The 230,686-nt window shown below is 60.7% G+C and carries 181 protein-coding genes, 2 tRNA genes and 1 pseudogene (2 of these 184 cut by a window edge); 90 read left to right on the forward strand and 94 right to left on the reverse strand.

All coding sequences use genetic code 11. The features are described 5' to 3' along the window. Positions 1 to 2,107: the 3' portion of a type II and III secretion system protein gene (locus tag HZ994_01030; protein QTN30967.1), read on the forward strand. Its footprint begins 347 nt before the window's first position; the window shows 2,107 of its 2,454 coding nt (coding positions 348–2,454); its start codon lies off the left edge, out of view; its stop codon occupies positions 2,105 to 2,107. Positions 2,108 to 2,132: 25 nt separating this feature from the next. Beyond that, positions 2,133 to 3,686 (forward strand): hypothetical protein, encoded by a 1,554-nt coding sequence (locus tag HZ994_01035; GenBank protein QTN30968.1) that lies wholly within the window; start codon positions 2,133 to 2,135, stop codon positions 3,684 to 3,686. A gap of 5 nt (positions 3,687 to 3,691) precedes the next feature. Here the strand turns inward: HZ994_01035 and HZ994_01040 are convergent, their stop codons facing one another. The 5 genes from HZ994_01040 to HZ994_01060 form a co-directional block, all read right to left on the reverse strand. Continuing rightward, on the reverse strand, positions 3,692 to 5,296 hold the full coding sequence (locus HZ994_01040) for a SpoIIE family protein phosphatase (protein QTN30969.1): 1,605 nt from the start codon (positions 5,294 to 5,296) through the stop codon (positions 3,692 to 3,694). Between the two features lie 158 nt (positions 5,297 to 5,454). After that, positions 5,455 to 9,204, reverse strand: coding sequence for a phosphoribosylformylglycinamidine synthase (locus HZ994_01045; protein QTN30970.1), 3,750 nt, complete (start codon positions 9,202 to 9,204; stop codon positions 5,455 to 5,457). Between the two features lie 98 nt (positions 9,205 to 9,302). After that, positions 9,303 to 10,988 (reverse strand): transcription termination factor Rho, encoded by a 1,686-nt coding sequence (gene rho, locus HZ994_01050; protein ID QTN30971.1) that lies wholly within the window; start codon positions 10,986 to 10,988, stop codon positions 9,303 to 9,305. 288 nt (positions 10,989 to 11,276) lie between these two features. Next, positions 11,277 to 11,891 (reverse strand): carbonate dehydratase, encoded by a 615-nt coding sequence (gene can / locus HZ994_01055; GenBank protein ID QTN30972.1) that lies wholly within the window; start codon positions 11,889 to 11,891, stop codon positions 11,277 to 11,279. Between the two features lie 47 nt (positions 11,892 to 11,938). Continuing rightward, positions 11,939 to 13,444 carry a hypothetical protein gene (locus HZ994_01060; protein ID QTN30973.1) on the reverse strand — a complete coding sequence of 502 codons (1,506 nt, stop codon included), beginning with the start codon at positions 13,442 to 13,444 and terminating at the stop codon, positions 11,939 to 11,941. 50 nt (positions 13,445 to 13,494) lie between these two features. Between HZ994_01060 and HZ994_01065 the strand changes: the two genes are divergently transcribed. The 6 genes from HZ994_01065 to HZ994_01090 all read left to right on the forward strand — a co-directional run bounded on the left by HZ994_01065 (position 13,495) and on the right by HZ994_01090 (position 19,112). Continuing rightward, positions 13,495 to 14,481 (forward strand): SMP-30/gluconolactonase/LRE family protein, encoded by a 987-nt coding sequence (locus HZ994_01065; GenBank protein QTN30974.1) that lies wholly within the window; start codon positions 13,495 to 13,497, stop codon positions 14,479 to 14,481. Between the two features lie 54 nt (positions 14,482 to 14,535). Then, a complete protein-coding gene (locus tag HZ994_01070; protein QTN30975.1) occupies positions 14,536 to 14,802 on the forward strand; it encodes a hypothetical protein in 267 nt (88 codons plus the stop codon). 195 nt (positions 14,803 to 14,997) lie between these two features. Further along, the gene (locus HZ994_01075) at positions 14,998 to 16,707 is read left to right on the forward strand and encodes a 30S ribosomal protein S1 (protein ID QTN30976.1); all 1,710 of its coding nucleotides are present in this window, start codon (positions 14,998 to 15,000) and stop codon (positions 16,705 to 16,707) included. Positions 16,708 to 16,849: 142 nt separating this feature from the next. Further along, a complete protein-coding gene (locus HZ994_01080) occupies positions 16,850 to 17,554 on the forward strand; it encodes a hypothetical protein (GenBank protein QTN30977.1) in 705 nt (234 codons plus the stop codon). 65 nt (positions 17,555 to 17,619) lie between these two features. Continuing rightward, a complete protein-coding gene (locus tag HZ994_01085) occupies positions 17,620 to 18,336 on the forward strand; it encodes an ankyrin repeat domain-containing protein (GenBank protein QTN30978.1) in 717 nt (238 codons plus the stop codon). A gap of 197 nt (positions 18,337 to 18,533) precedes the next feature. Beyond that, positions 18,534 to 19,112, forward strand: coding sequence for a hypothetical protein (locus HZ994_01090; protein ID QTN30979.1), 579 nt, complete (start codon positions 18,534 to 18,536; stop codon positions 19,110 to 19,112). 14 nt (positions 19,113 to 19,126) lie between these two features. On the opposite strand, the gene HZ994_01095 is transcribed toward HZ994_01090, so the two are convergent. Continuing rightward, complete coding sequence (locus tag HZ994_01095) at positions 19,127 to 19,531, reverse strand: peptide chain release factor-like protein (protein QTN30980.1); 405 nt, start codon at positions 19,529 to 19,531, stop codon at positions 19,127 to 19,129. A gap of 69 nt (positions 19,532 to 19,600) precedes the next feature. On the opposite strand from HZ994_01095, the gene HZ994_01100 reads away from it, so the two are divergent. Beyond that, positions 19,601 to 22,111, forward strand: coding sequence for a c-type cytochrome (locus tag HZ994_01100; protein ID QTN30981.1), 2,511 nt, complete (start codon positions 19,601 to 19,603; stop codon positions 22,109 to 22,111). Between the two features lie 49 nt (positions 22,112 to 22,160). Beyond that, positions 22,161 to 22,742, forward strand: a complete 582-nt coding sequence (locus HZ994_01105) for a Uma2 family endonuclease (protein ID QTN30982.1) — start codon at positions 22,161 to 22,163, stop codon at positions 22,740 to 22,742. A gap of 79 nt (positions 22,743 to 22,821) precedes the next feature. On the opposite strand, the gene HZ994_01110 is transcribed toward HZ994_01105, so the two are convergent. The 5 genes from HZ994_01110 to HZ994_01130 all read right to left on the reverse strand — a co-directional run bounded on the left by HZ994_01110 (position 22,822) and on the right by HZ994_01130 (position 30,268). Then, a complete protein-coding gene (locus tag HZ994_01110; GenBank protein QTN30983.1) occupies positions 22,822 to 25,536 on the reverse strand; it encodes a family 78 glycoside hydrolase catalytic domain in 2,715 nt (904 codons plus the stop codon). A gap of 6 nt (positions 25,537 to 25,542) precedes the next feature. After that, positions 25,543 to 27,297, reverse strand: a complete 1,755-nt coding sequence (locus HZ994_01115; protein ID QTN30984.1) for an alpha-L-rhamnosidase — start codon at positions 27,295 to 27,297, stop codon at positions 25,543 to 25,545. Positions 27,298 to 27,363: 66 nt separating this feature from the next. After that, positions 27,364 to 27,540 (reverse strand): hypothetical protein, encoded by a 177-nt coding sequence (locus HZ994_01120; protein QTN30985.1) that lies wholly within the window; start codon positions 27,538 to 27,540, stop codon positions 27,364 to 27,366. 7 nt (positions 27,541 to 27,547) lie between these two features. Continuing rightward, entirely contained in the window at positions 27,548 to 28,978 is a 1,431-nt protein-coding gene (locus HZ994_01125) for a hypothetical protein (protein QTN30986.1), read from the reverse strand. Between the two features lie 24 nt (positions 28,979 to 29,002). After that, positions 29,003 to 30,268 carry an L-rhamnose isomerase gene (locus tag HZ994_01130; protein ID QTN30987.1) on the reverse strand — a complete coding sequence of 422 codons (1,266 nt, stop codon included), beginning with the start codon at positions 30,266 to 30,268 and terminating at the stop codon, positions 29,003 to 29,005. Positions 30,269 to 30,365: 97 nt separating this feature from the next. Here HZ994_01130 and HZ994_01135 point away from each other — a divergent pair, with 97 nt between their 5' ends. Then, positions 30,366 to 31,223 (forward strand): helix-turn-helix domain-containing protein, encoded by an 858-nt coding sequence (locus HZ994_01135; GenBank protein ID QTN30988.1) that lies wholly within the window; start codon positions 30,366 to 30,368, stop codon positions 31,221 to 31,223. 3 nt (positions 31,224 to 31,226) lie between these two features. On the opposite strand, the gene HZ994_01140 is transcribed toward HZ994_01135, so the two are convergent. Next, positions 31,227 to 33,011: a heparinase II/III family protein gene (locus tag HZ994_01140; GenBank protein QTN30989.1), complete on the reverse strand. Its 1,785-nt coding sequence runs from the start codon at positions 33,009 to 33,011 to the stop codon at positions 31,227 to 31,229. Between the two features lie 24 nt (positions 33,012 to 33,035). Between HZ994_01140 and HZ994_01145 the strand changes: the two genes are divergently transcribed. From HZ994_01145 to HZ994_01165, 5 genes are all read left to right on the forward strand, one after another. Next, a complete protein-coding gene (locus HZ994_01145; GenBank protein QTN30990.1) occupies positions 33,036 to 34,367 on the forward strand; it encodes a tetratricopeptide repeat protein in 1,332 nt (443 codons plus the stop codon). A gap of 61 nt (positions 34,368 to 34,428) precedes the next feature. Further along, a complete protein-coding gene (locus HZ994_01150) occupies positions 34,429 to 35,169 on the forward strand; it encodes a pyridoxine 5'-phosphate synthase (protein ID QTN30991.1) in 741 nt (246 codons plus the stop codon). Next, complete coding sequence (gene acpS, locus HZ994_01155) at positions 35,166 to 35,555, forward strand: holo-ACP synthase (protein QTN30992.1); 390 nt, start codon at positions 35,166 to 35,168, stop codon at positions 35,553 to 35,555. The genes HZ994_01150 and acpS overlap by 4 nt, the downstream gene beginning before the upstream one ends. 43 nt (positions 35,556 to 35,598) lie before the next feature. Further along, entirely contained in the window at positions 35,599 to 36,594 is a 996-nt protein-coding gene (hemB, locus tag HZ994_01160) for a porphobilinogen synthase (protein ID QTN30993.1), read from the forward strand. Positions 36,595 to 36,674: 80 nt separating this feature from the next. After that, positions 36,675 to 37,706: a beta-lactamase family protein gene (locus HZ994_01165; protein ID QTN30994.1), complete on the forward strand. Its 1,032-nt coding sequence runs from the start codon at positions 36,675 to 36,677 to the stop codon at positions 37,704 to 37,706. 53 nt (positions 37,707 to 37,759) lie between these two features. Here HZ994_01165 and HZ994_01170 read toward each other — a convergent pair whose 3' ends face one another. The 3 genes from HZ994_01170 to HZ994_01180 form a co-directional block, all read right to left on the reverse strand. Beyond that, positions 37,760 to 39,115, reverse strand: coding sequence for an alkaline phosphatase family protein (locus HZ994_01170; GenBank protein QTN30995.1), 1,356 nt, complete (start codon positions 39,113 to 39,115; stop codon positions 37,760 to 37,762). Between the two features lie 196 nt (positions 39,116 to 39,311). Next, a tRNA-Ser gene (locus tag HZ994_01175) sits at positions 39,312 to 39,401 on the reverse strand. Between the two features lie 74 nt (positions 39,402 to 39,475). Next, the gene (locus HZ994_01180) at positions 39,476 to 40,519 is read right to left on the reverse strand and encodes an N-acetyl-gamma-glutamyl-phosphate reductase (GenBank protein QTN30996.1); all 1,044 of its coding nucleotides are present in this window, start codon (positions 40,517 to 40,519) and stop codon (positions 39,476 to 39,478) included. 76 nt (positions 40,520 to 40,595) lie between these two features. On the opposite strand from HZ994_01180, the gene HZ994_01185 reads away from it, so the two are divergent. Then, positions 40,596 to 40,672, forward strand: a tRNA-Pro gene (locus HZ994_01185). A gap of 258 nt (positions 40,673 to 40,930) precedes the next feature. Here HZ994_01185 and HZ994_01190 read toward each other — a convergent pair. Beyond that, positions 40,931 to 42,513: pseudogene (locus HZ994_01190) on the reverse strand (MFS transporter). Positions 42,514 to 42,706: 193 nt separating this feature from the next. Here HZ994_01190 and HZ994_01195 point away from each other — a divergent pair. Beyond that, positions 42,707 to 44,107 (forward strand): efflux transporter outer membrane subunit, encoded by a 1,401-nt coding sequence (locus HZ994_01195; GenBank protein ID QTN30997.1) that lies wholly within the window; start codon positions 42,707 to 42,709, stop codon positions 44,105 to 44,107. A gap of 6 nt (positions 44,108 to 44,113) precedes the next feature. Beyond that, entirely contained in the window at positions 44,114 to 45,244 is a 1,131-nt protein-coding gene (locus HZ994_01200) for an efflux RND transporter periplasmic adaptor subunit (GenBank protein QTN30998.1), read from the forward strand. Positions 45,245 to 45,262: 18 nt separating this feature from the next. On the opposite strand, the gene mtnP is transcribed toward HZ994_01200, so the two are convergent. Then, positions 45,263 to 46,153 carry an S-methyl-5'-thioadenosine phosphorylase gene (gene mtnP, locus HZ994_01205; protein QTN30999.1) on the reverse strand — a complete coding sequence of 297 codons (891 nt, stop codon included), beginning with the start codon at positions 46,151 to 46,153 and terminating at the stop codon, positions 45,263 to 45,265. Between the two features lie 20 nt (positions 46,154 to 46,173). Here mtnP and HZ994_01210 point away from each other — a divergent pair, with 20 nt between their 5' ends. Further along, positions 46,174 to 46,560: a DUF2293 domain-containing protein gene (locus tag HZ994_01210; GenBank protein QTN31000.1), complete on the forward strand. Its 387-nt coding sequence runs from the start codon at positions 46,174 to 46,176 to the stop codon at positions 46,558 to 46,560. On the opposite strand, the gene HZ994_01215 is transcribed toward HZ994_01210, so the two are convergent. Genes HZ994_01215 through HZ994_01225 form a run of 3 tightly spaced genes read right to left on the reverse strand, consistent with a single transcriptional unit; the run spans position 46,561 to position 48,480 of the window. Further along, the gene (locus HZ994_01215; protein ID QTN31001.1) at positions 46,561 to 46,794 is read right to left on the reverse strand and encodes a DUF2132 domain-containing protein; all 234 of its coding nucleotides are present in this window, start codon (positions 46,792 to 46,794) and stop codon (positions 46,561 to 46,563) included. Then, positions 46,791 to 47,882 (reverse strand): arsenosugar biosynthesis radical SAM protein ArsS, encoded by a 1,092-nt coding sequence (gene arsS / locus HZ994_01220; GenBank protein QTN31002.1) that lies wholly within the window; start codon positions 47,880 to 47,882, stop codon positions 46,791 to 46,793. The genes HZ994_01215 and arsS overlap by 4 nt, the downstream gene beginning before the upstream one ends. Further along, complete coding sequence (locus HZ994_01225; protein QTN31003.1) at positions 47,767 to 48,480, reverse strand: DUF1080 domain-containing protein; 714 nt, start codon at positions 48,478 to 48,480, stop codon at positions 47,767 to 47,769. The genes arsS and HZ994_01225 overlap by 116 nt, the downstream gene beginning before the upstream one ends. 151 nt (positions 48,481 to 48,631) lie before the next feature. Between HZ994_01225 and HZ994_01230 the strand changes: the two genes are divergently transcribed. The 9 genes from HZ994_01230 to HZ994_01270 all read left to right on the forward strand — a co-directional run bounded on the left by HZ994_01230 (position 48,632) and on the right by HZ994_01270 (position 55,985). Then, a complete protein-coding gene (locus HZ994_01230) occupies positions 48,632 to 49,039 on the forward strand; it encodes a SufE family protein (GenBank protein QTN34287.1) in 408 nt (135 codons plus the stop codon). A 46-nt stretch (positions 49,040 to 49,085) separates the two neighbouring features. Beyond that, entirely contained in the window at positions 49,086 to 50,138 is a 1,053-nt protein-coding gene (gene obgE / locus HZ994_01235; protein QTN31004.1) for a GTPase ObgE, read from the forward strand. After that, the gene (locus HZ994_01240) at positions 50,135 to 50,527 is read left to right on the forward strand and encodes a gamma-glutamylcyclotransferase (protein QTN31005.1); all 393 of its coding nucleotides are present in this window, start codon (positions 50,135 to 50,137) and stop codon (positions 50,525 to 50,527) included. The genes obgE and HZ994_01240 overlap by 4 nt, the downstream gene beginning before the upstream one ends. Before the next feature lie 19 nt (positions 50,528 to 50,546). Continuing rightward, complete coding sequence (locus HZ994_01245; GenBank protein ID QTN34288.1) at positions 50,547 to 51,095, forward strand: leucyl/phenylalanyl-tRNA--protein transferase; 549 nt, start codon at positions 50,547 to 50,549, stop codon at positions 51,093 to 51,095. Positions 51,096 to 51,268: 173 nt separating this feature from the next. After that, entirely contained in the window at positions 51,269 to 51,973 is a 705-nt protein-coding gene (locus HZ994_01250) for a PEP-CTERM sorting domain-containing protein (GenBank protein QTN31006.1), read from the forward strand. 129 nt (positions 51,974 to 52,102) lie between these two features. Then, complete coding sequence (locus HZ994_01255; protein QTN31007.1) at positions 52,103 to 53,026, forward strand: hypothetical protein; 924 nt, start codon at positions 52,103 to 52,105, stop codon at positions 53,024 to 53,026. Between the two features lie 51 nt (positions 53,027 to 53,077). After that, positions 53,078 to 54,238, forward strand: a complete 1,161-nt coding sequence (locus tag HZ994_01260) for an aminotransferase class V-fold PLP-dependent enzyme (GenBank protein QTN31008.1) — start codon at positions 53,078 to 53,080, stop codon at positions 54,236 to 54,238. A gap of 140 nt (positions 54,239 to 54,378) precedes the next feature. Next, positions 54,379 to 54,993: a hypothetical protein gene (locus HZ994_01265; GenBank protein ID QTN31009.1), complete on the forward strand. Its 615-nt coding sequence runs from the start codon at positions 54,379 to 54,381 to the stop codon at positions 54,991 to 54,993. Then, complete coding sequence (locus tag HZ994_01270; GenBank protein ID QTN31010.1) at positions 54,990 to 55,985, forward strand: hypothetical protein; 996 nt, start codon at positions 54,990 to 54,992, stop codon at positions 55,983 to 55,985. Before HZ994_01265 ends, HZ994_01270 begins: the two co-directional genes overlap by 4 nt. 248 nt (positions 55,986 to 56,233) lie before the next feature. Here the strand turns inward: HZ994_01270 and HZ994_01275 are convergent, their stop codons facing one another. Next, positions 56,234 to 56,695: a RidA family protein gene (locus HZ994_01275; protein QTN31011.1), complete on the reverse strand. Its 462-nt coding sequence runs from the start codon at positions 56,693 to 56,695 to the stop codon at positions 56,234 to 56,236. 104 nt (positions 56,696 to 56,799) lie between these two features. On the opposite strand from HZ994_01275, the gene HZ994_01280 reads away from it, so the two are divergent. After that, complete coding sequence (locus tag HZ994_01280; GenBank protein QTN31012.1) at positions 56,800 to 57,960, forward strand: PQQ-dependent sugar dehydrogenase; 1,161 nt, start codon at positions 56,800 to 56,802, stop codon at positions 57,958 to 57,960. A gap of 7 nt (positions 57,961 to 57,967) precedes the next feature. On the opposite strand, the gene HZ994_01285 is transcribed toward HZ994_01280, so the two are convergent. The 6 genes from HZ994_01285 to HZ994_01310 are packed head-to-tail and all read right to left on the reverse strand — an operon-like array spanning position 57,968 to position 65,742. Further along, entirely contained in the window at positions 57,968 to 59,236 is a 1,269-nt protein-coding gene (locus HZ994_01285) for a tetratricopeptide repeat protein (protein ID QTN31013.1), read from the reverse strand. Beyond that, entirely contained in the window at positions 59,233 to 60,624 is a 1,392-nt protein-coding gene (locus HZ994_01290; GenBank protein ID QTN31014.1) for an AAA family ATPase, read from the reverse strand. Before HZ994_01290 ends, HZ994_01285 begins: the two co-directional genes overlap by 4 nt. Positions 60,625 to 60,666: 42 nt before the next feature. Further along, positions 60,667 to 61,974 carry a bifunctional UDP-3-O-[3-hydroxymyristoyl] N-acetylglucosamine deacetylase/3-hydroxyacyl-ACP dehydratase gene (locus HZ994_01295; protein QTN31015.1) on the reverse strand — a complete coding sequence of 436 codons (1,308 nt, stop codon included), beginning with the start codon at positions 61,972 to 61,974 and terminating at the stop codon, positions 60,667 to 60,669. Positions 61,975 to 62,001: 27 nt separating this feature from the next. After that, the gene (locus tag HZ994_01300) at positions 62,002 to 63,840 is read right to left on the reverse strand and encodes a hypothetical protein (GenBank protein QTN31016.1); all 1,839 of its coding nucleotides are present in this window, start codon (positions 63,838 to 63,840) and stop codon (positions 62,002 to 62,004) included. A gap of 55 nt (positions 63,841 to 63,895) precedes the next feature. After that, entirely contained in the window at positions 63,896 to 65,191 is a 1,296-nt protein-coding gene (locus HZ994_01305) for a hypothetical protein (GenBank protein QTN31017.1), read from the reverse strand. Next, entirely contained in the window at positions 65,188 to 65,742 is a 555-nt protein-coding gene (locus HZ994_01310; GenBank protein QTN31018.1) for an RsmD family RNA methyltransferase, read from the reverse strand. Before HZ994_01310 ends, HZ994_01305 begins: the two co-directional genes overlap by 4 nt. A gap of 86 nt (positions 65,743 to 65,828) precedes the next feature. Here HZ994_01310 and HZ994_01315 point away from each other — a divergent pair, with 86 nt between their 5' ends. From HZ994_01315 to ptsP, 4 genes are all read left to right on the forward strand, one after another. Continuing rightward, a complete protein-coding gene (locus tag HZ994_01315; GenBank protein ID QTN31019.1) occupies positions 65,829 to 66,239 on the forward strand; it encodes a serine/threonine protein phosphatase in 411 nt (136 codons plus the stop codon). A 3-nt stretch (positions 66,240 to 66,242) separates the two neighbouring features. Beyond that, positions 66,243 to 67,052, forward strand: coding sequence for a serine/threonine-protein phosphatase (locus tag HZ994_01320; GenBank protein QTN31020.1), 810 nt, complete (start codon positions 66,243 to 66,245; stop codon positions 67,050 to 67,052). Between the two features lie 139 nt (positions 67,053 to 67,191). Continuing rightward, on the forward strand, positions 67,192 to 68,217 hold the full coding sequence (locus HZ994_01325; protein ID QTN31021.1) for a glutamine synthetase beta-grasp domain-containing protein: 1,026 nt from the start codon (positions 67,192 to 67,194) through the stop codon (positions 68,215 to 68,217). 137 nt (positions 68,218 to 68,354) lie between these two features. Further along, a complete protein-coding gene (ptsP, locus tag HZ994_01330) occupies positions 68,355 to 70,115 on the forward strand; it encodes a phosphoenolpyruvate--protein phosphotransferase (GenBank protein ID QTN31022.1) in 1,761 nt (586 codons plus the stop codon). On the opposite strand, the gene HZ994_01335 is transcribed toward ptsP, so the two are convergent. Further along, a complete protein-coding gene (locus tag HZ994_01335) occupies positions 70,116 to 70,289 on the reverse strand; it encodes a CPXCG motif-containing cysteine-rich protein (protein QTN31023.1) in 174 nt (57 codons plus the stop codon). A 12-nt stretch (positions 70,290 to 70,301) separates the two neighbouring features. After that, positions 70,302 to 70,661, reverse strand: a complete 360-nt coding sequence (locus tag HZ994_01340; GenBank protein QTN31024.1) for a hypothetical protein — start codon at positions 70,659 to 70,661, stop codon at positions 70,302 to 70,304. A 105-nt stretch (positions 70,662 to 70,766) separates the two neighbouring features. On the opposite strand from HZ994_01340, the gene HZ994_01345 reads away from it, so the two are divergent. The 4 genes from HZ994_01345 (at position 70,767) to HZ994_01360 (ending at position 77,361) form a co-directional block, all read left to right on the forward strand. Next, positions 70,767 to 72,338: a hypothetical protein gene (locus tag HZ994_01345; GenBank protein QTN31025.1), complete on the forward strand. Its 1,572-nt coding sequence runs from the start codon at positions 70,767 to 70,769 to the stop codon at positions 72,336 to 72,338. Positions 72,339 to 72,469: 131 nt separating this feature from the next. Further along, on the forward strand, positions 72,470 to 75,523 hold the full coding sequence (locus HZ994_01350) for a c-type cytochrome (GenBank protein QTN31026.1): 3,054 nt from the start codon (positions 72,470 to 72,472) through the stop codon (positions 75,521 to 75,523). 86 nt (positions 75,524 to 75,609) lie between these two features. Beyond that, positions 75,610 to 76,410 carry a ThuA domain-containing protein gene (locus HZ994_01355; GenBank protein QTN31027.1) on the forward strand — a complete coding sequence of 267 codons (801 nt, stop codon included), beginning with the start codon at positions 75,610 to 75,612 and terminating at the stop codon, positions 76,408 to 76,410. Positions 76,411 to 76,518: 108 nt separating this feature from the next. Continuing rightward, entirely contained in the window at positions 76,519 to 77,361 is an 843-nt protein-coding gene (locus HZ994_01360) for a hypothetical protein (GenBank protein ID QTN31028.1), read from the forward strand. 195 nt (positions 77,362 to 77,556) lie between these two features. On the opposite strand, the gene HZ994_01365 is transcribed toward HZ994_01360, so the two are convergent. After that, positions 77,557 to 78,921, reverse strand: coding sequence for a C39 family peptidase (locus tag HZ994_01365; protein ID QTN31029.1), 1,365 nt, complete (start codon positions 78,919 to 78,921; stop codon positions 77,557 to 77,559). Between the two features lie 126 nt (positions 78,922 to 79,047). On the opposite strand from HZ994_01365, the gene HZ994_01370 reads away from it, so the two are divergent. The 4 genes from HZ994_01370 to HZ994_01385 all read left to right on the forward strand — a co-directional run bounded on the left by HZ994_01370 (position 79,048) and on the right by HZ994_01385 (position 81,136). Then, the gene (locus HZ994_01370) at positions 79,048 to 79,497 is read left to right on the forward strand and encodes a transposase (GenBank protein QTN31030.1); all 450 of its coding nucleotides are present in this window, start codon (positions 79,048 to 79,050) and stop codon (positions 79,495 to 79,497) included. A gap of 42 nt (positions 79,498 to 79,539) precedes the next feature. Then, positions 79,540 to 79,794: a L,D-transpeptidase gene (locus HZ994_01375; GenBank protein ID QTN31031.1), complete on the forward strand. Its 255-nt coding sequence runs from the start codon at positions 79,540 to 79,542 to the stop codon at positions 79,792 to 79,794. Between the two features lie 173 nt (positions 79,795 to 79,967). Next, positions 79,968 to 80,651: a PEP-CTERM sorting domain-containing protein gene (locus HZ994_01380; protein ID QTN31032.1), complete on the forward strand. Its 684-nt coding sequence runs from the start codon at positions 79,968 to 79,970 to the stop codon at positions 80,649 to 80,651. Between the two features lie 251 nt (positions 80,652 to 80,902). Then, the gene (locus HZ994_01385) at positions 80,903 to 81,136 is read left to right on the forward strand and encodes a L,D-transpeptidase (GenBank protein ID QTN31033.1); all 234 of its coding nucleotides are present in this window, start codon (positions 80,903 to 80,905) and stop codon (positions 81,134 to 81,136) included. A 53-nt stretch (positions 81,137 to 81,189) separates the two neighbouring features. Here the strand turns inward: HZ994_01385 and HZ994_01390 are convergent, their stop codons facing one another. Both HZ994_01390 and HZ994_01395 read right to left on the reverse strand, forming a co-directional pair. Next, the gene (locus HZ994_01390; GenBank protein QTN31034.1) at positions 81,190 to 81,795 is read right to left on the reverse strand and encodes a nucleotidyl transferase AbiEii/AbiGii toxin family protein; all 606 of its coding nucleotides are present in this window, start codon (positions 81,793 to 81,795) and stop codon (positions 81,190 to 81,192) included. Beyond that, on the reverse strand, positions 81,762 to 82,037 hold the full coding sequence (locus HZ994_01395; GenBank protein QTN31035.1) for a hypothetical protein: 276 nt from the start codon (positions 82,035 to 82,037) through the stop codon (positions 81,762 to 81,764). Before HZ994_01395 ends, HZ994_01390 begins: the two co-directional genes overlap by 34 nt. Before the next feature lie 223 nt (positions 82,038 to 82,260). On the opposite strand from HZ994_01395, the gene HZ994_01400 reads away from it, so the two are divergent. After that, positions 82,261 to 82,425 (forward strand): L,D-transpeptidase, encoded by a 165-nt coding sequence (locus HZ994_01400; GenBank protein ID QTN34289.1) that lies wholly within the window; start codon positions 82,261 to 82,263, stop codon positions 82,423 to 82,425. Between the two features lie 88 nt (positions 82,426 to 82,513). Here the strand turns inward: HZ994_01400 and HZ994_01405 are convergent, their stop codons facing one another. After that, entirely contained in the window at positions 82,514 to 82,936 is a 423-nt protein-coding gene (locus HZ994_01405) for a PIN domain-containing protein (GenBank protein ID QTN31036.1), read from the reverse strand. Next, positions 82,933 to 83,214, reverse strand: coding sequence for a type II toxin-antitoxin system Phd/YefM family antitoxin (locus tag HZ994_01410; GenBank protein ID QTN31037.1), 282 nt, complete (start codon positions 83,212 to 83,214; stop codon positions 82,933 to 82,935). Before HZ994_01410 ends, HZ994_01405 begins: the two co-directional genes overlap by 4 nt. A 181-nt stretch (positions 83,215 to 83,395) precedes the next feature. Between HZ994_01410 and HZ994_01415 the strand changes: the two genes are divergently transcribed. The 3 genes from HZ994_01415 (at position 83,396) to HZ994_01425 (ending at position 86,596) form a co-directional block, all read left to right on the forward strand. Then, complete coding sequence (locus HZ994_01415; GenBank protein QTN34290.1) at positions 83,396 to 83,560, forward strand: L,D-transpeptidase; 165 nt, start codon at positions 83,396 to 83,398, stop codon at positions 83,558 to 83,560. A gap of 493 nt (positions 83,561 to 84,053) precedes the next feature. Beyond that, entirely contained in the window at positions 84,054 to 86,105 is a 2,052-nt protein-coding gene (locus HZ994_01420) for a GAF domain-containing protein (GenBank protein QTN31038.1), read from the forward strand. After that, complete coding sequence (locus tag HZ994_01425; GenBank protein ID QTN31039.1) at positions 86,102 to 86,596, forward strand: hypothetical protein; 495 nt, start codon at positions 86,102 to 86,104, stop codon at positions 86,594 to 86,596. Before HZ994_01420 ends, HZ994_01425 begins: the two co-directional genes overlap by 4 nt. Here the strand turns inward: HZ994_01425 and HZ994_01430 are convergent. The 4 genes from HZ994_01430 to HZ994_01445 all read right to left on the reverse strand — a co-directional run bounded on the left by HZ994_01430 (position 86,557) and on the right by HZ994_01445 (position 93,165). Beyond that, positions 86,557 to 87,735, reverse strand: a complete 1,179-nt coding sequence (locus tag HZ994_01430) for a hypothetical protein (protein ID QTN31040.1) — start codon at positions 87,733 to 87,735, stop codon at positions 86,557 to 86,559. The two genes, HZ994_01425 and HZ994_01430, sit on opposite strands and share 40 nt — an antisense overlap. A 25-nt stretch (positions 87,736 to 87,760) precedes the next feature. Continuing rightward, a complete protein-coding gene (locus tag HZ994_01435) occupies positions 87,761 to 88,846 on the reverse strand; it encodes a hypothetical protein (protein QTN31041.1) in 1,086 nt (361 codons plus the stop codon). A gap of 275 nt (positions 88,847 to 89,121) precedes the next feature. Next, positions 89,122 to 92,454, reverse strand: coding sequence for a transcription-repair coupling factor (mfd, locus tag HZ994_01440; protein QTN31042.1), 3,333 nt, complete (start codon positions 92,452 to 92,454; stop codon positions 89,122 to 89,124). A gap of 36 nt (positions 92,455 to 92,490) precedes the next feature. Beyond that, a complete protein-coding gene (locus tag HZ994_01445) occupies positions 92,491 to 93,165 on the reverse strand; it encodes a hypothetical protein (GenBank protein ID QTN31043.1) in 675 nt (224 codons plus the stop codon). Positions 93,166 to 93,275: 110 nt separating this feature from the next. On the opposite strand from HZ994_01445, the gene HZ994_01450 reads away from it, so the two are divergent. Together HZ994_01450 and HZ994_01455 are read left to right on the forward strand one after the other, a co-directional pair. Then, positions 93,276 to 94,349 carry an alkene reductase gene (locus HZ994_01450; protein QTN31044.1) on the forward strand — a complete coding sequence of 358 codons (1,074 nt, stop codon included), beginning with the start codon at positions 93,276 to 93,278 and terminating at the stop codon, positions 94,347 to 94,349. 9 nt (positions 94,350 to 94,358) lie between these two features. Beyond that, on the forward strand, positions 94,359 to 94,916 hold the full coding sequence (locus tag HZ994_01455; GenBank protein QTN31045.1) for an NAD(P)H-dependent oxidoreductase: 558 nt from the start codon (positions 94,359 to 94,361) through the stop codon (positions 94,914 to 94,916). 2 nt (positions 94,917 to 94,918) lie between these two features. Here the strand turns inward: HZ994_01455 and HZ994_01460 are convergent, their stop codons facing one another. Then, positions 94,919 to 96,448, reverse strand: a complete 1,530-nt coding sequence (locus HZ994_01460) for an arylsulfatase (GenBank protein ID QTN31046.1) — start codon at positions 96,446 to 96,448, stop codon at positions 94,919 to 94,921. 130 nt (positions 96,449 to 96,578) lie between these two features. On the opposite strand from HZ994_01460, the gene HZ994_01465 reads away from it, so the two are divergent. Then, positions 96,579 to 97,691, forward strand: a complete 1,113-nt coding sequence (locus tag HZ994_01465) for a DEAD/DEAH box helicase (GenBank protein QTN31047.1) — start codon at positions 96,579 to 96,581, stop codon at positions 97,689 to 97,691. A 77-nt stretch (positions 97,692 to 97,768) separates the two neighbouring features. Here HZ994_01465 and HZ994_01470 read toward each other — a convergent pair whose 3' ends face one another. The 4 genes from HZ994_01470 to HZ994_01485 form a co-directional block, all read right to left on the reverse strand. Further along, positions 97,769 to 99,283 carry an arylsulfatase gene (locus HZ994_01470; GenBank protein ID QTN31048.1) on the reverse strand — a complete coding sequence of 505 codons (1,515 nt, stop codon included), beginning with the start codon at positions 99,281 to 99,283 and terminating at the stop codon, positions 97,769 to 97,771. Between the two features lie 75 nt (positions 99,284 to 99,358). Next, positions 99,359 to 100,165, reverse strand: coding sequence for an anti-sigma factor (locus HZ994_01475; GenBank protein ID QTN31049.1), 807 nt, complete (start codon positions 100,163 to 100,165; stop codon positions 99,359 to 99,361). After that, positions 100,162 to 100,752, reverse strand: coding sequence for a sigma-70 family RNA polymerase sigma factor (locus HZ994_01480; protein ID QTN31050.1), 591 nt, complete (start codon positions 100,750 to 100,752; stop codon positions 100,162 to 100,164). Before HZ994_01480 ends, HZ994_01475 begins: the two co-directional genes overlap by 4 nt. Before the next feature lie 101 nt (positions 100,753 to 100,853). Beyond that, on the reverse strand, positions 100,854 to 101,351 hold the full coding sequence (locus HZ994_01485; GenBank protein QTN31051.1) for a fasciclin domain-containing protein: 498 nt from the start codon (positions 101,349 to 101,351) through the stop codon (positions 100,854 to 100,856). Positions 101,352 to 101,607: 256 nt separating this feature from the next. On the opposite strand from HZ994_01485, the gene HZ994_01490 reads away from it, so the two are divergent. From HZ994_01490 to HZ994_01510, 5 genes are all read left to right on the forward strand, one after another. Next, the gene (locus HZ994_01490; protein QTN31052.1) at positions 101,608 to 104,496 is read left to right on the forward strand and encodes a hypothetical protein; all 2,889 of its coding nucleotides are present in this window, start codon (positions 101,608 to 101,610) and stop codon (positions 104,494 to 104,496) included. Continuing rightward, positions 104,493 to 105,212 carry an SGNH/GDSL hydrolase family protein gene (locus HZ994_01495; GenBank protein ID QTN31053.1) on the forward strand — a complete coding sequence of 240 codons (720 nt, stop codon included), beginning with the start codon at positions 104,493 to 104,495 and terminating at the stop codon, positions 105,210 to 105,212. Before HZ994_01490 ends, HZ994_01495 begins: the two co-directional genes overlap by 4 nt. 4 nt (positions 105,213 to 105,216) lie before the next feature. Further along, positions 105,217 to 106,206: a sialate O-acetylesterase gene (locus tag HZ994_01500; GenBank protein ID QTN31054.1), complete on the forward strand. Its 990-nt coding sequence runs from the start codon at positions 105,217 to 105,219 to the stop codon at positions 106,204 to 106,206. Between the two features lie 132 nt (positions 106,207 to 106,338). Next, on the forward strand, positions 106,339 to 107,040 hold the full coding sequence (locus HZ994_01505) for a DUF1080 domain-containing protein (protein QTN31055.1): 702 nt from the start codon (positions 106,339 to 106,341) through the stop codon (positions 107,038 to 107,040). 12 nt (positions 107,041 to 107,052) lie between these two features. After that, on the forward strand, positions 107,053 to 109,314 hold the full coding sequence (locus tag HZ994_01510) for a c-type cytochrome (GenBank protein QTN31056.1): 2,262 nt from the start codon (positions 107,053 to 107,055) through the stop codon (positions 109,312 to 109,314). A 15-nt stretch (positions 109,315 to 109,329) separates the two neighbouring features. Here HZ994_01510 and HZ994_01515 read toward each other — a convergent pair whose 3' ends face one another. Continuing rightward, positions 109,330 to 110,517: a substrate-binding domain-containing protein gene (locus tag HZ994_01515; GenBank protein QTN31057.1), complete on the reverse strand. Its 1,188-nt coding sequence runs from the start codon at positions 110,515 to 110,517 to the stop codon at positions 109,330 to 109,332. A 213-nt stretch (positions 110,518 to 110,730) separates the two neighbouring features. Between HZ994_01515 and HZ994_01520 the strand changes: the two genes are divergently transcribed. The 5 genes from HZ994_01520 to trxB all read left to right on the forward strand — a co-directional run bounded on the left by HZ994_01520 (position 110,731) and on the right by trxB (position 118,822). Beyond that, complete coding sequence (locus tag HZ994_01520; GenBank protein ID QTN31058.1) at positions 110,731 to 112,146, forward strand: hypothetical protein; 1,416 nt, start codon at positions 110,731 to 110,733, stop codon at positions 112,144 to 112,146. Between the two features lie 125 nt (positions 112,147 to 112,271). After that, the gene (locus HZ994_01525; protein ID QTN31059.1) at positions 112,272 to 113,453 is read left to right on the forward strand and encodes an aminopeptidase P family protein; all 1,182 of its coding nucleotides are present in this window, start codon (positions 112,272 to 112,274) and stop codon (positions 113,451 to 113,453) included. Between the two features lie 149 nt (positions 113,454 to 113,602). Continuing rightward, positions 113,603 to 117,157 (forward strand): hypothetical protein, encoded by a 3,555-nt coding sequence (locus HZ994_01530; protein QTN31060.1) that lies wholly within the window; start codon positions 113,603 to 113,605, stop codon positions 117,155 to 117,157. An 11-nt stretch (positions 117,158 to 117,168) separates the two neighbouring features. Beyond that, a complete protein-coding gene (locus HZ994_01535) occupies positions 117,169 to 117,840 on the forward strand; it encodes a hypothetical protein (GenBank protein ID QTN31061.1) in 672 nt (223 codons plus the stop codon). Between the two features lie 55 nt (positions 117,841 to 117,895). Next, on the forward strand, positions 117,896 to 118,822 hold the full coding sequence (gene trxB / locus HZ994_01540) for a thioredoxin-disulfide reductase (protein ID QTN31062.1): 927 nt from the start codon (positions 117,896 to 117,898) through the stop codon (positions 118,820 to 118,822). Here the strand turns inward: trxB and HZ994_01545 are convergent. Beyond that, positions 118,755 to 119,213, reverse strand: coding sequence for a hypothetical protein (locus HZ994_01545; GenBank protein ID QTN31063.1), 459 nt, complete (start codon positions 119,211 to 119,213; stop codon positions 118,755 to 118,757). The genes trxB and HZ994_01545 overlap by 68 nt on opposite strands. Beyond that, positions 119,210 to 119,848 (reverse strand): pyridoxamine 5'-phosphate oxidase, encoded by a 639-nt coding sequence (gene pdxH, locus HZ994_01550; GenBank protein ID QTN31064.1) that lies wholly within the window; start codon positions 119,846 to 119,848, stop codon positions 119,210 to 119,212. Before pdxH ends, HZ994_01545 begins: the two co-directional genes overlap by 4 nt. A 129-nt stretch (positions 119,849 to 119,977) precedes the next feature. Here pdxH and HZ994_01555 point away from each other — a divergent pair, with 129 nt between their 5' ends. From HZ994_01555 to purH, 3 genes are all read left to right on the forward strand, one after another. Continuing rightward, entirely contained in the window at positions 119,978 to 122,284 is a 2,307-nt protein-coding gene (locus HZ994_01555; protein ID QTN31065.1) for a hypothetical protein, read from the forward strand. A gap of 67 nt (positions 122,285 to 122,351) precedes the next feature. Then, a complete protein-coding gene (gene tsaA, locus HZ994_01560; GenBank protein QTN31066.1) occupies positions 122,352 to 123,050 on the forward strand; it encodes a tRNA (N6-threonylcarbamoyladenosine(37)-N6)-methyltransferase TrmO in 699 nt (232 codons plus the stop codon). Positions 123,051 to 123,154: 104 nt separating this feature from the next. Further along, on the forward strand, positions 123,155 to 124,696 hold the full coding sequence (gene purH, locus HZ994_01565) for a bifunctional phosphoribosylaminoimidazolecarboxamide formyltransferase/IMP cyclohydrolase (protein ID QTN31067.1): 1,542 nt from the start codon (positions 123,155 to 123,157) through the stop codon (positions 124,694 to 124,696). A 29-nt stretch (positions 124,697 to 124,725) separates the two neighbouring features. Here purH and vanZ read toward each other — a convergent pair whose 3' ends face one another. From vanZ to HZ994_01605, 8 genes are all read right to left on the reverse strand, one after another. Beyond that, positions 124,726 to 125,157 carry a VanZ family protein gene (vanZ, locus tag HZ994_01570; protein QTN31068.1) on the reverse strand — a complete coding sequence of 144 codons (432 nt, stop codon included), beginning with the start codon at positions 125,155 to 125,157 and terminating at the stop codon, positions 124,726 to 124,728. 87 nt (positions 125,158 to 125,244) lie between these two features. Beyond that, positions 125,245 to 125,517, reverse strand: coding sequence for a hypothetical protein (locus tag HZ994_01575; GenBank protein QTN31069.1), 273 nt, complete (start codon positions 125,515 to 125,517; stop codon positions 125,245 to 125,247). A 5-nt stretch (positions 125,518 to 125,522) separates the two neighbouring features. After that, the gene (locus HZ994_01580; protein ID QTN31070.1) at positions 125,523 to 125,801 is read right to left on the reverse strand and encodes a BrnT family toxin; all 279 of its coding nucleotides are present in this window, start codon (positions 125,799 to 125,801) and stop codon (positions 125,523 to 125,525) included. A gap of 44 nt (positions 125,802 to 125,845) precedes the next feature. Then, entirely contained in the window at positions 125,846 to 127,744 is a 1,899-nt protein-coding gene (locus HZ994_01585) for a 1-deoxy-D-xylulose-5-phosphate synthase (GenBank protein ID QTN31071.1), read from the reverse strand. Beyond that, positions 127,725 to 128,054, reverse strand: a complete 330-nt coding sequence (gene xseB, locus HZ994_01590; GenBank protein ID QTN31072.1) for an exodeoxyribonuclease VII small subunit — start codon at positions 128,052 to 128,054, stop codon at positions 127,725 to 127,727. The genes HZ994_01585 and xseB overlap by 20 nt, the downstream gene beginning before the upstream one ends. Before the next feature lie 26 nt (positions 128,055 to 128,080). Further along, positions 128,081 to 129,901, reverse strand: coding sequence for a glycosyltransferase family 39 protein (locus tag HZ994_01595; GenBank protein ID QTN31073.1), 1,821 nt, complete (start codon positions 129,899 to 129,901; stop codon positions 128,081 to 128,083). Positions 129,902 to 129,935: 34 nt separating this feature from the next. Continuing rightward, a complete protein-coding gene (locus HZ994_01600) occupies positions 129,936 to 131,303 on the reverse strand; it encodes a sigma-54-dependent Fis family transcriptional regulator (protein ID QTN31074.1) in 1,368 nt (455 codons plus the stop codon). Positions 131,304 to 131,351: 48 nt separating this feature from the next. After that, positions 131,352 to 132,518, reverse strand: coding sequence for a PAS domain-containing protein (locus HZ994_01605; GenBank protein ID QTN31075.1), 1,167 nt, complete (start codon positions 132,516 to 132,518; stop codon positions 131,352 to 131,354). A 423-nt stretch (positions 132,519 to 132,941) separates the two neighbouring features. On the opposite strand from HZ994_01605, the gene HZ994_01610 reads away from it, so the two are divergent. The 4 genes from HZ994_01610 to HZ994_01625 all read left to right on the forward strand — a co-directional run bounded on the left by HZ994_01610 (position 132,942) and on the right by HZ994_01625 (position 143,644). Continuing rightward, positions 132,942 to 140,948 carry a S8 family serine peptidase gene (locus tag HZ994_01610; protein ID QTN31076.1) on the forward strand — a complete coding sequence of 2,669 codons (8,007 nt, stop codon included), beginning with the start codon at positions 132,942 to 132,944 and terminating at the stop codon, positions 140,946 to 140,948. 170 nt (positions 140,949 to 141,118) lie between these two features. Then, positions 141,119 to 142,969 carry a carbamoyltransferase gene (locus tag HZ994_01615; protein ID QTN34291.1) on the forward strand — a complete coding sequence of 617 codons (1,851 nt, stop codon included), beginning with the start codon at positions 141,119 to 141,121 and terminating at the stop codon, positions 142,967 to 142,969. A gap of 36 nt (positions 142,970 to 143,005) precedes the next feature. Beyond that, complete coding sequence (locus HZ994_01620; protein ID QTN31077.1) at positions 143,006 to 143,431, forward strand: hypothetical protein; 426 nt, start codon at positions 143,006 to 143,008, stop codon at positions 143,429 to 143,431. A 12-nt stretch (positions 143,432 to 143,443) separates the two neighbouring features. Beyond that, positions 143,444 to 143,644, forward strand: a complete 201-nt coding sequence (locus HZ994_01625) for a hypothetical protein (protein QTN30769.1) — start codon at positions 143,444 to 143,446, stop codon at positions 143,642 to 143,644. 45 nt (positions 143,645 to 143,689) lie between these two features. Here HZ994_01625 and HZ994_01630 read toward each other — a convergent pair whose 3' ends face one another. Together HZ994_01630 and HZ994_01635 are read right to left on the reverse strand one after the other, a co-directional pair. After that, positions 143,690 to 143,917 carry a hypothetical protein gene (locus HZ994_01630; GenBank protein QTN31078.1) on the reverse strand — a complete coding sequence of 76 codons (228 nt, stop codon included), beginning with the start codon at positions 143,915 to 143,917 and terminating at the stop codon, positions 143,690 to 143,692. Positions 143,918 to 144,192: 275 nt separating this feature from the next. Then, positions 144,193 to 148,344 (reverse strand): c-type cytochrome, encoded by a 4,152-nt coding sequence (locus HZ994_01635; GenBank protein ID QTN31079.1) that lies wholly within the window; start codon positions 148,342 to 148,344, stop codon positions 144,193 to 144,195. Positions 148,345 to 148,470: 126 nt separating this feature from the next. On the opposite strand from HZ994_01635, the gene HZ994_01640 reads away from it, so the two are divergent. From HZ994_01640 to hrpA, 3 genes are read left to right on the forward strand one after another with little or no spacing between them, the layout of a single operon-like run. Next, the gene (locus tag HZ994_01640; protein ID QTN31080.1) at positions 148,471 to 148,950 is read left to right on the forward strand and encodes a cyclic nucleotide-binding domain-containing protein; all 480 of its coding nucleotides are present in this window, start codon (positions 148,471 to 148,473) and stop codon (positions 148,948 to 148,950) included. Positions 148,951 to 148,974: 24 nt separating this feature from the next. Next, a complete protein-coding gene (locus tag HZ994_01645; GenBank protein QTN31081.1) occupies positions 148,975 to 149,388 on the forward strand; it encodes a DUF3307 domain-containing protein in 414 nt (137 codons plus the stop codon). An 11-nt stretch (positions 149,389 to 149,399) separates the two neighbouring features. After that, positions 149,400 to 153,149, forward strand: a complete 3,750-nt coding sequence (gene hrpA / locus HZ994_01650) for an ATP-dependent RNA helicase HrpA (GenBank protein ID QTN31082.1) — start codon at positions 149,400 to 149,402, stop codon at positions 153,147 to 153,149. A 25-nt stretch (positions 153,150 to 153,174) separates the two neighbouring features. On the opposite strand, the gene HZ994_01655 is transcribed toward hrpA, so the two are convergent. Beyond that, a complete protein-coding gene (locus tag HZ994_01655; protein ID QTN34292.1) occupies positions 153,175 to 153,918 on the reverse strand; it encodes a DUF1559 domain-containing protein in 744 nt (247 codons plus the stop codon). 70 nt (positions 153,919 to 153,988) lie between these two features. Further along, positions 153,989 to 155,341, reverse strand: coding sequence for a sulfatase-like hydrolase/transferase (locus HZ994_01660; protein QTN31083.1), 1,353 nt, complete (start codon positions 155,339 to 155,341; stop codon positions 153,989 to 153,991). A 134-nt stretch (positions 155,342 to 155,475) separates the two neighbouring features. Between HZ994_01660 and HZ994_01665 the strand changes: the two genes are divergently transcribed. Further along, the gene (locus HZ994_01665; GenBank protein QTN31084.1) at positions 155,476 to 155,961 is read left to right on the forward strand and encodes a helix-turn-helix transcriptional regulator; all 486 of its coding nucleotides are present in this window, start codon (positions 155,476 to 155,478) and stop codon (positions 155,959 to 155,961) included. Between the two features lie 220 nt (positions 155,962 to 156,181). Here HZ994_01665 and HZ994_01670 read toward each other — a convergent pair whose 3' ends face one another. Then, on the reverse strand, positions 156,182 to 158,374 hold the full coding sequence (locus HZ994_01670; GenBank protein ID QTN31085.1) for a bifunctional rhamnulose-1-phosphate aldolase/short-chain dehydrogenase: 2,193 nt from the start codon (positions 158,372 to 158,374) through the stop codon (positions 156,182 to 156,184). An 82-nt stretch (positions 158,375 to 158,456) separates the two neighbouring features. Between HZ994_01670 and HZ994_01675 the strand changes: the two genes are divergently transcribed. Next, the gene (locus HZ994_01675; protein ID QTN31086.1) at positions 158,457 to 159,215 is read left to right on the forward strand and encodes a DeoR/GlpR transcriptional regulator; all 759 of its coding nucleotides are present in this window, start codon (positions 158,457 to 158,459) and stop codon (positions 159,213 to 159,215) included. 55 nt (positions 159,216 to 159,270) lie between these two features. Next, positions 159,271 to 159,861 (forward strand): GNAT family N-acetyltransferase, encoded by a 591-nt coding sequence (locus tag HZ994_01680; GenBank protein ID QTN31087.1) that lies wholly within the window; start codon positions 159,271 to 159,273, stop codon positions 159,859 to 159,861. A 113-nt stretch (positions 159,862 to 159,974) separates the two neighbouring features. Here HZ994_01680 and HZ994_01685 read toward each other — a convergent pair whose 3' ends face one another. Beyond that, positions 159,975 to 161,240, reverse strand: coding sequence for a DNA polymerase (locus tag HZ994_01685; protein ID QTN31088.1), 1,266 nt, complete (start codon positions 161,238 to 161,240; stop codon positions 159,975 to 159,977). A 128-nt stretch (positions 161,241 to 161,368) separates the two neighbouring features. Here HZ994_01685 and HZ994_01690 point away from each other — a divergent pair, with 128 nt between their 5' ends. Beyond that, positions 161,369 to 162,757, forward strand: a complete 1,389-nt coding sequence (locus HZ994_01690; GenBank protein ID QTN31089.1) for a hypothetical protein — start codon at positions 161,369 to 161,371, stop codon at positions 162,755 to 162,757. Between the two features lie 96 nt (positions 162,758 to 162,853). Here HZ994_01690 and HZ994_01695 read toward each other — a convergent pair whose 3' ends face one another. Continuing rightward, positions 162,854 to 163,507 carry an ABC transporter ATP-binding protein gene (locus HZ994_01695; protein ID QTN34293.1) on the reverse strand — a complete coding sequence of 218 codons (654 nt, stop codon included), beginning with the start codon at positions 163,505 to 163,507 and terminating at the stop codon, positions 162,854 to 162,856. Between the two features lie 110 nt (positions 163,508 to 163,617). On the opposite strand from HZ994_01695, the gene fabD reads away from it, so the two are divergent. The 4 genes from fabD to HZ994_01715 are packed head-to-tail and all read left to right on the forward strand — an operon-like array spanning position 163,618 to position 166,904. Beyond that, on the forward strand, positions 163,618 to 164,544 hold the full coding sequence (gene fabD, locus HZ994_01700) for an ACP S-malonyltransferase (protein QTN31090.1): 927 nt from the start codon (positions 163,618 to 163,620) through the stop codon (positions 164,542 to 164,544). 32 nt (positions 164,545 to 164,576) lie between these two features. Further along, a complete protein-coding gene (locus HZ994_01705; protein ID QTN31091.1) occupies positions 164,577 to 165,116 on the forward strand; it encodes a hypothetical protein in 540 nt (179 codons plus the stop codon). Between the two features lie 34 nt (positions 165,117 to 165,150). After that, positions 165,151 to 166,353 (forward strand): cysteine desulfurase, encoded by a 1,203-nt coding sequence (locus HZ994_01710; protein ID QTN31092.1) that lies wholly within the window; start codon positions 165,151 to 165,153, stop codon positions 166,351 to 166,353. A 23-nt stretch (positions 166,354 to 166,376) separates the two neighbouring features. Next, positions 166,377 to 166,904 (forward strand): phosphopantothenoylcysteine decarboxylase, encoded by a 528-nt coding sequence (locus HZ994_01715; protein QTN31093.1) that lies wholly within the window; start codon positions 166,377 to 166,379, stop codon positions 166,902 to 166,904. Between the two features lie 42 nt (positions 166,905 to 166,946). Here HZ994_01715 and HZ994_01720 read toward each other — a convergent pair whose 3' ends face one another. The 19 genes from HZ994_01720 to rseP form a co-directional block, all read right to left on the reverse strand. Then, positions 166,947 to 168,164 carry a hypothetical protein gene (locus HZ994_01720; protein QTN31094.1) on the reverse strand — a complete coding sequence of 406 codons (1,218 nt, stop codon included), beginning with the start codon at positions 168,162 to 168,164 and terminating at the stop codon, positions 166,947 to 166,949. Next, positions 168,161 to 170,572 (reverse strand): PDZ domain-containing protein, encoded by a 2,412-nt coding sequence (locus HZ994_01725; protein ID QTN31095.1) that lies wholly within the window; start codon positions 170,570 to 170,572, stop codon positions 168,161 to 168,163. The genes HZ994_01720 and HZ994_01725 overlap by 4 nt, the downstream gene beginning before the upstream one ends. Before the next feature lie 9 nt (positions 170,573 to 170,581). After that, positions 170,582 to 171,997, reverse strand: a complete 1,416-nt coding sequence (locus HZ994_01730; GenBank protein ID QTN31096.1) for a DUF1552 domain-containing protein — start codon at positions 171,995 to 171,997, stop codon at positions 170,582 to 170,584. Positions 171,998 to 172,030: 33 nt separating this feature from the next. Continuing rightward, positions 172,031 to 174,772, reverse strand: a complete 2,742-nt coding sequence (locus HZ994_01735) for a DUF1588 domain-containing protein (GenBank protein QTN31097.1) — start codon at positions 174,770 to 174,772, stop codon at positions 172,031 to 172,033. A 132-nt stretch (positions 174,773 to 174,904) separates the two neighbouring features. Next, positions 174,905 to 176,260 carry a sulfatase-like hydrolase/transferase gene (locus tag HZ994_01740; protein QTN31098.1) on the reverse strand — a complete coding sequence of 452 codons (1,356 nt, stop codon included), beginning with the start codon at positions 176,258 to 176,260 and terminating at the stop codon, positions 174,905 to 174,907. 1 nt (position 176,261) lies between these two features. Next, positions 176,262 to 176,999 (reverse strand): metallopeptidase, encoded by a 738-nt coding sequence (locus HZ994_01745; protein ID QTN31099.1) that lies wholly within the window; start codon positions 176,997 to 176,999, stop codon positions 176,262 to 176,264. 30 nt (positions 177,000 to 177,029) lie between these two features. Further along, on the reverse strand, positions 177,030 to 180,476 hold the full coding sequence (locus HZ994_01750; protein ID QTN31100.1) for a cytochrome C oxidase Cbb3: 3,447 nt from the start codon (positions 180,474 to 180,476) through the stop codon (positions 177,030 to 177,032). 83 nt (positions 180,477 to 180,559) lie between these two features. Next, positions 180,560 to 180,706, reverse strand: coding sequence for a hypothetical protein (locus tag HZ994_01755; protein QTN31101.1), 147 nt, complete (start codon positions 180,704 to 180,706; stop codon positions 180,560 to 180,562). Between the two features lie 64 nt (positions 180,707 to 180,770). After that, positions 180,771 to 181,274 carry a hypothetical protein gene (locus HZ994_01760; GenBank protein ID QTN31102.1) on the reverse strand — a complete coding sequence of 168 codons (504 nt, stop codon included), beginning with the start codon at positions 181,272 to 181,274 and terminating at the stop codon, positions 180,771 to 180,773. 272 nt (positions 181,275 to 181,546) lie between these two features. Then, positions 181,547 to 182,260, reverse strand: a complete 714-nt coding sequence (locus HZ994_01765; GenBank protein QTN31103.1) for a hypothetical protein — start codon at positions 182,258 to 182,260, stop codon at positions 181,547 to 181,549. Between the two features lie 17 nt (positions 182,261 to 182,277). Further along, positions 182,278 to 186,033 carry a hypothetical protein gene (locus tag HZ994_01770; protein QTN31104.1) on the reverse strand — a complete coding sequence of 1,252 codons (3,756 nt, stop codon included), beginning with the start codon at positions 186,031 to 186,033 and terminating at the stop codon, positions 182,278 to 182,280. Positions 186,034 to 186,227: 194 nt separating this feature from the next. Next, positions 186,228 to 188,918 carry a c-type cytochrome gene (locus HZ994_01775; protein QTN31105.1) on the reverse strand — a complete coding sequence of 897 codons (2,691 nt, stop codon included), beginning with the start codon at positions 188,916 to 188,918 and terminating at the stop codon, positions 186,228 to 186,230. Beyond that, positions 188,915 to 189,727: a hypothetical protein gene (locus HZ994_01780; GenBank protein QTN31106.1), complete on the reverse strand. Its 813-nt coding sequence runs from the start codon at positions 189,725 to 189,727 to the stop codon at positions 188,915 to 188,917. The genes HZ994_01775 and HZ994_01780 overlap by 4 nt, the downstream gene beginning before the upstream one ends. A gap of 119 nt (positions 189,728 to 189,846) precedes the next feature. Further along, the gene (locus HZ994_01785; GenBank protein QTN31107.1) at positions 189,847 to 191,007 is read right to left on the reverse strand and encodes a DUF1080 domain-containing protein; all 1,161 of its coding nucleotides are present in this window, start codon (positions 191,005 to 191,007) and stop codon (positions 189,847 to 189,849) included. A 249-nt stretch (positions 191,008 to 191,256) separates the two neighbouring features. Next, entirely contained in the window at positions 191,257 to 191,484 is a 228-nt protein-coding gene (locus tag HZ994_01790) for a hypothetical protein (protein ID QTN31108.1), read from the reverse strand. A 75-nt stretch (positions 191,485 to 191,559) separates the two neighbouring features. Further along, entirely contained in the window at positions 191,560 to 191,823 is a 264-nt protein-coding gene (gene rpsT / locus HZ994_01795; GenBank protein ID QTN31109.1) for a 30S ribosomal protein S20, read from the reverse strand. Positions 191,824 to 191,932: 109 nt separating this feature from the next. Then, complete coding sequence (locus tag HZ994_01800; protein QTN34294.1) at positions 191,933 to 192,427, reverse strand: L,D-transpeptidase; 495 nt, start codon at positions 192,425 to 192,427, stop codon at positions 191,933 to 191,935. 101 nt (positions 192,428 to 192,528) lie between these two features. Then, on the reverse strand, positions 192,529 to 194,043 hold the full coding sequence (locus HZ994_01805) for a glycosyltransferase (protein ID QTN31110.1): 1,515 nt from the start codon (positions 194,041 to 194,043) through the stop codon (positions 192,529 to 192,531). A gap of 1,265 nt (positions 194,044 to 195,308) precedes the next feature. Further along, positions 195,309 to 196,727 (reverse strand): RIP metalloprotease RseP, encoded by a 1,419-nt coding sequence (rseP, locus tag HZ994_01810; protein QTN31111.1) that lies wholly within the window; start codon positions 196,725 to 196,727, stop codon positions 195,309 to 195,311. A gap of 130 nt (positions 196,728 to 196,857) precedes the next feature. Between rseP and recG the strand changes: the two genes are divergently transcribed. From recG to HZ994_01825, 3 genes are all read left to right on the forward strand, one after another. After that, a complete protein-coding gene (gene recG, locus HZ994_01815; GenBank protein QTN31112.1) occupies positions 196,858 to 198,891 on the forward strand; it encodes an ATP-dependent DNA helicase RecG in 2,034 nt (677 codons plus the stop codon). A gap of 118 nt (positions 198,892 to 199,009) precedes the next feature. After that, the gene (locus HZ994_01820) at positions 199,010 to 199,273 is read left to right on the forward strand and encodes a hypothetical protein (GenBank protein ID QTN31113.1); all 264 of its coding nucleotides are present in this window, start codon (positions 199,010 to 199,012) and stop codon (positions 199,271 to 199,273) included. Between the two features lie 101 nt (positions 199,274 to 199,374). Next, complete coding sequence (locus HZ994_01825; GenBank protein QTN31114.1) at positions 199,375 to 201,408, forward strand: thioredoxin family protein; 2,034 nt, start codon at positions 199,375 to 199,377, stop codon at positions 201,406 to 201,408. Here HZ994_01825 and HZ994_01830 read toward each other — a convergent pair. From HZ994_01830 to HZ994_01855, 6 genes are all read right to left on the reverse strand, one after another. Continuing rightward, the gene (locus tag HZ994_01830; protein QTN31115.1) at positions 201,405 to 201,851 is read right to left on the reverse strand and encodes a DUF5069 domain-containing protein; all 447 of its coding nucleotides are present in this window, start codon (positions 201,849 to 201,851) and stop codon (positions 201,405 to 201,407) included. The genes HZ994_01825 and HZ994_01830 overlap by 4 nt on opposite strands. 65 nt (positions 201,852 to 201,916) lie before the next feature. Beyond that, the gene (locus HZ994_01835) at positions 201,917 to 203,386 is read right to left on the reverse strand and encodes a DUF2867 domain-containing protein (protein ID QTN31116.1); all 1,470 of its coding nucleotides are present in this window, start codon (positions 203,384 to 203,386) and stop codon (positions 201,917 to 201,919) included. Positions 203,387 to 203,474: 88 nt separating this feature from the next. After that, positions 203,475 to 204,062, reverse strand: a complete 588-nt coding sequence (gene raiA, locus HZ994_01840; protein ID QTN31117.1) for a ribosome-associated translation inhibitor RaiA — start codon at positions 204,060 to 204,062, stop codon at positions 203,475 to 203,477. 172 nt (positions 204,063 to 204,234) lie between these two features. Further along, a complete protein-coding gene (gene mntR / locus HZ994_01845) occupies positions 204,235 to 204,642 on the reverse strand; it encodes a transcriptional regulator MntR (protein QTN34295.1) in 408 nt (135 codons plus the stop codon). A gap of 34 nt (positions 204,643 to 204,676) precedes the next feature. Further along, on the reverse strand, positions 204,677 to 205,501 hold the full coding sequence (locus HZ994_01850) for a hypothetical protein (protein QTN31118.1): 825 nt from the start codon (positions 205,499 to 205,501) through the stop codon (positions 204,677 to 204,679). 20 nt (positions 205,502 to 205,521) lie between these two features. Further along, complete coding sequence (locus tag HZ994_01855) at positions 205,522 to 206,145, reverse strand: 3'-5' exonuclease (protein QTN31119.1); 624 nt, start codon at positions 206,143 to 206,145, stop codon at positions 205,522 to 205,524. Positions 206,146 to 206,263: 118 nt separating this feature from the next. On the opposite strand from HZ994_01855, the gene HZ994_01860 reads away from it, so the two are divergent. From HZ994_01860 to HZ994_01875, 4 genes are all read left to right on the forward strand, one after another. Further along, on the forward strand, positions 206,264 to 206,809 hold the full coding sequence (locus tag HZ994_01860) for a nucleotide exchange factor GrpE (GenBank protein ID QTN31120.1): 546 nt from the start codon (positions 206,264 to 206,266) through the stop codon (positions 206,807 to 206,809). Between the two features lie 42 nt (positions 206,810 to 206,851). After that, positions 206,852 to 207,982 (forward strand): molecular chaperone DnaJ, encoded by a 1,131-nt coding sequence (gene dnaJ / locus HZ994_01865; GenBank protein ID QTN31121.1) that lies wholly within the window; start codon positions 206,852 to 206,854, stop codon positions 207,980 to 207,982. Between the two features lie 83 nt (positions 207,983 to 208,065). Continuing rightward, positions 208,066 to 210,954: an insulinase family protein gene (locus HZ994_01870; GenBank protein ID QTN31122.1), complete on the forward strand. Its 2,889-nt coding sequence runs from the start codon at positions 208,066 to 208,068 to the stop codon at positions 210,952 to 210,954. A gap of 38 nt (positions 210,955 to 210,992) precedes the next feature. Continuing rightward, positions 210,993 to 211,820, forward strand: coding sequence for a DUF58 domain-containing protein (locus HZ994_01875; GenBank protein QTN31123.1), 828 nt, complete (start codon positions 210,993 to 210,995; stop codon positions 211,818 to 211,820). Between the two features lie 62 nt (positions 211,821 to 211,882). Here the strand turns inward: HZ994_01875 and HZ994_01880 are convergent, their stop codons facing one another. Next, a complete protein-coding gene (locus HZ994_01880; protein QTN31124.1) occupies positions 211,883 to 212,731 on the reverse strand; it encodes a hypothetical protein in 849 nt (282 codons plus the stop codon). 161 nt (positions 212,732 to 212,892) lie between these two features. On the opposite strand from HZ994_01880, the gene HZ994_01885 reads away from it, so the two are divergent. Genes HZ994_01885 through HZ994_01895 form a run of 3 tightly spaced genes read left to right on the forward strand, consistent with a single transcriptional unit; the run spans position 212,893 to position 215,763 of the window. Continuing rightward, positions 212,893 to 214,248, forward strand: coding sequence for an LptF/LptG family permease (locus HZ994_01885; protein ID QTN31125.1), 1,356 nt, complete (start codon positions 212,893 to 212,895; stop codon positions 214,246 to 214,248). Positions 214,249 to 214,264: 16 nt separating this feature from the next. Further along, positions 214,265 to 214,843: a hypothetical protein gene (locus HZ994_01890; protein ID QTN31126.1), complete on the forward strand. Its 579-nt coding sequence runs from the start codon at positions 214,265 to 214,267 to the stop codon at positions 214,841 to 214,843. A 53-nt stretch (positions 214,844 to 214,896) separates the two neighbouring features. After that, the gene (locus HZ994_01895; GenBank protein ID QTN31127.1) at positions 214,897 to 215,763 is read left to right on the forward strand and encodes an aldehyde dehydrogenase family protein; all 867 of its coding nucleotides are present in this window, start codon (positions 214,897 to 214,899) and stop codon (positions 215,761 to 215,763) included. Between the two features lie 9 nt (positions 215,764 to 215,772). Here HZ994_01895 and HZ994_01900 read toward each other — a convergent pair whose 3' ends face one another. Together HZ994_01900 and HZ994_01905 are read right to left on the reverse strand one after the other, a co-directional pair. Continuing rightward, positions 215,773 to 216,387 carry an HAD family phosphatase gene (locus HZ994_01900; GenBank protein QTN34296.1) on the reverse strand — a complete coding sequence of 205 codons (615 nt, stop codon included), beginning with the start codon at positions 216,385 to 216,387 and terminating at the stop codon, positions 215,773 to 215,775. Between the two features lie 72 nt (positions 216,388 to 216,459). Continuing rightward, the gene (locus tag HZ994_01905; protein ID QTN31128.1) at positions 216,460 to 219,153 is read right to left on the reverse strand and encodes an ATP-dependent DNA ligase; all 2,694 of its coding nucleotides are present in this window, start codon (positions 219,151 to 219,153) and stop codon (positions 216,460 to 216,462) included. A gap of 202 nt (positions 219,154 to 219,355) precedes the next feature. Here HZ994_01905 and HZ994_01910 point away from each other — a divergent pair, with 202 nt between their 5' ends. Next, positions 219,356 to 219,886, forward strand: coding sequence for a hypothetical protein (locus HZ994_01910; GenBank protein ID QTN31129.1), 531 nt, complete (start codon positions 219,356 to 219,358; stop codon positions 219,884 to 219,886). Here the strand turns inward: HZ994_01910 and HZ994_01915 are convergent, their stop codons facing one another. The 3 genes from HZ994_01915 to HZ994_01925 all read right to left on the reverse strand — a co-directional run bounded on the left by HZ994_01915 (position 219,887) and on the right by HZ994_01925 (position 225,451). Beyond that, the gene (locus HZ994_01915; protein ID QTN31130.1) at positions 219,887 to 222,568 is read right to left on the reverse strand and encodes a VWA domain-containing protein; all 2,682 of its coding nucleotides are present in this window, start codon (positions 222,566 to 222,568) and stop codon (positions 219,887 to 219,889) included. Positions 222,569 to 222,619: 51 nt separating this feature from the next. Beyond that, the gene (gene murJ, locus HZ994_01920; protein ID QTN31131.1) at positions 222,620 to 224,215 is read right to left on the reverse strand and encodes a murein biosynthesis integral membrane protein MurJ; all 1,596 of its coding nucleotides are present in this window, start codon (positions 224,213 to 224,215) and stop codon (positions 222,620 to 222,622) included. A gap of 114 nt (positions 224,216 to 224,329) precedes the next feature. Further along, complete coding sequence (locus HZ994_01925; GenBank protein QTN31132.1) at positions 224,330 to 225,451, reverse strand: hypothetical protein; 1,122 nt, start codon at positions 225,449 to 225,451, stop codon at positions 224,330 to 224,332. Positions 225,452 to 225,623: 172 nt separating this feature from the next. Here HZ994_01925 and HZ994_01930 point away from each other — a divergent pair, with 172 nt between their 5' ends. Further along, complete coding sequence (locus HZ994_01930) at positions 225,624 to 227,183, forward strand: aldehyde dehydrogenase (NADP(+)) (protein ID QTN31133.1); 1,560 nt, start codon at positions 225,624 to 225,626, stop codon at positions 227,181 to 227,183. Between the two features lie 78 nt (positions 227,184 to 227,261). On the opposite strand, the gene HZ994_01935 is transcribed toward HZ994_01930, so the two are convergent. Continuing rightward, positions 227,262 to 228,437, reverse strand: a complete 1,176-nt coding sequence (locus tag HZ994_01935) for an aminopeptidase (protein QTN31134.1) — start codon at positions 228,435 to 228,437, stop codon at positions 227,262 to 227,264. Positions 228,438 to 228,488: 51 nt separating this feature from the next. Then, the gene (locus HZ994_01940; protein QTN31135.1) at positions 228,489 to 229,487 is read right to left on the reverse strand and encodes an aspartate-semialdehyde dehydrogenase; all 999 of its coding nucleotides are present in this window, start codon (positions 229,485 to 229,487) and stop codon (positions 228,489 to 228,491) included. 159 nt (positions 229,488 to 229,646) lie between these two features. Between HZ994_01940 and HZ994_01945 the strand changes: the two genes are divergently transcribed. Beyond that, positions 229,647 to 230,686, forward strand: the 5' portion of a protein-coding gene (locus HZ994_01945; protein QTN31136.1) for a rhamnulokinase. Its footprint extends 451 nt past the window's final position; only the first 1,040 of its 1,491 coding nucleotides appear in the window; its start codon is at positions 229,647 to 229,649; the stop codon falls past the right edge of the window.

A 230,686-nucleotide genomic window follows, 5' to 3' on the forward strand; every position in this document is an offset into this window, starting at 1 on the left:
AAAAGCCGTGGTGGAAAAGGTTCTCGATAAGTCCGTCGCGCCCGACGATTCCTACGCCCTGGCCTTCCGCTCGCAGCTCGACGATCCGATCAGGACAAACCCCGCCCTGACCAAGGAGCACGCTGAGGATGTGGACGAGGTGCGCAGGTTGCTCTACACCGCCCAAGGGGCTTATGACTTGGGCAAGCATGACGAGGCCGGGAAGCACTACCAGTCCGTGCTGCGCATCGATCCTTACAACAAGGCCGCACGCCGTGGAATGGAGCTCGTCGCATCCGCGAAATCCGATTACATGGATTCTGCCAGGGATCATGCGCGCGCTGAGACGCTGGGCGAAGTGGACGCAGCCTGGGAGCTTGGCCTTGCTCCGGATCTCGTAGTGCCCGCTCTGCCAGACCTTGTCTCCGGCGGGGGCGGCCAGGCGGGATTCGTCCCCGTGTCGAACAAGCTCAGCCGCATCATCGTCCCCGAGTTCCGCATCGTGCAGGGCACGCTGATGGAGGCGGTCGAACTGCTGCGGCTGCGTGCCACGGAGAATGACAAGCTCTCATCGGATCCGGCGCAGAAGGGCATCAACATCACTGTCAATCTCGGCGATCCAACAGTTTCCCCTGCGAAGGAAATCCTTGCCAAAAACTTCGATCTCCAGGTGGCGAACGTCCCGGTTGACGCGATCCTGAAATACCTCACGGAAATCAGCGGAACGACATACCGGACAGACGATTTCGCGGTCACGATCATCCCCGCCGGATTCCAGTCCGACGAATTGATGTCCAGGGTATTCAGGGTTCCCCCCGATTTCCTGAGCAACCTCTCGGCGGGCTCGAATGCGGAAAAGCAGGAGAATGACATTTTCAACACGGAGGTCGGCAATGGCGGGCTCTTGGCGGCACGTATGGGCGCGCAGGAAGCCCTCGCTCAACAGGGGGTCACTTTTCCCGATGGTGCTTCCGCCATGTTCAACGCCGCGTCCAACACCCTCCGGGTGATCAACACCGCAGGGAACCTCGACATCATCGCACAGATCATCGACTCGATCACACAGACGGAGCCGGTTTCCGTAGCGGTGCGCGTCACCATGCTGAAAGTGCAGCAGGATCGCCTCGAGGAACTTGGCTTTGACTGGATGCTGGACAACTTCGGATTCGGAGGCAACAGCTGGATACCCGGAGCCGACAAGCTGAACCTGACCGGCGGCACCACCAGCAACGGCACTGCGATCACCGACATAGCCCCTTTGCCCGGCGCGACCTTCCCGACAAACCCGATCACGGCAGGGAACCGCAGCGGCAACGGAGCCTTTGCCGAGCAATCGATCGACGCCCTGATCGCCGCAGGCAGCACTGGCGGCAGGCAGTCCACCAACCGCGCTCCGGGTGTCCTCGGCCTCAACGGCATCCTAGGCAACGCGACCGTCCAGGTGCTCATGAGGGGACTCAACCAACAGAAAGGCGTTGACCTGATGTCCCAGCCATCCGTCACGACGCGCAGCGGGCAGGCGGCATCGATACAGCTCATCCGCGAATTCATCTACCCGACGGAGTACGAACCCCCGGAGCTGCCCAATTCCGGAGGCGGAACCATCGCGATCGATCCTGCCGGTAACATAACCGCCGTCGCCAACACCGCTCCGAACATCGTCATTCCGGCCACCCCCACCGCTTTCGAGAAGCGGGATGTGGGTGTGAGCCTTGAGGTGCTGCCTGTCGCCGATGCGAACAGGCGCTATGTGGATGTCACGCTCAACCCCGTCATCACGGATTTCGACGGCTTCGTGAACTACGGCAGCCCGATCAACTCTACCTCGCAGGGCTTGGCCGGCCCAGTGACTGTCACGCTGACGGAGAACCAGATACTGATGCCTGTCTTCAGCGTCCAAAGGGCAAACACCAATGTGGTCGTGGCGGACGGCTCAACCATTGTCATTGGCGGGCTTCTGAAAGACGAGATCGCAAACCTTGATGACAAGACGCCGATCCTGGGCGACATCCCTGTCGTAGGGCGGCTTTTCAAGTCAGAGGGGAAGAGCCAACGATCCATTGCCATCGTGTTCCTGGTGAATGTGGAACTGCTCGATCCTACCGGACGCCCCTACAGGGATCGCTGATCCCGCCACTTCTTCCACACCCACCATGCCAGAGCCGAGCAGCGAGCAAGAGAAATACACGATCGACGAAATGATGGATCGCCTCAAGGGGCGCGATACATCCGGCAAAAGCCCCGAGCTGGTGACCCGCCCGGATGGCAGCCAGGCCATGAAGGTCAAGAAGCGCAGGAGGCGCACCAACCAGGCCGTCAACAGCGAGACGAAGCGCAACCATCGCGTCCAGATCATCCAGATCGCCGGATTCGTCGTTGTCGTGGTGCTGCTTTCCCTCGCTGTGGGCATCGGTGTCCTGTATGCCAACAGCGCATCTTTCCGCGAGTCCCTGCTGGGGAAAATGGAGGATGCCAGCGGAGCCGAGATGAGCCTGACCCAGTTCCGCATGAATCCGGCCAATGCGAACGCGAACGCTGCCAAGCTTCTCTGGCCGGGCGGCAACGCCCTCTCGGAGATCACCCTTGGCAACATCACAGCGAAGATCTCCCCCTCGAGTTTCCTCGGAAACGAATTCGGCGGTGAGGAAGTCGTGGCCGCCAAGGGGACTCTCGTGCTGGCGGCACCCACGCAGGGAGAACCCGCGCGCCACAAGCCGGGTAGCGGCGAGATGCCTGTGAAGTTCCGGAGATATTCGGTACCGTCGCTGGAAGTGTTTTTCGGAAATGCTCCCGGAAACCGCCGTTACCTGAAGGGTACGGAAGCATCCTTTTTCCCAAGCACCGCGGCAGGCCAGGCGGAGATCAGGTTGCTCGGCGGCTTGCTTGAGTTCGATGGCTGGCCGCTTGCCGCGCTGGACCGGTCCTACATCAAGGTCAAGGGAGGGTCGTTCCAGATCCAGAGCATGAGGTTCACCGTGCCGAAGGCCGCCAACGAACGAAAGCCGGAAAAGGGCTTTATCGATTTCTCCGGTAATCTCAGGCCTCTGGAAATTGGAGCGACACACACGATCGAGGCGAATGTCCGCGAGATGCCCCTCCCATATCTTGCGGGTGCCGACCTGGGTCGCTTTTTCCTCGGTACCGTTGACAGCAAGGAGATCCCGGACTCGAATTTCCTAACCATTCCCCCTGACGAGGTGGAGCAAGCGCTGCTTGACCTGACGCTTACAAATTCGCTCGACTCGCGCATCGACCTCGGAGGCTTCCGGTTCCTTTCCCAACTCGCCAAAGCCCTTGACGACCGTTGGTATGAGTTCCCCAACTTCACGGACAATGTGGGCATCGTTTTAAAAAGGCGCGGCGGCGAGGTGAACCTCTCCGAAATCAACATGGTCAGCCGCGGGCGAATGGCCGTGCGCGGCAACGTCTCCAACGGGAACGCCGGTGCCATCACGGGCACGCTCCGGGTAGGGATTCCCGAAACCACGGTCGCGGCTTCCAAGAACAAGAGGCTCGATCTGCTTTTCGGATCCCTGCGCGAAGGATACCGATGGGTCGATATCGAGGTCGGCGGAACATCCGCGGTACCTGCGGACAATTTCCTGGAACTCTACAACAAGGCAGCCGAATCGCCCCGGGAGGAAGAATCCCCAGCCCCGAAACCGGGGCCTGACAGCTTCGAGGATCTCATCGATGGCGGGGAATAGGCTTCTCAGCCGTCTCCGCGCAGGATCTCTATGCCGAGCAGGCAGACATCATCGTCGAAATGGTGGCCCTCGGAAAAATCCAGGACGGTGTTGAGGATTTCATCCAGCCAACCTTCGAGCGGTTTCCCGGCATTCCCCGCAGCGATTCCGAGCAGGCGCTTGTCGAGGAACTGCTCGCCTACCTCGTTCTCGGCCTCAAGGACGCCGTCGGTGAAAAGCAGGAGCCGCCGTATCCCATCCAGGGACATGGCGCTGCTGGGGTAGCTTACCTTGGAAATCAGGCCGAGTGCGGGCCCCCGTTCCTTTTTTCCGGAACATAGCTGGAGGCTTTTCCCATCGCCGGCGGGCCACGGGCCGGGGTGGCCGGCGCATGAGTATTCGAGGGTCAAGGCCCCAAGGTCTATGATGCCGTAGAACGCGGTTGCGAACATCGTCACGTTCGCCCGCTGGAGTATGGAGGTCAGCCCCAGGTTCATGGCAGTGAGGAATTCCCCTGAGCTGCGCCCCTTGACATTCTGGGTGACGATCAGCCCGCGCAGCATGGAGACGATGAGCGCGGCGCGGATGCCGTGGCCCATCACATCGCAGATGAACACGCCGAAGCGGTTGGCACCGAGAGGGAGCACCTCGAAGAAATCGCCGGCAAGGCCGGAGATGGGTATGTAGCGGGAGCCGAAGGTGAGGTGGTTGCCTTCCGGCGAGGTGGCCTTGGGGAAGCCGGTTGTGGTGAGCGCCTGCTGGATCTCGCGGGCCAGCTTGAGCTCCTCCTCGTAGGAAGCGTTCTTCTGCTGGAGTTCGTTGGCGAGCTCGGTGGCCTGGTTCTGCGCCAGGACGAGTGATGTCACGTCGCTGGATACCCCGAAGGTGCCCTTGATCATGCCCGCCTTGTCGCGCCATGGGAACTTGGAGGTGACTACATAGGTCTCGCCGCCCTCGCGCCAGGTCTCGCATTCCAGTTGCCCTGTCATCGGCACGCCGGTTTCCATGATGCGTTTCTCATCCGCCGCCGCCTTCTCCCAGTGGGCGTTTGAAAAAAGATCCCTATCGTGTTTGCCGGCCATTTCCGCGCTGGAGGCGAAGCCATGGTATTCCACCATGCCCCTGTTCACCATCACCATCCTGGAATCCTTGTCCTTGAAATAGATCTGCAGCGGAACGTGGTCGATGAGCGTCCTTAGGAGATGGCGCTCTTCCTCGATCTGGGCTTCCGCCGCCTTGCGCAGGCTGATATCGATCATCGACCCGGCGATACGCAGCGCATTGCCTTCGCGGTCCCTTACGACCGTACCGCGGATGCGCAGCCACCTCCAGCCGTTGCCGCCGGTCTGCACCCTCGCATCCACTGCCAGCGTTTCGGGTCCGCCCGGATCAAGTGCACCGGCAAGAGCACGGACGAAGGCCGGGCGGTCCAAGTGATGGACGGGAAGGTGGGGTGGCAGGAAAATGTTCGGCGCGGCGGACGCTGTGCATTCCAGGAATTCCAGGATGCGGCGTGAGTAGAAAATGGACTTCTCGCCTGTCATCCAGTCCCAGATGCCCTCGTTGGAAGCCCGGAGGGCGAGTTCGAGTCGGTCGGATTCCAGGTCTGGTTTGGCGGGTTTTTCTGACATAGCATGTAGTGCCGGATCTCCGGATGACGCCGACTATGGAGTGCAAGCGGCCGCTCCGCATCAAGGAATTTCCGTCAGAGCGTGCGCCGCAAGCCGGATTGTCGCCCGATCCGATGCAAAGCAGCCAATAGGGGAATGCAGATGGCTCCCGATTCGGATCACCCAAAGTAGCGAACTCCCGCATCAAAAATCGGCTGGCGCTTGTTTCCGGGGATGTTTTTCGCAACGCCTTCGGAGAAACGCTCGGAGTGGGCCATTTTCCCGAAAACCTTGCCGCAGGGTGAGGTGATGCCTTCGATGGCGGCGAGGGATCCGTTGGGGTTGAAGGGGTGCTCCATGGTCGGGTTCCCGTCAGGGTCGCAGTATTGGCTGGCGATCTGGCCCTTTGCGGCGAGTTGGGCGAGGGTTTCCGCGGATGCGAAGAACTTGCCCTCGCCGTGGGAGACGGGGACGGTGTGGATTTCGCCGACGTTCATGTTGGCGAGCCATGGGGAGGAGTTGTTGGCGACGCAGGTTTGGACGTATTGTGAAATGTGGCGGGATATGTCGTTGTGGACCAGTGTGGGCGAGGAGGCGTCGGTTTCCATGACCTTGCCGTGCGTTGCGAGGCCGGTCTTGATGAGTGCCTGGAAGCCGTTGCAGATGCCGAGGATGAGGCCGTCGCGGTTTTCGAGGAGGTCGGAAATTGCATCGGAAATCCGCGGGTTGCGGAGGATGGTGGCGATGAATTTCGCGGAGCCGTCGGGTTCATCGCCTGCGGAGAAGCCGCCGGGGATGAAGAGGATCTGGGACTTCTTGATTCCTTCGGCGAGGGCGGCAATGGACTCGGCGATGTGGGCGGGGGAGAGGTTGCGGAAGACCTCGATGTCGGTTTCGGCGCCGGCGCGTTGGAAGGCGCGGGCGGAGTCGTATTCTGAATTTGTTCCCGGGAAGGTGGGGATCAACACCTTCGGTTTCGGGTGCCGGGTGCCGGGTGAATGTTGGGCCGTCGAAGAGATTTGAACCGCCAAGACGCCAAGTTCGCCAAGGGAAGATTCCGGTTTGGTGGGATAGACGGGTTCGAGGGTTGCCGTGAATGCGGATTCGAGTTCTGTCAGGGAGTGGGTTTCGTCGTTGATTGCGAGCGTTGGCGAGGAGCTTGTCGTGCCGATGTTCCTGGAATGGGGAAGGGAAAGGTCGGTTCCGTGCTCGATGAGGAATGCGAAGAAGCGCGGCGCGAGCGGAGCTTCGATGTTGGAGCCTACGAAGCCGATCCGGTTGCCGAGGCACATTTTCGTGAGCGCGGCGGCGATGCCGGGTTTGCCGATGTGGTGGAGCGACAGGATCTTTCCGCCCTTATTGAGGGAGTGAAGGGATTCCGCGATTTCCCTGATCACTTTGAAATCGGGAAGTCCGTTTTCGAGGAACGGCGTTTCCACGATGGAGACCGTGGATCCCGGTTTCTTGAACTCCGGGGAGATGGCGAGCGATGCGAGGCCGGGAGCGAGGGCGAAGGAAACGAGGGTTGGAGGCACATCGAGCTCGTTGAAGGATCCGGACATCGAGTCTTTCCCACCGATGGCTGCGAGGCGCAGCTCGTGCTGGGCGCGGAAGGCTCCGAGGAGCGCGGCGAAGGGCAGTCCCCAGCGGGCGGGATCGTTGCCGAGGCGCGGGAAATATTCCTGCAGGGTCAGGCGGATGTCGGAGAGGCGAGCGCCAGCGGCGACGGCCTTGCAGACGGATTCCGTGACAGCGAATGCAGCGCCGTGGAAGGGGGATTGCTCGGAAAGATACGGATCGAAGCCCCAAGACATGTAGGTCGCGGAGTCGGTTTCGCCTTCCATGAGGGGGAGTTTGGCGACCATGGCATCCGGGGGGGTGATCTGGTGCTTGCCGCCGAATGGCCAGAGGACGGTGTTGGCGCCGACGGAACCGTCGAACATTTCGCCGAGGCCTTTCTGGGAGGAGATGTTCAGGGACTTTAAGTGATCGGTGATCGGTGAAAAGGGAGCGGTGGAAGTGATGCTGGCTGGGGTAGACACGTGGATCTTAGCGGTCTGCTGGACACCGTTGGTGTCGAGGAAGGAGCGCGAGAGATCGACGATGGTCTTGCCGCGCCAGGTCATGACGAGGCGGCCGGAGTCGGTGACGTCGGCGACGTGGACGCATTCGAGGTTCTCTTTGTCGGCCTCGGCGATGAAGTAGCTGATCTCCGATGGATCAACGCAGACGGCCATGCGTTCCTGGGACTCGGAAATGGCGAGTTCGGTGCCGTCGAGGCCGTCGTATTTTTTCGGGACGGCATCGAGGTTGATGACGAGGGAAGGGGCGATCTCGCCGATGGCGACGGAGACCCCGCCCGCTCCGAAATCGTTGCAGATCTTGATCTTGCGGGTGAGTTCCGGGTTGCGGAAAAGACGCTGGATTTTCCGCTCTGTGGGGGCGTCGCCCTTCTGGACTTCGGCGGAGTTCTCGAGCGCGGTGTCGGTGTGTTCCTTGGAGGATCCGGTGGCTCCGCCGACTCCGTCACGGCCGGTGCGGCCGCCGATGAGCAGGATGACATCGCCCGGCGAGGGGCTGCCGCGGAAGACGTTGGAGCGCGGGGCTGCAGCGACAACCGCACCGATCTCCAGGCGTTTTGCGACATAGCCCGGATGGTAGACCTCCGCGACCTGGCCGGTGGCGAGGCCGATCTGGTTCCCGTAGGACGAGTAGCCGTGCGCGGCGACCTGGCAGATCTTTTTCTGAGGGAGCTTACCCGGGAGGGTTTCGGAAAACGGTGTGAGCGGATCGCCCGCGCCGGTGACACGCATCGCCTGATAGACGTAAGAGCGGCCGGAAAGGGGATCGCGAATGCAACCGCCGAGGCAGGTTGCGGCACCGCCGAATGGCTCGATCTCGGTGGGGTGGTTGTGGGTCTCGTTCTTGAACTGGATCAGCCATTCCTCTTCCGAAGGATTTTGAACCGTCAAGTCGCCAAGGGAAGACCCTGCCACTGAATCTTTTTGAGAGTTGGATTTTGAGATTTGGACTTTGACGACGATGGAGGCGGCGTTGATTTCCTCGGAGATCTCGAGGTTGTCGAGTTCGCCGGAGGCTTTGAGTTCGCGCATGCCGATGAGGGCGATGTCCATGAGGGTGACGGGTTTGTGGTCACGGCCCAGCTTTTTGCGGACGTTGCGGTAGATCCCGTAGGTTTCCTCGACGACATCGGAGCCAGGGGCGAAAGTGATGTCGTCGATGGCGGTGAGGAAGGTGGTGTGGCGGCAGTGATCGGACCAATAGGTGTCCAACATGCGGATCTCGGTGAGCGAGGGCGCGCGGCCTTCCTCGTCGCGGAAATATTTTTGGGTGAAGGCGATGTCGGCCTCGGACATGGCGAGGGACATCCTGCTGCGGATGGATTCGGGGTTTTCTGTTAGAAACGCGTCAAGGGTGGAGACATCCTTTGGCTGTTCGAGAGGGGGGCGACCGAAGATCGCCCCCACTTCGACCTCGTGGGAATCTACCGGGTTGATGACATAGGATTTGATGGCGGTGAGATCGCTATCCGAGAGATCGCCTGTGAGAATGACGATCTTTGAGGAAAAGACGGTGGGCTTTTCCTTGCCGGTGAGGATCTGGATGCACTGGGCGGCGGAGTCCGCGCGCTGGTCGAATTGGCCAGGGAGGTATGAGTAGGCGAAGGAGCGCTCGTTTGCCGCAAGGCTCAGGGAGGTGGAGGTGGTGTCCACCTGCGGCTCGGAAAGGATTTGCCCCGAGGCCTGTTCGAACTCCACATCGGTGACGCCCTCGATATCGTAGCGGTTGAGGAGTCGCAGTGAGGCGATTCGGGGGAGTGCCAGGGATTCGCGGAGATCGTGCAGAAGGTGGCGCGATTCGGAGGCGAAGGGTGGGAGTTTCTCGACGAAGAGGGTGTATGGTTTCAAGATCTCAAACTTTAAATTCCAAACTTTAATGAAGAAGAAATGCGCTGCGCGGATGGGTAGAAGCCGGCAGGGGGCACGGCTCTCCAGAAGGGCTCGCCCTAGCCTTTGATTTCCAGTAGCATCTGTGGGTTGTTGGGGAACTTCTTGATGAAGTAGAGCAGGCGCTCCATGGCCTCAAAGGGGCGGTGGCCGGAGAGGCCGCGACGGATGAGGTGGATCTTGTGGAGTGTGTGCTCGGCAAGCAGGAGTTCCTCGCGGCGGGTGCCGGATTTGAAAATGTCCACGGCGGGGTAGATATAGCTTTCGGCGATCTTGCGGTCGAGAACGAGCTCCATGTTGCCGGTGCCCTTGAACTCCATGAAGATCGCTTCGTCGGCGCGGGAGTTTGTCTGGATGAGGGCGGTGGCCAGGATGGTGAGTGAGCCTGCCTCGCGGGTGTTTCGCGCGGCGGCGAAGAGGCGGCGCGGAACCTCAAGGGCGCCGATGGTGATGCCGCCGGAGCCGGTTGCGCGACCACGCCCGCCTTTTCCGCTGCTCATGCTGCCGTTGTAGGCGCGGGCGAGGCGGGTGATGGAGTCCATGAGGAGGAAGACGTGCTGACCCGCCTCGACGAGGCGCTTGGCTCTCTCGATGGCGAGCTCGGCGATGCGGCAGTGGTTGCGGGTGGCCTCATCGTTGGAGGAGGCGTAGATCTCCGCGCCGGGGAGGGCGCGGCGGAACTCGGTGACTTCCTCCGGGCGCTCATCGACGAGGAGGATCATGAGGTGGATCTGCTCGTCGTATTTTTCCCGGATGGCCTCGGCCATGTGGAGGAGGAGGGTGGTCTTGCCGGAGCGGGGCGGGGAAACAATGAGTCCGCGCTGGCCGCGGCCGACGGGCGATACGATGTCGATGACGCGGGTGGTGTAGCGGTCGGGTGTGGTTTCGAAGGCGATGCGCTTGTTCGGGTTGATTGCGGTGAGTTCGTCGAAATGGGGGAGCAATGCCGCCTCTTCGGTTGGGAGCCCGTTGACTTGGTCGATCTCCACAAGCTGCGGGCCGCGGTTGCTGGCCTGGTATTTGCCGTGGAGCCATTGCCCGTGGCGGAGGGCGTGGCTGCGGATCATCTCCGGTGAGATGAAAATGTCTTCCTTGGCCTGCTCGTAATTCGTCCCAGGCATGCGCAGGAAACCGAAGCCCTTGGGGGTCATCTCAAGGATGCCGTTCGCCTCGACAAGCGGGCCGTCGAGGATGGTGGCGGAGCGGTCTTCCTGCTGGCGGTCGTTGTTGCGTTCGGTTCGGTTATCGTTGCGTTCGTTGCGGCGGTCGTTGCGCTGGTTGTGGTTGGCTCCCCGGTTCTGGTCTCCTCCGGATTGGTCGCGGCGGCGCTTGCGCTTTTCGCGGCGTTTCTTGGAGCGGGACATGGGCTGGCCGTCGTTGCCGGGGTTCTGATGTACGGGGCCGCCGCCTGGGACACGGCCGATTCGTGGATTGTCCTGTGGCGGGTTGTTTTGGGGGGTGGGTTCCGGCCTATCGCCGGCTTCGGCTTTCGGCTGCGGTGTCGGGAGAGGGATTGGGGCTGGAACTTCGGCTGCTGCAGGCGCCGGCGACTCGGCGGCAGGCAGGGCGGCTTGCTTGGAAGCTATTTTTGTGGCGACAACCTTCTTGGCCGCTTTTTTTGCCACGGCCTTTTTCGCAGCGGATTTCTTGGCGGCGGTTTTCTTGGCAGCGGTCTTGCGGGCGGGTTTTGCAGCCTGTTCCGCAGGGGGGCTATCGAAAAGGTCGTCGGTGGTGTTTTTGCTCATTCGTGTGAGTGTATGGGGAAATGGTTCGGTGTGTTCCGAGGGTGGTTTGGCAAAAGGAACCGCTGGTGATGTGAAAATACACCGTAGGCCTTGGGAAAGGGGACGGGGTGGGCATCGGTTTCCTTGTCGGTGGATCCGGCTGCGTCAGCGGGATGGGGACGTGGGAGACGACTGCCAGTGTGGTGACCGCGGAGGAAATCCGAAAGCCGCCTACCGTCGTGACAACACCTGATGAATGATATGCGGACAGCCTTTTGGCAATCCTAAAAAACAGGAGGATTCCGGCGCTCACTCACCGCCGATGTCCGATGGCGATGAGATCGGCTTGCGCAGTGGGGTTAGGATTCCCTGATCCAGGCGGTAGATCCATGAGTGGATGGCGAGTTGCTGGCCGCGCTCCCAGGCGTCCTCCACGATGGTGGTGCGGGCTACGTGACGGGCTTGCGAAAGGACGTTGAGCTCGCAGAGGCGGTCCAGTTTGGCTCCGTCTTCCAGGCCCGAGAGTTCATCCTTGTGGCCGCGCGTCAGAGCACGGATGGGGGCAAGCCAGTTGTCGATGATGCCGTGGCGGAAGTTTTCCAGCGCTGCCTGGACTCCTCCACAACCGTAGTGGCCGCAGACGATCACGTTGCTGACTTTCAGGACATCGACGGCATACTGCAGGACGGCGAGCACGTTGAAATCCGTTTCCTGGACGACGTTTGCAACGTTGCGATGGACGAAGACCTCGCCGGGGGGCAGGCCGGTGATCTGGTTTGCCGGGACGCGTGAGTCCGAGCAGCCGATCCAGAAATACCGAGGGTTCTGCTGCTGAGCCAGGCGGGTGAAAAACTCCGGATCGCCTTTGCGCATTCGCTCCGCCCATAGGATATTGTTTTCGATGAGTTGGTCGATGCTTTCCATGGGCTGCGCCCACTGTTCCGAAAACCCGGCGATGTATCCAGAAAAAATCAGGTGGCCTTGGCATCGAACTCCGCCTTGGCCGCCTTTCGGCACTCCGCAACGAAGTGGTTGCAGGCCTCGCGGCAGAGGAGGGGGATGGCATTGGTTTCTTCCGTCCCGCCGGGGATCCCGTTGAAACGGGAGGCTTCGCTGTCATCGAGCGGCGTATCCTGATCGAGCTGCCAGAGAATCTTCTTTGCGCAATTATGGGCGGGCCCGCAGACTTTTTGGATGAGTTTCTGGGCGCCCGCATCGCTGATCGTCCCTGCGTAGCGGTACATCCCGGTCTGGCGTGCCAGCTTATCGCGGAGATTCTCGATGGGTAGCGCGCCATCCCTGTGCTTAATGAAAAGTGCGGTGCAGCCGGGATAGAATTGGTCAAGTGCGCGGAGAAGGTCTTGCTCGCCATCCAGCGTCATGATCCAGCCGCGTTTCAGGTTGGTCTTGCCTTTCGTGAATCGGTATTCGCCGTCCTCCGCATAGGTTGAGATGTCACGCGCCGCATCCGGGCCGCGATGGTGGTCGAGCCCGCCGAACGCCGGTTGGGTGGCCAGTTCCCCATCATCGATGTGATGGAGGGCATAGGGGAATTCGCAGAGATCCCGTTGTATCCAAATCTGGCCGATCTGGTGAACCCCTCCACGGACAAGCTGTTTCAGGTGCGTGGGGAGGGTCATCGCGCCGCTAGCTTGGGATGGGGAGGGTTTGTGTTTCTCATCGAAATCGGAGACCTGGTCGAGGATCACATCCGCCATGAGCGGCTCGGTGCCAATGGCCGAGGAGTAGTAAAGGTTCTTGCCCCGCAGTTTGTTCGGGTTGTTGCGGAAAACATCCGTCTGGCTCGCCGCCGGGCCGGACCTCCTTTCAAGCCCAAGCAAAACCGGGATGTCCTGGAAGGAATGCAGCCCGTCGGAGATGAAGAAGGGAACGACAACCACATTGTTCGTATCCGCCATCTTGTCCCATTCCGCGATGAACGGCTGCTCCTCCATGTAGGCGTCCGTCACCAGCGCATATCCCGCACCGGAGGCGGCGATGAGATCCGCCTGATCCTTGATCGCCTTCGTCGAGTTCTGGTTCAGTCCCGTGCCGTGCCCGGTGATGATGAGAGTGGTGTCGGCGGGGTCGGCGTCCGGCGCGACTTCCTTGGCGCGGCGCAAAATGAGCCCCGTCATCGATGGATGGACGCCCACCGGCAGGGTGTAATGAAGCGTTTTCCCGTCACGCACCGTGGTCGGGCCGTCGAGCTGCAGCTCCCTGGGGATCACGTCCTGGGTGAAGTAGCCCTCGCTGATGAAATCCGGGACAATGTAGACTTCCGGCGCATCAATCATGAACAGCGCCTCGCGCATGGATGGTTCCTCTTTCCAGAAACAGACATGAACCTCCGCGAAGAGCCCGCGCTTCCTGATCTCGTCCGCATGATCGAAGTAGGGTGTCGATGAATCGGGGTTCTCGGTGGAGCCGTGGCCGACGATGAGCAGGGCGGAATTCGGTTTCTGTGCAAAAGGCATGTCGGAAAATGGCGGGCCGCAGCAGGATTGCAAGCGATGGAATGCCCTTGATGCCGGTTGGCAACGCCGCTTTCCTGTTGATCGTGAAATCCGCCACCTTGCTGTTCCTCTTCGCCATCGCATCGGTACATGCGGAAATGTCCTTCGAGCGGCTCGATCCTGCCTTTGACATGCTGATCCCCGCCGATGCCGAAATCAAGGTGCTTGCCACCGGTTTCAAATGGGCTGAGGGGCCGGTCTGGGATGTGGAAAACGGCGAACTGCTTTTTTCGGATGTGCCGAACAACGTGATCCACGCATGGGACGGTTCAAAGATCCGCGAGTTCATGCGCCCGTCCGGCTACACCGGGCTGAAGGGTTATGGCCGCGAGTCCGGGTCGAATGGCCTCACCTTCGACGCCCAGGGGCGCCTTATCCTTGCGGAGCACGGCGACCGCCGCGTTTCCATCCTCACCAAGGGCGGCGGGAAAATGACGCTCGCAGACCGTTTCGAGGGGAAGCGTTTCAATAGCCCGAACGATGTCGTCGTTCATTCTTCCGGAGCCATCTACTTCACCGACCCCATTTACGGCCTGCCGAAAGGAGAGGACGATCCCCTGCGGGAAATCGGTTTCTGCGGTGTTTATCGGATCGGCACGGACGGGGGCGTTTCCCTGGTCACAAAGGAATTGGAGCGCCCCAACGGTCTCGCTTTTTCCCCGGACGAGAAAACCCTCTACGTCGCAAATTCGCACGGACCGCGCAAGATCATCCTCGCGGTTTCGATCAACGCCGACGGCGGTGCGGCGGGGCAAGGGGTGTTCTTCGATGCGAAGGAGCTTGAAGGCAAGGGCTCCATGGACGGCCTCAAGGTCGATCCCTCTGGCAATCTTTGGGCCACCGGGCCAGGCGGGCTGCTGGTAATTTCACCGCAAGGGAAGCTCCTCGGCAGGGTGCTGACAGGAAAGGCAACCGCGAACGTCTCCTTCGGCGGGAAAAACAGCAAAACTGTGTTTTTGACAGCACACGACACTCTGCTTAGCGTTCCCCGTAACTAGGGAAAATTCGCCATACATTGAATATCCCCGCACCAACACCGTCCCAAGAAAACCATGAAAAAGACAGTCACCATGCTTCTTGCAGCTGCCATCGCTTTCGCCGGCACCAGCTGCACCACCACCTATGATGCCTACGGGAATCCGCGCCAAAGCGTCGATCCCGGCACTGCCGTTGCCGGCGCCGCAGCCGTCGGCGTGCTCGGATATGCCCTCGCCAAAGACAGGGACAAGGACAAGAGGAACGACGCCTACCGCAGCGGCTACTACGACGGTCGCTCCCGCGGCTACTACGACCGCCGCGGCCACTACCACCGCTATTGATGGCCCCGAGCCGAATCATGCAGCGTTTCACACTGCATCTTTGGGCTTGCAAACGGGGGGCTGACCACTAGGTTCGCCCTCCGTTTTTCTTTTGTCTGGCGAGCGGTTGGAGCCCCGGTGCCCGTCAGACGCCATCTTTTCCGGGGCAATTGTCGGAAGGAAAACGCAACCAACTAACCAAACAACTAACCAAATATGAGTACTGCAATCGCAGAACCAACCAACCAGGAGCTCAGCGACCTGATCGATTCCAAATTCACCGAATTCCGCGAGGGATCCATCGTGAAGGGAACCATCCTGGAAATCCGCCCACAGATCGTTCTTGTGGACATCGGCTACAAATCCGAGGGAGCCATCCCGTCCAACGAGTTCGAGGACGATGATATCGAAGTGGGCGACGAAATCGAGGTTCTCCTCGAGCGCCTCGAAAACGACGAGGGCATGGTCGTTCTCTCCAAGGAAAAGGCCGCCTACAAGCAGAACTGGGACAAGATCGTCAAGGTCTTCCAGGACGGCGGCCTCGTGCGCGGGAAAGTCAAATCCGTCGTCAAGGGTGGCCTCACCGTCAACGTCGGTGTCGAGGCATTCCTTCCCGGCTCGCAGGTGGACATCATCCCGCCGAAGGATCTCTCCGAATACGTCGGAAACGTTTACGAGTTCAAGATCGTCAAGGTCAACGACGAGCGCAAGAACATCGTCCTCTCCCGCCGCGAAGTCATCGAAGCCGAGCGCTCCGAGCAACGCCAGGCGTTCCTCCAGACGGTCAAGATCGGCGACAAGGTCGTCGGCGCGATCAAGAACCTCACCGACTTCGGCGCATTCGTCGATCTCGAGGGCATGGACGGACTCCTCCACATCACCGACATGTCGTGGGGCCGCATCAACCATCCGTCCGAGCTGCTCCACATCGGGCAGTCCGTGGATGTAGTCATCCTCGACGTGGACAAGGACAAGGAGCGCGTTTCCCTCGGCCTCAAGCAGATGTCCGACAACCCGTGGGAAGACATCGAGCGCAAATACCCGATCGGCCAGCAGGTCAAGGGTCAGGTCACCAAGCTCCTGCCGTACGGCGCGTTCATCGAGATCGAGCGCGGCGTCGAAGGCCTCGTGCACGTTTCCGAGCTCAGCTGGGTCAAACGCATCACCCGTCCGTCCGATGTTCTTGAACTCGGCCAGGAAATCGTTGCGGTCGTTCTCGGCATCAGCATCGAGGAGCAGAAGATCTCCCTCGGTGTCCGCCAGCTCGAAGGCAACCCATGGGACGAGATCGAGCTCCGCTACCCTGTCGGCGCGACCATCACCGGCCCTGTCCGCAACCTCACCGCCTATGGCGCATTCGTAGAGCTTGAGGAGGGAATCGACGGAATGATCCACGTATCCGACATGTCCTGGACCCGCAAGATCAACCACCCGTCCGAAGTCCTCAAGAAGAACGACGAGATCGAGGCCATCGTCCTTGCCATCGACAAGGCGAACCAGCGTGTCTCGCTCGGCATCAAGCAGACCGAGAACGACCCATGGTCCGCCATCGACGACCGCTTCAAGGTCGGCGATCTCGTCAAGGGCAAAGTCGCGAAGATCGCTTCCTTCGGTGCCTTCGTTTCCCTTGAGGGCGACATCGACGGCCTCATCCACATCTCTCAGCTCAGCGAGGATCACGTGGAAAAGGTCAAGGACGTGATCAAGGTCGGAGACGACATCGAAGCCCGTGTCATCAAGGTGGACAAGGTGGAGCGCCGCATCGGCCTCTCCATCAAGGCCGTCGGCTACTCCGAGGAGCAGCTCAAGAAGGAAAGCGCCAGCTTCGAGTCCCTCAAGCCATCCTCCGAGATGGTCGGCCTCGAGCAAGCGTTCAACCTCGCCGCCGCCGCCTCCGAAGAGTGGAGCCCGGGCGACGAAGACTGATTCAAATCCGCACCGGAGAGATCCGGTGTGTGACTTTCAAAAAGCCGGGCAGGTTCTCCTGTCCGGCTTTTTCTTTGACCATCCGCAGGTTTTGCGTGAATTCCATGTATCCTCCCGGGCAAATCGTGCGATTGTGCTCTTCATGAAGGCAATCCTGATGCTTCTCGTGCTATCCGCCGTTGCCCATGCCGCCCCGAAGCAGATCCGGGTTTTCGTGGCGCTCTGCGACAACAAGACCCAGGGGATCGTCCCGGTCGGGGAGAAGATCGGGAACGGCGATGATCCCGATGCGAACCTTTACTGGGGATGTACGGATGGACTGGCCGTTCATTTCAGGAAATCGGAAAACTGGAAACAGGTGAAATCCGAGAAGGACGTATCGAAGGCGATACTACGCCGCCTGACCTTCAAGCACACGGCGGCTGACATCGAATTGGTCGCGGATGCCTACCGGGGATCCGAAATGGGTGCCTGCATTGTCGATTTCGAGAAGGCTGCGGCTGGCGGGAAATACGACCCCGTCGCCTTCATCGGACACAACGGGCTCATGGATTTTCCAATTGATCCGCCCGCCAAGGTCGAAGGCAACGATACGGATGTGGCCGTGTTATGCTGCCTGAGCGAATCCTATTTCAAGAAGCGCCTCGAAGCTCTCGGTTGCAGGCCTGTGCTGATGACCAGGCAGCTCATGTATCCGGGTTCGTTCATCCTCTCGTCCTCCATCGAAAGCTGGCGCAAAGGCGAGGGTAGGGCGGAAATTCGATCTGCGGCAGGCCGGGCGTATGCAAAGAATCAGAAGATATCGGCCAAAGCCGCGACCGGGGTCTTTGCGGATCTCGGAGAATGACTAAGACTAACATAACAATTATGAGAGTTTCCGGGAAACGGATATGGATCGTCCTCGCTTGGCTATTGCTGGGATTTCTTGTCGCAGTTGCCGCAGCCGCGATCATGGTTTGGTGGCCTGATGCGAATCGACTCACCGGCTACTCGGCCAAAGGCGACATCAAGGGGGTTCGGCTATGCATGAGGCTTGGCGTGGATTTGAATGAGCCAAGCCGGTGGGGTTGGACCCTCGGCAATACCGGCGAAACCCCTCTCACCGCCGCTGCGAAACACGGTCGTGTGGATGTGGTTAGATACCTGTTGGCACATGGCGCTAGGATCAATCAGCCGGATGGGTTTGGGGACACGGCGATCATCAAAGCATGCTTCAGCGGGGATTTGTCATTGGTCGCGTTGCTGGTCAAGGAGGGTGGCGACCCTGCGTTCAAAGGGGAAAGCCACACGGCCATGCACCTGGCGGCGGCACTGGGGCATGTCGATATCGTGGAATTTCTTTTGAAAGCGGGATTGCCCGTCGATATCCCGGATAAGAACGGAAGACCGCCGCTGTATGCTGCATCGAGGAGCGGGAATCTCGAAGGTGCGCGCTTTCTCGTGGCGCACGGTGCGATCGAAAAGCTGGATGCGGTTTCCAAAAGGGAACTGATCTACGATCTTCGTTCGATCATTGGCCAGAGCAAGAGAGACCACGATGAGTATGCGGAAAAGAACGGGTGGCCTGCGGGAAGCGACGGGAAGTCAGAGGCCCGGCAACAGATACTTAGTTGGCTCGAGGAAAAGTGAATCCGCCCTGATCAAATCCGCCACGTGGCGATGCGGTGCGCGACTTTCACAAACGCCGGGCCGGGGAACCTGCCCTTTGTTGTCCGTCCATATCGGGGATGGTTCCGCCGGTTGGCCGCACAAGTGGATCGACAGTATCGGCCATTTGTTTTTTTCTCCGGAGAGTGATCAGGAAGTTGCTGAGTTTCATCCGTCATATGCGCGAACCGGTCTATGAGGATCCGAAGGCTTCGCGTTGGGCCGATCTATACCAGAGGCGAGCCAGGCTGACAGGGGAATTACCGGAGCCGGAAATACTGGCCCGGTTTGGGATTCCGGCCGATGATCCCTTTTGGAAGGAAGACAATGCCAATCCCTGGAAAGGATTTGCTGTAAACCTCAGCGTTCCCATGGCTTCCGCCCTGCAGGCCGCCGGTCCCGGAGATATGGGCATCGTTGGGCGCGATGATTTCGGGCGTTCCGTCACCAATCTCCCTCTCGCAGAGACCTCGCCCAGGTTCTATTTCGGGTTCGAGAAGAACATGTACCGGCTTGAAGGGACTGGCCGCAGCATCGCGATCAGCGAATTCATCTGGAAGGTGTCCCGGGTATTCCGCGAATTGCTTTTGAAGGCCGAGAACGAGCCAGAAGAGATTCCGGAAGAGGATGATGACGAGGAGGAAGAAGAAATCGATGAACCGATGAGCTACAGTCCTGCCGACTATACTATCCATCGCATATCATGGAATCCAAGGCAGCAAACTTGGTATGTTATGACGGAACGGACTGCAGAGTGAGTCGCTGGACGGACTCACTCAGCCGGCGGCCTGCGCAGCGCTTTCTTATCCGAGAGCTTCCGCTTGTCCGCGACGGAGCGCTGCTTGGAGCGCCGCGATCTCTGCCGTTTCTGGCGGCGTAGCTTCTCGATGGCCTGGGATTTCGCGGAGGCTTTCCCGTTGGCGATGGCATCGATCTGATCGCACAGCTCGCGGCGGGCGAGGAAACGGTTCATTTCCCGCGAGCGCTCCATCTGGCACTTGATCGCGATGCCGGTGGGCAGGTGTTTCAGGAAAACGCAGTTCGAGGTCTTATTGATTTTCTGGCCGCCCGCGCCGGAGCCGCGCACGAATTTCTCAAGCAGATCTGCGGGGTCAATTCCGAGCGAAGCCATCCTCTGTTCGAGGGCGTTGGATTTTTCCGGCGAAGGTAGGTTCATTGGGCTTTTTTTCTGGAAATGTGTTTTTCTGTTGAGAGATCGTAGGTGTCCGGGGAGTATCTTCCCACAATGAAAAACACAGTTCTTGGAGTGTTTGCAGCCGGATTCGCATTCAGTGTCCTCGCTCAAGCGGAAGTTACGGACATGACGGCGGATTTCAAGGTTGCCGCTGGTTTCAAGCTGGAAAAAATCCATGATGTTACCAAAGACGAGGGAAGCTGGGTGGGCCTGACGGAAGACGACAAGGGTCGGCTCATTGCAACGGATCAATACGGTGGGCTTTTCCGTATTACCGTTCCGCCGCTGTCCGGCGGGCAGACGAAGGTGGAGGCGCTTGATATCGCGGTCTCGGGCGGACACGGGGTTCTCTGGTTCAAAGGCAAGCTTTACATCGTGGTCAACGAGAACGTGAAGAAGAACCCGTCCCAGACAGGCGTGTGGGTTGTCGAGGATAAGGGCGATGGCTGGGGCACGCCGGAGCTTTTGAAGGGCATCAAGGCGGGCGGTGAGCACGGCATTCACTCGCTGGTCGTATCGCCTGACAAGGAGTGGCTCTATCTGGTATCCGGAAACTACGGCCAGCTCCCTGATCTTTCCGACTCCTTCCCCGCAAAGGTCTGGGAGGAAGACCAGCTGCTACCAAAAAACAAGGATGGCCGAGGACACGCGGCAAACGTGAACGCGCCCGCCGGCTGGATCACAAGGTTCAGGCCGGACGGCTCCGACTGGCAGCTCGTCTCCATGGGCCAGCGCAATACCTATGACGCCGCCTTCCACGACAACGGCGAGCTTTTCTCCTACGATGCGGACATGGAATGGGACTTCGGGATGCCATGGTACCGTCCGACGCGCATCATTCACGCTGTCCCCGGCACGGAGCAGGGCTGGCGCAATGGCAGCGGAAAATGGCCGGAGTATTACGAGGACAGCGTCAAGCCTGTGCTCAACATCGGGCCGGGATCGCCGACGGGTGTGGTGGCCGGCCGCGGCTTCAAGGCACCTGCGAAATACCAGCAGGCCATCTATGCGCTGGACTGGACTTTTGCGACAATTTACGCGCTGCACATGACGCCGGATGGTGCCTCGTACTCCGTGGAGAAAGAGGAATTCGTGGCCGGTGCCGGGCTGCCCGTGACGGATGCCGTGATCGGCAGGGACGGTGCCATGTATTTCGCCACCGGCGGGCGCAAGGGGGTGTCGCATCTGTGGAGGGTGATCTACACCGGCAGCGAGCCGACCGCTCCGCAGCCTGCGGCAAAGGCGGTGCATGAGGTGCGTGACAAGCTTTCCGAATATGTCCGGAATCCGAAAAGCGCGGATGGTGCGCTGGTATTGGAAAACCTCGGCTCCGACGACAGGACACTGCGCTTTCTCGCCAAGGCCGCGCTTGAGCGTTTCCCCAACACCGATTGGGCACCGCGCATTGCGGAGCAGGAGAATCCATGGACACGCATCATGGGCACCATGGCCATGGCCAGGATGGATGGGAAGAAGCACCGCGACCTCGCCCTGAAAATTCTCATGGATACCGGTTGGGAGAGCCTTTCCCTCCAACAAAAGCTCAACTGGCTGCGTTCCGCCGGGCTTGTGTTTATCCGTGGCGGTGAGCCGTCGGATGCAGAGCGCAAAGCGGTGATCGCGAAGATCGACAAGTCGTACCCCTCCGATGAGCGGACGCTCAATTTCGAACTGGCGCGTATGCTCTGCTACCTCCAAGCACCCGGAGTGGTGGCGCGGACACTGAAACTGATGGACGAAGCTCCCGCGGAGCAACCAGAGCCGTGGCAGGATCTTGTGGAAAGGAACTCCCGGTATGGCAAGGACATCAACGAGGTGATGAAGAACCAGCCGCCACGCACGCAGATCCATTATCTCTACTGCCTGCGTGCCGTGAAGGGGCCGTGGGGTCCCGGAGAGCGGAGACGCGCATTCAACTGGTTCCGCGAAATCGAGAGCCGCAGAGGAGGCAACAGCTATGCACCGGCTATCGCGATGATACGCCAGCAGATTTATGATAACGGCACGGAGGATGAGAAAAAACTCTTCGCCGCCGATGCCAAGGCTCCCGCCAAGGCTCCCAAGGCGCTTCCACCCGTCCAAGGGCCAGGCCGTGCCTGGACTATTGAGGAGGTGGTGAAAGTTACCAGCGAAGGGCTGGAAGGCCGCGATAAGGCCAAGGGGCAGGCGATGTTCGAGGCTTCCCTCTGCTCTGCCTGCCACAAATTCGGAACGGAAGGTGGCGCCCAGGGCCCGGATCTGACGAATCTTGCGGGTCGTTTCTCCGCCGAGGATCTTGCCCATTCGATTATCGAGCCGAGCGAGGTGATTTCCGACCAGTATGAGTTCACGGAAATCATCACCCACGACGGCAAGACAACCGTCGGGCGCGTGCTCAACGAGCAGGATGAGATCCTTGTGATCGGCATCAACCCCTTCGATTTCGCACAGCAGATCGAGATCAGCCGCGCCGATATCAAATCCATCGCACCCTCCAAGGTATCCCCGATGCCACCCGCGATGATCAATCGTCTCAATCCGGACGAGCTGAAGGATCTCTTCGCCTACCTGTTGGGCAAGTGAGGAATTGCTGGGGACTTGCAAATGCGGGTGATCCCGCCATGCTACTACCATGACAGCGTTGGTAAAACATGCGAACATCTCCGTGGAGGAGTATCTGGAGGGAGAAATCCTTGCGGATGTTCGCCATGAATACATTGGCGGGACGGTTCATGCGATGGCTGGCGGGACTAACAATCATGCGGAAATATCAGCCAATACGATAGGAACCCTTTTCGGATACCTGAAGGGAAAGCCATGCAAGGCTTTTACCAGTGACACGAAAGTCCGCCTCGAGCTCTCAGACCACACTCGTTTCTACTACCCTGACGTGCAGGTCGTTTGCGATTCCAAATCAGGTACCTCCCATTATCAGGACAGACCGGTGGTGATCATTGAGGTGCTCAGTAAATCCACCCGCCGCACCGATCTCGGTGAAAAGCGCGATGCGTATCTCGCCATCCCGACTCTCAAGGTCTTGCTCTTTATCGAATCCGAGGCGGAGACGGCATTGGTCTTGCGGCGCAAACCGAGCGGGGGATTTGCCGAGGAGTTTTACACCGGCAGGGAGGCGGTCATCGCGCTAGCGGAAATCGAGGCGGCACTGCCGCTGGCGGATGTCTTCGATGGGATCGTTTTCCCTGAAAACGCCTGAACCTGAGACCGGTTTCGCAGGCACCCCGATGATGCCGGAAACTTCGGCAGTCAGGGAGTGGAGCCTGGGAATCTTTTGCTCAGCGGGCTGTGTATTTCCCGCTGAAGCTATAGGTGCCTGAGCCGATGGATTTCGGGATGTCAGCCGAGTCGATGGGTAGCGCCACTGAGGCGGAGGCATTCGGTGGGATGGTGATTTCCACGGAGAAATTGTCGCCCTTGATCTTCCATGAGCATGAGACCTTGCCGTGGCGTGTGCCGGTGGAGACGGAGCACTGTTTGATGGTGCCGGTGGGGCGGGGGGCGATGCGGATCTCATCGTAGCCGGGTGTGAGGAGGTCGATGCCGCCCAGCTCGGAGAACATCCATTCGGAGACTGCGCCGAAGGCGTAGTGGGAGAAGGAGTTCATGCCGGGATCGTGGACGCCTTTGCCGGCGACATAGCTGTTCCAGCGTTCCCAGATTGTCGTGGCTCCGTTCTCCACCTCGTAGCCCCAGCTTGGGTATTCTTTCTGCTGCATCAGGATGCCGGATAGGTCGTGGTGGCCGGTGGAGGAAAGGGCTGGCAGTAGGGGGCGGGTGCCGAGGAATCCGGTGGACATCTTGTTGCCGTTGTCGCGGATCAGCTTTGCGAGGTGTGCTCCGGTTTTGACGCGCATATCATCTGGGATGAGGCCGAGTTTGAGACTCATCGCGTAGGTGCTCTGGTTTGCGACATCCAGCGATCCGTCTTCCTTGAGATGGATTTTCTGGAAACTGGCGAGTAGTTCCGTATGGCGTTTTTTCCAGAATTCCTGCCTGTCCGTTTTTCCGATGACCGCCGCCATTTCCGCCATCAATCCGGCATCGTGGGCATGGTATGCGAGGTCGATGAACTCGATGGGGGTCTTTGGTTCGTAAAGGGATAGCCAGTCACCGTAATTGGAATCGCCCTTGGCGGTTCCCTTCATCTGCGGATCGCGGTCGGCACGGAATTTCATGAATTTCTCCATGTTGTCCCAGTGCTCGGAGATCACCTGTGTATCGCCATAGACGCGCCAGATCGTCCATGGGCAGATGATGCCCGCATCGCCCCATGCAGATGCGAACTTATCGTTCGGGCGGACAAAAGGGCGGGGGGCGAAGTTAGGGTATGCGCCCCATTCCCATTGGTCGTCGTTGAGATCGCGGAGCCACTTCGTGTAGAAGGAGGCGATATCCGCGTTGTAGGTTGCGGCGCGGACATAGATCTGTGCGTCGCCGGTCCAGCCCATGCGTTCGTCGCGCTGTGGGCAGTCGGTGGGAACATCGAAGAAGTTTCCGCGCTGGGTCCAGGTGATGTTCGAGTGGAGTTTGTTGAGCATCTCGTCGTCGCACACGAACTCGCCGTGGAAGGGGGTGTCTGAATGGATGACGACGCCGGTGACCGCATCCTTGTCAGGTTTCCCGGGGAAGCCGGTGAGCTCCACATACTGGAAACCGTGGTAGGTGAATTCGGGAGTCCAAGTTTCCCCGGCAGGATCGCCCTTCAGGATGTAGGTGTCCACGGTGCGGGCGCAGCGCAGGTTCTCGGTGGAGAGGCGGCCGTCGTTGTGCAACACCTCGGCGAAGCGCAGTGTGACCTTATCGCCGGCTTTGCCCTTGACCTTGAGCCGCACGACTCCGGAAATGTTTTGGCCTAGGTCGAAGATGAATGTTCCCGGTTTGTGCTCGGTGACAGATACCGGCGTGATCTCGCGGATTGCACGGACGGGGACGCCAGGATGCGGATCGATGGCTCCCTTGCTGCCCTTGTGGATTGCGACTGGTTTCCATGAGGAATCGTCGAAGCCGGGTATTGACCAGCCGGGTATTTCCTCGCGAGCGTCATAGGTTTCCCCCATGAGGATGTCGGCTTCCTTGTAGGGGCCGAGGGCGGATTTCCATGATTGGTCGGTTACCACGGAGGCTTTGCTGCCATCCGAATACTCGATGTCGAGGCGTGCCTTGAGGGCGGGATTGATCCCGTAGTAGTAGCGACCCATGGCATTCGGGTCTGGCTCGGGAAATTTCACGAAGAGGCCGAAGGCGAAATAGCCGGAATACCAGCCGTCCGCGAGGGTGGCGCCGATCACGTTCTTGCCGGAGCGGATGTCTTGTGTGACGTCATAAGTCAGGGAATTGATGCGGTGATCGTAACTCGTCGAGCCGGGAGCCAGGAACCAATCGCCGATGCGTTTGCCGTTGATCTCAACGGTGTGGACGCCCAGCGAGGTGATGTGGAGCCTGGCCTTGGCCACTTCCTTGGGCGACTCGAATTCCTTGCGGAGATGTTTCGCGGGGGTGAGAACAAGCGTTCCCCTATCCTTGTCGTTGGCGAAATTCTGGACGTTTTCCTTGGTCTTGTGTGAGGGATTTTCCGCGGCTTCGATCCATTCCGCCTGCCAGTCTTCTGCTGCCAGCAGGCCTACCTCAAAGGTCGCCATCTCTGACCATGGGCCAGGTTCGGTTTCGCCCGCGATCCATGAGCGGACGCGCCATGTTGTGGAGCTGCGGGATGTCAGCGGCTTGCCTGCGTAGGGGATAAGGGATGTGTTGGAGGATTCCACTTTTCCCGTGGTCCAGAGGTCGGCGGCACCGGGCTTGGTGGAAACCTCGATCTCGTAGGCGGTCTGGCGGATGTCCTTGGCATCGCCTGCGGCAAGCTGCCAGGAAAGGCGCGGGGTGACGGTGCCGAGCGCGAGCGGATTCTCGAGATGCTCGGCGCGCAGCTTTTCCGGAGTGACGGCGGCGGCGGAGAGGCACGAGAGTGCGACGAGGAGGAAAAGGGATTTCATTTTCTGTTAGGGTTTCACTTGTTCGATGCCGGCGGGAAGTTCCACCGTGGATTTGATGCTGCCGTCTGCCTGTTTATCATGGCGGACTTTGATTGGTCCCCTCGGCGTGGGGTAGGTGCCTTCCGCCCATTCGAGGTTTCCGAGATTGGGTGCGATCACGACCTGCGCGCAGCCTGGGGCGACGGGTCTGACACCAAGCACGTTTGCGCTCAGCCATGCTGTCGGGCCACCCGCCCAGCCGTGGGCGAAGCTGTGGCGGAAGCCGATGTAGCAGTGTGCTCCGAAATCGCCGTGGAGATCCTTTTTCCCGGGCGGGACGATCTCGTCGATGCGGCCTGCGTTTTCCGTCCATGCGAGATCGAAGTCTTCCCAGAAGGTGGTTGCGCCGAAATCTAACATCCCGCCCCAGTATTGGCTGATGAAATCGAGGCCGGTCTGGATGTCGCCGGATTTGGCGAGGGCGTTGAGGACATAGAAACCGTAGAACGTGCTGAGATCCTTCGGGCCGTCCTTTTTGAGTGTGCCTTCGGAAACCTGTTTTGCATCGCGCAAGCCAGCGAGGGATAGGAGGGCGGCGGGGGATTTGCGGCCGCTGGATGCGGGGCTGTGTTTGCGGAGCTTCGCGGCGGTGGCATCACAGAGCGCGGCGGTTTCCTTGTCTCCGAGGATGGTGGAAAGGCGGGAGCCGCTTTCCATTGTCATTGTCATCATCGCCTGCAAGCCCTCGTGGACGGCGACCTTGTCATCAGCAGTTGGCCAATCGAGGAAGCGGTGTCCGTCGAGGGTTTCTTTCCCATCCGCATCGACGAAGGTGGATAGGCGTTTCAGCAGATCTGTTAGGTAAGGTTTCTGCGCGGTGAGATAAGGCAGGTTCCCGTGGTGGAGATACCAGTCCTCATGAATGATGACCCACCACATCGAGTAGGAGCTGATCCCGTTCATCCAGTCCGTGACGGGGGTGACATCGCGTATCATGTCGAGGCTCTTTGGGACGACCTCGTTGTATCCGAACACGGAATTGATGATGCTCACCTCCGGATGCATGTCGCCGAGCCAGACAAGGCGGTCGCGCTTGATGCCGTCCCAGAGGTATTCCTGCATGTTGAGGTGGACTGTGTAAGCCCCGGTTTCCCAGATTTTGTTGAGCCTCTCATCGGAGCATTTGAAAGAGCCGATGTATGGCACATCGCGGAGCGTCAGGATGGCCTGGATGTGGCTGAGCTCTGCGGGGATCTTCGCATCGGCGTTGTCGATGCGGACAAAACGGAATCCGCTGGGGCCGAGGGTGGTTTTTCCAAGCCACGGGATCTTCACGGTCATGTCGCGCAGCGCGTGGTCGTTCTGTGCGCCGCGCTCGCCGATCTCTGCCATGGTTTCCGCCACGGATTCCCCGAAGCGTATGCGGAGCGAAGGCATGTCCTTGCTTTTGGTGAGGGTCGTGAAAAGCTCGATGGAGCCGGTGATCTCAACGCCGAAGTCGATCACCACCGCGCCGCCGGGCTGGAGCATAAGCGGCGGGGAGGGTTCCTTGAGGACAGCCTGGCCGGAGTGTGGTTTGAGCAGGTTTTGCTCGTTGGAGACACCTTTCTCCGATTTCCAGACAATACGGGTCGGCTGGATGACGAAAGAGGTGAGGGGCGATTTTTCGGCTTTTTCTTTGAGGGCGGGCGGCAGGGCGTTGGCTAGGCCTTGGACGAGGAAAAAGAGGAAGAGGAACCGCGGATTTACGCGGATGCACGCGGATGAAAGACGGGTGTTCATGGATACGGGGAAGGGTTTCTGAAAACCCTTTGCAGAGAAAGGGGGAAACAAACCCCCTTCTCCATGTTACTCGGATTTCATCCAGAGGGATGCGCTGACGAACCAGATGAAAGTCCCTGCGAGAAGGAGCTGTGTCATCAGGTCGGCCTTGATCGTACCGCTGAAGTGGAGCAGGGGCGGGGCGACGATGAGCAGTAGGGAAACCCAGCTGACGGGTTTTGCGATGGTGAGTATGGTTTTCATAAAAGGATCAGGCATGGGATTTGTTGGAGAACATGATTTTTCCGAGGATCACATAAAGGATGGCCGAGGCGATCCATGCGGGGATGACGAGATAGGCTGCGAAGACACCTTTTGACAGGATCAGCCACAATCCGGGAATGGCCGGAATCAGCCATGCGAGCAGCACAGCGATGTTGAATCCCGATCTCGTGGCATCCGCCGCATCCTCCAGGAAGCCGAGGCGTTTCGCGAGGTAGTGGTTCACGAAAATGATCGCACCCATGGGGCCGAGGATCATTCCGTAGGTTCCGACGAAGCCGAGGAGCTGGGCGGAGAGGTTGGGGAAGGCTCCGGCGACGGTTGCGACGATGCCTGCGAGGATCACGCCTGTTACTTTCGGTGCGCCTTTGAAAAGGCTCTGGAAGGCGAGGCCGGCGCGGTAGATGGTCGGGTTCGCGGTGGTCCAGCCTGCGATGACGACGACGATGATGCCGGTCCAACCGAGGGCGTTCCATGCGAGGAAGCCGGGATCCGCCTGGACCTTTCCGTTCGCATCGAGCGAGGCGGCGGGATTCGTGGCGATGAGGGCGGCAAGCAGGAGCGCGGCGCAGATCCATGCCATGTAGTGGCCGAGGAACATCCCGACGGCCGGTGCCCAGCCTGCGGATTTGTTTTTCGAGAAACGGAAGATGGAGAGATCCGCCATCCCGAAGTGCATTGCGGCATTGCAGAGCCAGGAGAAGATGATGATTTTGCCGAGCCCGAATTCCTGCGGGCCGTTCTTGGTTTGGACGAAGGAGACGCCGTCGTTCCAGATTGTATTGAGGGCGCTGAACGAATGGGCATCCATCTGGGCGAGCGAAACGATGCCGCAGGCGGCGAACACAAGGATCATCCACGGTGCCGCGATGTTCGCGAAACGGGCAACGGTATTGTATCCCGCCGCCGCGACCACTGTGATGACAACCCCGACCACCGCGACGATGGCCGTGAAACCGAAACCGCTCAGCCCGAAGGTGGCTTCCGGCACGACAAAGCGTGTGTTGAAAGGGATCCCCACTGCTGAGGCGGAGACGGTGATCATGGCACCTGCGAGGAAACAGAAGAGTATGCCGTTGGTGATGTTGTAGATCTTGACCATGTTTCCGCCCGCGATTTTCTCAAGCTGGTAGTAGAGCGTGAGGCGGCGGTTCATCGCGATGGGCACCACCAGGAAACGCCATGTCAGGACTGCGAGGATGTTCCCGATCAGCAGGCCTACGGTCAGATCCATGAGGCTGGCACCTGCGGCCAGGAATAGCGGCCCGATCATGAATTCGGTTCCGGCGGCGTGCTCGCCGGCATACATGCCCCAGAAAGCCTTTGGCCCTTTCTGGGCCTTTGCAGGCACGGGTTCGCGTTCGTATTCACCTCCGACGATTTCTTCGACGGCTTCCGGATCGATGTGGACGTTTGACATATGGGTTTTTGTTAGATTCTGAAATTATCGCTTCGAGAGGACTTCGGATTCGTATTGTTTGGTTTCCTTCATCCAATCCATGCCTACAGGGACTCCCTGGGTTTCGCAATAACGATCCCACACCGCGCCCCAGGGCATGGTTTTGAGTTCCTCCATAAGCGCGAGGCGGGTGGTGAGGTCTCCGGCTTTTTCCGCGTCCCTGAGGGCGGCGGGTTCGAGCAAGGCCATTAGCAGGGACTTGAGGGTATTGCGGGTGCCTATCGTCCAGGCGGCTATGCGGTTGATGCTGGCGTCGAAGAAATCGAGGCCGATGTGGGTGCGGGGGAGGAGGTTGTTGCGGACAAGCTCGGCGGAGATGGATTGGAGCGCATCGTCGAGGGTGACGACGTGGTCGCTGTCCCAACGGACGCCGCGGCTGACGTGGAGGAGGATTTCCGGCACATACATGAGCATCGTGCCGAGCTTGTCGGCGATGCCCTCGGTGGGGTGGAAATGCCCGGCATCGAGGCAGAGCAGCTTCTGGTTTTTCACGGCATAGCCCATATAGAATTCGTGCGAGCCTACGACGTAGCTCTCGCTGCCGATTCCGAAGAGCTTGCACTCCACGGCGTCTAACATGTGCTTCGGGTTCTGTTTTTTGGAGAACACTGCATCGAGGGATTTCTCTAGGCGCTGGCGGGGCGAGACCCGGTCAACCGGGGTGTCCTTGTAGCCGTCCGGGATCCAGACATTCATCACGCTGGGGGAGCCGAGAGCCTTGCCCATCGCGGCGGAAATCTCGCGGGAGCGCTGGCAGTGCTCGATCCAGAAATCGCGGATGCCTTTTTTCGCATGGGAGAGGGTGAAGCCATCCGCGGCCTTGGGGTGGGCGAAGCAGGTCGGGTTGAAATCCATGCCCATGCTTTTCGCCTTCGCCCAGTCGATCCAGTTTTGGAAATGCTTGGCCTCGATCTGATCGCGATCCACTTTCTTGCCGCCGAACTCGCCGTAGAAGGCGTGGAGGTTGAGGCGGTGCGTGCCGGGGATGAGGGAGAGGGCTTTGTCGAGATCGGCGCGGAGTTCTTCCGGGGTGTTGGCTTTTCCTGGATAATTTCCTGTCACCGCGATTCCGCCGCTGAGTCCTTGCCCGGTGTTTTCAAATCCGCCGACGTCATCGCCCTGCCAGCAGTGGAGAGAGATCGGGATCCCAGAAAGGCGTTTCATTGCAGCCTCGGTATCGACGCCCATTTCTGCGTAACGTTCTTGGGCTTGGGAGTAGGACTGGGCGATGCTTTTGGGTTTTCTGGACATGGGAAGTTGGGTTTTTAGTTGCGAGTGATTGCGATGCTAGGGCAGAAATCCGAGAAAAACCTCCACACTTCCGCCAAAAAGAAGCACGATCCCGCCAATGAAGCGGGTGCTCAAGATCGAGGAATGGTTCCATCCCGATGGCTTTCCCATCAGCGTCGAACGCAGGGAGCCGCAGGGGGAGTTCGGCCCGCACGGGCATGAGTTTGCGGAGCTGGTGCTGGTGATCGGCGGGAAATGCCTGCATGTGAGCGGCAGCGAATCGTGGGAACTGACGGCGGGGGACGTGTTCGTCATCAATGCCGACCGCGAGCACGAATATCGGGACTTGGACGACCTCAAGCTCGTGAATATCCTGTTCCAGCCGGATCAGCTCAAGATGCGCTTGCTGGATCTGGCTTCCGTGGCGGGTTACCATGCGCTTTTCACCTTGGAGCCATCACGGAAGTCCCGTGCGCCCGCCCGCAGCCGGATGCATCTGGGTAGCCGTGAGCTGGCGCAGGTTTTGGAGCTCGCGGACAGGTTGGAGGCAGAGCTGGATGCCCGTGAGCCGGGCTTCGGATTCATGGCCACGGCGACCTTCATGCAGCTCATCGGGATGCTATCGAGGCTTTATGGAAGCAATCCATCGCCGGACGGGAAAGCGCTCCTCCGCATCGGCGAGGCACTGTCCCACCTTGAGCGGAACATCAACAACGAGGTGAATCTGGATGAACTGGCCAGCATCGCGCACATGTCCTCGCGGAGTTTCCTGCGGATTTTCCGCTCCGCCACCGGCACTTCGCCGCTGGCGTGGATGCTTGGCCAGCGCATCAACCGCGCCTGCATGTTGCTGCGCAACACCGACAAGCCGGTCACCGAGATCGCCTTGGATGTGGGCTTCAACGACAGCAACTATTTCAGCCGCCAGTTCCGCAAGGCCACCGGCTTCTCTCCGAGGGATTACCGCAGACGGTGAGGTTCACTCAGCACCGCGAAACACCGCCTTGATCGTCATCTTGCCGTCATCCCCGGCAATCGCATTGAGGAAGATCCTTGTCATGCCGGGGTTCGGCTCGTCGTGGTCGGTGGTCGGGGGATCGGCGGGGGAGATCTCGATGGATTTCGATTGGGGTGAGGAAAGGTCGAGTGCCATTCTCTTGCCGCCGAGCCGGAGTTCGATTCCGTCTTTCCCGGAATCCACCTTTGCGCGGGTGATCATGTGCCAGGTGATCTTGTCGCCGGGCTTCAGGCTTTCGAGGGTGTCCGTCACGGTCACGGTTCCATCCTCCATCGTGAAGCGGCGCTGCGCGGTTGCTTCCTTCGGAAGGCCGAGCGGTGCGGACATGTCCAGGAGTGTCTCGTTCTCCGGTGCGCCTCTTGAGGAAAGGATTTTCGCCTTTCCATCAATACGGTGGAGCCCGCCGTTGTAAGTGAGCGTGTTGTGGGTGTGGTTGTTGAGCCGGAACACCTCCCAGCGCCTGCTTTCCTGCTCCATTTGGAAAAGGACGAAGCCCTTCTGCTCCAGCGAGTGGTAATCCTGTTTCCCGAGATCCGCCGCCCACCGTTGTCCCGCCCAATCGAGCACGAAGGATCCCGCATCCATGTGGCCGTGGGGGACATCGGCCTTTCCCGCCTTGATTCCGAGGAAAAGCCCATCCTCCTTGTATCCGGTGCGGTGGAAGGCCACCGGGCTGTGGCCGCTTCCTAGGAAGTGCAATGGCAGGCTGTCCTCCTTCACATCTCCCGCTGCCGGAATCCAGAAGGCTGCGAGTGCGAGGAAACGGCTGGATCTGGCGAGTTTGGGGGCGAGGATGGGTTGGATGGCAAAATGGCGCAAAGACCCGCTGCGGTTCTCCCGTGCCATCCACGCAAGCGCCGGGCTAATCCCCGGTTGGCTCTCATTCGTATCGCCATAGTTGTAGAGCAAGCCACTGGTTCCATGAGCTTGCACGAGGTAGCGGCCGCTTTCGAGAAATCCCGGGTGGGAAACAATGCCCGCTTCCGGCAAGCCCGCCGTCCTGAGTGCTTCGACGATGAGGATCGCGAAATCCGTACCATACTGCCAGTAACCGCCGCCCTCCGCGTAGGCGCCGTCCGGCGCATAGCTGCCCTTCATCCCGACCTTGATCGCCGCACGCGCCTCGGCCATCGCCTGTTTGCAAAGATCCGGCTCAATGTCCATGAGCGCGATGGACGAAAAAACCATCCCGGCCATGCATACCTGGTTCCAGTTGTTAGGGCGTTCCTGGAGCGATTTGTAACCGAAGGTCTCCCGCAGCCCTTTCTCCAACAGCGCAGTCCCGATGGCCTTGCGCTGCTCCGCGCTGAGTTCGGCGTGGAGCCAGTCGTATCCGATCGCCACCGCTGTCTGCATCTCCGCCGTGTCGAGGTGGTGTGCGGGGTGCCAGTCCTTGAAGGCACAGACCGCCAGTAATTCCTCCCGGCAGCGTTCGAGGTATTTCCGGTCGCCGGAAACCTTCCATGTCGTCGCCAGGTCGAGCACCCGCTGGAGAGCCTCGCGGGAAACGGAAAGCATGCGCCGCCCAGTCAGCACGTAGGTGACTGGAGGGGCATCGAGCACCGAGTCGGCGCGCGCAACCGTGGCTTGTATGATATTGCGGACAGCCGGCTCCGCCTCCATCCGTGCGGGCAGTTTTTCCCAATCAGCCGCCGTGACCAGAAGCCGGGGATGGGCGGGGAGTCCTGCATCGCAGACGGCCAGCGAAACGGCAAGGGAGAGGGGAACAAGCAGGCTTTTCAACATGGGATCGCGGGTGTAGGAAGCGTTATGCACATCGCACACTGCATCGGCATGGCAACTGTCTCGGCTTTAAACGCGGGCAGCCTGCTGGATTTTTCATACGGGGTGTTGGAGGAGCTGCGCGGCAAGGAGGATCTAGCAGGTGAGTATTACGAAAAAGCTTACGCCGCCGATCCCACCGCCATGCACCTCGTCCGCATGATCGCGGAAAAACGCCTAGCAGAGGGCGATCGTGCAGCCGCCTTCGGGATCTTCCAGGATGCCGTCGGTGCACGTCCCGACGAGCCGATGATACGCATCGAGTTCGGGGATTTTCTCGGGCGCATCGGGAAAGGTGATTCCATCGCGGAGGGAAAACGTCGCGAAGCCTACCAGCAAGCGCTTGCCGCCATGCCCGGCGATCACTTGCCAATCGAGCGCCTCATCCGACAGGAGCGCGAGCTCAGCAACGACAACAGCGCCCGCGAATATCTTGAGAGGCTGAGGCTCGATACGCCGGAGGCCGTCCGCTATTACGTCGCTACAACGAAGAGCCTCTACGACAGCAAGGACAAGGGCGCTCGGGCCCGCATCGAGAAATGCTTTGCCGATGCTGCGGAAAATCACCCCGAGTGGTCATCCATTTCCCGCGCCGCCAGCGACCATTTCCGCGAGGCCGGGGACATGGGGAAAGCCATCTCCATCCTTCGGAAGCACGTGGCGGCCGTCCCTTCCTCGCTCGATCTGAAAATCCGCCTCGGGATCCTGCTTCTCTCCGAAAAGGAGATCGGGGAAGGCATCGCCATACTCAAGGAGGTTCTGGAGGCGCATCCCGGGAAATCCCTCGCCCACGAATCCCTCGCCAAGCAATACCGCCTCCAGGGAAAGCATGAGGAGGCGAGAAGCCATGCCGCCGAGCTCCTCAAGATCCGCGGCGGCACCCCCGATGAATTCCTGGAACTCGCCGACGAGCTCATCGCCGACGGCGAGTTCCGCGCCGCCCGCCTGCTCTTGGAAAAAGCCGTCTTCGATCGACCCGAGGACGCCGCTCTCATGATGAAACTCGCCATGGCCAGCTCCCGGGATCCGGAGACCAAAGACAAGTCCGCCCGCCTTTTCCGCGAGGCCGAGGCGATGTTGGCCAACCCCGCCGACATGTCGCCCGCCTTCCTGCTGGAGTCCGCCCGCGAGCTCGTTGCCCAAGGCCAGGCCAAAGCCGCCGAGGAACGCCTCCGCAATGCCATCCGCAATTTCCCCAAGGAGGCAAAAAACGAAACCGCCGCAGCCATGCGTGCCCTCGCGGATCTCTGGATCTCGGAAGGCCGCAATACCGACGCGGCCAAGGCCCTGATCTCACGCGCCGAGGCACTGGAAAAGTAATCCTCACACTCCTCGCCAGTCTTGCATTGCGGGTGGGGGGAACGCGGGCTAGCTTACGCACATGGGACTTTTGCTCGGGGTGAACATCGATCACGTGGCCACGCTGCGGCAGGCGCGCTACGCCCTTTTGCCGGATTCCCCGAATGCGGAGCCTTCCGTCGTGGACGCTGCGCTGGAGGCGAAGGCCGGCGGGGCGGACTCGATCACCGTGCACGTGCGCGGCGACCGCAGGCACATGCAGGATGCCGATGTGTTCCGGATCAAGGATGCCTGCGACCTGCCGCTCAACCTGGAGCTTGGCATCACCGAGGAGATGATGGATCTCGCGTTCCGGCTCAAACCGCAATTCGCGTGCCTCGTCCCGGAAACGCGTGAGGAAGTCACCACCGAGGGCGGGCTGGATGTTGTCGCGCTTTCCGGGACGGTGAGGGAAGCGGTGAAACGTCTCAAAGACCGCGGCATCAAGGTCAGCCTGTTCATCGATCCGGTGCCGCAGCATGTTGAGGAGGCATCCCGCTCCGGGGCGGACATGATCGAGCTTCACACCGGGGCTTTCGCCAACGCGGAGGATCCTGCGGAGGAACTTTCCCGTCTCATCGCTGCGGCGGAGCTGGGTCATTCGCTCGGCCTCCAGGTGAACGCGGGCCACGGACTCAACTACCGGAATCTCCCGCTGCTCTTCAAGGTGCCCCATCTGACGGAGCTGAACATCGGCCACAGCATTGTCTCCCGTGCGGTTAGCGTGGGCATCAGGCAGGCGGTCGCGGAGATGGTGTCGGGGATGAAGGGATACGGCGCATGATCATCTACGGGATCGGGATCGATGTGGTGGAGGTGGATCGCATCGAGGCGGCCATGGAAAAGCTGGGGGATGTGTTCGTTGGGAGATTGTTCACGATCCGGGAGCAGGAGTATTGCTCGAAACAAAAACGACCCGCCCTCCATTACGCGGCGCGCTTCGCAGCGAAGGAAGCGGTCTCGAAAGCCCTCGGGACAGGGATAGGCGGGCAGGCGGGTTGGTTGGATATGGAAGTGGAGCGGGCGGAAACCGGCGCACCGAAAATGGTTTTCAGCGGCAATGCGGCGGAATTCCTTGCCCGGGAGGGGATCGCGGAGGTGCAGGTGAGCCTCAGCCATGCCAAGGAATACGCGGCGGCGAATGCCGTGGCGGTGCGCATCCCCCGCTAAATTTCGGTTTCCAGCCAGGCGGGATGGGATGTAGCCTCCCGTCATGGAAATGATGATGCGCGGCAGGAGGAACAGGCGGACGGCCGCGATACGCGGCTTGGTGCGGGAAACCCGGTTGCATGTGGAAGACCTGATCCTACCGCTGTTTTTCCATGCGGATGCCGAGGATGTGGCGATCGCCTCCATGCCCGGATGCACCCGATGGTCGCTGCAAGGACTCGTCGCCGAGGTGCAGTCCGCCCGCGCGCTCGGCATCCGCGCGGTGGTGCTTTTCCCGAAAATCGAGGAACGCCTGAAATCCCCGGACGCGGCGGAATGCGCGAACGATGACGGCCACGTCCCCCAGGCCATCCGCGCCATCAAATCCGCCTGCCCGGATGTCTGCGTGATCACCGATGTCGCCCTGGACCCCTACAACTCCGACGGCCACGACGGCATCGTGGTGAGGGAGGGGGACTCCCTCAAAATCCTCAACGACGAGACCGTTGAGGTACTCTGCAGGCAAGCGCTCTGCCATGCCCGCGCCGGGGCGGACATTGTCGCCCCCTCCGACATGATGGACGGGCGGATCGGCGCGATCCGCGTGGCCCTGGACGAGTCCGGTTTCGAGGAAGTCGGGATCATGGCCTACACGGCGAAATACGCCTCCGCCTTCTACGGCCCATTTCGGGGGGCTTTGGATTCGGCTCCCAAGGAGGGCGACAAGAAGACCTACCAGATGGATCCCGGCAACGTCCGCGAGGCGGTCCGCGAGCTGCTCATGGACGAGGAGGAGGGCGCGGACATCGTCATGGTCAAGCCCGCCGGACCCTACCTCGATGTGATCGCCCGGCTCCGGGATGAGACGACCTTACCCATCGCCGCCTACCAGGTGAGCGGCGAATACCTCATGATCAAGAGCGCCTGTGCGGGCGGCTGGCTCGACGAAAACGCGGTGGTCATGGAAAGCCTGCTCGGGATTCGGCGCGCCGGTGCCGACATGATACTCACCTACTTCGCAAAACATGTCGCTGGCTATCTGAATAAATACGCTGAGTAATGGAATTCAGTGAGTTGGAGATATATTTCCGGGAAAACTTTTCTCTGCGCGGAGAGCTTGGAGCCGGGCTCAGCGTGTGGATGAATGGCGAGGAAATCTCAGAAATCGAAGGTGGCTGGCTCAATAGGGAGCGATCCAGCAAATGGTTAAAGCGAACGTTGGCTCCGGTGTATTCGGCGACCAAGGCTCCGGCGGCGGCAACCCTGCTGCATGTGCTCGATGGGCGCGGACTAACGATTGAAACGAATGTTGGTGAGGTTTGGCCGGGATTTCCTCTGCCGGATGCGAGCTTCGCGGAGATGCTTTCCCATCAGTGCGGTCTGGCGGCCTTGGATGAGGTGGTGGACGTGTTCGACCATACGGCGGTGGTTGCGGCGATGCAGCGGCAGAAGCCAGGGTGGCAGCCGGGAGAGGGGCACGGGTATCATCCGCGTACGTATGGTTTCCTGCTGGACGAATGCGTGCGCAGGCTTGATGGGCGGTGCCTGGGGCGGGTCTGGAACGAGGACATCGCCGCCCCGGCGGGGATCGACTTCTGGATCGGCCTGCCCGAAAGCGAGTGGGGTCGGGTGGCGTCCTTGGTTCCGGGAAGGGCTACGGTCTCGCCGTCCGAGCAGGAATTTTACGAAGCGTTCGGGACTCCAGGAAGCCTGACCCGGCGCGCATTTTCCTCGCCGAAAGGGCTCCATGCGATCGCGGAAATGAACAGCCCGAAGGCGTGGTCGGCCGCCCTGCCGGCGATGGGTGGCGTAGGCTCGGCAAGCGGATTGGCGAAATTCTACCAGCTCGCCATCGGTGCGATGCCTGGGCCTTTTTCCGATGCGGTGCGGAAATCCCTGGCCGGGCTCCAGTCCAGCGGGGATGACAGGGTGCTGCTGCGTCAGACCGCCTTCACCTGCGGTTGCCAAAAAGACCCGGTGGATGCGGATGGCAACAAGAAGCGCTTTCTTTACGGGAAATCCACCGCCGCCTTCGGCCATCCGGGCGCAGGAGGCAGCCACGGCTTCGGTGATCCCGCAAGCGGGCTGTCCTTCGGCTACGTGATGAACCAGATGGAACTCAGCGTCATGCCAGGTGAGCGTTGCCTGGGGCTGGTGCAGCGGCTCGGTTGAGTTCGCAGCCCGATCCCGTGTGAGGCGTTTGCTTGGTGGGAGGACCCTTGCTTTTAGGAAGACCTCTCCGGCAACGACTTCTGCCCGAACTCAGCGAGGATCGCGGCATGGACATCTTCAGCGCACCGCACCCCGTAACGGGAACCGATCAGCAGGGGTTTTTCCGCATCCGCAACCTTTTCCCTGCCATGTGAGCCTTTGACGAGGCTGGCATCCAACGGGATGACATCGAGCAGGCCGCGTATCCCCAGTTTTTTCTTGAGCAGGAATTTTGCGATCCTGAGCTTGGGGAAACCGATCTGGGGATCGATGAAAAGCTCGCAGGGATCGTAGCCGGGCTTGCGGTGAATATCGATGGTGCGGGCGAAGTCGGGGGCTTTCGCGTCATCGGTCCAGTAGTAGTAGGTGAACCATGCGTCGGGATCGGCGATGGCGATGAGGTCGCCGGAACGGGGATGGTTCTGCGGGCGGATCTCGGCGATGCCGGGGGTGCTTTCCAGGAGGGCGCGGACTTCCGGGAGGGTGCCTGGATCGTTCACATAGACGTGTGCGATCTGGTGGTCGGCGACGGCGAACGCCTTGCAGCCGCCGCAATCGAGGGTTTCGCGCCCAAGCTCGTTCTTGATCGAGAGCCAGCCCTTTTCGCGGAAAAGGCGGTTGAGATGGATGGGCTTGTCCACGGGCGAGATCCCGTATTCGGAAAGAAGCATTACCTTCACGCCGCGCGATTCGTAGAAGCGGATCAGATCCGTGACCACCCGGTCGATGGCCTGCACCTCATGGGCAATGCTTGGCGCGCCCGGCCCGTCTTTCTGGAGGCAGTAGTCGAGGTGAGGGAGATAGACCAGGGAGAGGGTGGGGGAGTTGATTTCCTCAACGTGTTTGGCCGATGCGGCGATCCATTCCGAGGAGGCGATCCCCGCCGCAGGGCCCCAGAACGCCGGGAAGGGGAAGGGGCCGAGCGCGGCCTTTAGCTCATCGCGCAGACCCATGGGCTGGGTGTGGATATCGAAGTGTTTTGATCCGTCCGCCGGATAAAGCGGGCGGGGGGTGACGGTGAAGTCCGCCGAGGAGTGCATGTTGTACCACCAGAACAGCTTCGCGCAGGTGAAGCCGGGGACGGTCTTGCGCAGGGTGTCCCAGATCTTTTCGCCGTGGACGATATGGTTCGACTGCTTCCAGAATCGCACCTCCGCCGTCTCGCGGTCATACCAGCCGTTGGCGACGATCCCGTGTCTTTCCGGCGGCGTGCCGGTGAGGATGGAGGACTGGGCGGTGGTCGTGAGTGCGGGGAAGGCCGGGGCATAGTTCTGGAGACCGTTCTTTTCCGCAAAGGCCGTGATGCCCGGGGCATTTCCCCCAAGCAGGGATTCCGAGAGGCCGACAACATTGAGGACTGCGAGGCGCATGGGCGTAGCATGAGACATCAAGGATGAAACTCCAAGGGAAACGAGGCGAAGCCAAGCCCGGGGGGATGATTTTGCCCGCTAGCCTCGCGCCTGCGTTCGAACCCTTTGCTTCGCAGGGGATCTCATCCCTCCCTTGGCTGGTTGGCGATTCGGTGCCGAAAGACGAAAAAAGCCCGCTGAAGCTGCGGGCTTTGAATGGCGGACAGGGAGGGATTCGAACCCTCGGTGACGTTGCCGCCACACACGCTTTCCAAGCGTGCTCATTCGACCACTCTGACACCTGCCCTTGGAGAGCGGGAAACTAGGTAGGCTTGCGATGGCGGGCAAGCTCATTTTTATGGGAAAATGCGGGAGGCGCTGTCACCATGTGCCAAGGCCGGTTCGCTCGTCGATGCCGGCCATGAGGTTGAAGCTCTGGACGGCCTGTCCTCCGGCGCCTTTTCCGAGGTTGTCCTCCGCGCTCATGAGGATGACGCGACCCGTGCGCGGGTCGGTTTCCCAGCCGATGTCGATGAAATTGGTGCGGGTCACCATTTTCGTGTCGGCGGGCTTGCCACGTCCTAACAGTCGGACGAAGGCGGCATCGGAATACGCGGCATCGAGAGCTGCGCCGATCTGATCGGGCGAGACGCCTTGGCGGAGAATTGCGGTGCTTGTGGTGCAGATGCCGGCATTGACCGGGATGAGGTGGGGTATGAAGGAAATGGTCACGATCTCGCCCGCTGCGATGGAGAGTTCCTGTTCGATCTCGGAAAGGTGCCTGTGCTTCGGCACGCCGTAAGCGCGGGCGCTTTCATTGCACTCGCAGAAGAGCAGGGAGAGATCCGCCTTGCGGCCTGCGCCGCTGACGCCGCTCATGGAGTTTGCGACGATGGTTGCTGGGTCGATGAGGTTTTCACGCAGCAAGGGAAGCAAGGGCAGGATGATGCTGGTTGGATAACATCCGGGGGAGGCGATGAGGCTGGCGGCGGCGATTTCCGCAGAACGGATTTCCGGAAGGCCATAGACCGCCTTTTCCAAAAGATCCGGGGCGGGGTGCGGGTGGCCGTAGAATTCCTCATAGATTGCTGCCGAGCGGAGACGGAAATCCGCGCTGAGGTCGATGACTTTCAGCCCACGCTCCAAGAGGGCGCGCGCGATCTCCGCCGCAATGCCGTGGGGCAGGGCGAGGAATGCGACCTCCGCGCCGGTGGCGGCGATGAGATCGGGATCCGGCTCGGAAAATGTCAGCGCGGCGGAACCGGCCTTTGCGAAGCGAGGGAACACCTGGTCGAGGCGCCTGCCCGCTTCAGCGCGGGAGGTCACGGCGGCAAGTTCCACGTTAGGATGCGTGAGGAGGATGCGCAGGAGTTCCATGCCGGTGTATCCGCTGGCTCCGACGATGGCTGTCTTGGTTCGTTTCACGGTCTTTACATCCCATGATTTTCCGTGCTTGCCAATGAGCGAATCGGCTGCTTTGTTGTGCGTCCGTTCGCGGAAACGGGCTATAGCGCAGTCTGGTAGCGCGCTACACTGGGGGTGTAGAGGCCGTGGGTTCGAATCCCGCTAGCCCGACCACGGAGGTCGTTTTTCCGGAAATGCGCGGAACCATCTTTCGCGCGGCTCCCTTTCATGGGTCTGGCGGGATGAGAAGCCCTGCGGAGGACCGGGTTCGAACGCAGGGGCGAGCATCGCGAGCGAATCATTCCTTGCGTGCAGCGCAAACCGGCATGGCCGCAGGGGATTCCGCTATCCCGACTTACCGATATCCTGGCCGGGGGCAAAGAAAAGCGGCGCACCTTTGTGGGGTGCGCCGCTGGGGAAGTTGCCAAGGTCTTATGCCTGATCGTCCACTTTCAGCGGACGGTATCCGCCGATGGATTTGAAATAGAGGATAAGGAACAGGAAGATGCCTGCCATGGTAAGGGGTATGATGGAGTCAACCCGCAGGGTCTTGCGGTTGCCAACTATGTCAGCCGCTACGACGGTTTGTTCGGCAGCGGTTCTTTCCGTGGATTTCTTAGCTGCTTCAAGCTTGACCGGATCTATGCTGGCAACTTCCTCGAATGCGAGGAACTTGCTGGTGTTATCGCCGGCAGTCCACTCTGCGTGGATGGCGGAGTCTTGTTTGGCGAGTTCTTCCGCAGCGAAGCGATCCTGAAATATCCGAGCCCTGGGCCACCGATGAGTCCGGCAGACATCATGCCGACACCGCCCATGAGCGAGATCGCGATACCGCCCGTGCGCGGGAACCTGTCGGATACGACAGCGAGCATGGTGGGCCAGAAGAAGGTTTTACCGAATGCATACACGAGGAGTGCGCCGAGCGCAGGGCCGAAGGCGGAGACTGCGCTGACGAGATTCAGGCCGAGCACCGCGAGCAGCGAGCAGACAAAGAGCAGGCCGACGGGTTTCAGGCCGCACTTGGTCTCGATGAAGTGGGCGCAGAAGCGGAGTCCGAACATCATCAGCGATGTGAAGACGAAGAGGATCTTGCCCTGTGTTGGGTTGAGGATGGCTCCGGTGATGTTCTGGATCCAGCCGTCGGTGCCGAGTTCGACGGCGCCGACAAGTGCGTGGGCGATGAAGAGGAGTGCGAGCATCCAGTGACCGATGGCAAAGCCCGTGAGTTTCGCAATGGAAGCGAGGACGAGAACCGCGATCACCGATGCGAGAATGGTGCCGGCAACGGGTGTTTCAAAGAACGGGGTGAGCAGGCCCTTGAAGAAGAGGTAGAGCATGAAGCTCACCACTGCGCCGCCGAGGAGACCGACGTCCTTGAGCATTTCGCCGAATTTGAGGCCTTTCTGGGTGGCTTCGGATTTGGGGTATTTCTGTCCGAAGAACATTGCGCCGTAAATGACGGTGGGGATGAGGTAGAGGGAGAGCTGAGCTTTCCAGCCCCAGCCTAATTTGTCACCGAGCACCCATCCGATCACGCCGCCGAACACCATTCCAAGCGGCCATGAGGCATGAAGGATGTTGAGGTAGTGGTTGCGGTTGTTCGGGAAGAGGGTGGCGACCAATGGGTTGGAGACGGCTTCGAGGACGCCGTTGGCAGCACCGAAGGCGAACATGCCCCAGAAAAGGAACTGGTAGGCCACGCCCTGGGCTTGTCCTGCGGATGCTCCGAAAGTGACGAAAGCGGAAATGACGTGGAGGGCGAAGGCGGCGAAGACGAGTTTGCCGTAACCGAATTTATCCACCAGCACACCGCCGATCATGATGCCGAAGCAGAAGCTGGTGAAGCCTGCCCCTCCGATCGCACCGAGCTGCGCGCCGGTGAAGCCGAAGTCGGCGGCCCATGTTCCGAAGATACCTCCCCGGACACCGAAGCCAACACCGGCTGCTAGGATGGCTGTGAATCCGGCCCATAGGAGCCGGCGTGCGTTTGGTGCGATTGCGTCTGTGTTACTCATAGGTTTTACAAATGTGTTTGTTGGAACTATCGGCTCCGTGCGGGCTTGGCAAGCATTCGGGCCGGGAAATACAGGATTTTTCCGTGGATGATTCCCTGAACCTGCCGCTGCGTTGCGCTCGGAGGGAAAAAATCGTTTGAAAAACGGCGTTGCGGGTTAGGGTGCGCTGCCGGGGAATCGGGCTGTGGACTGCATGGGATACGAGAATCTTTTACCGACGAGCATCACGGCGGGGGCGGCGTGCCTGCTTCTGGTTTCCTGCCCATCGCTGCCTGATCCGAAGGCGGGGGCGATGGATGCGGGGCTGGGCATACCCGCCGGTTACAATGGCGGCAGGGCGCCGGTGCCGGAGCTGGTGGAAAGCATGGGCAGCCTTTTCGGGGATGCGAACCTGCGTCGGCAGATCGCACGGGCGGAAAAGCACAATCCCGACCTGGATGCGGCGGCGGCGAGGCTTGAGGAAGCCGGCTTCCATACCCGGAGCGCTCGCTCCGGCCTTTTTCCATCCCTTGCCGGAAACGCGGGATCGAGCCGCTCGCAGACGAATGCAGCGGGCGCGGGCTTCAACTTCGGATCGGTGATCACCGAGCGCAACAGCGCCTCGCTCGACGCGCAGTGGGAGGTGGATGTCTGGGGGCGGATCCGGGCGGGGGTGGCTGCGGCGGATGCGAGCCGCGATGCGGTGGCGGCGGATTACGAGGCGGCGCGGCAATCCATCGCGGCGCAAACCGCTCAGGCGTGGTTCGAGCTGGTGGCGGCGACCAAGCTCCGCGATCTGGCGGGGGAGCGGATGGATTCCTTCCAAAGCACCTACGACCTTGTGGACAGGAGGTTCGCGCTTGGCACGGCGGGACTGGGCGAGCTGAGCCTTGCGAAAACGGACATAGAGAACGCGAGGGCTGAGATCAACGGGCGGCAGGACAGCCGCGACCGTGCGGCACGCAGGCTTGCCACGCTCAGCGGCAGCTACCCGGATGCGGGCGGTCGTGCGGCGGACTGGCCTTCGATGAAGCGGGCGGTTGCTGCGGGGATCCCTTCCACCTTGCTGGAGTCGCGGCCTGATATTTTTTCCGCCTACATGCGCATCCTTGCGGCGGACGCGAGCGTGAAGGTGGCGCACAGGGATCTTTTCCCGCGCTTCAGCCTCACCTCCGGCGGCGGCCAGCAATCCTCCGCGCTGCGCGATCTTGCGGACACCGATTTCACCGTCTGGGGGATAGCCGCGAACCTGAGTGCGCCTATCGTCGATGGCGGGAGCAGGCGGGCGGAACTGGGTGCCGCCAATGCGAGGGCGAAGCAGGCGCTCGCCGCCTACCGCTCGACCGTGCTCAATGCCTTCCGCGAGGTGGAGGACGCGCTGGGCTCCGAGCTTTATCTTGCAAAACAGGAGGAGGCGACCGCCGCCGCGCTCAAGGCGGCATCCACCGCGGAGGAACAAGCCCTGCGCAACTACGAATCCGGCCTGGTGGAAATCCTCACGGTTCTGGATGCGAAGCGCCGCCGTTTTTCTGCGGAGGAAAGCCTGATCCAGCTCCGCAACCTGCGTTTCCAGAACCGCGTCGCCCTCGCCCTCGCCCTTGGAAAGGCATACTGAAACGCCATGAAGACCGCCCTCAAGATCATCATCCCCATCGCCATCCTCGTGCTTGCGGTGGGCGGTTACAAATTCCTCGGCAGCCTCAAGCCGAAGCCGCAGAACCGACAGCCTCCGCCGGTCGTTCCGGTGGTGGATCTCGCCTCGGTCTCGCCGCAAGACCACGCGCCGCCGGTGCTCAGCTATGGAACGGTGACGAGCCATTTCGAGACCGCACTCACGCCGCAGGTCAGTGGGAAAATCACGGAGGTCTCGCGGCAATTCCGGGTTGGCGAGAAGGTCGCTGCAGGGGAAGTGCTGGTGAGGATCGATCCCACCGATTACGACGCGGCCTTGGCGCAACGCGAGTCGGAGCTGACGCTTGCCGAGAGGGCGCTCGCGGAGGAGGAGATCCGCGCGGAGCAGGCGGCGGGTGATTGGGAGGCATCCGGGCGGGATCTTTCCAAGGCTTCGGATTTTGTTTTGAGGAAACCGCAGCTGGCGGCGGCGAGGGCGAGCATCGCATCGGCGGAGGCGGCGATCAAGAAGGCGCGCGCGGATCGGTCAAGGACGGAAGTTCGTTCTCCGTTCGCTGCGGTGGTGACGGCACGTGAGGCATCGCCGGGGAATCAGGCATCGCCGCAGGTCTCGCTAGGGACATTGGTTGCGACGGAAAAAGTGGAGATCCGCCTGCCTTTGACAGCGAGCCAGATGGCGCGGGTGAGCTTGCCGACGGAGGTGGAGCTGAGCAGCCCGCTGCAGCCCGGGGTGGTATGGCAGGCCAAGTTGGTGAGGATGGAGCCGACCGTTGATGCCCGCAATCAGGTGATGTATGCGGTGGCGGAGGTTGCGGATCCGTATGGTGATGGGAAGACGGCGCTGCCGGTGGGGATTTTTGCGAACGCCTCGGTCAAGGCCGCGGCGATCCCGGAGTCCTACCGCATCCCGGAGGCGGCGTTCGTGGAGGACAGGTATTTTTGGGCGATGGACGGGGAGGGGGAGTTGATGCGTGTGGAGGCGGAGCGGGTGCATTCGCATGGCGGCGAGACCTATGTCAGACCCCTGGAGGGCGGACGCGGCGGGCTGAAGGTGGTCATCCGGCCCCTGAGCAATTTCCGCAAGGGCATGAAGGTGAAAGCGGGCGACCTTTCCGAATGAGCGAGCCTTTCCAAGGACTCAGAGGAACCTGCCGATGATGGGCTTGAGCTTCTGGGTGGTCTTTGACGGCCAGTTTGCGACCGGCGTCAGGATGGCGTTGTCCAGCGAGCGGTGCTCCGGCCAAGCGGTTTCGTGCGGCAGGCTGGGGATGAGGGCTTTGATGATGTCCTTGGCCAGCGTGGAGTTCGCATGCAGGTTCGCGATGACCGAGGCGACATCGACCGCCGCCTCGTCCTCCTTCCAGCAATCGTAGTCGGTGACCATGCAGAGCGTGGCGAGGGCGATCTCCGCCTCGCGGCAAAGCCGGGCTTCCGGGGCGTTGGTCATGCCGATGAGATCGAAGCCCATGGCCCGGTGCATGTTGGATTCCGCGCGGGTGGAGAAGGCCGGGCCGTTCATGGATACGTAAGTGCCGCCGTCGTGATGGCGGGTTGTGTGCTGCGCCGCGGCATCTAACAGGATCCTCCGCATTTCCGAGCTGTAGGGATCTGCGAAGCCGACATGGGCGGCGATGCCGTTTCCGAAAAAGGTGTGCTCGTGGCCGCGCCCCGTCCTGTCAACGAGCTGATCCGGGACGACGACATCGCGGGGCGCGAGCTCCTGCCGCAGCGAGCCGACGGCGGTGACGGAAACGGCCCAGCGGGCGCCGAGCGAGCGCAGTGCCCAGATGTTTGCGCGGTGGTTGATTTCGTGAGCCAGCAGGCGGTGCCCCCTGCCGTGGCGAGGGAGGAAGAGGACGCTGCGTCCGGCCAGGTTACCCTCGATGATGTCGTCGGAAACCTCGCCGAAGGGGGTGATGGGGTTGTGGCGTTGGATGACTTCGAGCGTGTCGATCTCGTAGAGGCCGGAGCCGCCGATGATGGCTAGGGATGGGTTCACGTGAGTTGGGGGCTTGAGTTTCAAAGGCATCCTGTTTCTTAATTCCCAATATGGCAAACGTGGAGACGATGGATGTGAAACGGGCCGAGGATTTCGCCGGGGCGGTGTGGGATTTCCTTTCCTTCCATGCCGACTGCGCGGATCTGGAGGCGAAAATGGCTGGGCTGATCGCGTCGCACGCGGTTCCGGTTGGAAGCGGGACGGTGGCGCGGACCAAGCGCATCCCGATCGAGAAACGGGCGGAGGCGGCGACGATCGCCTGGCTGCGCCATCAGACGACGGCCTACGATTTCATGAATATCCGGGGAGACAGGCGCGAGGTGAGGCAGATGCTCGCAAAGGAATCGAGGAGGCGGCTGGAAGGGTATCGGAGCGGTGTGAAGCTGGGGAGGGGCTGCCCGATTTGGCAGGCGGTGACACACGGCGGGACGCAGTAGCTACATTTCGCGCTGCTGGCGTTCCAGGGTTTCGATGAAAAGCGCCTCCACCTTGCCGCGCGCCCATGGGGTTTTACGGAGGAATTTCAGGGTTGATTTCACCGAGGGGTCATTGGCGAAGCAGCGGATGCGGATGCGGTCAGCGAGATCGTCCCAGCCGTATTCCTCGGCGAGGCGGGTGACGATGATCTCCAGGGTGTAGCCGTGGAGCGGGTCGTTGGGATGGGGATTCATGCGCTTGCGGTTTCGAGCGCCCCGCCGCAGGAGCTTCCCGCCCCGGCAGTGCAGCCGAAGCAGTGGTTGGCGGTGAGGATGGGGAGATCCTGCATGGAGTCCGGGGTCACATCCCAGAGGAAAAGTCTTTTGCCGCCGGATTGCTGCTGCATGAACAGCATCTGGTTGAAATCGCAGTCAAAGACCTCGCCCTTCCAGCCGATGTTGATGGTGCTGCGGCACATCAGCCCGCCGACGGTGGCGGGGTTGAAGGAGTCTGTCAGGAGTGCCATGTATTCATCCCATTTCCCCTGTTTGCGCAGATCCGCGGCGAAGCGTGCGATGGGCAGGTTGGTGATGGTGAAAAGTCGGGTGAAGACGATGCCGAAGTGTTTCTCAAGCTCCTCCCTGTAGTCCGCCTCAAGCTCCGCCTGATCGGGTGGCAGCTTGGCGCCGATGGGATTGTAAACAAGGGTCAGCGGGAGGGTGGTTCCGTAGCCGACGGCATTGAGTTTTCTCAGGGCGGAAATGCTTTTGCCGAACACCCCGTCGCCGCGCTGGGCGTTGACGTTTTCCGCCGAGTAGCAGGGCAGGGAGGCGACGACCTCGACGCGATGCCGTGCGAGGAACTCCGGCAGGTAGGCATAGCGCTTCGTCTCGATGATGGTCAGGTTGTTGCGATCGATCACATGCGCCCCGACCGAGCGTGCGGTCTCCACGAAATGGTCGAAGTGTTCCGAGATCTCCGGAGCACCGCCGGTGATGTCCACGGTGGCGGGCTTGTGCTCGATGATCCACTCGACGACCTTCCGCGCCGTCTCGGCATCCATCATTTCCGTGCGATCCGGCCCGGCATCGACGTGGCAGTGGGCGCAGGCTTGGTTGCACTTGCGGCCGACGTTGATCTGGAGGGTCTCGAAACGGCCGCGGCCGAGGGGTGTGCCGTACCTTTGGAGCTGCGCTTGGAAGTCGTTCACGGAGGTGGCGCTCAGCTTAGGGCAATTCCCGGATGCGGAGATTGCGGAACTTGATGGGCGAGCCTTCGGACTCGAGGCAGAGGTAGCCGCTGTTGGGCTGGCAGTCCTTGCCTCCGGAAAGCTCCACGCCATTCACCCAGAGACGGATCTCACCGTTGATGGCGCGGATGTAGTAGTGATTCCACTCGCCGTGCGGCTTGGTGTTTTCCGCGGAGGGGAAGCTGCGGACCCCATCGGGCGAGAGCGGGGGGAAAGGGGTCATCCTGGCTTTCCTGACCGGAAAAACATCGCCATGGCAGGTGAACCAATTCCCGGGCTTGCCGGAGGACTTTTCGTAGGAAGCCTTGAAACCGGGATCGAGCACCTGCACCTCTATGCCCTCGTCGGGCAGGCCTGGCTTGATGAGGGCCTCAAGCGATGACTTGCTGGTCCACACGAAGACCCCGGAATTGCCGGATTCCTTTTCGTGCATCCACTCGAGGACGAGCTCGAAGTTTTTGTATTCCTTCACGGAGCGCATCACGCCGATGGGTTGGCCGGTGCAGGAGATGAGCCTTGCGGCATCGTCGAAGCTCCATGTTTCCGGGCTGCAGTTCACGTTTTCGAAATCCGCCTCCAGCATGGGCTTCCAGCCGTCCTCGAGGCCGGTGATGGAGGCTGCGGGGACGGCCTCCGCTGCGGCGATGCATGCGGTTAGGAAAAGGGCGAAGGCACTTCGTTTTGCGGTCATGGCATGGAGCATAGGAGCGAAAGGAAATGGGGCAATTCCATTTATCCCGCCGCCAACCAGGGTTTTACCTCAGGCACCCTGGCACCAGGCCGCATCCTGATCCGTGCTTGATGTTTCCGTGCTCCCGCGCTCCATTCCGTGTGTGAGCGGAATCAGGGAGAAACAGGAACAATTGCTGGAGGATCTGGGTATCTTCCAGGACTGGACGGAGCGCTATGAATACGTGATCGGCCTCGGGAAAAAGCTGGAGCCGCTGCCGGAGGGTGCCCGCAATGCGGATCATCTCATCAAGGGCTGCCAATCGCAGGTCTGGCTGGATGCTGAGGAAAAGGACGGCCTCATGAATTTCCGCGCCGACTCGGATTCCCTCATCACCAAGGGCATGATCGCGCTGTTCATCCATGTCCTCAACGGCGAGACCCCGGATGCCATCCTCACCGCTGACATGGATTTCATCGAGAAAACCGGGCTCAAGGAGCATCTTGCGCCCACCCGCGCGAACGCCCTCAACCTGATGGCCACCCAGATGAAACAGCGGGCGCTCGCTTTTGCGAAATGACGCATTGCCGTTGACGAGCGGGGCCGGGGAGAAGAACACTGCGGGAATGTTCATCGATCACATCAGGATTCTTGCGAAAGCGGGCGACGGCGGCGACGGAGCCGTCTCATGGCGCCGTGAAAAATTCGTCCCCCGCGGCGGGCCGGATGGCGGGGATGGCGGGAATGGCGGCAAGGTCATCCTCGTGGTTGACAACTCCACCGACACCCTGCGGCAATACCATTACGACCCGAAGCTGATCGCCGAGGACGGCAAGCCCGGCGGAAAGCACAAGAAGACCGGCAAGAGCGGCAGGGACAAGATCGGCAAGGTGCCGCCGGGGACCGTCGTCTATCGCACCGATGCGGCAACGGTGAACGAGGCGGTCGAGTTCGAGCGCAGCGAGGACGGCATCGATCTCGATCCCATCGCGGATCTCGTGGAGGAGGGGCAGCGCATCGTTCTTTGTGAGAATGGCGTGGGAGGCGAAGGCAATTTCAAGTTCCGCACCGCCACGAACCAGACCCCCACCGAGCACACCCTCGGCACGCCGGGGCAGCAGGGGGTCTATTACCTGGAGCTGCGCCGCATCGCCGATGCCGGTCTTGTCGGATTTCCCAATGCCGGCAAATCCACCCTGCTCGGAGCCATCTCCCACGCCAAGCCGAAGGTCGGCTCCTATCCGTTCACGACCCTCCAGCCTATGATCGGCGTTGTGGAGTTCGGCGGCTTCCGCCGCTGCACCGTCGCGGATATCCCGGGGCTCATCGAGGGTGCGCATGAGAACCGCGGCCTAGGCCATGAGTTCCTGCGCCACATCACCCGCTGCCGGGTTTTGCTCTTCGTGCTCGATATGGCCGGCAGCGAGGGGCGCGATCCCATCGGCGATCTGGAAATCCTGCGCAAGGAAATCAAGGAATACGACGAGGATCTTGCGAAATTCCCTTGGAAGGTGATCGCCAACAAAATGGATCTTGAGGGTGCGGGGGAAAACCTCGCCGCGTTCAAGCAGCGTTTTCCGAAGGTGGATGTAATCGCGATTTCCGCCGAGAAGGGCGAGGGGCTGGACAATTTGAAAATGATGTTGGATTCCGAAGTCTCGCACCGCGCCAAGAAATGAATGTGAATCCGGTCTTCGTCTATGGCACCCTGAAAAAGGGCGGTTCCAACCACTTCCGGATGGGGCGCACCAGCTTCGTGGGTGCGGGCAGAATTTTTGGGAAAATGTATCGCATCGATTGGTATCCGGCGCTGGTTTGCGGTGGGGACTCATTGGTGAGGGGGGAGCTCTATCTCGTCAGCGATGCGGATCTTGCGGCGCTGGATCGCTTTGAGGGCATCACCCCGGAGACCGATGAACCGCGCGAATACCGCCGTGTGAAAACCATGGTGACCCTTGACTCCGGGGAGACAGGCGAGGCATGGGTCTGGGAGTGGGCAGGCGGGATCGGTGCCGCCATACCCTTGGACGGCGAGGATTGGCTGGCCTACGAGCCGAACCCCAGCTGAGATCCACGTGGAGCCGGAAATCATCCCACCGGAGATCCTGCTCGATGCCTACGCACAGGGCGTTTTTCCCATGGCGGAGGGGGGCGAGATCGTATGGTTCTCGCCCATGCTGCGCGGGATCATCCCGCTCGACGAGAGGTTCCACATTCCCCACGGATTGCGGAAAAAGCTCAGGAAGTCGCCGTTTGAGATCCGATACGACACCGCGTTCCGGGAAGTCATGCTCGGCTGCGCGGCGCGCGACAGCACCTGGATCGACAACGTGATCCTAGAAAGCTACTGCCGCCTGCACGAACTCGGTCACGCGCATTCCGTGGAGTGCTGGGATGCGGATGGCCTGCAGGGTGGGCTCTACGGTGTCGCAATGGGCAAGGCTTTCTTTGGCGAGAGCATGTTCACAAGGAAGACGGATGCTTCGAAAATCGCCCTTGTGGCCTTGGTCGGAAGGCTGCGGGAGCTGGGCTTCGGGCTGCTGGATACCCAGTGGATGACGGATCACCTGCGTGCCTTCGGGGGCTGTGAGATAAGTCGCCATGAATATTTAAGCTTACTTGATGAGCTGACTTGATTGATATTACTATAGTTGAAATCATATTGTTTAGTTGGTTTAATTTTAATTAAACTTAACTTAAAAAGTATATTTTTTGCTTGTTGTGTATCTAGGTGTCTGGTCATTTAGGTGCGTCTGGCCGTAACTCGGTTAAGACACCCCCCACCCCCCACCCCCCACCCCCCCACAACATGAAAGCATTGATCGCACTAGCGGCCGCTCTGGTCGTTGCCTCCGCAATGTCCTCACAAGGACAAACACTCACTTGGAACCTGGGCGGCTCTGCCGGATATGGTTCCTCCAATGGAAACTCCCTCTCTTTCACCCAGAGCGGCGTCAAGGTTACAGCCTCGGCATGGAGTTACACCAAGGGTTCCTCAAACAACGCGCTCGAAAGCGCCAAGCTCGGCCAATGGAGTCCGGGTCTTGGGGTTGTAAACCGTGAGGAGAATAACTCCAGCCCATGGCACCAGGTTGATAACTACCTTCAGAACGACTATATCCTTTTCGTCTTCGATCATCTTGTAACCGTGCAATCGGTCAAAATCACACCTTCCCCCGGGCCATACGACCAGGATGTTTCCTACTGGGTGGGTAACATTGCCAACAGCAATCTCGATGGCGTGAGTTACTCCGGCCTTGCCGCTCTCGGTTTCCTCCCTGAGAAGGTAGTGTCAGGAAATTCCTCCAGCTCATCCAAGATCGTTGGAATCGATTCTCCTTCCAGCGGAATCAACGCAATCCTCTTCGGCCCGGAGCGGGGCCTTGAAACGGACAGTACATTCATCGACGCCTTCAAGGTCGGAAATATCACGGCGAAAGTCGTCCCTGAGCCTTCCGCAGCCCTTCTTTTTGTCATCAGCTCACTGGGTTTCTGCCTCCGCCGCCGCCGCTAGGCACATCGGTCTTTTTCGTGGAATTGTTTTCCCGCGCCCCCTTGGGGCGCGGGTTTTTTTGTGCCGGAATCCGGAAGCCGGGGCTTGATTCGTTAAGTTTTCCGAAATACCTTCCATGTGAGTTTGTCCATGAGCCGCACGAAGATAAAGGCCAGCACGAGGAATCAGCAGAACAGGAAGAGGGTGCGTCCGCAGGGCGTGCCCGCATTCCTTTCGTCAGTGAAGAAGCGCAGCCACGAGGAGAACAAGCGCCGCCTGCGTCGGCGCAGCGGCAAGGATTTCCTCGCCTCCGTCGGCATCGATGAAATCCACTGCGAGGAATCCCAACCGGGGCTCCGCACCCATTTCCTGCGCTTCCTTCTCGCCTGCATCCTGCTGCCGGTCTGCTGGGTGACGACCTGGACTTTCCTCATCCGCTTCTCCCACACAACCGTGGAGCAGGGATTCTGGCAGGCCTCGCAGTTCTGGTATTTCGCGGTGGGCGCGCTGGTGATGCTAGGTTGGTTCTGGTCACGGATCTGGCAGCCGGCCTTCCTGTATTGCTACGTCTTCGGCCACGAGGTCACCCACGCCGCATTCGTGAAATGCTTCGGCGGCAGGGTGCTCGACATGGACTGGGGCACGCAGGGTGGTTATGTGACCACCGACAAGACCAACTGGGTTATCGCCCTCTCCCCGTATTTCGTTCCGTTCTGGAGCGTGATCGCGGTGATCGCCTATGTGACGGCGAGCCTCCTCTACGAGATCACGCCGCTGGGCAACATGGTTTTCTACGGAGTGATCGGAGCCACGTGGTCATTTCACCTGACTTGGACGCTCTGGATGATCCCGAGGGATCAGCCGGACCTCAAGGACAACGGCACCTTCCTTTCGCTTGTCCTCATCTACTTCGGGAATCTCATCGTCCTCATCGGGCTGCTCTGCCTTGCCGCGCCTTCGCCCGTGGAAAGTTTGCGGGATTTCGCATACTCATGGCTCAGCACAGCCGCGACATGGGCTGATGCCGCGCTGCGCTGGATCCAGGATCTCGCGGAAAACGCCGCCCGCAGCTGAGAGGCGGGATTCGCAATTGTCTTCGGGCCGGAACGGTAGAAGTATCAGGCCGTGATCGATCTCGATGCAAACGCGACCACGGCCATGCTTCCCGAAGTTCTGGACGCGATGCTGCCTTGGCTTTCCGGGAACCATGCAAATCCATCCGGAAGCTACCGTGCCGCGAAGCTTGCCCGGGCCGCCATCGACACGGCGCGCGGGCACGTCGCAGCTCTCATCGGGGCGGATGCCGGGGAAATCGCATTCACCGGCTCAGGCACCGAGAGTGTCAACACCGCCCTGCATTCCCTCGACAATCTGGCGGGCCATGGCAAGGCCGCCGTGTCAGCCATCGAGCACAGCGCGGTGCTGCGCCATGTGGAAAAGCAGGGCAGGGGAGTCCACCTGCTTCCTGTCGGTGTTGGCGGGAGGGTCGATCCGGATTCGCTGCGCACGGCGTGCGCCGGGCTGGCCTATCTCTCCATCATGTCCGCAAACAACGAGACCGGAGTCATCCAGCCGCTCGGAGAGTTGTCGTCCATCGCGCGCGGACTAGGCCTTCCGATCCATACGGATGCGATCCAGGCGATCGGCAAAATCCCTTTCGATGTCCGCACCACAGCCGTTGACATGCTCTCCCTCTCCGCACACAAGTTCCACGGGCCGAAGGGGATCGGTGCCCTTTACATCCGGAATGGCCTGGATTTTTCACCCCTGCTCCTCGGTGGGGGGCAGGAAAACGGACGCCGCAGCGGCACCGAGAATGTGGCGGCCATCGTTGCCATGGGCGAGGCGGCGCGCCTGGCGACCCTGGGTCTGGGAGATGGCATCTCTGAACGGATCCGCGGCATGAGGGATTCCTTTGAAAATGAAATCCTTGCAGCCGTCACCGGAGTGACTCTGAACGGCGATCCGCAAAACCGCCTTCCCAACACCTCTCACATTTCCTTCGAAGGCTGCGACGCGGCGGGTCTGCTCATCCTACTTGATGAGGCCGGGGTGGCCTGCTCAGCCGGCTCCGCCTGCATGACAGGAAAACAGAAACCATCCCACGTCCAGCTAGCCATGGGCATCCCGGAGCAGCGGGCGAAAACCAGCCTGCGTTTTTCGTTTTCCCGCCTGAACACCGCGGAAGAGTCCGCCGCCGCCGCCGCGAAAGTCATAGCTGCAGTCGGAAAGCTCCGCCGCGTCCAGGGAAACGGGATCGGACCGGTGGCGGTGTATTCCGGGTGATAAGGATTTTCGTAATATCACCGGAAACGAAGTGACTAGGAATCTGTTTACAAGATTCCCCCCTTTTGGGTACACACAGGGCGCTACCTCAGCCGAGTTCCGGACACCCTCTTGGAATCACCCCCCACGCAGAGCTTGCCATGTCACCCACACCACCCACCCTTAATCCGTCCCAGACGGTGGAGCGCATCCGCGAGATCATCGTCGGCCGCCATTTGGAGCGTCTCGAAGGCCGCATATCCCGCCTCGAGTCCGCCCCTTCCGTCATGCCACGCTCGGTGAATCCCGAGCAGTTCGAAGACAGGCTGCTTGTGACCGAAGCCCGTGTCGAAGCCCTGCAGGATCATGTCCATCGCATTGAGAACAGCCGCGGCGACCTTGAGGCGACCGCCGCCATGCAGCGCCAGGAAGCGCAGCGGCTTGCATTCCAGATTCAGGAAATCGCCCGTGAAAAGTCCGCCGCCACCACCCTTCCGGCGGTGGAGAACCTTGAGCGGAAGCTCGGAGCTTGGCTCGTTGAGTGGCAGAAATCCATCAACGCCCGCCTCGAAAGCCACGACCGCCAGCTTGCCGAGGGCCTGCGTGCGGAACTCGCCGCGATCAAGGACGGCTTCGAAAGGCGTTTTTCCGAGCTTGAGGCCAAGTCTGGGTGCCTGGGCTCTGTCGAGGAAAGATTCGCAAGGATCGCCGCCGCCGCCCGCGCGCTAGCCGAAAGCGCAGCTTCCTTTTCAAATCCCATCCCGCCCAAGGCATGAGCGGCAGGCATTTCAGCCCCATACCAAGTGCCGCCGCTCCCGGTGGCGACGGCGGATTCCAGAACATGCCGCAGTTCCGCTCCGCCCTGCCGGTTTCCTCGGACGAAGTGCCCAAAAGCTGGTTCCGCCCGCTCATGGTGCTTCCAGCCGTCCCCGCCGCCCGCGCCTACGCGGATCCATCATACACGCCGCCACTGGCGAAATCCATCGGGCATCTACCGGTCCAGCACTCCGCAGCCACTCCGCCCAAGCCGGTTCTCCTGCCGGAAATCGTCCTGCCCCCGGAAGCCCCGTCCGCCGACGATTACCCGTTCAAGGCCGCCCCGGACTACAGCGACGAGGATCTGACGGAAGCCTTCGCACCCATCGTGCAGGCCGCCGTCCGCCATGCCATCTATCAGAGCGAAGGCAGCAGGATGGATGCCTTCCTTGAGCCAATGCTCCGCGCCACCGTCCGCCGCGCCCTTGCGGAATACAGCCCCGCCTCGCGCCCCTTCCAGGCTCCGGGCTTCATGGATCGAACCGTCTGGAGGCTCCAGGCGCTTTTCTCCAGCCGCTCCTTCGAGGATGTGCTTTTCGAAAAAACCAACCGCTTCCAGGTCGAGGAGGTCTTCCTTTTCGATTCGGAGACCCTCGCCTTGATCTCCTTCGCAAGCTGCGACCCCGCCCGACATTCCTCCGCCAAGCGCGTCGAGGGCGCGGCCCACAGGATCGCCATCCAGGTCCGCGATGACGCGGGCGCCATCCGCCGCTCCTTCGAGCAGGCGGACGGGCGCAACGTCATCGCCGAAGTCGGCAAGCACGTGCTGCTTGTCGCAATAGTCCGCGGCAAGCCCAACGAACTCATGCTCGCCGACCTAGGTTTTTCCCTGCACCGCATCGAGGATCATTTCCGAGAGCGCTTCGAGCAGGCCGGTTCCGCCCTCATGCACGCCCTCCAGCCCTTCCTTGAGGATTGTCTCCTCATACAGGCTCCGGCCAGCGCGGCCTGATCTTTTTGCCTGCATGTTCCGCAATCATTCGGATGAAAGGGCAGTTGAGCGCTGCGCTGCGCAAGGATCCAGGGCTTTCTCAGAGACTTTCTGAAAAACGGTTCACACGCGGCTAACCTCCTAAGCTTCCGCTTTGCCATTGGGACACGGATCAAGCTCCGGGACTGGATCAACCAGCCGAACGTGCTTTCCACGACCCATCGTTTCTGAAAGAGCCGCACTCGTTGCGGGATATTTCCTGAAACGAATCAGGCAACTTCGACGACGAGGTTGATCTCCACGGAAACATCCAGCGGCAATGCCGCGACGCCAAGCGCGGTGCGGGAGTGCTTGCCGCGCTCGCCGAAGATTTCCACCAAAAGTTCGGACGCCCCGTTGATCACGGTGGGATGTCCCGTGAAGTCGGGTTCCGAGTTCACGAAGCCATTGAGGGTGACGATCTGCTTCACGTTGTCCAGCGAGCCGATCGCCTCCTTGATCACCGCCAGCCGGTTGAGGATGGCGATGCGGGATCCCTCGACCGCCTTCTCCACCGGGCAGGCGGAGGGGACTTTCCCGAGGATCTTGGCATCACCGTCGATGGGGAGACCGCCTGAGAGGAACAGGAGGTTTCCGGTGCGCACCCAGTTCACGTAGGCGGCGATGGGCTGGGGCACTTCCGGCAGTTTCAGTCCGAGCGATTCGATCTTGGCGAGGGTCTTGTCTTGCATGTGCGGGAAAGGTGCGGAGCGAGGCGGAACGGGTCACGAAAAATCCGCCCTGCATTGAAATCCGTATCTTGCCTATGGGAAAAACGGGGATAGAATGCGAATGCATGTATTCAGCAACAGCATTTTCCATCCTGCCCATCGCCCTTGCATCAAGCCTCCACGCGGGGATAGGAACCGAAGTGGTTTACAAAGGCCTCGAACGCCCGGTCTGGGCCGGTGCCCCCGCCTCCGTGAAAGGTAAGCTCTGGGTCATGGAGCAGGCCGGCACCGTCTGGATCATCGACCTGGCGACGGGGGAAAAATCCAAGGAGCCTTTCCTGGATATCAGGGACAAGGTCACGCGCAAGAGCAACGAACAGGGATTGCTTGGCCTGGCTTTCGCCCCGGATTTCGGGAAATCCGGCAGATACTACATCAACTACAACGAGCTGGGCGGCGACTCGCGCATCGTGCGCTATGTCACCAAGGACGGTGCCACGACCGATCCGGAATCCGGCGAAATCATCCTCGAATACAAGCAGCCTTTCGGAAACCACAACGGCGGCTGGCTCGATTTCGGCCACGACGGATTCCTCTACATCGCTACCGGGGACGGCGGTGCGGCGAATGATCCGAAGAACCTCGCCCAGGATCTAACCAGCCACCTGGGCAAGCTCCTGCGCCTCGATGTCTCCGGCGAGAAAGGCTACAAAGTGCCGAAGGACAATGCCTTCGCGGGGAAAAGAGGTGCCCTTCCAGAGATCCATGCCATCGGCCTGCGCAACCCATGGCGCTGCTCCTTTGATCGCCAGACCGGTGATTTCTGGATCGGCGATGTCGGCCAGAACCATTGGGAGGAAATCAACTTCGTGGAGAACGGCAAAGCGGGTGGCATGAACTTCGGATGGAGGCTCCGCGAGGGCGAGATCGAGACGCCCAAGAAGGAGGTGGGTGGGAAGAAACCCAATGCCAATGTCGAGCCGGTATATGTCTACAAGCACGGCAGCGGCCCGAGCGAAGGCCTCTCGGTGACGGGCGGCTACGTGTATCGCGGCTCCAAGGTTCCTGATCTGATAGGCCGCTACGTGTTCGCGGATTACCAGAATCCCCGGATTTGGTCGCTTGTCGAAAAGGATGGGAGCGTTTCCGGTTTCACCGATCACACCAGCGAACTTCAGCCTGAGGGCGGCCGCATCAACCTCATCTCCTCCTTCGGCGAGGACGCCGAGGGCGAGCTTTACATCACCGATCTGAGCGGTCCGGTGTATCGGGTGGTGGAGAAGTGATTCAGCCCTATCCGCGTGTGCGGAGCGAGCGGGCCATGCCGAGCCATGATGCGCCTGCGCATAGCACGATCATGGTGGTGAAAAGATTCCCGGCACGGTGCTTCATCAGGCCGTTTTCCGGGTGAGCAATCACTTCCGCAGTGAGTCCTGCCCCGGCGATGAATATGGCGGCGGTGATCAGCGCAAAGACGGCGGTGCCTTTGCGGGATGGGTTGGTGAAAACCATGGATGCCGGGATCGCGGCGGCCAGCAGGGCGCAGCCGGCTGCGGCGAGCGGCATCATGGGCATGGTGAAGCCCACAAGGACGGAGCTTGTCCCACCGAAAAAAAGCGCGGCGATGGCCATCCCTTCGATCTTTTCCATGCGATCCAGCGACATCCTCGCGACAGGATCCCGGAGCAGGAAAAAATTTGCGAGCCCGCTGCTCAGCCAGCTGCCGAAGACGAAAAGATAGTAGGCGAAGACCACAAGGACCACGAGCAGCGGATGGATGCCTGCGGCCAGGGTGCGCAGCACGCGGAAGCCGATGATGAGGGAAATGATGATCAGGGTGCGGTTGCTCTCGCTGAATTTCTGAAGGAAAAACGACCATTTCAGGAACAGCCGGAAAAAGGCGGAGCGTGCGCGGAACGATTCCTTGAGGCCTTCGCGGGCGTATCCCATCTCCGGATCGATGCGGAGCGACTCGCGGAATTTTTCCTCGGCTCCCTTGATGTCGCCGCGTTGGAGGGCCGCCCAGCCGGCGGTGGCGAAGGAGAAGGCGTTCTCCGGATCGCGGGCGAGGCGGCGGGAGGATTCCTCCTCGGATTCGTCGAGGCGGTTCTGCATGCGCAGGACGTGGGCGAGGAGGTTTGACCCCATCTCATCGTCCGGGTCGATCTCAAGCGCCTTGCGCGCGGCTTCCTCGGCATCCTTCCAGCGGGTGAGGTCGATGAGGGCGACGCATTTGGAATTCCACGCGTAATCGGAATCCGGTTCCAGGGCGATGGCGGACTCGGCGAGAGCAAGGGCTTCCTTGGCCTTGTTCAGGTGGGTGAGGATGCGGGACTGGAGGGCGAGGGGAAAGGCGAGTCCTGGCAGCAGGCCGGTGGCGGAACGGGCATCGCCGAGGGCGAGCTTCATCTGGCCGGGGATCTCCATGCGGTTGAGCGCAAGCTCGATGAAGGCGGCGGGATCCTCCGGGTGGTGCGCGAGGTGGGACAAGAGGATGGCGACGGCTTCCTCATGGCGGCCGCGCTCACGCAGGAGCTGTGCGCGGGTGAATGCGGCGCTCATTTCTTCAGGCCGAGGTAGGTGAGGATGTCATCGTAGAATCCGCTCTGGTTTGCATAGAGCGCGTGGTTCTTGGCGCTCTCGAACCATTTTTTCGTGGAAGGCTTCACATCCTTCGCCGCCTTGGCGAGCATCTTGCCGGTCACGGGGACGATGCCGCCTTTCCTCATGGCCTCCGCGATGGCGGCTTCCGTGGCCTGATCGAAGACCGCCTTCATGTCTGCGCCGGAAAATCCCTCGGTGCGCTTGGCGATGTCCGCCGGATCGAAGTCCGCCAGCGGCCTGTTGCGGGCATGGATTTTCGCAATCTCCTCGCGTGCCTTGAGATCCGGCGGTGGGACGAAAATGATGCGGTCGAAGCGGCCGGGGCGGAGGAAGGCGCCATCGAGTTGCCACGGGGCGTTGGTCGCACCGAGGATGAGCAGATCGTCGTTCTGCGCCTGTGCGCCATCCAGCTCGGAGAGGAACTGGTTGATGAGGGTGCGGCCTGCGGATTGGCGCATGTCGCGGCGGTCTGCGGCGAGGGCGTCCGTCTCATCGAAGAAAAGCACGGCTGGCGTGGACTTGCGGGCCAGCTCGAAGATCTTGTGGAGCTTCTGCTCGGACTCGCCGATGTACATGTCTAGGATCTGGTGGAGGCCGACGGAGAGGAAGGTGGATTCGATCTCACCGGCGGTGGCCTGCGCCATCATCGTCTTCCCGCAGCCGGGTGGGCCGTAGAGCAAAACCCCGCCCCCGGCTTTCTTTCCGTATGCGGCAAAGAGCTCCGGGTTTTTCAAGGGGTGGATGATCTTCATCCGGATATCATCCTTCACTTTTTCCATGCCTCCGACGTCCGCGAACCTGGTGTCCGTCCTCACCCGGAACTCGACCCCGAGATCCAGCGCGGCGGCGGCGTCCAGACCCTCGAAGGGGAAATCGTCATCGTCATCGAAATCATCGTTGTCCTCGAAATCGTGGATATCTCCGTTGGAGGCCATCACGCCGCGCTTCTGGCCGGGGCTGGAGAGGATTTTTTCCAGCAGTTCGTCGTCCGCCACGGAGCGATCCAGCCCGACGGCCTTGTCGTAGAATTTGCGGGCGGCGGCGGCATCCTTCTCGCCGAGCGACATGCTCGCGCGGAGCATCCAGGCCGGTGCGAAATGCGGCTTGCGGGAGCAGAGATCCTCCAGCCTTACGATGGCCTCGGAGCTTTTTCCCGTCATCTCGAGGACGCGTGCGATGCCTAGCAGCGCCTCGCTGTTGTCGGGATCGAGGACGAGCACGCGATCATACAGATCCCGTGCGCGGAAAAAACCGAAGTGGTACTCCTCCGCCTTCGCGACCATGAGGATGAGCGGGACGTTGTCCGGCGAAGCGGCGAGCGCCGCGTGAAGTCCTTCAAGATCCATGCGAGGTATGACAAATGAATTTCCGGGCTCGGGCAAGCCCGGCTAGCGGTCGAAGAGGGCGAACTTGAGATCCGCTTCGGAGACGACCTCGCCGTTGACGAGGCAGCGGCAGGAGGTTTGGCCGATGTTTCCGCGCACCTTGGTCGTTTTCGCCTCGGTGATGAGGGTGTCCCCGGGCATGACCGGCTTGCGCCACTTGACGTTGTCGGCGGACAGGAAGTAACCGATTTTCCCGAGATTCTCGGGCTTGCGGAGCATGAGGATGGAGGAAACCTGGGCCATGCCCTCAAGCTGGAGCACGCCCGGCATGATGGGATGGCCGGGGAAGTGGCCTTGGAAAAACGGCTCGTTGATCGAGACGTTCTTGAGCGCGGTGCAGGAGCTTTCGCCGAAGTCGATCACCCGATCCACCATCAGGAAAGGGTAGCGGTGGGGGAGGATGCGCATGACCTCGTTGACATCGAGGACGCTCTCCCCATCCGGGATGGTGATGGGGGATGGCACCATCGCCTTCATCCGCTCGTATTCCTTCTTGAGCGTGGAGGCCATCTTCGTGTTCGGGCCGTGGCCGGGCTTGACGGCGATGACGTGGCCGAGGATACGCTTGCCGGAGAGCATGAGATCGCCGATCAGGTCGAGCGCCTTGTGGCGGGCGAACTCGTTGGGGTAGCGGACGGGTTCCTTGGACATCACCTCGTTTCCGCGGATGACGACGGCGCTTTCGAGCGAGCCGCCCTTGATCAGGCCTTTCTCTAACAAGGGTTTCACATCCTCGTAGTAGACGAAGGTGCGGGCGGGTGCGATTTCCGTCTCGTAGGTCTCCGGCGATATCTCGGAGGAAAAGTATTGGGTGAATCGGCCTTCGGGGCCGACGTTGGTGACGGAGACGCGGAAGGTCTTGCTGGGGACGATGGTGATGATGGTGCCGTCGCCCATTTCCTGGTGGATGGGCTCGCGGATCTCCCAGACCTTGCGCGGGGCTTCCTGCTGGGCGATGCCGGCCTGCTTGATGAGCTCCACGAAGGGACGGGAGGAGCCGTCGCCGATTGGAGGCTCGTTGGCATCCATCTCGATGAGGGCGTTGTCGATGCCCATGCCGGTCAGGGCGGAGAGGACGTGCTCGACGGTGTGAACCTTGACCGAGCCCTCGGCCAGGGTGGTGGCGCGCTCGACGGTCTGGACCTTATCGACATCCGCATTGATGAAGGGCTGGTCGGGGAGATCGACGCGGCGGAACTTGAAACCGTGGTTCTCGGGGGCGGGCTTGAGGGTGAGCGAGACTTTCGATCCGGTGTGGAGCGAGGTTCCTTCGAGGGTGGCGGAGCCGGCGAGGGTCTGTTGTTTGGACATGAAAGTTAGTTTTCTTGGCGAAAGTGTTCAGTTTTCAGGGGAAGATTTCTCTTCGGGGGGAGCCGATTGATCGGAGGCGGGCTCTTCGGTTTGCTCCGGCGTGGGTTCCGGCGGTGTTGCCCCGGATTCCGGCGCGGATGGGGCCGCTTCGCAGCTTGGCTCTCCTGAAGCGGGTTCGGATGGGTTTTCTTCGCCGGGCACCGGGATGATTTCGGGCTCGTTGGCGTGCTTGTCTTCAGGAGCCTTTTTGTTGTCTTTCGGCTTCTTGGGTTTCTTGGGTTCCTGGGGTTTTGGGACTTCCTGAACGGAGAGGGTGTCGTCGGTGTAGAGGAGGATGTGGCCTTGCTGGAGGAGCCAGAAAAGGTCAGCGGCGTATTCGGCGGGCGGTGCGGTGGCACCTTCCGGGAGGCAGGCTTTCCAGAGGCCTTCGAGTTTCGCGGGCGGGTTCTCACGGATCCATTTGACCATTTCGGCGGGCCGCTGGGCGAGCACCGCATCGGCGGCAAGCGGCTTGGGTCGGGCCGGGCCGGTGAAGAGTTTGCCTTTGCGCTTGAAGACCGGCATGTGCTCGGCCTCGAGGATCTGGCAGATGATGGGGATGAGGATGGCGGGGTGCTTGCGGTGGTGGTTGCCGGTGCCTTTGAGGCGGACAAGCAGCCCGGGGGAAAGGTTTTTTCCGGAAATGGCGGCGGAAACCTTGGTCTTGCGGGTGATGTGGAAGGCTTTTTCCAAAACCTCGGCGGCGAGGGCTCGCTCGAATTCGGCGCGGTCGGTGAACCATTTGATCCTGTCATCGGCGGCGGGCTCGGCGGTGGCTTCGCTGGGTTCGGATGCATCGCCTGGAATTTCTTCCTGTTCGGGGATCTCTTCGTTTTCCTCAGGGGGCGTGGAGGTATCGGATTCCGCTACAGGTTCTCCGGCGGTGGCTTCTTCGACCGCTTCTTCGACCGGGGCTTCCTCCACCGCTGGGGCTTCCTGCTCGGCCTTGGGCTGTTCGGCGGATGGCGGAGCCTGGGGCAGGCGGGTGGAATCCGCCGCCACCGCCGCGGATTCCTCGTCGGAAAGGATGCGCCAGCGGGTTTGGGTTTTCATGGAGTCCAGCCATGCGTTGACGGCTTCCTCGCCGCGCTCGGTGCGGACTTTTGCCTGATAGGCTGCGAAGGGCATGTTGGGGAAGCGCTCGCGATGGATGCGGCGGATCTCTGTCTGGTAGGCATGGAAGTTCGGCGGGCCGAGCCACTCGCCGGAAATGCCGCAGCGGGCGACGGACTGGAAGTTCCCTTTCGGTGGATCGATCTCGATGGTGGATTCCTCGATGAAACGGTTGCGCCAGGGGGCTTCGAGGAGATGGCGCAGCGCTTCCTCTTTCGTCAGGTAGATGGCTTCATCGATCTTGCAGCGGAAGAAAGGGTCTTTCCGTTCGGATATCTCAAAGGTGGCGCGCAGGCGGGAGCGCTCTGCGAGGATGATTTCGGCGACATCGAAGAGCGGATAGACGCGCGCGACCTGGTGGACTTCCTTGATGATGAGCTGGATCGCAGTTTTGTCCGGGGCCAGTGTCACGGTGACTCCCTCGGCGGGCGGGATTTCCTCCCGCTGGAAGTCCGGCCGTCCGCCGCGGCCTCCCTTTTCGGAATCACGCCGTCCGCCGCCGCTGCGCTGCCCTCCTCCGCGCCTGTCGTCGCGGCTGCCACCGCCGCCACGCTGACCGTCCCTGCGCTCGCCGCCACCGCGCGGCTTGAACTCGCGCTCGGCGGCGTGCTTGAATTTTTTCTCTACCGGTTCGGATTTCGCCCGCGCCCAGGCGGGGCCTAGGGCGAAATTTGAAAGAAGTCCTTCGAGGGGATTGGGAGGGGTGTCGCTCACGGGCGGGAGGATATGGGGTTGGATGGGAAAAGACAAACTCGGTTTGTGCGCGGATTCAGGCATGCCCTGAGATGGGATGCAAGACCCGGAGATGGCGGTTTGTCGCGCCCTCGTGGCGGGCGAGGACGATGGAGGCCTTTTCCACAAGCTCATTGGCGGCAGTGGGATCGAGGGCGGTGCGTATTGTCCTCACGATGGAGTCTTTGTCATCGGCCGAGAGGGCGGCGCCCGCAGATACCAGGTGGCCAGCGAGTGGCTGGAAATTCTCCATGTGCGGGCCGAGAATGAGCGGCTTGTGTGCGATGATTGCCTCGGCGGGGTTCTGGCCGCCAATGGAGAGGAAGGATTTCCCGATGATGACGGCATCCGCATGGGTCATCCAAGTGGCGAGCTCGCCGGTGGAGTCGATGACGAAAGCCTGGCGGGTTCCCTGGGCGGGAGGGATCTTCCCCCATGAGCTGCGCAGGCTTACGGAAAAACCGGCGGCGGCGAGATCTGCGGCGACTTCCGCGCGCCTCTCCGCATGGCGGGGGACGATGACGGCAAGGGCGTTATCATCGGCGGCAAGAATGGCTCCGGCGAGGAGGGTTTCCTCTCCGGGAAAGGTGCTGGCTGCCAGGACGATGGGGCGGCCTGGGCCGAAGGAGGCGAGCATTTCCGCAAAAGCCGGGTCGGGAGTGGGAGGCGCGGAAGATCGCGGGTCGAACTTGATGCTGCCGGTCAGGTGGATGTTTTCCGGGTTTATCCCAAGCGCTTGCCACAGGCTGCGGTGCTCCTCTTCCTGGATGCAAACGGCGGATAGGCGGGAAAAAAACGGGCGGAGCAGGGGTGCGAGCTTGAGGAAGCGCTTCGCGGATCGGGGTGAGGTGCGGGCGTTGGCGAGTGAGACGGGGATGTTGCGGCGCTCCGCAGAGATGAGCAGTCCCGGCCAGATCTCGCCCTCGATGAGGACGATGGACGATGGCTCGAAGCGCGATAGATAGCTGCGTATCATCCACGGGAAATCGAGCGGGCAATAGGTGACGCGCAGGTCCGGAAGATTGGCGGCGGTGGCCGCGTCGTGCCCGGTGGAGGTGCCGGTGGCGAGGACGAAACGGCTGCCGGGGTGTGCCGTGAGCCATGCCCGGACTAGCTTGAGGGCGAGCATCGTCTCTCCGACGCTGACGGCGTGGAGGTGAATCGCTCCGCAGGGCTCGAATTCCTTTTCGGTCAGATAGATGCCGATGCGCTCGTTCAGAGCGGTTCCGAAGCCACCCCGGCGCAGCATTTTCAGGATCCATCCGGGAAATGCCACGAGGAAAAGCAAGGGCAGCAGGAGCCGGTAGATGATGAGGACGAGGTGCTCTTTCATGCTTCCGGGTGGGTGAGAATGAGGATGGCGCTGGAGCCGTATTCGCGGCGGGCGAGCAAGCGGAAATGCGGGGATGGGGGAGTCGGTTGGGCGGAGGAAATCTCTGCGACGAGGTGGCCGCCGGGGGCGAGGCGGTCGGGGAGCTCCGGCAATTCCAGGAGTTTTGCGACGAGATCCGTATCGCCGTAGCCCTTCCAGTAGGGCGGATCGGCGAGGATGAGATCGTAGGTGGCGGGATCGCGCTTCAGGAAATGGAAGGCCTCCGCCTTGGCCGTTCGCCCGCCTTCGAGCCGGGCTTTCCTCAGGTTCTCCTCCGTCACGGAAACTGCCTGTCTGTGCTCGTCCACAAACACGCAGGACGCCGCGCCCCGGCTGAGCGCCTCAAGCCCCAGCGCGCCGGAACCGCAGAAGAGATCCAGCACGCGGGCACCGCCCACCGTTTCCCCGAGGATGGAAAAGATCGCCTGGCGGACGAAATCGGTGGTCGGCCGTGCGACCGCCGAGGGCACCTTGATGGCGGTGCGCCCGGCTTTTCCCGCGATGATCCTCATGTGGGCGCAAACTTCATTTTTCAGGTTTCAAACTTCAAGGAAGAACCGTTGCAGACTTCCGGGCAGGCGGTGTAGGGTCTGCGGAGATGTCTGATGAACCTATCAAGGACGGCCTGAGATCCGTCGTGAGGATCGACTTCTACGGCAACGTCCACAAGCGGATGCGGGGAAGCGATGTTGCGGAGCGCTATGCGCAGGAGGTCGCGGTGCTCAAGGTCCTGGAGGAAAGGGGCTGCCCGTATGTGCCGAGGATCCTTGAAGAGCATCCGGAGGAATATTATTTCGTCTCCACCAATTGCGGTAGGCCGGCGCCGCAGGTGACGAAAAAGAAAGCCGACAGCCTGTTCGCCGCGCTGGAGAAGGACTACGGGGTGCGCCATCTCGATGCCGAGCCGCGCAACATCACCTACTCCGACAAGATGGGCCGCTTTTGCATCATCGATTTCGAGCTTGCGGAGATTTTGCCGGATCCCCATTCATCATCGGAAAAACACTGAGCCGTGGGACAGGTCTGCCAGATCGAGTGGGCGGGAGCCACACGCAGCGGGTCGCGCAAGGAGCGAAATGACGACTCGTGGATCGTTTTCTCGGCCGATGCCAAGGGGTCTAGGCAGCTTGCGGAAAGCGGGAAGATGTCGATCTCCGACCAGGACCTGGTGTTCGCGGTTTCCGACGGGATGGGCGGGGGGAATGCGGGGCACTTGGCCTCCGCGCTGCTCCTGGAAAGGATGGCCGAACTGATCCCCGAGACTTTCAAGTCCGCCGCGATGGGTTTTTTCCCGGACTCGATGTCCTATCTGGAGCAGCTAATCAAGGATGTGCACGAGCATATCAATGAGGCTGCCCTCGCTTCCGTGGACTGCGGGGGCATGGCGGCTACCTTGGCGCTCGCGTGGTTTTCCCCGGAGAACATGTATCTCGCCAATGTCGGCGATTCGCGGATTTACCGCTGCCGCGACGGCAAGACGGAACAGCTCAGCAAGGATCACACCTCTGCCTGGGGGCAGTTGGCGCGGGGCGAGATTTCGGAGTTCGAATACCGCAAACATCCGAGGCGGGCCGCGCTCTATCGGGTGATCGGCGGCGGAAAGCCGGGTGGTGCCCCGCACTTCGCCGCCGTCCAATACCAGCCGGGCGACCGTTTCATGGTCTGTTCGGATGGCCTGATCGACGGCCTGTGGGAAAGGCACATCAGGGATGCTCTTGCGGACGGTGGGGCGCCCGCGGAGTGCTGTGAAAAGCTGCTGCAACGCGCCATGGAAAACGCGGGCAGGGACGACACCACTCTGATTGTCATCCATGTCTCGTGAGTTTCACGCCCGCGGCCGGAATTGCGCAGAATGGCACGCAATTTGCTTTTATTTGGCTTGTCGGTGAAGCTGGCGGATGATTTTTTGTCCGTGCCTCACCGCAAAACCAATCGCTAACCCGAAATAGAAACCGAACAACATGTCTAAAGAAAAATACGTATTGGAGTACCTCTGGCTCGACGGATACACCCCTGTCCCGAATATCCGCGGTAAATCCCAGGTGAAAGAGTTTTCCGCTTTCCCAACCCTCGAAGAACTTCCTCTCTGGGGCTTCGACGGCAGCTCGACGCGCCAGGCTCCCGGCGGCAGCTCCGACTGCATGCTCAAGCCCGTCGCCGTCTTTCCTGATTGCACCCGCAAGAACGGCGTGATCGTGATGTGCGAGGTGGTGATGCCGGACGGGGAGACCCCGCACCCCTCCAACGCACGTGCCACCATCCTCGACGACGAAACCGCATGGTTCGGCTTCGAGCAGGAATACTTCCTTGTCAAGGATGGCCTCCCGCTCGGTTTCCCCACAGGCGGCTACCCGAATCCGCAGGGTGAATACTATTGCGGTGTCGGCTACGCCAATGTCGGCGGCATCGCTCGCTCCATCGTCAACGAGCACCTCGACATCTGCCTCGCAGCAGGCATCAACCACGAGGGCATCAACGCAGAGGTCGCCAAAGGCCAGTGGGAATTCCAGATTTTCGGAAAAGGCTCCAAGAAAGCCGCCGACCAGATCTGGGTCGCCCGTTACCTCCTCCAGCGCCTCTGCGAGGAATACGGGGTCGACGTGGAATACCACTGCAAGCCGATCCAGGGCGACTGGAACGGCTCCGGTATGCACGCGAACTTCTCCACCGCATACATGCGCGAAAAAGGCGGCAAGGATTACTTCCTCGCCCTCATGGCCCAGTTCGAGAAAAACTGCGAGGAACACATCGCCGTTTACGGCCCGGACAACCACCTGCGCCTCACCGGCCTGCACGAGACGCAATCCATCGACCAGTTCTCGTGGGGTGTTGCTGACCGTGGTGCCTCGATCCGTGTCCCGCACAGCTTCGTCAAGGGCGACAAGTACCAGGGCTACCTGGAAGACCGTCGTCCCAACTCGCAGGGAGACCCCTACCAGATCGCTTCGCGCATCCTCAAGACGATCTCCGAGGTCCCGACCCCCTGATCGGCCTTCCGGTAGATTGTTTCTGCCATTCCAGGAAACCGTCTTCCCTATCAGGGGAGGCGGTTTTGCTTTGTGCGGACTGGGTTTTCAGAAACCTTGCATCACCTCGGGAAAATGTTCAGCGTTTTGGGGCAGAGATGGGAGAAATGGAGAAGGAAATCACATACATGGGCATACCGGCATCGCCCGGCATCGCCATCGGCCCCATCCATGTGGTTGCGCGCGGCTTTTCCGCTCCGGAAATCTATGTGATCTCCGAGGAGGAGATCGGCGATGAGCAAGCCCGCTTCGAGGATGCGGTGGCGCTCACCAAGAAACAGCTCACGGAACTCCAGGAGCGGCTCGAATCCCTGGCGGGGAATTCCGAGAGCGAGATCTTCGAGGCGCACGTGATGTTGCTGGAGGACAAGGCCTTGCTGAGCCGGGTGGAGAAAGCCATCGCCACCCGGCTGCAGAACGCGGAATATGCATTCTATGCGGTGATGCAGAATTTCCTGGAGGCCATGCGCCGCATCCCTGACCCATACCTACGCGAGCGCACGGCGGACATCGAGGATGTCTGCCAGCGGGTGCTGCGGAATTTCAAGGTCGATGAGGATTCCGACCACAGCGAGCCGGACGAAAAGCACATCCTGCTGGCCTACGACCTTTCACCATCGGACACCGTTTCGATGAACCGGAGACACCTCCTCGGCTTCGCCACCGAGCAGGGCAGCGTCAACTCCCATACCGCCATCCTCGCCCGCTCCTTCGGCATCCCAGCGGTCGTCGGGCTTGGCGCTTCCGTCATCCAGGTCACGGCACTGACCCCGGCTCTCATCGATGGCTATTCGGGAAAGCTCATCCTCAATCCCAGCGAGGAAACTTTGGGCAGATACGTCGCCTTCATGGCGGAAAAGGAAAAGCAGCGCACCGAGCTGGACGCCAAGCGCGACGAGGCCACGGAGACCATCGACGGGCGCAAGGTCACCCTTTCCGCGAACATCGAATTCCTCGAAGAGCTTCACCAGGTGAAGCGCAGCGGCGCGAAGGGAGTGGGCCTCTACCGCACCGAGTTCCTGCTCCTCAACGGCAGCGAAATGCCTGACGAGGCGGAGCAGGAAGCCGCCTACACCCGTGTGGCCAGGGAGGTTGCGCCCGACATGGTCATCGTCCGCACGCTGGATGCCGGCGGCGACAAGCTCCCTGTGGAGCCGCTCACCGAGCCGGAGCCGAACCCATTCCTCGGATGGCGCGGGATCCGCGTATCCCTCTCCCGCCCCGCCATGTTCCGGGATCAGCTCCGCGCCATCCTGCGCGCCAGCCATCATGGCAAGACCGCGATCATGTTCCCGCTCGTCTCCGGCCTGACGGAACTCCTAGAGGCGAAGGAAATCCTCAAACGCTGCATGGATGACCTGGATGCCGAGGGCATACCCTTCAACCATCAGATCCCGGTCGGCGTGATGATCGAGGTGCCATCCGCCGCTGTCTGCGCGGATTTGCTCGCTCCCCATGCCGATTTCTTCTCCATCGGGACTAACGACCTGATCCAATACACCGTTGCGGTGGACAGGGTGAACCCACACGTCGCAAACCTCTACAAACCAACCCATCCGGCAGTCATCCGGCTCATCAAGAGCACCGTTGATGCCGGTGCCGGGCAGGGTATCTGGACAGGTGTCTGCGGGGAGATGGCAGGCGATATCCGCCTCACCCCGCTCCTCGTCGGACTCGGGGTTTCCGAACTTTCGGTCTCCCCAAAAAACCTCCCGAAAGTGGGCCAGGTGATCCGCTCGCTCGATTTCGCACAGTGCCAGGACGCCGCCGTGGAAGCCCTCCGGCAGACGAATTCCAAGAGCGTCATGGAAGTGACCCTGTCCGTCGCCAGGCAGCGCTATCCGGATCTGCTGGACTGATCAGTCCGCCAGCCCCTGCGCGTAAATGTCCTCCGCCGAGTTCAGTATGATGACCATGGGCCGGCAGCACACCTCGCAGTCGTAATCGTATTCCGCAGGCATTTCTGAATCCGTCGGGACGGCGATCTCGAAGGTCTCGAAACATGTCGGGCAGGTGACAGGGAAGGTGTCCATGGCAAGTGGCGCTCAAGGGGCTGGCAGGCGGACCAAGCCATCTGCGATGATGATTTTGCGCTCGTCGAGCATGGCTACGACCACCGATTTCCCGATGGCCTTCGCCTCGTCGCCGTAGCACCCGCCGGTGATGTCCTCCACCAGCGTGGCAATGGCCAGGGGTTCCCTGGCCAGAGCGGAGTAGATGAGCAGCGCGAAGTGGCCATAGTCCTTTTCTTTCCTCGGCGCAGCCCACAGCGCCGCGGAAATCAGGCAGGCGGATGCCACCATGGAAAATCCTATTGATACGGCACCGTTATCCCTCGATTCCAAGACGATCACAAACCCGGCAAGGGCGATGAACAAACCAGAAGCTACCAAGAACCCTTTCATAATGATCTCATTGGTAGTTAGCTTACGCCGGTTCGTGCCACAAGCATCATTCTCCGGACTTCTTCCATCCTTGCGGAACAACTGCACAGGGCTACCTTACCAGGCATGAGCCGCCGTTCTAGGAGGAAAAAGGGAGCCGGGAAAAGCCCATGGCTCGGCAAGCTGCTGATCGTCATGGGCGGATTGCTCATCCTTGCGGCAGGCTTCGGCTACTTCGGCCTCCGCTCTTACCTGCATAGCGAAGGTTTCCGGAAATTTCTTTCCGCAGAGGTCAGCCGGTTGACGAAGATGGAGGGTTCCTTCGATCCGTTCAAGTGGGACGGCCTTGCGGTGGAGACTCCCGGTTTCCGTGCCAGCGGCAGCGGGGTGATGGCATCCGTCGAGGCGGATGGCATCGATACTGAGGTGGGCTTCGGCGGCGTTGGCCGGGGAGTCTGGGAAATCAAGGCCACACGCATCTCCCGGCTCGGGATCGGGCTGGATCTGAAGAAAAAGGATGAGCCGCCTCCCACCGCTCCGGCCGCCCACAAGGAGCAGGTCATGAGAAAACAGCCGGGCTGGGTGCCCCAGGAAGTGGAGATCGAGTCCCTTGAAATCGGTGACATCGCCGTCCGTGCGAAGATGGAATCCGGCGAGGTCATCGCCAAGGGCTTGTCTCTCTCGGCGACTCCGGACACCGGGAAAAACACTTTCAAGGGGGAGATCGGCGGCGGGACGATTGCAACACCTTTCGGGTTCGTGCCGGAACTCAGGGTGAAGCGCATCGTCGGTGCCTACCGGGACGGCAGCGCATTCATCACCGAGGCGGAGCTGGGTGCCTGGGAGAATGGCCGCATCCAGTCCTTCGGGGAATGGGACTCGCGCAGCGGCCGATATTCCTTCGAGGGCGATCTGCAGGGCGTGAAATGCGCGGAGCTTCTCAGCGAGAACTGGGCGCGACGGCTGACCGGCGATGTCTCCTCCACCTTCTCCATCGACAACCTCCGCGGCTCCATGGCCATGGCCGGCGAGCTCCGCGTCCTCAACGGCACGCTCACCGCACTGCCCATGCTCGATTCGCTGGCCGCCTACGCCGATACCCGCCGCTTCCGCATCCTCCAACTCAACGAGGCGCGCACGAAATGGCGTTGGACGGAAGACGAGATCCTCCTGACCGATATCGCCATGGGCAGCGAGGGGCTGATACGCATCGAGGGCAGCCTGTCCATACGCGGCAATGCCATCGACGGGCGCTTCCGCCTCGGCCTGGTGCCGGGCACCCTTTCGGCCATTCCCGGAGCGGAAAACAAGGTTTTCCTCCCGGGCACCCACGGCCTTCTCTGGGCGCCTTTGCATGTCACGGGCACTTTGGAGGATCCCCAGGAAGACCTTACCGGGCGTCTCATTGAGGCCGCAGGCATGAGGATGTTCGAGAAGCTCCCGGAGACCGGCGAGACAGTACTTCGTTTCACGAAAAAGGCCATTGGCGAGGATCCCGGAGGAGCCATCGGCAAGGGGCTTGAACTCTTGGAAAAAAGCGGAACCGCCATCGATAAGGGTCGCGATATCATCAGGCAAGGCGAGGACGTCATCGATGCCGCCGGGGGTGTTCTCGACGGTGTGATCGGCAGCGGTTTCCTGCTGCCCAAGCTGCCGCGTGAAAATCCGCAAGACATCCCCATCCCGCAGGGCGAGTGATGGCTTCAGGGGCTTTTTTGGCCAGATCTGACAGGGGCTTCCGGCAGGCACAGTAAAAGATTGCGCTTGCGGGCTACCCGGCGAAAGTTTGCCCTGCAAGCGGCATATACAATCTAATCGGCGGAGTCATCATGGGAAAACAGGAATTGGTAAAAAACGCGGCATTGCATGTCGGTTTGGCATTGGTGTTCACAGGCTTTGCAAGCGCCTTGCCCGAGGGGTGGAAGATCACCGAATTCGCATCCCCGCCGGAAGCCGAATACCCCACCGCGATCTCCGCCGCCGCCAACGGCGACATCTACATCTCCGCGGATCGCAACGGCTCGCTGGGCCACAGCCCGGATTTCGGAAAGATCGTCCGTGCCACCGACAAGGACGGCGATGGCAAGGCGGACGAGTTCCAGGACTTCGTGCCGCACGTCACAAGCCCACGCGGCGGCCATTACATCAATGGGACGTTCTACCTGATCCACCCGCCTTACCTGAGCGCTTACCGCGATACCAACGGCGATGGCGTGGCCGATGAGAACAAGGTGCTGGTGAAAGGCTTCGGCTGGGGCATCGAGCACCCGCGCGGCGCAGACCACACCACCAACGGCGTCCGAATGGGCATCGACGGATGGCTCTACGTGGCCGTCGGCGATTTCGGGATGCCGGATGCCGTCGGCGCGGATGGCACCCGCGTCACCCTATGGGGTGGCGGGGTCGCAAGGGTGCGTCCCGATGGCTCGGAGCTGGAGATCTATTCCTACAACCTCCGCAACATCTGCGATATCGCCATCACCCCCACGCTGGACATGTTTTCCCGCGACAACACCAACGACGGCAAGGGCTGGAACACGCGTTTCCACCACTACGTCCCGATGGGCGACCACGGGTACCCTAGGCTCTATCAGAAATTCGCCAACGAGACGGTGCAGGCCCTCAAGGACTACGGCGGAGGCTCCGGCACCGGAGCCCTTGCCCTCGACGAGCCGGGCTTCCCTGCGGAATACAAGAACGCCATCTTCACCTGCGATTGGACCACCGGGAACATCTACCGCCATCCCATGAAACCCATGGAGGCGACCTTCCAGGTGGAACAGGAAATTTTCCACCCGCTGACCCGCGCCGTCGACATCGATGTCGACGGCTCGTCCCGTCTCTATCTGGCCGACTGGCGCAACGGCCGCTTCAACTACGATGCGAAACAGAAGGTCGGCATGATCCATCAGGTGCTGCCCCCAGGCTGGGAGAAAAGGGATTTTCCCGATCTGAAAAAAATGGCCGATGCGGAACTCGCCGATCAGATCGGTTCCGATAGCGCGGTGATGCGGCTTGAGGCGCAGCGGGAAATGATTTCCCGTGGCGGAAAAAATGTCTTTGCCGATAAAATGCTCGCGCTGGCAAAGGATGGCACCGCCGGCATCGCCAAGCGCGTCGCGGCCATCTTCACCTACAAGCAGATCTTTGGCGAGGCAGCGAACCAAGAACTGAACAAGCTTGCGGGAGGTGATGCCTCCATCCGCGAGTTCGTCCTCCGCGCCCTTGCCGATCGCAAGACCCAGCTCAAGGGTGTGGATCACTCGAACTTTGCCCTTATGCTCAAGCACGAGGATCCGCGAGTCCGCCTCCAGGCAATCAACGGCCTCGCCCGCCTCGGTGCCAAGGAATCCGCGCCCGCCATCCTCAAGGCGATGGACGGCATGAACCTCGATTCTGGCAAAATCGATGAGGCCGAGCGCAGGGTCGTCCCGCATGTCGCGGTCAAAGCCCTTGCCGACCTCAAGGCGGTGGAGGCTTGTCTTGCCGCCGTCAAAAGCGGCACCGGGCGTGAACTCGCATTCCGCGCCCTCCAGGAAATGCACATCGACGAGGCCGTCGATGGCCTGATCTCCATCGCGGAGTCCAACCAGGACGCCGAAACCACTGAGGGAGCCTTGCTCACCATCGCGAGGCTCCATTTCAAGGAAGCGAAATGGGATCTCAACGAATGGTGGTCCACCCGCCCCGATGACCGCGGCCCCTACTACAAGCCGACCGCGTGGGAGGCCACCCCGAGGATCCGTGCCGCCATCGAGGCGAATTTCCCGAAAGTGCCGGAGGCTCGCCGCGGAATTTTCATCTCCAAGCTGGCCGACAACCGCATCCCCGTCAGCGAGCTCAAGCTCCCCGGGCTCGATCCCGTGGTCCTCGCACTCTCCGTCCAGCAGCCCGATGATTCCATCCTTGCCCTGCTCTCTGGCGCAGCCGCCGATCCCAAGCGCGATTGGGAGCAGCGCCTCCTCGCCTATCAGGCGATCAACCGTGCGGAGCCCAAGAAAGCGGTGCCGATGATGGTCAAGACGCTTGCCGCATGGGTCGAGGCGAAGGAACCCAACGCAGGATCCCGGATCACCGATTTCGTCAACGAGACCCGCCGCTTCACGGAAATCAACATCCTCAACAACATCGCCAAGAAGGGCAGCGATACCGAAAGCATGATTGCCTGGAAGGCGATGCTCACCGTCCTCAACAGCCCGCTCGTCAAGGACCAGAACAAGGAGGAGACCAAAAAACTCCTCGCCAAGAAACCGATGGAGGTCGGGCTTTTCCTCGCCATCGAGGACATGAAGCTCACCGGCTTCGATACCCAGATCGAGGCCGGCATCGCCAGCGACAACGAGAAGACCATCGCCGCCGCCAAGCGCGCCAGGGAAGCCGCCTCATCCAAGGTAGGTGACGGCCGCAAGGTCGGCGAAATGGACATCAAGGAAGTCGCGCAGCTCGCCATGAAGAACAAGGGCGACGCCGCCAACGGCGAGCGGCTCTACCTCTCGCAGGGCTGCATTGCCTGCCATGCCATCGACCTCAAGGCCGCGCAGAAAGGCCCGTATCTCGGTGCTGCGGGCGCGAAGTTCGAGCGGGATTACCTGATCCAGTCCATCCTCGATCCGAACGCCGTCGTCGCCCAGGGCTTCCAGACCTCCGTCTTCACGATGAACGATGGCAAAGCCGCCATGGGCTTCGTCACCGGCGAGGAGGACGGCATCGTAGAGGTCCGCGACATCGCCGGCCAGGTCTCCACCCTCAAGCGCTCCGAGGTGAAGGAGGAAAAACACCTCCCGCAATCGATGATGCCGCCCGGCCTCGCCAATCCCTTGACGGTCTCCGATTTCACCGATCTCGTCGAATACCTCGTCTCCCTGAGAAACGTCGGCGGCTAATGCGGAAAGCCGTCCTTCCAGGCGGCTGCACAACCCTCGCTAAATCCGGTCGCCTGGAAGGACGGCTCTCCAATCACACGAAAACCATGAAAAACAAACCATCCATCCTCGCCCTCGCGGGCATCGCCCTCATCGCCACGGCTCACGCCGAGGAAACCAAGCCGCTCAAGGCCCTGCTCATCACAGGCGGGTGCTGCCACGACTACGCCACCCAGAAGGGGATCCTGAAAAAAGGCATCGAGGCGCGCGCCAACATCATCGTTGACCAGATCCATACCGATAACAAAACCGTCAAACCGGATCTCCCCATCTACGGAGTGCCGGAATATGCCAACGGCTACGACGTGGTCATCCACGACGAATGCGCAGCAGGCATCACCGATGTCGAGATCATCGCAGGCGTGCTCGCCCCACACAAGGCTGGCACTCCGGGAGTGAACCTCCACTGCGCCATGCACTCCTACCGCTTCGGCGATTTCAAGAAGCCCGTCGAGGCAGGTGCTGCCAACGCCAGCTGGTACGAATACCTAGGCCTGCAATCCACCGGCCACGGCCCCCAGAAGCCGATCGACATCGTCCATACCGACAAGGAGCACCCGATCACCAAAGGCCTGGCCGATTGGACTACGGAAAACGAGGAACTCTACAACAACGTCAAGGTCTTCGACACCGCCCACGTACTCGCGAAGGGCAAGCAGGGCGACCAGGAGACCGTCGTCACATGGACCAACGACTACAAGGGCACCAAGGTGTTCAACACCACCATCGGCCACAACAACGTGACCGTGGAGGACGCACGCTACCTCGACCTCGTCACCCGCGGCCTCCTCTGGGCCTGTGGAAAACTCGATGAGAAAGGCGCAATCGCGGAAGGCTACGCGAAATAATCCCAAAAACCTTCCCAAGGACGCATCCGCCCAAAGGCAGGTGCGTCTTTTTTGTCCCTTTTTTCAACACTCCGCGAATAAAGCCGCTCCCACCCACGTCCCAAGATCATGCGCCCTTTCCTTGCTTTCCTCATCCTTGCCACCGCACTTCGCGCTGACCCGCTGGCGGGTGCCAGGGAGTCCTTCGCTAGCGAAGCCAACGCCGACGCTTGGAACCTCTACACCTACAGCGATGGAATGTTCACAGCACCACCATGGGTTGGCCCTCCGGTTGACGAGAATCCATACGCATACTCATTGTTCAAAGGGGGCAAGGGCGTTTGGTTCTTTGCAGATGAATTCACCGCGCAGGGTGCCTTTGTCGGAAACTATGCCGCACAGAAAATCAGCGGGGTCGATCTCAGCCTGAACATCGACCCCGCAGAGATCGATTTCATCGACCTCGTCGTCTACGCCGACGGACCCGCCGGGCCGGGTTACTATTTCTCCGTGATCTATGCGCCGGAAGACCTCGGGGAACTGCCGGACTGGTATGACCTCCGCTTTCGCTTTGATGAAAACTGGTTCTCCATCGTATCCGGGGTCGCCAGCCCCTTTCTGCCCGATGAAACATTCCTCGCATCCATCGAGGAGGTGGGTGTTCGGGTGTTTCCCCTGGCCGGCGTGGCGGAAGACAGCTACGTGGGCATGGACGATTTCATCCTGGTTCCCACCGTTGAGGCACCGACCCCTGCCGCGTCGGTTTCAGGCGCTAGCTTTGTGCTGCAATTCGCCCTAAACCCCGGCGTCGAGGCCACGATAGAGAAACTCGATCCTGACCTCATCTGGCGCGGCATTGCCGGGCAATCCGGCCTCACAGGTTCTAAGACTTTCACCACTCCGCTTGCTGCGGGGGCCGGGATCTTCCGCCTCGCCGCCCGGGAAAAACTGACCCTTGTCACCAGCCCCTGAGCGGGCTTCCTTGGAATTCGGTTCCCGGACGGTTCCAATGACACTTGGGATTTGAAATCGCCAGATACCGCTTTGGCATCAGGCACGGGACTCATCCACCACCACATCTGGCGGGAAACTCAAAATCCACCGTCTGCTCCGTAGGTTTTCCGTGGGCAGGCGAGAGATGGCATTCCGGGCAATGTTCGCAACCGATTATCTGTTAGGCACCATCGCGTAGAGGCCCATGGTCATGCAGTAAGCCTCGTCCAGGCGCATGGTCTTCTGGTGGTGGCCTTCGCCCCAGGAGTCGCTGTAATAGATTTTCGGCACATCGCCGTCATAGTTGTAGCCGGTGATGAGGCGCATGTGTCCGCCGAAACTCTGGGGCAGACCCTTTTCAGGGAACATGCCGAGAAACAGAGTCCAGCATAGCGGGGTGCCCTGATCCACGTATTCCTTGATCTTGCGCTGGAAATGTTCGCAGCCGTTCTGCTCCGCCTTGATGGTCCGGAAGACTTCCTTATCCGCCTTTGACCAGAACCAGACAGGGTTGATGATCCACTCATCCGTATCCATGTCCATGGTCCAGGCCCCCTCTTTCTTGGCCAAGCGGTTGTATGCTTTCATGTCCTTGTTGAGCTGTTTGTCGTCGTAATCGATCAGCCGCAGGGTGCGGACATGGATTTTTCCGGTCACTTTCTTGAAAGCCTCTTCCAACTCGTCCCCATTTGTGCCGCCTGAGGTGGTGTTCGCAAGCTGCGCCATTTCGTGCTGGTCCATTTCCAGTCCGTAGAGGCGTCCCACCCTTTCCACCGTGGCCACAACGCAATAGCCCTTCTCCCCCTGATCCACCATCGGGATTCCATCCACGTAGGTGAAGCCCGCCGCGTCCTTTTTCACGTTGTCCTCCAGGCTGGCGCGCCTCACGACCTTGCCGGTCTTGTTCCGTGCCCCGGAAACGGAGGCCATGCGGAGGCGGATGAACTCCGCGCGGCTCTCGGATTTGTTCCAACTGGACTCAAGCAGGAATGCGGAATCATCCTTGGTCCACATCATGCCACGGATCGGCACCGCGCCGCGCTGGTCACGGCTGGAACCGCGTGTGCCCAGTTTTTCCTCAAGGGCTTTCCGCCAGTCTTCGTATCTGCTCTCGAAATCCGCTGCTTTGATTTCCCCATTGTCCCCGCGGTTGTAAAGGGAGATGTCCACGGTATCCACGGAGTCCGCATTCCCGCGCATGACAACCTCACCCAGCGCCTTGCCGAGCAGCTTGAAATTTCCGGGCCGGGCGCGCAGACCTTCCTTTTGCGAGGATAGCCAGGCAAAACCCTTTTCCGAGCCGCTGGCAAGTGTGTAGCCTTCCTCTTTCAATTGTTTCATCAGTTCTTCCATTGCCGCCGCACTTCGCTTCTCGGCGGCTTCGTCTTTCTTTGGCTCCGTGGCGGCCTTGACGGATTCCAGGCCGTTTTCCCAGATTTTTGCGTCCAGGAGAATTTCGTCGAGCGAAGGAAGCTTGGCCTCGTCGGCAGAGAGAGGCATCAGGGAGGAAATTAGCAGCAGTGGAAGGAACGGCTTCATTGTTCGGTATGCCATACTGGCATTCTTTCACTGCGTCGATCATCTTTCCGCGAAATTTCCGCCAGCCGCAGCACGCAAGCCGCGGGAGATCTCCTGGGCATCAACCGGCACCAGATCCAGACCATCATGGAACGTGCGGTTGGGCGCGGCCTGGCGCGTCGGGAACCCGGCGAGCTTGCATGGATTGGCATGGAGCACCTGAGCGATGAAGCCCCCTGCCGGATCAGGATGTCAGGCGGATGCGAGCTCGGGGTTTCCAAAGCCTGGTGTCTCAAGGAACTCTTCAAGCGCTTCTGGAACCGGCGGGACAGGGATGATGCGGAGCGCCACTTGGAGTATTGGGAGAAGGAGGTTGCCAGCTCGGGAGTGGATGAGATGAAGGAAGTGGCGGGGATGCCCGGGAAGCATCTCGACAACATCCTCACCCACTTCGACTGCCACATCACCAACGCCATCCCGGAAGGGATCAACTCCAAGATCCAAGCCATCAAGGCCAATGCCCGGGGCTTCAGGAACTTCAAAAACTGCCGCACCAGAATCCTCTTCTTCTGCGGCAAGCTATCACTGGTTCCATAAAGATCTGCGGAGGAGCCCGGGGATCAGGCGGAGCAGTCCAAGATGCCCTACACCACCCAGAAATATCTCCGCGCCATCAATCCCGGCATCGAGTTCAACAGCGCCCCTCCTGGCCCCAACAACCTCGTCGGCATCCTCTGGGCCGGACAGAACCGCCCCGGCATAGGCGTCCACGGCAGCCCCGCCCCCGAACCCGTAGGCCGCGCCGGAAGCCATGGCTGTATCCGGCATTCGAACTGGGATGCCGCCACTTTTTACACGCTAGTTGGGAAAGGCATCGCTGTCACCATACGGTGAAATGCCTACCCATATTCAGGCCACATCCGAATGGGGCGGGATGGGATAATGTTAGAATGCGACGCCTGACCCCATTGACATCTAACTCCTTGACGCCGTCTACTACCGATGTAGGATCAATATCCAAATTCAGTTTTTAGCTACCCCTTGAACGCCAGCAAATATCCCACATTATGAATATCCCCACCCAACTCGTCCTCGGTTTTTGTCTCATGGCAGTGCCTGCACACGCCGCAACGGTCTTCTTGACCAACAACACGGCCTCCAAGACACTGCTGTCCAACCAAGGTGACGCTCTTCCCCTCCTGAGTGCTGGCGCCGGAAACATCAGGACTTTGACCTTGAGCGCCGATGACGGCGGAGGGACGATCAATATGGAGTTTCTGAGAGTTCAAACCGATATTGCCGGTAACAGCGGGAACACGTCGATCGGCATGGACGCTGATTCCATGGGTATCAGCAACGACAAATGGGGTGATCCATCCCAGGGCATGGAATTCTCGTTTGACCAACCGATCGCTTTTCTCGGCATGGAGTTTATTGCAGGCAGCACCGCGATCACCTTGGAATCCACTGCGTGGGGCTCAGATACGACGGGTCAGACCGGAACCGGGTGGACTTTTACCAGTGACGGCACGACAGGCCAACTTAGGATCGTAGGTGCGGGTGATTATGATTTTTCTACAGGAACCTTTTCCACGGTTGCCGCAGACACGCCGATGATTATGCGGAGAAATTCAGGTGGTAGCAGCGGGATCGGAATGGCGAGCTTCACGATCGCGGTGATTCCCGAGCCATCATCGGCCGCATTGTTGGGCATCGCTGGGTGTGTTTTCTTCCTCCGTCGCCGGAGGTGAACATCTCCTGGAAACTTATCCATTTGGAAGAGCCACTCCTGAGATGGAGTGGCTCTTTTGTTTTAGGCAGAGAAAATTCTGATTTCTCGGGTCATGTTTTTTGGGTCAGATGCTTCATCCCAACATTTCTCCCGGTTTTGCCGAGGCTTTCAAATTCCTTCCGTCCAGTTGAGAGGTTCCCAGGAGCCTGCTCACATCTGCCGCATGCTCCATCGCCAGGCAATCCGTAAGCCGGCGGGTTTCCCACCGAGGTGTGTTTGCCCAGAAGAGCAGCCACCAGCACCTTCCGCAGTTCCGCCAGCTTCACGGACTCTGGAAGCATCCTCAGGGCCGGACTGAACCGCCCCGGCATCGGCATCCACTGCAGACCCGTCCCCGAACCCATCGGCCGCGCCGGAAGCCATGGCTGTATCCGGCTTTCGAACCGGGATGCCGCCACTTTCTACACGCTGGTAGGGAAAAGCACCGCCGTCACAATACGGTGAAGCGCCTGCACTTATCCTGTCCACATCCTCAATGGGGTCGGGTGCAGTTCGATTCACAGTCCGCCAACCGCATCGGTCACGATCCGCTTCACCGATTCCCAGGTTTGGCCGAACATTGGGATCGGATCGGGTTCCTGGTCGGCTTCCTCGAACCACGCAAGGCTGCGGATTACGGCGAATGGATCGGTGCTGGGATACTTCCGGGAAAAGAAACCGAGCATATCGGTCAGGGAAAAATGCTTCAGAAGCTCCGCCATGTCGTAGAAATCCTTTTTCGATCCACGATTCGCGATGGCATTGAGTTTCATCGCGGCGAGATCAGGTAGCGAAACGAGACGATGTCCGTTCATCTTGTCGATGGGTGCCAGTTCCGGATATGCGTGCCGGAGCAGATCGATCTTCACACCTCCCGCATCAAGGCTGAGGGTGTTCCTTGAAAGCGAAAGGATGGTGGCCGCACCAAGGCCCAGAGCATCGAACAGCTCACGGGGCTGGAATTCCGCAGTCGTGAAATAGTCCAGATCGACCGACAGGCGGTGACCGAAGCGCAGCGCCAGCGAAGTTCCGCCCCCCAGGGCGAACTGCCCGAGCGCCTCGTGGGAGCCGATCTGCCCGAGGAGCAGGGCTACAGGTTCCGGGACGGCATCGAGGCGGAGCATCGGAAGGCGGATTTGGGGAGTTGGAAGCAGGCGCAGCAGAAGGCCAGTGTTTTCGGGGAAAGGGAACGCAACCCGGTTGCCAGCTCGGCCAGGCGCGGCTTCCCGTATTCGGAAACGAGGATTTGCCAGTCCGCCCAGCGACCGTATTCAAGGACACGCTGCACCAGCCATGGGGCGTGCTTCACGGGATCGATTTCATCCCGGTTTACGTCCCAGAAAAGGTGGCCGGAGAGGGCATTCATCTTCCGGGAGGGTAATGCAAGCGCTGGGGATGTCGAGTATTGGAGTGACAAGCGCAAAGGAGCAGGGGCGTCCCCGCCCGGAGGAGGTGCGTCTCGCGCCTTGAGTTCACGCGGGTGTCCCCACCCGCAGTAAGAAAGACTCTCCCACAGGCGGCGGGGACGCCACCCAGAACTCAAGGCGCGGGACGCGCCTACTCCCCCCGGCCCCAACAACCCCGTCGGCATCCTCTGGGCCGGGCTGAACCGCCCCGGCATAGTCATCCACGGCAGCCCCGTCCCCGAACCCATTGGCCGCGCCGGAAGCCATGGCTGCATCCGCCTTTCGAACTGGGATGCCGCCACCTTTTACACGCTGGTAGGGAAAGGCACCGCCGTCACCTTCCGGTGAACCGGCTGGCCTTGTTCTGCCCACATCCTCAACGGGGTCGGAACGGGAAAATTGTTAAGATGAAGCACCTGACCCCAATGAGACGGACTCAGTCCCCGCCAGCTAACATCAAAAGGAAGTCTTTGGGAGAGAGGACTGAAATTGGGGATTTGCTGAATCCGCTGGCATCATTGGTGAGTATGTGGTCTGCCTTGCTGGCAACGGCTGCGGAGATTTGGAGGGCATCTTCGAAATTCCCCGCGAGGTAATTGAAAGCTTGTTTGGCTTCGTCGGTTCCGGTGGAGGGGACGGTGAATGTGTCCAAAAGGTTCCTGAGCAAAAGGTGGATGGATTCCGAACCGAATCGTTTCCTGCCGATGTATTCGATGATGGAGAGGGAGTGCCATGCGCACGAGAGTTTGCAGGGATGTGTATTTGCAAAGTTCTCAAGAGCCAGAGCGTCCTTGTGGCCATCCCGGTCGCTGATGATCAGATCAAGGATGATGTTGGTATCGAGGAAGAGGCGGATCATCTGCCGTATTTCCGGTCGAGATGGTCGTGATAGGCGGCTTCATCATCTGCACTTGCTGCGGGAGCAAGAGCGGCGGTTTCCCGCCACTTGCCCAGCCAACTCAGATCCGATGGTTTCTCTGCCTCACCCAGCGCCTCCTTCATTTCCCGATAGGTATCGTAGGAAAGCATCACAGCGACGGGACGGCCTTTCTTGTCGATCTCGATGGGTTCGCGATGAACGGCTTCGAGAAGCTCGCCGAAACGATTCTTTGCGTCAGTGGCGGTGAAGGTGTTCATGGAATCAAAATAGCTAAAATGGCTATTAAGTCAAGAATCGAACAGGGCCAGCCTTCCGGGGGCTGAGGTATGAAGGCACGGCATGTTCCGCCGGGCTCAGCGAGCGGATCCTCAGCATCCATGAAGAAGGCCAGCTCATCGCCACGTTTCCCATAATCCCCGCTCAAACAACCCCGTCGGCATCCTCTGGGCCGGACTGAACCGCCCCGGCATCGGCATCCACGGCAGCCCCGTCCCCGAACCCATCGGCCGCGCCGGAAGCCATGGCTGCATCCGCCTTTCGAACTGGGATGCCGCCACTTTTTACACGCTGGTAGGGAAAGGCACCGCCGTCACCATCCGGTGAATCTCCTGCGCATATTCTGCCCCCTCTGAAAATGTGAGATAGCGGGGACTGACCCCATTCACTGACCCCATTCACGGCGTTTCATCAGCGATTCGCGAAATCCCCTCTTGCGTTCGCTTTCACAAAGAACCAAACTAATGAAGGAATTTCTCCATGATTTCGGCATAATCACCAGATCAACGGCTCCCCGATGAATGTTCGCATAGACAGCTTGCAAAGTGACACACCTACTAGGGAAACCCATGCAACCACCGCATTCATCTCAAATCTCGTCAACCGCTCCTTTTTGGGAAGCGACCCCGATCCTGAACAGCCTCCACACGGAAGGGCGAGAAGCTTTTTGGAAGGGATACGCGAACACTTCGGGGCGGAAGGTATCGTCTTTTGGCGGCTTGAGGGGCCGGAATATTGTGAGAATCTCGTTGAATATCACCGCTTGGTTTCCGGCGTTTCCGTCTTTCTCAAGCGTGACGGCGTACCGGAAAGGTTGGAAATGAGGGATTTACCCATCGAATCGACGAATTCCGGTGTCGCGCTCAAGGAAAAACGGAAAATCGCTGGCTGTATCGCTGGCGCTGGTTCCTCATCAGACCAACTGAGATTCCCTTTTCTGGAAAACCCTTGTTTCAGGGAAAGGGGAATCACATGGCTGCTGGCTCTTCCCGTCATATCGAAGGAGACGGATGTGTTCGGAGTGCTCTCCCTCTATTGGACAAGCGAGCAGAAAGCCGCCTGTCGGGCGGACGAGTCCCTGTTCTCCATAGCGGCAGCTCTTTGGCCGGGAATTTACCAACGCATCCGGGAAAGCCGGCGGCTTCAGTTGATCACTGCGGTCGATACAATTCTCGCGAAATCGAGGACTTCTGTTGTGGACGGCAACAATCTGCCTGCCTCTTCCCTTGCTCCAATCACTCCCGATGAGGCGGACGATACGATGCGGAAGATTTGTTATGTGGTCGGAAAGCTCCTTCACGCGGAGGAAGTGTCGGTTTTCCTCTCACCCTTGCGTTTCATGGAGCGCAAATGGACTTGCAGGGCTTCCAGCTGGTTTGCCAAGCCCGAACGGGTGTTCACGGAAACCTTCCAACCTGGCATCACCGGCTGGTGCCTGCGGCAGAAAACCAAGCCCATCTACATTCCCGACCTGCATTCCTTCAAGAAAGACCGTGAGTGGCTTGATTCCCTTTTCCCGGGCGGTTTGGGAGATCTGGATTGGGACGACGATCTGAGCTTGGACTCACGGGACAGGGAAAATCATTCAGGCCTCATACCTGTTCGCAGCTTCATGGCTGCGCCGATCCTGATGGAAGGGGAACTGCTGGGCGTAATCCGCTGCACGTCAAAGGCAAACTCACCGCTCATCTATTTCTCCCATTCCGACATCGGTGCCTTCGAGGCGGTGGGAACCCGCATCGCGCAAACATGGCGCAACTGGCAGGTGGCGCACTCCACCAGTGAGGAGGCGAAGGCGTGGCGCAGTTTCAATGACCGTTCCCGATCATTTCCCGAAACACTCCGCGCGGCCGTTAGCGCTTCCTCCCCGGATTTCTCCTCGATTGAAAGACAAGTTCTCAACGCTTGCTCGGAATCGCTTGCGCGCTGGGGTTCCTGTGCGTCCCAGCAAGCCCTGGCTGGTCAATCGGGCGACGCAGCGGCTACCGGCATCGCGTTCACCGAAAAGTTCGCCGGGGCGAAGGATGCCATGCCGGTGCAGGGCATCCTCGAAATGGCGGAGCGCCAACTGGATGTTTATCGCACGGTTTTCACGCTCGTCAGGGAGGTTCGGGCTGGGGGCAAGCAACTGAGCCGGGCGTTGAGCGACCTGCGCCACCAGATCATCAATCCCTTGAACAAAGGGCTTCTGAGGGCGAACCAGCATCTCCGCAATTACGGCCATCTGAGCCATGTGGGGGATGCCGTTTACCCGATCCGCGGACTGCTGCGCAAGTCCGTCAATGTGGCCAACTGCTTCCATCTGCTGGTGGATTTGGAGAAATCCGGTCGTTTGCGTATTGAGGCATCGGCGCTGGATCCCCGCAGCCTCTACGTGCTGCTCACCGAAGTCGTCCGGGACGCCCGCCTTGACCTGGATCCCGCGAGAAACATGGATCTGAAACTGGTAGAGAACGTGAAAATTGCGGACCCGAACCCGGATGCGAAGCCTGTCTACCGGGGTTCCGGCCACGGCATCAGGATCGATATGAAGCTCATCGAGCAAGTCCTGAATTCCCTGTTGGAGAATGCGACCAAATACAGCAATTCCAACAACACGATATTGCTGAAAGTGCGGCTCGATGATGCGGGACTTAGGATAGAGGTGCGAAACCGCGGCGCCCGCCTTTCCAATGAAGAGTCTGTCCTCGCCGTGGAACGCAATTGGAGGAGCCTGACCGCAATGAAATATGTGGGGGAAGGAACCGGCATCGGACTTTACTTGGTCAACGCAATCGCCGAGGCTCACGCAGGCAAATTCATGATCCATCCCACAAACGAAGAAGGCTACACCCGCGCCGTATTCCAGATCCCCAAAGACAACCTCAAATGACCATCATTCATCTGGAAGACGATCACTTATATGCCGAATACATCCGCATCGAGCTGATGGAGCAGGCGAAATCAAGCGGCCTCCCGCTGGAAATTGTTCGCATTCCTTCGGAGTGGAAGTTCAACGAAAGCATCGATGAAATCATTACGAAAGGTGACGCTTTTTTGCTCGATGTGATGGTTCGTTGGTGCTACCCCGAAGAGGATTCTGTAGCGGGTGATCCACCCGGCGAATACTATGACGCGGGTCTTCGTTGCGTTAAGAAACTAATCAATAATCTGCCTACTAATGCACATCGCAATATCGTGCTCTATACCGTGTATCAGCAGGAAGAGATAAAATCTGAACTAGAAGACATCAATCATCTATCGAATTTTCATAAAGTGAATATCTTTACAAAATGTGAAGACACGGCACACCTATGGGAAATGTTATCAAAAAAACCGAATAATCAACAAATTGCCGCAAACTCTTCGGTCGATGGCGCATAGTCATCACGCAGATTTTTAACAAGTTCCATTTGTATTTCTGAGAAATTCTTGCCCTCCGAATGCCCTTTCCGTACACTTGTTTCTATTGCTCGAACAGGGTAATATTTTTGAGCCGAGATTCGGTAAAATTCATTCAGCACCTCTGGCCTCATTTTTCTAGGATATTCGGTGCGCCTTATCTCTGCGTTGATAATTACATCTCTGGCTTTCAGCGAAAGATTTGCAAAATTTTCAGCAGAAATTTTGTAAAGCAGCCTTGTCTTAGTTACCCGGTAACTAATTATTTCATTACCCCTAGGTAGGGTTCTGCTAACAGGTTCCGGAATAGCCCATTCCCCTGACTTCAGTTCGAAAAACTGCATTGGAATAGTCTGCATTTGGCCATAGCCCCAATCCGCTTTTGCCGCAATTGCCCACAGTATCTCACTCAGCTCATTATCGTCCAAATGCGCCAAATCTGCCAGCATATGATAGAGATCCACCATCGGTCCGGAGGGGCTGAGCGACTTTGCCTCATTCGGTCCGCCTGGCAGGATCGTTTCATAGATCGTCTTCAAGGCCGTGCCGATCGCGCCCCATGCAAACTTTTCGCCATTCGTTCCAGGCATGCGGAGTAATCCTTCGAAGTCCTCCTCCCAAAGCCGGTAGAAGCCGTGGTCTGGCTTGGTTTTGTCGAGGAGATCCAGCCAAAGGCGTTCCAGTTCCTGATCCGGCTGATTGCGGATGAGCGCGGACTTGAATGCCATCGTTAGGTCATGTGTCCAGCCTCGCGCCTGATCGGCCTCCCGATTTCGCAGGATTCCAAGCAAGGGTTTTGCAAACAAGCTCTCATCCGCATATTCGGCGCACCAAAGGAACAGGCCTTCCGCCAGGAATTCCTCACGGATGCTTTGCGGAAGTCTTTCCTGCTTGGAAGCGAGTTCCCCCAGGCGTTCGGCCACCCAAGCGCTCATTTTATGCGCGCGGGAGGGATGATTCGCCGAAGCTCGGAGCCCGTATCTGACCGGCTCCCCGGCGTGTTCGGTATGGCCGGAAGACGGACGTTTCTCAAAGAAGGCTTTCAACCAGCGGCCTGCATCCTCATTCTCATGAAGATGATCCATCGCATGGCTGACTTTGCTCAATAATGTTGCACTCACCGCGTAGATTGATTTGTTGCGTAATTCACGGGATGAATTCCGCAGGTGGGAGCTTCGCAGACGGGTAATCCGCGGTCAAGCGTCCGAAATGGCTCTTTCTCCATCCCAGGAGATTAGGAGCCAAATCGGGAAACGGTTCATGTGGACGGCCGAGAGCCCACACATCTTCCGCACGGAGCGGACACTGCAAGTGGATCCACTCCCGCAACATCGCAGTCGGATTGCCCATTCTGCAATCCATGGTGTATCCGGACTGCACGGGTAGCCCTTCCGCCAAACCGCAGTGTGTGGGATAATGAAGGGGAGCGCTGCCCGCCTCCAGACAGGTCGGGCGATACAGGCTGTAGTTGGTTGGAATCCGGTATTTCAGCAGACCGAAAACATGTGCACCTTTCAATTTTGGGTCTTCATATTGATACTCGACTCCCAGGATCTGGTGCCAGCCTTCGACATCCATGCCCGGCAGCCCGCACTCTTCCGCCTTGTCCCACGGCGTCACCCATGCAGGTTCGTATGGCTTGACTCCCGAATTCTCGTCGCTGGCAGCCATCAGATACCCCGCATATAACTCAAATATGGGTGCCAAACGACGCTGGAAATCGCCCCGATCGAGTTCCGCGATTCCGCGCATGGTTTCACAGTAGGATCTGTACTTTACTTCAAGCTGCTGGCTGACAGATTTCCCGAAACCCCCAATCGAATCGAAATCAGAAGGGTTGTTCATTCGTTTGCCGATGAGATAAATTCTGCCAGCGATCAGTGCCTTAAAGAATTCCCAGTGGGTGAAGTTTAGCGCCCGGGCGTAGCGGTCATCAGAGCGTCTGGCGGGGAACCTGCAGCCGTTACCGAGCTTATTATCGTCATTGTTGGGATGGACGAAGCCATCACCCGCAGCCGCCTTCCGGATTTTTTCGGTTGTGAACTCATCGAGTTCATCACGGATGTTCGCTGAATCTCCTTTCTTTTCAATGTGCGCAACAAGCTCCGCAGCGCGGCTGTCGGGCACCCTTCCGTCTCCATGAAGATTGCTGAGCACAGCGCGTTCCTGCACTTCCGACGAGACTCGGCTTTGTTCTTCCATTCGTGCCTTGAAGGTCGGGTCAAAGGGCATGGTCGTATAGTTTAGAAAAAATTCGTCCCTATCAATGCACAAATCAAATAGCCTGCGCTAAGTGCATACTTACTCATCGATTCGTGATGGCTGATATTCCGGAAATGATCGTTTCCCTCGCGCCGCCTCGTAGCATTCCCCGACAGATGTGATTCCTCGCGCCTTTGTAGAAAAAACTACTTGGGCGTAGTTTTCAATGAAAATTCCCTCGGTATAGATGCGGCATTTCCCACTGACCAGCGTGGAGCTTTTTTTCAGCCCCTTTCTTGAGTTTCCTAAAAATTCATCAGCATCTCCAGCGCCTCATCCAGCTTCTCCCCCGGCTTGGTTTTCGCGAGCCTCGGATAGCGTGACCCATCCATCAGAATCGGGCTGCCGTTCCTCTGGAGCATTAGGCGCTGGCCGGAGATTTCCACGGAGGTGATTTGGTTGGAGGCGGCTTCGGCTTTGATGCGGGCGATGGTTAGGAGGTTCTGGATAGGGTGGGGGAGGCGGCCGTGGCGGTCCTGCCAGTTTTTCTCGAGGGCGGTGATGGATTTGGGGGTGTTGGCTTCGGCGAGCTCCCGGTAGGCGTTGATGCGGAGCTTGGCGTCGCTCAAATACGATGTGGGGATGAAGGCGGGGATAGGTTGAACCGCCAAGTCGCCAAGATCGCCAAGGGAAGAGGAAGAGTTTTTAACCACGGATTGCACGGAGGACACGGATGAAGAGGATTTTGAGTTCTTATCTTCCTGGTCTCTGGTCTCTGGTTTCTGGCCTCTTGAGACCCACTGCGTCTCAGTGGGAACGATGAAATCAGCCTTGAAGGTGGTTTCGTGGAGCGAGGGATCCTTCTTTCCTTTCAGGCGGTCGACGGATTGGCGGAGGAGTTGGCAGTAGAGGTCGAAGCCGATTTGGGCGATGTGGCCGGATTGCTTGGTACCGAGGAGGTTGCCGGCGCCGCGGATCTCGAGGTCGCGCATGGCGATTTTGAAGCCGGAGCCGAGGGCGGTGTATTGCTTGATGGCGTGGATGCGCTTGCGGGCGTCGCCTTGGGTGATCATTTCCCGGGGGAGGAGGAGGATGGCGTAGGCTTTTTCCCCGGCTCTCCCGACGCGGCCGCGGAGCTGGTAGAGATCGGCGAGGCCGAAGCGGTCGGCGCGGTCGATGAGGATGGTGTTGGCGTTGGGGATATCGATGCCGGTTTCGATGATGGTGGTGGCGAGCAGGACATCGGCCTCGTGGTTGACGAAGGCGTGCATGACGTTCTCGAGGTCGTGCTTTTCCATCTGGCCGTGGCCGACGAGGACGCGGGCTTCGGGGACGAGCTCTTTGAGTTTTTTGTGGACTTGCTCGATGGTTTTGACGCGGTTGTGGAGGAAGAAGACCTGGCCGCCGCGTTTCATTTCGCGGCGGATGGCATCGCGGATGATGCGTTCGTCGTAGGCGGTGACGGTGGTGGCGACGGGGAGGCGGTTGGGGGGCGGGGTGTCGATGGTGGACATGTCGCGCGCGCCCATGAGCGCCATGTAGAGGGTGCGCGGGATGGGGGTGGCGGAGAGGGTGAGGACGTCGATTTGGCGGAAGAGGTCTTTGAACTTTTCCTTATGTGCGACTCCGAAGCGCTGCTCCTCATCGACGATGGCGAGGCCGAGATCTTTAAAGGCGACATCGCCGGAGATGAGGCGGTGGGTGCCGATGACCATATCGACGGAGCCGTCTGCGAGGCCTTTGATGGTGGCGCGGACTTCGGCGGGGCTGCGGAAGCGGTTGAGGAGATCGATTCTTATCGGGTAGTCGGAGAAGCGCTCGCGGAAGGTGCGCCAGTGTTGCTCTGCGAGGACGGTGGTGGGGCAGAGGAGGGCGGCCTGTTTCCCGCCGGTGATGCACTTGAAGGCGGCGCGGATGGCGACTTCGGTTTTCCCGAATCCGACGTCGCCGCAGATGAGGCGATCCATGGAGCGGGGGGCTTCGAGGTCGTGCTTTGTATCCTGGATGGCCTGTTTCTGGTCGGGCGTTTCGGTGTAGTGGAAACTCTGCTCGAACTCGAACATCCAGCGGGTGTCGGGGGGATGGGCGTGGCCTTGCTCGTGCTCGCGCTCGGCCTGGATGCGGAGCAGGCGGGCGGCGTAATCGAGGATGGATTTCTCGGCGGACTTGCGGTTTTTCTGCCAGGTGGCGTTTCCGAGTTTGTTGAGGTCCGGGGTTTTCCCGCCGACTCCGACGTATTTTCCTATGAGGTGGGCCTGTTCGAGGGGGACGGAGAGGATGGAGCCGTCCTTGTATTCGATCTGGAGTTCCTCGCCTTCGTCTTCCTGGGCGATGCCTTTGAATTTCCCGATGCCGTATTCGTAGTGGACGACGAGGTCGCCGGGCTCGATGTCGTCGAGGGTGGCGCGGGCGCGGATGACGCGGGCTTTCTCGACGGAGGAGCGCCGGGCGGCTCCGGGTGTGCGGTAGCGGCCGAAGAGCTCGCTGGAGGAGAGGACGGCGAGCTTGGTGGCGGGAAGGGTGAAGGAGGAGATGAGCTCGCCGAGGACGGGGGTGAGGCCGAGGTCGCGCTGGAGGTCTTTGCCGGAGAGTTCGGTGAAGCGTTCGAGTTCGCCTTTGGTGGAGAAGACGATCCCGATGTCCCATCCTTCGCGCTGCCATTCGTTGAGCTGTTTGAAGAAGGTTTCTCGGCGGAGTTCGTCGAGGACGAAGTCGCCGGCGTCGAAGGTGCCGAGGGGGGAGGCGTAGGTGGCTAGGGTGAAGTCTTCTTCGCCTTCTGTATCCTCGGCGTTTTCGGTGATGAGGAAATCGGGATTTTCGGGGAGTTTGGAGACGAGGCCTGTTTGGTCGACTTCTATGATCGTGTCGCCTCTCTTCAGGTAGTCGGCGATGGTGGCGACGGCGGGGGGCTCGGTGAGCTGGAGGTGAAGTTCCTCCAGCTTGCGGGTGGAGGCTTGGGTGTTGAGGTCGAACTCGCGGATGGATTCGAGTTCAGTATCGAAGAATTCGAGGCGGAGGGGGCGGGCGGATTGGAAGGGGAAGAGATCGAGGATGCCACCGCGGATCGCGAAATGGCCTCGGGCGGTGACGGTGGGGTTGCGCTCGTAGCCGTGGGAAGAGAGCGTTTGCGCGAAGGCGGTGGGGTCGAGGATGAGGCCGGGCTTGAGGTGGGTGCGGTTGGAGAGGAGGGATTTCGCGGAGGGGGCGTATTGGGAGAAGGAATCGGAGCCGCAGAGGATGGTGAAGGAGTCGGTGGTGGCTAGGGTTTCGAGGATGGCGAACCATTCGGCGGCGGTCTCGGGGTCTTGGACTTCGATGGGGGCGTCCGGTTCATCTGAAGACGGTGGGCGACCGAAGATCGCCCCCACGTCCGGAAGAATGAGGGCGGTGATGCCCCAGAGTTCGAGCTCGGCGGCGAGGCGCTCGCGCTGGCGGGGGGATTCATGGACGATCCATTGGCGCTTTTTTCCGAGGTCGGAAGAGGCGGTGCAGGCGAGGGCTGTCAGGAAAGAGTGGGAGGCCTCGGCGGCGTGATCGAGCGTGACGGTGCAATTGCCGGTGGCGAAGGGAGCCAGGCGTTCGGTGAATTCGGGGGATGTGAGCGCCCGGCGGAGCCAGGCGGAGCTTGCGGATTTCAAATCGTATGCTTGGGAGGAGCATGGGCGCTCCGGGAGTCACTTCGTGGCATCGGCCAATGCCTGGATCAAGGACTTCTTGATCGTTTCCCAACGCATGGGGACGGAGCGCATGAAGAAGGACTGGGATACGGTGATTCGGATGATCCCGTATTTTCCCGAAGGGAAGGTCTCAAGCAGCCAGCGGATGAACGGTGTCTTTTCCATGAGCGGAACGGATGAGGAATCGACCTCGTTCGATGGCAGGAGCCTGATGGCGGCATCGGAGACGTTCTGTGCGAAACTGGAAGCTATGTGCTCAAAGATGATCTTCCCGTCCTCGATCGGTGCGGTGTGGATATCAAGGTGCAGCGCCATGTCGTGGCGCTTGAAATCCTCTTCGAGCCGCGCCTCGATCGCATGGCGGAACTTGTCCTGCTGGCGTTCAACAAGCTTGTTGCGGCTCGCCTCGGGAAGGGTAGAGGAAATTTTCCCCCAGCGCTTATCGCCGTCCTCCTGAAGGTCGATGAGGAGGCGCGAGACCTCACCGTGGATCAGCGGGGTGCTGAACCGCATTGCAAGCCCCTGGGCGAGGTTGAGGGCACCCGGATCCCAGCCTTCCGGCGAGGTCACAAGATCCTCGGATCCTTTGAAAAGCTCGCGCTGTGCCTCCGGGATGGCGCAGGTGGCGTTGGCACAGGTAATGATGATGGCGGCCATCGTGACCCTTACCATACGGTAATCAGGGGAACGTGCAACATGCGAGATTTCCTTCCTAGCCTGAGGAACCGGAGAATCAAAAAAGCCCTTTGACGGGAGATCGATCCGGGTGTCCATCTATGCGCATGCCAGATCCGCTTTTCAAATCCCTCCAGATAGGAGCCTTTACGCTTGCCAACCGAATCGTGATGGCTCCGCTGACCCGCTGCCGATCCTCCGAGGGGCGGGTGCCCAACGAACTGATGGCCGAGTATTACTCACAGCGCAGCGGCTTCGGCATGATCCTGACCGAGGCCACCTCGGTGGATGCGCTGGGTGTCGGCTATCCGGATACGCCGGGGATCTGGTCGGAGGAGCAGGTCGCAGGCTGGAAAAGAATCACGGGACGCGTGCATGAAAAAGGAGGGATCATCCTCTCCCAGCTCTGGCATGTTGGGCGCATGTCGGATCCGTTTTATCTGGACGGGAAAAAGCCTGTTGCGCCGAGCGCGGTTGCACCGGCAGGGCATGTCAGCCTGGTTCGGCCGGAGAAGGCCTTCGAAGTGCCCCGCGCTCTGTCCATCCCGGAAATCAAGGAGGTGATCCAGCAATACAAGCGTGGGGCGGAAAACGCGATGAAGGCCGGCTTCGATGGGGTGGAATTGCACGGTGCGAACGGCTATCTGATAGACCAATTCCTCCAGGACTCCACGAACAGGCGCGATGATGAATACGGTGGTTCGGTGGAGAACCGCATGCGATTCATGCTGGAAGCGGTTGATGCCGTCGTTTCCGTGTGGGGTGCGGATCGGGTGGGAATGCACCTCGCGCCCAGGGGCGATGCGCATGACATGGGCGACTCGGATCTACCGGGGCTTTTCACCAAGGTTGCGGAGGAACTCGGGACGCGCGGACTGGCCTTCATCTGTGCGCGCGAGGATTTCGGAAACCCACCCCTTGGGCCGAAGATGAAAGAGGCTTTCGGCGGTGCATACATTGCCAACGAGGGCTTCACGGCTGACACAGCACGCGAAGCGATCACATCCGGGAAGGCGGATGCGGTGGCTTTCGGAAAGGCCGCCATAGCGAATCCCGATCTGGTGGAGCGCTTCCGCATCGCAGCCGGCCTGAACGAGCCGCAACCCGGGACATTCTACGGCGGCGGCGCAGAAGGCTACACGGATTACCCGTTTCTTGAGACAAGCCAAACCACACACTAAAAAAAGACCATGAAAAAGATACTGGCATTCAGCGGCAGCCTGAGGGCTGACTCCTACAACCAGAAACTCGTGAAAATCGCGGCCTCGGCGGCAAAGGAGGCAGGTGCGGAAGTGACCGTGATCTCGCTCGCCGATTTCCCCATGCCCCTTTTCGATGAGGATCTTGAGGCGAGCGAAGGCAAGCCGGAGTCGGCGAAGAGGCTCAAACAGCTCTTCCTCGAACACGACTGCCTCCTCATCGCCTCGCCGGAATACAACAGCATGATCACCGCAGCGCTGAAGAACGCGATTGACTGGGTGTCCCGTGCGGACAGCGAGGATGAGGCACCGCTCTCGGCTTTCGCAGGGAAAACCGCAGCGATCCTATCCGCCTCCCCGGGCGGATATGGTGGGGCGAGGAGCCTCGGTTTCCTCCGGCCCTTCCTCGGGAACATCAAGATCGAGGTGATCCAGGAGGAGTTCTCGCTGCCCAAGGCGCACGAGGCCTTCGCCGAGGACGGCAGCCTGATCAACAACGAGTACGCCGGGAAGGTGAAGGCGATCGGCTGGAAGCTGGCGGGGGCGTAAGCTTAGGATCGTGTGCGCCCCGCAGCGATGATGGCATCGAGGCGTTCGATGAGTTGCTTTAGCATCTCCGGGTTCTCCTTGCTCACGTCCCTTTTCTCCGCGGGATCGTCGGGGAGGAAATAGAGGGTGTGCAGCGGGCCGGGGGCGGGGATGGGTTTCTTCGAGATCACCGCGGGTTGCTTGTAGGGGTTGGTGCGGCGGATCAGCTTCCAATCGCCGGAGCGGAGACCGTAATCGTTTTTCGCACCCTTGTTGCCGTTGTCCTGCTGGACGAGTTCGTCGCGTCCTGTGCCGTCGTTTTTGCCGAGCAGGGCGGAGAGGACGTCGATGCTGTCGAGACAGGCGTCGTCGGGGATCGTTGCTCCGGTCAAGGATGAGAAAGAGGCGGCGAGATCGATCGTGCAGACGATCTTGTCCGATGTTCCGGCGGGGATTTTCCCGGGCCATGAAGTGATGAACGGGGTGCGCGTGCCGCCCTCGAAGACCGTGTATTTCCCTCCGGTGTAGGGGCCGGCGGGTTCGTGATCGCCGAGTTGGGTGACCGAGCCGTCCTTGTAGCCATCGTCGAGCACCGGGCCATTGTCGGAGCAGAAGACCACCAGGGTGTTTTCGGTGAGCCCCAGCCGGCCGAGGGTTTTCACGATCTCGCCGACGCACCAGTCGAGTTCGAGGATCGCATCGCCGCGGAGGCCGGTACCGCTTTTCCCCTGGAAACGCTCGTGAGGCATGCGCGGCACGTGGTTGTCGTGCGAGGCGAAGAAAAGGAAGAAGGGTTTGTCCTTGTTCGCTTCCATGAAGGCGTTGGATTGCTCCACCCATTTGTCGGCGAGATCCTCGTCGCGGAAGCGCGCGGCGTGGCCGCCGGTGTAGAAGCCGATCCGCGAGATGCCGTTATGGATCGTGCCGTTGTGCCCGTGGGTCCAGTCCATTTTCAGATCGTCGCGGTGGCTCATGCCGGTCTTGTGGTCCGGCGAGGGGAGCTTGTCGCCGACCCAAAGGGGATCCTTGGGGTCGAGGTTGAGGACGTGGTGGTCTTTCACAAATACCTGAGGGACGCGGTCGTTGGTGGTGGGCAGCAGGAAGCAATGGTTGAAGCCGATCTCCAGCGGACCGGGTGCGAGCTTGCCGTTCCAGTCCGGTTTCGGATCGCCGAGGCCCAGGTGCCACTTGCCGATGACCGCCGTCTCATAGCCCACCTCCTTGAGGAGCGATGGCAGGGTGGTGGTACCGGGCTTGATGATGGCCGGGCCGTTCGGCGGCGCGATGCCCGTGCCCTTTGTGCGGAAGGCATAGGTTCCGGTGAGCATGGAATAGCGGGTGGGCGTGCAGGTGGAGGCGGAGCAGTAGCCGCTGGTGAAGCGCTGGCCTTCGGATGCGAGCTTGTCGATATGGGGTGTCTGGAAAACCTTCGCCCCGTAGCACGAGACGTCGCCATAGCCGAGGTCGTCGGCCATGATCACGATGATGTTGGGCTTCTCCGCGGAGTATGCGGTGAGTGTGGCGGCGAGGAGGAAAGGCAGGAGGGTTTTCATCGTGTTTTTTGGATCTTAGGGACTAACTCCGTCCCTGCAACCTGATATGCCGCCCCCGGTTGGATCCCACGCGAAGCACAAACGCGATATGGCTCGTCATTTTCGCCGCAGCATTCCAAGCTGCGCGGGCATGAGCGAATTTGGGAAATTGGGGATACCGGCGGATCTGGTGAAAGGCTTGCAGGAAATGGGTATCGTCACGCCGACGGAAGTGCAGGCAAAAGCCATCCCGTTTCTGATGAAGAACGGCGGGGACTTCTGCGCCCAGGCGCAAACGGGAACCGGCAAGACGGCGGCCTTCGGGTTGCCGCTGCTCACCAAGATCAATCCGAACAAGCCCGAGATCCAGGGGCTGGTGATCGCTCCGACCCGCGAGCTGGCCAAACAGATCGCCAAGCAGCTGTTCCGCTACACGAAATTTTCTGAAAGAATCTTCGTCGAGGCGCTCACCGGTGGAGAGCCGATGGATATTCAGATCGGCCGCCTGAAACGACCGACCCATATCGTTGTCGCCACTCCGGGAAGGCTGCTCGACCTGCTCAAGAAAAAGGCGTTGACCCTGGTGAATGTGAAACACCTCGTGCTCGACGAGGCGGATGAGATGCTGAGCATGGGATTCAAGAAAGACCTTGTCGCGATCTTCGGTCTGACACGCGGGCGGCGCAGCACCTGGTTGTTTTCCGCCACGTTTCCGGACTCCATCCATGCCCTCGTGAAAGGAGCGATGCCCGGCCAACCGGAGATGCTGACCATCGACAGGGCTCACGTGGTGAACCAGAACATCGATCACCGCTACGCCGTCTGCGGGAAAGATGAGAAGAACGATTTCCTCGCGGGATTCCTCGGCAGGCGCGGGGAGGAGAGGGGGCTGGTCTTTGTGAGGACGAAGGCGGGCGCGGTGGCGCTGGGGCGGCAGTTGGAGAAACTGGGTTTCCCCGTGGATGTGATCCAGGGGGATCTCTCCCAGCGCGAGCGCGACAAGGTGATGCGCGGCTTCAAGAACGGGCGCTCCCGCATCCTCATCGCCACGGATGTGGCCGCACGCGGGATCGATGTCGAGGGTCTTTCCTTTGTCATCCATTACCAGCTTCCCGAGGATTTCGACTACTACACCCATCGTAGCGGACGGACGGCAAGAGCGGGCAAAAAAGGGACTTCCATCGCACTGATCGATCCGAGGGAAAGGAAGAAGATCGGAAAATTCGAGGAGGCGCTGGGTGTCACCTTCAGCGAAATGGGCTGAAGCTGCGGGAGGCTTTGGCCGCCGCACCCACCGTGCCGCCGGGAATGTGGATGGTCTTTGTCATTGCCTTGTGGCGGTCAGAAGCTCCGTCCCGCCTCGCGGGCTTTCTCTAGGAGTTTTTTCAGCTCTGCTGCCTTTTCGGGGAATTTCGCCGCGAGGTTGGTGGTTTCGCCGGGGTCTTCGGCGAGGTTGTAGAGTTGGCCGGGGGCATCGGGCGCGATGTCCGGGAGGATCAGCTTCCCCAGATCCGGGCTCCGCTCGTAGTTGTTCCCGCCGGAGCCCTTGTGGTCCAGGTATTTCCAGTCGCCCCTGCGGATGGCGAGTTCGAGCGTCCATGTCTGGTGGATGGTGAAATCGCGGACGGGTTCCGCGCCGCCTTCCAGCAGGGGCAGGATGCTGGCGCTGTCCTCTCCGGATGCCTGGATGGCCTTGTGGCCGGTGATTTCCACAGCGGTGGCGAAAATGTCGGTGAGGCAGATGGTTGCCGCGCAGGTTTTCCCGGCGGGGGAGACGGCGGGCCAGCGGGCGATGAAGGGGACGCGGTGGCCGCCTTCCCAGTTGTCCCGCTTGAGCCCGCGCCATGGCCGGGCGCCGTCGTGGCCGTGGAGTTCGCGCATGTTAAGCACCGTTCCTACCTCAGGGCCGTTGTCGCTGGTGACGATGACGAGCGTGTTCTCCGCGATACCGAGGCGGTCCAGCGTTTCCATCAGCGTTCCTACGTTCGAATCGAACTGCGCGATGAAATCCCCGTGCGGCCCGGCCTGGGTGGTGCCTTTGTATTTTTCCGCAGGGAAGGAGGGAAGGTGGACGGCTTGGGCAGAGTGCATCAGGAAAAACGGTTTGTCCGGTGCCTCGCGTCGGTGTCTTTCGAGGAAGGCGACGCTTTTTTCCAGGAACACCTCATCCACTTCCTCCAGGTCGAAGTTCGGGGCGATCAGTCCCTGGCGGCAGTCGAAGGACCATTCGTGCTTCGGCACGGAGGTGGGGTCGAGGAGCTTGGTGGGAGGCAAGGGGATGCGGTCGCCATCGATGTAGGCATAGAGCCAGTCGGTGGTGGGGCAGGAGGCGGTGCCGAAAAACTCATCGAAGCCGCGCTTCGTCGGCCCGTCGCTGATGGGGCGGGCGTAGTCGATGCGTCTCACGGGCTCGAGACCGTCCTTGCGGATGGGTTTCCCATCGGAATCGTAAAACGTGAGGCCGATGTGCCATTTCCCGAACAGGGCGGTGCGGTAGCCGTGTTCGCGGAGGATTCCGGGAAGGGTGGGGCGGCCTTCCTCGATCAGGCATGGTCCGCCGGCGCCGGTGAAGACACCGCGATAGGGGATGCGGAAGGCCATGCGCCCTGTCATGATGCTGTAGCGCGAGGGCGTGCAAACGGTGGAGGGGCTGTGGGCGTCGGTGAATTTCAATCCCCCGGCAGCGAGCCGGTCGAGGTTGGGTGTGGGGACTTTCGATTCGGGGTTGTAGCAGGAGACATCGCCGTAGCCGAGGTCGTCCGCGAGGATGAGCAGGATGTTGGGATGGGGGGCGGCTTGCAGGGCGGGTGAGAGGGTGCTGAGAAGCGTGGTCGTGAGGGCAATGTGCAGATTCATGATGTTCCCGGGATATCGGATCGGGTAGATCCTGGTCTCTTTTCAGAGAGCCTGCAACAATCTCATCTCAGAGCATCAAAAGCTTTTGGCAAGGGCGACGACGATTTCCTGCTTGGAGACTACGACACCGCCCGGCTGTTCGAGCGTGATCACGAAGGCCTGGGGCTTGTTCACCGGGAGGGGGTTGCGGATCGGGATCACGGCGGCGCTTTTCCCGGCTGGGATGTCGAACACGCCGCCATCGACGGGCTTTTCGTCCCTTGCCGGATCGACGATCCATAGCTGGTATTGGTTCCTGGAAGGATCGTTGGGAGGAAGCGAGGCAAGGGTCATGTAGCCTTCCTGCAGGCTGTCGCTCCAGACGACTTTTCCTGACATCCCGGCGTAGTTTTCCGTGCCTCCGAATTCCGACTCGATGAGGTCGCCTGCTTTTGTGAAAAGCAGTTCGCGGGATTTTTCAGGTGAAATCGGGTTGTTGGTGATGGGAGTCGCACCGGCGGGAACAGGCGGCTTGGCGATGAAGTTGGCGACGAGGAACATCGCGAACAGCGCAGCCATTCCCCATGCAGCCTGGGGCGATTGGTAGAGCCGCTTCCACAGCGGGAAATGGATAGCTGCCGGAGCGCCGCCTGGCTGCTGTGCGGTGAATTTCCCCATGCTATTCCTGACGGTATCCGCGATCCCCGCAGGGATCGCTTCGGTCTTTGCTTGGGCGAACTCGGCCTCGATGGCTGCCGCAGCCAGCTCCAAGGAAAGGTCGGGGGCGAAGCCGTGTGCTTTGGAAAGCTCATCCCACTCCCTGCTTTCCTCCGGGCTGAGATCCCCGAGGATGCGCCCGGCCTCCAGTTCCTCGAAGCGATCCTGAATGTCCCTTTGGCTCATGGCGCGGCGGTGGTTGATGGGTTGGCTCCGTCGATTCGGCGCAGGTGGTTTCGCACTTCGATCAGGCCGCGGCGGAGGCGCGTCTTCACGGTGCCCAGCGGCAGGCCGGTCTCCTCGACGATCTCGGGATGGCTCATGCCCTGCTCGAAATGCAGGGAGAAGATCCGTTGGGTTTCATCGGGCAGGATCTGCAGGGCTGCTCTCACTTGGAGGCCATCACAGCGGATTGCCGACGAGGAATCGATGAAAGAATGCGGGATCTCGACGATTTCCGGAAACGGCTCGAAGCGGGGCGACCTGTTTTCCCTGCGTGCGAAATCGATGCAGCGGCGCCTGGCAAGAAGTCCGATGAAGGTGCATTCCGTGGCGATGGACGGATCATAGCGTTTCGCCGATTTCCAGATGTCGGTGAATGTTTCCTGAACCGCATCCTCTGCAGAACTCCGGTTTTTCACGTAACGCAGCGCGATGCTCCAGACCAGGTTCCCGTATCGTTTGATGCAATGTTCCATGGCGCTCTCCACACCCAGGGCGACCTGCCCCAGGATTTGGTTCTCTTCTGGATTGTTCTCGGCTTGATCCGTCACTGCGGCGGCAAGCTAGGTCTCAAAAAGGGTTTGTCCACCCCTCGGCCCGATCTTTTTCGAAGGGCTCGTGAGGTGGACGGTTCTTGGTTTTCCAAGGGGGATTATTCGGCGGGCGGGAGGATCACGGCGTCGATGACGTGGATGACTCCGTTGGAGCATTCGATGTCAGCCGTCGCCACCTTTGCGCTGCCGTTCAGGGTCAGGGTTCCGTCCACCACCTTGAGGGCGATGTCCTTCTTGTTGACCGCCGTCGCCTTATCGAGGGTGACCGCCGTCTTCGCCATGACCTTGCCGGATACGACGTGGTAGGTGAGGATGTCGGCCAGCTTGGCCTTGTTTTCCGGCTTGAGGAGTTCCTCCACGGTTCCTTCTGGGAGTTTCGCGAAGGCCTCGTCCGTTGGTGCGAACACGGTGAAGGGGCCATCTCCCTTCAGCGTATCAACGAGTCCGGCAGCGCCAAGTGCGGCTGCCAGGGTCTTGAAGGAACCCGCTGCCACGGCGGTATCGACGATGTCTTTCTTGTCCGCCTTGTGGTGTTCCGCCGAGGCGAAGCTTGCTAGGGCCATGACGCTGAGGATTGAGGTAACGATTGTTTTCATATCTTTGTTTTTGGTTTGGTTGGTTCTGCGAACCCGTTGCAGGTTCGAACATGTCTTCGCCGCATCCTTGAAAACGGATTCAGAAATCGTGATTTTTTTTCCGGAGCCCGTTTCCTCGCGGAATCGGGAAGCTGGCTGACTGGCGGGCAAAAGCGTTCTTTTGGCGCAATGGGGCTGATAAGGATGTCTTGCCCTCCGGGTAGAATTTCCTATCACCCGCCCGCCCGCGTGTCTTGAATACCAAAAACCACAAGCAATGATGAAATTCGCAGTTTTCGCACTCGCCCTCTTTTCGGTCCCTCTATGCTCCCATGCCGCGGAACGGCGGCTGCTCCCCCTCGGCACCCCGTTCGCCGACGGTGCGATTCTCCAGCGGGAGATGGAAGTCCCCGTCTGGGGATGGTCGGAGCCGGGCGCGAAAGTGACAGTGGAGTTCGCCGGGCAGAAAAAGGAGGCCACGGCGGGCGAAAACGGCAAATGGATGCTTGCGCTCGATCCTCTCAAGGCGAGTGCCGAGCCGGCCGAGATGAGGATTTCCGGAGGCGGCGGGTCGGCGATCACGCTGAAAGACATCCTAGTCGGCGAGGTCTGGATGGCATCCGGCCAGTCGAACATGCAGTGGCTCGCCTCGAAGTGCGATGTCGGCCAGGTGTTGCAGAAACAGATCGCGGAACGTGTGGAGGCCGGGGAGGAGAAACCGCCGGTGATCCGCGAGGGCAAGGTCACGGATTACTTCGCCACCCTGCATCCCATCGAGCACGCCTCCGGCGAGTGGATCTCCGATGCAGGGAACATGAGCGCCGTGGCGTTCGCCTTCGCCTACCGGTTGCACCGCGAACTGGGTGTCCCCATCGGCATCCTGAACTGCTCGTTCAGCCAGACCGCCATCCAGGCATGGACCCCGCGCGAGGGCTTTGCGGAGGGCGAGGACGAGTACACCAAGGCGATTTACCAAAAGATCCTCGAGACCGACCCCGCAAGCCCCGAGCACAAGGCGGCATGGGAGAAATTCTACCAAGGCATTGAGGGTACCCTTGCGGAGAACAAGCAGCTGGTGGCTGCCGGAAAGGCGGCGAAGGACATATCCACCAAGACCCCTGGCAACATGTCAGGCAACCGGGATGCGACCTGGCTTTTCAACGCCCGCCTCAACCCGATGATCCCCTACGCGATCAAGGGCTGCATCTGGAACCAAGGCTACGCGAACATGGGAGAGGGGCTGGTCTACTACAACAACCTCCACAGCATGATACGCGGCTGGCGCCAGCTATGGGGCCGGCCCGAGCTGCCGGTGTATTTCCACCAGTTCTACTGCCCCAACCAGAATGAATGGGATTTCAGCCCGAGCATAGGCAGCACCGCCGAGATGCGCATGGGCACCTGGCTGGCACGCGATATCCCACACACCGGCATGGCCAGCCAGATCGACATCACCGGCGCGATCCACTACGCCAACAAGACCCTGCCCGGCCAGCGCCTCGCGCTCCATGCCCTGAAAAACCAATACGGCAAGGATGTCGCCGCCGATGGCCCGATGTTCAAATCCTATGAGGCCGATGGCGACAAGGTGATCGTTACCCTGGAGAATGCGGACGGCCTGCAAGTCGCGGAAACCGCGACGAACAGCAAGTCCGGCCTCGCGATCCCGACCGTCATCCCCAATGGCGAGGCCCAGGTGAAACTTTTCCACCTCGCCGGCGAAGACCGTGTCTGGCATCCGGCCACTGCGAGGATCGATGGCGAAAAGGTCGTCGTCACATCGCCCGCCGTGAAATCCCCGCGCGGCGTTTCCTACGCCACCGGCGGTGTCGGCAACCAGCCCAACCTTTACAACAAGCATTTGCTCCCGACCACACCGTTCATCCAATACGACAACAAGCTCGTCACCAGCGAGACCTGGCCGGACAACCCGATCAAGGTCGCCGGGGTCGTGCCGGATCCGAACGCGGGAGGGCTGAAGGAGGAATACCGCAAGATGCCCATCTGCAGCACGCAGTTCCGGGAAAACGCCGTCTTGCAGGCCGACAAGCCGCTGGTCATCTGGGGCTCCGCCGTCCACGACTGGGGCTATGAAGCCAAGGGCGAGGCGCTCATCCATTTCAGCTTCGCAGGAACCGAGAAAACCATCCCGGTGACACCGGGCATGAGGGAGTGGAGCGTGACCCTGCCGGCCATGAAGGCCAGCGCCGAGCCGAAGACGCTCAAGGTCAGCCTCACCATCGACGGCGAACTCGCCCGCGAGCACATCGCCAACGGCATCGTCATCGGCGATGTATGGTATGTCGGGGCGCCCGCCGATTTGCCGAAATTCGCCGATCCCGGCAAGCCCTCCGGCATCGTCCGCATGATGACGAGAAAGGCCAAGGGCTCCTCCTTCGAGCGTCCGCGCCGCTTCAGCGTGGCAACCTCGACCACGCCCGCGCCGGACAACCGCTTCGCCTCCTACTGGGAGGACGCCACCGGGGCGGCCGCGGCGATCGGGGCGAAGCTTTCCTCCGGGGCGGATCGCCCGGTCGGGATCATCTTCATGCAGACTGGCAAGAACAAGGGCGAGCCGGACGCGCCGCTCAAGGAATGGATCGCAGCCGATTGCCTCGATATGGGGCCGAGCCTGATGGACGATTACAGGGAGCTGGCCGGAGTCCGCCCCGGCAACGAATTCTTCGATGCGAACGTCCGCCGCTACATCGCGGAGTGGAAAAAGTATTGGGCGGAGTATGTGCCGGAAATGATCGCCACCAAGCGCGTGCCGGACGGCGTGCCGTGGGGCAGCTATCCGCAGCTCGCCTCCTCGATCACCACCAAGGCCTCGCAGACACACAACGTCCTGGTGGAATCCTTCCAGCCGGCAACCATCAAGGGTGCCATTTTCATCAGCAGCCCGGATCTGGCATCGGCGGAGAACGCCGCCGTGTTCGGCGAGCAGATGGGCGCGCTGGCGAACAGCTGGAAGAAGCGTTTCGGCGGGGATGATTTCCCTTTCCTCTACACCATGCCCGCGAAATCCCTCGCGCCGGGAATCAGCAAGCCGGATGCGATCAAGGGAGCTTCCGGAGTCGCGGAGATCAGCGCATGGGATGATCCCGGCGCGATACTCGGTCTCGCGGAGCGCGCCGCAACCCTCATGGGAGGGAACAGGCAATGAACCGTTCCATCGTCACCGCCTTTGCCGCCGCCTGCCTTGGCCTCTCCAATGCGCCGGCCGCACCCGACGCCGCCACCGCGCCCGCAGACGATCCGAAGCTGCCGCGCGTGCTCGTCATCGGCGACTCGATCAGCATGAACTACCACGAGGCGGCGAAGGAAGCGCTCAAGGGCATCGCCAACTACCATCGCATCGAGGGGAACTCCTTCACCAGCGTCCACGGCGTGGAAAATGCCGAGCTGTGGCTCGGAAATTACAAGGCCAAGGGCGGCCACTGGGATATCATCCAGTTCAACCACGGACTCCACGATCTCAAGCAGGCCTATGACAAGGCCAGCGACAGCTTCGGCGATTATGCCGTCTCCAAGGAGCTTTACAAAGAGAGCCTGGAAAAGGAGATCGCGATCCTGAGGAAGACCGGAGCGAAGCTGATCTGGTGCAGCACCACGCCGGTGCAGACGGATATGAAAGGCCGGTATGCGCGGCGCAAGGGTGCGGCGAAGGAGTTCAACGAGGCCGCGCTGGAGGTGATGAAACGCCACCCCGACATCCTCATCAACGATCTCCACTCACTTGTTAGCGAAGCCTTCGTATTCGGCGATTGGTGGAAAACCACCGATGTGCATTTCTATAAACCCGAAGAGCAGCAGGCGCTCGGGAAGGCAGTTGCCGCCGCAGTCAAAAAAGCCCTGTCAGAAAAATCACCTGAAGAATAAGACCATGAGAACCCTATCGAAATGGAATGCATTCATTTTCCTCGCCGCGCTCCTCGCGCTGCCTCACGCCCATGCCAAGCCCGTCCCGGCCAACGGCAAGCTCAAGGTCTTCATCCTCGCGGGCCAGTCGAACATGGTCGGCTTCGGCCAGGTGAAAGGCAGCCCCGGAACCATGGAGTCCTACCTGAAAACCAATCCCAAGGACTACGGCAAGCTCGTCGATGAGTCCGGTAATCCGGTCGTCCGCGACGATGTCTGGATCGTCAATCTCTCCGATGCCGCCAACGTACAGAAGGGTTGGCTCACCACAGGCTACGGTGCCGCCGGCGGTCACATCGGGCCGGAATACGGCTTCGGCTTCGTGATGGGAGACCACTACGAGGATCCCGTCCTGCTCATCAAATCCGCCTGGGGCGGGCGCTCCTTGAAGCATAATTTCCTCTCCCCAAGCTCCGCGGATTACCCGAAGCCGGAAAAGGACGGCGACATGGGCTTTCATTACGCCGAAGTCCTTCGCCATGTGAAGGAGATCACAGGGGACGTGAAAAAGCATTTCCCGGACTACGATGGCAAGGGCTACGAGATTGTCGGGTTCGGCTGGCACCAGGGATGGAACGACCGCATCGATCAAGGCGCCGTCGATGCCTACGAGGCGAACCTCACAAACTTCGTCAAGGACATCAGGAAAGATCTCGGCATCGCGGATCTCCCTTTCGTAATCGCGAACACCGGCATGGGCGGATGGGACATCCCGGTCCGCTACAAGGCCAAGGTCGAGAAACTCATGGAGGCCCAGCTCGCACTCGCCGATCCGGAAAAACATCCCGAGTTCAAGGGCACGGTCGCCGGGGTCGAGACCCGGGACTTCCAGAGAACGCGCGAGGAATCGCCCTCCGGCCAGGACTTCCACTGGATGCGAAACTGGGAGACCCTCTACCTCATCGGGAAAACGATGGGCGATAAGATGGTAGGGCTTTTGGCCGCAGAGAAATGACGGGCGGTGCCGTACGGGTGGTGCGTCGGCAGGGGCGTTTCGATGCAACTGCCGTGTGGGGGCGGCGTGCGGTGAACTTGTTTCCGGGAAGGCTTGAGATCCGGCGTGGGGTGGGCTAGGGATTCCCCTGCCATGAGTATTTCGCCGTGCCTGCTTTTTCCCGCGTTCCTAAGCGTCGCCCTTTCCCATGCGGCGCCGACGACGAAGGGGATCATCGTCCCTGCGAAGGCGGAGCGCCCGGCGGATGCGGTGGTGCTGGTGGGGGAGAAGGGCTATGACTTGGTGCCGGACGGGGTGGGGCCGAACAGGTGGGAGTTCAAGGACGGGGTGCTGACGGCGACGCCGCTGTGGGACAGCCTGCTGACGAAGGACAAGTACCGGGATTTCCGGATGCACGTGGAGTTCAACGTGAACGACAAAGGGGGAGCTAAGACTGAGGAGGGGAACGGGAACTCGGGGATCTACATCCAGGAGCGCTACGAGATCCAGATCCACAATTCGCACGGGATCGCGGAGCAGGATTTCAAGCCGAGCTTCTGCGGAAGCATCTACAAGCAGAAGAAGCCCGACAAGCTGGTGAGCAAGCCGGCCGGGGAGTGGCAGACCTATGACATCGCCTTCCGCGCGGCGCGTTTCGACGGGGAGAGGAAGACCGAGGATGCGCGCATCACGGTCTATCACAACGGCGTGCTGATCCACGACGACTACGCCCTCACCAGGCAGACCGGTGTCGGCAAGAAAGAGGGGCCGGAGCCGGGGCTGATCAAGCTGCAGGGGCACAACAACCCGGTGAAGTTCCGCAATGTGTGGATCCAGCCGCTCGAACTCGACTGAACCTTTCTTCCCATGATCCCCAGGATACTTGCGCTTGCCATCATCCCCTGCCTCGCCGCATCCGCGCAGAAAAAGGGCTACACCTATGTGATCCCGTTCGATGAGATCCCGCCCGCCCCGGCGCTGTCTCCGGGCGATGCGCTGAAATCCTTCGAACTCCTCGGGGATTTTGAAATCGAAGTCGCGGCGAGCGATCCGCAGATCGGCAACCCGCTGCAAGTCCAGTTCGATGGGGACGGGCGGATGTGGGTTGTGGAAATGCGCGCCTACATGCCGAACGCGAACGCGGATGGCGAGGAGGAGCCGATAGGCCGGATCTCGATCCTCACGGATGCGGATGGGGATGGCTTTTTCGAGGACTACCAGGTTTTCATGGACGGCCTGAACCAGCCGCGCTCCATCGCCTTTTACGGGGACGGCATCCTCTACGCGGGTCACGACGCCCTCAGCTTTGTGGAAAACGCGGGCGACAAGGCCGGGAAAATGACGCTCATCGATGCGGACTACGCGGGGAAGGGCAATGTCGAGCACCGAGCCAACGGCCTGATGCGCGGGCTGGACAACTGGATCTACAACGTGAAATCGGACGCCCGCTACCGGGAGATCGCCGGGAAGTGGGTGAAGGACACCACCGATTTCCGGGGCCAGTGGGGGATCTCGCAGACAAATTACGGTCGCATCGCCTACAACGAGAACTGGTTCGGGATGAAGGCGGACCAGCTCCTGCCCAACCTGCTGCGCCGCAACCCGAATCATCCGAAACCTTTCGGGAACGCGGCGAACATCGCCTACCGCGAGAAGCTTTTCCCGGCGCGCGTCACCCCCGGGGTGAACCGGGGCGGGGAAGGGGACATCGATGAGAAAGGATACCTGAAAGCCTCCACGGCGTCCTGCGGGCCGGTGATCTATCGGGGTGACCAGTTCCCGCCGGAGTGGCGGGACACCGCGTTTTTCTGCGAGCCGGCGGCGAACCTCGTTCGGGTGATCAAGGTTGCGGAAAAGGACGGGCTGCTCAGCGGCAGCCTGCCGCTGGTGGATAGGGAGTTCCTTGCATCGACCGATGAGCGCTTCCGCCCGGTGAACCTTTCCAACGCGCCGGACGGCACGCTCTTTGCCGTGGATCTCTACCACGGGATCGTCCAGCACAAGGCCTACCTGACGCCCTACCTGCGCGAGCACATCGCCCACAGGAACCTGGAGAGCGATCCGCAGCTCGGGCGCATCTACCGGATCAAGGCCAAGGGCAGGCCGCTCGGCGAGGTGCCGAAGATGCTGGGGAAAAAGGCGGTGGAACTTGTCCCATTTCTCGCTGATGCGAACGGCTGGACCCGCGACACCGCGCAGCAGCTCATCATCGACAGCGGCGATGCCAGCGTGATCCCCGCCCTCAACAGGATGGCCGGGCAGTCGTCGGAGCCGCTGGGAAGGATCCATGCGCTGTGGGCGCTTGAGGGCCTGGATGCGGTGAACGCCGAGGCGATCGCCGCGGCGTTGCGCTCCGAGGATGAGCATGTGCTGGAGATGGCGGTCCGGCTTTCCGAAAACCTTACGGAAGCGGATAGGCATAAGGTGTTTCCCTTGATCCAAAGCCTTGGCACCCGCCCGGAGCTTGTCGTCCGCAGGCAGCTTGCCGCAAGCCTCGGGAAATTTCCCGGTGATGAGCCGTTGCTGCTTCTGAAGGAAATCCTCACCGGAAACATCGATCAGCCCTTTTTCCGTGAGGCGGCGATCAACGGCCTGGCCGGAAGGGAGGGTCGTTTCCAGGAGATCCTCGGCAAGGATTTCAAGGACGCGAAATTCATGGAGCACCTGACGGAATGCCTGCGCCCCAAGACCTCGGCGGCGGCTTACAAATTGCCGCGGGACAAGGCGCACCTCGATGCGTTCAGGCGAGGCGAGGAACTCTACGTTGCCAACTGCATGGCCTGCCACGGTGCGGACGGCACGGGCATGGAGCAGATCGGGCCGCCGCTTGCCGGATCCGAGTGGGTCACGGGCTCGCCGGCGCGGCTCGCCGCGATCCTGCTGCAGGGCATGCAGGGGCCGGTGAGAGTGGCCGGGAAACTCTATAACCCGCCCTCGGAGATGCCCGGCTTCAAGCTCAACACAGCCATCACCGACAAGCATCTCGCGGATATCGCCACCTTCGTCCGCTTCGCCTGGGACAACGGCAGGGATGCCGTGAACCCTGAGGCCATCTCCGGTGTGCGCAAGGGGCTGGAGGATCGCGCGACCTCGTTCACGGCGGAGGAATTGGAAAAGCGCTTCCGCTAGATCCCGCCCGGGCGCTCAGGCCTCCGGGAGCATCTTCTGCCGCTCCTCGCGGAACCGGCTCGGGGTGATGCCCTCCACGCGGGTGAAGACCTTGTAGAAGTGGTCGGCGTTGCGGAAGCCCGCGTCCGTGGCGATGTATTTGAGGGGGGCGTCCGTTTCCACGATGCGTCTTTTCGCCCGTTCCAGGCGCAGGCGGGTGATCTCGTCCGCGATGGTCCTGCCTATCGATTCGCGGAACCGGCGCTCCAGCGAGCGGCGGTTGGTGGCGACGGCGCAGACGACTTCCTTCACCTCGATGCGCTCGTGGCTGTTTTCCGCGATGAAGCGAAGTGCGCGGCTGACCATGGGATCGCTCGCCGCGAAGACATCGGTCGATTGGCGCGGCACCAGCTCCGAGGGGGCGACGAGGATGGGCTTCCCGGGTGCTTTGCCGCCCGCCATCAGGTCGTCCAGGAGCTTGGCGGCCAGATAGCCGACCCTTGAGTAGCTGATGTCGATGCTTGTCAGCGTCGGTGCCGGAGCCTCGCAGATGATGGCCTCGTTGCCGCAACCGACGATGGCGACATCCTGGGAGACGTAGAGCCCCTTCGCACGGCATACATCGATGAGATAACGGCAATAGAGATCCTGGGTCACGAAGATCCCTATGGGGGTTTTCCAGGAATCGATCCATGCCTCGAGGCGCGAGATGAACGGCTCCCATGCCGGTGCGGTTCCTTCCAGGTTCGCCCGGGAGCACCGGAGCTGGGTGCAGCCCATTCCCTCCTTGCGGATCGCATCGCTGAAGCCCAGCCACTGGTTCCCTGTGTCAACATCCCTCTGGAATCCCAGGAAACCGAAATTCCTGAAACCTCGGCCCAGCAGGTGCTCGGCGGCGAGCTTGCCCGATGCTCGGGTATCGGGGAATACGTTCGGTATGTTTTTCACGGGCGAGTTCATCCAGACATTGACGATGGGCACGCCGGAATCCATCGCGGCCTCGGCCAGCACGGTGCCCGCCCTTGCGATGATGCCGTCGAAGGCGTTGGCTCCGCCCTTGGCTTTGAGGATGCGCTCGGGCGCGGGGTGGATGAAGCAGTCCCAGCCCGCCTCCTCGGCATAGGCATGGCAGCCCGCATAGGTGTCCTGGTGGCGCCGGAAGCCCCAATCCATGTCCAGCGTGATGGCGACACGGCGCCTTGGTGATTTTTCCTTTTCCTTCATATCAGGGGTTGTGCGGGATGATGACCCATGTTGCGGGGGCATCATGACGCCCCCATTCCACTGGGCAAGGTCGGACTGCCGGAAATTGGCGAAGGTTTCCCGCTAATCCGCGCTTCCGAAAACCCTGTCGGAGAAGATGGGCATTGAACGCTCCGAACCGCTGTTCATTCTCCTGCGCACAGGTTTGCGGGATTTTTGCACCAGGGAAAAAACATGCCACATCGAGAAACACACATCGTTGAACGGGAGACGGCAGCCGCCGCGCCCGTGGAGATCAGCCCCGCTTTCATCGATTCCCTCCGGGAGGGCTACCGGATGGATGCGGCGGACCGTGCGCGCCACAACGCGGTTTCGGGCGGCGACATCAATTCGCTCGCGCTCAACAGGGAGATACTCCGCGGGGATGACGGGCACTTCAGCCACCGCATCCGGACGAAGGGCATCACCCACCAGAAAAGCTCAGGCCGCTGCTGGATGTTCGCCGCGCTCAACACCCTGCGCCCGAGGGTGATACGCGACCTGCGAGTGGCCGAATTCGAGTTTTCCGCCGCCTACCTCCAGTTCTGGGACAAGATGGAGCGGGCGAACCTCTACATCGAGGCGGTCATCGCCAGGCGCGGCAGCGATTTCACGGACCGGGAATGGGATACGATGAACCGCGGCACGCTAGAGGACGGCGGTTGGTGGAACTATGTTGCCGGACTGATAAGGAAATACGGTGTCGTCCCCCAATCCGCGATGCCGGAGACCCACGGCAGCTCCAACACCGCGGTGCTCAACGAGGTCTTCGGCAGGCTAGTCCGCTCAAGGTCTGTCCGCATCCTTCGCCGCCATGCCGATGGCGCAACAGAAGCTGAGCTGCGCTCCATGAAGGCGGACGCGCTGCGGGAGGTTTACCGATTCCTGGTCATCAATCTCGGCCAGCCTCCCGTCGAGTTCGGCTGGCGCTTCAAAAAGGAATGCAATCCCGGCAAGGACCGCGTGGAAGGCGTGGAGGAGAGGGATCTTTCGGAAACGGAGCGCTTCACCCCGAAGTCGTTCTTCGACAGGTTTGTCGGCCGCCCGCTGGACGGCTATGTCTGCCTGTACCACGACCCGAAGTGCACACCGGGCGGGCACTACGAATTCCAGGGCGCGAACAACATAGTCGGCAACCGCGACATGGACTTCGTCAACATCGGGATGGATCAGATGAAAGCCATCGCGATTGCCTCGATCAAGGCGGACGAGCCGATGTGGTTCGCGGTGAACATGGGCTTCGACCAATCGGACAAGCTCGGCATCATGCACGATAAGCTCTACGATTATGAAAGCCTATTCGGCCTGGACCTGTCGCTGGGAAAGGCGGACAGGGCGCGCTTCCATTCCATGGCCTCCAACCATGCGATGACCCTGATGGGCGTCGATCTTGATCCTCAGGGCCGCCCGGTCAAGTGGCTGGTGGAGAACAGCTGGGGCGGGGAAAAGGGGGCAAAAGGATGGTGGACGATCTACGACCCTTGGTTTGACGAGCATGTCTATACCGTCATCGTCCACCGCAGCTACGTGCCGGAGGAAATCCTGGGAGCCTTCGCGCAGGAGGCCACTGCGCTTCCGGCTTGGTATCCGGGTGCGGGCGGCTGCCTGTGATGCGTTATTGTCCGGGGATTTGGCTTTTTCTTGCCTTGGGTTGGCACCTGATAGAGTCTCGTCCCCGAAGGCGCCGGTGTCGCTCTCGACAAAAGTTTCCATAGATTTCAAAGAACAAGCATTACATGTCCAAAGCCAAGACCACCGCACGCAAGAAACCCAGTGGCAAAGCGCCCTCCATCCTCTTCCACGCGGATGCATCGGATCCAGACATGCTGTATTTCAGCCGCTTCAGCGCATTCGATCCATATCTTGCCTTTTCGTATGGTGGGAAAAAGATCGGCCTTTCCAGCAGCATGGAATACGGCCGCATGAAGGGCGAGTCAGACTTCGACGAGGTGCTCCTTCTCCCGGAAATCCAGAAGGCCGCAGCCAAGCGCTTCAAGTTGGCCGAAGGGAAAAAACCGGATGATGTGCAGCTTGTCCGCCATCTTGCTGAGGCCTACGGGATCGGTGAGTTCCGCGTGAGCCCGCGCTTTCCCGCCGGGCTTGCCTTCCAGCTTGCGGATGCCGGACTGAAAATCTCGCCAGACATGGACGGCGGGCTTTTTCCCGAGCGTGTTGTGAAATCCGCCCCCGAAGTCGAGGCGCTGCGCAAGGGCAACGAGGCCAGCGCCGCCGGCTTCCGCGCTGTCAGAAAGGCTCTTGCAGAATCGATCATCAAGGGCGACACGCTCATCCATCAGGGCAGGGTTCTGACCTCGGAACGCTTGCGCGAACTCATCAGCCTGGCCGCCTTGGAAAAGGATGCCATTGCGCTCCACACCATCGCCGCAGGCGGCGACCAGGCCTGCGATTGCCACAATGCCGGCTCCGGGCCGATCCGTCCCAATGAACTCATCGTGGTGGACATTTTCCCGCGCCGCCCCGAGGACGGTTATTGGGGTGACATGACGCGGACTTTCCTCAAGGGCAAGGCCAGCGACGCGCAGAAGAAACTCGTCCGCACCGTGAAGAAAGCACACGAGCTTGGCATCGCGCTGTCCAAGCCCGGTGCCATCGGTGGCAAGGTGCAGGACGCGGTGCAGGATTTTTTCGCAAAGGAAGGTTACAAGTCCGTACGCGACACGGCGGAGCCGGAGGGCTTTTTCCACGGCCTCGGCCACGGCATCGGGCTTGAGGTGCACGAGCCCCCCTTCATGCGCCATGGAGCGGACTGGAAATTCAAGGCAGGCATGGTCGTCACGATCGAGCCGGGGCTCTATTACAAGGGGCTGGGCGGCTGCCGCATCGAGGACATGATCCACATCACCCCTGGCGGCAACGAGATGATCTCCAAGGCTCCTTATACCTGGGAGATCAAGTGATTCCCGTAGCCGGAACATCCGGGGCTCAACTCATGACGGCCAATGAATCGGCGTTCAGCCGGCAACCCAGAACCTTATCGGATCCCACTCGCCAAAAGTTGGAGAAATTGCATTTTGACTTATCCGGAAAGCATTTATAATGTAAATCCATGATGAACCTGCCTGAAGGCATTCGTTGTTCCTCCCGTCTGCATCCGGTCAGATATTGCAAATCCGGATTCGCGCTTGTCGTCACCCTCACCCTGCTTGTCCTGCTGTCCATCCTTGCGGTTGGGATGCTAAGCCTCTCCTCAATCAGCCTTCGCAATTCCGCCAACGGATCTTCCCAATCTCAGGCTCGTGCAAACGCCCGCCTTGCCCTGATGGTCGCCATCGGCGAATTGCAGGAGCAGTTGGGGCCCGACCAGCGCGTTTCCATGACCGCCGATCAGCGCATCGCGCCGGGTGGCGATGGCAGCGTAACATCCTCGGTGGCAGGGAACCGGCGCTGGACGGGAGTTTTCGACTCATGGCCCGCCACTTCCGCAACACGTCCGTCCCCGGTGTTCCGTTCCTGGCTCGTATCCGGGGATGAGTCGATGCGCAAGCTGCTTGCCTTACCCCAAACCGCTTTGTCCGGCACGGACGCCATCGAACTCGTCGGGGCCGGGACGGTTGGCACCGCCACCGACGGCCTGGTCAAGGCACCCCTTGTCAATGTCGGGCCTGGAGCGAACCATACCGGGCGCATGGCATGGTGGGTGGGTGACCAGGGCGTCAAGGCCGCCGTCTCCACCCAGGCCGCCTCGAAGGAGACGAGTCTTGCGGCGCTGCGCAACAATCTGCAGGGTGCGCCCCGGAACGCTTCCGAACTCGCAGGCACAGGTTCCTTGAAGCCGTTCGCCGGCCTCTCGACGGACGATGCCCGCACCCGGCACCTCACCAGCTGGCGCCAGGCGGCTTTCCTGGCAACGGATACGGAATCGCCCCGCCCGCTGTTCCACGATCTGACGGACGCTTCCTCCGGCCTTATGACAAACGTCCGCGCCGGCGGCTTCCGCAAGGATCTCTCGATGAAGCTGGAGAGCTTCACCGCAGCACCCGATTTGAGCGATCCATCGAATGTGTTGTACAATGTGCAGGGCGATGTCGGGATCAATTTCCAGGAACTCTGGTCCTACTACCATCTCTACAGGGAGCTGCGGTTCGGGGGAGGCGGGACTTTCACCACCGGGGGTAGCGTTCCCACCACCGCGCCCTATCTCAGGACTGCCGATTCGATCGACGGCGTCACACAGGACAATTGGGACAGATACAAGCAGCCGATCACCATCAGCTACCAGGTCGTTCTATCCTTCGAGATGTTTCCCGCCCCCGCCAACAGGCATCCGGGCAAGCAGGCGCTCTATGTGAACATGGATCCTGTCATCACCCTCTGGAATCCCCTGGATGTTGCGGTGGATGTCGCCCCGCACCAGGATCCGCAGGGCAGGACGAAGTGCTGGATGTATGTGTTCTGGGTGATCCCCTACGACATCAACGTGCAGGTCAACGGGGGCGGCTTGCGCAGGTGCTCCCTGATGCGGTCGGTTTACAACAAGGACTACGCCAACACCAATCTAGGGATCGACTACAACATGCTGCGCCTCAATGTCGGCGAGATGGAGAGAATCACCCTCAGGCCGGGTGAGGTGGTCAAGATTTCCCAGACGGGAAATACCTCTGCGGGCAACGGCGGATTCACGGGACTGAACGGAAGGAAAGGCTTCAATTACGGCGGCGGCACAAGGTTTCCGCTCATTGACGAGAACGGGCAGTATGTGCTCCTTGAGAATGTCGACCAGATCAGCTACAGCGCCTCGCCAAACAACCTCACCGGAGGCAAGGACGGGGCATCCGGAGGCAATATCGTCGACGGGTATTCTCAAAACAATTCCCGGCGCTGGTCGATGACCCATAACAGCGTGGTCATGGGCAGCCCATGGGGCTACAACACGCACATCGGCCAGGTTTCCGTGGATCATTGCTATGGCCAGCAGCGCTGGAAAGTCGGGGAGCCACTCAGAACCACCAATAACCCGCGGATGAACAAAACCCTGTCGAACTCCAGCCGAGTGTTCGCGAACGATGCGCGGTATGCCGAGACCTATCCGACCATTGGGGGGCTCCAGAACACCAGGGTGATCCCCGCGAACAGCATCGCCTCGCGCAAAGCTCCTTTCATGGTGCATTCCTACGACATCAAGACGGAATTGGAGAACAAGCGGGGCACCAGGATGTTGGCCCGTTTCAACCCGAAGGCGCACAACGTGGATTTCTACAATCTTCACGACGAGGAGCGGGACATGCTGCCCTACCAGCCGGGGATCACGGCGCTGACAAGCTGGCTCAATGCGCCCCTTGATGAAACCCAGAGCGGACAGGGTTTTTTCGGATCCAGCCTGGCATCCCAGTTCGGCTCCAATTTTGTGACGACGCACAGCGTCCCGAGGCAGCCCATCGTTTCCCTTGCGGCTTTCCAGGATTCCTTTGCGAACGGCTTCAACCGCCTGACGGAATCCACGGGCAGCGAGCACGCGATGGCGCGCCTGCCCATGCTTCCCCAGGTTTCCCACGCGATTGGGAACTCGCTGGCTCCGGCGATGATCGCGCCGGACAGGACGGAGGGCAATCTCGCCAACAACCCGCGCCCGCTGGCAGACCATTCCTACCTTGCGAACCGGGCGCTGTGGGACGACTGGTTCCTTTCCGGCATCAGCCCGCAACCGTCTCCCGCCTTTGCGCAGGCACGGGACCAGAAAACCGTGGCCACCGAGTTTCTCTCCGGCAAGAAGCCCCTGCCCGTGGCCCGCTACATGCCTGTTTTGGAGGGGCGGGACGCCTCCCAGCTTGCCTCCTCCATTTTCTCGGGCGTGATCCCTAACAGCACGGCGATCGACAGCGTGGCGAGCTACCTGCGCGTGGACGGCATGTTCAATGTGAACTCGACCTCCATCGAGGCATGGAAAACCGTGCTGGGCTCCCTGAAAGACCGCCAGATCGTGGTGCGCGACGAGGCGGGGGTGGAGAGCATCGCCGCGAAGGACGGCAACACACCCGTGGCTTCCCTCGGGGCTCCCAGAAACATCATCATCAAGGACGAGGCCGCGATGAAGCGCGAGCAATGGCATGGCCGCCGCACGCTCACCGACACGGAAATCGACGGCCTGGCACGCGCCATCGTGAAGGAAGTCCGCAAGCGCGGGCCCTTCACCAGCCTTTCCGATTTCGTCAACCGCAGGGTCGGCACGGACAAGGCGCTCGCCAAATCCGGCGCGATCCAGAGTGCGCTGGATTCCGATGGGGTCTCGATCAACGAAAAACAGAACTCGTCCCGCTCCGTCAGCCAGGCCTCGGCGAACCGCTTCACGTTTCCCGAGGCCGAGAAGGGGCCGATGGCATACGGGGCGCCTTCGGTGGTGAAGCAGGGTGACATACTCACGCCGATCGCGCCGGTGCTCTCCGCTCGCTCCGACAGTTTCATCATCCGTGCCTATGGGGAGGCGGTTGACGCCGGCGGCAAGGTTACGGCGCGGGCATGGTGCGAGGCGGTGGTGGAGAGGGATCGCAATTACGTTGATCCCGCCGACAAGGCGGAGACGCTCCCGGTGAGCCAGGCCAACCGGGATTTCGGAAGGCGCTTCAACATCGTCTCCTTCCGTTGGCTGCACCCCGGCGAAGTCTGAACCCACTCCCGATGATACGTTTCCTCTTCACCGCTGCGCTTTTGTTCTCCCCTTTGTGCCACGCCGCGCCGAAAGGGGAAGTCGAAGTCCGCTTCCTTGCGGAGAGCAGCCCGCCGGATCTCGGCCAGGTATTGCTGGCCAATGCCGAAGCCCGGACGGATCCCTTCGACCTGCCGGTCAACAACCTTTCCCCGGCGCAGATCCCCCCGGCCAGGCTGTTCAGTGTGTGGTCCGTGAATAAAAACGCATCGCTCGCTTCCGTCACCCTGCCCGAGGAGGGGAAATCGTTCATCGTCCTGCTAGTGCCCTCGCCTAAGGGCGGCTATCACCCCATCGTTCTCAGGTCGGACGATCCCGCTTTCAAGGGCGGTGACATCCGTTTCCAGAACCTCACCAACAAGACCGTTCTCGGATTTGTCGGCACTTCGAAGTTTGTCCTGGCCCCGGGTCTGGGAAAGGTTGTTACTCCGAAGGGTGCGAGGGCGGAAAAATTCTACGACGTCGGCCTGGGGGTGAGGGAGGCTGAGGGCGATCGCGTATTGGCCCAGACACGCTGGCCGGAGGATGCGCTGGCTCGGTTCTACGTGTTTTTCTATGTGCACCCGGAGACAAAGCTTGTCGCCTACCGTGCGGTGGATGAGTTTGTCGGGAATGCCGCCGCAGCACTGCCACCCGGCGGTTGACTCCTGGGCCATGCCACCGGAATAATGGCAGCCAGCAAGCATTCAACCAAACAACATGGAACACGTAATCATCATCGGAACCGGCTGCGCCGGATACACCGCCGCCATCTACACCGCCCGCGCCAACCTTAATCCGCTGATGATTTCCGGCACCCAGCCGGGTGGGCAGCTGACGACGACAACCGAGGTGGAGAATTTCCCCGGTTTCCCCGATGGCATCATGGGGCCGGATATGATGATGGCGATGCAGAAGCAGGCGGAGAGGTTCGGGACGCGCATCCAGTATGCCACGGTGGAGTCGATCGTTAGGGAGGGTGACGGGACGTTCAGCGTGAAGCTCGGCGAGGAGACATTGCGCTCCAAGACGGTCATCATCGCCACCGGAGCCGCGCCGCGCCACCTCGGCCTGCCCAACGAGAAGAAACTCATCGGCCACGGGCTGACTTCCTGCGCGACCTGTGACGGGGCCTTCTACCGCGATGTGCCGGTGGCGGTGATCGGCGGCGGAGACAGCGCCTGCGAGGAAGCGGGCTTCCTCACACGCTTCGCCAGCAAGGTGTATCTCATACACCGCCGTGACGAGCTCCGCGCCTCCAAGATCATGGCGGACAGGGCTTTGGATAACCCCAAGATCGAACCTGTGTGGAACTCCGGGGTGACCGAATACCTGACGGACGAGAAAGGCGAGATGCGCGCCGTGAAGCTCAAGAACCTGGTGGACGGCACCGAAAGCGAGCTTGAGGTCGCCTGCGTTTTCGTGGCGATCGGCCATGTGCCCAACAGCGGCTTTGTGAGCGGCTTGGTGGATCTGGACGAGAACGGCTACATCCTCCAGACACCCGGCCGCACCTCAACGAAAACGCCGGGACTTTTCGCGGCGGGCGATGTCGCGGATCACTACTACCGGCAGGCGATCACTGCGGCAGGCCAGGGCTGTGCGGCGGCGCTGGAGGCGGAGAGGTATCTGGCGGATCACGAGTGATTGGCGGCTGCGAATCCGATGGATCCCCATCGGTTTCCGGCACGGCGGCCGGTTCGGGCGGTATTACGGTGGAATAGACCCCATCGCCCACCTCAAGGATGCCGGACTGGATGTCGGCTGCGGCGTATTGACCGAGTTTCTCGCCGGTGGCGAGAAGGTTCGCGGCGCGGCCTTCCGGCCCCTGGGTGGTGAGGATGGAGCCTGTGGGTATGTCCCATTTTCCGTAGGCCTGGATGAGCGTGAATTTCCGGCCGGCCGGGATCGATGCGATGCGGCCCACGAGGCGGGGCTTGGGCTTCTCCTCTTCCTTGGCGGTGGGTTGTTCCTGCGCTTTCTCCGCGCAGGAGGGGAGCAAAAGCGCCAGCAATGCGAGTATCCGGAAATTCCTCATGGCGAGAGGCGGTTGATATCCCAGCCGCCATCGGGCTGGAGTGTGTATAGGAAGCGGTCATGCACGCGGGCGGGTCCTCCCTGCCAGAATTCGATGGTTTGCGGGATCACGCGGTAGCCGCCCCAGAAGGAGGGTAGTGGGATCTCGCCATCGCGGAACCGGGTTTTGATTTCCTCCAGCTTCTGGAGCAGGATTTTCCGGGAGGTGATGACCTCGGATTGGTTCGATACCCAGGCGCCAATCTGGGAATCGCGCGGGCGGGTGGCGAAGTAGCGCAGCGATTCCGTGGTGGTGATTTTTTCCGCGCGGCCCTGGACGATGACCTGACGTTCCAGGGTGATCCAAGGGAAGAGCAGGCAGACGGAGGGATTTGCGGCGATGTGGGCGGCCTTGCGCGAACTGTAGTTGGTGAAAAAGGTGAAGCCCTTGGAATCGAAGGCCTTGAGGAGGACGGTGCGCTGGCTGGGGGTGCCTTCCGGCGAGATCGTGGCGAGGGTCATCGCGTTGGGTTCGTGGACCTTGAGCTCCGTCGCCTGCGCGAACCATCGGGCGAAGAGCTCGGTGGGATCCGCGGTGAGATCCTTGCGGTGGAGTCCTTGTGAGGAGTATTCTTTTCGGAAGTCGGAGAGATCCATGGCCTTTTGTAAACGCAGGACGGGGGAATTCAAACCCCAAGCGGCGGCAAGGCCGCGTATCCCCGTAAAACCGTCGGAAATCCACGATTGGGGCTTGAAAGCGCCGTAAGGTTGTTTCTACTCAAATCCGTGAAATACAAAATCAGTGTGAGCATATTGGGCGGTGCGATCCTTTTCGGGGCAGTTTCCTGCAAGGAGAAGCCGAAAACGGCGGATGCGCCGGAAACTGCGAAGAGCGTTGCCGAAAAGGTTGTCAAGGCTGTCGAGGAAGCGGTGGCACCCAAAATGAAGAAATCGCTCACGGCCGAGGAGCGGGCTGCGAAGCTGGGTTTCGCGAAATTCCTGCCCAAGGATACGGAGATGGTCATGTCCGTGTACGACGCCAGGAAGGCGGGGGATCAGCTCAAGGCGCTGAAGCTCTATGGGCTCCTGCAATCGGAGATCGGCATGGGTGTCGACGGATTCGAGCAGGAGATGTTGGATGAAGTCGTTCCTGAAGACGATCTGCTTGAGGATGGGGAGCAGGATGAGTTTGAGGAATTCGATGGCGGAGAGATGGGTGAAGCCCCCAGCCCATGGCTTTTGCTCGGGCAGGAGGTCACCTTCGCGCTCGGGGATACCGGCAGCGAGCAGGCCGCGAGGATGATGAAATTCAGCAGCCGGATGACATATTTCCAGGCAAGGGCCATGGGCAAGGCGGCTCAGGCCTACGCAAAGACCGGCGACATGCAGGATTTCACGGACAGCCTGCAATCGGAGATGGGCGGGGACATGATGAAAAACCTGCTCAGTGACCCGGAATCCGGCATTGCGCTCATCGATAAGGCGGAGATGCCGCCGTTCTACATCGCCATGCGTGCGAAGGAGGGCGAGCTGGAGCAGGCCGCGCAGATGGTAAACAGCGGCATGGGTATCTTCGGGATGGCGGAGGGCATGGCCGAGCCGGTGGAGATCGAGACCGGCGGAGCGAAATTCATGGGCTACAAGCTGCTCGGTGCGAAAATTGCGGAGCTGATGGAGGAGGGCAAGGAGGGCATGGCCGAGAGCATGGGTGAGGACAATGCCACGGCGCTCATTTCCGCGATCTCCAGGAAGAACATCGTGGTGGTCACGGGCACCGTCGCCGATTACGTGGTCGTCATGATAGGCGGCAGCGAGACGTCCCTGAAACTCGCTTCCGGAATCGAGGAGTCCATCGTTGCGGGCGACGAGCTCAGCTTCGCCGATGATTATGCCGACAAGCAGTTCGTGTCGGTCATCTATGGAGCAAACGAGGTATGGGAGGAAATCATGGACGATGCAGGCGTCTTCGCCACCTACGCGCTAGGCATACGCGATGGCATTTCCGGAGGTGGCGGAATGGGCGACACCCGCGATCTTGAGGCGATGCTCCAGATTGTTGCGGACCGCGAGAAGGCGATGCTGGGGCTGTGCAGTTCCGAAACGCTGGGAATGGTCGCGTTTGTCGATGAAGGGCTGAAAATCGAAAGCATAGGCGGATATGACCAGGGTGCAGTCGATTGGGATGCGAAAACCAGCCTCGCCCACCTCGGCGATAGCGGCGACAACATGCTTTTCCTCAATATCCCGAGCAATGCCGCCTATGACGAGCAGATGGGGGATTACCTCGAGGCCATCGTCGAGACACTCTACGCGGCGACCGTGAAGTTCTCAGAGCTTGAGATCGATGCGCCGGAGCTTGCCCAGGTGAAGGAGTCCATGAAGCTCTTCGACGGCCAGTTCCGCGCGGATTTTGTCGGGCTGTATGGTGCGCTGGGAAATCTCTCGGACGGCCTCGGGCACGAGACTGCGGTGGTGATGGATCTCAAGGGTTCCATGCCGGCCATTCCCGGCTTCCCGCAGGCGTTCGTCGATGAGGCGAAGGCACCGCGTTTCACGATGATCTCGCCGGTGGCGGATCGCGGCAAGATCAAGGAATCCTGGAAGGAAATGGATACCCGCATGACATCCCTTCTGGCCAAGGTCAGCGAGATGACGAATGAGAAAATCCCGATGCAGAAGCCGATCAGCTCGGAAAAGGACGGCATGACCACATGGTTTTTCTCCATGCCGTTTTTCCAGGACGATTTCATGCCATCCGTGACGGTGAGCGACGAGTGGTTCTGCATGTCCACCTCAAAGACCCAGGCGCAGGATCTGATGATCAAGGCCGCGGACGGCGGGGCGGCCGGGAATGGCGCGGTGTTGCGGGTCAATTTCAGGGCGCTCGTGGACTATGCCGACGGGATGCTGGCGGTTCTCGACAAGAATTCCGCGGAAATTTTCACCGGGGAAGGCGAACGGGAATCCTTCAAAAGCGAAATGGAGGATATGAGAAAGTTCATCGACGCCTGCCGCGATTTCGACTCGATGAGCTGGAGAATCCGCAAGGAGGGCGGCTCGGTGCGCGGCTCCGTGCACTTCAAGGTCAACTGATCCGATCCTGGGGAACCCGCGCTGCGCCAGTTGGCGGGGTGCGGGTTTTCCCATTCCAAGACAAGCCATGGAGATCGAGCCGATAGGTCGCCTGAGGACTTGCTTCGGTGAGAAATTCGCAGTGCCGCGCCAGCCGGGGCTTTGTCCGGCTGCCTGGGGCGTTCTGGAGCTTTCCCCGGCATACCGCTCGGCGGAGGCGGTGCGCGGCCTGGACGGGTTCTCCCATGTCTGGCTGGTCTTCGGCTTCCACGGGACGGAGAGCGAGGGCTGGCATCCGACGGTGCGCCCGCCCAGGCTTGGCGGGAACGAGCGGGTGGGGGTTTTCGCAAGCCGCTCGACCTACAGGCCCAATGGCCTGGGGCTTTCGCTGGTGAAACTGGATCGCGTGGCGATGGTGCGCGAAGGTGGGCTGGAGCCTCCGGTGCTGCATTTTTCCGGGGTCGATCTGGTGGACGGGACGCCCATCTATGACATCAAGCCCTACCTGCCCTTCATCGAGGCGCTGCCGGATGCGTCCGTGGGATATGCCACGGAGCCGATACGGCGGGTGCCTGTGGAGCTTGAACTCTCGGCGGAAGCGGATTTCGCACTCCTCGACGGGCGCTCCCGGCAGGTGATACTCCAGGTTCTATCCCTCGATCCGCGCCCTGCGGCATCCCCGGAGGAAACGGGAAAAGCCCATGGAGCCAAGCTCTGCGGGGTGGATGTGAGGTTCCGTTTCCATGATGGGGTTTGCCGGATCACCGGGATTGATGGGATCCGTTAGGCATTCCGGTAGGATTCCCGCTTGCCTGCGGGGCGGGGCTTGCATACGGGGAGGGCGTATCCGGCGAGGCCTCTGCCCGCCGGATTTCACCCCAAAGACACATTATGGCCATTTCAAGAGCATTGCTTTCGGTTTCCGATAAAACGGGTTTGGTGGAGTTCGCACAAGGGCTCGCGGAAATGGGGGTTGAGCTGCTCTCGACCGGCGGCACCGCGAAGGCGCTGCGCGACGCAGGACTCACCGTCATCGACGTATCCGAATACACCGGCGCACCTGAACTCTTCGAGGGTCGCCTGAAAACCCTCCATCCCATGGTGCACGGCGGCCTGCTGCACCGCCGCGACGATCCACAGCACGTGGCCGATGCGGAAAAGCACGGCATCCCGCCCATCGATCTTGTGGTGGTGAACCTGTACCCCTTCGAGGAAACCGTCGCGAAGGAAGGTGTCACGCTTGCGGAGGCCATCGAGAACATCGACATCGGCGGGCCGTCGATGCTGCGCAGCGCGGCGAAGAACCATTCGCATGTCACCGTCGTGGTTTCCCCCGATGACTATCGGCTGGTGCTTGAGGAAATGCGCGGCAACGGCGGCGATACGACCAAGGGCTTGCGCGAGCAGCTTGCGGTGAAAGTGTTCCTGCGCACCTCCCAGTATGACGGGGCGATCACGAATTTCCTCGGCCAGTGCCGCCAGGGCACGGGCTGTTCCTTCACACTGAGCCTTCCGCTCGAGCAGGAGCTGCGCTACGGCGACAACCCGCACCAGAAATGCTCGCTATACGGGAATTTCGCATCCTGCTTCACCCAGCTCCAGGGCAAGGGGCTGAGCTACACGAACATCATCGACATCGAGGCCGCAGCTGACCTGATCCTGGATTTCGTCCGCCCCACCGTCGCCATCCTCAAGCATACGAACCCATGTGGTGTCGGCCAGGATGACGAGGATCTCCGCCTCGCGTGGAAGAAAGCCTTCGAGACGGACCGCCAGGCGCCCTTCGGCGGGGTGATCATCACCAACCGCCCGCTGACGCTGGAACTCGCCCGGATCATTTCGGAAATTTTCACCGATGTGATCATCGCCCCGGACTTCGAGCCAGATGCCCGCGCCCTTCTCCAGAAGAAGAAGAACCTGCGGCTGATGAAAATGAACGATGCCTACCTCTCCGCCAAGAAAGCTCCGGTGATCCGCTCCAGCCCGGGTGGCATCATGGTCATGGACCGAGACCACACCGCGCTTGGCCTGGATGACATGGAAAGCAAGGTCGTCACCAAGCGCCCTCCGACCCAGGAAGAGATCCGGGCGATGCGCTTCGGCTGGAGGATCGTGAAAAACGTGAAATCCAACGCCATCGTTTACGCCCATGCGGATCGCACGCTCGGTATCGGTGCCGGCCAGATGAGTCGCGTTGATTCCTCCCGCATCGCGATCTGGAAAGCCAAGGAGGCGGGGCTGGATCTCAAGGGATCCATCGTCGCCTCGGATGCCATGTTTCCCTTCGCGGACGGGCTGCAATCCGCGATCGACGCCGGTGCCACCGCCTGCATCCAGCCGGGTGGCTCGATGCGCGACGAGGAGGTCATCGCCGCCGCCGATGCAGCTGGAATGGCCATGGTCTTCACCGGCCACAGGCATTTCAGGCATTGAGGGTTGGGGGACGGCGAGCGGCTCCAGATTCAGGCCATCGGTTTCATTGCCGCCCCTGAAGTTTCTGCAGCGGGGAATGCAGTCGGCTCGCGAGGACAATGCTTAATGAGGGAGCCGAGGATGTCTGCGAGCCAGTCGAAGGGATCGTTGCCGGAGCGGCCTGGGGTGAAGGTCTGGTGCCATTCGTCCAGCGCGCCGATGACGGCGAAGAGCAGCAGTGGCAGAAGGATGCGTTGCCGGAGCGGGGCTTGCAGCCCTTTTCTCAGTATGACCCAGGTGGCGAAGGTGAAAGCACCTCCCATGAAGTATCCGAAATGCAGGATCTTATCGATATGGGGGATTTCCGGCCCGCCCTCGGGCATTGTTTTTGAAAACGACGAGAGGACGAAAAGCGCGGCAGCCCAGGTGATGAAGCCGGTGAGCCAGAGGCGGGGGCTGCCCAAGAGTTCAATTTTCAACATCCAAGGTTCGGGCAAGGGGAAATTTCTCGTCTCGGATTCCAAGGGGGATTTGGTTTCATCCCTTTGCTGGAGCTTGGTGGCCGGGAGCTATGGGTTCTTCATCTCGTCCTCCAGGCGCTCGGCGAGCCATTGCTTCATCATGGACTGGTAGTTGAGGAAGCGGGAGCGGGCGATGCGCTTGATGCGGGAGAGCATGCGTGGATCGAAGCGTAGGGTGATGGTGGTGGATTCGCGGGAGTCCGCCTCGTGTACGGAGCCTGCCATGAGCTTGGGGTCGAGCTCGTGGTTTTCCCAGAAGGCGTGCTCTTCGGCGTCGTCCTCGAACTCGGGGAGCTGGTCCCAGGATGTGATGGCTTTCATGGTGTTCAGCGGGTTTCGTTGTAGTTGCGGTCGTAGAAACGGCGCTCGGCATCGCTCATCTCGCGGGCGGAGATGACGCGGGCGATTTTTCCGTCGGTGGTGAAGGAAATGAAGAGGTGGCGATCCGCAACGGTACGTCCGAGTGCGTAGTAGCGGGAGGCTCCGTCGCCGCGGTCGTTGTCCGGGAGGAAGCGTATTGCGAAGGGATCCTCGAGGATTTCCTCAAGCTCCCCGGGCTTGATCTTGCGGAGGTCGAAGGGGGTGTCGATGAGGTCGAGTTCCATGATGAAGACTTTTAGATACCAGGGATCTGAATCCAGGGAGATGGCTAGATAGTGAGATGCGGGAGGATTTTGTCGAGTGCGGCGTTTGCTGTCAGTCCGTGGAGCCCGTGTAGGATCTCTGGCTTGCCGTGCTCGATGAATTCGTCCGGCCAGCCGATCCGCTCAACGTGTGTGGGTATGCCTGCGTCATGCAGGTGCTCGATGCAGGCGGCCCCGAAGCCGTTGGCCAGGACATGATCCTCGAAGGTGCAGACGACCTTGCAGGAGCGGGCAACCTTTTCGAGCAGGGCGGTGTCGAGGGGCTTGATGAAACGCGGGTTCACCAGCGATACGGAGAAGCCCTTCTCCTCAAGCAGCCTTTTGGTCTCCAAGGCCATCCCGAAGAATGTGCCGAGACCGATGAGGGCGACATCGGAGCCTTCCTGGATGAGCTCGCCTTTGCCCAGTTCGATGGGGGACGTCCTGTCATCGGCGGGTGTCCCGGCGATGATGCCGCGCGGGTAGCGGATTGCGGTGGGGCCGTCGTCGTATTTCGCCATCCATCTGAGCATGGCGGTGAACTCGGCCTCATCCTTGGGCTGCATGTGGATGATGTTGGGGATGTGCCGGAGATAGCCGATGTCGAATAGCCCGTGGTGGGTGGGGCCGTCGTCGCCGGAGAGTCCGCCGCGATCCATGCAGAGGCGGACAGGGAGGTTCTGGAGCGCGATGTCATGGATGATCATGTCATAGGCCCGCTGCATGAAGGTGGAATAGATTGCCAGGAAGGGGCGGAAGCCCTCGGTGGCGAGGCCGGCTGCGAAGAGGGCGGCGTGCTCCTCGGCGATGCCGACATCGAAGTAGCGGTCCGGGAGTTCCTTCTTGAACGTCTCCAGCTTCGTCCCGCCCGGCATGGCGGCGGTGATGGCGACGATCTTTGGGTCGTCGATGGCGAGGTCGGTGACGGTGCGGCCGAAGATGTCCGAGCAGGTCGGTGAGGAGACGGTATCGGTGGAGCCGTCCTCGATCTTGTAGGCACCAAGTCCGTGGAACTTGCCCGGGTTGTCGAGGGCGGGCTGGTAGCCGCGGCCCTTTTCCGTGATGATGTGGAGCACGGCAGGCTCGTTGAGCGTCTTGAGGTGCTCGAAGGTCTTGATGAGCAAAGGCAGGTTGTGCCCATCGATGGGGCCGAAGTAGCGGAGGCCGAACTTCTCGAAGAGGACGTTGGGGAAGATCAGGTTCTTCGCGCCTTCCTCGACGCGGTGGGCGATCTTGCGGACGGCCTTGCCAAGGACTTTCTCGACGAAATCGGCAGCGGTCGTGCGGACGGCGGAGTAGGTGGAGTGGGTCTGGAGGGCGTTGAAGTAGCGGGCGATGGCACCCACGTTCTTGTCGATGGACCATTCGTTGTCGTTGAGGACGACGATGAATTTCCTGGTGGTCTCGGCGATGTTGTTGAGCGCCTCAAGGGTGGGGCCGCAGGTGAAGGCGGCATCCCCGGCGACGGCGACGACGTGGTTATCCCCGCCGGCGAGATCGCGGGCTGCGGCCATGCCGAGGGCTGCGGAGAGGGCGGTGCCTGCGTGACCCGCGCCATAGGCATCGTGTGGGGACTCGGTGCGGAGGAGGAAGCCGTTGAGGCCTTTGTAGGTGCGGATGGAGTCGATTTCCGCCGCGCGTCCGGTGAGCATCTTGTGGACGTATCCCTGGTGGGAGACATCGAAGACGAATTTGTCCTGCGGCGTTGAGAAGACAGTGTGCATGGCGATGCTCAGCTCCACGACACCGAGGTTGGGGCCGAGGTGGCCGCCTGTCACCGAGAGGCAGCTGATGAGCTTTTCACGGATCTCCGCGGCCAGTGCCGTGAGTTCGCATTCGGAGAGCTTTTGCAGGTCCGCCGGGCTGTTGATGGATGCGAGCAGCTGGCTGTTGCCGCCGTTGGTTTCAGAAGAGGCTGATGTCATTGCTTTCGTCTGGGTCGCCGGAAATCCCGTCCGGGCTGTTCCCTGGAATCCCGGCGGAAGAGCCGCCATCGTCCGTTCCTTGTTCCCCGCGGTCTGCGAGGGTGATGAGTTCTATCCTGGCCTTCGCGGCGGAGAGGACGGACCCGCAGTGCTTGAGCAGGGCGGAACCTTCCTCGTAGCGGGCGACCAGTTCCTCAAGCGGGAGTTGCTCGCCTTCCATGGCCTCGACGATATCCTCCAGTTCCCCCATGGCTTCCTCAAAGGAGGGGCCGGTGGCTGCGGGGACATCGTTCTTTTTGCGGGCGGGCATGGGCTGTCTGGGGGCTTTTCCGCGGTTCACTCGGATTCCGCGGATTCCTCCGCGCTGCGGAGGGCGCGATCCGAGTAATAGACCATGTCCATTCCGACGAGGGTGGCGCGGTACGGGTAACGGCGGGTGATTTCCTGGATTTTCTGATCCTTGTCGTAGATGGAAAGCCCTGGAGGGTAGGTGGCGAGGAATACGCGCCCGTCCATAACCAGGGAGGTGAAATCCTTGTATTTGTTGGCGACTTCGGCGGCGTTGCCCGATCCGTGAGAGGAGGGGGAGATAAGGATGCCGGCGACAGGGGTGTCGAGGTCTGCGGCCATGCTTTCGATTTCCGCGAAATCGGTGCGCGAGGGGGGGAGCCAGACGCAAATGCGGTCGGCATACCATGCAACGGCCCAGGGCTGGTCGGAGAAGCAGATCTGCTTGTCGGTGAGCCAGTTGCTGAGGCCGAGGTTCAGTGCAGGGGCGTAGTAGGGAGGCCAGTGGGGGATGCCTCCGCGATCCCTCCTGTCCATGCCGATTCGCACTTTCTGCGGGAGGCTGATGAGCAGAGGCAGGCCGCAGATGACGATGATGGCGATATGATGCACGTTCCTGAGCATGGGGACGGTGATGACCGGGGTGAGCTTGCTCCACAGGATGGAGACGAAGGCCAGCCCGTAGGCCGTCATGATCGGGGCGAAGAGCAGGTGGGTCTGGTTGGGGTCGAGCTTTTCGGTGGAGATTCCGTAGATGGAGAGGCCGAGGGCGGAGACGGCGAACATGATGAGGATGGCCCAGCGGAAATTAGCGATGGAAGGGCGCTTGAAGGGGTGCATCAGAGAGATCAGGAATACCGGGGCGACGATGATTCCGCCGAGGAAGGGGATGATGCTGGTGGTCTGGAGCAGGGTGGTGCGGATGACGCTGGAGAGGATGCCGCTATCGAGGAGCGGGTATGACTCCAGGTCTTTCGAGCGCATGACGAAATCCTCGGTGCCGCCGCCGATGCCGTTGTATAGGTTGAGGAAAGCGGTGCCGAAGGGGGTGCCGGAGATGCCGGAGTTGCGCAGCATGACGAAGACCATGCCGATGAGCAGGGTGACAAGGACGGATGCGCCGACAATGCCGCGCGGCCTGAGGGCGACGGCCGCGAAGATGATGTAGCCGAGGGCGATCCAGACGGTGAGGTAATGGGTGAGGGCGAGAAGAGTGAAGAAAACGCCGGCGATGATGGCGGGGGCGAAGGGCAGGCGGCCTTCGCTGGCATCCTCCACGGCGCGGTAAACGAAGTAGATGGCGCAGGAGAAGAGCAGGAGCATGAGCATCTGCGGGAGTCCGCTGAGGGCGTAGTTCCAGAAGGTTTCGCACAGCAGCATCAGGATGGCGGTGACGCCGGCGATCTTGGGGTCGAAAATTCGGGACACCAGAAGGTAGCTGACGCCTATGGAAATGAGGAAACAGATGGTCGATACAGCCGCGATGACCCGGTCCAGGTCGAAAACCATTTGGTTCTCCCCCATCTTCCACTGCTTCGCGTCGTCCGCGCCGATGAGCTTGAGGACGGCTGCATTGAGCAGGGGGTTGAGCGGGGAGTGGTAGGTGTCCTGGAATCCGACGAAGGGGATGGGTGCGTTGTCCTTGTGTTCCTTTGCCTGTTGGTAGGCGATGGGGCGGATGAATTTTGTGGTGAAGCCGTTGCCGCGTGCGATTTCGCGCGCGATCTGCGCCTGATCCATGGCCTGCGGGGAGTTCAGGCCGCGGAAGAGGGTGAAAAGGTTTCCCATGGTGAGGATGATCAGGACCAGGAAGAAAAGGCTCCGGCGTATCAGGATGCCTGTGTCGAATTGGGTCTGTGATGTGCTCATGCGGATGGGGGGGATAGCCTAGCCGGGAGGAAAATCAAAGCCCTAGTTCCTTGATTTTTCTCTGGAGGGTGCGGCGGCTGATCCCCAGAAGTTCCGCCGCCTTGGTGCGGTTGTCGCCTGTTTCGGCGAGGGCCCTGCGTATCGTGCTGGCCTCCAGCGCCTGCAAATTCAGCTCGTCCGGGGCTGCTGGGGGGCTTTGTGCGGGTTTTTCCGCCGCGGGGTCATCCCGCTGGCGACCGTCCAGGAATGCGGGCAGGTGGGCGGGTGAGATGACGTCGTCGTTGCTCATGACCACGCCGTGCTCGATGGCGGTGCGTAGCTCGCGGACGTTTCCCGGCCACGGGTAGGAGACGAGCTTGTGGATCGCCGCATCGGTGAGCGGCTTGACCGGGCGCTGGTTTTCCTCGGCGAACTCCCGCAGGAAAGCCGCCGCCATCAGCACGATGTCCTCCGGCCTTTCCCGCAGGGCGGGCATGTGGATCGAAACCACGTTCAGGCGGAAAAAAAGATCCTCGCGGAATTTCCCCTCGTCCACGAGCTTGCGGAGGTTCCTGTTGGTGGCGGCAACGAGTCGGACATCGACCTTGATCGGTGTGTTCGAGCCGACCCGCTCGATGGATCGTTCGGAAAGGGCACGGAGAAGCTTCACCTGCGTCGCCGTGTCGATCTCGCCGATCTCATCGAGGAAAAGCGTGCCGCCGTCCGCCTGCTCGAAGCGGCCGATGCGTTTCTGCGCTGCACCCGTGAAGGAGCCCTTCTCGTGGCCGAAGAGTTCGGACTCGAGAAGCTGCGGGGAGAGGGCGGCGCAATTCACGATGACCAGCTTGGCGGCGGGGCGTCCGGAGAGGTGGTGGATCGCGTTGGCGACGAGTTCCTTGCCGGTGCCGGACTCGCCCTCGATAAGGACGGTGGCGCGGGTCGGCGCGACCTGCTCGATCATCTCTGTGACTCGCTTGATCTCCGGCGATTTCCCGATCAGCCGCGTCAGGCTGGCGTTCTTTTTGACCTGCCTGGTGAGCTGGACGTTCTCGGTTTCCAGGGTTCGGGAGCGGAGAGCGCGCTTCAGCAGCATCTCCACCTCGTCGATGTTGAGCGGCTTGGTGACGAAATGGAAGGCGCCCCTGCGCATGGCCTCGACGGCGGTATCGACCGAGCCGTAGGCGGTCATCATCAGGATCACCGGCGGCTCCGGGAGCCTGGAGGCGGCATCGATGAGATCCATGCCGGAATCCCCGCCGAGGCGCAGATCCGTCAGGAGCAGCTGGATGGGCTCGGTCTTGAGGATGGCCAGAGCCTCGCTGTTGCTGGAGGCGGCATAGACCTCGAAATCCTCGTCCAGCGCACTGCGCAGCCCTTCGCGGGTGGCGCGCTCGTCGTCAACGATGAGGAGTGTGGGGAGCATGGAGGAATAAGAACCGAAACTCTGAAAACTGAAACGCTGAAATCGAGGCTATGCGTCGATGGTGGGGGACGGGAGAAGGCGGGGGCTGGGGGCGGTGTGGGGGAGGTGGATGAGGATGCGGGTGCCCTGCTCCGGCTGGGACTGGATCTCGATCTCGCCGCCGTGTTCGCGGATGATGCGCCGGACGATGAGCAGGCCGAGGCCGGTGCCGGAGGATTTCGTGGTGCGGTATGGCTCGAAGAGGCTGCCCATCTGCTCCGGAGGGATGCCGGTGCCGTTGTCCGAGATGGAGATGAGGAAATCCGTTTCCGAGGAGCGGGTGCGGATCTCGATCAGGCCGCCCTTGCCGGGGATGGCTTGGTAGGCGTTGCGCAGGAGGTTGTAGAAAACCTGTTGGAACTGATCCGGATCGATGATCGCGGGGGGGAGCTTGTCGGATAGGTCGAGATCGACGGCGATGTTGCGGGCGGCGATTTCCGGCTCGAGCAGCTCCAGGGTCTGGTGGAGTACGGCGTTGAGGTCGCGCGGTTCGCGGCGCGGTGTGGTGGGGCGGACGGCGTGGAGGAACTGCCTGAGGATCGTATCGAGCCGCTGGATTTCCTGGCGTGCCGTGCCGAGATGCTCGTTGAGGCCTTTCCTATCCACGGCGGAAAGCTTGCGTATCTTCCTTTCGAGGAGCTGGAGATGGATGTCCAGGGAGTTGAGGGGGTTCCCTATCTCGTGGGCGACCCCGGCGGCGAGGAGGGTGAGGGCGTTGAGGCGTTCGGATTCTAGCGTTTCCTGGTTTTCGGCATGGGTGGATGTCGTGTCGCGGATGAGCATGACATGGCCGAGGGGTAGCTCGTGGTTCTTGGGGTCGTCGATGGGAGAGAGGTAGAAATTCAGGCGGCGGTGCTCCGGGTAAAAGATCTCGATGTCGCGCGAGACCGCCTGGTTCGCCGTGCCGAGGGAGAGGTTTTCGATACCACGGATTTTCGATGAAATCTTCTCCCCGAGCGAGTTGGAGGCATCCAGCCCGAAGAACTGGCAGGCGGCGCGGTTCACGAACATGATCTTGCCCTCCGGATCGAGGATGATGATCCCCTCCTGCAAGGCCTCGAACACGTTCTCAAGGAAACCCTTTTCCTGGATCAGCCGGGTGACGATCTGCTGGATCTCTCCCGGCTCCACCCTGTCGATCCGTGCCACGAGTTTTTCTAGGAAACCTGATTTCACCGGCGCGAAGATGGGGCATTCGATGGGGAAAGCCCATACTAAAACATGCGGCGTCCCATCCGGGCAATCAGGCCGGGGAGGGGGATCGTTCGCGGTAGGTCACGTATCCCGGAAGAATGGACGCGGGCGGACGGATCATCGGGTTCGCCCCGTGTTGCTCCCATCGCCATACCCGTCGCTGGAGTGGGCGGCAGGGCACATAGATTTGCCTTGGCGCGGTGATGTTGGGAGATATCCTGCGAACGACAAATAAGACCGGCGGAATGACAAGGCAAACCTTCCACAGGCACCCATGACCCGGGGAGGAATCACCCAGCCCCGCACCCAAAGAAAACCCGAAGATTCCGTCCCGATTTGGGTGCGCAAACCACGTCCGCCGATAATCGCCCGGCACCTTGAGCAGGATTTCACACCAGTCCCAAAATGATCCAACCAAAGCACGTTTTCCGACTTTTCCTGATCCTGGCCGTTGCGGCCGGCGCTGTGTTCCTTGGGGACACCCGCTTTCCGGCCCCTCCAGATGCCCTCGAACAGGCAGCCGCTGGCAACGGCAGAAACGACCGGCCGGCGCGTGCGATCCCGCGAATCGATGCAATCAGCACTCCGGCGATGGGCAGGCCCAGATCCGATGCCACCTTCCGATTCGTCCCATCGGCCGACCCTTCCCTCAGGATCTTGCTGGATCAAGAATTCCCGCCACCGGACGGCGATGTTTCATCCGATGTCTTGGCGGGCGCGATCCGCAGGGTGCTTTCGGAGGCATGGCTCGACCCGGAGGACAAGGCGATCCGCCGCCGCATCCGCATCGTCGAGACGGATTTCAAATATCCATTGCTTCGCCTTGAGGAGGAGGTTTCGCAAAACCCCGAAACCTCGCGCCTTGAGGGGACCCTGCGCACCGCATCCGTGGCCGATCACCTGATGGTGGCTCCCAAGGACGGACAGGATCCGCAGGCCGTGGCGGAAGCCCTCAGCGAACAAGGCTTTCAAATCCGCCGATCGGGAACGGACGGGCCGCTGATCGTAGCGATCCCCGGCAGCGATGCCGCCACTGCGCAGCTGGATGCCATCGAGCGGCTTGGTGCCCTGGATGAGTTCATCGACTTCGCTGAGCCCGACTATCTGCTGTTTCCAAGCACGGCACCCAACGACCCGATGTATCAGGAGGGTCGCCAGTGGGCTCTCGAAAACAAGGTGACCCGCTCCGACAGCCTGCCCGATGCGGACATCGATGCAGAGCTGGGGTGGTCTGTCAGAAACTCCGCCCCGGGCATCAAGGTGGCCGTTCTTGACACCGGCGTGCGCTACACCCATGAGGATCTCGCCAACCGCATGTGGCAGGACGGTTTCGGGAGCTTCGGCCATGACTTTTACGATAACGATACCGATCCGATGGACATCGACGGGCACGGCACCCACTGCGCAGGCATCATAGGCGCGCAAGGGAACAACGGCTTGGGCATATCGGGTGTCGCATGGGATGTGGATCTCATGGCCGTCCGTTTCATCGGCCCGATAGGGGGGACTACCTCGGACGCGATCCGGTCCATCAATTACGCCCGCCTCAACGGTGCCGATATCATCAGTGCGAGCTGGGGCGGCAGCGGATATTCGCGGGGGCTGCTGGCCGCGATCGAGGCCTGTTATGGAGCCGACATCCCAGTTGTGGTTGCCGCCGGCAACGAGCGCTGGGACGTCGATGCGAAACCGCAATACCCTGCCAGCTATCCGACGCCGAACATCGTCTCGGTGGCCGCCACAAACCGCACGGACATCCTGACGGCGTTCTCGAACTACGGGTTCACAGCCATCGACCTGGCCGCACCCGGGGAGGACATCCTGTCCTGCGGGATCGGCTCCGATTCCGATTACCGGCTCCTGAGCGGGACGTCCGCCGCCACCCCGCACGTCGCCGGCGCGCTTGCCCTTGCCAAGGCGAATTTCGGTGCCGAGCCGGTCGATAACCTCATCATCAGGCTGCTCCGCTCGGTTGACCGTAGCTCCGGGCTGGAAGGCAAGGTCGCCTACGGAGGGAGGCTGAACCTGAACCAGCTTCTCCTCAGCACCTCCAACGGCTACGACCTCGATTTTTTCAACACCCCCTTCGTTTTCAGATACTGCAGCGGCTACTGGTGCCGATCCAACGGAAGCATGACGCGCGAGGCGGACGAGGACAACTACTCACCCAACACCGGCCAGCGCGCGCCTGGTTCCAGTGGGACCGCCCATGGCGACGGGCTGCTGCGGTTCGGCGGCTCGATGAGCCGGGAGGATGTCTCCGTGGTCGCCTTCGAGGGCACCATCCGGAACAGCCTGCGGCGGATCAAGGACAACTTCGCCCAGCGCCCCACACGGGTCAGCGACCTGTTTTTTTATGTGGAGAAAGGCAAAACCTACACATTCTCGGTCGATAGCCGCTCTTCCGTCAACCAGATCGCCGCGGCGTCTTTCAATTTCACGCCCGGCAACGACATGTTCTCCCAGGCTTTCGTGATACCCGGCGACGAAACTTTCCAGGTCGGCGGAAGCAACTGCTCCGCCACCATCGAGCCCTTCGAGAGATTGCTCCCTAACCAGGGGCTGGTCCAGCAGGCATCCGTGTGGTGGAAATGGACTCCGCCGGTCTCAGGGCAGTATGTAATCTCCACCTTCGGCAGCAACTTCGACACCCTGCTGGGAATGTACGCGGTCAACGCCGGCGTCTTCCAGCCCATCGGATTCAATGATTCACGGAGCCCTACCGACGACACCTCCCGCCTTGAGGTGCCGCTTGAGGGAGGGAAGGAATACCACATCGTTGTCGCAAGCTACCACAAGGACACGGTCGGTGACATTGTGCTCTCCGGCTTCCCCAAGGGGCAGATCCGTTTCCTCCAGCAACCCAAGGCCCAGTTGGTGCGGTTCGGCGATTCCTTCCAGCTCAGCGTCCTCACAGACACCAGCAACGAGGCCAGCTACCAGTGGTTCGGCCCCAATGGTTCGCTTGCAGGTGCGGGCAATAAATCACGAGTCGATATCCCGAATGCCGGGGCTGGCGACATGGGCGACTACTACGTCGTGGTGCGGGACGGTGAAGCCGTGGGCCAAAGCGATACGGTGGCGATCACCCAGCTTGCGCTGCCTCCCAGGTTTCTCTTTTCGCCGCAGGACGTATCCGTCCTGAACGGGACGGATATCCAGCTTTTTGCCAAAACGGATGGCCTCCCGCCCATCAGCCTCCGCTGGTTCAAGGATGGGACGGAAGTCCAGACCGGGCATCTGCTCACCTTGCCGAATGCGTCCCCTGCGGACTCGGGCATCTATTATGTGGAAGCGACCGACGCGGTCGGCATGGCGCGCAGCCATCCCTTCCAGGTCCAAGTCTCGGCAAGCGGCTTCGGAAATTTCATCTACCGCAGCCCGGGGCTGCCCAGGGGTCTCACCGGCATGAAATTCATCAACGGCCGGCACATGGGCTTCGGACAACAGGGGCTGTTGCTGCTCTCACCCAACGGGCTGACATGGGAGAACCCGACTTTCCCGGCCGGTTTCGACGAACTGACGGACATCGCCTACGAGCCGTCCCTCGGACTCTACGTCCTTGTCGGCAAGGACATTTTCGACAAGGCGAAGAGCGCGGTCTCGCTGGATGGGCGGAACTGGACGGGAAATCCCAGCCCACTGCCCGATTTCAGCCTGATCGATAAGATCGTCGCGGGGAACGGCGCGTTCGTCGGTTACGCGGACTGGCTGCCAAACAAGGTCTATCGCTCAACAAACGGCGTTGACTGGACAACCCACACCTACACCGCCGCCGGAAGCGGCAACTCGAAGAGGCTCGAAAACATCGTTTTCTTCGGCGGGGAATTCATAGGAGGCGGGCGCGGTGTGATCTACCGCTCCGCGGACGGGATCAACTGGACCGAGCACCCCACCCCGAACGATGGGGCGCTGCATGTCCTCGGCAACCAGCTCATCACCTTCACCGGATCTCCGGCTGCCGTATCGACAAGCACGGACGGCACCAGCTGGACGGCACCCGTCCCCTGCATCAATCCTCCCTCGAATCTGGCGAAGATTTCATCCAACGGATCGAGGCTCTACTTCGCGCTTGGCACAACCGTGGCAAGCTCCCCGGATGGCGTCAACTGGGACAGCCTGGGCTACGACTTCGATGCAACCGCGATGACCCAGTCCTCGATTTCCATGTCCACCATATCGGGCCCGGAGGGGAATCTGGTGGCGAGCGGCCCCACCACCGTGCTGCACGGCCCGGATCACCGGCGGCTCTCCAGGGTGAACGCCCAGCCGGTGCTGGCGATGCCACCGATCACGAAAATCTTCGGCAATACGGTCTACCAGCTCGATGACAGGACCAACCAGGTGGTCTATTCGAACGATCTCCGTTCATGGCGCCGCCATACGATCGTGGACTCCTTCGAAGGCGATAGCCTCGTCAGCAACCAGGGCCGATACTACGCGCTGAGCAACCCCACCGTCAGCGCGGCAACCAACCTTGTCTCAGGCCATTCCCCGCTGGCGCTATCCATACACCCGAACGGAACACACATTCCCACAATCAAGATCCTCCGGACATGGAATAACCAGATCTACGGCTGTAACGACGACCAGGTTTTCCGGCTGGATGGAAATTCAAATTGGCAACCCGTCTTCACCCTGCCGAAGGTCAACGCCGCCGACAAGATCCGCGGCATGAAAACGGTAGGCCGCGGGATCATGGTATGGTCCGCCGAGAGGAAAATCCATGTCTCCCTCAACGGCACCTCATGGTCGCTGCTGGCCATCACCGCCGATAGCGAGCACCCCACCTTGGCGAACCGTTTCAGCGGCCCCTCCTTCTGCGAGCACGGCTCGAAGGTGTATCTCTATGTGGCAGGGACGAACAGCCTCTTCGTCGCTAGCACGGGCTTCACCTTTGTCGCTCAGCAGAACCTCAATCCCTTTGCACGGCTGACCTCGGTGCCGGAAGGATTGCTCGGCATCGAGGGAGACATCGGTTGGTTTTCCTCCGATGGCGGCAGCACCTGGCAGCAGTTCACCTTGCCTTACAGCACAAGTTTCCTCCACAACTACAATGGCACCCTGCTTGCCTCCTCGCAGAGAGGCATCTACCAGGCGGGCTCCCCTGCATCATCCGCACCCATCAACACCGTCTCGAACCTGGGCGAACTCCAGTCGGTTTCCTCCGGATCCAGGCTGCCGCTGGAATATTCGGCGCTCGATCCGGAGGATCGTTTCAATCGCGTCGAGTTTTACCTCAACGGCAACCTCGTCGGCCAATCGAACAGTCCCGCCGGGCTGAACGATCTCAACTTCGGCGGCGCAGGGCGACAGGTCGTCGAGATGCGTTCATACGACCTGGACGGACAGGTCACTTCCGATTTCTGGCAGGTGAACGTAACCACGAACCTGCCCGACAAAATCGTCGATACGCTGGTGGTCACGCCGTCCGCGTTCAGGGCCTCGGTCATGGATCACAGGCTGCAGATCGGCATCGAACAGACACTCCACTCCCTGTCGCCGGAAGGTTGGCTGGCGAGGGGCTTGCCGTTTTCCACCGCAGGCAAGGATTTCGTGTCCAACTCCGATGTCATCATCGCCGTGGGAGCCAACTATGGGGCGAACTTCATCAGCTCCGACGGCATCACATGGCGCGGGCTGGATTTCATCGCCCAATCCATCGGATACGAGGATGGCTGGTTCATCGCGAGGCAATATCGCGGGCCGGGGATGAGCTCGCATGTCGGCCTCGCCCTGTCCAGGGACGGGGTTTCCTGGAATACGGCCAACACCGGGACTCTCGCCGCCGCCGCAGGGAACGGGGTCGTCGTCGCCCTGCAGGGCACCGGCTTCTCGCCCTCGACGGTCAAGGTCTCCGCAGATGGCGACACCTGGACCACCTATGACAATTTCGACCTGAAGACACTCGCCTTCGACTCGGGATTTTTCTTCGGGATCGGGAACCAGAGCATACGGCGCAGCTTGGACGGGAAATCCTGGGTCAACCTTACGCCAGCGCTCGGTGTGGGCGAGACCATACTGAACATCGATTTCGCGGGGGGGTGGCAGTACCTGCACACACAGATTGGCAGCATCTATTTCCTGTGGATCAGCAAGGACAACGGGATGACCTGGGAAAAGCAGGCGGGGGCACCGCTCATCCCGCGCCAGGTTTCCTTCGGGAACGGCCTGTGGTTCTGCGTTGCATCGGATGGCCTCTATTCTTCCACCGATGGCAGCACGTGGAGAACCAGCATCCCGCTTGCCGAGATCACCAACGGGAAGCTTCCTGTCTCACGAACCCGCGGCGTCCGGTTCCATACCCATGAAAACGGGGTGTCGCTGCTTCTCGGCAACGGGATCTGGACCACCCAGGACGGACTGTCATGGGCCCTCACCGAGGCACCGCAGGCAGCCCAATCGCCGGGAATGCTGACCGAGCCCCTCGTTCTCGCGGCGACCACCCGTCGCACGATATTGCAAAACAGGGTGCTCGTTTCCCAGGACGGGGCGACATGGAAACAATGCCCGCTGACCGTCACGGCGGGCAAGACTCCCAGGCTGCTTGCGCTCCACAACGGCAAGCTCCTGGTTTACGCCTTCGCCAACAACGGCGCGGCGGAGCTTTGGCAGTCATCCGATGGGCTGGGCTTCACCCAAACCGCCCTGAACATGCCCATCGTCTTCACGGCACTCAAGCATGACGGCACCCGCTTCTTCGCCAGCGGCAACCTGCTCGGGTCATTCACCCCAGCCTACTTCACCTCCAGCGATGGAGTGAACTGGTCCACCGTCACTCCGCCGGGCGGCGGTTCGGCCGATCTGTTAGGCGGCACATATGTCGTGCTCGCCGCGAGGATCGCCGGCAACCCCGGGCGGCAGGACATCCATCATTCCACGGATGGTGTCACCTGGCAGACCAGAACGCTGACAAATGGAAACCTCGATAGCATGAGCCATGGCAACGGTGTGTTCCTTTTCTCACAGTCCAACACCCTTTGGACAGGCACCACGATCACAAACCTTGCCTTGCTGCCTAGCAGCGTCTCCCCCTTCCAAGGCAAGCTCTCTTTCGCGCAAGGGCAGTTTTATCTGATGACCCCTCAGGGCATCTGGAAGTCAGCGCTGGGCCAGTCATGGGAGCAGGTCTACTCCGCGCTGACCGGCAGTCTGGAGGTTACCGCCGATACGGCATATATCCGGGAGACCTCCAGCCTCAGGCCATTGCTAGCACCCGACCTGCAGCTTGTCTCAACTGCGAGCGGCCCGGCCAATCTCGCCGTCGGCGATGCGATCCCCGCAACCGTGAGGCTCCGCAATGTCGGTCGCGCACCGATCCCTGCAGGGACAAGCGTGCGCTTCGCGGCCGTCCTCTCACGCGATGGGTTCCATGGGAACGGAGACGATATTTTTGCGGGAAACGCAGAGGCCGCCATCCCGGCAGAAATGCCTGTCGGCGGTTCGGTGGATGTCGCCCTCGACTTCCGTGTTCCCGCATTGGATGCAGGCGGACAATTTTCCCTGATCGTCACCGCGGATCCTGCGCTGGCCGAAATGACCCGCTCCAACAATGCCGCCATGACGGAAGCCGATGCCATTGCCGTGGATGAGTTCATCCTCGACATGACTCAGAGCGGCAATGGCGAGGTGGCCCAGGATTTCTCCGCCCTGCGCTACGCGAACGGAACACTCGTCACCCTCAGCGCTAGGGCAGGAAAAGGCACGGGCTTCGGCGGATGGTCCGGATCCACGGTCAGCCCCTTGAGCAACATCTCGGTGATGATGAACCAGGACCGGACGCTGACGGCCAATTTTGTCGCCACCGCCAGCCTTCAACTCACCATCAGGGGAGGCGGCACCGTCGATGGCTGGGCATCTCCAGGCAGCTACCTGATCGGCCAAACGGCCAACCTGACCGCGCTGCCCAACCCGGGCTGGGAATTCGCCGGCTGGGCCGATGGCTCCACCTCAACGAATTCCGTCCTCAACCTAGTGGTCAACGGCAACACCGGCCTCACCGCCATTTTCCGCCAAACCATGGCCGGGTGGAAATCGGTTCATTTCACGGCGGGGGACCTGAATGATACCACGGTATCCGGAGATCTTGTGGATGCGGATCTGGACGGAGTGCCGAACTGGCAGGAATATCTCCACGGCTCCAATCCCAAGGACGCACGCTCCAGAGGGGTGGTTCAGCTGGGGCTTGACGGTGGTTTCCTCCAGATGATCTATACCCGTAACACCGGCATCAGCCTTCCCCACCTTATCGCCTGCAACGGTTCCCGCGATCTTGCGGATTGGAACGCTGCGGATCTGGAAGAGCGGATTCTCAGCACCGAAGACGGCATTGAGACCGTCGAAGCCCGCATCCCCTCCACCGGCCCCGGCAAGGGACAAGGCTTCCTGAGGATCAGGTATGCGCGCCCCTGACCGCATGAATGTTGCTCCGGATGAAGATTCGGCAAGGCGCTGGTGGGGCGAACTCCACAGGTTTTCCGATCTTCCGCACCGCAATTCGAGGTGATTGCCTTCGCAAGCGCTGTAGCGGTGGGAAAGCCGAGTTTACAATTCGGCCACCTGCATGGACTATGAAAAGCGTCATGAGGATACTCGGCATCTCGGCATTCTACCACGACTCCGCCGCTGCCCTTGTGGTGGACGGGGAAATCGTGGCCGCCGCACAGGAGGAGCGCTTTACCCGGAAGAAACACGATGCCGCATTTCCGACCAACGCCATCGCCTGCTGCCTGGCGGAGGGAGGGACATCCCTGGACGGGATCGACTACGTGGTGTTTTACGAGAAGCCCCTGTTGAAATTCGATCGCCTTGTCGAAACCTACCTGGCGTTTGTCCCCCGTGGATTCGCAAGCTTCCGCCGGGCGATCCCGGCACTGGTGAAAGAGAAGCTCTTTCTCAGGCGGGAGATACTGAAGGGATTGGGAACAGTCAACGGCGGCGAGTTCAAAGGGCATCTCGCCTTCACGAACCACCATGAGTCCCATGCCGCCAGCGCCTTTTTTCCCAGTCCGTTCGGGGAGGCGGCCATCCTCTGCGCGGACGGTGTGGGCGAGTGGACCACCACATCCATTCAGTCCGGTACGGGAAATCGCATCGAATCGCTCACCTCCCAGAATTTCCCCCACTCGCTGGGGCTTCTCTACTCCGCCTTCACCTATTACACCGGCTTCAAGGTCAACAGCGGGGAATACAAGCTCATGGGTCTGGCTCCCTACGGTGAGCCGGTTTTTGCGGATCGCATTCTCGAACACCTCATCGACCTGAAAGTGGACGGCTCGTACCGGCTTGACCTAAGTTACTTCGATTATTGCACCGGCCTGAGGATGACGGGACGGAAATTCCACCGCCTCTTCGGCCACCCGCCGAGGAAACCCGAGTCCGCACTCAGCCAGTTCCACATGGACATCGCCGCCAGCATCCAGGCGGTCACGGAAAAAGCCATGCTCGCCATGGCCAACGAAGCCCACCGCCGGACGAAATCCCCGAACCTATGCCTCGCGGGAGGCGTGGCGCTCAATTGCGTGGCCAACGGGAAAATTCTCCGCGAATCACCCTTCGAGAACATCTGGATCCAGCCAGCGGCCGGGGACGCAGGCGGAGCCCTGGGCGCAGCGCTGTTCGTCTGGCACCAGCTCCTTGAAAACCCCCGCTCCGCCTCGCCGACGGACCGGCAGAAGGGCTCATTGCTCGGGCCGGCATTTTCCGACGGGGAAATCGCCGGTTTCCTGGATGGCAAAGGAGCCGTTTTTTCAACCGCCGGAAGCGAGCGGGAGCTCGCCGAACGCACCGCCCGCCTGCTCGCGGAGGGCAAAGTCGTCGGATGGTTCCAGGGTCGCATGGAATTCGGCCCGCGGGCACTCGGGGGGCGCAGCATCCTCGGCGACCCGCGGTCGCCGGAAATGCAGAGAACGCTGAACCTCAAGATCAAGTTCCGCGAATCCTTCCGCCCCTTTGCGCCAAGCGTCCTATCGGAAAAAGCCCACAAGTGGTTTGATCTGAGGGAAGGCGAGAACAGCCCCTACATGCTGTTGGTGGCGGGTGTGAAAGATTGCCATCGCAGCGGGGATTCGACGAAACTCCGGGAGGTCGGCGGTTTCGGGAAACTCGGGATCCAACGCTCTACGGTGCAGGCGATCACCCATGTGGATTTTTCCGCCCGCGTCCAGACGGTTGATGAAGGCAGGAACCCCATTTATCACCTGCTTTTGACCGAGTTCGAGGCCATCACCGGTTGCCCCATGCTCATCAACACCAGCTTCAACGTGCGCGGCGAGCCCATCGTCTGCAGCCCTGAGGATGCATACGCCTGCTTCATGGCCACCGGCATGGATGTGCTTGTCCTTGGGCCTCATATCCTGCTGAAAGGCGACCAAGCGGAGGGCGCGGCGACCCGCAATCGGGTAGGGCATTTGGCGAAATTTGAACTGGACTAGGTGAAGGCGCCAGCCCTCTCTCTACATAGCTTCCCGATGGAAAAACCCGATTGGAACCCCGACAACAAGAAGCTCCGTGAATTCGGCTGGTTCAGCCTCGCCGGTTTCGGACTGATGGGCCTTGTGTTCGGATGGCGGTTCGGTTGGATCAAGGACGGCGATTGGCTCTTCCCTGGGATTTTCTGGGGCATGGGGCTTCTCTCGGCGATTCTGGCACTGGTTGCGCCGCTCCTGCTGAAGCCGACATACTGGCTCATGACGGCGCTTTCCGCCATCCTCGGGCCAATCGTTGCCACGCTTGTCCTGGGAATCCTGTTTTCCCTCGTTTTCCTGCCAATCGGAGTGATTTTTTCCCTTCGGGGACGCGACGCTCTGCGGCTCAGTCTGAATCGCAAGGCTGTGTCCTACTGGCTCCCGGCGGATATGCCCCACGAGCCGAAACGCTACCTCCACCAGCACTAGCACCCCGAAAGCATGTCCAAGCCCACCAACGAATTCGAAAAGGCAGCCGAGGGCGGCGAGGGCGAAAAGGGAATCCTGCGCGAATTCCTCTCCTTCCTCGGCGAAAACAAGAAATGGTGGTTGGCTCCCATCCTGATCGTCCTGCTTCTATTCGGACTCCTGATCATCCTTGGAGGAACCGGGGCGGCGCCATTCATCTACACGCTTTTCTGAAGGAATCCCTCATCAATCGTGGAGCCTGGCGTTTCTCCCGCCAGTTCACCTCTTCACCGCGCCGATGCTCTCGCCCTCAACGAACTCGGCCGCGGTATCCGTCTTGCTCCCATCGTCCTTGCCATCAGCAAAGTTGCTCTCCCACTGCACGATCCTGCGCACCAACTGACGGGAGTGCCAGCGGATGTGGGAAACCATCGGCTTGCTCCGCGAGAAGGCCGCGTTGGGGTCGAGGCAGATCATCGAGACGTCCTGCAGCGGGAACCGAGGCATTCGAGGAAAACGTCAATGGTTTCCTCCCGGTGCGGGAGGCGGTAGGCGGACTTAATCCGGTTAGCCTCCAGCACGGCCGATGACTGCGGGGCGAATTGCGGAATGTGTCCCGCTTCCTCCATCTCGTGCACCAGCCCCACCATGGGATTCGGAGCCATGTCGATCTTGTCAAACAATAGGATCGCCACGCGCAGCGTGATCTTGCGATACGGGTGAGAGTAGGTTCGTTGCGATTGCGATCTATCTGAAACCGTCTCATTCGGCCCGGGAATGTCTCACCATTCCGGCAGGAAGGTTCCGGATGCGGACTGAATACGGAATCGGTCGGGGAAGTTTTTGGAGCGGATGACCAGGGTGTGGATGCCGGCGGGGGAGAGTTGTGGGCCGGATTCGGCGGGTTTGCCGTTGATCCAGAAGCCGGTGGCTTTGAAGTTCTCGGGGAAGGTGATGGTGAGGGCGTTTGGCTCGGTGAGCTGGATTTTGGTGGCGATGAGTGGGTTCTTGGTGCTTGCGAGATCTTGGGCGAGGAGGCTGCCGTTGACGGTGGCGTTGATGGGCATCCAAGGGAGTTTAGGATCGCCTTGGGTGGCGGCGTTGGTGTTTTCCGGTGTGGCGGAGAGGATGGCGTAAACCTTGGGTGCCTTGCTGTCGCTGGCGGAGAATTCGCCGGGTTTGCCGAGGCTGGAGAGGAACTTGAAGAGGTCGTCGGTTTCCTGCGGGGTGAGGGAGCCGATGAGGTTGCCGGGCATGAGGCTGCCGGCGTCGGTTTTGGAGGCGATCATGGCATCGGCGAGGGTGATCTCCGCGCCGGAGCCGTCGCGGATGACGGAAGAGCCGCCGGAGCTGCGGATGAGCTGGCCGGTGATGGATTTGCCGTCCTTGGTCTGGATGATGACCGAGTGGTAGCCTTCCTTGATTTTCGCGCCGGGATTCACGACGGATTCGATGAGGTAATCCATGGGCGCGCTGGCGCCGATCGAGGTCATGTCGGGGCCGACCTTGCCGCCAGCGCCTCCGATGGCGTGGCAGGCGGTGCAGGCGAGGGCGGGGCGGCGGTAGATGAGTTCGCCGCGCCGGGCGTCGCCTTTTTCCGCGGCGCTCTTGGCCATGGCGGGGATGTCGTGCGTTTGCGAGGCGGAGGCTCCGGCCTGGGTGCGGAGCAGGGCGAGGAGGGCGTCGTGCTCGGCGATTTCCGGGATGTGCTGGAGGGTCAGGGCGGCGATTTCCGGGGGGAGGGGTTTGGCTTTCAAGGTCTCGGCGAGCTGCTTGGAGAGGCCGGAGGCGGTGAGGGCTTTCTGCCAGAAATCGCGGGATGCCTGTGGATCGGAAAGGGTGGCCGCGATGGATGTGATGAGCGGCAGGGAGGCCTCGCGGTGGTGGCGGGTGAGCGCGAGGGCGGCGAGGCTGCGGGCGGATGGATTGGCATCGGCGGCGAGCTTCGTCAGGATGTCGCGGGCGGGTGGCGAGGGGAAATTGCCGAGGGCGGCGATGATCTTTCCGACGGTTGCATCGGGGAGTTTGTTGCCGGTGGAGATGGTGGAAATGAGCGAGGGGAGCAGGCGTCCATCGGCGAGCGCTCCGGCCAGTTCGATGGCGGCAGGGTCGGCGCGGGTGACGAAGGGAGCGAGCTTGGAAACGTCCGATTTGGGTTTCACCTGGCGCTCGGAAATGGCGGTGACGATGCCTTTGAAGGCGGCGGTGGTCGTCGTTTCGTCGAAGCCGCCAGTGACCGCTTGGTCGAAGATTTTCGTGATGATCGCGGCATCCCCGTTCTTTATGCCGAGCTGGAGCCACGGGCCGCTGCCATCCTTCGGAAGGGTCTCAGGGAAGGCGCGGGCGAGGGCATTATTGCTTTTCTCCGGGGGCAAATTGGCGAGGACGAATTGGTTTTTTTCAGCGTCCACCGTGCCGCTCTGGGTGTGCGCATAAACCAACCACTCCTCGCCATGCGACTGGACGCCGAGCCAGAGGGCGTAGTCGATGAAGCGGTCGCGGGGTTGTTTCAATGCATCGAGGGCGATATCGAGAGGGTTGGGAACAAGGGAACCGGCGAGGGCGCGGATGGTTTCGAGGCGGACGCGCGGGGAGGGATCGGCGATGGATTTTCGGAAAGCGGCGCTGAGGGCTTCGGGCTTGATGCGGTGGTTCGGATCGACGAGCAGGCGGACGGCGGCGGCGCGGATTTCCGGGGTTTCGCTGGCGAGGGAGAAGGCTATTCCGGCGGGGATGGCATCGCTGGATTTGCCGAAACGGCTTGCGAGGATACGGGAGGCGTTGAGGGCGGCGACGCCATCGGTTTTCGATGCGCTTTCGAGGGCTGCTTCAAGGCCGGGGGAGGCGCTTTCGTAGAGGGCGGCGGTGGCCTGGTCGCGGTCGTAGCGGTTCGCGCTGCCGAGGGCGGCGACGAGTTCGGTTCCGGGGAGCTTCGTGAAATCGCGTTTTGTTAGAAGCGGGCTGTCCTTTTTCGCGACCCTCCAGATGCGGCCGTGCTCACGGTCGCGGCGGGGATCGCGGAAATCAACCTCGCCGTGGTTGATGATGGGGTTGGCCCAATCGGCGATGTAGAGCGCGCCGTCGGGGCCGATTTTCACGTCGATGGGGCGGAAGTTGGCGCTGTCGGTGTGGAGCAGATCGCCGAGCCGTTGGGTGACGTAGCCCGCGCCTTCATCGGTGATGGAGAAGCGCACGACCCTGTGGGCTCGGAAGTCGCAGGTGATCATGTTGCCCTGCCAGTCTGCGGGGAAATGGGCGGACTCGATGATCTCGAGGCCGCAGAATTTCGGATGGCCGCCCGGGCTGACACCGCCGAGGGCTTTTTTCGCACCGGCGAAGGCTTCGTAGGTCGCGCCGGGCATGCCCCAGTTGATGCCGGTGCCGCCCGCTCCGTCGGTGAGGAAGGACTGGCCGTATTTGTCGAACTGGTGGCCCCATGCGTTCCAGAAGCCGAAGTATGTTGGTTTCAGTTCCATCTTGCGCGGATCGAAGCGGAAGATCCCGCCGCTTTTCAGCCGGACGATACCGTGGGGCGTTTCCACATCGGAGCGGGTGTAGATGCTCTGGTTCATCCAGATCCGGCCGTCGGGGCCGCGGCGCAAGGTGTGGAGGTTGTGGTGAGTGTCCTCGGTGCCGAAGCCGCTGAGCTCGCGGGTTTTAACATCGGCTTTGCCATCGCCATCGGTGTCCTCGAAATGGAGGAGGTCGGTGGATTGGGCGACATAGACGCCGCCGTCCGCGGGGAGCAATCCGGTGGGCATGAGCATGCCATCGGCGAAGACGGTCGATTTGTCGGCCTTGCCGTCGCCGGTGGTGTCCTCGAGTATGATGACCTTGTCATCGGGTGTTTGGCCAACCTCGATCTGCGGGTAGGAAAGGCAGCTCGTGACCCACAGCCGTCCTTGCGGATCGAAGTTCATCTGGGTGGGTTTGTGGAACAGCGGGTTCTCCGCCCAGAGCGTGACCTCGAAGCCGTCCGCGACGGTGAACTTCGGATGTTCCTGGATCGTTTTCTTGGCAAATTTCGATTCCGTGCGCGGCTCTTGCATCGGGACGATCACGCCGTTGGAAAGATCGCGCATCTTCGCGATGGCGGCGTCCTCCTCCGCGATGAGGGCGTCGAACTGGGGGATTTCGCCCGCGTTGCGGCCTTGCTCGCGTTTCCGGAAACCGAAGATGTAGGCCATGTTCGCGGGGCGTGAGCGATGGAAAAACCATTCGTTCTTTTTGAGTATATGTTGGCGCAGGATCTCCGCCTGTTCGCCTTTGTCCCAGGGTTTTTCCTGCCAGCTGAGGGATTTCTCGATGATGCGGGCGGCGGCTTTGTAGCCATCGGATGTTAGATGGATGGGGTTTTGGAAATGGGATGGATCGTTTGCGAGGTCTTCCATGCCGACGAAGGGCAGGTTCCGTTTCGCGGCGGTCTCCGAAAGGATGGCCTCGATGGCCGGCCTGTTTCCGTCCGCGCGCGGCGTTGTGCCGAGGATGAGGAAACGCGTTTCCTTGCCGGTCGCCTTCGGGGCCTCGTCGAGCAGGCGGGTGAGGTTTGTGCGGAATTCATCGGGCGGACTTCCGCCGGGAAGGGAGGCGGCCGTGCCGTAGCCGAGCACGATTACGTCAGGCTTGTATTCGGAGAGCTGTTTGAGGAGCTGGTTCCAGCCTTCGCCCGTCGGTTCGCGCCCCGCCTGGACGAGGCTGAGCCCGTTGCGGGAATCTCCGGCGGGCGTGTCCGCGCTCCAGCCGAGGTTCCGGAACGTCACGTTGCGCTCAGGAAACTGGGTGGTGGCGGCGAGCTCGATCCAGCCGGCGTATTGCTCGCGTTCGATGAAACTGTCGCCGAGGAAAACAACATTGTCGCCATCGCGGAGCTCGAAGGTTTTGCCAATAGAAGTGCAGGGCAGGAGGATGGTTAGGGCTAGTGCGAGGTGTTTCATGGAGAATCCGGCTGGCGTGAGGATACTTCCTGCGAAGGGGAGATATTTCCGGATTGGTGAATCCGGGTGCGTGGAACCTAAGTTTTTCGCTTCCCGTGACGGGCCGAATCGTTCATTTTCCCGGACATGACACAGAAATTGGTGAGGCCTGAATTGCCCGCAGTGGGGATCGTGAAAGAGATGGAGCCCGCCGACAGGGCCTTGCTAGGAGGCTATGGCGAGTTTCTGCCAGCCCAAGCCGGGCAGGTGCTCATCGAAGCCGGGGACGACCAGGAATACCTGTATCTGGTGATTTCGGGGCTGTTGCATGTCACCATCACCATCGACGGCAGACAAAAACTCCTCGCGCGTGTGGAAGCGGGCGAGACCCTTGGAGAGGTGAATGTATTCGATCCCGCAAAGGCCAGCGCCACCGTCACGGCGCAGGAATTCACGCAGGTCTGGAAGGCGAACAGGCAGGACATCGATGATTTCGTGAAAGCCTATCCGGAGGCCGGCGCGAGCCTGCTTGCGGGGATCGTGACCGTGATGTGCCGCCGGATCCGCAACATGAACGAGAAACTCGCCGATTCCGAAAGCGTGGACATCCTCGGCAAGTTCTGGTGATCCGGATCCCAAGGAAATCAGGCGATGTTCAACGGATTTGCTGAAAGCGCCGTGTCGGGCGGCACCTTGGGGGGCTTCCTGCTGCTAGCCTTCGCGCTGCTCATCGGCCATGCCCTGGCGGACTATCCGCTCCAGGGCGCGTTCCTTGCCACGGGGAAAAACCGCAACGGGGATCCCAGCGATTTTTTCGGCGGCACGTCGGTTCCCAAGAGACTGTGGCTCCATGCGCTGACGGCGCACTCGCTGATCCATGCGGGATTTGTCTGGGTCATCACGGGCTCCGCCGCACTGGCTCTGGCGGAATTCATCCTCCACTGGATCATCGACCTCATCCGCTGCGATGAACGCATCAGCTACAACATCGACCAACTGTTCCATTGCCTCTGCAAACTCGCCTACGCCGCGCTGCTTGCCTCGGGGATGAGGATGCCGTTCTGAGCTTGGAAACAATGGTTTTTTCCGGGAAATGGAACTATCCGGCGGAGCTTCCGGTGGTGGGGAAGCGTGCCGACATCATCGCGGCGATACGAGAGAACCAGGTGGTGGTGGTGGTGAGCGACACGGGCTCAGGAAAGACGACGCAGCTGCCGAAGATGGTGGCGGAGGCGCTGGATCCAGGAGGCAGGGATCAGGGATCGGGAGTCAGGAAAAGGCTGATTGGGTGCACTCAGCCGCGGCGGATTGCGGCGGTGAGCGTGGCGGAGCGCGTGGCGGAGGAGCTGGGGGTGGCTGTGGGGGATTTCGTGGGATATCAGGTGAGGTTCGATGACAGGACATCGCGGGCGACGCGGATCAAGTTCATGACGGACGGGATTCTCCTCGCGGAAACGCAGGGCGACAGGGAGCTGGCGAGGTATGATGCGCTGATACTCGACGAGGCGCATGAGAGGTCGCTCAACATCGATTTTCTGTTAGGCTATCTGAAACGGCTGCTGGAGAGGCGGCCGGATTTCAAGCTGGTGATTTCCTCGGCGACGCTGGATGCGGGGGCGTTTGCCGCTTTCTTTGAAAGCGGAGATTCCGGAGACCGGATTCAAGAGACCAGAGAAGGGAGGAAAAGAGCTGTTCCGGTGATCGAGGCGGAGGGGCGGATGTTCCCGGTGACGGAATTTTTCCTGCCGGGGAAGGACGATGAGGAGTTGGCGGCGCATGTCGGGCGGGGGATGGAGTATCTCAATGGGATTGATCCGATGGGGGATGTGCTTGTTTTCCTGCCGGGGGAGCGCGAGATCCGGGAGGCGGCGGATCTTTTGGAAGGCAGGCATTTCCCCAACACCGAGGTGTTACCGCTGTTTGCGCGTCTGGGGATGGGGGATCAGCAGCGGGTTTTCCATCCTGGCACCAAGCGCCGCATCGTGCTTGCGACGAACGTGGCGGAAACCTCGCTGACCATCCCGCGCATCGCCTGCGTCATCGATTCCGGATTGGCGCGGGTGAGCCGCTGGAGCGCAGGGCGCGGTGTGCAGCGGCTCCAGATCGAGCCGGTGAGCCGGGCGAGTGCGCGGCAGCGGAAGGGGCGCTGCGGGCGGGTTCGGGACGGAGTGTGCCTGCGGCTTTACGATGAGGAGGATCTATCAGATCGACAGGAGTTCACGGAGCCTGAGATTCGGCGCAGCTCGCTGGCGGGGGTGATCCTGCGGATGAAATCCCTGGGCTTGCCGGAGATTTCCGAGTTCCCTTTCCTCGACCCCCCGAATCCCAAGGCGGTGGCCGAAGGGTACCGCACGCTGCGCGAGATCGGCGCGCTCGACATGGACAGGGGGCTGACGGAGATCGGCATGGAGCTGGGCAGGTTGCCGGTTGATCCTCGCATGGGGCGTATGCTGATCGAGGCGCGTTACGAGAAATGCATGGAGGCGGTGACGGTGATCGTCGCCGGGCTGGAGACCAGCGATCCGAGGGAGCGCCCGGCGGAGAAGCACCGCGAGGCGGATGCTGCCCACGCGAAATGGCTGGATCCCGAGAGCGATTTCATGGCGATGCTCAACCTCTGGGCGGAAGCCTCCACCTACTACGATGGTAGTAGATGGAGGTGGAACCAGCTGCGGAAATTCTGCGGGAAGAATTTCCTCAACGCGAAGCGGGTGACGGAATGGGGGAATGTGGTGGAGGAGCTGGGAACGCTGATAGGTACAGAAACCAGAGGCCGGAGACCGGAGAACAAAGGGAAGAAGGCCATTGAGGGGGCGGACTTCGGGGCGGTTCACCGGTCTCTGCTCGCGGGTGCGCCGAAGCAGTTCGGGCTTTGGGACAAGGAGAACAAGGGATATCGCAGTGCGTCGGGGGGATTCTTCGCGGTGTTCCCGGGGTCGGGGCTTTTCGGGCAGAAGAAGCGGGCGGAGTGGGTGATGGGGCTTGAGCTGGTGGAGACATCGCGGCTGTGGGCGCGGCGGGCGGCGGTGCTCGATCCGCTGTGGGTGGAAATGGTCGCCCCGCACCTTTGCAGGAGCCGTTACGGGGAGGCTCACTGGGATGAGAAGCAGGGTGCGGTGTATGGCAAGGAAACGGTGATCTGCGGCGGGCTGCATGTCGTCGAGGGGCGGCGTGTGCATTACGGCCGTGTCGATAGAAAGGCGGCGCACGAGGTGTTCCTCAGGGAGGGTTTGCTCGGCGGCGGGTTGCGTAGGAGGACGCCTTTCCTGGAGAGGATGGAGGAGTTGCGGGAGGAGATCAAGGGGCTGGAGGACAAGCTACGCCGCCCGGGGATGCTGTGGCATGAGGATGCGGTTGTGCAGTTTCTGGAGAAACGGATACCGGTGGAAATCTCCACCGCCGCCGCCTTCCACAAGTGGCGGGAGGAGAATGAGGGTCTGCTGATGATGGGCATGGGCGATGTGGTCTGGGAGGATCTCCACGGCCTGGATTTTTTTCCGGACATTCTCCATCATGCGGGCGAGGAGTATCCGCTCTACTACCACTGCGCACCCGGCGAACGCGACGATGGTGTGACGATAGGCGTGCATGTGGACCAGCTTCCGGCGCTGCCGGAATGGCTGCCCGGCTGGGGTGTGGATGGCAACCTGGAGCAGCGCGCCGAGCTGCTGATGCGCGGGTTGCCAAAGGATTTCCGGAGATCCTGCCAACCCATCGCCGAGACGGCCCGAAGTTTCGCGCAGCTGTGGGGCGGTGCGCCAAAGGAAGAACCCATCACCACAAGCCTTGCGGAGCACATCCGGGAACGGGTCGGCTCTGTGATCCCGGCTGCCGAATTCGATGCAGGGAAACTCCCCGAGGAACTCATCACGAAAATCTGGGTCTGCGATGATGAGGGGGAAGAACTCGCTCTCGGCACGGATGTCGCGGAACTCAAGCTGCGGCTCGCCGACCGGATGCGGGAGCGCTTCGAGGCGGCTGCGACGGCGGATGTCGAGCGGAGGGGGATGAGCAAGTGGGATGGTGAGAGCTTGCCGGAGCAGGTGATGACCGCCGGCGGCCCGGCGTATCCGGCTCTGGTTGATGAGGGCGGTACGGTTGGGGTCAAGGCTTTCACCTCCATGCACGAAGCCCGCGAGGCGCACCGGCGCGGCGGTGCTCGGCTGTTGGTGCTCGGCGCGGAGAGGGAGGTGGATTACCTGCGGAAAAAGTATCCCCTCGGCATGCTCGCGAAGGTGGAGCTCGGCAGGCTCGGGGTCGATGTTGGGGAGCTGGTCCTGCTTGCCGCCGAGGGCGTGGCCGTTGGGGGGTTCCCGAGAAGCCCGGCGGCTTTCGCAACGCTCAGCGAGTCGGCGAAAGGGAGATGGTTCGAGGCCGCGACAAAGATCGGAGAGGCTCTGGATGGCATCGTGGAAGGGGAGAGGGAGATCCGCTCATGGATCGCCGCGAATGCGAAGGACAGGAACTACGGTGAGATCGCGGAAGACCTCGAAGAGGAGCTTTCCTGGCTCATGCGCAGCGGCTGGGCATGGCGGGCGGGCTACGCCCGGCTCACCGATTATCCGCGTCGCTTCCGGGCGATGCGCTCCCGCCTAGGTCGGGTCGCCTCGCTGCCACTGGTCAAGGATCTGGAAAAAATTGATCTCGTCCGCAACCACTGGGCGGGGTGGTTTGCGGAGTGGATCGCAGATCGTGACAATCCCGCCTTATGGGAGGCCGGTTGGCTGCTGGAGGAGTGGCGCGTGCAGGTTTTCGCCCCGGATGTGGAGGTGCTTGGCAAGGTTTCGGAAAAACGCATCGCCGAGGTGATGCCCGCCCGCCGCTGAGTTGGTGCCTGTTTCAGACGTAGCGTCAGTCCACTGTACCCAATACCCCTGGCCAGTATTTCTGGACGAAATCCGCGTTTGTCATGAAAGGCAGCATCTCTGTGTGTCCGTCGGCGAAGAGGACGATCTGTTTCTTGCCGTGGAGCGTGTCCTCCGGCTTGTCCGGCCCGCCGCGATCGTGGTAGGTGTGGTTGCCGCCACCGCAGAGGTTTTCAAGGCTCTCGGTGCCCGTGTGCCATTCCACGACCATGGCGGCGCGTCCCGGTTCATCGACGATGGAGAGCGGCACCCCTTTGTTGTATGGACGGTTTTTCCAGCCCCGGAACTGGGTTCCGTTCGACCAGTTCGTGGTCCAGGGGACGATGGAGTAGCTGCGCTTGAAGCGGTCCTGCGACCTCGGCTTGCGATCCGCCGGGCACGCGAAGGGTTTCACGACCGAGGCGAGTTCGGCCCAAGCCGACTTCCTGAAAGGGGATGTGCCGACGAGGCTGCGATCCCCAAGGTAACCCATGTGCGGCAGGATGGCACGATCCCATGTGATCCCGGAGTTTTGGGAAGGGTAGCCGTTGTTCTCCTGCTGGTATCCGGTGAGCCCCACCCCGATCTGCCTGAGGTTGTTCGAGCAACTGACGGTGTGCGCCCTATCCATCGCTCTCCTTGTGAACATGAAGGCGATGAGGGCGAGTATGAGAACGATCGAGATCACGATCAGCAATTCCACGAGCGTGAAGCCCGGGTTGCGCCTTGCGGCGGGGTTTTCGGGTGGCATGGGTTTCGGAAAAAATACGCCCTGATCACGCTGGGGCAAGCATGGAAGCCGTGAGCAGGCTCGCGAACCTTCATTTGCGCTTTTTGCCGGGCGCCTGGAGGCGATTCTGCCGGGCTTTCTGAATCGTATCAAAGCGCTCGGTTTCCTTCGCTCGGCGATCGAGCGCGGCCTTTAGCTCGGCATGGATGGGCTTGAGATTTTCGGGGAGATCCGCGGAAGTGAGATCACTCTCTTCGAGCGGATCGGCAAAGGTATCGTAGAATTTCCCGCTCTGATAGAGTTTGTAGCGGTCAGTCCGCATGTGCTGGCTGGCCTTGTTGCGGGCACCGCTGCGCTCATACCAGCAATACATGTCAGGGCGTGGGTTGTAGGCTTCGCCTTTCAGGAGAGGAAGGATGCTTGAGCCGTCGATGCCGGGCTTTTCCGGGATGGGTGCGGAGGCGGCCTCGCAAAGGGTGGGCAGGACATCCGTGAAGCTCACCAAATCCTTGGCGACCTGCCCCGGTTTTATCGTGCCAGGCCAGCTTGCGATGAAGGGGACATGGGTGCCGTCGTCTATGGTGCTACCCTTGGCGCCGCGAACGACCCTGCCGTTGAATTCCTGGCGTATGGTAGGGAGTGTGCCGTTGTCTGCGGTGAAAACGACCAGCGTGTTTTCCCGGATGCCGGCTTCGTCCAGTTTCGCCACCAATTTGCCGACCATCTTGTCCGTATAGCTCACAAAGCCTTTCCAGTGCTTTTGGTCATGGTAACCGCCCGGCTCGTCCCTCTCGTCCTTCCACATGTCCGGATCCCAGTCCGGGCTGTCTGGGGTGGGGACGAAGGGGTAATGGGGAAGCATCATCGGATAATAGACGAGGAAGGGCTTTCCGGAATCTTTCTTGGCCTCGATGAAATCGCAGATGTAATCGGTGACGATATCCGGGCCAAACTCGCCGTTCCTGAAATCGACCTGTTTGCCGTCGATCTCGAAGCCGGGATTCGGATAGCGGCTGGGACGGCGGTTCAATTGCCAGAGGCAGTAGCGGTCGAAACCGAATTTCCGCGGGGCATCGTAGCCACCCTCGAGCTGCCATTTCCCGGCGATGCAGGTCTCGTAGCCGGAGTCCCGGAGGATGTTTGCGAAGGTGGTTGCCTCCGGATCTAACAGCCCGAAGCGGACGTAGTTCCGGTTGTTGTCGATGCCGGTCATGATCTGAACGCGGGACGGGGTGCAGAGCGGCTGCGAGTGGGCGTTGTCAAAACGCATTCCGCCGGCCGCTAGCCTGTCGAGGTGCGGCGTGCCGTTGAGCTTGCTGCCGTGGCAGGAGAGGTTCTCGTAGCCCATGTCGTCCGCCATGATCAGGACGATGTTGGGGCGGTCCGCGGCGGGCAATGCTTGGCCTGACAGGATTGCTGCTGCAATGAGTGATCGTGGGTTCATGGTTTTTGCGAAAACTAGCCGCTACGCAGCTGCTGCCAATCACCGATTCATCCAGATAACCGCTACAATCCAGGGAGTTGTTTGTAATGTTTGGAAGCTTGAAGCGATTTGACCATTCGCCCTAGCATGGGCGGATGAAATCGCATGAAGTCCTCAGGGAACTTTTCGAAATCAGATCACCGAAGCAGCTCGCCTCGGAGCTTGGGGTATCGGTTTCCCTGATCTACAAGTGGGCCGAGCCGAGCGGCGATCGCGGCAGCGGGACTCCGAATCCGCTGGAGCGCATCGCCGCGCTGCTCAAGGTGACCGGAGATGTCAGGATCGCCGAGTGGATCTGCCGCATGGCCGGCGGGTTCTACACGCGCAGCCCGAATGCCATGGTTGATGGGGAAACTGATTCGGTGGCGGTTGCGACGAACCGCATCGTGCAGGATTTTGCCGGAATGCTTTCTTCGATCGCCACGGCGGCCATGGACGACAGGATCGACGCGAACGAGACAGCAGAAATCCGGGGGCGGTGGGAGAACCTGAAGTCTGTGACGGAAACATTCGTCTGCTGCTGTGAGCACGGAAATTTTCAAGCCATACGAAGCGCCGTCGGGGCGTTGCGAGCAGACTGAGAGGGGGAGGCCACTCCACAAAAACAAGGACAAGGCCGCCCGGCGGGGCGGACGGCCTTGCACGGCCAGCGAGGAATCTGATGCATCCATGGAAACCACCTGCCCGGGATCCGTCTTCGCAGGGGAACCACGGCGACGGAGGAGACACCGTCTGTCAGCAATGCAAAAAGGCGGCACCCGATCCGGGCACCGCCTTCCAGGTAATGCAATGTGCCAGATCCTAGCGGAGAAACGCCTCGTGCAGGCCGCCATCGACGGTGATGATCTGGCCGGTGGATTTGCTGAGGCGGTTCGTCACGAAGATGAAGTATGCCTCGGCCTGGTCTGCCGGTGTGATCGGTGCCTTGGTCAGGGTGCGGTCGGCGTAGAACTGGGCGAGCTTGCTGACGAGGGATTCCGTTTCCTCGTCCTCGGTGAACGGGATGTCGTATTTTGCGAGGGAGCCGATGACCCGGTCGCGCGGGAACATCGCTGAGCCCTGGACAACCGTCGCAGGCGCGACCGCATTGACGCGGACGAGCGGTGCAAGCTCGATGGCCAGCTCGCGGACGAGGTGGTTGGCGGCCGCTTTGGATGTGTCGTAAGCGAGGGAACCCTTCTTCGCGACCGCGCCGTTGGCGGAGGTGGTGAGGACGAGGTTGCCCTTGAGGCCTTGCTCCTTCCAGCTCTTGAACGCCTCGTCGCCGACGATGTAGGATCCGGTAACGTTGACACTGAATGTGAACGCCCACTTGTCGTCGGGAATGTGTCCTGTCGTATCGGATGGCCAGAAAACACCGGCGGTAACGCAGATGTGGTCGAAGCCTCCGTATGCGAGGGCGACCTGGTCGAGCATGGAGCGGACACTCGCACGGTCGGTGATGTTCGCAGCAAGCCCGATAGCCAGTCCGCAGTTGGAAATGCCTGTTCCGGCGACTCCGATGCCGAGGCCGTATTTGTCGGTGATCTCCTTGGCGGTGCCTTGGGCGGCCTCCAGGTTCATATCGACGCAAACGATGTGTGCTCCTTCCTTGACGAGGCGGTGGGCGGTTTCCTTGCCGATGCCGGAGCCTGCGCCGACGACGATAGCCACCTGGCGGGCGAGTTCCTTCTCGGCGGGCATTCGCTGGAGTTTCGCCTCCTCAAGCAGCCAGTATTCGATGTCGAAGGCTTCCTGCTGCGGGAGGGAGATATATTCGTCGATGGCTTCCGCGCCGCGCATCACTTCGACGGCGCAGTTGTAGAACTCGGCGGTGACGCGGGACTCGGACTTGTCCTTGCCCCATGCGATCATGCCCAGGCCGGGGATGAGCACCACGGTCGGGTTCGGGTCGCGCATGGCGGGGGAGTTCGCGTGCTTGCAGTTTTCGTAATACATCGCGTAGTCCTTGCGGTATTGGACGAGGCCGTCGGCGAGCTTTTGCTTGAGTGCGGCGGCGTCCTCGGACTGCGGATCCCATGCGACGTAGAGCGGCTTGATCTTCGTGCGGAGGAAGTGGTCGGGGCAGGATGTGCCGAGCTCGGCGAGACGGGGTGCGTCGGCCGAATTCACGAAGCGGAGGATCTTCTCATCGTCCTGGATCGTGCCGATGAAGCGCTTCTGCTGGGAGACCTGGCCGCGCAGCCATGGCAGTATGCCGGCGGAGGTCGCGCGGCGCTGCTCTTCGGGGAGCGTCTGGTATTCCTGGCCGCCGAAGGCTTTCGCGTCGCCGCCCTTTGCTTCGTATTTGTCCTCGATGTATTGCGCCGCCTTGTCGATGAGGCGGAGGGTGAGTTCGTAGCACTTCTTGTCATCGTTGTCCCACGAGATGAAGCCGTGCTGGCCCATCATGATCGCCTGGGTGGAGGGCTTGGCTTTTTCGATTTCCTGCATCGCGAGGCCGAGCTCGAAGCCGGGACGCATCCAGGGCACGTATTCCATTTCGCCTTCGAAAATCTCCTTGGTCAGGGCCTGGCAGTTTTTCGAAGCGGCGATGGCGATGATCGCGTTGGGGTGCATGTGATCGACGTGCTTGCCGGACAGGAAGCTATGGAGCGGGGTGTCGATCGAGGAAGGGCGTGGGTTAAGGTTGAAGGTGGTGTGGAAATACATTCCGACCATTTCATCTTCCGCAGGCGTCTTGAGGCCGTTGTCAGGCTTCGCCGCATAGACGGACTGGAGGCCGATGAGCTTGTCCTGGTAAAGGGAGGAGAAGTTCTCGCGCTTCGAGGTTCGGAGGTCGCCGCCGGAGCCTTTCACCCAAAGCACTTCGGTCTGCTGGCCGGTGAGGGGATCGGTCTCCATGATCTTGGAGGAAGTGTTGCCGCCGCCGGTGTTGGTGATGCGCTGGTCCGCGCCGAGGATATTTGAGCGATAGACAAGCCTGTCCACAGCATCAAGACTGGCGGCGTGGGAATCGTCCCAGGAATAGGTTACGTGTTTGAAATTTGACATCGGGTCGTTTGGTTATGGGGTTGACGGCGGCAGTGATGTTCACTAAAAATACAGATAGCAAGAAAAAACCAAAAAAAGCAAGATGCTAGCGATCGAAAGACAGAGAAGGATCCTTGAAACGGCGAAGCGGGAGCGCACGGTCAGGACCCAGGAGCTTGCGGCGATACTTAAAGTCACGGAGGAGACCGTCCGGCGGGATCTCGACGCGCTTTCCCGGCAGGGCTTGCTGCGCCGCACCCACGGCGGGGCGGCGGATATCTCCATCATCCTCGACGAGCTTTCCCAGAGCGATCGGGAAACCCGGCAGGCGGATGAGAAATCCGCGATCGCAAAACTCGCGGCAAAGCACATCAAGGATCATGAGACCATCATGCTCGACGCCAGCTCCACCGCGCTGGAACTCGCCCGCCACCTGCCATCCGGCAAGAGCCTGCGCGTCGTGACCTACGCTCATTCGGTCGTGGAGAAACTGGCGATCCGCAGCGACATCGAGCTCATACTCCTCGGAGGAACTTACGAGCCGAAAGGCCGCCGTTTCCGGGGGATGCTTACGGAAATCGGAATCCGCGCCCTGCGCATCGACCGCTTCTTTTTCTCAGGCGGAGGCTACCACGAGACCCGCGGGGTGGGGGAGCCGAGCGCCGAGGAAGCCCGCCTCAAGGCCACGATCATCGCCCACGCGGACTGGAAATGCGCGATCATGGATCACACGAAACTCGGCAGGGTGACCGACCATTTTTTCGCAAAGCCGTCCGAGATCGACCTCTTCATCACCGATGCGAAGGGAGCTGATTTCTGTAAATCCGCTGCATTGAAAGGAGTCAGGTGCGAGGTCGCCTGATCATCCGTAGTTCTTTGGTTCACTCCCGCGATACCCCGTAAAGCCATTCAATCGGATGTTTGAAATCACCACTCATTCCGGACAGTCCGCGCGATCCTTCCTGGACGAAGTCGCCGATCTCAGAATTGCTGTTTTCCGCGAATTTCCTTACCTATACGACGGCTCCATCGATTACGAGAGGGATTATCTTTCAAATTATTTTTCTTCGGAAAAAAGCCTGTTGATCATTGTAAAAGAAAAATCAAGGATTGTTGGAATATCTACATCAGCACCATTGGAAGAAGCGGATCAAGCATTCCAATCATCCGTTTTGAACGGTGGGTTAAATCCAGCAGAAATGCTGTATTTCGGCGAATCCGTATTACTGCCGGAGTTCCGGGGAAAAGGCATAGGTCGGCGTTTTTTTGATCTCAGGGAAGAATGGGCGCTTCGTTGGGGGTTTTCGGTCACCGGATTTTGTGCGTTGGAGCGTCCCGACGAGCATCCTTTGCGTCCAGCCGATTACAGGCCGCTGCATTCGTTCTGGGAATCCCGCGGCTACAGGAAGCGGGAAGATCTCGTGGTGAAGCTCCCATGGCGGGAGATCGGAGCAGTCGAGGTTGAGATCGAGCACGATCTCGCGTTCTGGTTGCGTAGTCTTGCTTAGGAGAGGCTTCCTGAATTCCTCGGCTTTAAACTTGTTACAATACATGTAATGCAAAGTGGAATGTGAGGTGAAGGGTTGTGATGCCCCGCAAGATCTTGGTTTGCGTTGATTTCTCAATCCTGCTCCGTCTCCACCACCGGCACGTGGCCGAAGCTGATGCGCATCGGTGCGTGGTCTTGGAATCCCTGGATGTTTCCGTAGAACACGCAATGGCGACCGTAGCGGGCACGGAGCTGATCCATCGTTTCGTCGAGCTTGCGCAGTTTTTCGCTGGAATCACCGTTGGGATCGGCCATCGCATCGGCCACATGGCTGGAAAACAGCTCGGGCGTGAAATTGTCCTTGGTGACGAGCCGACTGAGCAAGACGCCGATCTTGAGGAGTTTTGATCCGGGTTCGGGGCGCTCGCGCCAGAGTCGGTCGAGCATTTTGAGGAGTCGCAGGGTTACATCGGTTTCCGGAGTGCGGATTTCCGCCGCCCAGGCTCCGCCACGCAGAAAGCTGATCTGCATCGTCAGGCATCCGGCCAGCATTCCGTGGGAGCGCATCCGCTCGCAGGCCTTGTGAAGGAGCTTGCAGAGCACCGGCCAAGCGTTTTCGGGCGCCCTCGCCTCCGGCGGCAAGACATGGGAATGCCCGAGGGACTTCCTACTTGTTACAATATCCGGGATAATTTCCCCGCGCAGCAGGTGCCATAGCCTGTCGCCCTGGATGCTGCCCCAAGCGGCATGCAGCGCGGGCTTGCTGGCGGCGCAGAGTTCGCGGACTGAGTGGATGCCGTGGGCGCGGAGGCGCAGCTCCATGTTTTTCCCGATCCCATGCATATCCTTGAGCTTGAGCTCATGAAGGATGTCCGGGAGATCGCTGTGGCGGATAATGAACATCCCGTCCGGCTTGCGCATCTTGGAAGCCATTTTCGCCAGATACCTGTTCGGCGCTGCTCCCAGGCTCATGGTGATCGCCGGGGAAACATCGCTACGGATCTTCTTTCTGATCGCTTCCCGCAAGGCCTCCACATGCCGGATTTCCCGGAGATTCGTGGGTAGCACCGCCCACATCTCGTCGATGGAAAGCACCTCCTCCACATGGATGCAGTCCTCCACCGCCTCGATGATGCGGTGGTGAAAGCGGATGTATTCGGACGGCTTGCTCTCGACGATAGCGATGCCCGGGCACATCTTCCGCGCCTCCGCGATGTTGGTTCCGGTTTTCACCCCGAAGGCCTTCGCCTCGTAGCTCGCGGCGATGCAGGAGGAGGACTCCGCCATCACCGGAGCAACCCCCACAGGCTTCCCGCGCAGGGACGGATCGAGGTGCTGCTCCACCGAGGCGAAGTAGCTGTCCATATCCAGGAAAAGGGCGGTCAGGGGGCGATCCACAACAGCCCTATCCAAGCACGGCAGCGGATGGGTGTGCAAATAAAATGTTCAAGTGAACATTATTCAGGCGATGATTGGGGCGTCAAAATACTTTCGCCAACGCAAGAATCACGATGTAGCGTTTCGCCATGGCCAAGGATGAAGCGAATCGGAGATACTGGTTTGGGCGGGCTCAATCCCTTTCCCGGCGGGTCAACCTCGGCTGGTTCCTGCAAATCCTTTCCGCCCCTCTGCTCATCTATTCGGTGCTCGGTGCCTGCGCCGTCCTCATCCTGCGCCGCGAACTCGGAGGTTTCTCCATCCCCCTTGCCGCAGCCTGCATCGGAGGCGGGCTGATCGTGCTGATCGCCGTCTCGCTGGCCTTCGCCGTCCGCCGTTTCGAGAAACCGGAAGAAACCCTCGTCCGCATCGAGGCCGGCTCCGGGCTGAACAACGCCCTCAGCTCCGCAAACGCGGGCATCGCAAGCTGGCCCGAGCCGCCTTCCGCCTCCCGGGAAGCCCTGAAATGGCACCTTCCGAAAACATTCACCCCTCCCCTCGCCGCCCTCGCCCTGCTCGCCCTCGGGCTTTTCATCCCCATTTCCGCCAAGCCTCAGGCCACCCCTCCCCCGTCCCGCCAGCCGCAGGCATGGTCGCAGCTCGACGCGCAGCTTGAGCAGCTCAAGGAAGACGAAATGGTCGATGAGAAATACATCGAGGAAATGGAAAAGCGGCTTGAGGAACTGCGCGCCCAGGAGGAACAGGATTGGTTCAGTCACTCATCCCTGGAGGCCACCGACAGCCTCAAGGAATCCCAGAACTCCAACATGGAGAATTTGGAGCAGGATCTCAACGAGGCCGGTGATGCCCTGGAAGCCCTTGCGGAAAACGCCGACAAGATGAACGCCGCGCAGAAACAGAAGCTCACCGAGGAATTCGAGCAAGCCCTCCAAGGTCTCCAGAACGGCGCGATGAAACCGAACAAGGAACTCCTTGATCAGCTCTCCAAACTCGATCCGAACGACCTCGGAAAGCTCAACCCAGAGCAGATGCAGCAGCTTAAGGAAAATATGGAAAAACTCAAGGAATCGCTTGAGAATGCAGGACAAGGACAGGGTGAAGGCGATGATTGGTCGGATCAGTTGCTCGGCGATGCTGGAGAGGGTGAAGGCGAGGGAGAGGGTGAAGGGAATTGCCCTGGCGGCGGCGATTGCCCTGGCTGCGATGATCCGAATTGTCAGGGCAACGGCTCCGGAAAAGGTGGCATCAACCGCGGCCCCGGCCATGATCCCAACGTGCTCAAGGGAGCCAAGGATCCCCTTGAGACCGGCGAACTCACCGCCCTGGAGGCCAAGGATCTTTCCCGCGCCCTTCCCGGCGATCTCCTCCAGCTCCAGGATGGCAAGCACAGCGTCGATGAGAACGCCTCCAAAGCCTCCGCTGGCGGCGTCGGCGCACAGGGCAAGGGCGGTGACCGGGTTTGGAAGGACTCCCTCGCTCCGGACGAACAGCGCGCGTTGAAGAAATTCTTTGAGTGAGTGAATCGGGAGAGCCGTCCTTCGAGGTGGCTTGATTGGCAAGTTGGTTTAGTTCGAGTGCATTGCTGTGCCCGGAAGGGCGGTTTTCCATGTCACTCAGCCCACTTTCCCATCCTTGATCACCAGTGTCCTATCGCCCACCGATGCCAAGCCCTGGTCATGGGTCACAACTACAAGCGTAACACTTTTTTCATCAGCGAGTTCCAGTAATATTTCCATAATTTCCTTGCTCGTGCTTGAGTCCAGGTTTCCGGTCGGTTCGTCGGCGAAAAGCACCGCCGGTTCGTTCACGATGGCTCTCGCGATGGCCACCCGTTGCTGCTCCCCTCCGGATAATTCGGCGGGCAGGTGATCCGCCCTGTCCTTGAGCCCCACCCGCTCCAGCGCAAGCAGTGCCTCCGCCATCCGATTCACCCCGGCGATGGCTCCCGGCACTGATACGTTCTCCACGGCGGTCAACTCCGGCAGCAGGTGGTAGTTTTGGAACACGTAGCCGATGGATTTGTTGCGGAACGCCGCCTGAGCCTTGCGTCCCATCGCGTAGAGATCTGTCCCGGCGATGTAAACACTCCCCCGCTCCGGCTGTTCCAGCCCGGCGAGGGTGTAGAGAAGCGTCGTCTTGCCCGCCCCGCTGGGTCCGCAGAGGAATACCTTTTCGCCCTTGCGTATGCTCAGGTCGATGCCGTGCAGCACCTCGATCGATTTCTTACCGATCCGGTAGCTCCTGTGCAAATCCCGCGTCTCAATCATCACCTCACTCACGCAAGCAGGATGAACCCCGATTTGGGCGACTGTCCACCTTTCTCCTCCGGCTCCCGAAATCCCTTCCCAATCCTGCCCTCTGCCCCTATGAAAACGCCATGACCCAACCAGTTATCCTATTCTCCGGACAAGGCGCACAGAAAATCGGCATGGCCCGCGATTGGATCGAATCCTCGCCCCTCGCCCTGGATCTCGCCAAGCAAGCGGATGCCGCGCTCGGCTATTCCCTGAGCGACATCATGTTCGAAGGCCCCGAGGAAAGCCTCACGGCCACCTCGAAATGCCAGCCCGCCCTGTACCTCCATGGTCTGATCGGCTTGGCGCTGCTCAAAGAGCGCGTCCCGGGCTTCCAACCCGCTGCCGCAGCCGGGCTTTCGCTCGGCGAATTCACAGCGCACGCCGCCGCCGGAACCTTCTCTTTCATCGACGGCCTCAAGCTCGTCTCCCAGCGCGGCACTTTCATGGAAGAGGCTTGCAAGGCCACCGACGGAGCCATGGCCGCCCTGATCGGCGGTGAGGAGGAAAAGATCCGCGAACTCGCCGCCGCGACGGATGTCGATGTCGCCAACCTCAACGCCCCCGGCCAGATCGTCATTTCCGGCAGCTCAGCAGGTGTAGACGATGCGGTCGCCAAGGCCAAGGACTTCGGCATCCGCCGCGCGATCAAGCTCAACGTCGCCGGAGCCTATCACTCCCGCCTGATGGCCTCCGCCCAGGACAAGCTCGCCGCCGAGCTCGCCGGAACCTCCATCACCAGCCCCACCATCCCGGTGGTTGCGAATTTCACCTCCAGCCCCGTCTCTTCGCCGGAGGAGATCCGCTCCACCCTTACCGCACAGGTCACCGGCTCCGTCCGCTGGATCGAATCCATCCAGCACCTAGTCGCCCAGGGGCACACCCACTTCATCGAGATCGGCCCCGGCAAGGTGATCGCAGGACTCGTTGCAAAAATCGCTCCCGAGGCTACGGTTATTTCCGTTGAGGACATCGCCTCCCTCGAAGCGGCCGTCGAGAAGCTTTCCTGACCTGGCGGCCGACTTCGCGTCGCATCAAATCCATGCACCCCGGCCTCAAAGCCCTGCTATCGATCACGGGATTTGCCGCTAGGCATTTCCTCGTGGTGGTGTTGGCAGTCGCCGCGCTCTGCATCCTGTGGACGCTGATTTATTTCGGCCTGCTGATTCTTTCGATATTCATGGGTGGAGGACTCGGTAGCCCGCTCACCTATCCGGCCGGGCTCCTGGGCATACTCCTCGGCTGCATGGTCATCGGTTGGGGCGTATTCGCACCCGCATCCGGTCTGGGGGCGGTTTTCTGCCGCCTTTTCAAACTGCCGAAGTTCGCCGCGATCCCGTTTGTTGTCCTGGTTGCGTTCGCTCTCAGCCATTGTCTCTTTTGGTTTTTTGTCAGCCAAATGACCACCCACCCCATGCCCCCCACATGGATCATCCTGGAAAAATTCTGCTTGTTCCTAACCATTCCGCTGGGAGCCTACTGGTGGATCACCGAAGGTCCCGGCGCCATCCTCGATGCCATCCGCAGAATCATCGCAAAACGCCGCACCATACCCACTCTTCCACGGATCGCTGATCAATGATCAATGATCAATGATCACCTTCCACTTCTCCCGCATGCTACCCACCTCCTTACGCGACGATTTCCCAGCCCTTGACATCACCGTCAACGGCAAGCCCTTGGTTTATCTCGATAACGCAGCGACTTCCCACAATCCGCGCGCCGTGCTCGATGCTTCGCGCTTTTATTACGAGGCGCAGAACTCGAACATCCACCGCGGCACCCATCACCTCGCCCGCATCGCCACGGAAGCGCACGAGGCGGCTCGTCGCACAGTCGCCGCCCACCTCAACGCGGCCTCACCGGACGAGATCATTTTCACCTCAGGCACCACGGACGGGATCAACCTGGCAGCCAACATCCTGCCCCTCTCGCCCGGTGATGAAATCCTCATCTCCACCCTTGAGCATCACTCGAACATCGTCCCTTGGCAGCTCGCAGCAGAGCGTTCCGGAGCCGTCCTGAAAGTCATCCCCTGCGACGAGGATGGCGTCCTAGACCAGGCGGCGTTCCTGAATCTCCTTTCCGGGAGAACCAAAATCCTCGCCCTCACCTGGGTGTCGAACGCCTTCGGCACGGTCAATCCCGTCCGTGAGATGACCGCCGCCGCCAAAAGCCACGGAGCCACCGTCCTCATCGATGCCGCCCAGGCCATCCCGCACATGGCCATCGATGTGCAGGCGCTCGGCGCGGACTTACTCGTCTTTTCCGGTCACAAGGTCTATGCCCCCACCGGCATCGGCGTGCTGTGGGGACGGCTCGATCTATTGAAAACCCTCCCCCCATGGAAAGGTGGCGGTGAAATGATCAAGGAAGTCTCCTTTTCCGGCACCACCTACAACGACCCGCCGTTCCGATACGAGGCCGGCACCCCCAACATCGAGGGCGGCATCGCCCTTGCCGCGGCCCTCGATTACGTCAACTCGATCGGCATCACCGATATCCATGCCCACGAGCAAACGCTCATTTCGCAGGCCGCCACAGGCCTTTCCGAGATCCCCGGCATCCGCCTCTACGGGCCGGCCGACCGCGCCTGCTCGCTTTCCTTCGCCATCGAGGGTGTCCATCACTACGATCTCGGCACGCTCATCGACCAGATGGGAGTCGCTGTCCGCACCGGCCACCATTGCTGCCAGCCGCTCATGGCTCGCTTCGGCATCACCGGCACCACCCGAGCCTCCTTCGCCCTCTACAACACCGAGGAAGAAACCGAAGCCCTCGCTTCCGCAGTGAGAAGGGCTGCCGGGATGCTGCGGTGAGAAACTTCCAAGCCCCAAATCAGATGAAAATCGTCCTCGGAATCACCGGATCCATCGCCGCCTACAAGTCCGCGGATCTCGCGTCCCAGCTTGTGAAAGCCGGGCATGAAGTCCATGCGGTGATGACTCGTTCCGCCTGCGAGTTCATCACCCCCCTCACCCTTCAAACGCTCACGCGCAATCCTGTTCTCGTCTCGCTGGAGGATGAGAAGGATTCTTGGAAGCCCGGCCACATCGATCTCGCCGACAGCGCCGACCTTTTGCTCATCGCCCCCGCCTCGGCGAATACCCTTGGTCTCCTTGCCAACGGTCTCGCCCCCGATCCGCTCACTTCCATCTACCTTGCGCTCCCGCGTGAAACGAAAGTCCTCATCGCCCCCGCCATGAACGGCAAGATGTGGTTCCATCCCGCGACGCAACGCAATGTCGCCCAGCTCAAGGCGGACGGCTGTGAGTTCATAGCCCCTGCCACCGGCGATCTCGCCTGCGGTTACCAAGGCATAGGCAGGCTGGCGGATCTTGCGGACATCCTGGCAACTGTCGGCGGCTGAGCGCCGGGGACGCAGGTGCCCATCGCAACCACGAAAACCCGTTCATTCCCTGGCCATCACAAGCAGAAGCGGCTTCCAGCCGGGCTTGTTGCGGCTGCCGAAACCACCGGCCTCGATGAAAAGGTAGTCCTGGCCTCCGATGGAGTGGGGCTCAACCCGCAATGCCTGATAGCGGGTGAGATCCATGAGCAAATCCCCAGACCATTGCCAGTAGGGATCCGCCGTTTTCCCGTCCTCTCCGAAGGTGAGGGCGCTCAACAAGGGGTTGCGGGCTTTGCGAGGTTTCTCCGGATCGAACTCGGCGATCTCCGCCACCTCGCCAACCAGTTTCCATGAGCCGGACAGCGTTGGGTTTTGGACAAACTTCCCGTCCCAGCGGAACTTGCCGACCTCCGGATCGATCTCAGCGATCTCGGGATCCTGCAAGGCCTGCCAATCCGACGACAGCATCGGGACAGCGGCGGCGGACTTCGCCACGAGGTCGTCGCCCATGGGCGGCAGCCTCATTTCCTCGATGTGGAGGCTGATGCGGCCCTGCGGGATTTGCTCCGTGGGGCCGGCGAGGAACTTGTCGTTGTAGCGGATGAAGGTTTTGACCGCGATGGTCACCTTGCCCGCACGGAAGTCATCGAAAAATTCCTTGGTGATGAACGCTCCCTTCGGCTGGTCGCTGGAGCCGCGGCCTGCGCAGGTCTTGGTCTCGATAAGGGGCTTCCCGTTGATGTAGATAATGTGCCCGCCGCCCGCGCCGGGATGGTTGCCGTCGTTGACCATGATGCGGTAGCGGTGGCCGTCCCTGATCGCCGGGACATCGAAATTGCCGCGCATCAGCAAAACCTCCTTTTCCCAGAGTGTGTTGATTTTTGTCGCGGCGTAGCAGGTCGGGCCAACACATGCCTCCGTGCATTTCATGAAGGGACGATCGGGGACTTTCCCGTTGTATTGGCCGAAGGGGCTTTTGCCGGTTTTCCAGCCGGCCTTGGCGGGATCGAATCCCGGCGCATGCCATTGCTCCATCCCTGCGGGCAGTGTCACCTCGCGGTAGCGTGAAATGACGCTGTCCCATGGGATTTGCTCGGATGCAACGGGATCAAAGGAATGGTAGTCCCAGCCGGCGTTGCGGAGATCCAGATACATCTTCCAGCCGAAGCCGTCCTGCCCGGCGCGGGCATAGAGCCCAGCCAGTTCGTCAACGGGATCGCCGTTTCCACCGGGTCTTTCCGCTTGGGTTTCGCCCGCCGCCAGTGCCCGCAGCTTCACGCGGTTCCTGCCGACGAACGAGGGAACCAGCTCGTTGAGGATGATGGGCGGAAGCGCCGCCTTGAGCTTAAAGTAAAATGTTGCGGGTCCGCATTGAGGAACACATCGGGGTATGGGAGCGCTTGGTCGGGAAAGCGCTGGCGGGCCAGCTCGTAGAGCACGTCCAGCCCGCCCGGCACATCCCCGAGCGAGGCGGCGATGAAGCCGAGATGGGAATCATGAACATTGGAAATGTCCTGCCCGCCCTCCCAGACCTTGACGGTGTCGTAGTTTCCGAACGATTCGCCGAAGGTCTCGATGGCAAGCTTGCCCGCCTCCGGCCCCGCCGAGGGAAGGTTCTGGCGGATCGCAAAGACCGGGCCGCCTGTGGTGCTGTAGCGATTGCAGGTGCGGAGGAAAGCTCCGACCGCCGGAATCACCCTAGCGTAGCAGCGTTCATCGACGATGACTGCAGCAAGGGCTTTGAGTGCGCCGTTCTGCAGCCACTGCTCCGGGTGATTGAGGTAAGGCAGGAGCAGATCGACATGCGCCACGATCATGTCCGGTGTGCCTTGTCCGATGACGGAGAGGGCTGCATCCTTGACGAACCATGACTCCTCCGGATCGGCGAGCCTTTCGGCGGCGATCTGATAGAAACCCGGGGCCCATTCGGCGGCGGGGTCGAACTGCTCGGCGATGGAGCGGAGGCCGGCGTTGCGTATGCGGGGGTCTTCGGAACGGGCGAATTCCTCGACAAGGGCGGGTCGGACTCGCAGGCCGGGTTCCTTGAACATGTAGCTGAAATTCAGGCCCATCGCGTGGTTCGCGGCCATGCGGCGGACTAGGTATTCCTGGTGGCGGACGTATTGGCGGAGGACGTCGTCGCTGACATCATCGCCCATCGCCTTGATGCGCCGGATCAGCGGCATGGAGGAATCCGCGGCCAAGGTTTCCCCTGTCAGATCCTGGCGTTTCCCGTCCTTGTCCGCGACCGCTTCGAGGGATTGGAATTCGTCGTCCGCCGCCGTGCCCCAGGGGCGCTCGGGGAGCTTGTAGGGTTTGGAAAACTCCGAGGCGGCTCCGGTGATGCGAAGGGTTTTGCGCGGGATCGTGTAGGTCAGGGCGTAGCCCGCGCCCCACTCCGGCTTATCGTAGCCCGCGCCGCCGAGGATGCCGAATGAGCCGTCGAAGCGGCGGGATAGATCGTAGTGCCATTGCCGCTTGTCCATGAAATCGCGGTACTGGTTGGGTCGCTTGTCATGGATCAGCCCCATCGCGGAGCTGCGCCAGATCTCGCCGATGCCGCCGCCGGTGTGGCCGTGGAGCATGAAGGAGGTGGTGTAGAAACTGGTCATCGCGGCGGTATCGCGGGCGCGGGCGTAGATCGAGTTTTCACCATCCGGCGTGAGCGATGCGGCGGCGGCCATGGTGAAGGCGAGGATGCCGTTCTTGCCGTTGTCAACGAAGCTGTTCTCGGGCCTGTCGTCGCCGTAGGGATTGAGGCCGCGCCCGGCGAAGCGGAAGTAGTGGGTGAGCGTGCGGTGCAGCAGGCTGTCGTTGACCTCCGCCCCGCATTCCTTGGCAAGCAGGAGGAAGGTGACAACACCGGTTCCGGCGGCATTGAGATGGCCGTTGCCATAGGTTACCGCGGTGACACCGCCGCGCCCCGCCCAGCCATCGAGGTATTCGCCCTTTGCCGCCGCCTCCACCCAGGACTGGATCACGGGCAAGGCCTCCTTGTCGCCGGTGCGCAGGTAGTATTCGCAGAGTCCGATGCCGCCGTAGCCGATGTGCCATGCATACTGGGAGGGCTTTTTGCCTATCATCCCATGGACCCAATCGCGCACCGGCGGGATGTCCTTGTCCTCTCCGGTGGAAAGCAGGAACAGCATCCCGATATCCGCAAAACCCTTGTTGGAATCCGGCTTGGCGAGGTGATCGGCGAAATCGCGGACGATCCTGTCCGACTTCGGGCAATTGAGCGGCCAGGTCTTGCTGTAGGCGCCGAGCACCGGGATCTTCACGACAACCGGCACCGTCTCCCCCTCAATCGCAAGGCGGATGATGCCGTCGGATGCCTCCGCCGCCGCGATCATCCCGCCGAGCTGGATGCGCGGATCGATGTCCTTGAGTTTCTCCCCGTTGATCGACTCGATCACCTGGCCTTTCTTGAGCCTCCCCGTCGCCTCGGCAGGCGAGCCCGGCTCAATGTCTTTCACCTTCATCGTGAAAGCCGGCTGGTGCAGTTCGATCGCGATCCCGACAGGGCCGAAGCGCTCGATGACGCTCACGGATTTGGTCGGATTCGGCGCCGTGGAGAAAAGCTGCGGCTCCTTGTAAAAGGATTGCGCTTCCGCCGACCAGGAGATCGAAAGCGAGATGAGCGCGGCGGCAGTTGCGTATCGGTGCTGGGTTTTGAAAAGGGTCATGGCACCGGATTATATCAGCAGTTCCTTGATCGCGCCGGTCTGCTCGATCTTGAGGCCGGTATCGAGATCGCCGTAGTGCTTGATGGGGTTGCCGTAGGCGTTGAGGAGTGTCGTATAGAGGTTGCCGAGTGTCTTGTGGCCTTCCTTGCCCCAGTATGGGAAGCGCATGTAGCGGCGGCCGAGGTTGAGTTTGGCGTTGTCGCCGGCAACGATGACGAAGGGGAACTCGGTGCCGTGGCTGTGATGGGTCTCGCCGCTGTCCGGGTAATAAAAGACCATGGTATTGTCGAACATGGTGCCGTTGCCTTCCGGCACTCCTTTGAGGCGGGTGACGATGCGATCCATGAGGGTCATGTGGTGGGCGTTGGCTCGATCGCGGATCTCGAGCGCATCGACACCGCCGATGGCCTTGCCGTGGCCAACGTCGTGCATGTTGACCTTCTCCCCCTCCATGCCGGTGATGCCAGTGTAGTGATGGCCGAGTTCATCGACGGTGAACGCGACGACATTGGTTAGGCCGGAGATCAGCGAGGCGAGCAGCACTTCGGTGTGGCCTGCCTGGCGGTCAAAGGTGTTCATTTCCGGGGAAAGGTATTTCGCATCAAGGCGAGGCGCGTGCTTGCGGACGACATCCGCCATCATGTCCACCTTGCGGTTGCGCTCACGGATGTCCTCGATTGAGTCCGCGTAGTTGCCGACTTTCGATTTCTCGATTCCGGCCAGGTGCCTCGCAAGCTCGGTCTGGTTACCTGCTGCAAACTCAAGAACCTTCCGCTCAAGCTGGTAGCGCATCTGGGCATCCTTGTCGGCGGCCACGGATTTGAAAATCTCATCGACTGCGGTTTTCGGGGAGCCGAAGGCGTAGTTCGGCTGCTGGGAGCCGCGTGCGGAGAAGCCTTTGGCGATGCCGTCGAGGCTTCCGCGCGCGTTGCCCCCGTCGGTGGGGAAACAGGCGAGCTCGATATGCTCAAGCGGGGACGGGAATAGCTTGGCGAGCTCGAAATCGACGGTAGCCCATTTGATGGAGCTGAGGCGTTCGTTGGCCTTGAAGACGCCGAGCGAGGAGCACCATGAGTGGTGGCCGGTGGTGCACATTTTTCCGGAAATGCCCTGGAGTATGGTGAGGTTGTCCATGTGCTTTTCGAGCGGCCCCATCCATGCGGGCAGGGTGTGGCCTTCGAGATCGACCTCATAGGCTTCGTTGCGTTTCTCCAGTTCCATTTCCTTGGCGCCGAAGGATGGTGGGACGACGCTCTTGGGGAACAGGCCGTTGCCGCGGTGCATGAAGATGAAGCGCATGGGCGGCTTGCCGCCGTGCGAGACGACGCTGGATTGCGCGGCGGAAAGGCCGGGGATGAATCCGGGAAGGGACAGCCCTCCCATTGCGATGAAAGCGTTGCGTAGGAATTCGCGGCGGTTGTTCATGATCGTTCTTTTGATGTGAGGTTTCTTGGCAGCTTATCTGCTGAATGCGAGGGTTTCCGGTGTGTCCTTGCGGTAGATGAAGGAATCGGAAGTGAGCAGGGAGATGACAACCGCCCGGAAGCTGCCGCCGCTGGCGAGGTATGCCTTGTCCGCGTCGATGAGGGTCTGCGAATCGGAGAGCATCTCGTTTCTGCCCATGTAGAAGCGGAATGCGTGGCGGATGATCGATTGGCGTGCGCGATCGGACTTGGCGATGCGGGCGATGAGGTCGAAGGCGTCCTTTACCTCGCCGTCGAGTGCGGGATCGCCGGTGCCTTCGAGGACTCCGGTGGGATCGATGGGAAGCGTCTTGTAAACGTTGAACTGGTTGTTTTCACCGGTTTTGCCGATGACATTTTCCGGAGCTTCCAGGAATTCCTCCATGCGGTAGCGGCCGAAGTCGTCGAAGGACTCGAAGGGGAGACCGAGGGGATTCATGTAAACGTGGCATTTCCAGCATTCCTGGGCTCCGGTTTTCTCATCGAGGCGGGTACGGAGGGTTTTGGTGTGGTCCTCGGGGATCTGGGCATCTACGGTGATCGGCACATCCGGGACTCGGCCCGCGAGGAGCTTTTCGCGCACCCACCTGCCGCGGATGACGGGATCCGTGTGGGTGTTTTTCGAATGGGCGATGAGCCATGCTGGATGCGTGAGGATGCCCATGCGGTTCTGAACCTTGAAAGGCTGACTGGTCGGGTAGTCCCAGAATTCCATGGGTTTCGTTTTCCCATCGGGCTTTTCCTGCTTGGCGAGGTTCCCGTAGCGCCAGATTCCCGGGGTCGGGGGCAGGTTGTAGAAGGGTGAGTGGTGGAGGCTGTATCCATGCGCCCAAGGCTCCGTTGTAAAAGGGTTGTTCCCGTTTCCGAAGGACTCCGTGAAGAAATGCATGTAGGTGCGCAGCGCGTTGGGCCTTTTCGGATCGAACTGGCGCATGGCCGGCTGCGATTTGATGAAATCCAGGTTTTCTTGCGTCACCCCATCCGGATCTGTTCTCCAGTCCGTGTCCTTCAGCTTTTCATAGACCTCGCGCCATTCCGCGATGATCCTTGCACCCTCCTCATTGCTGCGGTTGTGATAGACGAAATACTCGTCGGTGGTGAGGAGATTCACGAACACGTGCTCATCCTTTTGGAGGATGTGGTCCACGACCCTGTCCGCCTCATCGACCAGAAAGCCCGGAGTTCCCAGCGTCCCGCGATCCGGGTTTCCGAAGTATCCCTCGCTGCGCTCGGAATCCTTGAAAATCTTGGTCGCGCCCGGGTAGCCGAAAAACTCGCGGAAGAAGCGGTTGATCTTCGGGTGGGAGGTGATGTGGGATGTTACTTTTCCGGTCGTAAACGCAGGATCGACCGAACCCTTGTAATACTCCTTGTCTGCGAGCAGGCGTGTCACCTCTCGCTCGTAGTCCGCTTTGGTTTTCAGCCGCCCCTCTTCGGCGGCCTTCAGCAGTGCGGCGTCCGGGCCGCGATCACCCAGGGCGTAGGAAATGGCATAGGCGCCTTCTCGCGGGGAAAGGACTTTCCTGCCGTGGCTGTCCGGTTCCCCTGCCCCGAACTCCAGCCTGTAGAGGAACTCGGACTCCAGCAGCACAGCCACAAGCATCTGACGCAATCCCTCTGTGTTGCCGCCGATTCCAATGGAGGCCCGGGTGAGATCGAGATACTTTGCGAGTTCCTGGGATGAGGGTTCGCGGCGGAGGACGCGGGAAAACTGTTCGGTGATCGCGGCGGACATCTCGTCATCGGACGGCGGCGATTTCTTAAGGATGACCGCCTCAAAGGCGGCGGGGGTCTCGCGGGGAGTCCACTTGTCCTTGGGATCGGGGAAATCGCCCGCACCGATCTCGCCCGCCTTCACGCGTGCGGGGCGGAGCTGTTTCGAGGAAATCCAATCCGCATTGGTGAGCATGACCAGCAGGTGTCCGCCATCGAGGAGGGAGATGTCGTAGTCGCGTACGCCAGATGCCTCGGAGAGCATGAAGGGATTGGTGACCCCAACCATGGGAGTGCTGCGATCCCTGCCCTCAAGGCCGAAGACATCCAGCACGCGCTGCTCGAAAATCTGCGGGCTCACCAGCCAGCGGCGGGCTGGGCTGAAGGGTGCGCCCTTGAATGCACCGCCGAAGAGATTTCCGTGGTCCACGTAATTCCCATAGGAGGGATAGCGCAGCTTTTCCTCGAGCTTGGAGGCGTTGTGGGCGTGGAGGTTCCCGGAGATCCATGCGACCAGGTGCCCGCGCTCTTCCTCCGTAGGCTGGCTTTTCTTGGGTGGCGGCATCTGTTTCAGATAGACCTGCTCCTGCATCCGGTTGAGAAGGTCAAGGCGCGCGGAAAGCGGCAAGTCGGCGAGATTATCGAGCCGTACATCGCCCTTCTCCGTGCCATCCTCGTGGCATTCGAAGCAGGTGTCCTCAAGGATGATCTGGAGATCCTTGGGGATCACAAGTTTCCCTGCCGTTGCCTCCGCTGCCTGTGCGCCAAGAGTATCCTGCACCTGCGACTTGAGATAAGCGATGTCCGCGGCGGAAAGGACATCCTTGCTGAAATCCTTGACCCCGGATCCGGACACCACTCTCACCGAACCCGTGGCGGCATCATAGGAAACCAGATCGCCGGTGAAGGTTCTCGATCCGTCGGCGCTTGTCCATTCCCGTGCGGAAGCCGTTGCAAACAATGCCAGCAACACCGCCGAAGCGGTGACTTGAGAGCCTGGGAAATGGATTGGCCGTAGGTTCATGTAGCGCCGTGGAATGCATCTTTCATGCTGCATACGTAAGGATTATGACAGGTTACGGGCGAACCAGCGGAAACTTTCTGAAGCCACCGTAGTTTCATCGTCGTTTCACGGATTAAAATCGTTGATTTGCGCCTATCTTGGCTTCGTATCATCCGGTGTGGCAATCTCCAGCATCGTGCCTGATGAAATCTCGCGGAGCAGTCCATCGAACCGGGACTCCAACGCCGCGACCTTTTCGGGGAATCGGGCACTGAGATCCTCGGATTCCGCAGGATCGTCCTGCAGGTTGTACAGCAGGGGCGAGGCATCCGCATCCTCGGCAATGGCTTTCTTGGAATGGCCTTCGGCGGCATGGCGGCGATCGGGGAAAATCTTCCAATTTCCGCTGGTGAGTGCGTGGGGCGTGGCGTGCATCCCGTGCCAATGCAGCAGTTCGCTGCGGGGGTGGTCATCGCATTTCCCTAGCAAGGTGTCCCATACATCCATGCCGTCCAGAGGAGGTTTGCCCTTGGCGTGCCTCTTCCAATCAATGCCAGCCGCACGGCAAAGGGTTGGCAGCAGGTCGATGGCTCCGATGAGGTCGTCGCTTTTGCCTCCCCCTGGGATTTTCCCCGGCCAGGATACGATGCCGGGAACGCGGGTTCCGCCCTCAAACGCGCTCCATTTCGCACCCCGGAAAGGAAGCGCACTCGCCTTCTCTCCCTTCTGCGGGCCGTTGTCGGAAATGAAGACGACGATGGTGTTTTGCGCGAGCTTGAGTTCATCTAACAATTCCAGGATATCGCCGATGCGTCCGTCGAGTTCCTCTACGACATCGCCGTAATCGCCGAAGCCTGAATGCCCTTTCCAATCGGGATGAGGCATGACTGGGAAATGCGGGGCGGTGTGCGGGAGATAGAGGAAGAACGGCTTTTCCTTGTTCTCGCGGATGAAGCGCATCGCCTCGGTGGTGAACTGTTCTGTTAGAAGCCGGTTGTCGGTGGGCTTCACCTCGATCTTGTCCCCGCGCCAGAGCTCGTCGAGCTGGTTGTTGCTCATCGGGTTGTAAAAGGAGCTATCGAAACCCTGGTCGCCGGGGGTGGTTCCCGGCAGGCGGCCGATGTGCCATTTCCCCGAAATCCCGGTGACATAGCCCTCGGCCTTGAAGATTTCCGCGATGGTCAGTGCCTCGGAGGCCATGCCGTCCTTCGGCCCCATCAGATATCCGGCGACACCTTTCGTCCAACCGAGACGGACGGGATATGCACCCGTCAGCAACGCCATGCGCGAAGGAGTGCAGACAGAAGCCCCCGAATGGAAATTCGTGAGCCGCATGCCACCCGCCGCGAGCTTATCGAGAACAGGGGTCTTGATCGAGGGATGGCCGTAGCAGCCCAGATCCCGGTAGCCGAGGTCATCGGCCATGATGAGGATCACGTTGGGTTTTTCCGCCTTCAGGGCGGTGACCGTGAGCAGGCAGGCCAGCGCTGTGGCAAAGGGAAACCTCATATCATTCACCCCAGATTTTTTTCATGAGATCGAATGCCTTCGGATCGTGAACTTTCAGCTCACCGGCGACGAAGGGGTAGAAGTCGTTGCGGTAGAGGAAGGCTTCGGTTGCCTCAGCGAAATACTCCTTGTGATTGGTAGTTGCGTAGTGGGGCACCGCGCGACCGTCGAAGAGCATCACGCGGTTGTAGTTTCCTTTCTCCATCGCCGTCTTGTAGGCATCGATGATGTCTGCGTTCTCAAAATCCAAAATCTGGTCATGGTAGGCGTGCGCCAGCTCGTGGAGGATGACGGCGGGGTGCTTGAGCATCTGGCTGCGGGAGTAAAGCTCCTTCGCCTGGGGGATGTGAACGCTCTTCACGAGGCGCGGATCATAGCCATTGTTTTCCAGCCATTGAACGCCGGGATGATACTGCATGCTGCCCAACTCCGGGTGCGACCACTCGATGCGTATGACGACCTTGCGAAGATCGGCGAGCTGCTTTTCCGGGACAAGGATGGCGACCCGTTGGAGGTGGTTGCCGAGCATTTTCAGGGCGAGCGCACCGTCTTCCGCATGCTCTCCGGAGAGCAATGCGGGATCGACATGCACCGTCCAGCCCTCGATCTGCTGCACCACTGGCTCCACCCATCCGATCTTTTCCGGCTTGGCTTTCGCACCGCTGGGATTTGCGTTCGCGTAGATGAGGAGCGCCAGCGCGGCGACAACGGGGATACCTAGTTTCGTGAGCAGTTTCATGTGATGAATTGCGTATCGGATTTATCCGGATCAATCGAGGTTGAAAATCGAGTTGTGCAGTTCGCGCACCACTGGCTCACCACCGGCACCTTGGAGGCTCATCTTGATGGACATGCCCCAAGTCGGCGCGAGATCCGGGATACTGAGTGTGACCGACTTACCATCTGCGGAAAGGGTGGCTTTGGAAACCTTCCACTCCCGCTGATTCAGGTGCCTGGAGCCGTAGTTCGCGGTGCGCTTGAGATCCCATGCTTCGATGGCCCAGGAGGCGGTGGCCTCGGCGGATGTTTTTTCCAGCGGATCGGAAAAGCCTATGGTCACGGAGCCGGGCGCGGTCTTGAGGACGACGGGTTGGTGGGCGGGCTTGCCGGTGTAGCGGACGCGATAGAATCCGCCGGGCTGGGAGCGATTACCCGCCCAGGCATACATGCCGCAGCCGTAGAACTGGCCATCCGCCGGGCTGAAGCGCCCACGCATCACGCCTGTGGGAAACTCCGCGATGGGCAAGGGGCACATGCCGCCTTGCTTGCCGGAGCTGGTTTCCTCAAATGGCACTGTGTAGATTTTCCCCGTCCCGTAGGAAAGATTGAGAAGGGATCCGCGCAGGGGCTCCCAGGCGGAGTTTTCCGGCACCCAGAGCAGCTCCGCAGGCGAGCGATCCATGGCATTCGTGATCCAGCACAGCGGCTGTATCATGGCGCTGTCGGATTCATCGGTGACGTTGTGGTAGCCGTAGATGTTCCCGTAAAACTCGTCCGGCCCCTTGCCGGTAACCCAGTTGATGCGGTTCTTGGGATTCCAGTGGCCTTCCTGATCGGTGACAATGAAGGTGCCATCCGGGTTAAGGCAGACGCCGTTCGCAGCGCGGAATCCGGTGGCCAGGATCTCGGTTTTTTTGCCGTCCTTGCTGACCTTCAGCAATGTGCCGTGATGTGGTATCACCGCGGGTTTCCCATGGCGGGCGGACTTGGCGTAGTAGAAATTACCAGCCGCATCTGTCTGCAAGCCCATCGCGAACTCATGGAAATGCTCGGTGACCTGGTGGTCGCTGTTGAAGCTCTCGATGTAATCTGTCTCACGATCCCCATCGAGATCATGCAGCAGGGCGATCATGTCCCGGCAGCCGACGTAAATTTTCCCGTCCACGATTTTCAGTCCTAGCGGCTGGAAAAGCCCGGCACAAACGCGCTGCCATTTCAACTGGCCCTCCGCCTGGTCAATTCCATCTACGATCCAGACATCACCGTCCCACGTGCAGATGGCGGCGCTTTTCCCGCCCTCGAAGAAATCGAAGCCGCTGGTGCGCATCCATGAGTGCCAGGGGTTGTCATCGGTGGCTGGTGTTTCCAGGGTATCCACAGCCCATGCACCCTGTGCGGCATCGGCTTTGATCTCGGTGGTGAGGGTTTTGGTGAAACGTTTTGAGGCTGGCTCGCCCGGTGCGGCGGGAGCCTGATCTGCAGGGAGAATGGAGACAGCGCCAGATTGAAATCGAAAGCCGATGACGGATGCCTTGGCGCTGGCCGGGATGATGTGCTCGGTTTTTGTATCCAGCCTGATTTTCAGCCCATGGCTGTGCGGCCCCATGTAAAGCCAGCGGACGAATGCGCCGTCGCTGGAAAGGCCTGGCACCTCACGGATTTCGCAATCGCCCACCGAGTATCGGATCACCGGAGTTTCCCCCTGCATTTCCATCCCCTTGAACTGCACCCACTCGCGAGGCAGCGGCCCATATGGCAAGCCATCACGACCGAGGATGCGGAGATCCTTGAAATCGCCTGTCTCCGGATTCGCCCACATCGGCTCATTGGGGAAAACGAAATCCTTTTCGCCAACGATGCTGGTGTGGGTGCCGTGGGATCCATCGAAGCCGATCCCCTTCCAATCCACGAACTTGTCCCCCGTCCAGGCGGCGGCGAGGCGCATGGTATCGTGCTCATAGAGCATCCATGCCTTGCCTGCGGAGACCCCGCCCGGTCCGGCATCCACGCGGATGGCGATGCCTTTCTGGGCGATGTTCCCCGGCTCCACCTGGAGAGTCCAGAAGAGGGCATTGCCATGATCCTGGATTTTGTAGATGGGCTCTTTTTTCTTTTCCTCCGCTGCTGCCTCGCGTCTCTGGGTCATCCCGCGTGGCAGCATGGCCAGGTAGGCATCGTCCACAGGGGTGAAATATTCCGGGTTTTTCCCTTCGAGGAACTGCCCGCGCAGATAGTTGATGACCTCGTATTTCTGCCGGGTGTTGTATTGCGGCATGGGCATCATCTGGCCGTAGCCTTTTTCCAAGGTCTGGAGCATGCGGTAGGGATCGGCTCCGTTTTTGATCTCGCCGAGGTGGAAACGCGGGGCGGTGGGCAGCGAGCCGGGGTTATCGATCGTGCCGTGGCAGGTGACGCAGAGCTGGTTGTAGATCACATCGCCGCGATCCCATGCCTTCGCATCGTCCCAACCCCGAATGATTTCCGCATGATCCTCCAGTGCGAGCGGCTGGACGAAGGCCTTGCGCAGGAAAAATCCCTTGCCCGCCTCAAGCACCGGGCGCACCGCATAACCGGAAACCGCTCCATAGCTCGTCAGCCCGCCGGACACGGGCGCCCAATTCAGATCCGGCGTATTCACCTCCCCTTCCCTCCCGCTGGAAAGCAGGGCGATCTCCGCCGCGCCGAGCGCACGCTTCCAATAACGCATCCCGGCGATGGCTCCGCCGAAATCTCCGCCGAAATCGTCCGCAGCGCTCGCGACCTTGAATACGGAACCCTTGGGATCAGCAGCGGTGAACTTCGCCTTGGAGGCCACCATTTTCCCATCGACGAAAAGGCTCATCTTGCCGCCTTCCGAGACGAGCACCGCCAAATGATCCTTGCCCGGAACCACGGCGGACTTGGCCTCCAGCGCGCCAACCCAACCGATGTCAAAGACCAGATTCCCGTTGCGCACAAAGAGAGCCTTCGCATCCGCCACCCACTTGCCGGCGGGCATCGACTTTGAGAAAAGCGTGCCTCCGGCTTCCGTGGCGTTGAAGGCGACCATGGCCGTGAAATCCGCATCCAGCCGCAACACATCATCCGATTGCGCCGCATCCGCGATGAAACTCCCGCCGTCCACCTTTACCGCCCCGAGATCACGCCCTTTGCCTAAGATTTTCCCGCCATCCCCCACCCGCAGGTGAGGCTTGCTGCCCGCACAATGCTCGTAGGCGATCTCGAGTTTCTTCCCCTTCCCTACCGGAAGTTTTATCGCCTCCCCGTCACCGAGGAGAATGCGTGATCCACCATCCGAATCGTAATCGAGCACCATGCGGAAATTCGAATAGCTTTCCGCCGCCTCCACCCTGCCGCTGATTTGACCCTCGCCGAAAACCGGAGTCATCGTCTCCTCGATGGGTACGGAGGTGGGTGGCAGCGTCTCCTGAGCCAGCGCGGGAAATGCCAAAAGGAAAAAGTGTAGGCCTAGGATTTGCTCGATGCGTCTTTTCATGGCGTGCTTTGCGGATGCGCTTGAAGATACCCGTCATCCCCGTTTCGGCAAGGAGTTCGGAACCGAAGCAATTTACATCATCCTTACTTTATGACGCTCAAGGCACATAGTCCCTGATCGTATGGAGCCTCAGCCGCTTGGTCGATGGATTTGCCAACGAGCGGGCGGGCGAGGAGTCCGGCGGCGGGCAGGCATCCGACAAGCGCGGTGGCGTGCGCGGGGGCTACCATGGGCGGAAGGTAGCGTTGGGTATTGCGCCGGAATTTCGATCCAGCCAAGCCCTCGGAATTTTCTTCACCGGAAATCACGGTAGAAGTAAACCTTTGGATGTTTTCCACCGGTATCCTGGATGAAACCAAGATGCCTGCTCTTGGCGTCATGCCACCAACTCTGCTCAGTCATCCTCTGGAGTTCTCCCTCACCGTTTAATTGATAGGAAAATTCCGCCCTGTAATAGCCACTATCGGGCAGCGGAGCCTTGGAAACCGTCTGGCCCTCGGGAGCGATGGTCATTCTAGCTCCTTCCAAGTCAGCTTCAATCCGATGCTCCGTGAGATTGATCCACAAAGTTTCCCCGGGCTTGAGTTTGCCCTCGCCTGCATCGATCAGCTTCAATGCCAGCGGCAGGCATTTGTTCGACTTGTCCTCGCTGACGAGAATGTAGAAATCATCGATATTTTCCGGGACTTTGAGTTCCGGCGCGCCATGGGGCAGATCCTCGGGCATTTTTGCTTCGGATGGCAGCATCTTGACAACGATGTCCCCAGCAGGCAATTCGACCACCTCGGAGAAGCTCATGTTCGGAAGGGTGACCCGCTGGCTTTCCTTGCCGTCGAACAGGTAGGCGAATTTCGGGGCATCGTTGGGGCGTTCCGGGAAAACGATGCGGCAGGTGCGCTCCGCTTGGGCGGGGAAGGCAAACCCCAGTAGCGACAAGGCAGCAAGAAGACACAACCTAACAAGGCTTTGCCATGGGGTGGCGGCGCGCTTGGATGGGGAAAGGAAACGCGACGGCTCGGGTTGGTATCTGATCCTATACATTCCTTTCCTGGTTTCGCGTTGGCAACTTCTTATTCGGGCTCCCGGCGAACCTCCTCGGCGTCCTTTGACCTGAAATCGCGATAGAAATATATTTTCGGAAGCTTGCCGCCGGTGTTCACCATGAAACCGATGTGCCTGCTTTCGTTGTCATGCCACCATTGTTGTTCCGTGATCCTCTGAAACTCCCCGATCCCATCCGGCTGGTATGCGAACTCCGCACTGTAGTAGCTGCTCTTCTCCACCGGGCTTTCCGATACCATGCGGCCATTCGGCTCCACCGACATCCTGCTTTGCCCCAGCTTGGCCACGATCCGGTGACCCGTAAGATTGAACCACAGCGTCTGTCCGGGCTTGAACTTGCCACCTCCCGTATCGACCCGGTTCAAGCGCACCGGCACTTCGCTGTTCGTGGGATCCGGGCTTACGAGGATATAGAAATCCCCGATGCTCTCGGGAACCTTGAGCTTCGGGGCGCCGGGCGGAAGGTTTTCAGGATCCGTGATTTCAGCGGATGTCATCAGGATCGTCAGCTCGCCCGGCGGCAGCTCGATGACTTCCGAGAAATTCATGCTTGGCAGGGTGACTTGCCGGCTTTTCTTCCCATCGAAGATATAGGCGGATTTCGGAGCGTCGTTGGGTCGCTCCGGGAAAACGATGCGGCAGGTGCGCCTGCCCGCCGACTCAGCACCGGCGTTGTGCGCCAGGCCGATCGCAGCGACGGCCAAGATCGAAAGAAGTCTCATGTGGTGGAACCCGCTTGTCATACCTCATCGTGATTGAGCCATCTGAAGGAGACAATTTCATACCTCCTGCCAAACAATACGTTGATGGGTGCCACAGGGGCATCGACGGAATCGGGGGGATCGGTTTCATCGCAGAAATTGCGTGTCCGCTTCACCACAGCCTCGCACCAGGCGGTGGCGATGACATTGCCTTTGCCATCCCTGGCATCACCATAGCTGCGTATCGTAAAGGTATCGTCCCGTGCGCTCAAAACCGGGGCAAGCGGTCGGAGGATGTCCGCCTGCCGGATCCAGCCCGGTACACCGTATGCACTGCTGCCCTCGGCGGCCTCCGGAAACTCGTAGCTGACACCCTGCATTTTTTGATCGCTGGGAGACATGGTCCTGTCCGAAAGCGAATTCGCAGGATTGCGCAGCACTTTCATCGGATCTTCGCCCATGCGATCGATCGCGGCCTGCACGGCGCCCGCAAGGGCAAGATCCTTGTTGGTGCCCAGCTGGCGGTTCACGAATTCCGACAGGCTTAGGAACGGCCCCCTGAGGCGCACTTGCTCCACGATCTTTTTGGCCAGATCCTCGATCTGCGCATCGTTCAGGCTCCTGAAACCCGTGAATTCGGATGCATTTGCCGCCTGGCCGCCGATTGCCGCACCGCTGCCTGCCTCGACGTCGGAAGCCACCGCGCCTCGCGTCACCGGGTGGTCGCCGACCGGGTTGATGGCTTGGATGACGCTTTTCCCGTAAAGAGCGATTTCCTCCAGGCTCTTGGCGTGCCCCAACATCGCTTTCCAGGCATCGACCGAGGTCGAGTTCACGTTGAACATCCCGTCCACCTCGATGCGCGATCCAACCTTCATCCAGCCGTCCGGGCTGTTGATCACTTCCTTGACCCGCGTTGTTGCCAGCGAACTCGACAGGTTCGAGTCCTCGGGAATGGGCTGGTAGGATCGGTTCGAAAGTTTCTCAGTCCCGGTGAGGAAATCCCTGTAGGTTGTATCGATGTTCTTGGCGATTGCACCCCCAAGCACCTGCGGCTGCGGCGCGATCGAGGAAACGAACCAGTCGTCGAAGAGAAGGTGGTTCGCGCAATAGGCATCGTCGTGAATCAGGTTCGTGGCGATGCTGTTGGGCGAAAGGGTGGAAGGCACGATCCTGTCCTTGGGGATCAGCGGGCTGGCGTCGCTGTTGCCGATCAGGTTCATATGTTGCGGCGGATAGGGGTTGTTGCCGCGCGGGTTCCAGCCGTTGAGCTCGACAAGCGAGGCCATCGGGCGAAGCGGGATATTCACCATCACGAGCCGGGAAAGGCCGTCGCCGCTGTGGTAGCCCGTGGCGATGTAGCCCTCGGAGGCACTCAGGTTTGGTGTGATCGTCGAGCCTATGCTGAGTGAGTGGTAGGCGAAGTCGAAGGTGTTGTTAGCGGGATGGTCCTTTGGCATGCCGCTTTCCGGTTCGCTCAAGACCATGGCAGCCAACGCGTTGTTCTGGATCACTCCCTTCGTGGGGCGGTTCTGCTTGGTCCCTGGTGCGCTGCCGATCGAGATGCGGGGCCCGAAGCTCATCGAATAGATCGGTATCCACGATCCGGAGGCGAGTTCCGCCACGGAATATCCGACCTCATCCACCTCGTCGGGGGGCCAGTATTTGTCTCCCTCGCTCGCTGTTGCGAGGGCGGTGATGTTATGGAGTTCCTCACCGATGCCCGATGGCAACACCGCCGTTCCACCGAAGTGGGAACTGCCGTCACCGAAAGACAGCGAAAATCCATATCCCGGAGCCCGGTCCCGGTATGGCTGCGTGAGCCTGTCGTTCCGGAAGAGGAACCAGTAGTTCCTGGTTCCAAGGAGATTCGATGAGAGATCGAAATCCCGCCCCACGATGTCGGTCGGCCTGTAACCCTCCCTCATCCTGAATGCGCCACCCCCGAAACCGTAGCCGTTGTCGAGCCACTCCGGAGAAAACAGTTTCACTTCGCCCGGTTTGAAGGTGAGCGTCCCTTCAGGCAGCCATAGCGCCCAGGTTCGCAGATCCCTCCATATCTGTGTAGATCCGAATTTGGCCACGTTGCCCGGCAACTGGTTATCGTATGGATTTGCAAAGTTGTTGGGCCAATCGAGAGTCTGGAAGTTGCCGTTGGTCAGGAGCCTGTATTGTGTGGAGGGGACGGCATCGGGGTTCGGAAAAGTGCTCTTGTCGACGATCGCCATGGCACCCGGCAGACCCCGACGCCAGCCAACCCCTAGGAAATTCTGTTGGGTGTTGGTGCCTTGGCCTCCGTTCAGCGTACCGCTGATCTTGTGCTCCAAGGTGACGTTGTAAGGGTTCCAAAGGGTGAAGAACGGAACGAACATCATCCTCATCTGGTATTTTTTCGGATTTTGGTTGAGTCGTGCGGGATCCTCCCTGGCCATTACGTAGACGATGACCTGAAACCTTGCGATCTGTGGATGCAGCCTCTGGCTGTGCTTGTGGTTGTACACTTCGAGCGCCTTGATTGCGGAGGCGCTTTGCTTGGCGATTTTATCCCAGACGAAGGGTGATTTCACTTCTCCGTAATCACCGGAAAAACCCTGGTAGGCGGTGGCAAAGCTTTTGAGGGATTCCCATGAAGCGGCTGCCGCGTGGTATGTGCCAGGCTGCAGGTAGCCCAGAATCACCGAATATTCGCTCCATGGATAGAGATTCGATTGCGGTGGGGTCGCTGCAGTGATGGCGCTCGCGGTGCTTGCGGCGACGGATGCATTTGGCCGAACAGGCTTGGGCACTTGGGTGGTCTTTCCAGCCTCAGGCGTCAACCGGAACAGCGGGAGTCTGCCGCCGGGATAGGAGGCATAGATGTTGTCCCATTTCTCCGTCAGTATCGACAGATCCTTGCGCCAGCCGCCGGTCGCGGTGTTGGTCAGCAAACCCACCGAGCTGATGGAGAGATCGTGGAAGCTCTGGTGGGGGTTCTTGGCGTTGCCGCCGGTGATGAGTTCGGTGCTATCGAGCGTGATGGCTCTGCTTGCGGCTCCTTTCGTGGCGATGGTCGGACTGTATGGTTCGGGGTTGGCTGCGAGCGAGTCCAGGCCGAAGACCCCGGCATTCGGGACAAGATGGCTCTGCCCCATCTCCACCAAGCCTGCAACGCCGTTCGGCCGCGGCTTGTGCGGTTGGAGCAAGCGGGCTTTCTGGTTTTCCGGGCTGACCCACCAAGCGTAGCCGCCCGTTTCGTTCTTCACGAGCTGTGGTTTCACATGGATCTGTCCGGGCTTCGACCCCAGGGTGCCGGCCGCCAGCAGCGGCACTGTACCTGCCGTGGCCTCCTTGGAAACCAGAGCTGAGGGAGAGGGTGATGAAGGTGACGTCCCGGCCTCAGCGCCGGAAACAAGCCAGGAGATGAAGCGTCCCCCGGCTTGCTGGCCGGATTTTGTCTTCGAGCTGTAATCCGGCTTGAGCGGGCGTCCCGTGTCATCGTGATCCGTCCCCTCCCAGCTTCTCCACACCCCTGTGAGGGGCGGTGCTGCTGGATCGATGAGACTTGCCTGCGCCGTAACGCGCGTATCCGCCCCCGTATGCCTCTGCAGCTCACCGATCGCCAGCATCAGCGCCATGCGTGCGTTCGCCCTCGCCTCCGACATCGCTGAGCCCTGGGCTGAACTGCGCAAAGAAATACTGGAGATCGAAAGCATCCCCAAGGCCAGGATTCCCAGCAGAACCATGAGCATGAGGGTCGCAACGAGGGCGAAGCCCCTAACTCTGGATGCCCGGTCGGAGTGGGAGTGGTTTTTCACGAAATCGAATGGGGTTTTAATAGCAAGAAATTTACCGTATGCACATTGTGAACTCATTTTCTCGGAAAATCCACCAGATAATCCCGCGTAATAACGGTATTATTTCGCGCATTTACGTCATACAAAAGGCCGTCCCGAAGGATGCACCGGCTCCGGGTCTATCCCCGGAACCTTTGCCCTGCCTCATTTCCGGATCAATCCGCCTTGGGGATGGCACGCAGCGTGAAGTAGCTTTCAAGCATGCCCCAGGCCGGCGCATCCCCGAATAGCGGTGCGGCGGGTGTTATCCGTATGTGGTAGATCCGGTCCAGCCACTTGTCCCCTTTTCCGAAATCAGCGAGATCCAAGCTGACCGACGACCTGTCGGCTGCGAGTTTCACGCTGGCAACGGTTTCATCCCGCTTGTCGTGCTCGGGCGAGCCGTAATCCGAAAGGTTCGTGTAGAACCATGAGGTGGCTTGTAATGCCTTCTGCAGATCCGCCTCCCCCACCCCGTCCGCCACGGGGCGGGTGAAATGGACGGTAAACCCTGTGGGCGATGAGGTGACCCTGGAGATATCCGCAGCGAAGGTCTTGCCGTCGAAAACCACCTGTTGCAAGGCAGCAGGACTGCCTCCCCGCGCGCCCCAGCCACGGCCGGTCTGGCCGAGCAGCAGGCTGCCGTCCGGCAGGAAAGCGGGACGCATCACGCCGGAGGCGAGTCCGCGGGCGAAAGGCGTGACGCTGCCCTGATCCTGGCCATCCACGATTTCCGTCACCACCCGCATCACTTGTGAAAGCGTCTGGTCCCCGATGAACATCTGCCCGCCGTACTGGCCGAACTTGCCGTTCGTCAGATCCCACGCGGGGCTGCCGGGCGAGTTCGCCATCTTGCCGTGGGGCAGCCAGACGGCGCCCTTGCGGAGCTTGTCCTTCCAGAGATCGTAGTTGAGGCCCGCTGCATCGGGCCCCATGCCGGGAAGATCCACGAGGCCGGACATGTGGCCGTAGAATTTGCCCTGCTCCAGCGGAACCACCTTGGAGGAACCGACGTATTCGCCCTGGTTTTCCGCGTACCAGATCCGCCCGTCAGGGGCGACGCCGATGCCCGCCGGGCTGCGCAGGCCGTAGGCGTATGGTTCGAATTTCCCTTCCGGTGTCACCCGGCAAGCCCAGCCGCGGTAGCCGCCCATGGATCCCATGAATTTGCCACCGGCCTTCCAGGATGCCTCGTTCTCATCCTGGGCGTGGGAGAGGTTGAGCAGGAAATAGTAATTTCCCTCGGCGTCCCGCACTGGTCCGTGGGTGTATTCGTGGTAGTTGCCGTGGAAGCCAAAGTCGTCGCAGACGGTCTCGAAATCGTCCGCACGCCCGTCGCCGTCCGTATCGCGGATGCGGGTGAGCTCCGGTTTCTGTGCGATGACGATCACATCGCCCTTGTCATCCTCGATGACGACACCGAGCGACTCGTAGATCCCCTCGGCAAAGAGAGACCATTTCCCCTCGCGGATGCGCCAGACACCTGCGGTGCGGGTGGAGAGGACGATGGTGCCGTCCGTTGCGACCGCAATCCCGGTGGGTTCGAATAGCTGTGCCCGCCCCAGAAGATCGTTCGGCGAAGCCCAGTCCTTGACGGAATAGCCTGCGGGAACTTCCAACGGACGCCGTCCCGGCTTGGCCGGTGTGGAAACGAGCTCCTGAGGAGACCAGTCCTCGGAGGCATTCACCGCGGGACGCGCGACGACTCCCCCCGGAAGCTTTGCGGTGAGGGTGAACGGCCCCTTTGCTCCGGCGGACAGGCTCCAGATCCCCTCCTCCAGCTTGCCGGCACCGACCGTGGGATTAGCAAGACCGGTGATCCTGAAACGCTGTTCCGTTTTCAGCTCACCATCGAGGGAAAGACCGATTTCCCCGGCATCGCTGATCGAGATGGCCTGCCTGAATTCGTTCTGCCCGACGCGGAAACGGAAGGTCGGGTTCCCCGTTTCGGCTGATACGCTGTGTCCGAGGAACTCAGCATCCAGAGCGGCAAGTTTGTCGGCGAAATCCTTGCCGTCGCGGAGATGGCGGGCGATGGCCGCGTAGTCGTGGGCGTCCGGCTCCTTGAACTCGAAATCCACGGGCTCGCCGCCGGACGTCAAGGGTTGCAGTACCGGGTTCCCGCTGATGTAGGTGGTGGCCCCGCCACTGAGGTTGGAGAGTTTTCCGCCCCGTCCGGAGCGCTCTTCGTTGAGATTGAGGTAGCCGCCGGTCCAGACGCGCCGGACGGAGAGCATGCGGGGATCGAAGGTGTAGCTCATGCCGTTCGGTTGACCCACGTGGAGGGAGCGGGCGCTCGTCCCACCGATCGGCGCACGGATCACCCTGGTGCGATCCGTCACGATTTCCTCGCCCGGTATTTCCAATACATTGCTTGGCTCCGGTGCCTTGGAGCGCTTCACCATCACCTTCGCCGGCCCGGCCTGGCCATCGTCGGCCAGCGTCCGCAGGTAATGCCAGACGGAATCCAGGCCATCGTCGGAGATGAGTTCCTTGACATACATGGGCATGAGCGGTTGGAAGGCAGTCCCTTTCATCGGCCCGGTCTCCGCCACCGCAAGGGCGTCCCATGACTTGCGGAGGGAATCATCGAAATAGGCGCGATCCGCCTTGACGCTCGTTTCCTTGCCCTGGACGACCACCTTGCGCTCGCGCGGCTGGGTGAGGAACAGGCCATAGAGGTTTGGCCCGGACTTCAGGGAGGCATCGCCCTTTTCCACCGTATGGCACTCGCTGCAGCCTATGGACCCGAAGATATCCTTTCCCTCCGCAACGGAATCCACCTCGACTTCCTGTGCAAAAGCGAAGCCCGCCCCCAGTACGGGGATCATCATTGTTGTAGCTAGTATCGTTTTCAAATCGTTCATGGTTTCGGTTTTCCGTCTGCCCTGACGGGTCGCAGCCTCAGGGCGACCTTCGTGCCAAGGGGCGGGATGTGCGTGGGATCGATCTCCCAGGCGAGGGCGATGTTCTCCTGGGAATGCTTGCCGGGCAGGCAGAGCAACTCATCGCCGAAGGTGGAGAGGGAAATCACGTTCCCGCTGCCGTCGCTGAGGTATCTGGCGACGCCGTTGTCATCCTTGTAGAGCTGGGATCCGGCGAAGAGGAAATTGCTCTTGGGGAAGCGCTTTCGATCCTCGGGCTTCACCTCCACGGCATCCGGCCCGTAGCTATCCTCTTCCTGGCCGCGCATGATGAAGTCCCCGATGGGGCGCTCCACCTCTTTTCCCCCGGCATCCTTGTAGGCGAGGAAAACGCCGATCTCCCCGCCGCTTGGGGCGATGTCCAGCCAGCCGCCGTCATCGAGCCGCTTGGCCATGGCGGGATTGCCGGGCTTCGCACCCAGCAGCAAAAGGGCGGCGTGGACATGAGAGGGTTTTGCGTCGATGGCGACGATGGACTCGTGCTCCTTGTTGTCCTTGGTGGTGGCGATCAGCTCCAGGAAACCGGCCGTGAGGCAGATTGTGGCATCGACATCGACGTAGCCTTCCTTGGCACGAACCGTGAGGCCGGGAAGCTTCAGCTCCTCGCGCGTGCCGACATCAGCCGCGTCGGGTTTCTTGGACGCATCATCCTCCTTGGTAGGCTCCTCGGCCATGGCGGAATGCCCGAAGGCCAGAAGCGCCGCAGCTGCCGTTCGCAATGCGACCCTGCGTACAAATATCTTGGTTTTCATATCGGTGAGAGCAAAGGCCGTATGGGGCACCGCTGCTGGATGGAATTGTCAGGCAAAGGCTTGGATATGCAACGCAAGAATCCGCGCTTACCTTTCACTCCCGCGCCGCTGGCTCCGGGCTAGGGAGCCAATGCATCCCACTCCGATTTGGTAAGAACTTCCTTCTGATACTCCATCAGGATTTTCCATGCACCGCCCTCCTTCACGAGAAGCGCTTCGAATCCGATATATTCAGGCTTCGCATCCCCGTCGCCGACCTTCTGGGTATAGAGGAAGACACCGGATTCGTGGGCCGTCTCCGCATCGCCGTAGCGGTTCGCGAAACGGAAATCGACCGATGCCTCCATATTGCCGGCCTTGGTGTCGTCGAATTCCTTTTTCCAACGCGCCAAGGCTTGGGTCAGCGGATAGCTCACCTTTTTCGTCCCCGAAACGAGCACTGCGCCCGGATGGCATGTTGCCTTGTATGCCTCGAAATCGCCCACGTTCACCGCCCGCGATACCTCGTTCCAGTAGGCATCCAGCTCCTTGATCCGCGCCTCGTCGGGATCCGGCAGCGGGGTGGCCTTGTAGCTGCGGATCGCGATCGGGCCATGATCGCCCTGGATGGCGATCGGGCCTGTGGCGGCATCGCCCTCCAAGGGTGCGGAGCGGGTGTGCCCCCCGGTGGTGGCGTTTTCCTGGACAAGGATGCCGTTGACGAAAACCTTCTCGAAAGTCGCGTCGCGGAATTTCTTGCCGTCCGCATCGAAGCGCGGCGCTCGGAAAACGATCTCCATCGTCTGCCATTCGCCGGGCGGCTTGGAGGCGTTCACCTTCGGGGCGATTCCGCCGAAACCCTGCTTTTCCTTCGGCAGGCTCGGATCGAAGCGCTGGTAGATCCCGCCGAGATCGCCCGATCCGAAACGCTCGCGCCCGAAGCTATCCAGGATCTGGACTTCGTAGCGCCCCGCGACATAGACCCCTGCGTTGGAACCTTTCGGGATCATGAACTCCAGCTCGATCCGCACATCCCCGAATTGCTCCTTGGTCAGGAGGTAGGGAGCCTTCTCGCCAGGCTTCGCGGCATTCACCAGGATCTTGCCCTCGCCTTTCAATTGAAACTCGCCCTTGCCAGCCACCGCTTGCACCTCGGCAACCCCTCGCCAGCCCTCCGGTTGACGGAATTCATCCAAAGCGCCATTCTTCAGGAGATCGAGAGTCTGTGCGAAGGCGGGCAGCGAAAGCGCCAGGCAGATGGAAACAGCGGAAACCGGGATGCTCATCGGAAACTTGTTCATGGTGCGGGAGACTAGGGCAGGATGGCCGCATATTTACAGCGGTAAAATGACAATTTGGGGCACAAAGTTCCTACACGATGGGTAAGCACTTATGAGTGCGGGCAGAAGCACCGCCATTGCTTCACGGGGCAATCGGCCAAGGCTGATCCCGTGTTTCCAACATGGATCATGCCGAAGAAAAAAAGCGGAGGCGCCCACCACACCCAAAGTCTTCGCGCAGAATGGGAAACCGGCCAGGGTGCAAGGGCTTCAAGCCAGGTCTTCCGAGGTCACGGAGCGCTGCTCGCGGCTGCCGAGGATGACCGCCTGGTGCACGACGGTGCCAGGCTCCGCATCAAAGCGGAAGCTATGGCAGTTCGGGCAGATTGCCGTCGCCTTGCCGACGATGGAGTCGCAACCCTCGCACACCTTGTAGTTTGCGGGGTTGGAAACGATCCTTGCGGCGGCTTCCGCGCGGTTTGGTGTTTGTTCCTGCATCTTTGTGCAAAAAAAAGCGGAACCGGATGGCCGGACCGCTTTGGATTTGGGAGATTCCCTGAAGCGGGGATGGAATCAGGCGATGGCCGCGAGAGCCTTTGCTGTCCTGCTCTTGAGGTTGGCTGCCTTGTTCGGGTGGATGAGGTTGCGCTTGGCCGCCTTGTCAACGACGGAAGAAAACTCGGAAGCCGCTTTCTGGGCATCTTCCTTGTTGCCTGCCGCGATGGCCGCGATCGCCTTCTTGCGGACGGTCTTCATGCGGTTCTTCTCGGCACGGTTGCGCTCGGTGCGCACGACGGTCTGGCGGATGCGCTTGATGGAGGATTTGTGGTTGGCCATGTGATTCTGTGAATTAGGTTGGAAAAGGTGTTTGCCCCGTGACGGGGCGGGAAACTAGGTGGATGTGTTGCGCGGTGTCAAGCTGGATGTTTCGAAAATCCTGACCATTTCATCGAGCCGCAGTGTGGGTGCGCTGGCTTGAAGCCGTCTTCTTGAGCGGGCCGCGGATGACATAGACATCCGCGCCGGTTCCGACGCGGTTGTATAGGTCCACGACATCCTTGCAGCCCATGCGGATGCAGCCGTAGGAGGCCGGGCTGCCGAGTCGGCTGTGCTCGGGGGTTCCGTGGATGTAGATGTAGCGGCGGAAGGCGTTGCGGTTCTCCGATTGGGTTCCGGTCAGCCATAGGATGCGGCTGACGATGGGATCCCGGCCAGGAGCGTTAGGCTTGAGCACCTCGCCGGTGGGGCGGCGGCTTTTGAAAACGGCTCCCGGCGGTTGGCCGGCTCCGATTTTCTTCGCCACCTTCATTTTCCCAAGCGGGGTCTTGTTGGAGTTCGGGGTGTCGCCGACACCGAACTTGGATGTGGAGATACTGTACGATTTGACGGGTTTGCCGTCGCGCAGGAGCAGGAGCTTCTGGTCGCGAACGCTGACGATCATCTTATTGCGGTCGTCAAGGCTGGAGCCGCAGCTGTTGAGGAACAGCAGGGATAGGATGCTTGCTAGGGGGAAAAACAGGTGGGTGATACCTTTTTTCATTATCAGTTGTTGTCTATATGGTTGGCGGCTGGCGTTTTGGATTTTGCGGGACTTGGGAAGGTAGGCAGCATGCGTGCCATCGAAGCGGTGGAAGTGTAGAAAAATCCTACGGGGAATGGAAGCAAAAGGATTGCCGACGACCACCGGCCGTGCATTGCGGCCTCGATGACAACGAACAGGAAGAAGCAGCCGAAGAGGAATTCCACGAAAGGGGTGAGGGTTTTCATAGCCTTGTAGCTGCTTTTCTTCCAATCGGAATTCTTCTGCTCGATCCCGTATTTCGGGGTGCGTATGAATGCCGTCTGGTGGTTGCAGAGCGCCTCTATGACAGCCTTGGCGTTGGTGATGGACATGCCGATGCCGAGCGCAAGGAGCAGCGGCAGGTAGGGGATTTCCTTCCACCAGGTGTCCGGGCGAAGAGCCTTCTGGGATGTGAGGTAGAAGAGGATCACCGACACGGAAGCGAAGAAGAAGATCGGGATGTTGATGATGTAGTAGGTCAGCTTGCCGAAATCCGGCTGCGCATGCTGGTTCGGATAGATCAGGAAGCAGAGGCAGATGAGGAGGAGGTAGGCGAAGTTCGAGGTGAGGTGGGCTGTGGCCTCCATTTTCACGAAAAGCGGCACATCGCTGCGCCAGATGGCGGGCAGGACCTTTTTGCAGACCTGGATGGAGCCTTTTGTCCAGCGGTGCTGCTGGCTCTTGAAACCGTCCATATCGACGGGCAGTTCGGCGGGCGTTTCGACATCGTTGAGGAAGATGAACCTCCAGCCCTTGAGCTGGGCGCGGTAGCTGAGATCCATGTCCTCGGTGAGGGTGTCGTGCTCCCATCCGCCGGCGTCCGCGATGCAGGATTTCCTCCAGATGCCGGCGGTGCCGTTGAAGGTGAAGAAGCGGCCGGAACGGTTGCGGGCGGTCTGCTCGAGCTCGAGGTGGCCGTCGAGGAACATCGCCTGGATGCGGGTGAGGACGTTGTAGGTGCGGTTCAGGTGCCCCCAGCGGGTCTGGATCATACCGATCTTCTCGTCGGAGAAGTAGTGGATCGTTTTCTTCAAGACGTCGGCATTCGGAACGAAATCGGCGTCGAGGATGAAGAGGTATTCCCCTTTGGCAAAACGGGTGCCGTTCTCCAGTGCGCCGGCCTTGTAGCCGGTGCGGTCGGTGCGGTGGATGTGTTCCGCATCAAAGCCCTGCGCCACAAGCCGTGCGATGCCATCCCGGCAGATTCCCACCGTCCCGTCCGTGGAATCGTCCAGAAGCTGGATCTGCATCTTGTCCTTTGGGTAGTCGATCCTGGAGACGGAATCGAGCAGGCGGTCAACCACATGCATCTCGTTGAAGACCGGCAGCTGGATTGTGACGAGCGGAAGGTCGGCAAATGTCATCAAGGGCAAGGGCTTCTTGCGGGCGTGCTTCAGATAGAGGAAAATGATCGTCAGGCGGTGCGAGCCGTAACCTGCCAGGCCGATGAGTACCGTGACGTAAGCGAAATACCAGAGAGGAGATGTGATGTCCATGTTCGGAGATGAAATGTCGTTGTGCAGCAGGCTGAAGCCTTTGTGAGAAGCAGGCTTAGATGGTGGAGCCATCCCGATACAATACGGAACTGGCGGCGTGAACCGTTGATCACCCCGCGCGGATGCCAGCAGGCGGCAGCCAGCTTGTCAAGAACAGAACCCCGATCCGGATCATGCGATGTTCGCGCTAGCTGTCTCCTGCTTGTTTGGATTTCAGAATCGAAATACGACAACATGATGAATAGCTTGGCTGGCTTTTTCAGGGGCATCCCCTGAAATGCGAATCGGCAGACATCCGGGGGGAGGTGTCTGCCGACGCGAGGTGGGATGTGCGATATGTTTTTGTGGGGGGAACCGGCGTTCGCGAAGCGGGGGTGGCTTCGCTCGCGCCGATACTTGTAGATTACCCCAAATCGGCCATGATCACATTACGCAATCGCGTATTTCTTACGATTTCCTTGGAGCATCTGAGGCGAATCAGCCTTCCTTGGCACAAAAACGGCCAAAGCCGGAGCTTTCCGCGTAACAGCATTCCCTGCAAGCGATCTCACTCGATGAGTGCTTTGCTGAGTTTTTCCCGGATGGCATCCCCTGGAATGCGAATCGGCAGACATCCGGGGGAGGTGTCTGCCGACGCGAGGTGGGATGTGCGATATGTTTTTGTGGGGGAACCGGCGTTCGCGAAGCGGGGGGTGGCTTCGCTCGCGCCGACACTTTTAGATTACCCCAAATCGGCCATGATCACATTACGCAATCGCGTATTTATTACGATTTCCTTGGAACATCTGAGGCGAATCAGCCTTCCTCGGCACAAAAACGGCCAAAGCCGGAGCTTTCCGCGTAACAGCATTCCCTGCAAGCGATCTCACTCGATGAGTGCTTTGCTGAGTTTTTCCCGGATGGCATCCCCTGGAATGCGAATCGGCAGACATCCGGGGGAGGTGTCTGCCGACGCGAGGTGGGATGTGCGATATGTTTTTGTGGGGGAACCGGCGTTCGCGAAGCGGGGGGTGGCTTCGCTCGCGCCGACACTTTTAGATTACCCCAAATCGGCCATGATCACATTACGCAATCGCGTATTTATTACGATTTCCTTGGAACATCTGAGGCGAATCAGCCTTCCTCGGCACAAAAACGGCCACAGCAGGAGCTATCCCCGTGGTAGCAGTCCTCACAGAGGGTCTCATCCCGGATCGTGCCGGCAGCCTCTTTTCCGCAGCGGTCACAGGCTTCCCGGGCAGGCTCTGCCGGTGTTTCGGAGGAGCTCATTCCGCGAAAAGGATTTCTTCATCGCCTTGCCCCCCACCCCTGCCGAGCTTGTCGCCGATATCCTTGCTGGTGACGTAGAGCATCAGGGAAATGAGTGCGAGGGCACAGACCGTTTGGATGATTTCCAACGTCTTCATCTGCACCGGCCTACCGCAGACCTTTTCAAGCAGCGCCAGGGTGATGTGCCCGCCGTCAAGCACGGGAAAGGGCAGCATGTTGAGCACAGCGAGGTTGACGTTGAAAAGAACCATGAAACCGATGATGCGCCGCCAGCCGTTTTCCGTCTGCAGCAGCGAATAAAGCATCTGTCCGATGCCCACCGGGCCGCTCAGGTGATCGACCCCGATGCTCGATTGCGGGTCGGCGACGCTGGTGATCGTCACCCACATCATTTTCAGGCTGTCCATCACCTGGGTCAATGGGTTTGGGTGGACGATGCGGACATCCACATCCCCTGTCTGATCCCAGATCACTCCGATCATCGGATCCCTCCCCTTCGGTTTCAGCGGTGCCTCTGGGGTCAGCTCGATCGGAACCACCAGTCCGAGCGCCCTCTCCACGCCGAGGGTTACTTTCTTATATCCGCTATCCTTGAGGTATTGTGCAAGCTGGATATCGCTATAAAGCTGCTTGCCGTCCACGGAAACGATTACGTCTCCCTTCTCCAGGCCGGCCTTGTCCGCAGGGCTGCCTTTCACCACATCGCCGATCAGGGCGGGTCCCGCCGGAGCGAGCCCCACTTGCCGCAGGCCGCTGCGCTGGAACCACTTGCTGTCCGGCGTGTCGAAACCGCTGGTGAGCGTGAGCGGTTCCTCCACGCCCGAACGCCTTACAGTGAACTCGATCTTGTCGCCGCTGCTCAGAACGATGCGCTCGGTGATGCTCTGCAGGGAGCCCGCAAATCCGTTCACGGGTTCGCCGTTCACCGCGATGATCTCATCGCCGGGCTGGATTCCGGCCTTTTCCGCAGGGCTTCCGTCGAGGACGAATCCGATCGTGGTGCTCGGCACGAAATCCTTCGGTTTCCCGACGCCCCACACCACGACCGCCGCCGCGAGCGCCAACAGGATGGAGAACAGCGGGCCGGCGAAGGCGACGATGATCTTGTCCATCGGGGTGATGGCCGGGAGCGGCTTGCGATCCTTCTCACCACCCTCGATGGCCTCCATTGGTGCCATTTGCGGCAGCGCGACGAAGCCGCCCGCCGGGATCCAGCCGAGGCCGTATTGTACGCCGTTGATTTCTTTTTTCCAAATGGGTTTTCCGAACCAGATCTGGAATCGGTCGATCTGGAGCCCGCGCCATTTCCCGGCAAGGAAGTGGCCGAGTTCGTGGACGAAGATGATGATGTTGAAAAGCATCACGACGACGAAGATCAGTAGCGCGATGTTCAGGGTGGCTTGGAGAAAGGTCATGGGCGATTTGGTAAGGTGCCGGAAGGCTACCCGACATCAGCAAACCCGCAAGCCTTTCCAATTCCCTGAAAATCACCCGTCCCGGAAACTCTTCCTTGTAAGTTGAAATCTGTGATTTGAAGTTTCACGCGTGATCTCCGGCCAAGACCCGCTCTCTTCCCTCCGCTTCCTGTCGGGGAAAGAGATCCAAGCGCTCGAATTCGCCAACATCGCCAAGGTCGCGGAGCTCCTCGGCCATTTCCCGAAACGCTACGAGGACAGGCGGCAGTTCGACCGCTTCCCCAACCAGGCCACCGCGAAACCTGTCTGCCTCACGGGCGGGGTGATCGATTCCGGCACCAAGGGCTTCGGCAAAACCCGTTTCTACGAGGCGATCGTGATGGATGGCGGTGGCGGAGTCTTCGGCTCCGGGAAAATCACCTGCCGCTGGTTCAACATGCCCTTCATGTCCAAGGTCATCGCCACCGGCCAGCAGGTCATCGCCTACGGGAAAGTCAAGGAACAGGGCGGCCGCCTCATCATCGACCACCCTGAGATCGAGGTCATCCGGGATGACGAGGAGGCGGAAACCATCCACCTCAACCGCATCGTCCCGATCTACAGAAATATCTCCGGGATCAACCAGCGCCGCCTGCGCGAGATCATCCACATGGCGGCGGACAGCATCCGCCATGCCGATGATTTCCCCTTCCCTGTTTCCCAAACCGACAGGAAAGCCGATCTCCTCGAAACCCATTTCCCCACATCCGCCGAATCCGCGATGGCCGCCCGCCGCCGTTTCGCGCTCGAGGATTTTTTCCGCCTCCAGCTCAACGTCGTCTGGCAGCGGACCCGACACCGCTCCCACGCGGGCCGCATCCTCGGGAAAAAGACCACACTCCTCAAAGCGTTCCACAACTCCCTGCCCTTCGATCTAACCGATGCCCAGAAACGTTCCATCAGGGAAATCATCGCCGACATGCGCGAGCCCCGCCCCATGAACCGCCTGCTCCAGGGCGATGTCGGTGCGGGGAAAACCTTCGTCGCCATGGCCGCCATGCTGTTGGCCATTGATTCCGGCGCGGATGCGGCGCTGATGGCACCCACGCAGATCCTTGCGGAGCAGCATTCCATTACGTTCAGGAAATGGCTGGAGCCCCTGGGTGTGGAAGTCGTGCTCCGCACCGGCAATGTGAGGGGCGAAAAAAATTCGACCCTCCGCCCGACCCTTTTCATCGGTACGCATGCCCTGCTCTACGATGAAAATCTCTTCACCGACCTCGGCCTCGTCGTCATCGACGAGCAGCATAAGTTCGGCGTCGTACAGCGCGCCGCCCTCATCCGCCAAGGCACACTTCCGGATGTCCTGGTCATGACCGCCACGCCCATCCCCCGCACACTGACCATGACGATTTACGGCGACCTAGATGTCTCGCTCTTGGATGAGAAGCCCGCCGGGCGCGGGAAAATCATCACCGCCCTCCGCACCAAGCCCAAGCAGAAGGACATCACGGATTTCGTAAAAGCCCAGCTCGCCGAGGGCAGGCAGGCATACCTGGTCTATCCGCTCGTCGAGGAAAGTGAATCCGTGAAAGCCGAGTCAGCCACCGAAGCTTTCCCCAAATGGCAGAAACGGCTCGGCGCGGAGAACGTCGGCCTCATCCATGGCAAGCTGCGCCCGGACGAAAAGGAATCGGTCATGGAGGATTTCCGCAACGGGAAACTCAAGGCCCTTGTCGCCACCACTGTCATCGAGGTCGGCGTGGATGTGCCGAACGCGAACCTCCTCATCCTACACAATGCCGAGCGCTTCGGCCTCGCCCAGATCCACCAGCTGCGCGGCCGCATCGGGCGCGGCGAACACAAGTCCTACTGCATCCTGCTCACGGACTCGAAGCTCCCCGAAGCCCTCGCGAAGCTCTCCGTGCTGGAAAAAACCTCAGACGGATTCGAGATCGCGGAGGCGGATCTGGAGATCCGCGGTCCCGGCGATGTGCTCGGCACCGCCCAGTCCGGCCTCTCCGACCTCCGCTTCGCGGATTTCATCACCGACACCGCCCTCATCCGCGAAGCCCGCTCGCTGGCAGACAAGGTGTTTTCCGAAGATCCCAACCTATCGGCAACCCACGCCAAGCTCCTCCCCTATGTCAGGAAGGATTGCGACATGCACGCCACGGACAGCTGAAATTTTTTCCGAATAAACCGGCCTCGCCTGCCGTCGTATCTGCCGCTATCGCATTCACGCCGAAATTCCTTGATATCACGGTGCGTTCGCTTAGAATTACGCAACTCCAAACAACATCATGAAAAAACTGAATCTTATTGTCATTTCCGCACTCTGCGCATTTTCCCTCAGCAACTGCGCGGAGCCTTCCGGACCTAACACCCAGCGCGGAGCCGTGATCGGCGCACTCGGTGGCGCCGCCCTCGGCGGTATCGTGGGCAACCAGTCCGGACGCGCCCTTGAAGGCGCCGCCATCGGTGCCGCAGCAGGCGGTGGCGCAGGTGCGCTATACGGGAATTCCCAGGACCAGGAGCAGCGCCGCCGCTACAACCAGGGCTACTGACAATCACCCATCATCCGAAAAGCCGCAGGGAACTTTCCTTGCGGCTTTTTTTTATTTGGATGAAATCGCCTCCGAGGCACTCCCAACCCACATAACAAGCCATGCGCACCGTATCCATTCTCCTAGCCCTGATATCCAGCCTTGCGTCAGCGAAGGTGACTTCCGTTCCAGCACTGATCCCGGAGAACGCGAACATCGCCCCGGGGGTGCCATTCACCGTGGCACTGAAGCTGGAACATCCGGATGGGTGGCACAGTTACTACCGCAACAGCGGAGGCGTGGAGCTGCCCCCTAAGATCGAATGGGATTTGCCGCAGGGTGCCAGCGCCGACCCCATCCAATGGCCGGTGCCGGAGGTCAAGGAGGGATTCAGCGGGAAAAGTTTCATCTATCCAGGGTCGCCGGTTTTCCTGGTGGAGATCACCCCACCCCCCTCGCTTTCAGCCGGTGATGTTTTCACCTTCGGGGCGAAGGCGACTTGGCAGATCTGCGAAAACTCGTGCATCGATGAGAAAGCCACATTCGCGCTGAACCTTCCCGTCGCCGCAGTGGCGTCCGCCGATCCTGAACAGGTGCAGCTTTTCGCAACGGCGCGCACAAAGCTGGTGCCGGATGCAGCCGTTGATTTCAAGGGCTCCGCCAGCAGCGGCCGCGACAATCCGGACGAGATGCTTCTGCTGCTTCCCGGCCTCGCGGAGGCGCCTTCCGAGTTCATCCCCAACGAGCCTTATGTGAATGCCCTCAGCGATGGTGGGAAGGTCAGCCCTGCTGACGGCGGCGGATTCCTGCTGACCCTGAAGCGCAAGAAAACGGATTTCCTCGATGAACCCATACCTCAGGGCAACACTGTTTCCGGCATCGTCATCGCAGGCCTGCCAGTCACCGTCCCGGAAACCGCCATAACGCTACCACCTCCGGAGCCAGTCGCCTTTTCCAAGCTCCTGCCCATCCTCGGCGGGATGTTCCTCGGCGGATTGATCCTCAACCTCATGCCCTGCGTATTCCCGGTCATCGGGCTCAAGATCATGGGCTTCGTCCAGCAGGCCGGGGCAAACCGCCGTTCCATCGCGCTGCATGGGATCACATTCGCGCTCGGCGTGCTTGCCTCATTCGCCGTGCTCAGCGGAATCCTTTTCGCGATCCGTGCCGCAGCGCTGAAAAACGGCACGGAACTGAAAGGCTGGGGCTACCAACTGCAGGATCCCTGGGTGGTTGTGATCCTGCTCCTGCTCATGTTCGTGCTGGGGCTCAACATGTTCGGCCTGTTCGAGATCGGCACATCCGCCACCTCCGTCGGCGGTAAGCTGCAAAGCAAAACCGGCCACTCGGGTTCCTTTTTCTCCGGCGTCCTGGCCACCGTTGTCGCGACACCTTGCTCAGCCCCTTTCCTCGGGGCAGCGATAGGCGCCGCAATGGCGCTGCCCGCCGTGCAGTTCTTTTCGGCCTTCGGCGCAATGGCGATCGGCCTCGCAACCCCTTACCTAACGCTTTCCCTCTTCCCCCAGTTCGTGGAAAAGCTGCCCCGCCCCGGTGCATGGATGGAGTCCTTCAAGCAGGCGATGTCATTCCTCCTCTTCGCAACCGCCGCATACCTGCTCTGGGTCTACTCCGGCCTCATCGGGCAGGAACACCTCCTCTCACCCCTGCTCGGCCTCAGCCTGATCGCCGCCGGTGCATGGATCTACGGCCGTTGGAATCTCCCTTACAAATCAGGGAAAGTCCGTTCAACCGCCCTCGCCCTCACAGCCGTCTTCGCGGTCACCGGGGTTGTCATGGCGCTGCCCCGCGAGCATCAGAAACTTTGGCAGCCCTGGTCACAGGAAACGGTGGATGAACTCCTGTCTGAGGGCACACCAGTCTACATCGATTTCACCGCCCAGTGGTGCCTCACCTGCCAGGTGAACAAGAAGGTCGCCTACACGGACGAAGTGCTCGCCCTCGCAAAAGAGAAAGGCATCGTTTTCCTCAAGGGCGACAAGACCCGCCCGGATGCCGCCATCGAGGCAAAACTCCAGGAACTCGGCCGCTCCGCGATCCCGGTCAACGTCCTGATGATCCCGGGCGAAGAACCGATAATCACCCCCGAAGTGCTTACGCCCGGGATTTTGAAAGATCTGTTCGGAAAAGCCCCCTAGCGACGACCTTCGTCGAGGTCGATGAAATCGAACATGGTGTCCACGGTTCCCGGCTCGAGCCCGATTTCCTTGAGCCGCTCCTTCACCCGTTGGGAAGCGGCATCGCGCCATCCGCGCTTGGTCATGAAGGCATTCCAGACCTCGATCTCCTCGGGGGTCGGTTTTCTTCCTTTTGAAAACGCCAGTTCGAGAAGCTCCTCATCGCTCGCGCCTTTCAGCGTTTCCGCCACGAGATCATCATATGCGATGTGAAGAAACAGGCAGCAGCGGGAATCGAAGCTGCCCGCATGTCCCGGCCCGACCATTGCGGCCCAATCCTCGGGGAGCTTGCCTTCCGCGTTGAGGCGGATCTTGTCGAGCATTCGCCCGAAATACACGATGCCACCCACCTGATCGTAGGGGCTGCGGAGTCCTGGGATGATCACCGGATATGGTTTTTGCATGGGCGCAAACTTATGCACTGCAAGCCCCCCATGCAAGCGGACTTTCCCCGGATGCGTGCCTGGGATCACGGCGATCCTTGACGTTTCGTCAGGCCTGAAGCCAGCTTGGCGGCCATCCTTGGAAACAGCAGGAAATGAAATGGAAGGACGGCATACCAGTAGGCCCGCCCGAGCAATCCCCGGGGGCGGAATGTCGCGGTCTGGATGAGTTTTCCCCCGGTGATTTCGAAATCCAGCCACGCCTCCCCGGGAAGCCTCATTTCCGCGGAAAGGATGAGGCGAGCCGGGCTTGCAGCACCTCCCTTGTCCGCGAGAACGACTCGCCAGAAATCGAGCGCATCGCCCGGAAAGAGCTCATCGGGGTGCCGCCTTCCGCGCCGGACGCCGATCCCGCCGACCATCCGATCCATGATGCCGCGCACCCGCCACGCCCAGTTCATGGACGGCCAGCCGTTTTTCCCGCCGATCGCCCATACCGAGCGAATCACCTCATCGCGATCCGCCCCCAGTGCGATTTCCTGCCTGTCCCGCAGCACGCCATGCTCCGGCACCTTGATCGCACGGAGGAATTCCGGGTTGAGCCGCCCCGAGGAAAGCGAATCGATCCAGGATGAAGGCACGCGGTTCTGTGCGATCCTCGCAAATGCCATGGCGATCGCCTGTTTGTAGGTGAGCCTCTCCTGGGGGATCATCCCGAGGATGCGGTTGTCCCGGCAGATGGTCTCGTTGGACAGCGATCCGATGAGGGATTTCGCCAGTGGCATGGTGGTCGATGTCACGAAATGCAGCCAGTGGGCTGAGAGCCGGGGAGTTAGTAGCGGCACGGGAATCACCAAGCGTTTCAGCCCGCGCGCTTCCGCGTATTGCCCCAGCAGTTCGCGGTAGGTCAGAACTTCCGGGCCGCCGATATCCAACTCCTCGCCGATCGTCCCCCCGCTTTCCAAACAACCTGTCAGGTAAGCGATTACGTTGCGTATCGCCACTGGCTGGCACCTCGTTTTCGTCCACTTCGGAGTGATCATGACTGGCAGTTTTTCCACCAGGTCGCGGACGATCTCGAACGATGCCGAGCCGGAACCCACGATGATCGAAGCCCGTAAGGTGGTGACCGGTATGGCTCCCGAGCGCAGGACACGGTTCACGTTTTCACGCGATTCCAAATGATCCGAAAGCCCGCCCTCGGGAACGAGTCCGCCGAGGTAGATGATGCGCTGGCAAGGGCGGAACGACACCCATTGGAGGAAATTTTGCGCACAGGCGTTTTCCCTTTCCTCAAAGCCATCGCCGGCACCCATCGAGTGGAGCAGGTAATACGCGGCCGCCATGCCGTCGGGGAGGTCGGGCAGCGTTTCCGGCTTCAGCATGTCCCCTTCGAGAAGTTGCAGGCGCCCATCGTCCATGAAGGGCGTGAACTGGGCCATGGGAAACCTGCCCTTGTCCCGAACCAAGCCGATCACCGTGTGCCCCGCATCAAGGAGTGCGGGCAAGAGCCTCAATCCGATGTAGCCGTTCGCACCTGTTAGGAGGATCTTCAAGAACACATCCTAGGCCCGTCCCGCCACAACGCAAGAAGGGGCGGCTTCAAGCCGCCCCTTCCGTCCCATTTCTCATGAAAAGGAACAATCAGCCGGGAACATCCATCGCGGCATACTCGCCGTCCTTTCTGCGGTAGATGATCGTGAGGCAGTCGCGGCGCGCGCTCTTGTAGAGAACGAAGGGGCGGTCGGAGAGCTCCAGTTCCATGATCGCATCCTCCTTGAACATCGTCTTCACCGCATACTTGTCCGGGAAAACGATGAACGGCTCGGGATCCTCCACGGACTCCTCCGGGTGATCCATCGCATCCTCATTGAAATGCCTCTCCTCCAGGTAGCGGATCGACTCGTTGCGATGCGGCCGGCTTTTCTTGAGGAGCCGGGTCTTGTGCTTCCTCATGCGGCGGGCGATTTTTTCAATCGTCTCGTCCAGGGCGACATACATGTCCCTACCCTCGGTGTGCGCCTCGATGGTGATGTGGTTCGTGCAAAAAAGGATGATCTCGGCGATGTGCCGGTTTTTCTGGACGTCCAGGATCGCCTTCGCCTCGATGATTTTCGGATAATCGAGGTGCAATCCCTCGATTTTTTTCCTGGCATATTCACGGAGGGAATCGGTCACGGTTTCGTGCCTCACCGTCACGGTGATGGGCAGATTGACGTTTGCAGTTTGCATGGTTCGTTTTGGTTTATTGGTTCGGGTGTTGGGAATGGCTGATTGTGCCGTTCCCATCGGCGAATATGCGCCGGATTCCTCCGGATGGCATCCCTAAAGTTCAACAAAGGCGTTTTTTTCCCTGCGGGAATTCAGACAAAAAACCGCAACGGCGGCTCACCCGCGCCGGAACTCACTTCGCGGCGTCGCCCCGTATCCTGCGCTTCACCTCCGCGAGGAAATCGCCGCTGCCCTCCAGCGCATCCGCCACCGCACGAATCACCTCCAGGGTCGGCCGGGAAACATGGTGCTCCATGCCCTCGACATCGCGGTAGATCGTTTCCTCCTCCAGCCCGAAGAGCCGCAGGAAGCGGGTCAAGGTCTCATGTCTCTCGACGATCGCACCCGCGATCCTCCGACCATGCTCGGTCAGCACGGTGCCCCGGTATTTCTCATGCTTCACCAGCCCCTCGAGATCCAGCTTGCGGAGCATGTTCGTGACGCTCGCCTGGGAGATCCCGAGATTCGATGAGATATCAACCGCCCGCGCGTAGCCCTTGTCCTCGATCAGATGCAGGATCTGCTCGAGGTAATCGTCCATCGCCACCGATCCGCTGGTCCGCCCCGAACTGGATTTAGTCATCTGCCCCATCCTCTCCGCCGCCGCCGCGCTTTTCAAGAACCGATGCTTTCCCATAGAGATCCTTGTTCGACGCTTGGAATTCCGCCTTCAGCCTGACTTTCAGCCCCGAAAGATCCACCAGCCGGTAGCCGAGGAATTCCCAGTCGCCGTCGTTCCCGTCATGCTCAATGCCGATGAGCAGGTGAGTCGCATCCTCCGTGATTTTGAGGGTCGTGTCCTTCGGCTCGAAATAGAAAGTCCTCAGGCTGCTTGCCACCGAGCCGCGCTCCATCAGCTTCGGGTCGAGATAATAGACATCCCCTGTCGCGTCATCGGAGATCCTGAGATCCGGATAGCCCGAGCGCTGCGCCGTTCCCTCCCTCGTATGCGGTATGCCGCATGAAATGCCCTCCATGGCATCCAGGCCTTCCAGCAAGCCATCCTCGAAAAACCTCGAGCCCTCGTTGATGCGCCGCAGCCCCTTCACCGGCGAGTCCACCGCGTTCATTTTCACGATCAGCCCATCCATCACATCCTGGATGGCAGCAACGACCCTCCCGGCAGAAGCCCTGCCCTTCGCCGGCATCATCCTCTTTCCGGAAACGGCCTCCACCACCACCGTGAAATCGAACTCCCGGTGCGAAAGATCCTCCCTGAGCAAGCCTTTCACCAGTGCGACATCCGCCTCCCTCGCTTTCCTATCCTCTCCTTTCTCCCGCAGCCGTCCCTGCATCTCCCACTTGGCCAAGGCCGGCGTCTTGGGCTCGCGCGTCGCCACAAACGCAATCAGCCCCACCAGCAACACGCCAAAAACCACCTTCAAAGCCCGCCTTTTCATCTTGCCTGGAGTTTGCGATTTCAGCTCAGCGCCTTCCGCAGCCGGTACCATGCACCGGTGTTCGGCACCACCAGCGCCCACAGCGGCAGATCCTCAAGACCATAGCGCCTCACCATCCACTCCAGCAGCACCAGGCTCGCCACCGCATCGAAAAGCGCATCGTGCCAGTCCCTGCCAGGCACCAGCTCCCTCACCTTGTCCGCCACCCCGATCTCCTCGCAGAGCACCCCCAGCGAATGTTTCTTCTGCTCCGGCATCGCCGCCCTCGCCAGCAACAGCGTATCCACCCAGGGATCGAACGGATTTCCCGGGAACTTCCTGAGGAAACGCTTTTCCGTCCCCTTCGCATGGGCCACCGGCACCGCCCCGTCTCCCAAGCGCCCGTTCACCTCCGGCCACAGCGAAAGCAGACTCGGTGCCCCTGCAAGATGGCTTTCCTCAATCCCGTGGATTTTCTTCGCATACCAATCCACCTCCCCTTCCTGCTCAAGGAAAGACACGTAAAAATTATCATAGCCTCGCTCCAGCGACCACGTCCCCATCCCGATCTGCACCGGCCAATCCTCCTTGCCGCGCTGCGCCCCCGCCCCCTCGAAGTCGATCCCTGCAAACACAACATCCCGCACCTTTCTCTGATCCTTCACACCCCCATTTTCCCCACCCCGGGGAATTCCACAACTCCCGATTCCATCTTTGGCACTGGCAAGCTCACCTTATTGACTGGGGTTGACCAAAACCGTTTCCTGCATACAGATACGCCCCATGCAGCAAGACGAATCAAAACCGCAGGACGAAATCCCCGCCACCCCGGAGGAAAGCGAGCCCACGGATCAAGCCCAGGAACCGACTCAGGAACTCGATCCATGGGAACAGCTTGAGGCGGAAGCCGCAAAGTGGAAGGAGCTAGCACTCCGCACCGCCGCCGAGATGGACAACCTTCGCAAACGCACCGCCCGTGATCGCGAGGAAGCAATCCGCTACGCAAACCAGCGCCTTTTGGAAGATCTGCTCCCGGTCATCGATAACTTCGAGATGGGCATGCTGGCCGCAGCTCAGGACACATCCTCGATGATCTACATCGGCATGGATATGGTTCGCAAACAGCTCAACGATTTCCTCGCCTCCCAGGGTGTCGAGGAAATCAAGGCCGAGGGTCCCTTCGACGCGAACCTTCATGACGCCGTCTCCCAGGAGGCCTCCGTGCTCCCCGAGGGCGAGATCATCCGCACCACCCGCCGCGGTTTCAAGATCCGCGACCGCCTCCTCCGTCCCGCCAGCGTCGTCGTCTCCGCACCGCCGGAAGCATAAGCCGGGACTCCCCAGGATTTAGAATTCAAGACTTAGAGTTTCATGCCCCGCGACTACTACGAAATCCTCGGTGTCTCCAAGAGCGCCGATGCCGCAGAGATCAAGAAAGCCTACCGCAAGCTCGCGGTGAAATATCACCCGGACAAAAACCCCGGCGATCACACGGCGGAGGACAAATTCAAGGAACTCGGCCAAGCCTATGAGGCGCTTTCCGATCCCGACAAGCGCGCCGCCTACGACCGCTACGGCCACGATGCCTTCTCCGGTGGCATGGGTGGCGGACGCGGCGGCTTCCACGATCCGGCTGACATTTTCTCCCAAGTATTCGGAGGTGCCTTCGGCGGCGGCTTCGAGGAATTCTTTGGCGGCGGCGGTTCGCGGAAAAAATCCGGCAAACAACGCGGATCCGATCTCCGCTACGATCTTGAAATCACCCTCGAAGAGGCGGCCAAGGGCGTGGAAAAGGAACTCGAGATCGAGCGCAACGTACCCTGCGGGAAATGCAATGCCACCGGCTCAAAAGGCTCGGGCGGCGTGAAAACCTGCTCCACCTGCGGCGGGCGCGGAGTGGTCGGCAGGCAGGCGGGCATTTTCATCCAGCAATCCACCTGCCCGGAATGCCGCGGAGCCGGAGAGACCGTGTCCGATCCCTGCGGCGACTGCCGCGGCGAGGGTCGGATAGAGCGCGAGACCCGCATCAAACTCCGCATCCCTCCTGGCGTCGATACCGGCGTCCGCCTCCGCTCCACCGGCAACGGCGATGCCGGGGTGCGCGGCGGCGCCACGGGGGATCTCTACGCCTTTCTCCACGTCTCCGACCACGATGTCTTCGAGCGCGAGGGCACCACCCTGTTCTGCGATGTCCCCCTCAACTTCAGCACCGCAGCACTCGGCGGCGAGCTCAAGGTGCCGACCCTCGACGGCCAGTCATCCATCAAGATCCCTGCGGGAACCCAAGGCGGCACCACCTTCCGCGTCCGTGAAAAAGGCATGCCAGCCCTCTCCGGCGGCGCAAGGGGCGATCTCAACGTCACAGTCCAGGTGGAGGTGCCCACAAAGCTCAACAAGGAACAACAGGAAAAACTCCGCGCCTTCTCCGAGTCCATAGGCCAGCACAACTCCCCCGTCCACCAGGGCTTCCTCGAGAAAGCAAAACGCTTCTTCGATCTCTGAGAGGCACCGCTCCACCCGCCCCATAGCGGCAAATCGGCCAAGCCGTTCTTGCAATCCGCCCGCACACGGCGATTCTCATGCCCATGCGCAACGCCAGTCCGCTCATCCTAGCCCTCATCCTCGCCGCCACCGCCATATTCCTATCCATTCGGGGAAAGGTGGACCAAACCGCAGACGCAAACCCAAAGCCCTCCCCGGCACAGGCCGCCGCTGAAAACCTTGCCCCACCCAAAAACACCAGCGACATCCCCGCCGATCCCTCCGCCGTTTTCGGCACCCTCGACAACGGGCTCGATTACGTGATCCTGCCCAACTCCGAGCCTCCCAACCGCGTCTCCATCCGCCTCCATATCGCAGCAGGATCGCTCATGGAGTCGGAAGACCAGCGCGGCCTCGCCCACTTCCTGGAGCACATGGTCTTCAACGGCACAAAGCGCTTCAAGGATGCCAACCAACTCATCCGCCAGATGCAGACACGCGGCATCGCCTTCGGCGCACATGTCAATGCATACACCTCATTCGACGAAACCGTTTACATGCTCGATCTGCCGGATCTCAAGGACGACACCATGGATCTCTGCTTCGGCATCATGCGCGATTTCGGCGACGGGGCGCTCCTAAGCGAGGAGGAAATCGATGCCGAGCGAGGCGTCATCCTTTCCGAAAAACGATCCCGCGATTCCGTCGGATACCGGATGATGCAGAAGCAATTCGACACACTCCTGCCCGGTTCGCTCATCCCGAAACGCTTCCCCATCGGCGTAGAGGAAGTCATCGAAAACGCGCCCCGCGAGCGCTTCCAGGATTTCTACTCGAAATACTATGTCCCGCAACGCATGACATTCGTCGTCGTCGGAAACATCGATGCCGCGGAGATCCAGGAGAGGATCAAGGACACATTCGGCTCCATGGAGAATCCGGAAAGCCCCGGCTCCAAGCCGGATCTAGGCACAATCACGGTCCCCGCAGGCACCGAGGCCCACGTCTTCTCCGATCCCGAGCTCGACTCCACCGATCTCTCCCTCCTCCTCGTCCGCCCCTACGCGAAACAGCCGGACACCATCGCAACCCGCTCCGCGAAACTCCCCATCTCCATCGCGAATTTCATCCTCGACCGCCGCTTCGAGCGCATTTCGAAACAGGAGAACTCACCCATCTCATCCGGTAGCGCATCGAAGTCCGTGCTCTTCAACGAACTCGAGCTCGGCTCCATTTCCGCCGTCGCTGCCGACGACCGCTGGCAGGAAGCCCTGCCCGTCCTTGAACAGGAATTCCGTCGCGCCATAGAGCACGGCTTCACCGAGGCGGAGCTTGCCGAGGCCAAGGCGAACATCCTCAACTCCTACCGGGAAGCGGTGAAACGGAAGGAGTCCCGCAAGTCCGAAGCGCTCGCAACCGCCATCGCCGGAGCGGTCAACGACGGAACCGTTTTCTCAACCCCGGAAACGGATCTCAAGCTCACCGAGAAAGCGCTCGACGGCATCACCACCGGAATGGTTCACGACTCCTTCGTCGCCTTCTGGAAAGCCCCCGGCTACCACCTCGTCCTCTCCACCAAGCAAGCCCCCGGGGACGGCACGGAATCACTCTCCTCCATCTATCGGGAATCCGCCGCAACCGATGTCACCCCCCCTGCCGAACGTGAGATCGTGCCCTTCGCTTACACCGATTTCGGAAAGCCCGGAACCATCTCGGAGACCACGCAAGTCGAGGATCTGGACATCACCCAGCTCGTCCTCTCAAACAACATCCGCGTCAATCTCAAGAAAACCGAGTTCGAGAAAAACCGCATCCGCATGTTTGCCCGCATCGGCTCCGGGAAACTCTCCCAACCCGGGGACAAGCCCATGCTCGACGCCTTCGCCCAGTCCATCTACGACGGCGGCGGCCTCGGCAAGCACTCCAACGACGAGCTATCCGAAATCCTGGCCGGCCGCAACGTTTCCGTCGGCATGGGTATCGGCGAGGATGCCTTCACCCTTTCCGGCACCACAACCCCGGACGACCAGCTGCTGCAGCTCCAGCTCATGGTCGCTTCCCTCACCGACCCCGGCTATCGCACTGAGGCGCTATGGCAGTTCCAGAAAGCCATCCCAGTCCTCTTCCAAAACCTCAAACACACACCCTCCGGACCATCCAAGGAAATGGACGCATGGCTCCATGGGGGCGATTTCCGCTACACCCTCCCCACCCAGGTGCAGCTCTCCGGCTACACCATCGACGAAGTGAAATCATGGCTCACCCCTGAGCTTGAAAAGGGCTACCTCGAGCTCTCCATCGTAGGTGATTTCGACCGGGAGCAACTCATCGCAGACCTGCTCGCCACCATCGGCACCCTGCCGGAGCGCAGCGCCGCACCGGCAGCCGAAACCACCAACCCACGCACCATCGCTTTCCCGGAAGCCCCTGCGGAAAAATCATTCTCCTACGAATCCAAGATCCCGCAGGCCGTCGCCACCGGCATCTGGAAAACCGATGGGATGCGCGGAAATATTCCTGAGTTCCGCCGCCTCAACGTCCTCTCCGATATCTTCGGCGACCGCCTCCGCGAGGAAATCCGCGAGAAGCTCGGCGCCTCCTACTCACCCAATGCCGGAGCCTCCGGCGACGATGCCCTCGATGGCTTCGGATACCTCATCGCCCAAGCCGTCGGCAAGCCGGATGACATCCCTCTCCTCCTCTCCACCATGGAATCCATCGCCGCCGAACTCGCCGAAAACGGAGCCACCGCCGACGAGCTTTCCCGCGCCCTTGCCCCCACCCTCTCCTCCCTCGAGAAAACACTGCGAGACAATTCCTACTGGCTCGGAACCGTCCTCTCCCAGTCCCAGGCCGACCCCGGCCGCCTCGACCTCGCCCGCTCTCGCGACGCCGACTACAGATCCATCACCCTCGAAGAGATCAACGCCATCGCCAAAAAGTATTTCCAGAAGGAGAACCTCATCAAGGCATCCATCCTGCCCAAGGAATAACTCCTTCTGTCCCTTTGAAATCGAATTTTGAAAGTTGAATGCTAAGGCTCCCCTTCCGCACCCGAGTCTGGCGAGGCGCCGCCGGTGAATTTGCAGGCTCCGGCACCGGTGCCTCCATGGACTTCCAGGATCACCGCGCCTACGCCCCGGGTGACGACCCGCGCCACATCAACTGGAACGCCTACGCCCGCACCGGCCAGTATTCGATGAAACTTTTCCGCGAGGAAATACGTCCCATTGTCGATCTCATCCTGGATGCCTCCGCTTCCATGTTCTTCTCCCCGGAAAAGGAAAAGCGCACCAGCGAGCTGCTCAGTTTTCTGACGGATTCATCGCTGGCGGCCGGAGCCAGCGTCCGCATCCACGCCATCGCCGGCGACGCACAGCTCGCCATCGATCCCATGTCCCTCCGCGCCAACCGCTGGCAGGCCGACGTCAAGGCTCTCGCCCCCACCGATCCCTCAGCACCGCCGGAAATCCACCGCCTGCCGCTCCGCTCCAGCGCCCTCCGCGTCCTCCTCTCAGACCTCCTGTTCCCCGCCGATCCCAATCCGGTCCTGCGCACCCTCTCCCAGCGCCAGGGCACGCCCATCCTCTTCTGCCCCTACACCGCCGCCGAGTCCGATCCGGCATGGTCCGGCAACTACGATTTCATCGACGCGGAGCGGAACACCCGCCACCCCCACCGCATCGAGGCCGCCACACTGCGCCGCTACCGCGAGGCCTACACCGGACATTTCAATCTCTGGAAGGAAGCGGCGCTGCGCCATCAGGCACCCTTCGCCCGCATTCCCGCAGAGCTCGATCTCATCCCCGCCCTCTATGCCCACGCCCTCCCTACGAAAGCCGTGGAGCCGACAAAGTGAAAGCTGGATGGCCGCTCCGGCGCGGCCAAGCCTGATCGGAAAAGCCAGCGCCCCCAATCCCCCTACCTCTTCATCGAGTCCCTCATCTCCATGATCAGGCCTGCGTTTTCCAGCTGCCCGAGGCGCTGGAAAGACGAGATCATGTTGTTGAGCATCCGGAACAGGATGTCACCCAGCCCCGCGCTTTTCGCCAGCGCCCGGCGCTGTTCCGCCCCGAGGTCGTTGCCGGGGTCGGTCAGGACTTTCTGCGAATGGATGCGCCCGCCATCAAAGCAATCGACGATCAGCGGGTAGCCGTCCTCATGGATGCGGCAGAGGAAATGGCCGGGGAAAGGGATGCCCTCAATCTCCAGACCCAGCCTCTGGCCGACCATCATGAAGGTTACGCAGAGGCCTATGGGATTGGAAACGCCCTCCGCGATGCACCATGCGAGATCCGAATTGCGGGGGTCATGGTAATCCTTGCGGTTCGGCCTCATGCGCCCCTGCTCGAAGAGGAAGACGCGAAGGTCGTTGGGGCCAAGCGCGGTGTGTTCCTGCGCCTCTTCCGCGAGGAGATCGAGGGCATCGGAAAGCGGCTGCCGCAGGGAAATGCCATCGTGCAGGAAATCGGAAAGCAAGCGGAGCTGGCTCTCGAAGAGTTCCCAATCCCCGCCAAGCGCCGCGCTTCCGGAGCCAGGGGTGAGCCATTCCTCGCGCAGGATGCGCCGTCGCGCGGGCATGAGCAGGTCGCTGAGGATCAGCTTCTCCGGCGCATTGAGGCCGCTGGCGATTTCAGGGAGGATCTCGCTGATATCCCCGCCCACCGCGGCGAGCCTGCCGGTTACGACCGCACGGACTTCCGGCGTGTCGTCATCGAGAAGGCGCAGCAGGGCGGATAGCTCCGCAGGGCTTGGGGGCGATGAATTCACGCCGCAATGAAAGCCCCACCCTGCCCGAATATCAAGCGAATGGCCGCAAAAAGGGATTTCAAAAGCCCGTGCCGGGACAGCCCAGCCGTTCTCGAATTCACACATCATACGGATCAATATCTCGACAGCGCCAGCCCAGCAATCCACCCTCCCGCAGCCCCATGTCGAACGTCCCACGCTGGCTGCCTCCGCTCATCGCCCTCGCCTTGGGATTGCTGGCTGCCGCCTTTCTGGTGCCGGCGGAACGGGCGGCTGTCGCCGAGCAGTTCTTCGGATTTCCGGACTCGGACATCCTCACCAACAGCCTGCGCCCGTGGATCATGGCGCTGATCTGCCTGATGCCGGCCATCGCAGTCACCGCATACAGCCTCGGCAACACCTTCGACCGCTACCTCGCACGGCAGTTTGCGGCGATTTTCCTGATCTGCCTGGCCGCGCTTTTCGGAATCTGGCTGCTGCTGGATCTGGATGACAACTTCAGGGACTTCCATGGCAGCAAGAACCTTGCCGCATCGGTGCTGTATTTCTACCTCCACCGCCTGCCTGCCATCCTGCTGGTGCTGCTTCCCTACGCCCTGCTGCTGGCGCTCATCCAGGGCTTGGGGAAATTTTCCAAGTCCAACGAGATCATCGCCATGATCCAGGGCGGGGCTGGCATCGTCCGAGTTTCCTCCCCTCTCATCTTCGCCGGGCTTTGGTGCAGCGTGCTGCTGCTGGCGCTCAATTTCCAATGGGCGCCCCATGCGGAAGGCAGCCGCTCGGAAATGATCGCTCGCGCCAAGGGTTTGCCGATCTACCAGGCGCAGAATGTCCTCTTCCGGGATCCGGATTCGCACCGGCTGTGGATGGTCGGCGCATTCCCGGAAAACTATCTGAGCGGAGGCGCTCTCCAGGATGTCGAGGTCACGACCCTGCGTCCGGACATGTCCCTGAAGACAAGGATGACCTCGCCGCTGGCGAAGTGGGACAGGCTATCGCGCAAATGGACATTCGAGAAGCCTTTGGTGGCGAGCTTCGAGCAGGGTCAATCGCCCGCCTTCGTGCAGATGGACGAACCGCTGGTGAAAGGGACATGGAAGGAAACTCCCTCCCAGATCATCAAGCCCGGCCTGAGCGTGGAATATCTGGGCATCCCGGAGCTGAGCACATGGCTAGCCTCCCCCCTGGCAAACCAGGCCGTATCCAACCGCCCTTCCTACCTGACCCACTGGCACTACCGCTGGGCGCTGCCTTTCACATGCCTTGTCACCGTGATCCTCGCGGCACCACTCTCCATCCACTTTGCGCGGAGGGGCAGCGGCAGCGGCATTTTCCTCGCCGTGGTGCTCTCGGTTCTGATGCTCTTTTCCTCCAGCGTGGCCTTATCCCTCGGAGAGGCAGGCATCATCGCCCCGGCGCTGGCCGCATGGCTGCCTAACATCATTTTCGCCTCCATCGGGCTATGGCTTTACCAACGGCGCGTTTCAGGCAGACCCATCTACCAATCCTTCAAGCGCCTCCTTTCCGTCAACAACTGATCCCAACCACAGCGACATGGCACTCAACGAAACATGGCATCTCCGCAGCAGGAGCCGCGAATGCTCCGCCACCGGCACGGCCTTCACGGAAGGCCAGCCCATCATCACCGCGATTTTCCCCGACCCGGAATCCTCCGGCTATCTGCGCAAGGATTTTTGCGAGGAGGCCTGGAATGGGCGGGCGGAGGATGAGGAGCAGCCATTCTCCTCCTGGAAAACGAAATTCCTCCCATCCGTCGTGCATGAGGACACCCGGGCCGTCACCAAGCAAAGCGCCGAGGAACTCCTGCGCAGCCTCGTGGAAGAGGACCAAGATCACACCGAAAACACCCGCTACATCCTTGCTGTGATGCTTGAGCGGCAAAAGCTCCTGCGGGAGACCGACACGCAACCTACCAGCGGCGGCATCCTGCGCATCTACGAGCACCGCAAGACCGGCGAGGTCTTCATCGTCAAGGATCCCAACATCCCCCTCGACGAGGTGGAGAAAGTCCAGGAAGAGGTCTTCGCGCTGCTCTCCCCCCAGCCCGTAGCGGAGCCGGTCAACACCGAGAAAACGGAACAGGCAGAGGAACCGCCGCCGCAAGCACCTTGAGCCATTTCTTCCTCGCAGCCGTTTCCGAAAACGATACCGTAAAGACAACGACCATGCCACGCCTGACCATCACCAAGACGCCGAAATGCTACGTCGGCGGTGCTTTCATTCGCTCCGAAAGCAACCGCACCTACGAAATCGCTGATTGCGATGGCCGGTTTTTCGCCAACGTCCCGCTATGCACCCGCAAGGATGTCCGCAATGCCGTCGAGGCCGCCGCCAAGGCCGGGCCGGGCTGGGCGAAGCGATCCGGATACAACCGCGGCCAGATCCTCTACCGCATGGCTGAGATGCTCGAAGCCCGTTCCGGGGAGCTGGTTGAGTCACATTTCCCCAAAGAGGCCGCCGCAAGAAATCAGGCCGCCGCGGAGGTGTCAGCCGCCATCGACCGCATCATCCATTATGCGGGATGGACCGACAAATACGAATCCCTCCTCGGCAGCGTCAATCCGGTCGCCTCCCCGCATTTCAATTTCTCCGTCACCGAGCCGATGGGAATCGTCGCCGTCGCAGCCCCGGAGGACGCACCGCTGCTTGGATTGCTTTCGATGGTCCTGCCCGTGATCGCCAGCGGAAATGCCGTGGTTGCCCTGGCCTCGGAGAGCAAGCCCTACCCCGCGATCCTGCTTGGCGAGATGCTGGCCACCAGCGATCTGCCCGGTGGTGTGATCAACCTCCTTACCGGGAAAAACGAGGACATCCTGCCGACTTTCGCGAGCCACGAGCACATTCGTGGCATTTCCGCTTTTTCCAGCCCGCAGGAAAGGAAAACCCTACAGTCCGGCGCAGCGGAATCGGTCAAGCGCACCCAGCTCATCCCTTCCGAAAAACCATACGACTGGTTTTCGGAATCAGCCCAAGGGCTCTACCACATCCGCGATTTCGTGGAACTCAAGACCACCTGGCACCCGGTTGGGTGAAGCCTCCACTCAGGCACGGCTGCACAACGGCATAGGCACGGTGACAACCTGCATCCCCGCGGCTTGAGCCGCCGCCACGCCTGGGGGCGCATCCTCGATCACCAGGCATTTCTCCGGCGCCACACCCAGCAGTTCTGCAGCCTTGAGGAAAATGTCAGGAGCCGGCTTGCCATTCGGAACATCGTCCGCCGTGACAACCTCGTCGAACCAATCGGAGCACTCCAACAGCCGCAGGGTCTTCTCCACCACATAACGGGAACCGCCGGAAGCCACGGCCAATGGCATTTTCCCCGTCAGGGATCTGGCGAAATCCGCCACCTCATCGATGAACTCAACGAGATGCAGCTTCTTCAGAAACGCATCGCGCTTCGCAAGCGCGATCGCTTCGGGATCCAGTTTGAGACCATACTCGCTGTTGAGATCAACCACGATGTCCCGAGTCGGCCTGCCACCCATGGCGAAGAACACATCCTCGCGGAAAACCCCGCCCGCGCCATAAAAGGCCAGCGCCTCGCACCATGCATCGAAGTGGGCCGGCATCGAGTCCACCAGCGTCCCGTCACAGTCGAAGATCACCGCCTCAAAACCGTGCTTCGGAAATTCGATTGCTCCTGCGCTTGCCATGACGCCGCACGGAGTATCGGCCATCCCGCCAGTTGGCAAGACAGGATAGGAGAAAATTCAAGAAACCAGCCCTCACATCCCTAACAAAGCCTCGGCGGCTGCCAGCGTGTCAATGTCCCCCAGCCCCTTGTCATGTCGTATCGCCTTGATCCGGGGAAACCTCAGCGCCAAGCCGGAATCATGGCGGGGCGAGCGGCGTATCGAATCGAACGCGATCTCCAGCACGATGTTCGGCTCCACCCGGCGCTTTCTCTTGTCCTTTGAGATGGTGTGTTTTGTGAAATGCTCGGTCAGTTCCTCGATCTCCTCATCGGTCAATCCCGAGTAAGCCTTGCCCAGCACACGCAGCTCGCCGGATCGTTCATCGAGGACGGAAAAGGTGTAGTCGGATAGCACATGGGAGCGTTTCCCGTGCCCCTGTTCTGCAAAGGTCACGACACAATCGAGCGTGGGCATGACGCCCTTCAGTTTCAGCCACGCCTTGCCGCGCCTGCCCGGACTGTAGTGGCTTGCGGGATCCTTGGCAATCAAGCCCTCATGGCCTTCACCCAGCGATCGCTTGAAACATGCATCCAGCCCTTCGTCGTCTTCCGCCGTGAACCTCTCGATCACGGAGAACATACCGTCCACAGCCATGCTTTCCAATCTCTCACGCCGTTCCGACAGAGGCAGATCCAGAAGAACCTCGCCATCCGCCCACAGCATATCGAACGCCACATAACGCAGGGGAACCGAAGCCTGGCCGCCCTCCATGAAAAGATCCTCCGCCGCCCTCCGCCGCCCCAGCCGTTTCTGCAGATCCGCGAATCCCAGCTTGCGGCCTTCCGCGTAGGCGATCAACTCGCCATCCAGGATAAAATCCCCATCCAGCCGCGCCGCCGCTACGACAAGCTCCGGAAACTCCAGGTCAAGCGGGCGCAGGTCCCGCGAAAACAGCCCGATCTCGCCGCCGGATTTATGCAGCTGCGCCCGGATGCCATCATACTTCGGCTCCAGCCAGTAGGGCACCGAAAATGGCAGCCCGGAAAATTTCCGAACTCCCCCTTCCCCCTCACCCCCAAGCGGCGAGGCCAACATGCTGCGGATCGGCACGAGCGGCGTCAAAACCGCCTCCCAAAGCCTCCTCTCCTTGGCCAAGATAGCTGCCTTACCCAGATCCCCCGTGAGCATGTTCGCATTCCTCAGCTCAGATAAATCCGCTTCAAACGCTCGTCCCAATGCCTCCTCCACCAAACCCTCTTTCAGTCCGATCCGAAGATCACCGGTCAATATCCTGATCACCAACTCCGCTTCCGATGGATGTAATTCAAACAATTGTTTTGACAGGGCACTGAGCTTATCTAGGGTTCCATCAATAGCTTCGATTTCACGTAAGAATAAATTAAAACAACTGAAGCTCAGCGGCTTAGGTGAAAGTTGAATCTCCTGTAAGAGAATGCGGGTGGTGCGCGAAATGTCATTTTGCACATAGGAAATCTCTCGGTAACGCTCCTGCTTCACACCGGGTATTGAAACCAACGCTCGCTTGATTAAAGCCACACCAAGATTCAGTCGACGTCTACCCGCCCGCCTTGGCAAGGCTTCGCCAGTGAACCAGCGGGTGGCGAGATTGAGGTCTTCGGCGGATTCCAGACTGCGCAGGTAGTTCGCGAGATACTCGACCTTGGAGATCCGGCTGCTGGTCTCTCCGACTAGGCGGCAGACATCGGAAAAATCCGCCAGCTGGCAAATCGGGCGGCTGTGCCTGGGAGCAGCCGCGCCGAGGGATGACGGGACGGATTTCCCCAGCGAAAGCTCCAGCTGATCGCCACCCATCGCGGACCAAGCCTCGATACCTTTCGCCCTCAGTTCTGCGGCGAATTCCTTCGCGTAACCATGGACGGTCAGCACCCGTTTGGGCCGCACCCGGGTGACACATTCATGGAGCCCGGCGTGATCCGCATGATCGGACATGGGGATGATTTCCTCAACCCGGTAGCGATAGAAGGCACCCGGCTGCAGAGCCCAGCCGGTCAGCATTGCGGTGCGCTTGTTTTTCAGCCCGCGCAGGAGCTTTGCGCGCACGGCGTTCGGAGGGGCGACGACCGCCTGCCCTGGCAGCGCGACACCCTCGAAGATCACCGGTTCCGGCAGTTCCATGCCCGCAGACCGGCACACATGGGTCATTTCCGCGACCTTGGGATGAGACAAGACGGGGATCCCATGCTCCGCCAACAAGGCCAAGGCCTCTTGCGCCTTGCCCAGCGAATATCCGAAGAGAACCGGGGTCTCCCCGTCGGCGATCGCATCGTTCACGAAGCCCAGCACGGCGGCTTCGACCTCCATCTGCCCCGGGAAAACGAGGTGAGGAAGGCCGAAGGTGGTCTCCATGATGAGCGTGTCGGCATTGATGAAATTCACCGGCTCTGTCGTGCGCCCCCTCCTGACCTTGAAATCCCCGGTGTAAAGCAGGCTCGCCCCATCCTTTTTCCGCGTCACGTGCAGCATCGCGGAGCCGACGATGTGTCCAGCCGGCAACATGCGCAGCCGGAAGCCGTCACGCTCGATCATCCCGCCGAACTCGTGGGCATCCAGCCGCGTCTCGGCCATGTTGAAGCGGGCCCGGAGCAACTTGGCCGTAAGGGTGGAGCAAAGCGCCTTGCCGTGCCGCGAGAAGTGGTCGGCATGGGCATGGGAAACGAAGGCGGACTCCCTGGCATCCCAGGGATCCAGCCAGAAATCCATTTCCGGCAGGTAAAGCCCACGATTGAAAACCACTTCGATCACCCGGGCAGACTATCAGGGGAACGCGAGGCCGCAAATCCTTCCGCAATGGCTTTACGAAGAGGGTCGCAGATGCAGGGCAAGAAATTGAGCCCTGAAGCCCATCCCATCTCCAAAACTGCGTTCCTCTGCGAAATCTGCGCTTGCCCCTCTTCCGCGTATCCACGGGTTGCAAACCCGGCACCCTTTTCTTATCATGCGCATCATGCCGGAACTGGAAAAATGGTTCGACTCCGTGGAAACCGACAGGCCTTTCGAAACCTGCAAGATCTGCGATCAACTGCTGCCGCTTGCGGCGGACACATGGGTCGTGAACAAGCACTATCACCGCGGCGAGTGCATCATGGAATACGCCGTCTGCGAAAACTGCCGGGACAGGGTTTCCGGGAAGTTCAGCGAGGACTCGAAGGCCGCCATCCGTGATTTCCTGGAAAACGGCATCGACTGGGAGCGGCGCATGGCCGAGTGGATGCTCCTGCAGGATACGGCCGAAAGGCTGGATGCCTGCGTCGCCTGCCGCACACCGCGGGATGGGAGCGAGGGCTTCACGATCTCCGCCCAGTTCGGTCACAACGGGACACTGATCGAGGGTGCGCTGCCCCTCCTCATGTGCTCGGGTTGCGTCGCACAGGTCACCGCCTCGCTCTCAAGGGAAAGCCGCAAGGTCTGGCAGGATTTCATCGCCCGCCACTTCGAGGGCCCGGATTCCGAGGATATCGATCTGGGGATTTTCTGATCACTTTCTCCCCTTCGCCCTGTCGTAGCGCGAGCGGCGCTCCGAGGGAGCCTGCGGAGCCTGCCCCAAGTCCGCCTCGACCTTCTCCGGAACGACTGCTCTGACCACCGGCTTCGGCACCTTTGCGGCCTTTGTCATGGGCACCTTCTCCCGTTTCTCGATCCTTACGAACTCCGGCAATTTCCAGCCCGTACGGGTGATGAGCGCATCGAGCAGGATCATCCCCAGAAGCACCAGCCCGAGCGACAAACTCAGCGAGGTGGAGGCGATGTAGGGCGGGCGGAGCCATGCTTCCTTGAGGTTCAGCAGCTCGCGGCCATCCGTCTGGTGGGACACCTGCCGCAGCTCCGCAAGCCGCTCCGGCTCAAAGGCCCACTCGACGCTGGAGCCCACGCTGACCGGGCCGAAGCCGATCGCGTTGTCGCCGACGCGGATCGCGCCCTTGACGACGCTGCCTTCCTCAAGGTCGCGGCTGAGGGAAAAATGTCCCGGCGCGAGCCGCCGCCACGGCAGCTCGTAGATGGGGCCGCCGGCATCGTCCTGGAGCTTCACCGTCGGCGGATCCTTGCTGAGGCGCTCGCCCCACTCGGCATCGTCGTAGAGGAGGTCGAGATCGAGGCGGGTGCCCTGGACCTTGTGGCGGATGGCGATGCCCGGCGGCATTTCCTGGCCCATGAGGAAACGGCCGAGTGTCTGCATGAAATCGCCATAACCCTCCCATTTCCTGACCTCCTCGGAAAACTCGCCGCCCAGCGGAAAAGAAACGGCCACCGTCCTGCCGAGACCGCGCCGTGCGTGGGCGACGAGAGGCGCGGCATACTCGTCCTTGGAGACCAGCGAGACCGTGGTATCCTTGCGGGCGTAGGAGAGGTTGTAACCACCCACCGCGGCCATCCACTCAAGCGGCTTGGGCGAGATCTCGCCCCAGCGCCCGGAGGCCAGGGTCCCCACCGGCTCCTCGACGAAGGCCGAACGGGCGATCGTCACCGTCTCCTGCGCGAAGATCTGCGGGATGTCCATGGGCTTGTCGGAGAAGAAGATCCGCCCGTTGCCGAGCTTCGCGATGTCCTCGCAGAGCTTCGCATCCACATCGCCTTTCGTGCCCAGGCCGATGACGGATACGGTCGCCCCGTCCTTGGTCATTTCCGCTAGCAGCTTCTTGTAATCCCCCGGTTCCTCGGTGTCCTGGGTGTCGGTGAAAAGGATGAGGTGGCGGGTTCCGGCCTTCGACTTGCGCAGCTCCTCCCAACCCGCTTTCAGGCCGGTGTAGGCATAGATGCCGCCGCCACCCGCACCGATCCGGGCGATGCGTGCGGAAATCTCCTTCTGCTTCCCGCCCACGGAGGTCAGCGGCACGGTTTTGGTCGGCTCGCTGTCCACTGCGAAGACCGTGATCTGATCCATCATGCCAAGCAGGTTCGTTGCGGCGATGGCACCCGAGTTGGCGAGATCCATCTTGGTTTTCCCGCCCGCAACCCCCATGCCCATCGACCCGGACCTGTCCATCACGATGGCGAGCGCGACCGATAGTTTCCGGTGCTCGGATTTCAGCTCCATGGATACGGGAAGGAGTCCGTCTATGTCGGATTGGAAATAGCCGCCGGAGCCGAAGGAGCGTTTCCCGCCGGCCATCAGGAATCCCCCGCCCTGCTCCTTGACGAAGAAATCCAGGGACTTCATGAAATCGTTGGGGATCTCGTGGGCGGGGACGTTGTTGAAAATGACAGCCTTGGTGCCGCCCAACATGCCCGGCTTGAGCTGGTTGAAATCGCTGACCACCTGCACGTCGAAATCCATGTCCGCCATCGCCTGCGCCACCGGGTCGTCGGTGTATTTCGTCACCAGCAGGAGCCGCGGCCCGCCGGTGATCTCGATCCAGCGCTTCATTCGGTTGTTGCCGGGGTGGGCGTCGGTTTCCGGGCGTATCTCCGCATCGTATTCGTAGGCGCCGACCTTGCCGATCCGATCCGTGAACTCGGCCGTCGCGGTGCCGTCCTTCACCTCGACATCCGTTTCCACCAGGGTCTGGCCGTTCCTGCGGAGGATGAGCGGGACTTTGCCGTCCTCATTGCCGCGCACCAGCACGGAGATCAGGAAGGGCTCGCCGAGCTGGACACGCTCGGGGAACGAAAGCCGTGCCAGCCGCATGTCCTCGGAGGTCTCATCGCGCACCAAGCGGAAGTCCAGCGGGACGCCGCGCTTCTGGAGCTGGGCGGCGGCTTCGGTAAGCGGCTCGGTGGAGTAGCCGTCGGTGAAAAGCAGCACGCGGGTCGGCTTCGTTTCGTCGACCTTGGCCATCAGGTTCGATAGCGCCAGGCCGGTCTTGGTCAGTTTCCGCGAGCCGGTGAAGGAAGATCCGTCGATGCCCGCATCCGCCACCTCCGCCGCGAAGTTGACAAAGCGGAGGGTGTCGTGGCGTCCGGGCTTAACATCCTCAAGGATGTCCGTCCATTCCGGCAGTCCCTTGTCGATGAGGTCTTCGGTGGATTCCGAGCGATCCAGCAGGACGATGAGCTCCAGGGCGTCCTGCTGCTTGCGTATGCTCGGCTGCGCAAGCAGTGCGGCGACCAGCAGGATGATGATGATGCGCAAGGGACGGAACAAGCCGAGCCGCGGCCAAAACCAGCCCAGCAATCCCACCAAGGGGATCAGCAGGAAACTTTCCGGATACTCGAAGGCCATGTGCGGAGGATTCGATATGTTTTCCGGACGGATGGCAAGTGGCGGCCCCGTCTATCTGCCCGTTTTCCTTTTCAGGATGGAGAGCATCTCACCCACCTCATCCACCTTCACCAGCAATGCCACCGCGAAGTATGCCCCCGCGGCGAGCGAGATCAGGCCGCACAGCCAGACCGCTTTCACCAGCACCGGCATCGCCGTGAGATCGGGGAAGAGCAGCCGGTTCCCGACAATGCAGACCGCCGCCATCACGGCTGTCGCCAAACCGATTTTCAGGAAAGCGAACAGCAAGCCCTTGGTGCCGACATCCCCCGCGTAACGGGTCATTGCCGCGTAGAGGAAAACGAAGTTCAAGCTCGCCACGATGCTTGTGGTGAGCGCCAGCGACTCGTGCCCCCACTTGAAAACGAAGACGAAGGCGTAGTTGAAGCCGATGTTGACGAACAGCGCGATGATGCTGGCGATCATGGGGAACCAGCGTTTCTCGATCGCATAGAAGGCCGGTTGCAGCACTTTTAGCCCGGCGTAAAACAGCAGCCCGCATCCGTATGCCCGCAGCGCCCCCGCCGTGGCGGTGCGATCCGCCTCCGAGAAATTCCCCCGCTCATAGAGCAGGCTGATGATGGGATCGGCCAAGACCACAAGGCCCACCGTTGCCGGAAAAACCAGGAACATCACCAGCTTCAGGCCTTTGGAGAGGGTTGGCGCGAAGTCCTCCCCCACCCCGTTGATCGCCGCGCGGGAAAGGGCGGGCAATGTCACCGTCGCCACCGCCACGCCGAACACCCCGATCGGCAGTTGCATGAGCCGGAACGCATAGCTCAGCCAGCTCACCGCACCCTCACCCACCCCGTAGGCGAACATCGAATTCACGAAAACGTTCACCTGCGTCACCGATGCCGCGATCACCGCCGGCCCCATGAGTTTCAGGATCTGCCTGACCCCGGAATCGTTCCATCTGAAATTCGCCACGAAACGGTATCCAACCGCCCGCAGTGCCGGAAACTGGCAGGCAAGCTGAGCGACCCCGCCGATCACGACGCCCCACGAGAACCCGACCAAGCTGCGCGGCCCCCATGTGGGATCCATCCAGTATCCCAGGGCCGCCCCGCCCGCCATCGAGCCGATGTTGAAGAAGCAAGATGCCAGCGCCGGCATGCCGAAGACGTCCCGCGCGTTGAGCATCCCCATCACCAGTGCGGAGAGCGAGACCAGTGCGATGAAGGGATACATCACCCGCACCATCTCCACCATCAGCGTGAATTCCGCGGGGCTGAAATCCCGCGCCGTTTTGCCGCTCTTCGAGAACGATGTCAGCAACTCCACGATCCAGGGCGCCAGCCCGATCCCGACCAGCGCGACCAGTCCCATGAACACCGCCACCAGCGTCATAATGCGGTTCGCCAGCACCCATGCCTGCTCGGGGCCGTCGGATTTCACCTTCTTGGAAAAGGTCGTCACGAAAGCCTGCGAGAGGGCTCCCTCGGCGAAAAGGTCCCGCAAAAGGTTGGGCACCCGGTAGGCGAGGTAAAAGCAATCCATCCAGCGGCTGCCGCCGAACAGCCCGGCGAACATCATTTCCCGCGCCAGCCCCAGCACGCGGCTCAGCATCACAGCCGCACTCACCCTCCATGTAGCCCTCGCAGACATCCGCGCCGTTCATCTACGATGCGGAAGGGCTTTGCAATCCCTTTGAATTGGTCGCCCCCGTCTCGGGGCAGGCCGTGCAAGCTGCGTCCCGCAGCGAATCCGCCCGCATCTCCCTCACCCACCCTCACCGTCCGCCGCCTTGGCCGCTTCCCGGATTGCGGCCTTGGCTCTCTCCAAGCGCTTCGGCCACTTGAAGGTGGGCGCCTTTTCCGGATCATAGCCCTCCATGTGGCCGGTCAGGCGGGTGGCGGGTTTCGTGTAGGTGATTTCCGTATCGCCGAAGACCTCCTTGCAAAAGGCGGCGAGAGCGGGATCGTATTCGACCAATTCCTCGCGGGTGTCCACATGGTTGTGATCGTGGTCGTTGACCCGGTTGTTGCCGAACCAGGACTGCACTCCCTCGGCGAAATACTCGTAGTGGTTGGTGGCCGCATACTTATCCTTCCACAGACCCGCCGCCATCGCCTTTTCGTAGGCCGCCTTGAGGCGTTTGTCGAAGGTGGGATCGACGTTGGTCATCCCACGCAGGTGGATGCAGTGTGCGAATTCGTGGATCAGGATGTTTTCCTTTTCGTAGGGATCACCCGGGTAGCCGAGCATGTTTTCCTCCGCGCATGTGCAGTAGGGGTCGGTCTCGCTGCCGCCGGTGCCGCGCGCCCGGGCATCCCAGAAATCCTTGCCGCTCACCCCGGGATAACGCTCCTTTTCGCCAGCTCCGAAGTGGGAGAACTCCGGCAGGTCGGTGGTGAACTGTTTGTAGCCGATGATGCAAAGCCGCGCCCCGCTTTTCACAAGCGCCTGCCTGACATCGGCGCGCTTTGCCAGCATCTGTTCCACGATGTAGGCGGATTCCTTGATGGCATAGGGATTCACATCGGCGGATGCGACGATGGGAAAACCCCCGACATCGACCCGCTGGGTGTAAAAAGCCGGTATCCCGTCCTTCCCGGCGGGATCGAAGCGGAAGCCCTGCACCAGCACCTGGCTCTCCACGATGTTCTCCGTGCCGCTTTCCTTGCCGATGACGGCGAAGCGGTGCCCTATGGTCGTGGTGATGATGCTGTCTTTGCCGGGCGCAACAACTCCGTTGGGAACCCGCTTGCCCTCGCCATCGATCCAGAGGATTTCCGCAGCCTCATTGCTGCCATTGATGATCTGGAGCTTGGGGCGCGGAGCCTCGGCAGCTGCAAGGATCGTGCCGGAGGCTAGGCAGATGTGGATAGCCGTCTTGCGCATTGATATCATGCAATGGATCATCCTGGCAAAAGTGGTGAATGTGAAGGCTAATTGCGGAGAGCCGCCCTTGCGGGCGGCTTCTTGCGGCAGCATTGCAAAGCCCCCCCCGGAAGGACGGCTGCCCAGCTAGTCCTTGCCATCCGCCCCCGCATGGCCGAAAAGAACGCGACTTATGACCACACAACTATCAGGCACCTCCTTCATCGGCTTTTCACGCTCCAACGGCACCCACGCCTGCGGCCAGGCCGTGAACCCGGCCATGGGCGAAAAACTCGCCCCCCAATACCTCGCCGCCACGGATCAGGAAGTGGAAAAGGCCATGTCGCTTGCCGCCGCGGCATTCCCTGTTTACTCAAGCCTTCCGGGAAAACCCCGCGCCGCGTTCCTGCGCAGCATCGCCGACAAGATCGATGCCGTCGTGGAGGATATCGCCGCCCGCGGGCCGCTGGAAACGGGATTGCCCGAACCGCGCATGCGGGGCGAGACCGGACGCACCACCGGCCAGCTGCGCATGTTCGCCGCGTTGCTGGAGGAGGGCTCATGGGTCGATGCCCGGATCGAGCGCGCCATCCCGGATCGTGCCCCGGCCCCCAAGCCCGACCTCCGCTCCATGCTCCGCCCGCTCGGGCCGGTTGCGGTTTTCTGCGCCAGCAATTTCCCGCTCGCCTTCTCCGTGGCCGGGGGTGACACCGCATCCGCGCTTGCCGCCGGTTGCCCCGTGGTGGTCATCGCGCATGCCTCGCATCCGGGGCTTGCCGAGATTGTCGCGACGGCGGTCGTCGCCGCTGCACAGGAATGCGGTATGCCGGAAGGTGTTTTCTCGCTGCTCTACGGAGGCGGACGCACGGTGGGCCAGGCTGTTGTGAAGCATCCGGTCACACAGGCGGTCGGCTTCACCGGATCGCGCGCCGCCGGCACCGCCCTGATGGCCACCGCCGCCGCCCGCCCGCAGCCCATCCCGGTCTATGCGGAAATGAGCTCGGTCAACCCGCTTGTCATCCTTCCCGGAGCGCTTGCCAAGGGAGAGGCGGCGCTGGCCGAGGCCTACTACGGCTCGCTCACGCTCGGCGCTGGCCAGTTCTGCACAAACCCCGGCTTGGTTTTCCTGCCCACGGAGAATGGCGATGATTTCCTCGCCCGCCTCAAGGAACTCGTCGAGGCCGGCTCTCCCGCCACCCTGCTCAATGCCTCCATCTGCGGCGCATTTTCCGAAGCCACCTCTGCCTTCGCCTCCGCCGCCGGGGTGGAAACCCTCGCCCGCTGCCCTGCAACCGCAGGCCACGGACAGGTGGTTCCCGTCGTGTTCACCGTATCCATCGCGGATTTCCTGAAAAGCGAGGAGCTGCAGGGCGAACTCTTCGGCCCCGGATCGTTGATTGTCAGGGGCAGCCTGGCAGAGATCGAAGCCGCCATCGCAAAACTGGAGGGCCAGCTCACCGCCACCCTGCATGCCACCGAGGAAGAGCTTGCGGAACATGCAGGCCTCGTCCACGCGCTCCAGCAACGCGCCGGACGCCTGATCTTCAATGGGTTCCCAACCGGTGTCGAAGTCTGCTCCAGCATGGTCCACCGGAGGCCTTATCCCTCGACCTCGGATGGACGCAGCACTTCCGTCGGCACCATGGCCATCTACCGTTTTTGCCGTGCGGTCGCGTGGCAGTCCTTCCCGGACGCTGCGCTTCCGCTGGAGCTGCAGGACGCGAATCCGCTGGGGATCAAGCGGATGGGATAGGGAGAGCCTTCCTTCCAGGCGGCTTTGCAGTGGTATCGGAATACGCCGACCGGAAGGACGGTTCTCCGTATCGCCCGCTCAAAGCCACCTGACTTCCGCAGGCATGTCGACGAACTTGCCGTCGCAGCAGAACGGCTGTCCGTCGAGGGTGACCTTCGAGCCCTCGCCGAGGCTTGCGATAAGATCCCAGTGGAGGGCGCTCTTGTTGCAGTTTCCGGTTTCGGGGTATCCAGCGCCGAAGGCAAGATGGAAGGAACCGCCCATCTTCTCATCGTAGAGGATCTGGCCGGTGGGTTTTGAGATCGCCCGGTTCGTCCCGAAGGCAACCTCGCCGATGCGGCGGGCACCCTCGTCCTGATCGAGCATGGCAATGAGAAAATCCTCCCCCTCCTCCGCCGTGACATCCGTCGCCCGGCCTTTCTCCATCACGATGCGTGCGTTCCTGACAGCATGCCCCTGATAGACGCAGCGCTTGTCGAAAAGCACCACGCCTTCCGCGCCACCGTTCTCCGCACCGAGATTCGGCCCGGAATAGACCTCGCCGTCGGGGAAGTTCTTCCTACCGGGGCTGGAGAGCCATTTCATCCCAGATACGGCAACCCTGAGATCCGTCCCTTCGGGCGTTTGGAAATGGAGTTCGCTACCAGCCATGAGTTTCCCCGCAAGCTCACACTGCCATTGATCTAGCTTTTCCCAGAAAGCCACCGGGTCTTCCTGCCCGAGCTGGCAGGCGCTGACCACGAAATCGCTGTAATCGGCGAGGCTCATCCCCGCGTCCTGGGCGTAGGCGTTGGTCGGGAAAAGAGTGGTCGTCCACAACAGCGGCTTGAGCGTCGAGTCGATGGACGGATCGTCCGCGACCGCCGCCCTCTGAAAAAACAGCTCGCGCGAATCCTTCTGTGCCCGCGCCGCACGCTGGGTCACCGAAGTGTCGAACTTGTCCAGCGCCCTGAGATTGGTGATCGCGCTGATGTTGATCGAGGCGTCGATGGCCTGGGTTTCATGCAGCGTGAACGGGTTCGCCCAATCGAGCTGCTCAGGACAGGCGAGTTCGTAGAAAGCCTCTCCGAGAAATTCAGGGCGGCAGTTCACGATGGGATTGCCTCCCGCCTCGAGCACCTTGCGGTAAACCGCCTCAAGCAGGGGCTCCGCCGCAGGTTGGGCGTTGATGCGGACGATGTTTCCCGGGCGGACATTTGTCGCATGGCGCACGAGCACCTCCGCCCAGCGGTCGAGATGGATCTGGGTAAGCATCCGCAAGGCCTAGATGAGCGGAGCCCGTTTGTCACGCGAAGCCCGGCGATTTCACAAAATCTCCGCGATCTGGACGGCGTTGAGCGCCGCGCCTTTCCGCACCTGGTCTCCGACGACCCATAGATCAAGGGCGTTTTCCAGCACCAGGTTCCTGCGTATGCGCCCGACCAGGCAATCGTCCTTGCCGGTGGTGTCAAGCGGCACCGGGAAAACCTTGTTTGCGGGATCATCCACGACAAGCACGCCCGGCTTGCCCTGGTAGGCGGCCTTCGCCCCCTCGACGCTCGGCTGCTTGGAAAATTTCGCGGTGATGGAGACGGAGTGCGAGCGATAGACCGGCACCCGGACGCAGGTGCAGGAAACCTTGAGCGCATCCACTCCCAGGATCTTGCGCCCTTCGTTGAGCATCTTCATCTCTTCCTTGGTGTAGCCGTTTTCCGTGAAAGAATCCACCTGCGGTATGACATTGAACGCGATCTGTCGCGGATAGACCTTTGGGGTGAAGTCCCTGCCGTTCGCAATGGCCTGCACCTGCTCCTCCAGCTCGACGATGCCCTGCGCCCCGGAGCCCGAAACCGCCTGGTAGCTCGACGCGATGACGCTTTCCAAGCCGTATGCCTCGTGGAGCGGCGCCAGCGCCATGAGCGAAATGATGGTGGTGCAGTTCGGGTTCGCAATGATGCCCTTGGGCCTGTCATTTGCGGCGGCGGGGTTGATTTCCGGGATCACCAGCGGCACCCCCTCGTCCATCCGGAATGCCGAGGAATTGTCGATGACAACGGCCCCGGCGGCTGCTGCCGACGGCGCGAACTCCAGCGAGATCCCGCCGCCCGCGCTGAACATCGCGATATCGACGCCTGCGAAGGAATCATGGGTGAGCTCTTTCACGACGATCTCCTGGCCGCGGAATTTCATGGTCTTCCCCGCCGAGCGCGCGGAGGCGAGCAAGGTCAGCCCTCCGAGCTGGAAATTCCGTTGCTCCAGGCAAAGGAGCATCTCAACGCCGACGGCACCCGTCGCCCCGACAATCGCCACATGAGGTAGTTTCATTTCTCGTAATTCTCCGGCCACACGCCGGGGGGCGCGCAAGATATCCCGATCGCCTCCCCTTGCAATCCCTAAGCGCGTTGCACGGGTGCGACCGACCAAATGGTTTCCCTGTGCGGATTCCCCTGTTGCAAGACCCCGGGCACTTGCTAGAAAGCCCGCGTGTCCACAAAAGAAACCAAACCCATGGTCCGCATCGCCGTCGATCTCGGCGCGAGCAGCGGGCGTATCATCGCAGGAATCGTCGCGGATGGAAAACTCACTCTCAAGGAAATCCACCGTTTCGGGAATCCCGCCGTGGAACTCCCCTCCGGCCTCTACTGGAACATCCTCGGGCTTTTCCATGAGATCGTCAGCGGCCTGAAAAAAGCGGTGGAAACCCATGGCAATGACATCGCCTCCATCGGCATCGACACCTGGGGTTGCGATTTCGGCCTCTTCGACGCCACCGGCGAGCTCATCGCCCCGCCCCACCAATACCGTGACCCGCGCTTCGAGGGCATGGCTGATACAATGCACGCCCTGCTTCCTGAGGTGGAGGTCTTCGGGCGCACCGGGATCAAGACGAACTTCTACAACAGCTCCCTTCACCTGCTCGCGCTGCGGCTGAAAAACCCGCAGCTCCTGACAGAAGCGAGCACTCTCCTCTTCGTCCCCGACATCCTCGCCTACTGGCTCACCGGGGTGAAGGCCGTGGAGCGCACCATCGCCTCCACCTCCCAGCTCCTCAACCCCCGCACCGGCGACTGGGCCTTCGATGTCATCGAGGCGCTCGGCTTGCCGCGTAAGCTTTTCGGGAAAATCGTCGTCCCCGGAACCATCCTCGGAAACCTCCGCCCGGAGCTGAAATCCACCCTCGGCCGCAGCGACATCCCGCTCGTCGTCGCGCCCTCGCACGACACCGCCTCGGCGGTCGCTGGCATCCCGATCTCCGGGGAGGAAACCCTCTGGCTGTCCTCCGGCACCTGGTCCATCATGGGAGTGGAGATCCGCCAGCCCATCACCAGCCCGGAAGCACTCGAACTCGGCTTCTGCAACGAACTCGGCGTCTCTGGCACCGTCCGCTTCCTCAAGAACATCGCAGGCCTCTGGCTCATCCAGGAGTGCAAGCGCCAGTGGGATCTCGATGGCATGGATCACTCCTTCGCCGAGCTTGCGGAAATGGCCGCCGCCGCCAAGCCGTTCACCGCCTTCATCGATCC

This window comes from Akkermansiaceae bacterium (genome assembly GCA_017798145.1).
GTDB lineage: Bacteria > Verrucomicrobiota > Verrucomicrobiia > Verrucomicrobiales > Akkermansiaceae > Luteolibacter.

Coding starts and splice junctions, on each gene's coding strand:
- HZ994_01585 (QTN31071.1), bottom strand. CDS start 127,744: ATGACATCAGCCTCTTCTGAAACCAACGGCGGCAACAGCCAGCTGCTC.
- HZ994_01645 (QTN31081.1), top strand. CDS start 148,975: ATGTTCAACGGATTTGCTGAAAGCGCCGTGTCGGGCGGCACCTTGGGG.
- HZ994_01035 (QTN30968.1), top strand. CDS start 2,133: ATGCCAGAGCCGAGCAGCGAGCAAGAGAAATACACGATCGACGAAATG.
- ptsP (QTN31022.1), top strand. CDS start 68,355: ATGGGAGAAATGGAGAAGGAAATCACATACATGGGCATACCGGCATCG.
- HZ994_01195 (QTN30997.1), top strand. CDS start 42,707: ATGGGATACGAGAATCTTTTACCGACGAGCATCACGGCGGGGGCGGCG.
- HZ994_01515 (QTN31057.1), bottom strand. CDS start 110,517: ATGAAGGAAAAGGAAAAATCACCAAGGCGCCGTGTCGCCATCACGCTG.
- HZ994_01280 (QTN31012.1), top strand. CDS start 56,800: ATGTATTCAGCAACAGCATTTTCCATCCTGCCCATCGCCCTTGCATCA.
- HZ994_01070 (QTN30975.1), top strand. CDS start 14,536: ATGAAAAAGACAGTCACCATGCTTCTTGCAGCTGCCATCGCTTTCGCC.
- HZ994_01900 (QTN34296.1), bottom strand. CDS start 216,387: ATGGCAAGCGCAGGAGCAATCGAATTTCCGAAGCACGGTTTTGAGGCG.
- HZ994_01745 (QTN31099.1), bottom strand. CDS start 176,999: ATGAAACTGCTCACGAAACTAGGTATCCCCGTTGTCGCCGCGCTGGCG.
- HZ994_01665 (QTN31084.1), top strand. CDS start 155,476: ATGAAATCGCATGAAGTCCTCAGGGAACTTTTCGAAATCAGATCACCG.
- HZ994_01730 (QTN31096.1), bottom strand. CDS start 171,997: ATGAACAACCGCCGCGAATTCCTACGCAACGCTTTCATCGCAATGGGA.
- HZ994_01925 (QTN31132.1), bottom strand. CDS start 225,451: ATGCGCAAGACGGCTATCCACATCTGCCTAGCCTCCGGCACGATCCTT.
- rho (QTN30971.1), bottom strand. CDS start 10,988: ATGAGCAAAAACACCACCGACGACCTTTTCGATAGCCCCCCTGCGGAA.
- HZ994_01630 (QTN31078.1), bottom strand. CDS start 143,917: ATGCCTCGGTTCCCGCTGCAGGACGTCTCGATGATCTGCCTCGACCCC.
- HZ994_01130 (QTN30987.1), bottom strand. CDS start 30,268: ATGTCCAGAAAACCCAAAAGCATCGCCCAGTCCTACTCCCAAGCCCAA.
- HZ994_01705 (QTN31091.1), top strand. CDS start 164,577: ATGCACCCCGGCCTCAAAGCCCTGCTATCGATCACGGGATTTGCCGCT.
- rseP (QTN31111.1), bottom strand. CDS start 196,727: ATGACCTTTCTCCAAGCCACCCTGAACATCGCGCTACTGATCTTCGTC.
- HZ994_01225 (QTN31003.1), bottom strand. CDS start 48,480: ATGACCGCAAAACGAAGTGCCTTCGCCCTTTTCCTAACCGCATGCATC.
- HZ994_01890 (QTN31126.1), top strand. CDS start 214,265: ATGGCACTCAACGAAACATGGCATCTCCGCAGCAGGAGCCGCGAATGC.
- HZ994_01450 (QTN31044.1), top strand. CDS start 93,276: ATGCCAGATCCGCTTTTCAAATCCCTCCAGATAGGAGCCTTTACGCTT.
- can (QTN30972.1), bottom strand. CDS start 11,891: ATGGAAAGCATCGACCAACTCATCGAAAACAATATCCTATGGGCGGAG.
- HZ994_01305 (QTN31017.1), bottom strand. CDS start 65,191: ATGAAAGAGCACCTCGTCCTCATCATCTACCGGCTCCTGCTGCCCTTG.
- HZ994_01295 (QTN31015.1), bottom strand. CDS start 61,974: ATGTCCAAACAACAGACCCTCGCCGGCTCCGCCACCCTCGAAGGAACC.
- HZ994_01825 (QTN31114.1), top strand. CDS start 199,375: ATGCGCACCGTATCCATTCTCCTAGCCCTGATATCCAGCCTTGCGTCA.
- HZ994_01080 (QTN30977.1), top strand. CDS start 16,850: ATGAAGGCAATCCTGATGCTTCTCGTGCTATCCGCCGTTGCCCATGCC.
- HZ994_01375 (QTN31031.1), top strand. CDS start 79,540: ATGCCCTACACCACCCAGAAATATCTCCGCGCCATCAATCCCGGCATC.
- HZ994_01390 (QTN31034.1), bottom strand. CDS start 81,795: ATGCTCCGCCTCGATGCCGTCCCGGAACCTGTAGCCCTGCTCCTCGGG.
- HZ994_01445 (QTN31043.1), bottom strand. CDS start 93,165: ATGGTAAGGGTCACGATGGCCGCCATCATCATTACCTGTGCCAACGCC.
- mtnP (QTN30999.1), bottom strand. CDS start 46,153: ATGCCTTTGAAACTCAAGCCCCCAACTCACGTGAACCCATCCCTAGCC.
- HZ994_01380 (QTN31032.1), top strand. CDS start 79,968: ATGAATATCCCCACCCAACTCGTCCTCGGTTTTTGTCTCATGGCAGTG.
- HZ994_01395 (QTN31035.1), bottom strand. CDS start 82,037: ATGAATGCCCTCTCCGGCCACCTTTTCTGGGACGTAAACCGGGATGAA.
- HZ994_01875 (QTN31123.1), top strand. CDS start 210,993: ATGCTAAGGCTCCCCTTCCGCACCCGAGTCTGGCGAGGCGCCGCCGGT.
- acpS (QTN30992.1), top strand. CDS start 35,166: ATGATCATCTACGGGATCGGGATCGATGTGGTGGAGGTGGATCGCATC.
- HZ994_01325 (QTN31021.1), top strand. CDS start 67,192: ATGTCTAAAGAAAAATACGTATTGGAGTACCTCTGGCTCGACGGATAC.
- HZ994_01735 (QTN31097.1), bottom strand. CDS start 174,772: ATGAACCTACGGCCAATCCATTTCCCAGGCTCTCAAGTCACCGCTTCG.
- HZ994_01420 (QTN31038.1), top strand. CDS start 84,054: ATGAGGGATTTACCCATCGAATCGACGAATTCCGGTGTCGCGCTCAAG.
- HZ994_01350 (QTN31026.1), top strand. CDS start 72,470: ATGGGAAAACAGGAATTGGTAAAAAACGCGGCATTGCATGTCGGTTTG.
- HZ994_01290 (QTN31014.1), bottom strand. CDS start 60,624: ATGGATCTTGAAGGACTTCACGCGGCGCTCGCCGCTTCGCCGGACAAC.
- HZ994_01470 (QTN31048.1), bottom strand. CDS start 99,283: ATGAATCTGCACATTGCCCTCACGACCACGCTTCTCAGCACCCTCTCA.
- HZ994_01460 (QTN31046.1), bottom strand. CDS start 96,448: ATGAAAACCCTCCTGCCTTTCCTCCTCGCCGCCACACTCACCGCATAC.
- HZ994_01240 (QTN31005.1), top strand. CDS start 50,135: ATGAATGTGAATCCGGTCTTCGTCTATGGCACCCTGAAAAAGGGCGGT.
- HZ994_01520 (QTN31058.1), top strand. CDS start 110,731: ATGCCACATCGAGAAACACACATCGTTGAACGGGAGACGGCAGCCGCC.
- HZ994_01930 (QTN31133.1), top strand. CDS start 225,624: ATGACCACACAACTATCAGGCACCTCCTTCATCGGCTTTTCACGCTCC.
- HZ994_01660 (QTN31083.1), bottom strand. CDS start 155,341: ATGAACCCACGATCACTCATTGCAGCAGCAATCCTGTCAGGCCAAGCA.
- HZ994_01100 (QTN30981.1), top strand. CDS start 19,601: ATGAAAAACACAGTTCTTGGAGTGTTTGCAGCCGGATTCGCATTCAGT.
- HZ994_01510 (QTN31056.1), top strand. CDS start 107,053: ATGATCCCCAGGATACTTGCGCTTGCCATCATCCCCTGCCTCGCCGCA.
- HZ994_01075 (QTN30976.1), top strand. CDS start 14,998: ATGAGTACTGCAATCGCAGAACCAACCAACCAGGAGCTCAGCGACCTG.
- HZ994_01435 (QTN31041.1), bottom strand. CDS start 88,846: ATGCCCTTTGACCCGACCTTCAAGGCACGAATGGAAGAACAAAGCCGA.
- HZ994_01090 (QTN30979.1), top strand. CDS start 18,534: ATGCGCGAACCGGTCTATGAGGATCCGAAGGCTTCGCGTTGGGCCGAT.
- HZ994_01710 (QTN31092.1), top strand. CDS start 165,151: ATGCTACCCACCTCCTTACGCGACGATTTCCCAGCCCTTGACATCACC.
- HZ994_01530 (QTN31060.1), top strand. CDS start 113,603: ATGATGAACCTGCCTGAAGGCATTCGTTGTTCCTCCCGTCTGCATCCG.
- HZ994_01105 (QTN30982.1), top strand. CDS start 22,161: ATGACAGCGTTGGTAAAACATGCGAACATCTCCGTGGAGGAGTATCTG.
- HZ994_01115 (QTN30984.1), bottom strand. CDS start 27,297: ATGAACACCCGTCTTTCATCCGCGTGCATCCGCGTAAATCCGCGGTTC.
- HZ994_01760 (QTN31102.1), bottom strand. CDS start 181,274: ATGAGCTTCTCCGAGGTGGTCGAATTGCCTGCTGGGGACATCGTTGTC.
- HZ994_01830 (QTN31115.1), bottom strand. CDS start 201,851: ATGCAAAAACCATATCCGGTGATCATCCCAGGACTCCGCAGCCCCTAC.
- HZ994_01285 (QTN31013.1), bottom strand. CDS start 59,236: ATGAGCGCCGCATTCACCCGCGCACAGCTCCTGCGTGAGCGCGGCCGC.
- HZ994_01870 (QTN31122.1), top strand. CDS start 208,066: ATGCGCAACGCCAGTCCGCTCATCCTAGCCCTCATCCTCGCCGCCACC.
- HZ994_01790 (QTN31108.1), bottom strand. CDS start 191,484: ATGCAGGAACAAACACCAAACCGCGCGGAAGCCGCCGCAAGGATCGTT.
- HZ994_01410 (QTN31037.1), bottom strand. CDS start 83,214: ATGAACACCTTCACCGCCACTGACGCAAAGAATCGTTTCGGCGAGCTT.
- HZ994_01255 (QTN31007.1), top strand. CDS start 52,103: ATGAGCCGCACGAAGATAAAGGCCAGCACGAGGAATCAGCAGAACAGG.
- HZ994_01545 (QTN31063.1), bottom strand. CDS start 119,213: ATGAGGAATTTCCGGATACTCGCATTGCTGGCGCTTTTGCTCCCCTCC.
- HZ994_01095 (QTN30980.1), bottom strand. CDS start 19,531: ATGAACCTACCTTCGCCGGAAAAATCCAACGCCCTCGAACAGAGGATG.
- HZ994_01125 (QTN30986.1), bottom strand. CDS start 28,978: ATGTCAAACGTCCACATCGATCCGGAAGCCGTCGAAGAAATCGTCGGA.
- HZ994_01755 (QTN31101.1), bottom strand. CDS start 180,706: ATGGTAGCCCCCGCGCACGCCACCGCGCTTGTCGGATGCCTGCCCGCC.
- murJ (QTN31131.1), bottom strand. CDS start 224,215: ATGTCTGCGAGGGCTACATGGAGGGTGAGTGCGGCTGTGATGCTGAGC.
- HZ994_01150 (QTN30991.1), top strand. CDS start 34,429: ATGGGACTTTTGCTCGGGGTGAACATCGATCACGTGGCCACGCTGCGG.
- trxB (QTN31062.1), top strand. CDS start 117,896: ATGGAACACGTAATCATCATCGGAACCGGCTGCGCCGGATACACCGCC.
- HZ994_01040 (QTN30969.1), bottom strand. CDS start 5,296: ATGTCAGAAAAACCCGCCAAACCAGACCTGGAATCCGACCGACTCGAA.
- HZ994_01135 (QTN30988.1), top strand. CDS start 30,366: ATGAAGCGGGTGCTCAAGATCGAGGAATGGTTCCATCCCGATGGCTTT.
- HZ994_01065 (QTN30974.1), top strand. CDS start 13,495: ATGCCGGTTGGCAACGCCGCTTTCCTGTTGATCGTGAAATCCGCCACC.
- HZ994_01935 (QTN31134.1), bottom strand. CDS start 228,437: ATGCTTACCCAGATCCATCTCGACCGCTGGGCGGAGGTGCTCGTGCGC.
- HZ994_01250 (QTN31006.1), top strand. CDS start 51,269: ATGAAAGCATTGATCGCACTAGCGGCCGCTCTGGTCGTTGCCTCCGCA.
- HZ994_01535 (QTN31061.1), top strand. CDS start 117,169: ATGATACGTTTCCTCTTCACCGCTGCGCTTTTGTTCTCCCCTTTGTGC.
- HZ994_01370 (QTN31030.1), top strand. CDS start 79,048: ATGGAACGTGCGGTTGGGCGCGGCCTGGCGCGTCGGGAACCCGGCGAG.
- HZ994_01270 (QTN31010.1), top strand. CDS start 54,990: ATGAGCGGCAGGCATTTCAGCCCCATACCAAGTGCCGCCGCTCCCGGT.
- HZ994_01820 (QTN31113.1), top strand. CDS start 199,010: ATGAAAAAACTGAATCTTATTGTCATTTCCGCACTCTGCGCATTTTCC.
- HZ994_01885 (QTN31125.1), top strand. CDS start 212,893: ATGTCGAACGTCCCACGCTGGCTGCCTCCGCTCATCGCCCTCGCCTTG.
- HZ994_01200 (QTN30998.1), top strand. CDS start 44,114: ATGAAGACCGCCCTCAAGATCATCATCCCCATCGCCATCCTCGTGCTT.
- HZ994_01800 (QTN34294.1), bottom strand. CDS start 192,427: ATGATCGTCAGCGTTCGCGACCAGAAGCTCCTGCTCCTGCGCGACGGC.
- HZ994_01140 (QTN30989.1), bottom strand. CDS start 33,011: ATGTTGAAAAGCCTGCTTGTTCCCCTCTCCCTTGCCGTTTCGCTGGCC.
- HZ994_01345 (QTN31025.1), top strand. CDS start 70,767: ATGAGCCGCCGTTCTAGGAGGAAAAAGGGAGCCGGGAAAAGCCCATGG.
- HZ994_01425 (QTN31039.1), top strand. CDS start 86,102: ATGACCATCATTCATCTGGAAGACGATCACTTATATGCCGAATACATC.
- HZ994_01575 (QTN31069.1), bottom strand. CDS start 125,517: ATGAAAGCCATCACATCCTGGGACCAGCTCCCCGAGTTCGAGGACGAC.
- HZ994_01500 (QTN31054.1), top strand. CDS start 105,217: ATGAGAACCCTATCGAAATGGAATGCATTCATTTTCCTCGCCGCGCTC.
- HZ994_01635 (QTN31079.1), bottom strand. CDS start 148,344: ATGAAACACCTCGCACTAGCCCTAACCATCCTCCTGCCCTGCACTTCT.
- HZ994_01265 (QTN31009.1), top strand. CDS start 54,379: ATGTCACCCACACCACCCACCCTTAATCCGTCCCAGACGGTGGAGCGC.
- HZ994_01495 (QTN31053.1), top strand. CDS start 104,493: ATGAACCGTTCCATCGTCACCGCCTTTGCCGCCGCCTGCCTTGGCCTC.
- hrpA (QTN31082.1), top strand. CDS start 149,400: ATGGTTTTTTCCGGGAAATGGAACTATCCGGCGGAGCTTCCGGTGGTG.
- HZ994_01785 (QTN31107.1), bottom strand. CDS start 191,007: ATGAACAAGTTTCCGATGAGCATCCCGGTTTCCGCTGTTTCCATCTGC.
- HZ994_01405 (QTN31036.1), bottom strand. CDS start 82,936: ATGATCCGCCTCTTCCTCGATACCAACATCATCCTTGATCTGATCATC.
- HZ994_01165 (QTN30994.1), top strand. CDS start 36,675: ATGAATGGCGAGGAAATCTCAGAAATCGAAGGTGGCTGGCTCAATAGG.
- HZ994_01335 (QTN31023.1), bottom strand. CDS start 70,289: ATGGACACCTTCCCTGTCACCTGCCCGACATGTTTCGAGACCTTCGAG.
- HZ994_01505 (QTN31055.1), top strand. CDS start 106,339: ATGAGTATTTCGCCGTGCCTGCTTTTTCCCGCGTTCCTAAGCGTCGCC.
- HZ994_01695 (QTN34293.1), bottom strand. CDS start 163,507: ATGATTGAGACGCGGGATTTGCACAGGAGCTACCGGATCGGTAAGAAA.
- HZ994_01940 (QTN31135.1), bottom strand. CDS start 229,487: ATGAAACTACCTCATGTGGCGATTGTCGGGGCGACGGGTGCCGTCGGC.
- HZ994_01610 (QTN31076.1), top strand. CDS start 132,942: ATGATCCAACCAAAGCACGTTTTCCGACTTTTCCTGATCCTGGCCGTT.
- HZ994_01340 (QTN31024.1), bottom strand. CDS start 70,661: ATGAAAGGGTTCTTGGTAGCTTCTGGTTTGTTCATCGCCCTTGCCGGG.
- HZ994_01580 (QTN31070.1), bottom strand. CDS start 125,801: ATGGAACTCGACCTCATCGACACCCCCTTCGACCTCCGCAAGATCAAG.
- hemB (QTN30993.1), top strand. CDS start 35,599: ATGGAAATGATGATGCGCGGCAGGAGGAACAGGCGGACGGCCGCGATA.
- HZ994_01145 (QTN30990.1), top strand. CDS start 33,036: ATGCACATCGCACACTGCATCGGCATGGCAACTGTCTCGGCTTTAAAC.
- HZ994_01310 (QTN31018.1), bottom strand. CDS start 65,742: ATGAGGATCATCGCGGGAAAAGCCGGGCGCACCGCCATCAAGGTGCCC.
- HZ994_01655 (QTN34292.1), bottom strand. CDS start 153,918: ATGCCACCCGAAAACCCCGCCGCAAGGCGCAACCCGGGCTTCACGCTC.
- purH (QTN31067.1), top strand. CDS start 123,155: ATGGCCATTTCAAGAGCATTGCTTTCGGTTTCCGATAAAACGGGTTTG.
- HZ994_01675 (QTN31086.1), top strand. CDS start 158,457: ATGCTAGCGATCGAAAGACAGAGAAGGATCCTTGAAACGGCGAAGCGG.
- HZ994_01740 (QTN31098.1), bottom strand. CDS start 176,260: ATGAGGTTTCCCTTTGCCACAGCGCTGGCCTGCCTGCTCACGGTCACC.
- HZ994_01110 (QTN30983.1), bottom strand. CDS start 25,536: ATGAAATCCCTTTTCCTCCTCGTCGCACTCTCGTGCCTCTCCGCCGCC.
- HZ994_01620 (QTN31077.1), top strand. CDS start 143,006: ATGGAAAAACCCGATTGGAACCCCGACAACAAGAAGCTCCGTGAATTC.
- HZ994_01485 (QTN31051.1), bottom strand. CDS start 101,351: ATGAAAACAATCGTTACCTCAATCCTCAGCGTCATGGCCCTAGCAAGC.
- HZ994_01775 (QTN31105.1), bottom strand. CDS start 188,918: ATGAACGATTTGAAAACGATACTAGCTACAACAATGATGATCCCCGTA.
- HZ994_01680 (QTN31087.1), top strand. CDS start 159,271: ATGTTTGAAATCACCACTCATTCCGGACAGTCCGCGCGATCCTTCCTG.
- HZ994_01765 (QTN31103.1), bottom strand. CDS start 182,260: ATGAGACTTCTTTCGATCTTGGCCGTCGCTGCGATCGGCCTGGCGCAC.
- tsaA (QTN31066.1), top strand. CDS start 122,352: ATGGAGATCGAGCCGATAGGTCGCCTGAGGACTTGCTTCGGTGAGAAA.
- HZ994_01690 (QTN31089.1), top strand. CDS start 161,369: ATGGCCAAGGATGAAGCGAATCGGAGATACTGGTTTGGGCGGGCTCAA.
- HZ994_01210 (QTN31000.1), top strand. CDS start 46,174: ATGGCAAACGTGGAGACGATGGATGTGAAACGGGCCGAGGATTTCGCC.
- HZ994_01600 (QTN31074.1), bottom strand. CDS start 131,303: ATGCTCCCCACACTCCTCATCGTTGACGACGAGCGCGCCACCCGCGAA.
- obgE (QTN31004.1), top strand. CDS start 49,086: ATGTTCATCGATCACATCAGGATTCTTGCGAAAGCGGGCGACGGCGGC.
- HZ994_01780 (QTN31106.1), bottom strand. CDS start 189,727: ATGAAAACCAAGATATTTGTACGCAGGGTCGCATTGCGAACGGCAGCT.
- vanZ (QTN31068.1), bottom strand. CDS start 125,157: ATGTTGAAAATTGAACTCTTGGGCAGCCCCCGCCTCTGGCTCACCGGC.
- HZ994_01215 (QTN31001.1), bottom strand. CDS start 46,794: ATGAATCCCCATCCCAACGACCCGCTCCACGGCTACACCCTGGAGATC.
- HZ994_01670 (QTN31085.1), bottom strand. CDS start 158,374: ATGTCAAATTTCAAACACGTAACCTATTCCTGGGACGATTCCCACGCC.
- HZ994_01805 (QTN31110.1), bottom strand. CDS start 194,043: ATGGACATCACATCTCCTCTCTGGTATTTCGCTTACGTCACGGTACTC.
- HZ994_01895 (QTN31127.1), top strand. CDS start 214,897: ATGCCACGCCTGACCATCACCAAGACGCCGAAATGCTACGTCGGCGGT.
- HZ994_01355 (QTN31027.1), top strand. CDS start 75,610: ATGAAAAACAAACCATCCATCCTCGCCCTCGCGGGCATCGCCCTCATC.
- HZ994_01455 (QTN31045.1), top strand. CDS start 94,359: ATGAAAAAGATACTGGCATTCAGCGGCAGCCTGAGGGCTGACTCCTAC.
- HZ994_01170 (QTN30995.1), bottom strand. CDS start 39,115: ATGCGCCTCGCAGTCCTCAATGTTGTCGGCCTCTCGGAATCCCTGCTT.
- arsS (QTN31002.1), bottom strand. CDS start 47,882: ATGGCGTGGAGCTTTCCGGAGGCAAGGACTGCCAGCCCAACAGCGGCT.
- HZ994_01850 (QTN31118.1), bottom strand. CDS start 205,501: ATGAAAAGGCGGGCTTTGAAGGTGGTTTTTGGCGTGTTGCTGGTGGGG.
- HZ994_01860 (QTN31120.1), top strand. CDS start 206,264: ATGCAGCAAGACGAATCAAAACCGCAGGACGAAATCCCCGCCACCCCG.
- HZ994_01625 (QTN30769.1), top strand. CDS start 143,444: ATGTCCAAGCCCACCAACGAATTCGAAAAGGCAGCCGAGGGCGGCGAG.
- HZ994_01475 (QTN31049.1), bottom strand. CDS start 100,165: ATGAGCCAAAGGGACATTCAGGATCGCTTCGAGGAACTGGAGGCCGGG.
- xseB (QTN31072.1), bottom strand. CDS start 128,054: ATGCCCGCCCGCAAAAAGAACGATGTCCCCGCAGCCACCGGCCCCTCC.
- HZ994_01640 (QTN31080.1), top strand. CDS start 148,471: ATGACACAGAAATTGGTGAGGCCTGAATTGCCCGCAGTGGGGATCGTG.
- HZ994_01715 (QTN31093.1), top strand. CDS start 166,377: ATGAAAATCGTCCTCGGAATCACCGGATCCATCGCCGCCTACAAGTCC.
- HZ994_01750 (QTN31100.1), bottom strand. CDS start 180,476: ATGAAAAGACGCATCGAGCAAATCCTAGGCCTACACTTTTTCCTTTTG.
- HZ994_01465 (QTN31047.1), top strand. CDS start 96,579: ATGAGCGAATTTGGGAAATTGGGGATACCGGCGGATCTGGTGAAAGGC.
- HZ994_01525 (QTN31059.1), top strand. CDS start 112,272: ATGTCCAAAGCCAAGACCACCGCACGCAAGAAACCCAGTGGCAAAGCG.
- raiA (QTN31117.1), bottom strand. CDS start 204,062: ATGCAAACTGCAAACGTCAATCTGCCCATCACCGTGACGGTGAGGCAC.
- mntR (QTN34295.1), bottom strand. CDS start 204,642: ATGGACGATTACCTCGAGCAGATCCTGCATCTGATCGAGGACAAGGGC.
- HZ994_01915 (QTN31130.1), bottom strand. CDS start 222,568: ATGGCCTTCGAGTATCCGGAAAGTTTCCTGCTGATCCCCTTGGTGGGA.
- fabD (QTN31090.1), top strand. CDS start 163,618: ATGACCCAACCAGTTATCCTATTCTCCGGACAAGGCGCACAGAAAATC.
- HZ994_01725 (QTN31095.1), bottom strand. CDS start 170,572: ATGACCCTTTTCAAAACCCAGCACCGATACGCAACTGCCGCCGCGCTC.
- HZ994_01595 (QTN31073.1), bottom strand. CDS start 129,901: ATGAGCACATCACAGACCCAATTCGACACAGGCATCCTGATACGCCGG.
- HZ994_01060 (QTN30973.1), bottom strand. CDS start 13,444: ATGCCTTTTGCACAGAAACCGAATTCCGCCCTGCTCATCGTCGGCCAC.
- HZ994_01275 (QTN31011.1), bottom strand. CDS start 56,695: ATGCAAGACAAGACCCTCGCCAAGATCGAATCGCTCGGACTGAAACTG.
- dnaJ (QTN31121.1), top strand. CDS start 206,852: ATGCCCCGCGACTACTACGAAATCCTCGGTGTCTCCAAGAGCGCCGAT.
- pdxH (QTN31064.1), bottom strand. CDS start 119,848: ATGGATCTCTCCGACTTCCGAAAAGAATACTCCTCACAAGGACTCCAC.
- HZ994_01360 (QTN31028.1), top strand. CDS start 76,519: ATGCGCCCTTTCCTTGCTTTCCTCATCCTTGCCACCGCACTTCGCGCT.
- HZ994_01120 (QTN30985.1), bottom strand. CDS start 27,540: ATGAAAACCATACTCACCATCGCAAAACCCGTCAGCTGGGTTTCCCTA.
- HZ994_01315 (QTN31019.1), top strand. CDS start 65,829: ATGTCTGATGAACCTATCAAGGACGGCCTGAGATCCGTCGTGAGGATC.
- HZ994_01365 (QTN31029.1), bottom strand. CDS start 78,921: ATGAAGCCGTTCCTTCCACTGCTGCTAATTTCCTCCCTGATGCCTCTC.
- HZ994_01490 (QTN31052.1), top strand. CDS start 101,608: ATGATGAAATTCGCAGTTTTCGCACTCGCCCTCTTTTCGGTCCCTCTA.
- HZ994_01910 (QTN31129.1), top strand. CDS start 219,356: ATGCCGGAACTGGAAAAATGGTTCGACTCCGTGGAAACCGACAGGCCT.
- rpsT (QTN31109.1), bottom strand. CDS start 191,823: ATGGCCAACCACAAATCCTCCATCAAGCGCATCCGCCAGACCGTCGTG.
- HZ994_01615 (QTN34291.1), top strand. CDS start 141,119: ATGAGGATACTCGGCATCTCGGCATTCTACCACGACTCCGCCGCTGCC.